Origin of the sequence: Nannocystis bainbridge (assembly GCF_028368995.1) — a bacterium.
In the GTDB taxonomy this organism is placed as follows: domain Bacteria; phylum Myxococcota_A; class Polyangia; order Nannocystales; family Nannocystaceae; genus Nannocystis; species Nannocystis bainbridge.
Genome location: NZ_JAQNDL010000003.1, coordinates 2,244,627 through 2,475,312 on the forward strand (window position 1 = coordinate 2,244,627; position 230,686 = coordinate 2,475,312).

General features: G+C 71.1%; 182 protein-coding genes, 6 tRNA genes and 1 pseudogene (2 of these 189 only partly in view). 93 read left to right on the forward strand and 96 right to left on the reverse strand.

Annotation, left to right across the window (positions count from 1 at the left end):
- From POL25_RS34115 to POL25_RS34140, 6 genes are all read right to left on the reverse strand, one after another.
- Positions 1-266, reverse strand: the 5' portion of a protein-coding gene (locus tag POL25_RS34115) for a hypothetical protein (protein WP_272090492.1). It extends 142 nt beyond the left edge of the window; 266 of the gene's 408 nt are visible here — the first part of the coding sequence; the start codon lies at positions 264-266; the stop codon falls past the left edge of the window.
- A 299-nt stretch (positions 267-565) separates the two neighbouring features.
- Positions 566-1,495 carry a hypothetical protein gene (locus tag POL25_RS34120; protein WP_272090493.1) on the reverse strand — a complete coding sequence of 310 codons (930 nt, stop codon included), beginning with the start codon at positions 1,493-1,495 and terminating at the stop codon, positions 566-568.
- Positions 1,496-1,826: 331 nt separating this feature from the next.
- Positions 1,827-2,945 (reverse strand): hypothetical protein, encoded by a 1,119-nt coding sequence (locus tag POL25_RS34125; protein ID WP_272090494.1) that lies wholly within the window; start codon positions 2,943-2,945, stop codon positions 1,827-1,829.
- Positions 2,942-6,058 carry an FG-GAP repeat domain-containing protein gene (locus tag POL25_RS34130; protein ID WP_308477909.1) on the reverse strand — a complete coding sequence of 1,039 codons (3,117 nt, stop codon included), beginning with the start codon at positions 6,056-6,058 and terminating at the stop codon, positions 2,942-2,944. Before POL25_RS34130 ends, POL25_RS34125 begins: the two co-directional genes overlap by 4 nt.
- Positions 6,059-6,413: 355 nt before the next feature.
- Positions 6,414-7,274, reverse strand: coding sequence for a hypothetical protein (locus POL25_RS34135; protein ID WP_272090495.1), 861 nt, complete (start codon positions 7,272-7,274; stop codon positions 6,414-6,416).
- A gap of 22 nt (positions 7,275-7,296) precedes the next feature.
- Positions 7,297-8,403, reverse strand: a complete 1,107-nt coding sequence (locus tag POL25_RS34140; RefSeq protein WP_272090496.1) for an Ig-like domain-containing protein — start codon at positions 8,401-8,403, stop codon at positions 7,297-7,299.
- Positions 8,404-8,851: 448 nt separating this feature from the next.
- Between POL25_RS34140 and POL25_RS34145 the strand changes: the two genes are divergently transcribed.
- Positions 8,852-10,705 (forward strand): vWA domain-containing protein, encoded by a 1,854-nt coding sequence (locus tag POL25_RS34145; protein ID WP_272090497.1) that lies wholly within the window; start codon positions 8,852-8,854, stop codon positions 10,703-10,705.
- A gap of 103 nt (positions 10,706-10,808) precedes the next feature.
- A complete protein-coding gene (locus tag POL25_RS34150) occupies positions 10,809-11,171 on the forward strand; it encodes a hypothetical protein (RefSeq protein ID WP_272090498.1) in 363 nt (120 codons plus the stop codon).
- On the opposite strand, the gene POL25_RS34155 is transcribed toward POL25_RS34150, so the two are convergent.
- A complete protein-coding gene (locus tag POL25_RS34155) occupies positions 11,152-12,297 on the reverse strand; it encodes a hypothetical protein (RefSeq protein ID WP_272090499.1) in 1,146 nt (381 codons plus the stop codon). The two genes, POL25_RS34150 and POL25_RS34155, sit on opposite strands and share 20 nt — an antisense overlap.
- 437 nt (positions 12,298-12,734) lie before the next feature.
- Between POL25_RS34155 and POL25_RS34160 the strand changes: the two genes are divergently transcribed.
- Complete coding sequence (locus POL25_RS34160; RefSeq protein ID WP_272090500.1) at positions 12,735-15,401, forward strand: ATP-binding protein; 2,667 nt, start codon at positions 12,735-12,737, stop codon at positions 15,399-15,401.
- 39 nt (positions 15,402-15,440) lie between these two features.
- On the opposite strand, the gene POL25_RS34165 is transcribed toward POL25_RS34160, so the two are convergent.
- Positions 15,441-16,106 (reverse strand): hypothetical protein, encoded by a 666-nt coding sequence (locus tag POL25_RS34165; protein ID WP_272090501.1) that lies wholly within the window; start codon positions 16,104-16,106, stop codon positions 15,441-15,443.
- A 390-nt stretch (positions 16,107-16,496) separates the two neighbouring features.
- On the opposite strand from POL25_RS34165, the gene POL25_RS34170 reads away from it, so the two are divergent.
- The 7 genes from POL25_RS34170 to POL25_RS34200 all read left to right on the forward strand — a co-directional run bounded on the left by POL25_RS34170 (position 16,497) and on the right by POL25_RS34200 (position 23,645).
- Positions 16,497-17,111 carry a hypothetical protein gene (locus POL25_RS34170; RefSeq protein WP_272090502.1) on the forward strand — a complete coding sequence of 205 codons (615 nt, stop codon included), beginning with the start codon at positions 16,497-16,499 and terminating at the stop codon, positions 17,109-17,111.
- Positions 17,108-17,545, forward strand: a complete 438-nt coding sequence (locus POL25_RS34175) for a hypothetical protein (RefSeq protein ID WP_272090503.1) — start codon at positions 17,108-17,110, stop codon at positions 17,543-17,545. Before POL25_RS34170 ends, POL25_RS34175 begins: the two co-directional genes overlap by 4 nt.
- A 254-nt stretch (positions 17,546-17,799) precedes the next feature.
- Complete coding sequence (locus tag POL25_RS34180) at positions 17,800-18,243, forward strand: hypothetical protein (RefSeq protein WP_272090504.1); 444 nt, start codon at positions 17,800-17,802, stop codon at positions 18,241-18,243.
- Between the two features lie 38 nt (positions 18,244-18,281).
- Complete coding sequence (locus POL25_RS34185) at positions 18,282-19,466, forward strand: alanine racemase (RefSeq protein WP_272090505.1); 1,185 nt, start codon at positions 18,282-18,284, stop codon at positions 19,464-19,466.
- Positions 19,467-19,903: 437 nt separating this feature from the next.
- Positions 19,904-21,205, forward strand: coding sequence for a D-arabinono-1,4-lactone oxidase (locus POL25_RS34190; RefSeq protein ID WP_272090506.1), 1,302 nt, complete (start codon positions 19,904-19,906; stop codon positions 21,203-21,205).
- 231 nt (positions 21,206-21,436) lie between these two features.
- A complete protein-coding gene (locus tag POL25_RS34195) occupies positions 21,437-22,129 on the forward strand; it encodes a DUF3592 domain-containing protein (protein ID WP_272090507.1) in 693 nt (230 codons plus the stop codon).
- Between the two features lie 166 nt (positions 22,130-22,295).
- Positions 22,296-23,645, forward strand: coding sequence for a cytochrome P450 (locus POL25_RS34200; RefSeq protein WP_272090508.1), 1,350 nt, complete (start codon positions 22,296-22,298; stop codon positions 23,643-23,645).
- A gap of 70 nt (positions 23,646-23,715) precedes the next feature.
- On the opposite strand, the gene POL25_RS34205 is transcribed toward POL25_RS34200, so the two are convergent.
- Both POL25_RS34205 and POL25_RS45075 read right to left on the reverse strand, forming a co-directional pair.
- The gene (locus POL25_RS34205; RefSeq protein WP_272090509.1) at positions 23,716-24,483 is read right to left on the reverse strand and encodes a hypothetical protein; all 768 of its coding nucleotides are present in this window, start codon (positions 24,481-24,483) and stop codon (positions 23,716-23,718) included.
- A 212-nt stretch (positions 24,484-24,695) separates the two neighbouring features.
- Positions 24,696-25,082 (reverse strand): KGG domain-containing protein, encoded by a 387-nt coding sequence (locus tag POL25_RS45075; RefSeq protein WP_272090510.1) that lies wholly within the window; start codon positions 25,080-25,082, stop codon positions 24,696-24,698.
- A gap of 424 nt (positions 25,083-25,506) precedes the next feature.
- Between POL25_RS45075 and POL25_RS34215 the strand changes: the two genes are divergently transcribed.
- Complete coding sequence (locus POL25_RS34215) at positions 25,507-25,773, forward strand: hypothetical protein (RefSeq protein WP_272090511.1); 267 nt, start codon at positions 25,507-25,509, stop codon at positions 25,771-25,773.
- Positions 25,774-25,913: 140 nt separating this feature from the next.
- The gene (locus POL25_RS34220; RefSeq protein ID WP_272090512.1) at positions 25,914-26,756 is read left to right on the forward strand and encodes a hypothetical protein; all 843 of its coding nucleotides are present in this window, start codon (positions 25,914-25,916) and stop codon (positions 26,754-26,756) included.
- A 59-nt stretch (positions 26,757-26,815) separates the two neighbouring features.
- Here POL25_RS34220 and POL25_RS34225 read toward each other — a convergent pair whose 3' ends face one another.
- A complete protein-coding gene (locus tag POL25_RS34225) occupies positions 26,816-29,056 on the reverse strand; it encodes a bifunctional salicylyl-CoA 5-hydroxylase/oxidoreductase (RefSeq protein ID WP_272090513.1) in 2,241 nt (746 codons plus the stop codon).
- Positions 29,057-29,171: 115 nt separating this feature from the next.
- On the opposite strand from POL25_RS34225, the gene POL25_RS34230 reads away from it, so the two are divergent.
- The gene (locus tag POL25_RS34230) at positions 29,172-32,138 is read left to right on the forward strand and encodes a spermidine synthase (protein WP_272090514.1); all 2,967 of its coding nucleotides are present in this window, start codon (positions 29,172-29,174) and stop codon (positions 32,136-32,138) included.
- Between the two features lie 227 nt (positions 32,139-32,365).
- Here POL25_RS34230 and POL25_RS34235 read toward each other — a convergent pair whose 3' ends face one another.
- From POL25_RS34235 to POL25_RS34245, 3 genes are all read right to left on the reverse strand, one after another.
- Positions 32,366-33,361: a terpene synthase family protein gene (locus tag POL25_RS34235; protein WP_272090515.1), complete on the reverse strand. Its 996-nt coding sequence runs from the start codon at positions 33,359-33,361 to the stop codon at positions 32,366-32,368.
- A gap of 310 nt (positions 33,362-33,671) precedes the next feature.
- Positions 33,672-34,820: an STAS domain-containing protein gene (locus tag POL25_RS34240; protein ID WP_272090516.1), complete on the reverse strand. Its 1,149-nt coding sequence runs from the start codon at positions 34,818-34,820 to the stop codon at positions 33,672-33,674.
- A 99-nt stretch (positions 34,821-34,919) separates the two neighbouring features.
- Positions 34,920-36,029 (reverse strand): STAS domain-containing protein, encoded by a 1,110-nt coding sequence (locus POL25_RS34245; protein WP_272090517.1) that lies wholly within the window; start codon positions 36,027-36,029, stop codon positions 34,920-34,922.
- 147 nt (positions 36,030-36,176) lie between these two features.
- Here POL25_RS34245 and POL25_RS34250 point away from each other — a divergent pair, with 147 nt between their 5' ends.
- On the forward strand, positions 36,177-37,070 hold the full coding sequence (locus tag POL25_RS34250; protein ID WP_272090519.1) for a hypothetical protein: 894 nt from the start codon (positions 36,177-36,179) through the stop codon (positions 37,068-37,070).
- Between the two features lie 33 nt (positions 37,071-37,103).
- Here the strand turns inward: POL25_RS34250 and POL25_RS34255 are convergent, their stop codons facing one another.
- On the reverse strand, positions 37,104-38,300 hold the full coding sequence (locus POL25_RS34255) for a V4R domain-containing protein (RefSeq protein WP_272090520.1): 1,197 nt from the start codon (positions 38,298-38,300) through the stop codon (positions 37,104-37,106).
- Positions 38,301-38,381: 81 nt separating this feature from the next.
- On the opposite strand from POL25_RS34255, the gene mddA reads away from it, so the two are divergent.
- Together mddA and POL25_RS34265 are read left to right on the forward strand one after the other, a co-directional pair.
- Positions 38,382-39,113 carry a methanethiol S-methyltransferase gene (gene mddA / locus POL25_RS34260; RefSeq protein ID WP_272090521.1) on the forward strand — a complete coding sequence of 244 codons (732 nt, stop codon included), beginning with the start codon at positions 38,382-38,384 and terminating at the stop codon, positions 39,111-39,113.
- Positions 39,114-39,212: 99 nt separating this feature from the next.
- Positions 39,213-40,853 carry a 3-(methylthio)propionyl-CoA ligase gene (locus tag POL25_RS34265; RefSeq protein ID WP_272090522.1) on the forward strand — a complete coding sequence of 547 codons (1,641 nt, stop codon included), beginning with the start codon at positions 39,213-39,215 and terminating at the stop codon, positions 40,851-40,853.
- Between the two features lie 247 nt (positions 40,854-41,100).
- Here POL25_RS34265 and POL25_RS34270 read toward each other — a convergent pair whose 3' ends face one another.
- A complete protein-coding gene (locus POL25_RS34270) occupies positions 41,101-41,535 on the reverse strand; it encodes a DoxX family protein (RefSeq protein ID WP_272090523.1) in 435 nt (144 codons plus the stop codon).
- Between the two features lie 66 nt (positions 41,536-41,601).
- On the opposite strand from POL25_RS34270, the gene POL25_RS34275 reads away from it, so the two are divergent.
- Both POL25_RS34275 and POL25_RS34280 read left to right on the forward strand, forming a co-directional pair.
- A complete protein-coding gene (locus POL25_RS34275) occupies positions 41,602-42,525 on the forward strand; it encodes a LysR family transcriptional regulator (RefSeq protein ID WP_272090524.1) in 924 nt (307 codons plus the stop codon).
- A gap of 14 nt (positions 42,526-42,539) precedes the next feature.
- Complete coding sequence (locus POL25_RS34280; protein WP_272090525.1) at positions 42,540-43,925, forward strand: DUF4215 domain-containing protein; 1,386 nt, start codon at positions 42,540-42,542, stop codon at positions 43,923-43,925.
- Positions 43,926-43,983: 58 nt separating this feature from the next.
- On the opposite strand, the gene POL25_RS34285 is transcribed toward POL25_RS34280, so the two are convergent.
- From POL25_RS34285 to POL25_RS34295, 3 genes are all read right to left on the reverse strand, one after another.
- A complete protein-coding gene (locus POL25_RS34285; RefSeq protein ID WP_272090526.1) occupies positions 43,984-45,120 on the reverse strand; it encodes an STAS domain-containing protein in 1,137 nt (378 codons plus the stop codon).
- 251 nt (positions 45,121-45,371) lie between these two features.
- Positions 45,372-46,922, reverse strand: a complete 1,551-nt coding sequence (locus POL25_RS34290) for a M16 family metallopeptidase (RefSeq protein WP_272090527.1) — start codon at positions 46,920-46,922, stop codon at positions 45,372-45,374.
- 1 nt (position 46,923) lies between these two features.
- Positions 46,924-48,483: a M16 family metallopeptidase gene (locus POL25_RS34295; RefSeq protein ID WP_272090528.1), complete on the reverse strand. Its 1,560-nt coding sequence runs from the start codon at positions 48,481-48,483 to the stop codon at positions 46,924-46,926.
- 233 nt (positions 48,484-48,716) lie between these two features.
- On the opposite strand from POL25_RS34295, the gene POL25_RS34300 reads away from it, so the two are divergent.
- Positions 48,717-49,295, forward strand: a complete 579-nt coding sequence (locus tag POL25_RS34300; protein ID WP_272090529.1) for a peptidoglycan recognition protein family protein — start codon at positions 48,717-48,719, stop codon at positions 49,293-49,295.
- Positions 49,296-49,350: 55 nt separating this feature from the next.
- Positions 49,351-50,742: a cytochrome P450 gene (locus POL25_RS34305; protein WP_272090530.1), complete on the forward strand. Its 1,392-nt coding sequence runs from the start codon at positions 49,351-49,353 to the stop codon at positions 50,740-50,742.
- 203 nt (positions 50,743-50,945) lie between these two features.
- Here the strand turns inward: POL25_RS34305 and POL25_RS34310 are convergent, their stop codons facing one another.
- From POL25_RS34310 to POL25_RS34320, 3 genes are all read right to left on the reverse strand, one after another.
- Positions 50,946-51,539: a hypothetical protein gene (locus tag POL25_RS34310; RefSeq protein ID WP_272090531.1), complete on the reverse strand. Its 594-nt coding sequence runs from the start codon at positions 51,537-51,539 to the stop codon at positions 50,946-50,948.
- 530 nt (positions 51,540-52,069) lie between these two features.
- A complete protein-coding gene (locus POL25_RS34315; protein WP_272090532.1) occupies positions 52,070-53,515 on the reverse strand; it encodes a dihydrolipoyl dehydrogenase in 1,446 nt (481 codons plus the stop codon).
- A 58-nt stretch (positions 53,516-53,573) separates the two neighbouring features.
- Positions 53,574-54,380 carry a uracil-DNA glycosylase family protein gene (locus POL25_RS34320; protein ID WP_272090533.1) on the reverse strand — a complete coding sequence of 269 codons (807 nt, stop codon included), beginning with the start codon at positions 54,378-54,380 and terminating at the stop codon, positions 53,574-53,576.
- 933 nt (positions 54,381-55,313) lie between these two features.
- Here POL25_RS34320 and POL25_RS34325 point away from each other — a divergent pair.
- The 3 genes from POL25_RS34325 to POL25_RS34335 all read left to right on the forward strand — a co-directional run bounded on the left by POL25_RS34325 (position 55,314) and on the right by POL25_RS34335 (position 59,638).
- Positions 55,314-57,536, forward strand: coding sequence for an alpha/beta hydrolase family protein (locus POL25_RS34325; RefSeq protein WP_272090534.1), 2,223 nt, complete (start codon positions 55,314-55,316; stop codon positions 57,534-57,536).
- 77 nt (positions 57,537-57,613) lie between these two features.
- Entirely contained in the window at positions 57,614-58,603 is a 990-nt protein-coding gene (locus tag POL25_RS34330; RefSeq protein ID WP_272090535.1) for a hypothetical protein, read from the forward strand.
- Between the two features lie 225 nt (positions 58,604-58,828).
- Positions 58,829-59,638, forward strand: coding sequence for a hypothetical protein (locus POL25_RS34335; protein ID WP_272090536.1), 810 nt, complete (start codon positions 58,829-58,831; stop codon positions 59,636-59,638).
- On the opposite strand, the gene POL25_RS34340 is transcribed toward POL25_RS34335, so the two are convergent.
- The 3 genes from POL25_RS34340 to POL25_RS34350 are packed head-to-tail and all read right to left on the reverse strand — an operon-like array spanning position 59,617 to position 61,630.
- Positions 59,617-60,492: a bile acid:sodium symporter gene (locus POL25_RS34340; protein ID WP_272090537.1), complete on the reverse strand. Its 876-nt coding sequence runs from the start codon at positions 60,490-60,492 to the stop codon at positions 59,617-59,619. The two genes, POL25_RS34335 and POL25_RS34340, sit on opposite strands and share 22 nt — an antisense overlap.
- A 50-nt stretch (positions 60,493-60,542) precedes the next feature.
- Positions 60,543-61,349 (reverse strand): glutathione S-transferase family protein, encoded by an 807-nt coding sequence (locus tag POL25_RS34345; protein WP_272090538.1) that lies wholly within the window; start codon positions 61,347-61,349, stop codon positions 60,543-60,545.
- Positions 61,346-61,630, reverse strand: coding sequence for a polyhydroxyalkanoic acid system family protein (locus POL25_RS34350; RefSeq protein ID WP_272090539.1), 285 nt, complete (start codon positions 61,628-61,630; stop codon positions 61,346-61,348). Before POL25_RS34350 ends, POL25_RS34345 begins: the two co-directional genes overlap by 4 nt.
- A gap of 282 nt (positions 61,631-61,912) precedes the next feature.
- Between POL25_RS34350 and POL25_RS34355 the strand changes: the two genes are divergently transcribed.
- On the forward strand, positions 61,913-62,716 hold the full coding sequence (locus tag POL25_RS34355; protein ID WP_272091150.1) for a DNA-methyltransferase: 804 nt from the start codon (positions 61,913-61,915) through the stop codon (positions 62,714-62,716).
- 212 nt (positions 62,717-62,928) lie between these two features.
- Here the strand turns inward: POL25_RS34355 and frr are convergent, their stop codons facing one another.
- From frr to rpsB, 4 genes are all read right to left on the reverse strand, one after another.
- On the reverse strand, positions 62,929-63,483 hold the full coding sequence (gene frr / locus POL25_RS34360; protein WP_272090540.1) for a ribosome recycling factor: 555 nt from the start codon (positions 63,481-63,483) through the stop codon (positions 62,929-62,931).
- A 50-nt stretch (positions 63,484-63,533) separates the two neighbouring features.
- Positions 63,534-64,256, reverse strand: a complete 723-nt coding sequence (gene pyrH, locus POL25_RS34365; RefSeq protein ID WP_272090541.1) for a UMP kinase — start codon at positions 64,254-64,256, stop codon at positions 63,534-63,536.
- 96 nt (positions 64,257-64,352) lie between these two features.
- Entirely contained in the window at positions 64,353-65,006 is a 654-nt protein-coding gene (gene tsf / locus POL25_RS34370; RefSeq protein WP_272090542.1) for a translation elongation factor Ts, read from the reverse strand.
- 3 nt (positions 65,007-65,009) lie between these two features.
- The gene (rpsB, locus tag POL25_RS34375; RefSeq protein WP_373372124.1) at positions 65,010-65,921 is read right to left on the reverse strand and encodes a 30S ribosomal protein S2; all 912 of its coding nucleotides are present in this window, start codon (positions 65,919-65,921) and stop codon (positions 65,010-65,012) included.
- Positions 65,922-66,329: 408 nt separating this feature from the next.
- Between rpsB and POL25_RS34380 the strand changes: the two genes are divergently transcribed.
- The 6 genes from POL25_RS34380 (at position 66,330) to POL25_RS34405 (ending at position 71,880) form a co-directional block, all read left to right on the forward strand.
- A complete protein-coding gene (locus POL25_RS34380) occupies positions 66,330-67,277 on the forward strand; it encodes a hypothetical protein (protein ID WP_272090543.1) in 948 nt (315 codons plus the stop codon).
- On the forward strand, positions 67,274-67,990 hold the full coding sequence (locus POL25_RS34385; RefSeq protein ID WP_272090544.1) for a hypothetical protein: 717 nt from the start codon (positions 67,274-67,276) through the stop codon (positions 67,988-67,990). Before POL25_RS34380 ends, POL25_RS34385 begins: the two co-directional genes overlap by 4 nt.
- Positions 67,991-68,073: 83 nt before the next feature.
- Positions 68,074-70,104 carry a tetratricopeptide repeat protein gene (locus tag POL25_RS34390; protein ID WP_272090545.1) on the forward strand — a complete coding sequence of 677 codons (2,031 nt, stop codon included), beginning with the start codon at positions 68,074-68,076 and terminating at the stop codon, positions 70,102-70,104.
- The gene (locus POL25_RS34395; protein ID WP_256254051.1) at positions 70,094-70,216 is read left to right on the forward strand and encodes a hypothetical protein; all 123 of its coding nucleotides are present in this window, start codon (positions 70,094-70,096) and stop codon (positions 70,214-70,216) included. Before POL25_RS34390 ends, POL25_RS34395 begins: the two co-directional genes overlap by 11 nt.
- 91 nt (positions 70,217-70,307) lie before the next feature.
- Positions 70,308-70,430, forward strand: a complete 123-nt coding sequence (locus tag POL25_RS34400) for a hypothetical protein (RefSeq protein ID WP_272090546.1) — start codon at positions 70,308-70,310, stop codon at positions 70,428-70,430.
- Positions 70,431-70,908: 478 nt separating this feature from the next.
- A complete protein-coding gene (locus POL25_RS34405; protein ID WP_272084108.1) occupies positions 70,909-71,880 on the forward strand; it encodes an IS110 family RNA-guided transposase in 972 nt (323 codons plus the stop codon).
- Positions 71,881-72,075: 195 nt separating this feature from the next.
- Here POL25_RS34405 and POL25_RS34410 read toward each other — a convergent pair whose 3' ends face one another.
- Positions 72,076-72,936 (reverse strand): hypothetical protein, encoded by an 861-nt coding sequence (locus POL25_RS34410; protein WP_272090547.1) that lies wholly within the window; start codon positions 72,934-72,936, stop codon positions 72,076-72,078.
- A gap of 285 nt (positions 72,937-73,221) precedes the next feature.
- A complete protein-coding gene (locus POL25_RS34415) occupies positions 73,222-73,833 on the reverse strand; it encodes a hypothetical protein (RefSeq protein ID WP_272090548.1) in 612 nt (203 codons plus the stop codon).
- Between the two features lie 242 nt (positions 73,834-74,075).
- On the opposite strand from POL25_RS34415, the gene pcnB reads away from it, so the two are divergent.
- The 5 genes from pcnB (at position 74,076) to POL25_RS34440 (ending at position 78,286) form a co-directional block, all read left to right on the forward strand.
- Entirely contained in the window at positions 74,076-75,413 is a 1,338-nt protein-coding gene (gene pcnB / locus POL25_RS34420) for a polynucleotide adenylyltransferase PcnB (RefSeq protein ID WP_272090549.1), read from the forward strand.
- Entirely contained in the window at positions 75,410-76,264 is an 855-nt protein-coding gene (locus tag POL25_RS34425) for a class I SAM-dependent methyltransferase (protein WP_272090550.1), read from the forward strand. Before pcnB ends, POL25_RS34425 begins: the two co-directional genes overlap by 4 nt.
- Before the next feature lie 187 nt (positions 76,265-76,451).
- Positions 76,452-77,021: an endonuclease dU gene (locus POL25_RS34430; protein WP_272090551.1), complete on the forward strand. Its 570-nt coding sequence runs from the start codon at positions 76,452-76,454 to the stop codon at positions 77,019-77,021.
- Positions 77,022-77,338: 317 nt separating this feature from the next.
- Positions 77,339-77,785 (forward strand): HAD domain-containing protein, encoded by a 447-nt coding sequence (locus POL25_RS34435; RefSeq protein WP_272090552.1) that lies wholly within the window; start codon positions 77,339-77,341, stop codon positions 77,783-77,785.
- 66 nt (positions 77,786-77,851) lie between these two features.
- Positions 77,852-78,286: a GNAT family N-acetyltransferase gene (locus tag POL25_RS34440; RefSeq protein WP_272090553.1), complete on the forward strand. Its 435-nt coding sequence runs from the start codon at positions 77,852-77,854 to the stop codon at positions 78,284-78,286.
- 269 nt (positions 78,287-78,555) lie between these two features.
- Here the strand turns inward: POL25_RS34440 and POL25_RS34445 are convergent, their stop codons facing one another.
- Both POL25_RS34445 and POL25_RS34450 read right to left on the reverse strand, forming a co-directional pair.
- Entirely contained in the window at positions 78,556-81,048 is a 2,493-nt protein-coding gene (locus POL25_RS34445) for a hypothetical protein (protein ID WP_272090554.1), read from the reverse strand.
- A gap of 359 nt (positions 81,049-81,407) precedes the next feature.
- The gene (locus tag POL25_RS34450; protein WP_272090555.1) at positions 81,408-81,818 is read right to left on the reverse strand and encodes a hypothetical protein; all 411 of its coding nucleotides are present in this window, start codon (positions 81,816-81,818) and stop codon (positions 81,408-81,410) included.
- Positions 81,819-82,090: 272 nt separating this feature from the next.
- On the opposite strand from POL25_RS34450, the gene POL25_RS34455 reads away from it, so the two are divergent.
- Positions 82,091-83,854, forward strand: a complete 1,764-nt coding sequence (locus POL25_RS34455) for a right-handed parallel beta-helix repeat-containing protein (RefSeq protein WP_272090557.1) — start codon at positions 82,091-82,093, stop codon at positions 83,852-83,854.
- A 151-nt stretch (positions 83,855-84,005) separates the two neighbouring features.
- On the opposite strand, the gene POL25_RS34460 is transcribed toward POL25_RS34455, so the two are convergent.
- The 4 genes from POL25_RS34460 to POL25_RS34475 form a co-directional block, all read right to left on the reverse strand.
- Positions 84,006-84,527 carry a periplasmic heavy metal sensor gene (locus tag POL25_RS34460; protein WP_272090558.1) on the reverse strand — a complete coding sequence of 174 codons (522 nt, stop codon included), beginning with the start codon at positions 84,525-84,527 and terminating at the stop codon, positions 84,006-84,008.
- A 211-nt stretch (positions 84,528-84,738) separates the two neighbouring features.
- The gene (locus POL25_RS34465; RefSeq protein WP_272090559.1) at positions 84,739-85,758 is read right to left on the reverse strand and encodes a cupin-like domain-containing protein; all 1,020 of its coding nucleotides are present in this window, start codon (positions 85,756-85,758) and stop codon (positions 84,739-84,741) included.
- A 100-nt stretch (positions 85,759-85,858) separates the two neighbouring features.
- On the reverse strand, positions 85,859-86,374 hold the full coding sequence (locus tag POL25_RS34470; RefSeq protein WP_272090560.1) for a hypothetical protein: 516 nt from the start codon (positions 86,372-86,374) through the stop codon (positions 85,859-85,861).
- A gap of 32 nt (positions 86,375-86,406) precedes the next feature.
- Positions 86,407-87,255, reverse strand: coding sequence for an EamA family transporter (locus tag POL25_RS34475; protein WP_272090561.1), 849 nt, complete (start codon positions 87,253-87,255; stop codon positions 86,407-86,409).
- A 98-nt stretch (positions 87,256-87,353) separates the two neighbouring features.
- Between POL25_RS34475 and POL25_RS34480 the strand changes: the two genes are divergently transcribed.
- Positions 87,354-87,917 carry an alpha-ketoglutarate-dependent dioxygenase AlkB gene (locus tag POL25_RS34480; protein ID WP_272090562.1) on the forward strand — a complete coding sequence of 188 codons (564 nt, stop codon included), beginning with the start codon at positions 87,354-87,356 and terminating at the stop codon, positions 87,915-87,917.
- A 48-nt stretch (positions 87,918-87,965) separates the two neighbouring features.
- Positions 87,966-90,104, forward strand: coding sequence for a hypothetical protein (locus POL25_RS34485; RefSeq protein ID WP_272090563.1), 2,139 nt, complete (start codon positions 87,966-87,968; stop codon positions 90,102-90,104).
- A 92-nt stretch (positions 90,105-90,196) separates the two neighbouring features.
- Here POL25_RS34485 and POL25_RS34490 read toward each other — a convergent pair whose 3' ends face one another.
- From POL25_RS34490 to POL25_RS34515, 6 genes are all read right to left on the reverse strand, one after another.
- The gene (locus POL25_RS34490) at positions 90,197-92,329 is read right to left on the reverse strand and encodes a hypothetical protein (protein WP_272090564.1); all 2,133 of its coding nucleotides are present in this window, start codon (positions 92,327-92,329) and stop codon (positions 90,197-90,199) included.
- 53 nt (positions 92,330-92,382) lie between these two features.
- A complete protein-coding gene (locus tag POL25_RS34495; RefSeq protein WP_272090565.1) occupies positions 92,383-92,895 on the reverse strand; it encodes a cupin domain-containing protein in 513 nt (170 codons plus the stop codon).
- 277 nt (positions 92,896-93,172) lie between these two features.
- Positions 93,173-96,661 carry a caspase family protein gene (locus POL25_RS34500; RefSeq protein ID WP_272090566.1) on the reverse strand — a complete coding sequence of 1,163 codons (3,489 nt, stop codon included), beginning with the start codon at positions 96,659-96,661 and terminating at the stop codon, positions 93,173-93,175.
- Entirely contained in the window at positions 96,658-98,016 is a 1,359-nt protein-coding gene (locus POL25_RS34505; protein WP_272090567.1) for a hypothetical protein, read from the reverse strand. The genes POL25_RS34500 and POL25_RS34505 overlap by 4 nt, the downstream gene beginning before the upstream one ends.
- 119 nt (positions 98,017-98,135) lie before the next feature.
- Positions 98,136-99,074, reverse strand: a complete 939-nt coding sequence (locus POL25_RS44670) for a DUF4384 domain-containing protein (RefSeq protein ID WP_272090568.1) — start codon at positions 99,072-99,074, stop codon at positions 98,136-98,138.
- Positions 99,075-99,174: 100 nt separating this feature from the next.
- The gene (locus POL25_RS34515; protein ID WP_272090569.1) at positions 99,175-99,663 is read right to left on the reverse strand and encodes a glutathione peroxidase; all 489 of its coding nucleotides are present in this window, start codon (positions 99,661-99,663) and stop codon (positions 99,175-99,177) included.
- An 81-nt stretch (positions 99,664-99,744) separates the two neighbouring features.
- Here POL25_RS34515 and POL25_RS34520 point away from each other — a divergent pair, with 81 nt between their 5' ends.
- Both POL25_RS34520 and POL25_RS34525 read left to right on the forward strand, forming a co-directional pair.
- On the forward strand, positions 99,745-100,908 hold the full coding sequence (locus POL25_RS34520) for an oxygenase MpaB family protein (RefSeq protein WP_272090570.1): 1,164 nt from the start codon (positions 99,745-99,747) through the stop codon (positions 100,906-100,908).
- A gap of 101 nt (positions 100,909-101,009) precedes the next feature.
- Positions 101,010-102,461: a cryptochrome/DNA photolyase family protein gene (locus POL25_RS34525; RefSeq protein WP_272090571.1), complete on the forward strand. Its 1,452-nt coding sequence runs from the start codon at positions 101,010-101,012 to the stop codon at positions 102,459-102,461.
- Positions 102,462-102,684: 223 nt separating this feature from the next.
- Here the strand turns inward: POL25_RS34525 and POL25_RS34530 are convergent, their stop codons facing one another.
- On the reverse strand, positions 102,685-103,344 hold the full coding sequence (locus POL25_RS34530) for a GIN domain-containing protein (protein WP_272090572.1): 660 nt from the start codon (positions 103,342-103,344) through the stop codon (positions 102,685-102,687).
- Positions 103,345-103,463: 119 nt separating this feature from the next.
- Between POL25_RS34530 and POL25_RS34535 the strand changes: the two genes are divergently transcribed.
- Positions 103,464-104,933 carry a hypothetical protein gene (locus POL25_RS34535; protein ID WP_272090573.1) on the forward strand — a complete coding sequence of 490 codons (1,470 nt, stop codon included), beginning with the start codon at positions 103,464-103,466 and terminating at the stop codon, positions 104,931-104,933.
- 189 nt (positions 104,934-105,122) lie between these two features.
- Positions 105,123-105,530, forward strand: a complete 408-nt coding sequence (locus tag POL25_RS34540) for a hypothetical protein (protein WP_272090574.1) — start codon at positions 105,123-105,125, stop codon at positions 105,528-105,530.
- A gap of 9 nt (positions 105,531-105,539) precedes the next feature.
- On the opposite strand, the gene POL25_RS44675 is transcribed toward POL25_RS34540, so the two are convergent.
- Positions 105,540-106,994, reverse strand: a complete 1,455-nt coding sequence (locus POL25_RS44675; protein ID WP_272090575.1) for a S1 family peptidase — start codon at positions 106,992-106,994, stop codon at positions 105,540-105,542.
- A gap of 411 nt (positions 106,995-107,405) precedes the next feature.
- Positions 107,406-107,642: a hypothetical protein gene (locus POL25_RS34550; RefSeq protein WP_272090576.1), complete on the reverse strand. Its 237-nt coding sequence runs from the start codon at positions 107,640-107,642 to the stop codon at positions 107,406-107,408.
- Positions 107,643-107,806: 164 nt separating this feature from the next.
- On the opposite strand from POL25_RS34550, the gene POL25_RS34555 reads away from it, so the two are divergent.
- The 3 genes from POL25_RS34555 (at position 107,807) to POL25_RS34565 (ending at position 112,073) form a co-directional block, all read left to right on the forward strand.
- Entirely contained in the window at positions 107,807-110,635 is a 2,829-nt protein-coding gene (locus POL25_RS34555) for a molybdopterin-dependent oxidoreductase (RefSeq protein ID WP_272090577.1), read from the forward strand.
- 190 nt (positions 110,636-110,825) lie between these two features.
- Positions 110,826-111,839 carry an FAD binding domain-containing protein gene (locus tag POL25_RS34560; protein WP_272090578.1) on the forward strand — a complete coding sequence of 338 codons (1,014 nt, stop codon included), beginning with the start codon at positions 110,826-110,828 and terminating at the stop codon, positions 111,837-111,839.
- Positions 111,840-111,854: 15 nt separating this feature from the next.
- Complete coding sequence (locus POL25_RS34565) at positions 111,855-112,073, forward strand: hypothetical protein (RefSeq protein WP_272090579.1); 219 nt, start codon at positions 111,855-111,857, stop codon at positions 112,071-112,073.
- Positions 112,074-112,100: 27 nt separating this feature from the next.
- Here the strand turns inward: POL25_RS34565 and POL25_RS34570 are convergent.
- The 6 genes from POL25_RS34570 to POL25_RS34595 form a co-directional block, all read right to left on the reverse strand.
- Positions 112,101-112,186 (reverse strand) — tRNA-Leu (locus tag POL25_RS34570).
- Positions 112,187-112,216: 30 nt separating this feature from the next.
- Positions 112,217-112,302, reverse strand: a tRNA-Leu gene (locus tag POL25_RS34575).
- Between the two features lie 24 nt (positions 112,303-112,326).
- Positions 112,327-112,412, reverse strand: a tRNA-Leu gene (locus POL25_RS34580).
- Positions 112,413-112,426: 14 nt separating this feature from the next.
- Positions 112,427-112,509: transfer RNA gene (locus POL25_RS34585), tRNA-Tyr, on the reverse strand.
- Positions 112,510-112,546: 37 nt separating this feature from the next.
- Positions 112,547-112,633, reverse strand: a tRNA-Leu gene (locus POL25_RS34590).
- Positions 112,634-112,807: 174 nt separating this feature from the next.
- A tRNA-Pro gene (locus POL25_RS34595) sits at positions 112,808-112,882 on the reverse strand.
- Positions 112,883-113,456: 574 nt separating this feature from the next.
- Between POL25_RS34595 and trhA the strand changes: the two genes are divergently transcribed.
- The 7 genes from trhA (at position 113,457) to atzD (ending at position 121,912) form a co-directional block, all read left to right on the forward strand.
- Entirely contained in the window at positions 113,457-114,104 is a 648-nt protein-coding gene (trhA, locus tag POL25_RS34600) for a PAQR family membrane homeostasis protein TrhA (protein WP_272090580.1), read from the forward strand.
- 188 nt (positions 114,105-114,292) lie between these two features.
- Entirely contained in the window at positions 114,293-117,013 is a 2,721-nt protein-coding gene (locus POL25_RS34605; RefSeq protein ID WP_272090581.1) for a serine/threonine-protein kinase, read from the forward strand.
- 162 nt (positions 117,014-117,175) lie between these two features.
- Positions 117,176-118,108 (forward strand): ADYC domain-containing protein, encoded by a 933-nt coding sequence (locus POL25_RS34610; RefSeq protein WP_272090582.1) that lies wholly within the window; start codon positions 117,176-117,178, stop codon positions 118,106-118,108.
- A gap of 163 nt (positions 118,109-118,271) precedes the next feature.
- A complete protein-coding gene (locus tag POL25_RS34615; RefSeq protein WP_272090583.1) occupies positions 118,272-119,276 on the forward strand; it encodes an ADYC domain-containing protein in 1,005 nt (334 codons plus the stop codon).
- Positions 119,277-119,506: 230 nt separating this feature from the next.
- Positions 119,507-120,172 carry a DUF4142 domain-containing protein gene (locus tag POL25_RS34620; RefSeq protein ID WP_272090584.1) on the forward strand — a complete coding sequence of 222 codons (666 nt, stop codon included), beginning with the start codon at positions 119,507-119,509 and terminating at the stop codon, positions 120,170-120,172.
- 76 nt (positions 120,173-120,248) lie between these two features.
- A complete protein-coding gene (locus POL25_RS34625; protein WP_272090585.1) occupies positions 120,249-120,818 on the forward strand; it encodes an ureidoglycolate lyase in 570 nt (189 codons plus the stop codon).
- Positions 120,818-121,912 (forward strand): cyanuric acid amidohydrolase, encoded by a 1,095-nt coding sequence (atzD, locus tag POL25_RS34630; protein ID WP_272090586.1) that lies wholly within the window; start codon positions 120,818-120,820, stop codon positions 121,910-121,912. Before POL25_RS34625 ends, atzD begins: the two co-directional genes overlap by 1 nt.
- Positions 121,913-122,050: 138 nt before the next feature.
- On the opposite strand, the gene POL25_RS34635 is transcribed toward atzD, so the two are convergent.
- Positions 122,051-123,019: an ADYC domain-containing protein gene (locus POL25_RS34635; RefSeq protein ID WP_272090587.1), complete on the reverse strand. Its 969-nt coding sequence runs from the start codon at positions 123,017-123,019 to the stop codon at positions 122,051-122,053.
- Positions 123,020-123,048: 29 nt separating this feature from the next.
- Positions 123,049-125,847 carry a serine/threonine-protein kinase gene (locus tag POL25_RS34640; RefSeq protein WP_272090588.1) on the reverse strand — a complete coding sequence of 933 codons (2,799 nt, stop codon included), beginning with the start codon at positions 125,845-125,847 and terminating at the stop codon, positions 123,049-123,051.
- A 91-nt stretch (positions 125,848-125,938) separates the two neighbouring features.
- On the opposite strand from POL25_RS34640, the gene POL25_RS34645 reads away from it, so the two are divergent.
- Positions 125,939-128,449 (forward strand): thiamine pyrophosphate-requiring protein, encoded by a 2,511-nt coding sequence (locus tag POL25_RS34645; protein ID WP_272090589.1) that lies wholly within the window; start codon positions 125,939-125,941, stop codon positions 128,447-128,449.
- A 636-nt stretch (positions 128,450-129,085) separates the two neighbouring features.
- On the opposite strand, the gene POL25_RS34650 is transcribed toward POL25_RS34645, so the two are convergent.
- Entirely contained in the window at positions 129,086-129,286 is a 201-nt protein-coding gene (locus POL25_RS34650; RefSeq protein WP_272090590.1) for a helix-turn-helix domain-containing protein, read from the reverse strand.
- Between the two features lie 843 nt (positions 129,287-130,129).
- Between POL25_RS34650 and POL25_RS34655 the strand changes: the two genes are divergently transcribed.
- Genes POL25_RS34655 through POL25_RS34670 form a run of 4 tightly spaced genes read left to right on the forward strand, consistent with a single transcriptional unit; the run spans position 130,130 to position 133,718 of the window.
- Complete coding sequence (locus POL25_RS34655; RefSeq protein ID WP_272090591.1) at positions 130,130-131,233, forward strand: hypothetical protein; 1,104 nt, start codon at positions 130,130-130,132, stop codon at positions 131,231-131,233.
- Between the two features lie 21 nt (positions 131,234-131,254).
- A complete protein-coding gene (locus POL25_RS34660; RefSeq protein WP_272090592.1) occupies positions 131,255-131,800 on the forward strand; it encodes a hypothetical protein in 546 nt (181 codons plus the stop codon).
- Positions 131,797-132,648, forward strand: a complete 852-nt coding sequence (locus POL25_RS34665; RefSeq protein ID WP_272090593.1) for an HTTM domain-containing protein — start codon at positions 131,797-131,799, stop codon at positions 132,646-132,648. Before POL25_RS34660 ends, POL25_RS34665 begins: the two co-directional genes overlap by 4 nt.
- A 17-nt stretch (positions 132,649-132,665) precedes the next feature.
- Positions 132,666-133,718 (forward strand): hypothetical protein, encoded by a 1,053-nt coding sequence (locus POL25_RS34670; RefSeq protein ID WP_272090594.1) that lies wholly within the window; start codon positions 132,666-132,668, stop codon positions 133,716-133,718.
- A 310-nt stretch (positions 133,719-134,028) separates the two neighbouring features.
- Here the strand turns inward: POL25_RS34670 and POL25_RS34675 are convergent, their stop codons facing one another.
- The 3 genes from POL25_RS34675 to POL25_RS34685 all read right to left on the reverse strand — a co-directional run bounded on the left by POL25_RS34675 (position 134,029) and on the right by POL25_RS34685 (position 141,205).
- On the reverse strand, positions 134,029-135,240 hold the full coding sequence (locus tag POL25_RS34675; RefSeq protein WP_272090595.1) for a GAF domain-containing sensor histidine kinase: 1,212 nt from the start codon (positions 135,238-135,240) through the stop codon (positions 134,029-134,031).
- 221 nt (positions 135,241-135,461) lie between these two features.
- The gene (locus tag POL25_RS34680) at positions 135,462-138,362 is read right to left on the reverse strand and encodes a serine/threonine-protein kinase (RefSeq protein ID WP_272090596.1); all 2,901 of its coding nucleotides are present in this window, start codon (positions 138,360-138,362) and stop codon (positions 135,462-135,464) included.
- Complete coding sequence (locus POL25_RS34685; protein ID WP_272090597.1) at positions 138,359-141,205, reverse strand: serine/threonine-protein kinase; 2,847 nt, start codon at positions 141,203-141,205, stop codon at positions 138,359-138,361. The genes POL25_RS34680 and POL25_RS34685 overlap by 4 nt, the downstream gene beginning before the upstream one ends.
- A gap of 459 nt (positions 141,206-141,664) precedes the next feature.
- Here POL25_RS34685 and POL25_RS34690 point away from each other — a divergent pair, with 459 nt between their 5' ends.
- Positions 141,665-142,294, forward strand: coding sequence for an RNA polymerase sigma factor (locus tag POL25_RS34690; protein WP_272090598.1), 630 nt, complete (start codon positions 141,665-141,667; stop codon positions 142,292-142,294).
- Positions 142,295-142,853: 559 nt separating this feature from the next.
- Here the strand turns inward: POL25_RS34690 and POL25_RS34695 are convergent.
- Entirely contained in the window at positions 142,854-143,045 is a 192-nt protein-coding gene (locus POL25_RS34695; protein ID WP_272090599.1) for a hypothetical protein, read from the reverse strand.
- Between POL25_RS34695 and POL25_RS34700 the strand changes: the two genes are divergently transcribed.
- Positions 143,044-143,229 (forward strand): hypothetical protein, encoded by a 186-nt coding sequence (locus POL25_RS34700; RefSeq protein WP_272090600.1) that lies wholly within the window; start codon positions 143,044-143,046, stop codon positions 143,227-143,229. The two genes, POL25_RS34695 and POL25_RS34700, sit on opposite strands and share 2 nt — an antisense overlap.
- A gap of 130 nt (positions 143,230-143,359) precedes the next feature.
- Here the strand turns inward: POL25_RS34700 and POL25_RS34705 are convergent, their stop codons facing one another.
- Positions 143,360-144,130, reverse strand: a complete 771-nt coding sequence (locus POL25_RS34705) for an RNA polymerase sigma factor (protein ID WP_272090601.1) — start codon at positions 144,128-144,130, stop codon at positions 143,360-143,362.
- Positions 144,131-144,184: 54 nt separating this feature from the next.
- Positions 144,185-145,159 carry a glutathione synthase gene (gshB, locus tag POL25_RS34710; RefSeq protein WP_272090602.1) on the reverse strand — a complete coding sequence of 325 codons (975 nt, stop codon included), beginning with the start codon at positions 145,157-145,159 and terminating at the stop codon, positions 144,185-144,187.
- A gap of 85 nt (positions 145,160-145,244) precedes the next feature.
- Between gshB and POL25_RS34715 the strand changes: the two genes are divergently transcribed.
- The 5 genes from POL25_RS34715 (at position 145,245) to POL25_RS34735 (ending at position 149,438) form a co-directional block, all read left to right on the forward strand.
- A complete protein-coding gene (locus tag POL25_RS34715; protein ID WP_272090603.1) occupies positions 145,245-145,748 on the forward strand; it encodes a hypothetical protein in 504 nt (167 codons plus the stop codon).
- Positions 145,745-146,737, forward strand: a complete 993-nt coding sequence (locus tag POL25_RS34720; protein WP_272090604.1) for a helix-turn-helix domain-containing protein — start codon at positions 145,745-145,747, stop codon at positions 146,735-146,737. The genes POL25_RS34715 and POL25_RS34720 overlap by 4 nt, the downstream gene beginning before the upstream one ends.
- A gap of 11 nt (positions 146,738-146,748) precedes the next feature.
- The gene (locus POL25_RS34725) at positions 146,749-148,152 is read left to right on the forward strand and encodes a GH3 domain-containing protein (RefSeq protein ID WP_272090605.1); all 1,404 of its coding nucleotides are present in this window, start codon (positions 146,749-146,751) and stop codon (positions 148,150-148,152) included.
- A 93-nt stretch (positions 148,153-148,245) separates the two neighbouring features.
- A complete protein-coding gene (locus tag POL25_RS34730; protein ID WP_272090606.1) occupies positions 148,246-148,869 on the forward strand; it encodes an RNA polymerase sigma factor in 624 nt (207 codons plus the stop codon).
- A 296-nt stretch (positions 148,870-149,165) separates the two neighbouring features.
- A complete protein-coding gene (locus POL25_RS34735) occupies positions 149,166-149,438 on the forward strand; it encodes a hypothetical protein (protein ID WP_272090607.1) in 273 nt (90 codons plus the stop codon).
- A 124-nt stretch (positions 149,439-149,562) separates the two neighbouring features.
- On the opposite strand, the gene POL25_RS34740 is transcribed toward POL25_RS34735, so the two are convergent.
- A complete protein-coding gene (locus POL25_RS34740; RefSeq protein WP_272090608.1) occupies positions 149,563-150,696 on the reverse strand; it encodes a VOC family protein in 1,134 nt (377 codons plus the stop codon).
- 417 nt (positions 150,697-151,113) lie between these two features.
- Between POL25_RS34740 and POL25_RS34745 the strand changes: the two genes are divergently transcribed.
- Both POL25_RS34745 and POL25_RS34750 read left to right on the forward strand, forming a co-directional pair.
- Positions 151,114-152,799, forward strand: coding sequence for an IgGFc-binding protein (locus POL25_RS34745; protein WP_272090609.1), 1,686 nt, complete (start codon positions 151,114-151,116; stop codon positions 152,797-152,799).
- 149 nt (positions 152,800-152,948) lie between these two features.
- Positions 152,949-154,781: an adenylate/guanylate cyclase domain-containing protein gene (locus POL25_RS34750; RefSeq protein ID WP_272090610.1), complete on the forward strand. Its 1,833-nt coding sequence runs from the start codon at positions 152,949-152,951 to the stop codon at positions 154,779-154,781.
- Positions 154,782-154,863: 82 nt separating this feature from the next.
- Here POL25_RS34750 and POL25_RS34755 read toward each other — a convergent pair whose 3' ends face one another.
- From POL25_RS34755 to POL25_RS34765, 3 genes are read right to left on the reverse strand one after another with little or no spacing between them, the layout of a single operon-like run.
- Positions 154,864-156,999, reverse strand: coding sequence for a caspase family protein (locus tag POL25_RS34755; RefSeq protein ID WP_272090611.1), 2,136 nt, complete (start codon positions 156,997-156,999; stop codon positions 154,864-154,866).
- A complete protein-coding gene (locus POL25_RS34760; protein ID WP_272090612.1) occupies positions 156,996-157,784 on the reverse strand; it encodes a hypothetical protein in 789 nt (262 codons plus the stop codon). The genes POL25_RS34755 and POL25_RS34760 overlap by 4 nt, the downstream gene beginning before the upstream one ends.
- Complete coding sequence (locus POL25_RS34765) at positions 157,781-158,263, reverse strand: RNA polymerase sigma factor (protein WP_272091152.1); 483 nt, start codon at positions 158,261-158,263, stop codon at positions 157,781-157,783. The genes POL25_RS34760 and POL25_RS34765 overlap by 4 nt, the downstream gene beginning before the upstream one ends.
- Positions 158,264-158,519: 256 nt before the next feature.
- On the opposite strand from POL25_RS34765, the gene POL25_RS34770 reads away from it, so the two are divergent.
- Positions 158,520-159,851: a monooxygenase gene (locus tag POL25_RS34770; RefSeq protein WP_272090613.1), complete on the forward strand. Its 1,332-nt coding sequence runs from the start codon at positions 158,520-158,522 to the stop codon at positions 159,849-159,851.
- 126 nt (positions 159,852-159,977) lie between these two features.
- Here POL25_RS34770 and POL25_RS34775 read toward each other — a convergent pair whose 3' ends face one another.
- The 3 genes from POL25_RS34775 to POL25_RS34785 form a co-directional block, all read right to left on the reverse strand.
- Positions 159,978-161,318, reverse strand: a complete 1,341-nt coding sequence (locus POL25_RS34775) for a protein kinase domain-containing protein (RefSeq protein WP_272090614.1) — start codon at positions 161,316-161,318, stop codon at positions 159,978-159,980.
- Between the two features lie 28 nt (positions 161,319-161,346).
- A complete protein-coding gene (locus POL25_RS34780) occupies positions 161,347-162,657 on the reverse strand; it encodes an MBL fold metallo-hydrolase (RefSeq protein WP_272090615.1) in 1,311 nt (436 codons plus the stop codon).
- Positions 162,658-162,804: 147 nt separating this feature from the next.
- The gene (locus POL25_RS34785; RefSeq protein WP_272090616.1) at positions 162,805-163,452 is read right to left on the reverse strand and encodes a histidine phosphatase family protein; all 648 of its coding nucleotides are present in this window, start codon (positions 163,450-163,452) and stop codon (positions 162,805-162,807) included.
- A 112-nt stretch (positions 163,453-163,564) separates the two neighbouring features.
- On the opposite strand from POL25_RS34785, the gene POL25_RS34790 reads away from it, so the two are divergent.
- Entirely contained in the window at positions 163,565-164,287 is a 723-nt protein-coding gene (locus POL25_RS34790; RefSeq protein ID WP_272090617.1) for a helix-turn-helix domain-containing protein, read from the forward strand.
- Between the two features lie 333 nt (positions 164,288-164,620).
- Here the strand turns inward: POL25_RS34790 and rnhA are convergent.
- The 4 genes and pseudogenes from rnhA to POL25_RS34810 form a co-directional block, all read right to left on the reverse strand.
- Positions 164,621-165,064: pseudogene (rnhA, locus tag POL25_RS34795) on the reverse strand (ribonuclease HI); the annotation flags it as partial.
- Between the two features lie 41 nt (positions 165,065-165,105).
- Complete coding sequence (locus POL25_RS34800) at positions 165,106-165,945, reverse strand: hypothetical protein (RefSeq protein ID WP_272090619.1); 840 nt, start codon at positions 165,943-165,945, stop codon at positions 165,106-165,108.
- Positions 165,946-166,101: 156 nt separating this feature from the next.
- Complete coding sequence (locus POL25_RS34805; protein ID WP_272090620.1) at positions 166,102-166,251, reverse strand: hypothetical protein; 150 nt, start codon at positions 166,249-166,251, stop codon at positions 166,102-166,104.
- 254 nt (positions 166,252-166,505) lie between these two features.
- A complete protein-coding gene (locus tag POL25_RS34810; RefSeq protein WP_272090621.1) occupies positions 166,506-166,952 on the reverse strand; it encodes a S41 family peptidase in 447 nt (148 codons plus the stop codon).
- Between the two features lie 199 nt (positions 166,953-167,151).
- Between POL25_RS34810 and POL25_RS34815 the strand changes: the two genes are divergently transcribed.
- The 5 genes from POL25_RS34815 to POL25_RS34835 all read left to right on the forward strand — a co-directional run bounded on the left by POL25_RS34815 (position 167,152) and on the right by POL25_RS34835 (position 172,127).
- Positions 167,152-168,051 (forward strand): SGNH/GDSL hydrolase family protein, encoded by a 900-nt coding sequence (locus tag POL25_RS34815; RefSeq protein ID WP_272090622.1) that lies wholly within the window; start codon positions 167,152-167,154, stop codon positions 168,049-168,051.
- A 337-nt stretch (positions 168,052-168,388) separates the two neighbouring features.
- Complete coding sequence (locus POL25_RS34820) at positions 168,389-169,735, forward strand: penicillin-insensitive murein endopeptidase (RefSeq protein ID WP_272090623.1); 1,347 nt, start codon at positions 168,389-168,391, stop codon at positions 169,733-169,735.
- Positions 169,736-169,749: 14 nt separating this feature from the next.
- On the forward strand, positions 169,750-170,211 hold the full coding sequence (locus POL25_RS34825; protein ID WP_272090624.1) for a YkgJ family cysteine cluster protein: 462 nt from the start codon (positions 169,750-169,752) through the stop codon (positions 170,209-170,211).
- Positions 170,212-170,306: 95 nt separating this feature from the next.
- Positions 170,307-171,449, forward strand: a complete 1,143-nt coding sequence (serC, locus tag POL25_RS34830; RefSeq protein ID WP_272090625.1) for a 3-phosphoserine/phosphohydroxythreonine transaminase — start codon at positions 170,307-170,309, stop codon at positions 171,447-171,449.
- 3 nt (positions 171,450-171,452) lie between these two features.
- On the forward strand, positions 171,453-172,127 hold the full coding sequence (locus POL25_RS34835; protein ID WP_272090626.1) for a suppressor of fused domain protein: 675 nt from the start codon (positions 171,453-171,455) through the stop codon (positions 172,125-172,127).
- 93 nt (positions 172,128-172,220) lie between these two features.
- On the opposite strand, the gene POL25_RS34840 is transcribed toward POL25_RS34835, so the two are convergent.
- The 3 genes from POL25_RS34840 to POL25_RS34850 form a co-directional block, all read right to left on the reverse strand.
- Positions 172,221-173,384, reverse strand: coding sequence for a hypothetical protein (locus POL25_RS34840; RefSeq protein WP_272090627.1), 1,164 nt, complete (start codon positions 173,382-173,384; stop codon positions 172,221-172,223).
- A gap of 60 nt (positions 173,385-173,444) precedes the next feature.
- Positions 173,445-173,648 (reverse strand): hypothetical protein, encoded by a 204-nt coding sequence (locus POL25_RS34845; RefSeq protein ID WP_272090628.1) that lies wholly within the window; start codon positions 173,646-173,648, stop codon positions 173,445-173,447.
- Positions 173,649-173,781: 133 nt separating this feature from the next.
- Complete coding sequence (locus POL25_RS34850) at positions 173,782-174,717, reverse strand: hypothetical protein (RefSeq protein WP_272090629.1); 936 nt, start codon at positions 174,715-174,717, stop codon at positions 173,782-173,784.
- A 62-nt stretch (positions 174,718-174,779) separates the two neighbouring features.
- Between POL25_RS34850 and POL25_RS34855 the strand changes: the two genes are divergently transcribed.
- Positions 174,780-175,433 (forward strand): glutathione S-transferase family protein, encoded by a 654-nt coding sequence (locus POL25_RS34855; RefSeq protein WP_272090630.1) that lies wholly within the window; start codon positions 174,780-174,782, stop codon positions 175,431-175,433.
- 196 nt (positions 175,434-175,629) lie between these two features.
- Positions 175,630-176,379, forward strand: coding sequence for an SRPBCC family protein (locus POL25_RS34860; RefSeq protein ID WP_272090631.1), 750 nt, complete (start codon positions 175,630-175,632; stop codon positions 176,377-176,379).
- Between the two features lie 103 nt (positions 176,380-176,482).
- On the opposite strand, the gene POL25_RS34865 is transcribed toward POL25_RS34860, so the two are convergent.
- Both POL25_RS34865 and secA read right to left on the reverse strand, forming a co-directional pair.
- Positions 176,483-176,887, reverse strand: a complete 405-nt coding sequence (locus POL25_RS34865) for a hypothetical protein (RefSeq protein ID WP_272090632.1) — start codon at positions 176,885-176,887, stop codon at positions 176,483-176,485.
- 78 nt (positions 176,888-176,965) lie between these two features.
- Positions 176,966-180,085 (reverse strand): preprotein translocase subunit SecA, encoded by a 3,120-nt coding sequence (secA, locus tag POL25_RS34870; protein WP_272090633.1) that lies wholly within the window; start codon positions 180,083-180,085, stop codon positions 176,966-176,968.
- 111 nt (positions 180,086-180,196) lie between these two features.
- On the opposite strand from secA, the gene POL25_RS34875 reads away from it, so the two are divergent.
- Positions 180,197-181,132, forward strand: coding sequence for a S66 peptidase family protein (locus POL25_RS34875; protein ID WP_272090634.1), 936 nt, complete (start codon positions 180,197-180,199; stop codon positions 181,130-181,132).
- Between the two features lie 143 nt (positions 181,133-181,275).
- On the opposite strand, the gene POL25_RS34880 is transcribed toward POL25_RS34875, so the two are convergent.
- Positions 181,276-181,941 carry a SecDF P1 head subdomain-containing protein gene (locus POL25_RS34880; RefSeq protein ID WP_272090635.1) on the reverse strand — a complete coding sequence of 222 codons (666 nt, stop codon included), beginning with the start codon at positions 181,939-181,941 and terminating at the stop codon, positions 181,276-181,278.
- 103 nt (positions 181,942-182,044) lie between these two features.
- Positions 182,045-182,662 (reverse strand): Maf family protein, encoded by a 618-nt coding sequence (locus POL25_RS34885; protein WP_272090636.1) that lies wholly within the window; start codon positions 182,660-182,662, stop codon positions 182,045-182,047.
- Positions 182,663-182,787: 125 nt separating this feature from the next.
- On the opposite strand from POL25_RS34885, the gene POL25_RS34890 reads away from it, so the two are divergent.
- A complete protein-coding gene (locus POL25_RS34890) occupies positions 182,788-183,069 on the forward strand; it encodes a helix-turn-helix transcriptional regulator (protein WP_373372125.1) in 282 nt (93 codons plus the stop codon).
- Here the strand turns inward: POL25_RS34890 and POL25_RS34895 are convergent.
- The 6 genes from POL25_RS34895 to POL25_RS34920 all read right to left on the reverse strand — a co-directional run bounded on the left by POL25_RS34895 (position 183,026) and on the right by POL25_RS34920 (position 193,357).
- On the reverse strand, positions 183,026-184,981 hold the full coding sequence (locus tag POL25_RS34895; protein ID WP_272090638.1) for a serine/threonine-protein kinase: 1,956 nt from the start codon (positions 184,979-184,981) through the stop codon (positions 183,026-183,028). The genes POL25_RS34890 and POL25_RS34895 overlap by 44 nt on opposite strands.
- Positions 184,982-185,195: 214 nt before the next feature.
- On the reverse strand, positions 185,196-188,762 hold the full coding sequence (locus tag POL25_RS34900; protein WP_272090639.1) for a serine/threonine-protein kinase: 3,567 nt from the start codon (positions 188,760-188,762) through the stop codon (positions 185,196-185,198).
- A gap of 158 nt (positions 188,763-188,920) precedes the next feature.
- A complete protein-coding gene (locus POL25_RS34905; protein ID WP_272090640.1) occupies positions 188,921-189,742 on the reverse strand; it encodes an enoyl-CoA hydratase/isomerase family protein in 822 nt (273 codons plus the stop codon).
- A gap of 64 nt (positions 189,743-189,806) precedes the next feature.
- A complete protein-coding gene (locus tag POL25_RS34910; protein WP_272090641.1) occupies positions 189,807-190,391 on the reverse strand; it encodes a nucleotidyltransferase family protein in 585 nt (194 codons plus the stop codon).
- A gap of 253 nt (positions 190,392-190,644) precedes the next feature.
- The gene (locus POL25_RS34915) at positions 190,645-192,483 is read right to left on the reverse strand and encodes a hypothetical protein (protein ID WP_272090642.1); all 1,839 of its coding nucleotides are present in this window, start codon (positions 192,481-192,483) and stop codon (positions 190,645-190,647) included.
- Between the two features lie 13 nt (positions 192,484-192,496).
- A complete protein-coding gene (locus POL25_RS34920) occupies positions 192,497-193,357 on the reverse strand; it encodes an XdhC family protein (RefSeq protein ID WP_272090643.1) in 861 nt (286 codons plus the stop codon).
- 149 nt (positions 193,358-193,506) lie between these two features.
- On the opposite strand from POL25_RS34920, the gene POL25_RS34925 reads away from it, so the two are divergent.
- The 5 genes from POL25_RS34925 to POL25_RS34945 all read left to right on the forward strand — a co-directional run bounded on the left by POL25_RS34925 (position 193,507) and on the right by POL25_RS34945 (position 199,716).
- Positions 193,507-194,037, forward strand: a complete 531-nt coding sequence (locus POL25_RS34925; RefSeq protein ID WP_272090644.1) for a hypothetical protein — start codon at positions 193,507-193,509, stop codon at positions 194,035-194,037.
- Positions 194,038-194,198: 161 nt separating this feature from the next.
- Complete coding sequence (locus POL25_RS34930; RefSeq protein ID WP_272090645.1) at positions 194,199-194,399, forward strand: hypothetical protein; 201 nt, start codon at positions 194,199-194,201, stop codon at positions 194,397-194,399.
- A 148-nt stretch (positions 194,400-194,547) separates the two neighbouring features.
- On the forward strand, positions 194,548-196,380 hold the full coding sequence (locus tag POL25_RS34935; protein ID WP_272090647.1) for an ABC transporter ATP-binding protein: 1,833 nt from the start codon (positions 194,548-194,550) through the stop codon (positions 196,378-196,380).
- Positions 196,373-198,232: an ABC transporter ATP-binding protein gene (locus POL25_RS34940; protein ID WP_272090649.1), complete on the forward strand. Its 1,860-nt coding sequence runs from the start codon at positions 196,373-196,375 to the stop codon at positions 198,230-198,232. The genes POL25_RS34935 and POL25_RS34940 overlap by 8 nt, the downstream gene beginning before the upstream one ends.
- On the forward strand, positions 198,229-199,716 hold the full coding sequence (locus POL25_RS34945) for a trypsin-like peptidase domain-containing protein (protein ID WP_272090651.1): 1,488 nt from the start codon (positions 198,229-198,231) through the stop codon (positions 199,714-199,716). The genes POL25_RS34940 and POL25_RS34945 overlap by 4 nt, the downstream gene beginning before the upstream one ends.
- 269 nt (positions 199,717-199,985) lie before the next feature.
- Here the strand turns inward: POL25_RS34945 and trxB are convergent, their stop codons facing one another.
- Together trxB and POL25_RS34955 are read right to left on the reverse strand one after the other, a co-directional pair.
- Positions 199,986-200,918 carry a thioredoxin-disulfide reductase gene (trxB, locus tag POL25_RS34950; RefSeq protein WP_272090652.1) on the reverse strand — a complete coding sequence of 311 codons (933 nt, stop codon included), beginning with the start codon at positions 200,916-200,918 and terminating at the stop codon, positions 199,986-199,988.
- 297 nt (positions 200,919-201,215) lie between these two features.
- A complete protein-coding gene (locus POL25_RS34955; RefSeq protein WP_272090653.1) occupies positions 201,216-201,395 on the reverse strand; it encodes a zinc ribbon domain-containing protein in 180 nt (59 codons plus the stop codon).
- 75 nt (positions 201,396-201,470) lie between these two features.
- Between POL25_RS34955 and POL25_RS34960 the strand changes: the two genes are divergently transcribed.
- Together POL25_RS34960 and POL25_RS34965 are read left to right on the forward strand one after the other, a co-directional pair.
- Positions 201,471-201,899 (forward strand): hypothetical protein, encoded by a 429-nt coding sequence (locus tag POL25_RS34960; protein WP_272090654.1) that lies wholly within the window; start codon positions 201,471-201,473, stop codon positions 201,897-201,899.
- Between the two features lie 546 nt (positions 201,900-202,445).
- A complete protein-coding gene (locus POL25_RS34965) occupies positions 202,446-203,075 on the forward strand; it encodes a response regulator (RefSeq protein WP_272091153.1) in 630 nt (209 codons plus the stop codon).
- A gap of 159 nt (positions 203,076-203,234) precedes the next feature.
- Here POL25_RS34965 and POL25_RS34970 read toward each other — a convergent pair whose 3' ends face one another.
- The gene (locus POL25_RS34970) at positions 203,235-205,832 is read right to left on the reverse strand and encodes a DUF5916 domain-containing protein (RefSeq protein ID WP_272090656.1); all 2,598 of its coding nucleotides are present in this window, start codon (positions 205,830-205,832) and stop codon (positions 203,235-203,237) included.
- Positions 205,833-205,978: 146 nt separating this feature from the next.
- Between POL25_RS34970 and POL25_RS34975 the strand changes: the two genes are divergently transcribed.
- Positions 205,979-207,145 (forward strand): isocitrate/isopropylmalate dehydrogenase family protein, encoded by a 1,167-nt coding sequence (locus POL25_RS34975; protein WP_272090658.1) that lies wholly within the window; start codon positions 205,979-205,981, stop codon positions 207,143-207,145.
- Between the two features lie 96 nt (positions 207,146-207,241).
- Here the strand turns inward: POL25_RS34975 and POL25_RS34980 are convergent, their stop codons facing one another.
- Together POL25_RS34980 and POL25_RS34985 are read right to left on the reverse strand one after the other, a co-directional pair.
- Complete coding sequence (locus POL25_RS34980; RefSeq protein WP_272090659.1) at positions 207,242-209,692, reverse strand: ATP-binding domain-containing protein; 2,451 nt, start codon at positions 209,690-209,692, stop codon at positions 207,242-207,244.
- A 263-nt stretch (positions 209,693-209,955) separates the two neighbouring features.
- A complete protein-coding gene (locus tag POL25_RS34985; RefSeq protein ID WP_272090660.1) occupies positions 209,956-212,211 on the reverse strand; it encodes a VWA domain-containing protein in 2,256 nt (751 codons plus the stop codon).
- 654 nt (positions 212,212-212,865) lie between these two features.
- On the opposite strand from POL25_RS34985, the gene POL25_RS34990 reads away from it, so the two are divergent.
- The 3 genes from POL25_RS34990 (at position 212,866) to POL25_RS35000 (ending at position 217,395) form a co-directional block, all read left to right on the forward strand.
- Entirely contained in the window at positions 212,866-214,494 is a 1,629-nt protein-coding gene (locus POL25_RS34990; protein ID WP_272090662.1) for a M20/M25/M40 family metallo-hydrolase, read from the forward strand.
- A gap of 5 nt (positions 214,495-214,499) precedes the next feature.
- Entirely contained in the window at positions 214,500-216,095 is a 1,596-nt protein-coding gene (locus POL25_RS34995) for an NAD(P)/FAD-dependent oxidoreductase (protein ID WP_272090664.1), read from the forward strand.
- 130 nt (positions 216,096-216,225) lie between these two features.
- Positions 216,226-217,395: an Ig-like domain-containing protein gene (locus POL25_RS35000; protein WP_272090665.1), complete on the forward strand. Its 1,170-nt coding sequence runs from the start codon at positions 216,226-216,228 to the stop codon at positions 217,393-217,395.
- Positions 217,396-217,482: 87 nt separating this feature from the next.
- Here the strand turns inward: POL25_RS35000 and POL25_RS35005 are convergent, their stop codons facing one another.
- The 3 genes from POL25_RS35005 to POL25_RS35015 form a co-directional block, all read right to left on the reverse strand.
- Positions 217,483-218,280 carry an HvfC family peptide modification chaperone gene (locus POL25_RS35005; RefSeq protein ID WP_272090666.1) on the reverse strand — a complete coding sequence of 266 codons (798 nt, stop codon included), beginning with the start codon at positions 218,278-218,280 and terminating at the stop codon, positions 217,483-217,485.
- Positions 218,277-219,134: an MbnB/TglH/ChrH family RiPP precursor modification enzyme gene (locus POL25_RS35010; protein ID WP_272090667.1), complete on the reverse strand. Its 858-nt coding sequence runs from the start codon at positions 219,132-219,134 to the stop codon at positions 218,277-218,279. The genes POL25_RS35005 and POL25_RS35010 overlap by 4 nt, the downstream gene beginning before the upstream one ends.
- Positions 219,135-219,207: 73 nt before the next feature.
- Entirely contained in the window at positions 219,208-220,665 is a 1,458-nt protein-coding gene (locus POL25_RS35015; RefSeq protein ID WP_272090668.1) for a hypothetical protein, read from the reverse strand.
- Between the two features lie 24 nt (positions 220,666-220,689).
- Here POL25_RS35015 and POL25_RS35020 point away from each other — a divergent pair, with 24 nt between their 5' ends.
- The 4 genes from POL25_RS35020 (at position 220,690) to POL25_RS35035 (ending at position 225,906) form a co-directional block, all read left to right on the forward strand.
- Positions 220,690-221,286 carry a DUF1802 family protein gene (locus POL25_RS35020; RefSeq protein WP_272090669.1) on the forward strand — a complete coding sequence of 199 codons (597 nt, stop codon included), beginning with the start codon at positions 220,690-220,692 and terminating at the stop codon, positions 221,284-221,286.
- Complete coding sequence (locus POL25_RS35025) at positions 221,283-222,605, forward strand: spinster family MFS transporter (protein WP_272090670.1); 1,323 nt, start codon at positions 221,283-221,285, stop codon at positions 222,603-222,605. The genes POL25_RS35020 and POL25_RS35025 overlap by 4 nt, the downstream gene beginning before the upstream one ends.
- A gap of 97 nt (positions 222,606-222,702) precedes the next feature.
- Positions 222,703-224,463 carry a DUF4215 domain-containing protein gene (locus POL25_RS35030; RefSeq protein ID WP_272090671.1) on the forward strand — a complete coding sequence of 587 codons (1,761 nt, stop codon included), beginning with the start codon at positions 222,703-222,705 and terminating at the stop codon, positions 224,461-224,463.
- 72 nt (positions 224,464-224,535) lie between these two features.
- A complete protein-coding gene (locus tag POL25_RS35035) occupies positions 224,536-225,906 on the forward strand; it encodes a DUF4215 domain-containing protein (RefSeq protein WP_272090672.1) in 1,371 nt (456 codons plus the stop codon).
- 24 nt (positions 225,907-225,930) lie between these two features.
- Here the strand turns inward: POL25_RS35035 and POL25_RS35040 are convergent, their stop codons facing one another.
- Positions 225,931-227,430: a serine hydrolase domain-containing protein gene (locus POL25_RS35040; protein ID WP_272090673.1), complete on the reverse strand. Its 1,500-nt coding sequence runs from the start codon at positions 227,428-227,430 to the stop codon at positions 225,931-225,933.
- Positions 227,431-227,479: 49 nt separating this feature from the next.
- On the opposite strand from POL25_RS35040, the gene POL25_RS35045 reads away from it, so the two are divergent.
- Complete coding sequence (locus tag POL25_RS35045) at positions 227,480-227,998, forward strand: MarR family winged helix-turn-helix transcriptional regulator (protein WP_272090674.1); 519 nt, start codon at positions 227,480-227,482, stop codon at positions 227,996-227,998.
- A 322-nt stretch (positions 227,999-228,320) separates the two neighbouring features.
- Here the strand turns inward: POL25_RS35045 and POL25_RS35050 are convergent, their stop codons facing one another.
- Both POL25_RS35050 and POL25_RS35055 read right to left on the reverse strand, forming a co-directional pair.
- Complete coding sequence (locus POL25_RS35050; RefSeq protein ID WP_272090675.1) at positions 228,321-229,595, reverse strand: FG-GAP repeat domain-containing protein; 1,275 nt, start codon at positions 229,593-229,595, stop codon at positions 228,321-228,323.
- A 766-nt stretch (positions 229,596-230,361) separates the two neighbouring features.
- Positions 230,362-230,686, reverse strand: the 3' portion of a protein-coding gene (locus POL25_RS35055) for a hypothetical protein (RefSeq protein WP_272090676.1). 200 nt of this gene lie beyond the right edge of the window; the window shows 325 of its 525 coding nt (coding positions 201-525); its start codon lies off the right edge, out of view; the stop codon is at positions 230,362-230,364.

A 230,686-nucleotide genomic window follows, 5' to 3' on the forward strand; every position in this document is an offset into this window, starting at 1 on the left:
GCAAAGAAGTCCAGCAAGGCGGGGGCGCACTCGGGAGCTTCCCACTTCGCCAGCCGGATCTCCTGAGCGCGCACGCACGCGTCCACCCCCGCATAGTCCGGTCCGTAGTTACACTCGCTCAGCAGCTCGCAGCGCCTCCGGAGGATCTCATCCGCATCGCCCGTGGTCGATCCGGTGCTCGAGGTCCCCGAGTCCGTCTCCTGGCCGACAGGGCGATCGGTACAGGCAAGCAGGCAGGCGGCGAGCAACGGCAGAGTACGGAACATGGGGGTCTCTTGCGAGGGTATGCGCGAGAGAATAGCACCACCGAAAGATCTGAACCTCCCGCTGCATCGGCTCCGACTCAGAACCGGCCGCTCAGCACCAGCCCGCCGAGGCTCGGCGCCACGCGCACCAGCGCCTCCCGCGTCCGGCCCTCACCTCACGTGCACCGGTATCGACGCGACCGCCCTGCCGAGGTCCGGGCGGTCGCGTCGGCGTCGAACGCTTCATGAGCGCGCTTCAAGCCGTTTCTGGTTCAGCACCAGTCGTCACGGGAGCAGCGCCTAATCCTATAGCAACACTCTCACTCGGAGATGAGAGGCTCGTATGAAATCGTAAGATAGTTCACACCCCGCAGGATGTATACGTCAAACATCGTCTCGCTCTCCCCCCACAGCTCGCTGAGCGCGGCCCACGCGTCTGCAGCCGTTTCGAGGGGCATTCCGTTGATGCCCAGCGGGATGTCGCCGTCTCGGAACCCGAGCAGGTAGAAGAGCTCGCCGCTGTTCGCATTGTCGACCTGGAATCCGGGTCCGTTCACGACAGGTTCGAAGTATGCGTCGTCACATACGAGGAGTGGAGCCGGGTTGCTGATCAGGGCGGACAAAAATGACCAATTGTAGTAGTATACACCACTAATCAAAGTGACATTATCGCTCGGATCCCAACCTGCGCAGTTGTAAGGAATCGGCCCGCCAGTCGGATCGCCAGTCGGATCGCCAGTCGGATCGCCGCCAGTCGTCGGATCACCGCCAGTCGTCGGCTCGGGCAGCACACCCGAACAGTCCAACCATCCGATGTTGGAGTCGATGGCTCCCCCATCAAAGCAAGCCGCGGCACAGTCGGTTTCGACCTTGTTGCTTGTATAGCTCAAGTCCTGGTTACACCAATCATTCCAAATGTCATCTGACCATGACTCGTCCCATCCCTGACAATAGCAGGAGTACTCGATCCCGCCAGGACAATCCCAGCAGAAGGGATTTCCCAGGCTGGTGGCACCCGTGATGCTCGTGGTGGGGAGGGTGTCGGTGCCTGTCTCAGTGCCGGTGCCTGTCTCAGTGCCGCTCCCTGTCTCAGTGCCGCTCCCTGTCTCAGTGCCGGTGCCTGTCTCAGTGCCGCTCTCTGTCTCAGTGCCGCTCCCTGTCTCAGTGCCGCTCCCTGTGCTAGCGGTGTCGGTGGCGTTATCAGGCTCCTGCTTGCACTGGATGGATGTCGAAGCCAGGATAGCGACCACGTATGCACTCCGACCGTTCAAGCTCAAATTTTTCATGCCTACGAATCTCCTGGTTCAGACCCTAAGAGATCATTCGCGGCAAGTCAAGAAGGAAGACACCATTTGAGGGACGGCTTCCTCCAAACTGGGCAAACCAGGAAAAGGTATTAGTCCAGTGCAGAGACGAGACTTAGGGACGCAGCGTGGGTCGAGACCTTAGCGATAGCCTAGGGCCTATCCCAGATCGCAAAGTCCGACTTCGATACCACTGTGGCGCAGTCTACGACAAGGTACTCGGAGACATGACTTGTACCTCCGCTCATCAATGTACTCGAGTCGCGGAGGGTCGTGCCTACGTCCCGGCCATTTTGGGATCCATCGCACTGGACGGATCGTCGACGCGAAGAAGCTGAAAACCAATGATCGTCGACGCGTTGGCAGGTCCGTGGAGTCGGAGTGAGTAGCGCCCGGGGTCGAGCCAGCCAATTTGCGGGACATCTATCGCTCCAGCGACGAGTTGGCGAAGCAGACATGGATTGTCGCAGGCGTACATCGAGACGATGTGCGTCATTCCAGAGGGGACATCATCCTCTTCTCCGAGAACGCGAAGTTCGTAGAGCCCCCCCTCCCCGATGTCGATCGTGTGGAGGACGAGGGTGCTGTCCCCCGCAAAAGGCCCGATAGCGTCCAGATCCTCGCAAGACAGAGTCCGCGTCATCTGTAGTGCCCGCCCGTCCCAGGCCAGCGTGGGGGCGTTGCACTCCATAAGCTTGGCGTCGTACGCCTCGTGGGCGCAAGACGGCCCTGCTTCGAATTCCGCGATCGAATCGTCCAAGCTCGTGCCGAATTGCTGACGGAAACCGACATCGAGCTCTAACTCACCCGCGCCAGCGTCCAGAGATGTATAGAGCCGCAGAAAAGCCTCGATGCCATGACGCGAGATGAGGAAGGCGGTGAATTTCCCTGCTAACGGGTAAAGATCGTACTCCACGAGTTCCGCATTCGTCGCGGTGAGCGCTTCGCGAACATCGGCACTACTATCACCGACGTTGCTGTACGGTCGCCCATCGAGGCCCTGATAGACGACCGCCAAGCCCTCGGCAAAGAACACAGGAGGGCTACCGAGCGCGAAAGTCAGATTGTGCACGAGCTCATGATTATGCGGCGCGGTGCGCGAAAACGTCTCATTACCTCGCGCGCATCCTACCAGTCGCGCGCCACACTCGGAGCGGTCAGTAAAGTCTTGGGAATCGAGCCAATAGAAGAGAATGCGTTCTTCCCCAACTGGCGCGGAGATCGAGAACTCATTCGAGACACGTTCGACGAATTCGTCCATGAACGCCAGTGAGCCTCCGCAGAGCGGCTGACCGGTAGCGGCGTCGACGACGACATGTTTCCCTTCAAGGGATGCGTCGCCCAGCGGACGGCAAGCCGCCCACAAGAAGACGGCACATTGAAAATACCGCTTCATGGGACCTGCTTCATGACCGTCACGCCCACGTCATCGGTGAGGATGATGTCAAAGTTCGCGTCCCCGTCGACATCGGCGAGGTGGATCGCCTGGACAAATCGCGAAGGTAGGATGTACTCCGAGAACTGGGGCATTGCGCTCGCCATATGACGCCCTACGAGCAGGGCCACGATTGGTCCAGAAAGTCTCCCTGGGCCGGTCGTGGCGAGCAGTTCGGGCTGGCCGTCAGCGTCCAAGTCAGCGATTGCAACATTCGACACGTCCGCGAGTAGCGGCCCGGACTCCTCGGCTCCGCGCAGGACCGAGAGGGTCTGTTGGCGCAGCAGGACGAGTTCAGTCAAACCGTCGGCGTCCAGGTCGGCGGGTAGGAGGTCGTCGGCGAGCACCGGGCTATAAACTTCAACCGGCTCGAAAACGCCGCGCCCTCGTCCCCGTAACCAGAGCACTCCCGCCGCGCTCGCACCGACGAGATCGATCTGGCCATCTCCGTCGAGATCATAAAATCGCGGACGTGCGACCGGCGCCGGCGCAGCGAGGAGGGTCGTGCGCGGAGGCTCGACGCCGCCTTCCGCGAGACCCAAAAACACATGAACTTCGGACTCCGGATTCGTGGATAACGCTGCAAGATCGACCACTCCGTCATCGTCGAGGTCGTGCGAGTACAACTGAATGCCGCTAGCCGGCAGCGACGCGAGGTGCTGAGCATTGGCCACACCTTCTGCGAAGGTGACGATATATATCTGCGAGCCCGGCGCCTCATCGGTCGCAACGATGATGGCTTCGTCGGCTTCGCCGCTCGACTCGACGAGGACGACGTCCGAGATCGGCACTTCCGCGAGCGAGCCGGTGACGATCGGCTGATGAAGAGGTCCGAAGCTACCGCGCCCGTCCGCGAGCGCCAGCGACAGCTTTGCACCAATACCGACGAGGTCCGCGGCCCCGTCACCGTCGACGTCGCCGACACGAAACCGACGCGGAGTGTCGATCGCCACGACATTCGCCGCCACGAGCGCGGGCCCTAAGACGACACGACGCGCCTCCGTCGGGCGCTCCTTCTGGATGATCACGAGGTCGGATATCCCATCATCGTCCATCTGGGCGAAGGAGAACGACGAGGCATAACCCACGCTATGGCTGCCAAGCGCCGTCCAACCCTGGTCCCCCTGCAGCCAGGGCGTGAGCAAGCTACGGACTTGCACGGGCTGAATGGCCACGTCAGTGCGCCCCACGACGTCGAAGAAGCCGTCTGCATCGAGGTCATCCAAGTGCAGACCACTGCACGCGATATCACTCAGAATTTCGAAGTCCGCGGGCTCTTGCTCCAGGACGTTCCGGAAGGCGCGCAAGCCCTGCGGGCCGCAAGTAACGACGTCAAGATCCCCGTCACCTTCGAGGTCGGCGTAGGCCGCGGCTTGAATACTATGACCCTCGGCGAACGCGAGCTCGCGTGGCGGCGCAGTCACGTCTTGAAGGTAATGAACCCGACCTTCCCCGTCGCTTATCATCAGGTCGGCCCGCAGGTCGCCCGCGCCCGCGACAGCATCTAGTGATATCGCGTCGAAGCCGAGTGGGACCTCCCCCCCGAGTTGCAACGCGCCATTGGGATCGGAGGCGAACCAGTACAACTGGCTGGCGGTCTCTCGTTCGGCGAGAACTAGGAGGTCGAGACGACCATCGCCGTCGCCGTCTCCAAGCGCGACGTCGGTGATCCTCTCGCCGACAGTCATCGGTGGCCCGGGGCTGTACAGGTCGACGCCATCGCGTTGCAGCACGGCCACTTGCCGTCTGTCCCAGACAACGATCTCGCGCGAGGCATCTCCCGTCACCTCGCCGGCGTCAACGGACCAGACCGCTGCGAGACCCGTATCGAGCTCGACCGGCAAACCCGGCCCGCCACGCCACAGCTTGAGCGGTCCCGCCAGCTTCTCGCTGAGAATGAGCTCATCAATGCCGTCATCATCGAGGTCGACCGCCCATCCCCGCGTCATCGCCGGCCCCTGCCACAAGGTCGTGAGTTGCAGGCCGGTCCCTGGTTCGAGCCGCCCGATGCGGTTGTTCATCGCGCTCGCGTAGTGCAGAAAACCGCCCGCCCCAGACACGATGGCGCTCGCCCACGAAGTCGTCGCACCAGCAAGCGTCTCCCCGTTCAAGGGATCGAGCCGTTGCACTGTCGAGGTCGCCACGGACAGGACTCCCAGCGCGGGCGGACCGCCCTCGGAGTTCACGACCACCAGGTCGCTTGCTTGCGGGATGCAAGCCCACGTCTCCTGCGCGCGCAAATTTCCCTTGTTGTCACCGTGGAAGACACTAACCGCTTCCTCGAACTCGCTCAATGAGGCGAGATCGAGCGCACCATCCACGTCGAAATCGGCAACAACAACGGCTTGCGGGGCCCCCTCGACCAAGTGTCGAGGCCCGAGCGAGAGCCGGCCGTGGCCATCATTGAGGAGCAACTGCAACGCGTCGGCCTCGGGAAGCGCGACCACCAGATCGACGTCGTCGTCACCGTCGAGGTCACCGGTCGCCAAGCCGCTCGGACCAGGCCCGACCGCGACGTGCGTCACGTCCGTGAGGCCCCGCAGGATGCTGATGCTGCCGTCGCCAACATTGCCTGTGACAAGTTCCGGCGGGCCCGCGGCGTCGAGATTCGCTGCTACGATCGAGCGAGGCGCGGCACCGACTGCGTGGTGCTGCAGTTTCGGAAAAGAGCGTCCACCTCCACCAAGGTGAACACCGATTTTGTCTTCTGCCGGCAGCGCGGTGGCTAGATCGAGATACCCATCGTCATTGAAGTCTGCGACCACTACGCCCGAGATCTGACTCGCCACGGGCAAGAGAGTCGTCTCTGCGCCCATTTCGGTGTCTGAGCCCCATAGAACGCTAAATGTACCGGGCTCATGGTTCGCGGCTATCAAATCGCCGGCACCATCACCATCGAGATCGGCGTATACGAGCGTGCGCGGCCCAAAGGCGACAGCGAAACGAGAAACCTCCAAGCACAAGGACCCGTTCGAGATACCAGGACACGACTCGGTGCGTGCGCAAGCAACAAGGATCGAAACCGAAAGTACGAGGGCACAGAGTTTAGGAGAGAGCCGGAGATGTTGCATCATAGGCTTCCTCGACGCGAAGGATGCGAAAAGCCTACCACGCTTGAAATGGAGAAGACATGGCAGCGACAGGGGCTCTTGTACCGTGACGCAGCACACGCCTCGGCGTGGCAGCCCGACGCTCTTGCTCAATCCTGACGAACTGCAGATCGCGCAGTCGCCGGCGGCGGGGTTCGCACGCAGTCGAGCGGTTGCGACGTTGCGGGCTCCGAATCAACTGTCAGGGAAAATCTGAGACCATGAACCCTTAACACTCAGTTCGCGCCGCTCATCTTAATGGCGCGATACCGTGGTGCCGCAACTTCACACATGCGAGCGCGATTCCGTGCTCGTGGTGGTAACCTCGATCGGCTCCGACTCAGAACTGTCCGCTCAGCACCAGCCCGCCGAGGCTCGGCGCCACGCGCACCGAGCTCCAGCGCCCACCGCGACCGGCCCGCACGTCACGCGCACCCGTAGCCATCAACGTCGCCCCGAGCACCGCCCCGAACACCGCGGTCACCGCTCCGGCCGCCAGCATCGACTCGCCGCGGGCGTGCTGGGCCCGCAGCGGCGCCAGCGCCTCGTCCGAGTAACCTGTCCCGCGGGACAGCTCGTTCGCCGAGAAGCGCTGCACATACCAGCCGCTCACCGTCACCCCGAGCCCCACCACTCCGATGCCGAGGAACGCCGCACCCGCGAACATCTGCGCTCGCCCGCGACGCCACCGCGCCGGATCTCCGTCGCTGCCGACATCGAGCTCGCAGCGCGCCTCCGCGGCGCCCTCGACCTCCGCAGCCTCCTTCGCAGCCGCGCCCGTCGCAATCACATCACCACCACGCGAAGCATCTCCCGCCGCGGCCGCACCCGACTCGCTCTCCCCCTCGCCTGTCACGCCACGCGAATCCTCCGCAGCCTCGCCCGCAGCGCGCGCCATCACCACGCTCAGCACCGCCCCGGACCCGGTCACCTTCCCCACGCTCGCCCCCTCGGCGCGCGCATCCTCCATCGCTACCTCCGACATCACCGCCGCGGGCGCCGCCTCGTCCTCATTCCCCGCCCGTGCGGCCTCGACTCGTCGGACCTTCTTCCGCACCGCCTTCGGCTTCACCGCCACCGGCGCCGCCGCCTCGCTCGCCGCCACCTTCGCAGCCTTCGGAGCCCGCCACTCATGCGCTGGCAGCTCCACCGGGCTCTGCGCCAGCACGCTCACCAAACATGTCCCAAAGACCAGCATCATCATGTCCCCTCGACGCGGATTGCTAATTAAATTCCGCCCCCGAGAGGATCCACCGCAAGATCACCTGCGCCTCCGCGGCTGCGATCGGCGGCCCTCCGAACGGCATCCGCCCGCCCACCGCCGGCGCCGTCAGCACCAGCTTGTGCATCAGGTAGCTGTTCGTCGGCGCGTTCGCATCCACCCGCGGCATGTTCACCTGCTCCGCCTCGTCCTCGACCAGCTCTTCCCACAGCTTGTCCGGGTCGCGATCGAAGCGCAGGTCGCCCGGCTCCACCCCGTCCACATGGCAGCCCGCCGTCGCGCAGCGCACGTCCGTGATCGCCAGCACCTGCGTGAACGTGGCCGCTGGTGGGTCGTGCTCGACCACCTCCACCATCACCGCCGCGCTCGTCACCCCGCCCGCGCTCGCCGTCAGCAGGGCCGTCCCTGGCGACACCCCGAGCAGCACTCCTTGCCCGTCGACGTACAGCTTCAGCTCCTCGCTGCTCTTCCACGTCAGCGCCGCCTCGATCGGATCGCCCTCCGGGTCCTTCACGATCGCGCTCACCGGCAGCGTCTCGCCGACCTGCACCTGCAGCGGCCCATCGACATCGAGCTCCACCTCGCCGACGTCCCCGGCCTCCTGCCCTGGCGCGCACGCGAACACCTCCGCCTCCGGCGCCCCCGCGGCGATCCACGCCGTGATCGTCGCCACCTGTCCCTCGGACAAGCTGCCACCGATCGGCATCTGCTGCCCCACTGACGGCGCCGGCAGGATCTTCTCGAGCAGGAAGCTGCCCTCCGGATCGCCCGGCGCCACCCGCAGCACCCCTGGCGCCTGGCTGCTGTCGATCCCGACCAGCGCCGCGTACGCCTCGCCCGCCGCCAGCGACAGCCCTGCCGCCGGCTGACCGCCCGCGTGGCAGCTGCAGCTCGCCGTGAAGATCGGCTGGACCGCCCCCGGGAAATCACAATCGCCCGGCACCCCGCCGGACGGATCGCCGGGCCCCGTCGTCGGCGCCCCGCCGGTCGTCGGCACCTCGCCCGACGTCGCGTCCGCCGTCGTGCCGCCCGTGTCCGTCGACCCGCCGTCGGTCTCGGCCCCCGGCAGCGACACCAGGTTGCAAGCAGAGGAGAGCGCGCCACTCACCAGCAACGCGGAACACGATCGGACCAGACGACGAAGAGTCATTGCTCGCACCTCGAGTGCCCGTTCATCGGCGGGCGTTACAAATAAAATTTCATTGAGAAGTTTCTCAATCTCGCCCGCGCCTCCGCTCTCCTGCTCACCCACACGCCGCCTGTCTCCAGACCTCGACTTCGCGGCGCCGCCCCCGCCGATCCCATCCATTGCATGTCTCTCGGGACAGGACGCTCGCCCCGCAGCGCCGCGGGCGCATGTCCCAAACAACATGCCCTCAAGGACAGCAACGACCTCACCGCAACCTGTCCCGAAGACCATCTCATCCATCACCACGGAGACGTCCGCCTCGCTCGCGCGGCCCCGCGCCTCTGCGCACCCGCGCCCTCGCCTCTGCCCGCGATCGCGCCCCACGGCCCCCGGTGCGGCGCCCGGAGCCTTTCGCTACTCTGGCGCCATGACATCTCGCCTCTGTCGCCCCGCGGCCCTCCTCGCGCTCCTCGCTGCCTGCGGCGACGACGGCAATCGCGACACGGCTGCCACTGGCAATCAGCCGTCGACCGCCCCGACCTCGCTCACCGAGGCCACCACCGGCCCGACCACTGGCGACCTGCCCACCGGTACCACCCAGACCACCGACTCTGGCGCTGCCAGTGAGGCTTCGGCCACCGGCCCCGGCACCACCGACGCTCCCGGTACTACCACCGACGCTCCCGGCACCACCACCGACGTCCCTGGCACCACCACCGGCGGCGACGACTGCCTCCCGCCCGACGCCCTCATCCTCCTCGATCGTACCCAATCGATGCACCGCACCCCCGACGGTCAGACCCCCGTCGACGCCCCCGCCTACGCCAGCAGCAAGTGGTCCCTGGCGATCGGCGCCATCGAGTCGCTCACCGCCGCGCCGCAGGACGACACCGTGCGCTTCGGCCTCGAGCTGTGGCCGCGCGATCCGGGCGGAGGCGCCTGCGTCACCCTCGCCGAGCGCATCGAACAGAACAAGACTGCCACCAATCCGCACTGCGAGGCCGGCGAGGTCGTCCTCCCGTCCGCGCTCGGCAACGGCGCCGCGATCGCCAGCACCCTCGACCCCACCACCACCCTGCTCTGCAACACCACCCCCACCGGCGCCGCCCTCATCACCGCCGGCGAGCACTTCGCCGCCAACAAGGAGCCCGGCCGCGAGCAGTACGCGATCCTCGTCACCGACGGCGCCGACTGGGACCTCAGCTGCCCCGACCCCTCGCCGCTGACCGCCGTGCAGGACCTCGCCGAGCAGGGCATCAAGACCTTCATCGTCGGCTTCAACGGCGAAGAGGCGCAGCTGGGCGCCACCGCCTACCTCAACGACCTCGCCTGCGCCGGCCGCACCGCCAAGGGCTTCCCGGGCCCGTGTGTGCCCACCGCCGACGGCTTCGTCGCCGTCGACGGCGCCAACATCCCGGTGTACCTGCAAGCCGACGACGCCGTCGACCTCGAGGCCGCCCTGCAGTCGGTCGCCGGCCAGCTCTGTTGCGGCTGCGAGAAGACCTGCGACGCCCCCGAGGTGCTGTTCGCCCTCGACCGCACGCTCAGCATGCACCGCACCCCCGACGGCGAGACTCCGGTCGACGCCCCGGCCTACGCCAGCAGCAAGTGGTCGCAGGCGATCGGCGCCATCGAGCAAGTCGTCGGCGGCGGCCTCGACACCGACCTGCGCTTCGGCCTCGAGCTGTGGCCGCGCGATCCGGGCGGCGGCCAGTGCATCACCCTCGCCGAGCGGATCCTCGACACCAAGCAGGCCACCAACCCCGCCTGCCAGGACGCCGAGATCCTCGTCCCGCCCGCGCTCGCCAGCGGCGCCGCGATCGCCGACGCCGTCGACCCGCTGACCACCCTGATCTGCACCACCACCCCGACCGGCACCGCGCTCGAGACCGCCTCGACCTGGCTCGTCGACCACGCCGTGCCCGGCCGCCAGCAATACGTCGTCCTCGTCACCGACGGCGCTGACTGGGACCTGAGCTGCCCCGACCCGTCCCCGCTGCTCGTCACCCAGAAGCTCGCCGCCGCCGGCATCCGCACCTACGTGGTCGGCTTCTTCGGCGCCGAGGCCCAGGCCGGCGCGGTCCAGTTCCTCAACGACGTCGCCTGCGCCGGCCAGACCGCCAAGGACTTTGATATTAACTGCAAGCAGATGGGCAGCGGCTACCAGGCCCAGGACCCGAACAGCCTGGTCCCGCTGTACCTGCAAGCCGGCAACGGCGAGCTGCCGCAGACGCTGACGACGGTCGCCGACGAGATCCTGCAGTTCTGCATCCCCGGCTGAACAATGTTTCAAAGGACATGTCCCCCTGGACATGTCCTTCAAATATCGCCATCGAGCTCACCGGCTTGCGGCCGCCGAGCCGACCGGCCTATGCTCGGCCAGCATGAACGTCTATCTCGCTGGACTCGGAGGCCTGCTGGCCTTCCTCCTCGTATGCCTGCTCTTGAACGCCCGCCGCGTCGGCCTGTTCGGCTGGATATTCCTGGGGGCTCTCATGGTGACCTGCGCGATCACCAACCCCGACAAGGAGCGGCACACGGGCGCCGTCAAGGACGCGCTCGTCTCCCACGAGAAGACCGCCGCCGGTCGACTGATGCTCAACGCTTTCGCGGGCGGCATCGTCGGATCGTCGCTCGACTACAGTAACTTCGTCTTCTTCTCGATCACGGGCGCCAATGGCCAGGCCGTGAGCCTGGGCCTGCTCACCCAGGTCGTCGTGTTCCCGTTCAAGACCGAGGAGCGCTGAAGCGCCGCCGCCGGCGCAGGCCGGCGAGCATCACCAGCGCGAGCAGCCCCGGCCCCCCGGCCACGCTGCAACCCTCGCCGCCGCCCGATTGCGCCGGCGCGCCGGTCTCCGTCGCTTCCGCCTCCGGCTCCTCGTCCGGCGGCGCCACCGGAGCCGGATAGACCTGTCCCTCGGGCCATGTCACGCATTGCTCGGCGTCCCACCGGTCCCCGCCCTCGCACACGTACGCCGGGCCCGCACACGACCCGGCCAGCGCCGCGGCCGGGTCGACCTCGAGCGGACCGAGCGCCACGTCGTCGCCGAAGCAGCGCTCGTCGACGAAGACCTGCTCGCGCGCCAGGTCGATCGTCTCGAGCTGCAGGCAGGCCGGCGCCGACAGGCTCGCCTCGGTCCCGACCCACTGCAGCTCGCCGCTCGGCAGCAGCCGGCTGACGAAGTTGCTGCGCGCCGCAGCCGTCAGCAGCGCCTCGTCGTACGTGTATGCGACCGCGAGCCGCCCGTGCTCGCGCAGGTGCGTGCAGAACCCCGCCTCGTACTCCAGCCGCTCGCCGTCGAAGCCGGGGCAGTGGCCCTGGTTCTCCTGCAGCCGCGGATATGCGCCGTCGCAACAGACCAGATCTGCCGGCGCCTCGCGCTGCACGACCTGGTGCTCGCTCGTCACCACCAGCGGCGGCGCGGCCACCGGCGGCAGCGGCTCGGCTGCGACCTTCACCGTCGCCTCCCGCTCGTACGTCACGCACGCCCCCGGCTGCGCCCCGTACTCGGCGGTCGCCCACGCGGCAGTGTCGACGTGGGTGACCACCGTGTACGTCGCCCCCGCGAGCCACGGCTGCGCCGGCCGCCACACGAACACCGAGAATTCTTCGTGCACCTCGAAGCTGCCCGCGACCTCCTCGCCCATCGCGTCGAGCACCTTCAACGTGAAGAACTCGAGCGCTCGCTCGGCCCGCCGGTAGCCCGGGCTGAACGTCAGCACCCCGTCGACCGCCACCTCCAACCCCGTCGGCGCCAGGAACATCGGCAGCGGGTTCCAGCACTCGTCGCCGCAATGGGCCCGGGCCGTCCCCGCCGCCGACCCGCACAGCCCCGCCGGCAGCACCCACCGCAACCAGACCAGGCCTCGCATCCAACCATCCTAGCCCAGGTCGCCCGCGGCGAACAGCCGGACCGCCGTCGACTTGCACCAGCCTCCACGAGGTGTCTCGACAAACATGTCCTCTTAGACATGTCCAAGAGGACACACGAAAATCACCGCGACCGGCCGGCCGAACAGCCCCGACCACCCGGCAGAGCTCGACCTCTGCCATGTCCCTTCGGACATGCTTTTTAGAGCATGTCGCGCTCGCCTCGCCGGCCGGCCGCTCTGGCCGCCCTGTCGGCCGCCGCGGGCGCCGAACCGCGATTTGCCGGGCGCCGCCGCCCTCGCAGGCGCGTCCGCTGCCCGCCTGGGCAGATCTCGCGCCTCGCGGCTTGAACTCGCGCGGCCGGCTTCTACCCTCGACTTGCGCTCGCGTGTCCGACGAGCCTCGGCGTCGCGGGCACGGCGGCCACGAGGATCCCCGGATGGTCCGTCCCATCGAACACGCCCGCGCCAGCAAAGCTCGCCGTTACTGGTTCGCCGTCGGCGTCACCGCCGTCGCGGCCGGGCTGCGCCTGCTCGGCCACACCCTCGAGCCGCAGCCGCCGGTCCTCGTGCTCTTCACCGGCGCCGCCAGCCTCTCCGCCTGGTACGGCGGGCTCGGCCCGGCGATGCTCACCATCGCCCTCTCGGTCTTCCTCGACTTCTGGTTCTTCGACCCGCACCTCGCCTTCGCCCTCGATCGCTGGACCGACCTGATCGACCTCGGCATCTTCGCCCTGGTCGCCTTCGCCGTCGCCTGGCTGTGTGAATCGCTGCACGCCGCCCGGCGCGTGATGGAGGTCCGCGCGCGCGAGCTGGCGCTGGTGTCGGCCAACGAGCGGGCCTGGAAGGACCGCTACGAGGCCGCGGTGCGGGCCAGCGGTCACATCCTCTACGACGACGACCGCGCCGGCGGGCGCATCGTCTTCAGCGGCGCCTGTCTGCCGATCCTCGGCTATGGCGCCGAGGAGCTGGGCGACAGCCTCGACTGGAGCGCCCTCGTCCACCCCGAGGACCTGGCGCGCTTCTGCCTCTCGCGCCGCGCCGGCGACGGCCTCGAGGTCGAGTACCGCGTCCGTCACCGCGGCGGGCGATGGATCACCCTCCACGATGTCGGCCAGAAGCTCGTCGACGCCGAGGGCCGCGTCATCCGCGTCGTCGGCTTCCTCAAGGACGTCACCGCCCAGCGCCGCGCCGAGGCGGCCGTGCGCGCCAGCGAGGAGCGCCTCCGCCTCGCCGTCGAGGCCACCGGTCTCGGCGTCACCTCCACCGTGTTCGAAGCGGACGGCACTGTCCGCTTCGAGTGGACCCGCGAGGCCCGGCTCGCCTTCGGCGTCGAGGGCGACGGCGAGCTCACGCTCCCCGACCTGCTCGCGCGCGTGCACCCCTGCGACGTCGCGGCCGTGCAGGCGGCCGTGCGGGCCGCGCTCGACCCCGCCGGCGACGGCACCGACAACCTCGAGTTCCGCGTCGTCCACCCCGACGGCGGCGTGCGCTGGCTCGGCTGTCAGGGCCGCACCACGTTCGACCTCGCCGCCAGCCCGCCGCGACCGCTGCGCAACCTCGGCATCGTCCGCGACGTCACCGAGCGGAGGACCACCGCCGAGCAGCTGGCCGAGAGCTTCGCCCTCATCGACGCCCTGGTCTTCAAGGCCCCGATCGGCATGGCCTTCATCGACCGCGGCTACCGCTTCGTCCGCGTCAACGAGAAGCTGGCCGAGTTCAACGGCATCGCCGCCGCCGAGCACATCGGCCGCACCGTCGCCGACGTCTTGCCCGACCTGTGGCCGCGGCTCGAGCCGGTCCTGCGCGACGGCCTGCGCGACGGTCGCGAGCGCGTCAACACCGAGGTCGAGGGCCCCACCGCGGCCCAGCCGGGCCGACGCCACTGGCTCGTGAGCCAGTACCCGATCCGCGCCGGCGACCGCCTGCTCGGCATCGGCGTCACCGTCGTCGAGACCACCGACCAGAAGCGCATCGAGGCCTCCTTGCGCGAGGCCGACCAGCGCAAGGACACCTTCATCGCCACCCTCGCCCACGAGCTGCGCAACCCGCTGGCGCCGATCCGCAACGCCCTCGCGCTGCTCGGCGTCGCCCGCGACGCGCCCGAGCGGGCCGCCAGCCTCGCCGTCATCGGCCGCCAGGTCGAGCAGATGGCCCACCTCCTCGACGACCTGCTCGACGTCTCTCGCATCACCCGCGGCCGCCTCACCCTGCGCCGCGAACTGGTCACCCTCGACGCGATCATGGCCCGCGCCGCCGAGACCGCCAACCCGTGGATCGTCGCGCGCCGCCACAGCTTCGCCGTCGACATCCCGGACGCCCCCGTCCTCCTCGACGCCGACCCGATCCGCCTCGCGCAGGTGTTCTCCAACCTCTTCACCAACGCCGCCAAGTACACCGATCCCGGCGGCACCATTCGCGTCACCGCCAGGGTCCACGGCGAGCGCGTGCAGATCGGCGTCGCCGACACCGGGGTGGGGATCGCCGCCCAGCACCTGCCGCGCGTGTTCGAGATGTTCTCGCAGGTCGGCCCCTGCTCGAGCCGCGGGGACGGCGGCCTCGGCATCGGCCTCGCGCTGGCCCGCGGCCTCATCGAGATGCACGGCGGCGCGATCACGGCCCACAGCCCCGGTCCCGGCCGCGGCAGCGAATTCATGGTCGAGCTGCCGCTCGCCGCCCAGGCCCACGCCAGCGGTCCCCACGCGCCGCTCGGCCCCGCGCGCGAGGGGCCGTCGACCGGCCGGCGGATCGTCGTCGCCGACGACAACGTCGACAACGCCGACACCCTGGCGATGCTGCTCGAGGCGCTCGGCCACGAGGTCTTCACCGTCTACGACGGCGAGGCGGCCGTGCGCGCGTGCGCCGAGGTCCGCCCCGACGTCGTCTTCCTCGACATCGGCATGCCGCGGCGCGACGGCTACGAGGTCTGTCGGTGGATCCGCCAGCAGCCGTGGGGCGGCGCCACGCTGGTCATCGCCCAGACCGGCTGGGGTCAGGACGAAGATCGCCGGCGCGCCGCCGCGGCCGGCTTCGATCATCACCTCACCAAGCCCGCCGACCCCGACCGGCTGCTCGCCCTGCTGGACGCGCAGCCGACGGCCGCGTGATGACATGTCCCGAAGGACATATCATCAATCACCGCCGCCTCAGAAGCGGCCGCCGAGCATGAACGTCCCGCCGTCGAGGAACGGCGTCGGCGCCATGTTGGCGCGCAGGCGGGTGCGGCCGAGCCTGAAGCCGTCGACGTCGGCCACGCGCTGGGCCTTGCCGTCGTTGACGAACATGATCGTGCCGGCGATGCCCATCGCCAGGCCGGCGATCTGGACCAGGCCCGGCAGGGCCATGAACACCTTGGGCGTGATCGCCTCGGTGCGCAGGTACGGGATCGTCATGAACGGCCCGATCAGCGGGATCAGCGAGAAGCCGGCCGCGCGCCGACAGTTGGGCGCGTCGGCGATGCTGCAGGTGTCGTGAATGATGCCGGCGACCAGCGCCGTGAACAGGTACGACGAGCCGAACATGGTCCAGCCGGCGATCATCAGCGCCTTGCGGCGCTTGGGCGGCGGCTGCGGCGGCGGAGCGTACATGGTGCCGGCGGCCGGCCCCTCGGGCGCCGGCGCGGTCGCGCTGGGATCGGCGTAGGGTTGCGGCGCCGCGGCGGGATCCTCGGCCGATGCGGCCTCGGGCGCGGCCGGATCTTGCGCCGTGGCTGACCAGGAGGCCAGGGTCGAACGGACAGGCGCGGCCGCGGCCTCGGGACATACGAGCGACGCGGCGACGACGACGGCGAGGGGCAGGGCGGTGCGGTGCATTCGGGTTCCTGTGGTCTGCAGCCTAAAGCCCGCCCCGGCAAGGCGTAAACGCGAATCGACCTGCGCAGTGCGCGGGGCCCCGGCTTCGTCGCACTTTCGCACTGTTCATAATCCTCCCCTGCGCCCCGGGCCGGCGTCCATTCCCTGTCCCAAGGGCCAGGTATCCGAATGACGTTCTCCCCGCTGAGGTCGCCGCCGCGGCCGCGACCGAACGACTCTGCGCGGATCTGCGGGAGACCTCCTGCGCGCCCTCGCACGGCCCAGCGCGCCAGCGCAAGACGCGCGGAACTCCACTTCCGAGGTTCATGGGCCGCGCTTGGAATCGCCGTACTCGCGACCTGCTCTCGCGGGGGGCTGTGACCCGAGCGAGCGGAGGCGTAGCATCGTGCGATGCGCTGCGCGTGCTCCTTGCTGGCCCTCTTCCTTGCATCCGGCTGCAGCGACGACGGTGGGGGCACCACCTCGCAGACCTCGCAGTCCACCGTTGCGAGCGCCACCACCTCCACATCGAACGACGCGACTTCGGGCGGCATGCCGACCAGCACCGGCGGCACGACCGGCACCACGGCCGAGCCCGGTAGTACGGGTTCTAGCGGCGTCAGCAGCGAGATCTCCTCGACCTCCGCCGCTTCCACCACCACCGGCCCCGGCGCCACCACCGACGATCCCGCCTGTCCCCCGGTCAAGGGCGAGTACAACGATTGCACCGACCCGCGCGGCGACATCGACAACAAGGCGTGCAAATGGATGGGTGACGGCGAGAACGGCTTCATCACTTGTCTGAACGCGGCAGGCATGACGGGCGCCTCCACCTGTTCGCTCATCAACTGCGAGCTCGACTGTCACTGCTTCGACGCCCCCGCGACTGGCACCGCGACCAGCATTTGCAAGCCGAACGCCACCGACAAGGGTGACAGCGCCTGCGTGCTCGACTGCTCGGACGGCGCCACCTGCCCTGACGGCATGGTCTGCGACAACGACACCTGCTTCTGGCCGGCCCCGTGATCGCCGTGCGTCGCCCGCTGCTCCTCCTCGCGTTCGCTCTCGGCTGCCCGCATCTGGTCCCGCCTGCCGCGCCGAAGGAGAACGGTCTACCGGCCGTCGACCCCCGCGAGCAGCCGCTCCCCGAGCCCGTGCGGGTCGCCTCGGCCCGGGCCCACGGTGGTTGCGACACCGGGGCCCAGTGCGTCGAGCACCTCGACCCCGACCATTCGGCCGACGACGGCCGTCGCACCTGCGAGCAGGACGGCGCTCGCTGGCTCACCGGCGCCTGCCCGCACCGCCGGGCCCACAGCGCCTGCATCACCACCTATTTCCTCGTGTTCGACTACGGCAAGCTGCGCGCCGACGAGTTCGGCAACCCGCTCCACCGCGACCTCGCCGGCGCCCGTGAGGCCTGCTTGCGCGAGCAGGGCGAGTTCTACGAGCTCACCCCGTGAGCGCTCGAGCATGAATGACATGTCCCTCACGACATGTCCTTCATGACATGTCCCCGTCGCCATCTCGCTGTCCGCATCGGCCACCTCGTGCGCCCCGGGTCTCGCACGCGCCGATGACCCGTCCCGCGAGACAGCCCCCGTCACCTCCCGGAGCCCCTGCCGCGACCGGCCGCCGCCCGGCCCGACTCCGGCATGCGCGGTCCCGCTTGACGCGCGGCTGCGCTCATTGTAGACCACTGAACGGAAGATCAGCCATGCACGACAGCGACCTCGCCGATCCCGTCTCCCCCGCGCTTCTCGACCTCCTGGCCCTCTTCGAGGGCCCGCTCGCCGACGTTCAGTTCCCCGGCGTCGACCAGGGCACGCTCCGGGGCCTCGTCGATCAGGTGCGCGGACACGCGCAGGAGCTCGACCAGATGCGGGCCCAGCTCGACGCCCTCCACAACCACCTCGCCGAGGCCCGCCTGCGCCTGCTCCGCACCGCCGAGCAGGGCCTGGCGTACGCCCGGGTGTTCGCCGCCGACGACCCGGAGCTCGAGTCGAGGTTGGCCGACATCAACCTCGGCGGCAAGCCCGAGCCGCGCCGGCGCAAGCTCGAAGTCGCGGCCGCCGATTCCGGCAACAACGAGCCCCTGCGTTTGCCGCCGCGCCGCGGTCGCAAGCCCCGCGCCGCCGAGGAGGCCCCGACTGGTTCGTGATGGCCCGCGGCCATCGTCCGGATGGTAGAACCCCGCCCGTGACCTACGCCGAGCTGCGCGCCGCACTCCGCCACGAGCACCTCCCGCTCGCCTACTGCGACCTCGACCTGCTCGAGGCCAACGCCCGCAGCCTCGTCGAGCGCGCCGGCAGCTTGCCGATCCGCCTCGCCTCCAAGTCGGTCCGCTGCCGCGACATCCTCCGCCGCGTGCAGGCGCTGAGCCCCGTGTTCCAGGGCATCCTCTGCTACAGCGCCGCCGAGGCCGCCCACCTGGCCGCCGACGACTTCAAAGATCTGGTCGTCGCCTACCCGACGGTCGATCGCCACGACCTCGACCTCGCCTGCACGGCGATCGCCGGCGGCGCGGAGATCTGTCTGATGGTCGACGACCCGCTGCAGCTGCCGTTCCTGTCCGAGGCGGCCACCCGGGCCGAGGTCACGCTGCCGGTGGCGATCGACCTCGACATGTCCTCGACCTTGCCCGGCATCCACTTCGGCGTGCGGCGCTCGCCGGTGACGGAGGTCGACACCGCGGTGGCCCTCGCCGACGCCATCGCCGGCACCCCGAACCTCCGCCTCGACGGCCTGATGGGCTACGAGGCCCAGCTGGCCGGCCTGCAGGATCTGCTGCCGGGCCAGCGGCTCAAGAGCGCCGCCGTGCGGGCGCTGAAGCGCCGCTCGCAGCCGGAGGTGTTCGCCCGTCGGGCCGCCGTCGTCGCCGCCATCAAGGCCCGCGGCCACGAGCTGCGGTTCGTCAACGGCGGCGGCACTGGCAGCCTCGAGCAGACCCGCACCGACGCCGCGGTCACCGAGCTCGCGGCCGGCTCCGGCCTGTACGGCCCGACCCTGTTCGACGGCTACGACAGCTTTCGGCCGCAACCGGCCGCCGGCTTCGCGTTGCCGATCGTGCGGCGGCCGACCCCGAACATCTACACCTGCTTCGGCGGCGGTTACATCGCCTCCGGCAGCCCCGGCCGCGATCGGCAACCGACCCCCTTCTTGCCGCCCGGCGCCGGCCTGCTCGCCAACGAGGGCTGCGGCGAGGTCCAGACCCCCGTGACCTACCCCGGCCCCGAGCTGCTGGCGCTCGGCGACCCGATCTTCTTCCGCCACGCCAAGGCCGGCGAGCTGTGCGAGCACTTCCCCGAGCTGGTGCTGCTCGCCGGCGCCGCTGTGGTCGGCCGCGCCCCCACCTATCGCGGCGACGGCAAGAGCTTCGTCTGACCCGGTAGCGACCGCCGCGAGACGAGGCCAGGTCGCTCAGGCGAGCACCCGTTCAAGCCGGCCGACCCTCCCGTCGCCCCGACGATTCCCGCCGCGAAGCCGCCGGATCGCCCGACCGCGGCAAGGCGAGCGCTCGCCTGACCCGGCCGACTCTCCTGTCGGCCCGACGACTCCCACCACGAGGCCGCCGGGTCGCCCGCACCGAGGCGAGCCTGTGTCCAACCCGGCCGAGCTCTCGTCGCGCGATGTTTCACGCCGCAAGGGCCGCAGCGTCCGAGCCCTCCGACGCCTGCGCCGCGCAAGCAACTCGAGGCGTCCTCAGGCTGCTCCGCTTCGCCGCAGCGACTGCGTCCCGCGGGACCGGTGATTGTCTCAGTTTCGTCGGCGCGCCCCCGCGGCTTCGTCCGCGTCGGCCCGCCTGATATCATCCGCTGGCGATGTTCGGGCGCAAGCAATGGTCCAATTGGTCGGGCGGCGTCACCTGTCGTCCGGGCCAGTTCGTGGTCCCGAGCACCGTCGAAGCCCTCAGCGACCTGGTCCGAGAGACAGCCGGCGCCAACGGCAAGCTGCGGGTCGTCGGCGCCGGCCACTCCTTCAGCCCGGTCGTCGCCACCGAGCACACCCTCGTCTCGCTGGCGCGGATCCGCGGCCTCGCCGAGGTCGACCGCGAAGCCGGCGCCGCCACCGTGCTGGCCGGCACCACGATCCGCGACCTCGGCGGCCTGCTCGGCAAGCACGGCCTCGCGCTCGAGAACCAGGGCGACATCGACAGCCAGGCGATCGCCGGGGCCGTCAGCACCGGCACCCACGGCACCGGCATCGCCTTCGGCAGCATCAGCACCCAGGTCCGCGCCCTCACCCTCGTGCTCGCGACCGGCGAGCTGCTGCCTTGCTCGCCGACGCAGGAGCCCGAGATCTTCAAGGCCGCCCAGGTCGCTCTCGGCAGCCTCGGGGTGCTGGCGCGGGTCCGCCTGCAGTGCGTGCCGAGCTACGTGCTCCGCGACGTCCGCAAGAACGTCGACCTCGCGCAGTGCCTGGCCGACTTCGAGGACAGCTGCCGGCGCCACCGCCACTTCGAGTTCTGGTGGTTCCCCTACAGCGACCGCGCCGCCACCAAGGCGCTCGACATCGTCGCCACCCCGAAGCCGCGCTCCGTCGTCAAGCGCGTGCTCGCCGACAAGCTGCTCGAGACCGGCGTGTTCTGGGCCGCCTCCGAGGCCGTGCGGCTGTTCCCCGGCCTCTCGCGCCCGGTCGCCCGCTTCGCCGCGCGGGCCATCTCCGAGGCCGACCACGCCGACCACAGCCACCGCGTGTTCCCCAGCCCCCGCGACGTCCGCTTCAACGAGATGGAGTACGCGGTCCCGGTCGAGCGCGGCCCCGACTGCCTGCGCGAGCTCAAGGCGTACATCGAGCGCGACCGCGTCAATGTCCACTTCCCCGTCGAGTACCGCGTGGTCGCCGGCGACGACATCTGGCTGAGCCCGTTCTACCGCCGCGACAGCGCCGTGATCTCGGTGCACATGTACGCCGGCATGCCGTACGCCGACTACTTCGCCGGCTGCGAGGCGATCTTCCGCAACCACCGCGGCCGCCCGCACTGGGGCAAGCTCCACGGCCTGACCGCACATGAACTTCAGGACATGTACCCGGAATGGCACCGCTTCCACGCCGTCCGCCGCCGCCTCGACCCCCGCGGCGTGTTCATGAACGACCATTTGACGAGGATCTTCGGCGCCTGATTTGCCCGGCACGGCGAATCCGCGACATGTCCTGAAGGCCAGATTACCAGCCTTTTCGCTTGGACATGTCCCGAGCGACATGTCACCCGAAGGCCAGCTCACCGGCCTCGCCTGCCCGCATAGACATGTCCCAAAAGCCATGTCACCGCCTCATCACATCCGCCCCTGCGCGCCCTCGCGCCATGCGCTCGCGCCCTTGATCTCGCCTCCGCCTGCGGCGACCATGATCGGGTGAAGCTCGTCTGGTCGCTCATCGCCGGCCTCGGCGGCCTGTTCTTCGCGGTCGGCCTCACCCTGCTGATCGTCAACCAGCGGTTCTACGGCAGCGCGCGGCGGACCGACGGCGAGGTCGTCCACCTCCGCTTCAGCAACAAGGGCAGCGCTGCGCCCGACGTGGCCTACACCGACCACCTGGGCCGCGAGCACCTCCACAGCTCCAACGTCTACTCCAAGCCCGCGTATCGGGTCGGCGAGCCCGTCACGATCGCCTTCGACCCCGACGACCCCGGCGACGCCGCGATCGACAGCCTCACCCAGCGCTGGCTGTTGCCCGGCATCTTCGGGTGCATCGGCCTCGTCCACCTCGGCATCGGCTCGACCTTCCTGCTGCTCCGCTCCCGCCGCAAGCGCGAGATCGCCAGGCTCTTGCGCGAGGGCCAGCGCGTCGACGCCCCCATCGTCGAGATTGCCCACAACACCAGCATCCGCGTCAATCGCAGGAGCCCGTGGGTCATCCGCTGCGAGGTCACCTTGCCCGGCGAAGCGACCGCCCGTCGCTTCGTCAGCCGGCGCTTCTGGAACGACCCTCGCCCGCACCTGCGCGGGCGCAGCCTGCCCGTCTGTTACGACCCCCGCGATCCTTCACGCCACGTCGTCGACACCGGCGACCTCGATCCGGGCCGCGCCTTCGAGCGCCGCGGCTGACAGCAGCCACGCGAGCGGACGGCGCTGGCCGCCTCGGCCGGTGCGACGCGTCACCCATCCGCCGAGCCACGCGCGGCCTCGACCTCGTGCACGCGCATGCGGCCCGACGCCGCACCTCCCGCCGCCCCGCGTTGACGCCGGCCCGGGTGCGGCGCACGCTCCCTGCGTGTCGACTCGCAGCGCGCTCCCGCCTGGCTCCCGGCGCACCCTCCTGCAGACCTATCGCTACACCCGCGACCCGTACCGCTTCTTCGTCGAGATGGCCGAGGAGTACGGCGACCCGTTCACCATCCACGCCGTCAACGGCAGCGTCGCCATGACCGGCAATCCTGCCGGCGCCCAGCAGATCTTCGCCGCCGACCCCGACGCCTTTGTCCCCTTCGGCGCCGAGGTCTCGCGCCCGCTGCTCGGCGACAGCTCGATGCTGCTGCTCTCCGGCGAGCGTCACCGCAAGGAGCGCAAGCTGCTCATGCCCGCCTTCCACGGCGAACGCATGCGCGCCTACGGCGAAACGATCCGCGCCGCCGCCCACGCCGCCGCCTCGACCTGGCTCAAGGGACAGACCTTCGTCTTCCAGGACAGCTCGCAGTGGATCTCGCTCGAGGTCATCATCCGCGCCGTGTTCGGGGTCGTTGACCCGGCCCGCGTCGAGGCGGTCCGCCAGGCCATCCTCGAGTTCGTCGCCGCCACCGTCCCGAGCTTCATGTTCTTCCCGTTCCTGCAGCGCGATTTCCTCGGCATGGGCCCGTGGGCGCGGTTTCAGCGGGCTCGCCGGCGGATCGGCTTCCTCATCGCCGCCGAGCTGGCCGCCCGTCGCAGCCGGCCCGAGGAGCTCGGCGACGACATCCTGAGCCGCATGCTCGCCGCCCGTCACGACGACGGCAGCGGCATGAGCGACAGCGAGATCCACGACGAGCTCCTCACCCTGTTGTTCGCCGGCCACGAGACCTCCGGCATCGCCCTCGCCTGGTCGATCTACTGGCTGCACCGCAACCCCGACCGCCTCGAAAAATTGCTCGCCGAGCTCGACACTGCCGGCGAGCGGCCCGAGCCCGAGGTCGTCGCTCGCCTGCCGTACCTCGAGGCCGTCGTGCACGAGACCTTGCGCCTCTATCCGATCGCCCCGGACGCCCCGCGCATGCTCGCCCGCCCGCTCGAGCTCCTCGGCTACACCTTGCCCGCCGGCGCTGGCGTGGCCGTCGCCACCGGCCTCCTGCACATCCGCCCCGACCTCTACCCCGAGCCGCACGCCTTCCGCCCCGAGCGCTTCCTCCACAAGAAATTCAGCCCCTTCGAGTACACCCCGTTCGGCGGCGGTCATCGCCGCTGCCTCGGCGCCGCCTTCGCCACCTACGAGATGAAGCTCGTGCTCGCCGCGCTGCTGCGAAACTACCGCCTGAAGCTCGCCGAGCCGCGCGAGGTCAAGCCGGGCCGCCGCAACGTCGTGCTCGGCCCTGCCACTGGCGTGCGCGTCACCTACCTGGGCCCGCGCCGCGCCGGCGACCTGCCCGCCTGAAGTTGCCCGTCGCGCAGCCTCGGCGCTGCGCGAGAACTTCGCAGTACCCCGATTCGGGGACACCTTCGCTTCACGGGTCGCCGACCGCGATCGTCGGCGTCTCCTCCACGAACGCCGGCGCGCCTGCGACTTGCCAGCGGATCAGCAGCTTCTCCGCGCGGTAGCCTTGCGCCATCGTCGTCACGCTGCGGACCAGCCCGAGCCCGCGCACATAATAGTTGTCCTCGTGTTGCACGTGCTCGACCGGCGGCACCGCGAAGCCCGTCTTCAACGTCGTGATCATGCGCGTCTGCGTCTCGCAGCGCACGTGCACCGCCGTCTGTCCGCGGAAGCCGTCCTCGCCGACCACCGCGCAGCGGCCGAACACCGCCATCGACGACACCGGCGTGTCGAGCTCCTGCCGCCATTCCCAGCGCATCCCTGGCGACAGCTCGCGCGGCAGGTACACCCCCTCTGCCACCCGCGTCGTCACCTCCCCGGCCGCGCTCGTCATCGAACCGATCTCCGGCGTCACTCCGAGCTGCGAGATCACCATGTCGCGCTCGCTCGTCCCGCCCTGAAAATCGCTGCGCACGCGCGCCACCAGTCGTTCGCCGCGCCGCTCGGCCGCGACGATGCGGTCGGTCGATCGCGTCGTCGGCACCTGCACCGCCGGGTGTGACTGCGGCATCGCGTACTCCCACACGTCGCCCACGCTCGCCGGCGCGTACGGGTGCTCCGTCGAAGGCGGCGGCGCCGACTGCACATCGCAGCCGACGAACACCAGCGCCCCCGTCACGATCAACTGCCAGCCCGGGCCTGGCTCGATCTCCGTCGTCGTGCTGCGGCGCTGGGCCATGCCGCATCGTCCCCGGCCCGCCCGCGCCTCGCAAGGCCCGGTCCGCCGCGATCTCGCGCGCGCCCGCGAGCGCGGGCGAAAATCACATGTCCCGCAGGACATGTCCTCTTCGCCAGCTCGCCGTCGACCCTTGGAGTCGTTTTAAACGACAATGCGAACGGCCGTACGAGACGGCCGCTCGCGGGTCACGAGCGAGGCTCGCGACGTGAATCCTAGTGGTCCTGCTCGCCCTCGTCGCGGCCGCTGGGCGACATCGTCTCGCTGCGCGGCATCTCGGAGCGGTTCTCCGGGGTCGACGACGAAGTCGAAGCCTCGCGCTCCTCGAGCTCCGTGTTCAGCTCGTCGGACACGCCGGTCATGCCCTGCCCGCTGCGCTGGCCGCGGTTGCGGTCGCGGCTGGAGTTGGCGCGGTTGCTGTGCGACGCGTGGCCGCCCTTCGCCCCGATCTCCGCCATGTGCTCGCGGTTCTGGCTCACGACCTCGCCGCCCTTGCGGCCGGCCGCGCGGGCCTCGTCGGAGTCGAACTCGTGCGCCGTGCCCTTCTCGTGGGCCGCCCGGCCGCCCTTGCGCGCGATCTCCCGCTGCTTCTCCGCGTCCATCCCCGCAAAACCGCGGCCTCCGCGGCGCTCCCCTGAATTCCCGGTGCTGTTCGGCATGTTGGTACCTCTGTCGCGGACGCTCTGGATCCGCGTCGTGCTGGGTTCTTTGAATCGGTGTCTTCGTGGCCGTAGCGCTGTCTGCGCAGGCCGAAGAGGTTCGAGGCAACCATGGTCGACTGCGTCACCTCGGCAAGGTGGAGCTCGGCGCGCGCAGAGGTCTACGACCCCCATTCGGATCGGCGATCCTGCCGCCGGGGCCGCTGGGACGGGCGCCGCGCCGCTGAGCCCGCTCGGAGAATCAGGGAATTCCCGACCCAAGATCATGTTTACCGCTTGCAATTTTTCCTCAGCGCAGCGCGCGAATCTGCGCCGCGACCGCGATCGCGTTGACACCGCACTCTGCCGGGGGGACGCTGTGGTCACGATGACCCGCAATTTCCTCGTGTATGCCGTGAGCGCGTGCCTCGCCGGCCTGTTCGGATTTGCCTGCAAGAGCGGCGGCGGTGGTGGTGGCTCGCACGCGCCGGGGACCGTCACGGCCATCGAGGGTTCGTCGTCGTGTCCGCGGTCGGTGCCGGCGCGCGGGGCGTCCTGCCCGCGGGGCGAGTCCGAGTTTTGCGTCTACCGCACCACCGGCGGCGACTTCGCCTGTGTCTGCGGCGGCGGCAAGTGGGGCTGCGGCTCCAAGTAGGAGGAGACCGGCCGGCCGGTCCCGCCTCCCCGCGCGGAGGAACCCGCGGTCCGTGAACGCGGGGCCGCGCCTGCGTCGGCAGGCGGTCGTGGCTCCGCGCCCGCTTTTCGTGCGGCGCGCGGCTGCGATACCCTCCGACGATGCTCCCTTATCTCGTTCGTGCCCGCTGGACCGCGTTCACCCTGCTCCTCGGCTGCAGCTTCGACGGCAGCGGCTTGGTCAGCGCAGGCCCGCCGAGCACGACCAGCACGACCGGCGATCTCTCCACCTCGACCGGTCCGGGGACCACCACTCTGCCGACCACCCTCGATACGGAGGGCAGCGACAGCGGCAGCGCGACGACGAGCACGACCACCCCCGTCGACCCGACTACCTCGACCACCACGACCACCACCGATACGTCGACCACCGGACCGGACACCACGACCTCGACCGGTCCTGACACCACGACCTCGAGCACTACCAGCACCGATACCAGCACCTCGACCGGCCCCGACACCACCACCGATCCCGAGCCGGTTTGCATGGACCCGGGCCCCGAGCCGAACGAGGACGAGGCCGGTTCGATCGACCTCGGCAATCAACACTGCAAGGCCCAGGCGAAGAGCTTCATGGGCATCCTCGACGGCGACACCGACGTCGACTGGTTCCGCTTCCACGGCGACTTCAGCGGTCAGTGTGGCGACCTCAGCCCCGACCCGCGGGCCAAGATCGTCGTCACCACCCCGGGCCCGCTCGAGGTGTGCATGTTCGCCGACTGCGACGCCCAGGGCAGCACCAACTTCGACTGTCCCAACGGCACCTCGGAGACCGACTCGCCCGACGGCCGCGACGGCTGCTGCGGCTCCGGAAACATGGAGTACGTCGTCAACTGCCAGAGCAGCGGCAACGAGAGCGCGGTGATCTATGTCCGCCTGCAAAAGGCCGAGGTCGACGCCTGCCTCGAGTACAAGGTCGACTACAGCTATTTGAGCGGCAACTGACGCTCACGCGTGAAGCCGGCGCGCACCGATGATTGCGCGCCCCGGCCGGGCTCCCGCCCTCACCCGCGCGAGCGAGCCGCCAGGTACTGCGGCGGCCACGTCACCCCCGGGCCGCGGTAGTTCTGCTCGGCCGCGGCGCGCAGCGTGAAGTGCGGGTCGAACAGGTGCGGCCGCGCCAGCGCGCACAGGTCGGCGCGGCCCGACGCGATGATCGTGTTGACCTGGTCCCAGTCCTGGATCGCCCCGACCGCCATCGTCGTCACCCCCGCCTCGTGGCGGATCCGGTCGCTCAGGTGCGTCTGGAACATGCGCCCGTAGATCTCGGGTCGCGACTGCGGCGTCGTCTGTCCGGCCGACACGTCGACAAGGTCGCAGCCGTGGGCCTTGAGCAGACGCGCGATCTCGACGGCGTCCTCCTCGTCGAGGCCGTCGGGGATCCAATCCGTCGCCGAGATGCGCACCGACACCGGCTTGTGCGCCGGCACGGCCGCTCGCACCGCGCTCAGCACCTGCAGCGGGAAGCGCATGCGGTCCGCCAGCGACCCGCCGTACTCGTCGGTGCGCACGTTCGTCAGCGGCGAGATGAACGACGCCAGCAGGTAGCCGTGCGCCATGTGGACCTCGACCAGGTCGAAGCCCGCCTGCTCGGCCAGCTCGGCCGCCCGCCGGAATTGCTCGATCACCGCCGCCATGTCCTCCGCCGTCATCGGCCGCGGCGCCGCGAACCCGGGCGCGTACGGCACCGGCGACGGGCCGAGCAATTCCCAGCCGTCTTCGAGCCCCGTGTCAGCGCCCTCCCACGGGTGCACCGCCGAGCCCTTGCGCCCCGCGTGGCCCAGCTGCACCCCGATCTTCGCCGTCGAGTGGGTGTGCACGAACTCGACCACCCGGCGCCACGCGCTCGCGTGCGCCTCCGACCACAGCCCCGCGCAGCCGCGGGTGATCCGGCCCTCGGGCGCCACATTGGTCATTTCGGTCATCACCAGCCCGGCCCCGCCGACGGCGCAGCCGCCGAGGTGGACCAGGTGCCATTCGTTCGGCAGCCCGTCCTCCGCCGAATACTGGCACATCGGCGACACCACCACCCGGTTCTGCAGCGTCAGCGCGCGCAATCGCAGCGGCGTGAACATCGGCGGCGGCGGTGGGTCGTGCGATTCGAGGCCTGAAGTCCCGGCGAACCATCGGTCGAGCCCGCCGACGTACTCGCGGTCGCGCACGCGCAGGTTCTCGTACGTCACCCGCTTCGAGCGCGTCATCATGCTGAGCACGAACTGCTGCGGCGGCAGGTCCTTGTAGCGGCGGACCTCCTCGAACCACGTCTGGCTGACCCTGGCCGCGCGCTGCAGCTTGGCCACGTCGAGCCAGCGGGCCTCGTGGTAGGCCGCCAGCGCCGCCGGCACCGACGACTCGCACAGCAGCGCCTCGCACAGCGAGATCGAGTCCTCCATCGCCAGCTTGGTCCCCGAGCCGATCGAGAAGTGCGCCGTGTGAGCGGCGTCGCCGATCAGCACCACGTTGCCCGACCACCAGCGGCCGCACTTGACCTCGCGGAACGACAGCCAGCTCGACTTGTTGCTCATCAGCCGGTGGCCAGCCAGCTCCTCGGCGAACAGCCGCTCGCAGTAGGCCACGCTGTCGTCGGGCGTCATCGCGTCGAGCCCGGCGCGGCGCCACGTCTCGGCGTCGGTCTCGACGATGAACGTGCTGGTGTCGCGGTCGAACGGATAGGCGTGGACCATGAACAGCCCGTGCTCGTTCTCGCGGACGTAGAACGTGAACGCCGTCAGGTGCTTGGTCGTGCCGAGCCAGATGTACTTGGCCTTGCCCTCGACGATCGTCGGCTCGATCACCTCGGCCAGCTGCGCCCGCACCTTGCTGTTGATCCCGTCGGCCGCCACCACCAGGTCGGCGCCCGCGGCGTGCGGCGACGCCAGCCCGTCGTGCTCCGTCTCGAACGCGATCGTCACGCCCAGGGCGAGCGCCCGGTCTTGCAGGATCTCGAGCAGGCGCACCCGCGCGATCCCGCAGAACCCGTGGCCGCCCGATCGAATCACCTGTCCTTTGATGCAGGTGTCGATATCGTCCCAGTGGATGAACGCGTCGGTGATCGCCGCGTACGTCTCCGGATCGGCACGGCGGAAATTGCCGAGCGTGCCGTCGGAGAACACCACACCCCAGCCGAACGTGTCCTTGCGCCGGTTGCGCTCGACGACCACGACATCGCAGTCGGGTCGCGCCTTTTTCATGAGCACGCTGAAATACAGGCCAGCCGGGCCACCGCCGAGGACCGCGATCTTCACCGCGCAATGCTAACCCGCCGCTCGGCGGCCGCCCAAGTGAGAAGCCTCGCGGTGCGACGAGCCAACGACGTCGCGTCCGCGCCGGGTCGGGTGCCGCCGTGTATGCTCACGCGGCATGTCAGCAACGACCGGCCCGCGCGACGGCCTCCTGCTGCTCGCGGCGTTCGCCTCGGGCGCGGCGGCCCTCGCCTACGAGATGCTGTGGACGCGCATGTTGGCGCTGTCGCTCGGCAGCGAGACCGTCGGCGTGCTCGCGGCGCTGGCCGGCTACTTCGCCGGGCTCGCGCTCGGGGCCGGGCTGCTGCACGACCGGACCCACCGCGCCGCCGACCCGGTGCGCCTGTTCGTCCTGCTCGAGCTGGTCGCCGCCGGCTTCGCCGTGGCCTCGCCGCACCTCCTGCAGTGGCTCGCGCGCGTGCTGCCGGGCTGGCTCGGGCCCGTCGCTGCCGCCGGTGGGGCCGCGGCGCTGGCCGCCTCCACGGCGGTCGCCGCCGCCGTGCTCGCCCTCGGCGCCGCCCCGCTCGGCGCCTCGCTGGCGGCCCTGGTCGAGGCCCGCCGCCGCACCTGTCCCTCGGACCAGGACGGCCGCGGCCTCGGCCGGATCTACGGCGCCAACACCCTCGGCGCCGCCCTCGCCGCCCTCGTCAGCGTCCACCTGGTGTTCCCCGCCCTCGGCTACGGCCTCGGCGCCGCCCTCGCCGCCCTCGCCGGCGCCGGCGCTGCCCTCGCCGCCCGGGCCTGGGGCGCCCGCGCTTCAGGACATGTCCCGCCGAGCATGTCCCCCGCGACAGTTTTGAAAGGACATGTCCCCGGAGACATGTCCTCCGCGCCAGCCTCGCCGGCCGCCGAGATTGCGCCCGCCTCTCGGGACGCTGGCGCCGACGTCAATCCTCGAGTCACCGACGCGGGCGCCGACGTCGGTTCTCGCGTCACCATCGACGTCCCACCTGCCGCTCGAGACACCTCCGCGTCTCGCTTCACCTCGCCCTCCTCTCGGCACACCACCCCCGCCCCGCCTTCCGTCATCGACGCCTCGCGCGACCCCGACCCCGACCTGCTGCGCGAGCCGTGGCTGCTCGGCCTCGTGTCCTTCGGGACAGGTCTGACCGGCATCGGCCTCCAGGTCGTCGGCATCCGGGTGCTCGGCCAGCACCTCGAGAACACCATCTACACCTTCGCCCACATCCTCGCCGCCTACCTGCTGGCGACCGGCCTCGGCGCGCTCGTCTACCAGCGCTTCGCCGCGCGGGCGGTCGCCGGCCGGCCCGGCGGCGTCATCGCGGCGCTGCTGTGGCTGCTCGGCATCCTCGTCGTCCCGGCGGCCATGGTCCTCGCGCAGGGGCCCGCGCTGTTGCAGGCGCTCGCGCCCGAGGCGGCCGGGCTCGCGCGCGCCGGCCTGGCCGAGCTCGCGGTCGCGGCCCTGGTGTTCGCGCCGACCGCCGTGGTCCTCGGCGCCCTGCTCAGCCACGTCATCGGCCTGGTCGCGGCCACCGGTCGCGGCGTCGGCCGGACCTACGCCTACAACGCGCTCGGCTGCGCCGCCGCCCCGTTCGTGTTCGGCCTCGTCGCCATCCCGCGGCTCGGCTACGCCGACGCCTTTTACGCCGTGCTCTACGCCTACCTGGCGCTGTTCGCCGTGTTCGGGTGGTTCCGCCGGTTCTCGCCGATCATGCTCATCGGCGGCGTCCTCGCCGGCGTGGCCTTCACCGCCGCCGGCCCGCGCTCGCTGGCCCTCGTCAGCGACAGCGACGGGTGGGTCCGCCGCGAAGAGCGCCAGACCCTGCACGGCCTCGTCGCCGTCAGCGAGCGCCCCGGCCCCGGCGGCGCCCCGCTGCGCCGGCTGCAGATAGGCAAGCGCTTCCGCATGGGCGGCGCCGCCGGCTTCGGCGAGCAGCGCATGGGCCAGCTCTGTTCGCTCCTGTCCCATGCGTCAGGTCCCGAAGGACCGATCGCAAAGGCCCTGTACCTCGGCCTGGGTACCGGCTCGACCATGGGCGGCGCGCTGGCGGTCCCGCACGCCGCGGCCGAGGGCGTCGAGCTGGTGCCGGAGATCGTCGAGCTGCTGCCGCACTTCGCCGACATCAACCACGACCTGGCAAAGCGCCCCGAAGCCACCCTGCTCGCCGCCGACGCCCGCCGCTACCTCGCCGCCGCGCCCGACCGCTACGACCTGATCGTCGCCGACCTGTTCCACCCCGGCCAGGCCGGCGCCAGCAGCCTGTTCGCGCGCGAGCACTTCGCCGCCGCCGCCAGCCACCTGCGCCCCGGCGGCCTGATGTGCCAGTGGCTGCCGCTCTACCAGCTCGACGAGGCCGACGTGCGCACGATCGTCCGCACCTTCCTCGACGTGTTCCCCGAGTCCTACGGCTTCCTGGGCATCTACAACGCCCAGAACCCCGCGCTCGCGCTCGTCGGCCGCGCCCCCGACCCGGCCGCGGCCCAGCTCCACCTCGACGTCGCGCGCCTGCAGGCCGACACCGCCAAGCTGCAGAACATCGTCGACCCGCGCGACCTGCTGGCCTCCTACGTGATGGGCCCCGGCGAGCTGACCGCGTGGGCCGGCGACGGCCCGCGCAACACCGACCTCGCGCCCGAGATCGCGTTCCAGGCCGCGCGCGTGGCCTACCGCGACGACCGCAGCCTCGGCGCCCACAACCTCGGGGCGGTGCTCCAGCGCGCCGCCCCGGCCCCGGCCGCCCTCCTGACAGGCAGCGGCGCCGAGGCCCTCGCCGCCGCCAGCGCGCCGTTCACCGCCGCCGCCCGCCACTACCTGACCGGCGAGATCGCCCGCGGCGACCTCGCTGACCTTTCGGGGATGTCCTGGGAGACAGCCGAGAACTTCGTCCGCGCCTATGAGGCCGACCCCGAGTTCGCGCCCGCCCGCGGCGCCCTCTACACCATCGCGCGCAAGAACTCGGCCCTGGCCGCGAAGCTCCTCCCGCGCATGCTGGCCCGCACCCCCGACGAACCCCGCGTCTACGAGGCCTTTTTAAATCACCTGCGCCTGACCGGCGATCAGACCGCCTACCAGCAATTGCGCGACGAGGCCGCCGCCAAGTTCCCGGACGCCACCCTGCCGTGAATGCCGCGAGCTGTCCCGAGGGACAGCTTGTCACCGACCTGCGCGCGGCTGTCTCGAGGGACAGCCACTCGCCGCAAGCGAGCTGTCCACGGGACATGTTGTCGCCACCCTGCCCGGAGCTGTCCCGAGGGACATATTATTGCCGACCTGTACGCGGCTGTCTCGAGGGACAGCCCTTCGCCGACCTTCGCGCGGCTGTCCCTCGGGACAGCCGCCAAATTCTCAGCTCACAGCCGCGACGCGTCGTAGCGCGGGCTCGCCAGCGACCACTCGATGTTGCCGCGCTGCCACTCGAGCAGCCCCTGCAGATACGTGTGCGCCTCGTGCCCCTCCGGGTACGCCGCCCCGGCCTCGCGCACGCTCGCCGCCAGCGCTTGCGCCTCGGCGTTGACCAGCTCCGTCGCCTCGCGGAGGGCCGACTCGAGCGAGCAGCCGCGCTCGCACATCAGCACGTGGACCAGGTTGTTGGGGTTCTTGTGGCGCAGCACCTCTTTGGGGAACGACACGATGTCGTTGAAGTAGCCGACCGTGCGGCTCGCCGCCCGGCGGGCTCGCACCATCGCCGGGCTGTCGCGCACTGTCGGCGCCAGGTGCAGCGCCCCCGCCAGCTCGATCAGGTCGAGCGCCGTCAGCACCCCGCTGTCGTGCTCGCGCTGGCTCAGGTACTCGCGCAGCGGCGGCGTGCGCGACGTGCCCCAGTTGCGCACCGCCGGCAGCACCCCGAGCGACATGTGATCGGCGGTCACGCACCACAGCCGATCGAGCCAGGCCCCGCCGATCTGCGCCAGCGCCCCGCGGCGGAACTCGAGCAGCAGGCGGTCGAGCGGCTCGGCCTCGCCCGTCGGCTGACGCGCTCCTGACAGCAGCGCCAGCGCGTGATCGATCTGTCGCCGCACCCGGCTCTGGTCGTCGCGGCTGCGCAGCTCCTCGTCGTGCATGTCGTCGAAGAAGAACAACCAGTTGCACCACGTCGCGCACAGCACCCCGCGCTCGACCGTGGCCGTCGGATACACGTGGCGACCCAGCGAGTTGAAGGCGTCGAAGCGGGCCCGGTTGCCCGCGTGGACCAGCCCGACCGCCTCTGCCAGCGCCAGCGCCCCGGCCTCGATCTCGTCCGCGCGCGGGTTCTGGCGCCGCGGCGCCAGGGTCACGAAATCGTCGATCGCCAGGCCGACCGGCTGCGCGCGCACGTCGGGCGCCAGCGGTTCGGGGCGAGAGATCACGAGCACATCGTTCATCGCGTCCGATACGGGCGAGAGAGTCGTCATGGGGGGGTAGGTCTTGTTGTCCGAGGGTCGCTGAGCCGGCAACTACATCCGCCGTGCTCACCGCGCCGGAGGCGGGGCGGCGCGCATCATGAGCGGCGCGGGGCGCCCGAATGGATCTCGGCGTCGTGAGGCTGAATTCGGGCGCCGCTCGCCGACTGCGCGTCGGACGCCAAGCCGCTTCGCAACCGGCGCACGCGGCGGCGGGTCCGCGGCGCCGCCCGCTGCGGGGCGGCGTGCGTGGCAGCCGGTCGATGCATCTTCGCCGCTACTTCTTCGCCGCCGCCGCCGTCGTCGTCGGCTTGCGCTGGCTCATCTGCACGATGCAGAACTTGAGCGCGTCGCGGAGCTTGGCGAACACTGCCACGCGCGCGAGGTCGACCCCGAGCGCGACGATCGTCTGGGCGATGGTCGGATGGATGCCGGTCAAGATGCCCTCGGCGCCGAGCAGACGGATCGCCTGGATCATCCCGATCAGGTGGCCGGCCGTGCCGGTGTCGACGACCTCGACCCCGGTGAGGTCGAGGATCGCGTAGCGGGCCCGCGTGGTCGCCACCGAAGTCAGCAGGTTGTCCATGATCTCCGCCGTGCGGACGCTGTCGACCAGGCCGATGATCGGCAGCGTCAGCACCCCGTCCCACACCTCGATGATCGGCGTCGAAAGCTCGCGGATCACCTCTTGCTGGCGCTCGATCAGCTCGAGCTTGGTGCGCAGCTCGATCTCGCTGCGGCGCGCCTCGGTCACGTCGAGCGTGATGCCCACCACCGCCGCGTCGGCGGCGTTCTCTTGCATCGGGATGTACCAGGTCTGCCAGTGCATCCCGTGCACCTCGGCCGGCAGCGCCGAGATCGCCTCGCCCTTCAGGGCCCGGCGCACGCCGTCGAGGTCACCGCCCTCGCGATAGGCCTCGAAGATGTTCTGGCCGACGAACTGATGCGGCTGCATCCCCGTCGCGCGCACGCCCTTGCCGTCCTGATACAGGAACGTGCCCTGGCCATCGACCGCCCACAGCGCGATGTCGAGGTGCTCCTTGATCGCCTGCAGCATCGCCGACTCGAGCACCGCGCGGCGCTCGACGGTGACGCGGGACGTCGCGTCGTGGCCGAACAGCCTCGCCCCCCGCGGCGAGCCGTCCTCACCGCGGTCGACTTGCCACCACGCCTCGAACAGCAGCGGCTGGTCCCCCGCGCCGCGCAGCTCCCAGACGCGCGATTCCGCGCCGTTTTCGAAGAGGGACGTCCATTTGTCCGCCGCCCCGTGCAGCGGCAGCAGCTCCTCGAGCTTGCGCCCGAGCGCCGCCTCCTGCGAGGTCTTGAAGGTCTGCTCCGCCCGCCGATTCCAGCCGGACACGCGAAGTGCCGGGTCGACGTCGATGACGACGAGGGGCGCGTCCTGCAGCAAGGTCCGTTCGTCCACGCATCCTTTGTACCGTGTCCGCGGACAGCTGTCCGCATCTTCTCGTGCGGACCGCACGCGCGATCTTGAACCTGCCCCGGAGCCGCGCGCTATCGCCGATCAGGCTCTGTGAGCGGCGCGGAGGCAGTGTTTGAGGGCGTCGCGCAGCTTGGCGTGCACCGTGACGTGCGACAGGTCGACGCCGAGCGCGACGATTGTTTGAGCGATCGACGGGTGGATGCCGGTGAGGATCCCTTCCGCCCCGAGCAGCCGGAGCGCCTGGATCATCTTGATAAGGTGACTTGCAGTGCCGGTATCGACGACCTCGACGCCGGTGAGGTCGAGGATCGCGAAGCGGGCTCGCGTCTGCGTCACGGCTTGCAGCAGGCTGTCCATGATCTCGGCCGTGCGCGCCGTGTCGACGAGGCCGACGATCGGCATCGTCAGCACCCCGTCCCACACCTCGATGATCGGCGTGGCGAGCTCGCGGATCACCTGTTGTTGGCGCTCGATCAGCTCGATCTTGCGGCGCATCTCGAGCTCGACCCGCTTGGCCTCCGTGACGTTGAGCGTCACCCCGATCAGCCGCGGCTCGCCTGGCTGCCCGGTCACCGGGATGTAATACGTGTCGAGGAACATCCCGTGGCTCTCCGCACCGTACGTGCGCGCCGGCTCGCCGGCCAGCGCCCGCTCGATCAACGGGTTGTTGCCGAGGTCCTTGTACATCTCGAGCATGTTGAGGCCGACGAACTGGTGCGGCGCGATCCCGGCGTCGCGGATCGCCTTGCCGTCCTGGTAGACGAACACCCCGTGCTCGTCGACCGCCCACACCGCGATGTCGAGGTTGTCCTTGATCGCCCTCAGCATCGTCGTCTCGAGCGCCGCGGTCCGCTCGGCCGTCACGCGGGCGCCGACGTCGTGGCCGTAGATGCGCACCCCGGGCGGGCGGCCCTCGCCGTCGCCGAGCGTCTGCGTCCACGCCTCGATGGACCAGCTCGCGTCGCCGCGGCGGACCGTCAGCACCCGCGGCGCCGCGTCGCTGTCCGCCAGCGACTCGCCCCAGCTCGCGCCGACCAGCGGCAGCAGCTCGGCCAGGCCGCGGCCGACGGCCTCCGATGGACCTGTCCCGAAGACCAGATGAGCGCGGCGGTTCCAGGCGGTGACGACGAGCCCGGCGTCCGCCTCGATCACGATCAGGGGGGCGCCCTCCAAACTGCTGGTATCGCTCACGGCACCCTGTGTATCGCAAGGCGAGGTCCGCTGTCCGCAGCGACGTGAATGGCGACCGCGCGCCGGCTCACGGCTCGCCCGTGAGCTGTCTCTTCGACCATGTCATCGGAACTCCCAGACCGGGCCGGAGATCCACTAAGCTGCGTCATGCCTCGCCTTCGACCGCAGATCGGGCTCGCGATCGCGCTTGTGTGCCTGCCGCAGCCGGCTCACGCCGACAGCTTCCGGCCGCCCGAGGACAAGCTTCCGGTCGAGGTCACCATCGCCGTCGAAAACCTCGACGCGCACCCGGAGTACATCTTCGTGCTGTGGCCCGACGCCTGTCTGCGCAACGACGGCAACATGGGCACCTACACCGTGCTCAATTGGCAGGAGGACGACGGCCGGCCCGACCTCTTCGAGGAGGGCTGCTCCCGCCAGCGACTGTTCGCCTACCCGCGCGACACCTACTCCGAGGACGAGGGCGTCCTGTCCGAGAACGCCCGCCAGCAGCTCGGCGACGACCCGCCGAGCGACCCGCGGGTGCTCGTGCAGACGATCACCGCCGAGGAGATATGGTGGGTGCCCGACGAGGTCGATGTCTCTGGCATCGAGGACGTGTACCGCGTCGGCATCGACAGCACCGGCCTCTCGCTGACCCCGACCCGCGTCCGCTTCAGGTTCTCCGGCGGAGCTATCTTCGAGCGCCTCTTTTACAAGGGCCGACGCCCACGGCTGCCGCGTGTCTCCGACACCCCGCCCAAGCCGCCGCCGGCGCCCGCCGCTCCCGCCGCCGAGCCCGCCCCCGCAGCCGCCGACACGCCGGCCCCCGACGCGAGCGCTACCCCCGACACGAAGGCCGAACCACCGACCCCCGACGCGAAGGCCGAACCACCGGCCCCCGTGATCACGCCTGCGCCTCCCGCCTCGGAGCCGGAGCCGGCTACCTCCGAGGAGATCTCGCAACGACCCTGGCTGCCTCCGCCGCTGATGTACGGCGGCGCCTGCCTGCTGGTCGCGATCGCGGCCGGGCTCGCGCTGCGGCGCCGCCCCGGCGCGTGACCTTCGAGACATGTCCTTCGGGACAGCTTATTTTCACGTCACCCGCTCGACGCGGAACCGGCACACCGGATCGCCGCAGGCGATGCACGCCTCCTCGACCGCGTGGAACGCCCCGAACCGCTCGCTCAGCGGGCCCTCGCCGTAGACCAGCGCGAAGATCCCCGCCGCCGCACCCTTGTGCCCGTTGCACTGCGGCGCGGCGGTCCGGCCGACGTACTCGAGGGCGCCGAGCGCCTCGTAGCCGTTGACCGACTCGACGACCATCCACTGCCCCGGACAGAGCCCGGCGACGTGCCACTGGCCGTAGCCGAGCGCGTTGCAGAACGTCATGGTCGCGAACAGCACGTCGTCGGGCCCGCGCAGCATCGGCGCCACCAGCCCGTCCCACTCCGGCGAGTGGAGCACCCCGTGATACGTGTTGAGCGCGCAGTACTCGGCCTCGGCCGCCAGCAGCCGCTCCGCCGGCGCCCCGCGGCCGACCCGTCGCATCTCCGCCAGGAAGCCGAGGCACACGCGATTGTAGAAGTCCGCGGGCATGCACGCGAGGTACACCCCGAACGCCGGCACCAGCCCGTCCTCGCCGCCCGCCACCGGCATCGCCGCCACCGCCTCGACGATCGCCCGCTCGTCGACCGCCGGCGAGTGCAACCATTCGCCGCCGCGCGCCTGGAACACCAGCGGCCGCTTCACGTTGCGCGCGAGCGGCTCGGTCCGCCCGCCCGCGACCGCGAACCGACACGCCGGCGCGCCGAGGGCCATGCACTCGACCTCGCGCACCTCGACCAGCTCGCCCGCGACCGCGTGCACGGCCCCCTGCACGTAGCCCTCGGTGAAGCTGCAGACCCGCCGCTCGGGCCGCCCGAGCCCGGCGAACCAACCCTCGACGAAGTGCGACGCCGGGGCCAGGACCACGCCCTCGTGCACGCGCGACAGATCGATGCGCCCGAACCCGAGGTGCGCGTACAGCCGCTCGGCCACCGCCCAGCGGTTCGCCAGGCTGTCCCCCTCGCGCAGCGCCAGCCCGACGTGCTCGGCGAACACCGTCTCGGCGGCGCCGACGATCAGCCGCTTGCCCTCGACGAGGTCGGCCGACTCCACCGTCCGCTGCAGCCGTGCATTGTAATGGTGGCAATGCAGCAGCACCTCCTTGCCGGCGATCGTTCGCCGACCGCTCGCCGCGTCGTAGCGCAGGGCCAACCGCTCCGCGAGCGGAGAGATCTCCGAGACCATGGCGCCTCCTGTCTCGCACTATGCCACGGTTGCCCGGGCGTTGCCCTGTCGGCCTGGCCCGCTCGCTCGTACCATGAGGGCATGGCTCGTCTGCTCGTCCTCGTCCACGGCGTCGTCGCCTACATCGTCTTCCTCGCCGTCTTCACGTACTTCGTCGGCTTCGTCGCCGACATCGGCGTGCCGCGGGCGATCGACGACGGCCCGGTGGTCCCGTGGCCGCGCGCGCTGGCGATCGACCTGGCGCTCATCGCCGGCTTCGCGGTGCAACACAGCGTGATGGCGCGACCGTGGTTCAAGCGCATGTGGACGGTGTTCGTCCCCGAGCCGGCCGAGCGCTCGACCTACGTGCTGCTGGCCGCGCTGCAGCTGGCGCTGACGATGGGGGCCTGGCACCCGCTGCCGGCCACGCTGTGGCAGCTCGGCGACGGCCGCCTCGCCGGCCTCGTCCACCTGGTCGCCGCGCTCGGCTGGGGGCTCGTCCTGGTGTCCACCTTCGCCATCGATCACTTCCACCTGTTCGGCCTGCGCCAGGCCGTCTGCCACTGGCTCGGTCGCCCGGCGCGCGAGCCGGAGTTCCGCGTGCGCGGCCCCTATCGCCTGGTGCGTCACCCGCTCATGCTCGGCTTCTTGCTCGCGTTCTGGGCCGCGCCGACGATGAGCGTCGGTCACCTCGTGTTCGCGCTGGCGATGACGCTCTACATCTTCGTCGCGCTCGAGCTCGAGGAGCGCGACCTCCGCGCGCAACACGGGGCGCACTACGCCGGCTACTCGACCAAGATCCCGCGCCTGAACCCCTTCGCGCGCCGCCGCTGAACCCCTTCGCGCGCCGCCGCTGAACCCGTTCGCGCGCCGCCGCTGAGCCACTTGCGCCGCGCGCACGCGTGGCCCCAAACTCGCGGCCTGGAGCCTCGCATGCACCTCACCGGCTTGATGATGCACTCCCCCCTGCTGATCTCCGGGCTCATCCGCCACGCCGCGCGGGTGCACGCCGACCAGACGATGGTGTCACGCACCGTCGAGGGCCCGATCCACCGCACCACCTGGCGCGCGCTCGAGCACCGCTCCGGTCAGCTCGCGCAGGCCCTGCAGGCCCTCGGCGTCGGCCCCGGCGACCGCGTCGCCACCCTCGCGTGGAACGGCTTCCGCCACGTCGAGACCTACTTCGCCGTGTCCGGCATCGGCGCGGTGTGCCACACCCTCAACCCGCGCCTGTTCCCCGAGCAGCTGATCTACATCCTCGACCACGCCGAGGACGGCGTGCTGCTGACCGACCTGACCTTCGTGCCCCTGGTGGAGAAGCTGGCCCCGCGGTTGCCCAAGCTGCGCCACGTGGTCGTCATGACCGACCGCGAGCACATGCCCCAAACGACATTGCCGAACGCACATGTCTATGAGGACATCCTGGCGGCCCAGCCCGGCGGGCTCGAGTGGCCGAGCTTCCCCGAGGACACCGCCTCGTCGCTCTGTTACACCAGCGGCACCACCGGCGAGCCCAAGGGCGTGCTCTACAGCCACCGCTCGACCGTGCTGCACTCGTTCGGCATCGCCCTGCCCGACGTGTTCCGGCTGAGCGAGCACGAGACCGTCCTGCCGGTGGTGCCGATGTTTCACGTCAACGCCTGGGGCCTGCCCTACGCGGCCGCGCTGACCGGCACCCGCCTGGTCATGCCCGGCCCGCGGCTCGACGGCGAGAGCCTCTATTCGCTGTTCGAGGACGAGGGCGTGACCATGAGCGCCGGCGTGCCGACGGTGTGGATGGGCCTGCTCGCGTACATGAAGCAGCACGGCAAGCGGTTCACCACCCTCAAGCGCGTCGTCATCGGCGGCTCGGCCGCGCCGGAGGCGATGATCCGCGCTTTCCAGGACGACTACGGCGTCGAGGTCCTGCACGCCTGGGGCATGACCGAGACCAGCCCGCTCGGGACCGCGTGCGGCCTCAGCCCCGCGATCCGCACCTGGCCCAAAGACCAGCAGATCGCCGTGCAGCGCAAGCAGGGCCGGCAGGTGTTCGGCGTCGAATTGCGGATCGTCGGCGACGACGGCCAGGCGCTGGCGCACGACGGCGCGGCCGCGGGCGACCTGCAGATCCGCGGCCCGTGGGTGTGCAGCGGCTACTACAAGGCCGAGTCGACCGCGCACTCGGGCGGCTGGTTCAGCACCGGCGACGTCGCCACCATCGACGGCGCCGGCTACATGCAGATCACCGACCGCTCGAAGGACGTCATCAAGTCGGGCGGCGAGTGGATCTCGTCGATCGCGCTCGAGAACCTCGCCGTCGGCGTGCCCGGCGTCGCCGAGGCCGCCGTCATCGGCGTACCGCACGCACGCTGGGCCGAGCGGCCGCTGCTCGTGGTGGTCAAGCAGCCGGGCGCCGCCGTCGACCCCGAGGCCTTGCTCGCGCACATCGCCGAGAGCGTGCCCAAATGGTGGCTGCCGGACGCCGTCGAATTCGTCGACGCCCTGCCGCACACCGCCACCGGCAAGATCTCCAAGCTGCAACTGCGCGAGCAGTTTAAACATTACGCGCTGCCCGAGGACTGCGCTCAGCGCTGATCCGCTCGCATCCCGCAGCTATCATCGTCGAGTGCGCCGGCGTATCGCCGACGGCACTCTCGCCTGCTCGCGGGACGACCTGCGCGGCTTCGTCGTTGCACCGACGCGGACCCCCACTCTGATGAATCCGCGCATCCTCGTCGACCGGGCGTCGCGCGGGCCGAGGTCGTGCCGTGAGCGGGGGCATCAGCCCAATGCCCCGTCGGCGGCGCGCCCGGGCCCGCGCGACGCACGGTCGCGCTGGTGCTCACGCGCGGGCGCGGGCCAGCCGCGGGGCCGCCTGCTCGCTGGCGACCGGGCGCGCGTTCGGGTTCAGCACCCCGGCGAAGCTGTCGCGGTAGGCCCACGCCAGGTACGCCTCGAGCCCGACGATGAACGCCAGCAGCCCGTAACCACCTGGCGCGAGGGCCAGGTGGAACGCGACGATGTGCACGATCACCGGCGCCAGCAGCACCAGCGCGAACGGCACGAGCCGGCCCGACAGCAGCAGCGCGCCGCCGACCACCTCCGTGCCCTTGATCAGCGGGAACATGTAGCCGCTGGCGGCCAGCGCCCCGAGGAACTCGCCCGCGCGGGCCGGGACCGGCGGCGTCGGCATGAAGTTGAGGAAGCCGTTGAGGCCGAACACGAGGAACAGGAGGCCCAGGAGGGTGCGCGCGACGGTCGGGAGCAGGCGGGACATGCAGCCGAGCTTAGGCCTTGCGCCGGCCGCTACCAGATGGGATAGTCACAACTCATCGTTGCTCCCATGACAACAATCGATCCGGTCAAGGTTGCCGCGTTCGTGCGCGTGGTCGAGGCGGAGAGCTTCACCGCCGCCGCGCAGCTGCTGGGCCTGCCCAAGTCGTCGGTCAGCCGCAGCGTCTCCCGCCTCGAGGAGGACCTCGGCGTGCGGCTGCTGCAGCGTACCACGCGGCGCCTGCACCTCACCGACGCCGGCAGCGCCTTCTATCAAAAGGCCCGCGGCGCCCTGTCGGCGCTCGAGGAGGCCGCGCTGACCGCCGCCGACCTCGGGCACGAGCCGCGCGGCACCGTGCGCATCACCGCCCCGGTCGACCTCGGCGAGTTCCTCGCCGAGCCGCTGACCCGGTTCGTGCGCGAGCACCCGCAGATCCAGGTCGACCTGGTGCTGACGGCGCGGATCGTCGACATGGTCCGCGAGGGCTTCGACCTGGCCCTTCGGGCATCTCGCCTCAAGGACTCGAGCCTGATCGCGCGCAAGCTCGGCAGCTTCGCCGACGGCCTTTACGCCGCGCCGGGCTACCTCAAGCGCAGCGGCACGCCGACCAGCCTGGCCGAGCTGGCCCACCACGAGTGCGTGCTGTTCCGCGCCCGCGGCGGCCGCAGCACCTGGACGCTGCGCGGGCCCAAGGGCGAAGAGCACGTCGAGGTCACCGGCTCGATCAACGTCGACGACCTCTCCTTCGTCGTCCACGCCGCCGAGGCCGGGGCCGGCGTCGCCTACCTGCCGCACGTGATCGCGGCCCGCTCGGTCGCCGCCAAGCGCCTCGTGCGGGTCCTGCCCGAGCACTGCTGGACCCACGCCGACCTGTCGCTGGTCCTGCCCTCGGGCCGCCATGTCCCCACGCGCGTGGCCCTGCTGCGCGATTTCCTGGCCGAGTCGCTCAAGGCGACGCTCGGCGCCCACCGCCACACCAAGCCGTCGGCGTGACGCGGAGCAAGACCATGCGATGGGTGAGGCTCGGCCTGGCGACGCTCGCCACCGGTTGTTTTTATCACCCGACGGGCACCCCGGCCGCGGAGACGACTTCGACCACGACGTCGCCGACCACGGCCGTCGAGCCCGGCTCGTGCGGTGATTTCGTCAAGGACGACGGCGAGGCGTGCGACGGCGGGCCGGCCGGCGACGGCGTGTGCACGCCGTCCTGCACGTACGACGTGTGCGGCGACGGTTACGTCGGCAAGGGCGAGGGCTGCGACGGCGGCGAGAATTGCGTCGACTGCGAGCTTGTCACCTGCGGCGACGGCATCATCGACCCGGGCGAGGCGTGCGACGACGGCGACGCCGACGACACCGACGATTGCCTCGCCACCTGCAAGAGCGCCGGCTGCGGCGACGGCTTCGTGCACGCCGGCGCCGAGCAGTGCGACGACGGCAACGACCTCGACACCGACGCCTGCGTCACCGGTTGCAAGCAGGCGACCTGCGGCGACGGCTTCGTGCTCGAGGGCAGCGAGTTCTGCGACGACGGCAACGACCTCGACGACGACGACTGCCCCAACAGCTGCGCTGCGCCCGGGTGCGGCGACGGCGTCGTCTCGCCGGGCGAGGCGTGCGACGACGGCAACACCGACGAGACCGACGCCTGCCTCAACACCTGCGGGCCCAACGTGTGCGGCGACGGCAAGCTGCACATGGGCGTCGAGGCGTGCGACGACGGCAACCTCGACCCGTTCGACGCCTGCCGCGAGGACTGCACCTTCAACATCTGCGGCGACGGCTACCTCGACCCCGAGAGCGAGCTCTGCGACCACGGCCCGCGCAACGGCGACGACCCCGCCAAGGCCACGTGCCGCACCAATTGCACGCGCAGCGGCTTCCTCGTGTTCGTCAGCTCGCAGCTGCTCGCCCCGGGGGCCGACTTCGAAGCGATCTCCGGCGGCGACGAGCGCTGCGGCGAGCTGGCGGCCGCGGGCGAGCTCGACATCCGCGGCGGCCGGTGGAAGGCGTGGCTCGGCGACGGCAGCGTCGGCCCCGTCGAAAACTTTCACAAGAGCGCGATCCCCTATTACACCCTGCACGGCGGCGCGACCGCCAAGGTCGCCGACAACTGGAGCGACCTGGCCGACGGCACCCTCGACAACCCGATCGACGTCACCGACCTCGATCAGCAGTTCGCCGCGGGCGTCGCCTGCGACCAATTGCGCGCGGTCTGGACCGGCGTCCGCAGCAACAACACCTACGGGGGCAACTGCGCGAAGTGGAGCTGGAACGGCCCGGCCGTCCAGGCCCTCACCGGCGACCTGACCCGCAAGGACGCCGCCTGGACCGAAGCCTGCTCGCTCGGCTGCACCGAGACGGCGCGCCTCTATTGCTTCGAGCAGCCGTGAGGCGGCGCCGTCGATCGGCGCGATGCACCTCGCGCGCGCGAGAGCCTGGGACGGACGGTCACTTCCGCGACCCGGCCATCGCGCGGATGCAGTGCGCGAGCGCCTCGCGGAGCGTCGCGCGGACGGTCAGCCCTGTCGTCTCGAGGCCGAGGTCCACGATCGTCTGGGCGATGTTCGGGTGGATGCCGGTGACCACGCTCTCGGAGCCGAGCAGGCGGACTGCGCCGACCAGGTCGAGGAGGTGGCCCGCGGTGCCGGTGTCGACCTCCTCGACGCCCGTGAGGTCGAGGATGGCGAAGCGGGCGCGGGTCTTGGTCACCGCCTGCAGCAGGTTGTCCATCAGCTCGGACGCGCGGTTGCTGTCGATCGCGCCGATGATCGGCACAGTCAGCACCCGGTCCCACACCTCGATGATCGGCGTCGAAAGCTGCCGGATCATCTGTTGTTGCTGCTCGATCTGCAGCAGCTTCTCCCGCAGCGCCTTCTCGCCCTCGCGCTGCTCCGTCACGTTGAGCGACAGCGCCACGATCAGCTCGATCGCCCCGTCGTCGCCGCGCACCGGGATCATCCAATTTTCGAAGCTCGCCCCGTGCACCTCGGTCGAGGTGTGTTGCAGCGCCCCGTCCAGGGCGGCGTCGAGCGGCTCCGGCTCGAGGTTCTTGTAGAGCTCGCGGATGTTGCGCCCGACCAGGGCGTGCTGGGGCATGCCGATGCTCTCGAGCCCCTTGCCCCGGTGGTATGTACATAGCCCGTCGTGCTGCATCGTCCACACGATGATGTTCATGTTCTCGATGATCGCCCGCAGCATCGCCCCCTCGAGGCGGAGCGTCGTGTCGCGGGTGAACCGCTCGCTGATGTCCTGGCCGTAGCAGGCGGCGGAGACCACCGCGCCGGCGGCGTCGCGCTCGAGCTGGCAGGTCCATTCGCAATGGACCTGAACCCCGTCCTTGCGCGTGTGCGTGGCCGTCTGCGGGCCGTCCTCGGCGAGGCTGGCCCAGAAGTCGCCCTCGGTCGGCAGCAGCTGCTCGATCGCGGCCCCGAGCGCCTCGGCGGCCGGCACCGCGAACACCCGGGCGGCGGCGCCGTTCCACACAGTGATCCGCCGCTGGGCGTCGAGCTCGACGGCGATGAACGGCGCACCACGCAGAAGTCGGGCCTCCCGCGCCTCGGCGGCGGGATCGGAGGAGCTTGCCATTTCATGAGTCAAACACACGCGCGCGCCAACTGTCCACGCGCAAACCATGTGCGGACGCCGTCCCGCGCGCCGAGCGAGCGGCCAGATCCGCGCGTCCTGGCGCGAGTGCGGGGTGCAATCATACGACCTGGAATGCGCGCACCGCCCGCCGCCTATGTACATTCCCCCATCGCCCGCCGCCTGACGGTCTAATATAAAGAGCGCGCGGTCCGGGGACCGCGCGCTCACGATATCGCCGAAGTCGGCTTCGCCTACTCGGTGGGCCGCTTGGTCGGCTGCGCGTCCGCGTCGAGCACGACCACGCCGCCGCCGCCGAACAGCTTCTCGGTGGCGATCGCGTCGAGGTCGCCGAGCACCTTGCTCGCGTCACCGACGACCAGGACCACGAAGTCCTTGGCGCGCAGGTGCTTCTCGGCCGCCTTGCGGACCGCGGCGATGTCGACCGCGCGCAGGCGCTTTTGGTAGCCGTCGTACCAGTCGAGCGGCAGGCCGAAGAACTTCAGCTGGCGGAACGCCACCAGCGTCGAGGTCGGCGTGTCGAACTCGGCCGGCAGCGCCAGCAGGGCGCCTTCTTGCACGCGGAACAGCTCGTCCGCCTTGGCGTCGCTGGTGCGCATCGTAGCGAGCTCCTTGGCGATCTCGCGCAGCGACGGGCCGGTCGCGTCGGTGCGGACCTGGCTGCTGGCGGCGAACGTGCTGCCGGCGCGGCGATAGCCGAAGCCGGCGCGGCCGCCGTAGGTGTAGCCCTTGTCCTCGCGCAGGTTCATGTTGATCCGGCTGGAGAACGAGCCGCCGAGGATCTCCGCCATCATGTCGGTCGCCTCGTAGTCGGTCGCGTTGCGCTTGGGCCCCGCGTGGCCGACGTACACCGACGACTGCGGCGCGTCCTTGACGTGGACGAAGAACACCGAGCCGAGCCGCGGCTTGGCGGCCGCGACGGCGGTCTTGGCCGGCGCCTTGCCCTTCCACTCCGGCATGCGCGACGCCAGCTCTTGCTTGATCTCGTCCTGGGAGATCTGGCCGACCACCCACAGGCGAGCGCCGCCGGGCTTCAGCTTGCCGACGACCTTGGCGCAGTCCTTGAGCTGGACCGCGTCGATCGTCTTGTCGGTCTCGAGCCGGCCGTACGGGTGATCGGCGCCCCACAGCAGCGGCGAGATCACGCGGCCGGCGATCGAGCCCGGGTTGCCCTTGGCCTGCGCGATCGAGGCCTTGCGGCGGTCCTTGAGCCGCTGGAAGTCGGCCTCGCGCATGCCCGGGTCGCGCAGCATCTCGGCCAGCAGGTCGAGCGCGGCCGGCAGCTCGCGCTTGAGCGAGCGGACGTTGAGGTTCGACGTGTCGGAGCCGGCGCCGGCGCTGACGCTGACCGCGTGGTCGGCCTGCTTCTCCTCCCACGCGACCTTGTCGAGGTTCTTGGTGCCCTCGTCGAGCAGGTCGAGGCAGATCGAGTGCAGGCCGATCTGGTTCTTGGGGTCGCTGACGCTGCCGAAATCGAACTCGAAGTTCATGTACACCGTCGGCAGCTTGTCGTTGCGGACGAGGTAGACCTCGAGGCCGTTGTCGAGCTTGAAGGTCTCGACCTGCGGCAGCTTGAGCTCGGCGACCTGGCCCGGGGTCGGGCGGGTGGCGCGGTACGGCTCGTCGGGCCAGTCGGCCGGCGGCGGCGCGGCCTCGGTCTGGGACGGCGCGGTCGCTACCGGCGTCGTCGGCTGCTCGGCGGGCGGCTGGCTGGCGGGCTGGGGTTTGCACGCGGCGACGGCGGCCGACAGTGCGAGGAGGCTCAGCGTAATCGTGGTCTTCATGTCAGCCCTCCTTCGCGGCGGCGGCGGCGTCCGCCGGCTTGTCCGTGGCTGCGGGCTTCTTCGGCTTCGGCGCCGGCTTGGCCCCCGCGTCGGCCCCGGCGGCGTCCGGCTTGGCGGCGGCCGGCTTCTTCGCGGCTGTCCCTTCGGACTTGACCGAAGCGCCAGGTCCCTTCGGACCTGTCCCTTCGGGCGGGCCCGCGGCCGGCGCGGCCGGCTTCGAAAGGATCTCCGCGTGCGGCTTGACCAGCCACTGGTTCGCCACCTCGCGCACCCGCTGCGGCGTGACCGCGCGCAGCCGCTGCAGGTAGGTGTTGGCGTAGCCGGGGTCGCGGGCGTAGTGGTTGAAGTACTGCAGCCGCTCGACGCGGCCCATCACGTCCTCGAGGCCCCACACGAACGCCGACTCGGTGCCGATGACGACGCGCTTGAGCTCGGCGTCGCTGACCGGCTCGCGGAGGACCCGCTCGAGCTCGCGGCGGATCGTCAGCTCGGCCTTGACCGGGTCCTGGCCCGGCTTGAGGTCGACGATCACGTGGAACGTGCCGGAGTGCCCGGCGCCGCCCTGGTAGGCCGACACCGACTGGGCGCTCTTGTCCTCGAGCACCAGCGCCTTGTAGAGGCGACCCCAGCCGGGCGAGCCGAGCACGTCGGCCAGCACCTCGAGCTCGATGTCACCGCCGCCGAGGCGGGGCGGGCTGTGCCACGCGTAGTGGATGCGGTACAGGCGGGCGAACGGGTCGTCGAGCTCGCGGCGGACCGTCTGCGTCAGCGCCGGCGCGGCGACCTTCGGGTGGGCCGGCACCGGCAGCGTCGGGAAGCTGCCGAACCACTTCTGGACCAGCGCCTTGGCCTGCTCCGGCTCGAAGTCGCCGGCGATCGTCAGGGTCGCGTTGCTCGGCACGTACCACTTGCGGAAGAAGCCCTGCACGTCGGCGACGCTGGCGGCCTCGAGGTCCTCGTGGCGACCGATCGTCAGATAGCGGTACGGGTGGCCTTCGGGGTACAGCGCCTCGGCGACGGCGAACCGCTCGCGGCCGTAGGGCACGTTGTCGTAGCGCTGGCGCCGCTCGTTGCGGACCACGTCGCGCTGGTTGGCCAGGCTCTTCTCGTCGAGCAGGTCGAGCATGTAGCCCATGCGATCCGACTCGAGCCACAGCGCCGTCTCGAGCTGGTGGCTGGGCACCACCTCGAAGTAATTGGTGCGATCCGAATTGGTGGTACCGTTGATTCCGGTGCCGCCGATCTCCTGCAGGATCTTGAAGTGCACGTCGTTGCCGATGTGCTTGGCGCCCTGGAACATCATGTGTTCGAACAGGTGGGCAAAGCCGCTCTTGCCGGGCGTCTCGTCGCCGCTGCCGACGTGGTACCAGAGATTGGCGACCACCAGCGGCGCAGCGGAGTCGCGGTGCAAGATCACCTCGAGGCCGTTGGGCAGGACGTAGCGTTCATAGGGGATGTCGACCCCTGGCGAATCCGCGGCGGGCTTCGCAGGCGCCGCCTGGACGGGGGCCGCAGCCGCAAGAAGCAGCGCGAGCGGCAAGAGCAGGTGCCGTGTGGCCATTTTTTCTCCTCATAAGCCTTTTCGCGCATCGCCCGGCCGACCGCAAGAGCAAACGCGGCTCACGGGCGGCGCGGCCGCGGCGACCTTCCTCGCGCCGGGCCGGCGAAACCACCGTGACGCCGGCGCTGCGGCAGCGGCCGATCTCGTGCCAGGCGCGGCGCCTCGCCAATCGTACGTTGTTACGCTCGCGGGTCGGACTCGGGCCGCCGGTCCGCGCGTAGTGGCTTTCCGACATGCGCCGTCGTCCCTTGCTCGCCGCAGCCTGCAGCTTCTTGGTCCCGACCCGCGCGCTGGCGCGGCCGCCCGCGGTCGACGTCGCGGCCAGCAACGCCGAGCTGTTCGCGCGCCTTCGCGCCCCCGGCGCCCCGCTGCGGGACTGGCAGTGGATCGTCGTGCATCACACCGCGGCCGAGTGGGCGACGCTCGAGGGCATCGACCGCTACCACCGCAAGCGCTTCGGCGACCCGCTCGGCGCCGAGTATCACTTCGTGATCCACAACGGCAAGAAGCGGCCCGCGGGGCTCGTCGAGGCCGCGCGCTGGCGCTACCAGGAGCCCGCCGCCCACCTCTTCAAGCCCGAGAACGCCCCCGCCTCGATCGCCGTGTGCCTGATCGGCAACTTCGAGGAGCGGCCGCTGCCCGCGCCCATGCTCGGCGCCCTCGTCGACCTCACCGTCGCCCTCATGCGCGACTGCTCCATCCCCGCAGAGCGCGTCAGCACCCACCGCGTCGTCGACGACAAGCTGACCCAGTGCCCTGGCAAGCAGTTCCCGCGGGCCGAGTATTTGCGGCGGATCGGCGCAGGGACATGACCCTTCGGACAGGTCACCGTCGAGCCGCGTTCGCCCCGTGATACAGTCCGCGGCGATGCTCGGATCGCTCCGCACCGCCCTCGTCCGCGCCACCGATCGCGCCGCCATTCGTATGACCGGCGGGGTGCGGCGGCCGGGCGAGCCGCCGATCGTGCGCGCGCGGCTGCCCTTCCTCGGCCACGCGCTGGCGATGGGGCGCGACCTCACCGCCCTCCTGCGCGCGTGTCAGCGCCAGCACGGCGATGTCTTCACCCTGCTGGTCGCGGGTCAGCGCATGCACTTCGTGCTCGACCCGCTGAGCTTCCCGCTGGTGCTCAAGGCGCAGGACAACCTGACCTTCCACGAGATCGGCCAGGAGATCGGCACACGCGCGTTCGGCTACACCTCGCCGCCGCCCGGCCGCGATTACGACGAGCTCGAGAGCTACTACGGCGAGCACCTCAAGAACGCCGCGCTCGGCCCGCTGACCGCGCGCATGGAGGAGCGGCTGCGGATCGCCTTCGACCGCTTCACCGGCGACGACTGGCGCGAGGAGGGGCTGTTCGACTTCAGCGCCCGGGTGATCTTCGCCGCCGGCATGGAGACCCTTTACGGCGAGGGCATCGCCGACGACGCCGCCGTCCGCGACTTCCAGCGCATCGACAAGTGGTTCCCGCTGCTGGCTGCCGGCGCGCCCGCGGCCGCGTTCCCCGGCCTCCTGCGCGCGCGTGGACGGCTGCTCGTGCGCGTCGATCGCATGCGCCCCGACGCCAGCCCCTTCATCCGCGCCCGCGACCTCTTGTTGGGAAAGATCACCACCCCGCGCAATCGCCGGCACCTGCAGGCCGCGATGGTCTGGGCCTCGCAGGCCAACACCTTGCCGGCGGCATTCTGGGCTCTGGCCCATCTGCTCACCGATCCGCCCGGCCGCGCCGCCGTGGTCGCCGAGGTCGAGCAGCGCGGCTTCTCCGACCTCAAGCGCCTGCCCCAATTGTTCAGCAGCATCTGCGAGACGCTGCGGCTGTGCAGCGAATCCTTGACGATCCGGCTGGTCCACCGCGACTGCGAGCTGACTCTGGCCGACGGCAGCAGCATCACCCTGCGCGCCGGCGACCGGGTCGCGCTGTGCCCGCAAGTGGCCCACCGCGATCCGGAGATCTTCGCCGACCCGGAGCGCTTCCAATTCGACCGTTTCCTGTCCGACACCGGCGGCCCGCGGCAATTTTTGAAGGGTGGCCAGCGTGTACCGATCCCCCTGATGCCCTACGGCGGCGGCGTCAGCATGTGTCCTGGCCGCTTCCTCGCCAACAACGAGGTCATGCAATTCGCCGGGCTCGCGCTCACGCAACTCGACATCGAGCTGCTCGAGCAGGAGTTGCCCCCGGTCGACAAGACCCGCGCCGGCCTCGGCGTGCTGTCCCCGACCCGCGATGTGCGCTGCCGGATCCGCCGCCGCCCGCGCGCCTGATCCTCATTTCTTGACCTCGATGGTTCGCGGCTTCATTTCTGCTGGCACGACCCGACCCGAGTTTTTTAAATCTGTCCTCAAGGACATCTCATGACAATCGCGCCGACTGAACGTCAGCGACCCTGACCGGGGCGAGGGGTTATTCGCCGGGCCAGGGTCTCGACAGGACTTTCAAGGCGGACGCTCTCGATCTGCCACGGCGATCACGTGCCGGGCTTGGCGGCCAGGGCCGACGGCGGCGGCTCAGTCTTGACGCGGGCGACCTGGGCGCAGTTGAGCTCGCAGGTGGCCTGGTCGGTGGCGCGCACGCTCTTGTGGTTGTGACACTGCTTGACGCACGTCTCGAGCTGCGTGAACACCTTGTCGGGCAGCGGCGACGAAGTCTGCGCTGCCATCGTCTTGCACGAGCTGTTGCACGCGGCGTCGTCGCTGCCCGAGCAGCGGCCGAGGCACTCGGTGGCCTGGGCGATCTCGTCGCGGTCTTCGGCGGTCACGGCGCCGCGGGCCTCTGCGCCGTAAGCCGTCTCGCAGTTGAGGCTGCAGGTCTTTTGGTCGGTCTTCGCATTCACGTCGTCGCACGAGGTAAGACACTCGGAGAGGCTGGAGAACGTGCGGCCGCTGCTGCTCGCCGCGGCGAAGTCGGGCGCCACGACCACCGGCGTGGTCGCCAGCTTGCGTTCGGGCGCGGCCCGATCCTTGGCCGTGGGGGCGGCCACGACCTCCTTCTTGAGGAACTCCTGCTGGTCGCAACCGACGGCCAGCGCGAGGACGATGAGGAGCTTGGTCGCGTGATTCATGGCGTTCGTTCCTTTCGAAGCCCTCCATCGACGGGGGGTGCTCAAACCCTGTGCGAGGCGGCGACTGTCGACCTGTGGCGGCCCTGCAACCCCACCACGACCACGAATCGCGCCCTGCCGATTGATCACACCAGCGAGCCGCGCAAATTGCGCATCGACGAATATCCCACTCTCTCGTCAATCACAGCAGATCGTACTCCCTGCGCCCGCGCCCGGCCGAGCCCGCCGCCCGCATCGCATCCATGTCTCCCGGCACATGGCCTTTTCACCAGGTCACGACCAACTGCGACTGCCCTCAATCGCCGAGCGACCTGGACCGTGCGCGGGTCCTTCTGCGATCGCGCAATGACTCCAGGAGTCGACGTCGAACCGCGACCGGCAGCGCCTGATTCGATCGTGCATGCGCCGCCCGATACGCCGCCTCGGCGGCCACGCCGACGACGAGCCCGGCGCAGACTCGACGATCTCTCCGCCGTGCGGAGGGCTTCAGCCTTCGCCGCTGCGCCGACGCCCCGGAGCCGCGATTCGCCTCACCCGCCGCCGGGCGCGCCCGCGGCGGCCTTGCCCGCACCTGTCTTTGCGGACATCTGACTGCGCAGGTCGAGCAGCGCCGTGCGCAGGCCCTCCTCTACCACCGGGTGGTAGAACGGCAGGCGCAGCGCCTGCTCGACCGTCAGCGAGCTCTGGATCGCCCACGCCAGCAGGTGCGCCAGGTGTTCGCCGGCGGGCCCCGCCAATTCGGCCCCGAGCAGCGCCCCGGTCGCGTCCGAGCCGTACACGCGCAGCAGCCCGTGGTTCTTGCCCATCACCCGCGCGCGGCCCTGGTCGCCGAAGTCGACCTGGCCGATCGAGCAGGTCGCCAGGTCGAGCGAATTGAACCGGCGGCCGACGAACGCCACCTGCGGGTCGGTGAACACGATCCCGAGCGGCGTGCGGCGCTCGCCCGGCAGCACCGTCGGGAACGACGCCGCGTTGCGCCCGGCGATCTGGCCGTCGTCGATCGCCTCGTGCAGCAGCGGGTGCAGCCCGGTCGCGTCGCCGGCCAGGAACACCGGCGCCTCGCCGCACTGCAGCGTGGTCGCGTCGAGCTCGCGCGGCCGGCCCTTGTCGTCGAGCTCGACGCCCGCGCGCTCCAGCTCGAGCCCTTTCAGCCGCGGCTCGCGGCCGGTCGCCGCCAGCACCATCGGCCATGTCCCTTCGGACACCTCGCCGTCCTCGCCGCGAAACCTGACCCACACCCCGTCGACCCGCGCCTCGGCCGCCTCGAGCTTCGAGCGGGTGTGCAGCGTCATCTCGCGCGCCAGCCCGGACTTGGCCGCCGCCAGCACCGCCGGGTCGCGGATGCCGGCCACCTTGCCGTCGGCGCAAATCACCGTCACGCGCGCCCCGAGCCGCGCCAGCGCCTGCCCGAGCTCGACCCCGATCGGCCCCGCGCCGACCACCAGCAGGCGCTCGGGGATCGCCTCGAGCTCGAACACCTGGTCCGAGTCGATCACCCGCGGCGACTCCAGCTTCGCCAGCAGCGGCGGCACCTTCACCACCGACCCCGTCGCCACCACCACCGCCTTGCGCGCCTTGACCCGCAGGTCATCGCCGACCGCGAGCTCGTTCGTCGCCACGAAGCGGGCTCGACCGTCGATGAGCAGCCCGTTCGCGGCGAGCCGACGGACCTCCTTCAACTGATACTCGACGAAGCGGTCGCGCTCGCGGCGGACGCGGCCCATCACCTCGCCGGGGACCACGCGCGGCTCGCCCGCGTGCACGCCGAAGCGCTTGGCCTCGCGGACCGCGTGCGCCGCCTCGCCGGCCGCGATCAGCAGCTTCGAGGGCATGCAGCCGACCCGCGCGCACAGGGTCCCGAGCGGCCCCGGATCGATCGCCACCGCCTGCGCCCCCGCCTTCTCCGCCGCTCGCCGGGCGTTGAGCCCCGCCGTCCCCACGCCGATCACCGCGACATCGACCGTCTGCTCGCGCATGGCGGAACTATAGCCAAGACTTGCCGCGGGGCGCGTCCGCGCGATTGTGCGCCACGGCTCAGCCCGGATGCACCCCGCGTCCGCCGGCGCGCCTGACCTTTTCGACCTGTGTCTTCGGACCTGTCTCTTGGATCATGTCGCTCAGCGGACACGCGCCGAGCCTGGCCAGGTCGGCCGCGGCCGCCTCGGCCCAGCCGCTGTTGGCGAGCGGCGACGCCGGGCTCGGATGAAGGATCTTGCCGATCTTGGCCCGCGCGCCGACGACCTTCTGCGCCCGCTTCTCGGCCCACGCGCCGATGCCGACGACCCATGTCGGCTCGAGCAGCTCGACCAGGCGCAGCAGGTGGCGGTCGCACGCGGCCTCGAGCGGCGCGCGCTCGCCCGCGGGCAGCTTGTCGGGCGTGAAGTTCTTGCCGCTCGCCTCGATGAAGGTCAGCGGGCAGTAATTGGCGACGTAATGGCGGTTGAAGAACCGCTCCGCGGCGCCCCATCGCTGGGCCACCGCGCCCCACAGGCGCGAGCCGCTGACCTCCGCGCGCGTGCACGCGAACCCTTGCACCGGCCGCTCCGGGTGCTCGTGAGCGGGCCGCGACACCGGCGCCTCGATCTTCAAGAAGTCGCGCACCGCCTTGACCTCGCCGAACGGCACCCCCGTCTGCGTCATCCCGAACGGCCCCGGGTTCATGCCGAGGAACACGATGTCCTTGCGCCCGCGCCCGTACGCGGCGATGTACGCGGCGTGAGGCGCCCACGCGTAGTCGAGCGGGTGATACACGTGGGTGATCGGCTCGGCGAACGAGAGGCTGCGCACCTCGTCCGCGAGCCTTCTGGCTGCGGCCTGCAGCTCGGCGGCGATCGTCGTCATGACAGTGCCGCCATACGCCGAAACAGCGGTCCGCAGCAAGGGCCGAGCGTTCGCCATTTTTGTATGCTCGATCGCAAGAGTTTCACTGCGACGCAACGCTTTGAACCAAAGCCGCGACCCGCAAACCATGAAGTCCGTTGCATGCTGCTGCAACGACCCGCTGCGAACACGACCTCGGCCGTGACGCACGAGCGGCGCGGCCGCCATGCAGCGACACCGACCGGCGCTTCCTTCTCTTCGCGGATCCGCGTCGAGGCGTCCGGCCCATGCCCGGCTCGGCGCACGCCGTCGCGTCGCTCAGGTTCTTGCCGAGCCCGAGCTTGATCGCGAAATCTCCTCGCCAGCCCGGCGCTGCCCGGGTGAGCCGCTCGTGATCGATCTCCCGGCCTCCGCCCTGCTCAGGCATGTCGTCCCCGGCAGGCGCGCACGCACCGCCCCACCAATCCGTGCTGGTCGCATCGTTCAGCATCGCCAGGGCGGCGCTCCGAACCCACGGACCCGCTCATCCGCGGCTTCGGTCCCGCGACCTGGCAGCGCGGTCATCTATACGTTCGATGCCTCGACACCTCCGCAGCGATACGACCTGGCACCGTAACCTTTGAGCTTTTGTCGCGACACGGCCGCCCGCGAACGCGGACGCGAAGCGCCCAGGAGGCCGCCCGGGCCCTCCTGGCGGGCATCTGCGACATTTCCGCCGCGTCACGTGTCGCGCGTTATCGCCCGCCAATGGCGGCTGTTTCGCGCCGGCCGTCGGCTGCAGGGTGCTCACCCGACGGACCGGGCGGACCCGCCTCGCGGTTCGTACTACCAGCAATGACCCCCATTGGCGGCAGTCCAAGTCTGCGATCAACACCGGGTGCGCGGCCCGTTGCACCTGCATGGACCGGTTGCAGCGCGTTGCGCGGTCGCGCACCTCGCTGGTATCTTCATGGCATGCGATGGTCCCCCCACCTCGTCGCCCTCCTGTTTGCGTCCGCGTGTGGTTTTGAAGAAGACGGCTCGTCTGCCTCTCAGGGCGGCGGGAACGGCGATGGAACCACCACCACCACCACCACCGGCGAGCCGACCACCGGCGCCGAACTACCCCCGGGTTTTTGGCCTGGCGTCGCCTGCGCCCCTGCTGCCGAGGAGCAGGAGTCCGGGCCGAAGATCTATTTCGACCTCGACGCCGGCAAGCTCGCCGGCCGCGATTTTTTCCGCCTGCCGTTCCCGCTCGACGCGCGTCGGCGCGGCGGCGGCATCGACCTCACCGGCTTTCCGAGCCCGCCGCCCGAGCTCGACCCCGCCTTTGGCAACGTCGTCGGCCGCTGGTTGACCATGCTGCGGTCCGACGCCGCCGGCTTCGCCGTCAACAGCGCCATCCTCTTTCGCAGCACCCACGGCCTCGGCTCGCCGCAGGGCATCTCGATCGTCAACATCGACCCGGGCCACCCCGACTACGGCAAGAAGCTCGAGGGCCTGTCGTACAGCGCCAAGAACGGCGACACCAGCGGCAACAACTATATCTGCCGCAACTGGCTCGCCGTCGAGACCATCGACGGCGTCCCGCTCGCGCCCGACACCACCTACGCGGTGCTGATCACCGACGACCTGCGCACCGTCGACGGCGAGCGGCTCAGCCCCGATGCTGACTTTTCGGCCATGCTCCAAGGGACAGCCCCGAGCAGCGGCGCGCGCAAGGCCGCGTGGGACACCTTCGCCCCGCTGCGCCAGTTCCTCGGCAGCGCCGAGAACCAGGCCGGCGAGAACGTCCAGGCCGGCCGCCTGGTCGGCGGCAGCGTGTTCACCACCGCCGCCAACACCGAGGTCCTCGCCGGCGCCCGCGCGGCCGCGCGAGCCGCCCCGCTCTACGTCTCCGACCTCCACCTGTGCCAGGCCGCCGGCCCGAGCCCGTGCTCCGAGTTCGTCGGCCTGACCGCCGAGGAGCGAGCCGAGCGCGAGTGCGGCGCGCCGTCGCCCGATCATCTCGAGGTGCACGGCCGCGTGCGCCTGCCGATCTTCCAGGAGGGCATCCCGCCGTACGCCGAGATCGGCGGCCGCATCGACATCGAGGCCGGCGCGCCGGTCCAGCGCACCAGCGTCGACGCCTGCTTCAGCGTGACCCTCCCGGCCGGCCCGCCGCCCGAAGCCGGCTGGCCGGCGCTGGTCTACGCCCACGGCACCGGCGGCGGCTTCCGCAGCCCGCTGATCGACGGCACCGCCCGCGCCCTGGCCGGCCGCGGCTTCGCCACCATCGCCCTCGAGGGCGTGATGCACGGCGAGCGCCGCAACGACAGCGACGACGACGGCGAGGTCGAGGGCCTCGACGTCGATCAATTGGTGTTCAACGTCCGCAACCCCGAGTCCGCGCGCGACACGATCGTGCAGGGGGCGATCGATCAATTCACCGCGCTCCGCCTGGCGGAGGAGTGGCAAGACGAGACCCTGCTCGCCGGCCAGGTGCTGCGATTCGACGCGAGCGCGCTGTTCTTCATGGGCCACAGCCAGGGCGCCAATTCAGGCGCGCTGTTCCTGCCGTTCGAGCCGCTGGTGCGCGCCGCGGTGCTGAGCGGCGGCGGGGCCAAGCTGCCGCGCACCCTGCTCGGCAAGGAGGAGCCCAAGGTCGAAAACCCGGTCAACGGCGACTGGCTGGCCCCGCGCGAGCTGCTGCAGCTGGCGTTCCAGGAGCGCCCCGACCGCCCGCTCGACACGCCGCACCCGATGCTCATCCTGCTCAACACCTACGTCAATCGCTCCGACGCCGACAACACCGCACCGCTGATTCGTCGCCGCCCGCTCGACGGCGTCCCGGCCAAGCACGTGCTCAATTACATCGGCCACGTCGACAGCTACAGCCCGCTGCGCGCCGCCGGCAACCTCGCCATGGGCATCGCCGCGCCGATCGGCGAGCACAACCTGTTCCCGCCGCCCTGTGATGATTACACCGACGAGAACGAGCGCATCGCCTGCGGCTGGACCGCCGGCCAATGGCTGCCCGAGGTCGACCTCCCGGCCACCGGCAACGCCAGCGGCGGCCAGCTCACCGCCGTCACCCGTATGCTGCCCGCGCCCGCCGGCAAGGACGGTCACTACGTCGCCTTCGAACCGGCCGAGATGACCCGCATCGCCGACTTCTTCGAGTCCGCCCTCGGCGGCGAGGTCCCGACAGTAAAATGAGCGATTCCGCGCGAAAATAACCTCACGCGCGTTAGTTTTTATACTTTTATTGTAAGTTTTGTCGTATTCTCGACGGCATGGCTTCGACGCTTTGCCGCCGAGTCTTCTGCTTCACCCTCGCCTGCGCCTGCGGTCCCCAACCCGCCGACGAGACCACCGGCACCACCGATACGCCCGGCACCACCGATACGCCGGGCCTCACCACCGGCACGACGAGCACCACCGGCGACACCACCCTCGTCGAGACAACCTCGACGGTCACCGGCAATCCCACCACCGCGCATCCCACCACCACGAGTCCCACGCTCACGACGGACAGCGACGATTCGGGCGTGACCGGCGGCGACTTCGTCATCACCCCGGACGGCGGCGGCAGCATTTGTGACGATGCGGTACGCCTCTCGCAATGCGATCCGTGGAACCAGAATTGCCCCCGCGGTGAGAAGTGCTCGCCCTCGAACCGCGGCTGCGACGAGCTCGAGATGAACCGCTGCGACGAGCTCCCGCGCCAGCCCGTCCCGGTCGGCGGCGCCTGCACCTCCGAGAATCATCCGCTCAGCGGCCGAAACGACTGTGACATCGGCGCCACCTGCTGGTTCGTCGATCCCGCAAGCCTGACCGGGACCTGCGTCAGCCTGTGCCACGGCTCGCCCGAAGCCCCCGACTGCACCCACGTGCCTGGCACCACCTGCGTGTTCGTCCACGACAACGATTACGCCCCGCTGTGCCTGCCGACCTGCGATCCGCTCGAGAAGACCTGTCCCGCAGGACATCATTGTCACCCGACCCCGCACGCCCCCGAGGCGTTCGCCTGCATCCCCGACACCTCGGCGCCGGTCGGCGCGGCCTTCGAACCGTGCAGCACTACCAACTGCGCCCCCGGCCTGCTCTGCGCCGAGCCCGAAGCCGCCGCCGTCGAATGTGCCCCCGACACCAATTGCTGCACCCCCCTGTGCGACCTCGACGCCCCCGCCTGCCCCGGCGCCGGCCAGTCCTGCCTGCCCTACTACGAGATCGGCCAGGCCCCCGCCGGCCTCGAGAACGTCGGCCGCTGCGCCCTGCCGTGATTCGCCCACCCATGATTCAGGCTCGCCGGCGCGAATGCCCACATCCCCGCGAGCCCACGCTACCGAGCTCCGGGCTCTCGGTCCCCACCGTCGGCGGGGCCCTCGACCTCCTCCCGCAATGAAGGGCCGCGCCCCGGCGCGCAGGTCCGCGCGTCCGGGTGGTGCGCAGGTTTTTCCGCACCGCGCGAAGTTGACTGCCGCCGGCCGCTGACCGACGATCGGTGGGTGCATGGCCTGCTCCGCCTCGTCCCCTGTCTCGCCCTGACCGCGTGCATCGAGCGCGCGCCTGCCTCGGAAGACAGCGACAGCGGCGGCTCGACCACGTCCCCCGTCAGCACCACCGCCGCAACCGACGACTCGGCCTCCGGCGGCACCGACGACTCGGCCTCCGGCGGCACCGACGACGCGGCCACCGACGGCGTGTCGGGCGCGCACGCGGGCCCCTGCAAGCCGATCGAGGGCAACGACTGTCCCACGGGACATGTCTGCTGTTCCGACGATCCGGCGACCGTTCAGGGCCTCCTCCCCAATTATTTTAAAATGGGCGTGGTCGACGACCAGATCGGCACCCCATTGTTCTCCGACGCCAACAACGACCGCAGCTACTGGGGTTATTGCATCGACACGAGCGAGTTCGTCAGCCCGCTCGGGAACGGCTGCCCGGTCCCGTGCAATCCGACCTGGACGTCGGAGCAGAACTCGACGATCTGCGGCGGCTCCCGGTGCTGCCCGTTCACCGCCGTCGACCCGGCCAAGGACTGCGTCGTCGACCCCGATTCGGGGCGCTGGCGGACCGTGCGCGGCTCCGATTTCCTCAACGAGCTCACCGGCTGGGGCAACGGCCACGCCACCCACCAGGACCCGTTCCTCGAGAGCTGCGAGCTGCTCGCCGACGGTGACGAGGACGCCCGCGTCGACTGCATCCGCCAGCTCGGCGTCGCCGACCAGCGCGGCTACTGCTTCGCCCTCGACTGCCCGTGCGTCGAGGACGTGTGCGACCAGAAGAACCCCGACTACGTCCCGCGCTGCGACTGACCCCCGCGCCAGCGCCACCACAGCGTCAGCAGCGACGCCGACAGCAGCACGAACAGCGCGTACAGCAGCGGCAGCCACAGCATCCGCTCGTGCAGCGCCGCCGGGAAGCTGGCGAGGATGATCCCGAGCGCCAGCGGGCTGTTTTGGATCCCCGTCTCGAACGCGATCGCGCGCCGGGCCGCCTGCGACGTCTCGAGCAGCGCCGCTAGCAGGTAGCCGAGCACGAAGCCGAGCACCCCGAGCCCGATCGCCGCCGCGTACATCGCCGGCGTCGTCTGGGCCAGCAGCGCCCCGTTGTGCACCAGGCCGGTCACGATCAGCAGCCCCAGCACCCCGATCCCCGACAGGCTGCCGACCTTCTCGAGCACCGCCGCCGCGCGCGGCCAGCGGGCGCGGATCGCCATGCCCAGCGCCAGCGGCACCAGCATCACCGCCAGCGTCGTCGTGATGTTGCCGTACGGCACCTTGAGCGCCGCGTCGGTGAACGCGCTGGCGTAAAGCATCAACAGCAATGGCATCACTACCACCGCGACGATCGTCGACAGCGCCGTCATGCTGATGCTGAGCGCCACGTCGGCGCGGGCGTAGTACGTGAAGAGGTTCGAGGTCGTGCCGCCGGGCGTGCAGCCGACGATGATCAGGCTGATCGCCTGGTCGTTCGGCAGGTCGAGCGCCCTGGCCAGCGCGAACGCGATCAGCGGCATCCACCCGTACTGCGAGGCCAGACCGATCAGCGGCCCGCGCGGGCGCTTCAGCACCGCGCGGAAGTCGGCCACCGTCAACGACGCGCCCATCCCCATCATCAGGACGACGAGGAGCAGGGCCAGCAGCGCCTGTTCGAGGCCGGACAGCATCACCTCATGCTCGCACGCGGCCGGCCGGGCGGCAACCGGGCCGACCGGTGCTAACCTGTCTTTTCAGACATGTCCGAACGGCCCTGCGCGCGCACCGGCGGGCGCTCCTCGGTGAACAGCCGCAGCGCGAACTGACCGGCGGGGGTCGCCCGCGTGCGCGCGGCCCAGTCCGCGGCCGCGGGCGTCAGCCGGTCCAGCGGCAGCGGATAGCCGTAGCGCGGGGTCATCAGCGCCGGCCCCGAGAGCGCCGCGAACGTCAGGTCGGCCGCCGTGAAGCGGTCGCCGACCAGGAAGCGCCGGCCGTCCTGCAGCAGCGCCGCGACCTCGACGTAGATCTCGTCCAGCCGCGCCTGCGAGCGCGCCGTCGGCCCCGGGTACAGCCCCAACGCCCGCCGCATCAACGCCTGCATCGGCACCGTCAGCAAGCGACCGATCCGCCGCTCCCACGCCGGCCCGGTCGACGTGACCAGGTCGCGCGTCCGGCCGCGGTCGCCGAACATGTGGGCATAGGCAACCCGCCGCACGGCCGGCCCGAGCGACCGATCGAACAGCGTCACCAGCCGCTCGACCTCGGCGCGCAGCGCCGGCTCGGCGGGGAACAGCTTGCGCTCGCCCGGCAGGTGCTCGTCGGCGAAGCGGAGGATGTCGCTCGACTCGCCGAGCACACCACGCGGCGTCACCAGGGCCGGCACGGTGCGCTTGGCACCGGCGGCGCGGTTGGCCGCGAAGTGGAGGATCGGGACGTGGTCGTCCTCGACGTAGTCGAGGCCGGCGTGGTCGAGGGCCCAGCGGGCCTTCTCGCAGTAGTGGCTGAAGCCGATCGTGATCAGCCGCAGCGGCGCACCCGAGCGGCTCACGAAGCGGCGGTGAGCTTCTCGAGCTCCTTGTTCAGCGTCTCCTCGATCTTGCCCTTGAGGGGCGTGAGCATGAAGCCGAGGTCGAGGTTCACGTCGACCTTGCTCTCGCTGATGATCAGCTTGCCCTCGACGCCGGTCCCCTTGACGTTGAGGGTGCGATCGTCGGCCCACGAGGTCTTGGCCTGGTACTTCTCCTGGAGCTTGGCGCCGAGAGTGGCGATCCGTTCCTTGATCACGGCGGGCTCGAGGGAGTGATTGCGGGACAGGTTGATCTTCGGCATCGGCGTGTCTTGATACCAAAAAGGCCGCGGTCCCTGCAAACCGGCGGCGGTGGGGGCGCCAGGGCGACCGCGGGCTTTCGTCACAAATTTGGCCCGCGGGGCGGCCCCGTGGAAGCTGCGGCCGTGCTCCAAAGCGTCAGCGCCACCGAGACCGCTCTGCCTCCTTCGGACCTGCGAGTGCCCGCGGACCCGAAGGCAACCGCGCAGGCTCCGGCTGCGGCCCCTCAGTCGGGTCCGGCCCGGGCCACGAGCGCGCGCGCGGCTACGCCGGCGCAGAAGCCCCTGCCGGAGCCGACCTGGCGCTCGCCCGACAACCGAGCTCGGCTTTACAAGGGCGACTGCCTCGAGATCTTGGAGCGCGTCCCGGCCGACTCCGTCGACGTGATCTTCGCCGATCCCCCGTACTTCCTCTCGAACGGCGGCAGCACCTGCCGCGCGGGCAAGCGGACCAGCGTCGACAAGGGCGCGTGGGACAAGTCGAACGGCATCGAGGAGAACCACGCGTTCAACCATCGGTGGCTGAGCGCGTGTCAGCGGGCGCTCAAGCCCAACGGCACGATGTGGGTCTCGGGCACCAGCCACGTGATCTACTCGGTCGGCTACGCGATGCAGCAGCTCGGCTTCAAGATGCTCAACGAGATCGTGTGGGAGAAGCCGAACCCGCCGCCGAACCTGTCGTGCCGCTACTTCACGCACGCGACCGAGACGCTGCTGTGGGCGGCCAAGAGCCGCAAGAGCCGGCACGTGTTCAACTACGACCGCATGCGCGAGATCAACGACGGCAAGCAGATGAAGTCGGTGTGGCGGTTTACCGCGCCCGGCCAGAAAGAGAAGCTGCTCGGCCGCCACCCGACGCAGAAGCCCGTGGCCCTGCTCGAGCGCCTGCTGCTCGCCTCCTGCCCCGAGGGCGCCCAGGTGCTCGATCCGTTCAACGGCTCCGGCACCACCGGCGTCGCCGCCGTCAGCCTCGGCCACAGCTACATGGGCATCGACCTCGAGCAGGAATACATCGACCTGACCCAGGCCCGCCTGCTCGACGCCGTGCCCTCCCTGCGCGAGCGACCCGCCCTGCAAGTGGTGCGCTGAACGTTGTCGCCAGCGCGGGCGCCTCGTCTCGCACCGCGCGCGCCTGCCGAACCGACGAAGATCTCGGCATCGCGGCAGTGACTCGCGACGCAGCGACGATCTGGCCGTCGCCGCTCGGCCGCCCTGCGCGAGCCGATTAAACGCGAACGGCGGCGATCGCTCGCCGCCGCGGTCGCTCGCTGTCACGAGCGACCTGTCCCTTCGGACAGGCCTCAGACCTCGGTGATCTCGGCTTCCTTCTTGGCCAGGATCTCCTCGGTCTGCTTGATGAACTTGTCGTGCATCTCCTGGACCTTCTCGAGCGCCTTCTTGAGCTCGTCCTCGGTGATCTCGCGGCCCTTCTCGGCCTCCTTGAGGAACTCGTTGGCCTCGCGGCGCGACTGGCGGATCGCCACCTTGGCCTCCTCGCCGAGGTCCTTGACCTGCTTGACCAGGCCCTTGCGGCGGTCGCCGGTGAGCGGCGGGATCGCCAGGCGGATCACCACGCCGTCGCTCTGCGGATTGATGCCGAGGTTGGCGGCGTTGATGGCGCGCTCGATCGGCCCGATCATGTTGCGGTCCCACGGCTTGACGACGAGCAGGCGGGCGTCGCCGATCGAGACGGTGGCGCACTGGTTGAGCGGCATCAGGGTGCCGTAGTTCTCGACGCGGATCTCGTCGAGCATGGCGGGGTTGGCCCGGCCGGCGCGGACCTTGGAGACCGCCTTGCGCAGGTGGTCGAGCGCCTTGTCCATACCGTCTTGGGCCAGTTCGAGTGCGTCGTTCATGGTCGTGCTCCGTCGTGCGCAGTGGGTGAAGTGGTTCGTATTCGCGCGGGTTACTCCGCGCAGACCAGCGTGCCGAGCTCCTCGCCGCAGACCACGCGGCGGATATTGTCCCGCCCGAGCATGTTGAAGACAAGGATGGGCAGGCTGTTCTCCTTGCACAAGGAGATCGCCGTGCTGTCCATGACGTTGAGGCCGCGGGCCAGCACGTCGAGGTAGGTCAAGCGGGTGTAGCGGACCGCGTCGCTGTGCTTGTGCGGGTCCTTGTCGTAGACCCCGTCGACCTTGGTCGCCTTCATCAGCACGTCGGCGTGGACCTCCATGGCCCGCAGCGCCGCCGCCGTGTCGGTGGTGAAGTAGGGGTTGCCGGTCCCGGCCGCGAAGATGACCACGCGGCCCTTCTCGAGGTGCCGGGTCGCGCGCCGGCGGATGTACGGCTCGGCGATCTCCTTCATCTCGATCGCCGACATCACCCGCGTGTACACCCCGCGCTGCTCGAGCGCGTCCTGCAGCGCCAGCGAGTTCATCACCGTCGCCAGCATGCCCATGTAGTCGGCGCTGGCGCGGTCCATGCCCGAGGCCGCGGCCGACAGCCCGCGGAAGATGTTGCCGCCGCCGATGACCAGCGCGACCTCGACGCCGAGGCCGACGACCTCTTTGACCTCTTCGGAGATCCCGCGCAGGACCTCGCCGTCGACGCCGTAGCCCTGCGTGCCCTGCAGGGCCTCGCCGGACAGCTTGAGCAGGATCCTCTTGTAGCGGGGGGCAGCTGCCATGCGGACCGTCTCTCCGACCCGCGGGGCCGGCTCTGGGGAATCATCGTGACGCACATAGCGAGAGAGCGGGGGTCGCCCGCTCTCTCGCTCGCGTCTTCACGCCTTGATCTGCGCCGCGACTTCCGCGGCGAAGTCTTCCGACTTCTTCTCGAGGCCTTCGCCGAGCTCGTAGCGGGTGAAGCGGCGGATCTTGATGTTCTCGCCGAGCTTCGCCACCAGCTCCTGCTGCAGCAGCTCGATGGTCTTCTTGTCGTCCTTGACGAACTTCATCTCGAGCAGGACGTTGTCCGAGTAGAACTTGCCGACCTGGCCGTCGACGATCTTGTCGACGATCTTCTCCGGCTTGCCCTCGGCCAGCGCCTTTTCACGCAGCAGCGCGCGCTCGGACTCGACCTTGGAGGTGTCCATCTCCTCGCGGCGGACGCAGGCCGGGTTCATGGCCGCGATCTGCATCGCCACGTCGGCGCAGAAGGCCAGGAAGTCCGGGGTCTTGGCGACGAAGTCGGTCTCGCAGTTGACCTCGAGCAGCACACCCACGCGGTTGTTCATGTGGATGTAGGAGGTGACCCCGCCCTCGGTGGCGATCCGGCCGGCCTTCTTGGCCGCGCCCGCGATGCCCTTCTTGCGCAGGTAATCGACCGCCTTCTCGATGTCGGCGTCGACCTCGGTCAGCGCCTTCTTGCAGTCCATCAGCCCCGCGCCGGTCCGCTCGCGGAGGTCCTTGATCATGTCGGAGGTGATCGTGGCCATGGCTCAGTCCTCTTTGGTGACGGTCTCTTCGTCCGGGGTGGCCGCGGCCTCGGGGGCCGGCAGCTGGGTGCGGCGCGACACGACCTCGACGCGCGGGCCGTCGCCGCCGGTGGTCACGCGGATCGTCTCGGGGGCCTGGTGACCCTCGGGCTCGTTGACCGCGCGCGACTTGCCGAGGCGCGCGCCCTCGAGGCAGGCGTCCGCCATCTTGCTGCAGAACAGCTTGATCGCGCGGATGGCGTCGTCGTTGCCGGGGATGACGTGCTGGATGAGCCGCGGGTCGGCGTTGGTGTCGGCCACCGCGACCACCGGGATGCCGAGGCGGTTGGCCTCGACCACGGCGATGTGCTCCTTGACCGGGTCGATGACGAACACCGCGCCGGGCAGCTTCGGCATGTCCTTGATGCCGCCGAGGTTGCGCTCGAGCTTGCCGCGCTTGCGCTCGAACATCAGCGCTTCCTTCTTGGTGATCGCCTCGTACGTGCCGTCCTGGCTCATACGCTCGATGTTGCGCAGCTTGTCGACCGACTGGCGCACCGTCGTCCAGTTCGTCAGCGTGCCGCCGAGCCAGCGGCTGCAGACGAAGAACTGGTTGGCGCGGAAGGCCTCATGGCTCATGACGTCCGAGGCCTGCTTCTTGGTGCCGACGAACAGGACCGGCTTGCCCTCGGCGGCGATGCCGCGAATGAACGCGTACGCCCGCCGGAACATGACCGCGGTCTGCTGCAGGTCGATGATGTGGATGCCGTTGCGGGCCCCGTAGATGTAGGGCTTCATGCGCGGGTTCCAGCGCTCGGTCCGGTGACCGAAGTGGACGCCCGCTTCAAGGAGCTGGCGCACGGTGATGATCCGCTGACCGTCCGACATTTCGAGCGACTGCTGCAGGTCGCTCTGGGAGACATCTTGGTTGCTCATCGCTTCTTCTTTCTTGGCGTTGGGCCGCTGCCCCGATCGTCGGACCCCGAACACCGCACCCTGCGGTGACGCCACGGGGCCCTCCCGAGGCATGTGTGTTGGTTGGGCGGGCCGTTTAGCACGCACCCCGGCCACCGGGCAAGGCGCCGCCGGTCCCGCCTCCCCGGCGTCCTCACACCCGGACACGCACCTGCAGCGGCCACCGCGAAGCCCCCGGGCCGCCCCGGGCCGCGCGCCCGAACACGTGAGCCTGCTCGTCTCGCCCCGCGACTCCATCACGCCGCCGTCCCGGTCCAAGCCTCCGAGGCGTCCAGGTCCGCGTCTCACGCGATCGGACAGCCCCGTCGCGGCCCTCCGGACCAATAGCGCCGAACGCGCAGCCACCCCTGTGATATGAGCGCCTTGTCGATGTCTCGCCGCCCGCTTCTCGCCCTCGCGTTCGCTCTCGGCGCCCTCGGCGGTTGCTTCCTCAGCGCCAACCCGCCGCCGTCGTTCCGCTACAACTGCAAGATCGACGGCGACTGCCAGGTGCTCACCTGCCGCGGCGACCTGATCGCCATCCCCGACGCCGACGCCGCCGGGCTGCAGCTGGCCGAGGACTGCGACGAGGTGCTCGAGGCCGAAAAGAACAAGTTCTACGAGGCCCGCCAGGCCTGCCTCGACGGCCTGTGCGAGTACCCGTGCGAGCTCAGCACCGACGTCTGCCCGGCCGACAAGGGCCATAGACTCTGCTTCAACGGCACCTGCGCGACCGCCTGCGGCTACGACGACGAGCGCTTCCCCAACCCCGACGCCACCTGCTCGCAGTCCCAGAAGTGCGTCCTGTTCGGCGACGACATCGAGCTGGCGCTGATCGAAGATCTGTTCGGCAGCAGCAGCGGCAGCGGCAGCAGCAACGGCGGCTTCGGCGGCGGCGGTAGCGGCAGCTCCAGCCTCGAGGACCTCATCGGCACCGGCCTGTGCGGCATCCGCTGCGACGCCGAGGGCGCCCGCGCCTGTCCTCCGGGACAGTACTGCAGCGGCGCGATGTGCCTGCCCGACTGCGCCCACGAGAACGCCACCCCGTGCGCCGACTCGGCCCAGTGCTACGCGTTCGGCGGGTTCTCGACCTGCATCGTCAAGTGCGACCCAGCCGGCGAGAACACCTGCGAGAAGGGCGAGATCTGCGTCCAGGGCCTCGGCCTGTGCCTTTCGACCTGCCTCGGCGAGGACGCGACCACCTGCCGCGAAGGCCTCACCTGCAGCGAGGAACTGGCGATCTGCGTGCCCGAGGATCTGCCGGCCGACACCATCGGCACCGACACCGACGTCAGCGACACGGAAGCTCCCACCAGCGAAACCGAGACCAGCGGATGACCCACCGACCGCTCCACGGCCCCGCGGGCCACGACGTCCCCCGCCGACTGCTGGTCGCCGCGCTGGCGCTCACCACCGCCTGTGCCACGACCGCGGCCGACCTGCCGCAGCCCGATCGTCGACTGGCCTCGATCGGCAACCTCGGCACCCGCTCGAATTTCGAGATCCGCACGCTCTACGCCGCGCAAGATCCGTCCCCGCCGCCGGCGGAGGACCGCGCCGGCAAGCGCCGCCGCCCGGTCACGCCGATCCTGTTCTACCTCGGGATCTCGATGGCCGTGGCCGCCGGCGTCGGCACGATCGCCACCAGCTTCGCCTCCTACGGCCTGCGTCGCAAGCTCGACGACGGCTACTTCGAGGACGGCTTCACCTACGACGACTACAACCGCACGGTCGAGAACGGCAACCGCCTCAGCAAGGCCAGCTGGGGCCTCGGCCTGACCGCGGTCGCGTTCGCGGCGATGGCCCTGATCGCCTACAGCGTCGACTGGTCGCGCTGCGGCCCGCTCGCGCCCAAGCGCCGCCGCGAGACCGCGCCGCGCGGCCGCTGCGAGGAGTTCCACCCCGACCACAAGCCGGCCGATGCGCCGCTGGTCGTCTCGGGCGAGGCCTCGCCCGCCGGCCCCGGCCTGGCCCCCGGGCCCGCCGCCGAGGGCGCCTCCGCCCAGCCCGGGCCCGCCACCGAGGGCCCCGCCCCGGCCCCCGGCAACTAGCGCCCGCGGCCATGTCCTCCGCGCCAGCTGGTCCCGAGGACATGGCGAAGACGCCAGGTCCGAAAGGTCCTGTCGCTACGGACATGCCCTCCGGGACAGGCGGGATGACGCCGCACGGACGTGACGACCTGTCCACCGGGACAGACGGCATGAGCTCGCGCGCCCGCGAGGCCGCCTCGCCCGACCTGTCCTTCGGGACACCCGGCTCCCTGTCCCCGCGGGTCGCCGTGCTCGGCGTCCTCGCCCTGATCGCCCTCGTTCACGTGCCGCTGCTCGGCTTTCAGTTCGTCTACGACGACGGCTGGACCCTGGTCGCCAACGGGTTCTTGCGCGCGCCGGCCGACCTCGCGCTGCTGTTCTCGCCCGAGGCGATCGCCCGCCACGTCCCTGACGCCTTCCGGCCCGGCCTCGTCGTCTTCGACCTCCTCGGCTACCAGCTCATCGGCCTGTCCTCCGGCCTGCACCACGCCCTCTCGATCGCCCTCCACCTGGGCGTCTGCGCCGTCCTGGTCCGCTGGCTGCGCGTGCTCGGGGCCCCCTTCGACCTGGCCCTCGGGACAGCCGCGCTGTTCGGCCTGCTGGCGATCCACGCCGAGGCCGTCGCCGTCGTCTCGTACCGCGAGGACCTCCTGGCCGCCCTGCTCGGCCTCGCCGCCGCCCTCGCCGCCTCGCGCCGCCGCCTCGCCCTCGCCGCCTTCCTGTCTCTCGGGGCATGTTCGATGAAGCTCAGCGCCGGCGCGATCCCGGCGCTGTGGCTGCTCGCCGAGGGCCTCTCGCCGTGGCGCCCGCGCCCGCCGGTGACCCACCTGCTGCGCGGCGCCCTCGCCCTCGCCCTCGGCGTCGCCGCCGTGATCGCCTACACCTTCGCCCTCTACGGCGCCCTCGACCCGTACGGCGCAGGCAACCTGCGCGTCTTCAGCCACCGCGTCGGCCTCGGCCCGGTGCTCGCCGCCTCGCTGCCGATCCACCTCGGCTACTTGCAGCAGATCCTGGTCCCGCTCGGCCTCTCGCCCGAATACACCGACCGCGCCGCCGGCCTCCGCGAGCCCGCGGTGCTGCTGGCCGGCGCCGCCCTGCTCGCGCTCGCCGGCTACGGCCTCGCCTGCGCCCGCCGTCGCCCGCTGGTGGCCCTGGCGATCCTCGGCGCCTTCGCCCTCGCCCTGCCGACCAGCAACCTGTTCCCGATGCCCAACATGCGGGCCGACCGCTTCATGTACCTGCCGAGCGTGCCGGTCTGCCTCGGCCTGGCCGCGCTCTTGCTGACCGCCGGTCGCTGGCTGTCTCGACATGTCCCCGAGGACATGCGACTGTTCGCCCGCGTCGCCCCGCTGGCCGCCGTGGTGGTCGTCCAGGGCTCGGTGCGCGTGGCCACGGCCGCGGTCTACCGCGACAACTCGCACCTGTGGGGCGTGGCCCACGTGCGCGCCCCCGACTCGGCCCGCGCCCTCGCGGTGCTCGGCGAGCTGGTGCTGCGCAACGTCCCTGCCGACGCCCCGCGCGAGGACAAGGCCCTGGCGTTCGCCCGCGCCGAGGCCCACTGCCGCAACGCCGAGCGCCACGACCCCCGCTACGAGCTGCCGCAGCTGTGCTTCGCCCGCCTCGCCGCCGCCCGCGAGGACTGGCCCGAGGCCTACCGCCGCTACCAGGCGGCCCTCGCCGTCAGCCCCGACCGCAACGCGGGGATCTTCGCCGGCCTCGCCGAGGTGAGCCTCGACCTGCCCGCGACTTCCGAGACGACACGCACGGACCTGGCCCGCCGTCACCTCGCCGAGGGCCTGGCGAGCTACCCGTACAGCCCGGAGCTGCACGCGACCGCGGGGCGGATCTTCCATCGCCTCGCCGACCCGGAGCAGGCAACGCTCCATTATCAACGGTCCCTCGCGCTGGCCCCCGAGCGACCCGAAGCCCTGCTCGCGAACATCGAGCTGCTCCTCGACCTCGGACGTCCGACCGCCGCGACCGAGCTCCTGCTCCACGAAAAAACCGCCTGGCTCGCCGCCGATCCCGACGATCGGACCGCGCTTGTCGCGCGGCACCGCGACGCCTTGCGGCTGTTCGAACCTTCATCGATACTCTCAGCCGACCCCGTCGGAGTCCTCGCCCATGAGCCGTAAGTTCTTCTCGTTCCTGCTCCTCACGGCCCTCATGATCGCCGCCGGCAGCATGGCCTGTCTGCAGACCGTCGAAGAGTTCGACAAGCAAGACGAGACCGACGGCGCCACCTGAGCCCCGTCTCCCTCGCATCGAGCCCCACCTGGCGCTCGGGACAGGTCGCCCTCCGCGACCTCCCGCGCGCCAAATTGTTTTAAACCACTCCGTGAGCCGAGCCCGCGACTTGCGCGGCGTCCCCGGCATCGACCACGAGCTGGCCTCGGGGACAGTCACCCCGAGCCCGCCGCGATCCCGGCGCAGACAGGTCCGCGTCGTCCAGGGCAAGTAGTGCCGCCTCGGCGAGGCCAGCGAGGCGCGAGCCTGCGAAGTGACCTCCCACGCGTCCGGGCCCCTTGTATGTTCCTCGCACGAGGTGAGCCCGACGCGGCGAAGCCTCCAGAACTTCGGGGAGGCCGAGGGTCCCTGGGGCTTCGAGCCCGGTAGCGAGTGTGGTCCCCCGAAGTTCGATCTCGATTTTTCTTGGATGATTGTGGGGCTGCGGACTCAAATCGGCCCCACCGCTGCCGGGTTCGTAAGCTGTCGTACCGCCGTTTCTTCCTTCGCAGGGCGAGACTTCTCGGAGGACTTCGAGAGGCCGTGGGTCCCTGGGGCAGCGAGCCCGCGCGTGAGACGAGGCCCCGAAGTTCGAGTTTGACCTCAAGAGCCCGGACAACTGCATGAGCGTCAGCCAGCTCGAATCCTACAAGGGTGGGCGGTAGGTCAAGCGAAGCAACGAGCAGGACAGCCACGGAAGGGAAGAACGACACATGAAGCGCGTGTACTTCATCGGGATCGATGTCGGGAAGGACAGGTTGGACGTCGCCGTCAAGGCGGTGGACCCGAGCCAAGCCTCGCAGCCGACGAAGCGAGCTCACCAGGCATGGGCGTCGGCCAACAACGAAGCAGGGATCGAGGCGCTGATCGAGCGCCTCCAGCAGCTCGATCCCGTCCTCATCGTGCTCGAGGCGAGTGGAGGCTACGAGCGGCGTGCGTACCTCGCGATGCGACAGGCAGGCCTTCGCGCTGCGTTGGTGCAGCCCAACCATGCCCGGGCGTTTGCCCGTTCGATGGGGCTCCTGGCGAAGACCGACAAGATCGACGCCCTGATGCTGGCGTACTTCGCCGAGGTGCGACGACCCGAGCCGGCGATGTTGCCGACCGAGAACCAGAGCAAGATCGCGGACCTCCGAGGGGTGCGCAGCGACCTCGTCGACACCCGCACCGCCTACAACAACCGCCTGAAGACGGCGAGCGAGACGACCCGAAGGCACCTTCAGCCGCTCCTGGAGGAGCTGGAGAAGTCGATCGCCAGCGTCGAGGCCGAGCTCAAGCAAGCGGTCGAGGGCAACCCCGACGACGCCAAGCGAGCTGCGCTCCTGCGAACGGCACCGGGGATCGGGCCGATCATCGCCGCCACGCTCGTCGGGGAGCTCCCGGAGCTCGGTCGCCTGGGCCGCCGCGAGATCAGTGCCCTCGTCGGCGTCGCTCCGATGAACCGCGACAGCGGCCGCCAGCACGGCAAGCGCTCCGTCAAGGGTGGCCGCAACGAAGTCCGCGACAAGCTTTACATGGGCGCTGTGAGCGCGGCGAAGTGGAATCCGCCGATCCGGGCGCTCTACGAGCGCCTCACGGCCGCCGGGAAGCTCTACAAGGTCGTCATCACCGCCTGCATGCGCAAGCTGATCGTCATCCTCAACGCTATGGTCGCTCATGACAGGCCCTGGTCGAATCCGACTTGACGCCGCAACACAACTGCTCGCTCGCGTCGCCCGAGCGGGGCGAACCGATCGCGGTCGGCAGCATCGACCTGTCTCTTCGGACAGCTCGACATTTCCAAGTCAGCCCCGACGCCGCGGCGGCCAGGCCCACGGGAGCCCCTTGCTCCGCGTCCGCACGCCCGTCGGGCCTAGCCGTCGACGAGGCCCCGGGTCCCTTCACCAGCCGTGGGCCGCGAACAGCCCCGGACCCTGGACCGACACCACCTCGCGACGCTGCTCGTCGCGGTGGCAGTGGGCCGCGCAGCCGCAGGCGTCGAGGCGCATGCCGTGACGCTCGGCCAGGCCCTTGAGGCCCTCGACCATCCCGACGGTCGCCTGCGCCGTCAGGCGCCAGCCGGTGCTCGTCGGGGTCGCGTCGCGGCTCTGCGCGGCCGGGGGCACGCCGTAGCGGCGCAGCACCGAGCCCATGGTGTCGGCGTCGAGCACGCCCGAGAGCGCCTGGATGCGGGCGGGGGTCAGGCGGCCCGGCACGAAGTGGAGATCGCGCAGTTCGGCGGCGGCGATGTGGCGGAGCAGCGGCTCGAAGTCCGGGCCCAGCGGGCGGTCGTGGAGGCCCGCCATCAGCGGCCCCAGGTGGACCGAGACCGGCACGCCGAGGCGACGCAGGTACTGGGCCTGGAGCAAGAGAGCCGGCGCAGCTTCCGCGTCGGCGCCCAGCAGAGCGCGCTGAACCTCCACCTTTTGGTGCGCGATCTCGTACGCCACCGACGCCTGGCAGTCCTTGGCCCGCAGGACCAGCGAGCGGGCCAGGGTGGCCGGGCTGCGGAGGATCACCCGCCGCCCGTGGGCCGTCAGCCAGCGCAGCGCCGGCTCGGCCCAGCTGGCGTCCTCGCGCCTGGCCAGGCGCAGGGTCACCACCGTCACGCGCTCGCCACGCGCCTCGAACTCGCCGAGCAGACCGGCCAGAGCCAGCTCCGGCGAGGCCGAGGGAACCGGAGCACCGGCACGGCTGCCGAGGATCACGTGCAGGCCGGTGCAGGACGACAGGACTTGCAGGGTGGTGAATCCGGAACTCATGGTCAGCTTGCTCGCTTGTTCAGTAAAGTGCGCCCGACAAGCAGTGGGGTCAATGCAGCGCGTGATCTGGTTCAGATCAAGCGAGCGATATTTCCCAGCCGACTTCCAAGTATTTCACCCCCATCCAGAGCGATTCCGCCCCGCTTTGCGCGGCAACGAACCTCGGCCCCCCCGACGCGAGGCCGATCCGCTCCGTGCACGCGAGTCTCGAGACCCCGAGCGCCCGCAACAGTTCAGCGGGCCTCCCGACAGCCCGCTGCGATCAACACCAGCGAGGCGCCGGGCTCACTGGCAGACCAGCTCCGGCTCCTCGTCGCACAGCATCTGCAGGCTCTCGAGCCCGGGCAGGTACGCCGAGTCCTTGCACACGCAGACCTTCTGGCAGCACAGCTCGTCGGACACGAGCACCGTGCTGCAGGTGGCCCCCGTCATGCAGCCGGGGATCGGCGGGCAATCCGCCACCGCCTCGCAGCCCTGCGTACAGCGCTGGCCCTCCGCGAGCATCGCCTTCGAGACGGAGCAGATCCCCCCATCACACGGCGCATCGGCGCCGCAGTCGGGGTCGGCTTCACACTGGTAGGCCTTGTCGATGACCAGCAGGCAGATCCCGCCATCACACGCCGGCTGGGGGCTGATCGCGGTGAAGTTGATGATGGGGCGACTGCCGACCAGCTCACAGACCGAGCCATAGGCGCCGCCCGGTAGCCCCGTCGTGTCGCCCGGGGCGGTCGTGGTGCTCGCGCCCTCGTCGGGCCCGGTCGTCGTGGCCACCGGCTCGCCGCTCGCGCCGCTGTCCGTGGTGGTGATCGTCGCGCCGACGAACTCCGGGGTCAGCGGGCAGCCCGCCACGATCAGCGCGACCGTGACGAGCAGCGAGCGGGTCAGGACGCGTGCCATCGGTGCCCGCAGCATCCCCGGCCCGGAGCCGATCCGTCCGAAAAAATGGCCCTTTGAACCCCATGCCCGCCTCGCCAAAAAGCGCATCCAGCGCTCCGCCATCCAAACAGTCTCCACTCCGCGCCCTGAGCGCCGGCCCGTCACCCCTTTATTAAACCGCCTCGCGTTCGCGCGAGTTCGCGCAAGAGCGGCTTTCCACCATCTCGGGCCCCCCGTGTGGTAGAGGGGCGCAGCAGCACGCGATGCCCGAAGCGAAGGCAAGCAGCCCCTCCGTCCCGACGCCGCGCCTTCAAGGGGCCATCTCCATCCGTGACGTCGACCCGGACGCGCTCAAGGTCGTCCGTAAGTTGGTCGCCGGGGGCCACGAGGCCTATCTCGTGGGCGGTTGTGTCCGCGACCTGTTCCTGAAGCGGCGCCCCAAGGACTTCGACGTGGCCACCAGCGCCACTCCGGAGGCCATCCGCAAGGCGTTCCGCAACTGTCGCATCATCGGCCGCCGGTTCAAGCTCGCGCACGTGTTCTTCGGCCCGAAGATCATCGAGACGAGCACCTTCCGCACCACGCCGATCACCGCCGAGGACGACCCGCTCATCACTCACGACAATGAGTGGGGCTCGGTCGAGGATGACGCGCGGCGGCGCGACTTCACCATCAACGGCCTCTTTTACGACACCGACGCCGACGCCATCGTCGACTTCGTCGACGGCCTGGCCGACCTCGAGCGCGGCGTCATCCGCACGATCGGCGACCCGCTGCTGCGCTTCCAGGAGGATCCTGTGCGCATGCTGCGGGCGGTCAAGTTCGCCGCGCGGCTCGACTTCACCATCGAGGAGGCCACCTGGCGGGCCTTGCTCGACACCGTCGGTCACATCGGCAAGTGCTCGCGCGCTCGCGTGCTCGAGGAGATCTACAAGCTCCTGCGCGGCGGCGCGGCGCGGCGCAGCTTCGAGCTGTTGCTCGAGGCGCGGCTGATGACCGAGCTCATGCCGAGCTACGTCGACCTCTACCGCAAGCTCAGCCCGAACGGCCTCGCCGGTCCGGCCAGCAAGACCCGCGCGGGCGAGCCCTCGCGCGTCATGTGGAACCTGCTCGAGGCGCTCGACGAGTACACCAGCGCCACCAGCCAGATCGCCAGCAACGGCGTGCTCCTGGCCGTGCTGTTCGCCCCGCTGCTCGACGAGCAGTGGCACACCGCCAGCCGCCAGGGCCTCGACCGCCTGATCGACGACCTCATGGGCCCGGTGTGTGTCAGCCTCGGCGTCGCCCGCCGCGACCGCGAGCTCGCGCGGCAGATCCTCATGGCGCACCGGCGCATGGTCGAGTCGCTCAACCGCAAGAAGCGGCGGCCCTCGCTGGTCCAGCGCCAGTACTTCCACGAGGCGCTCGTGTTCCTCGGCCTCACCGTCAAGGCCCGCGGCGGCGACGGCAGCGAGCTCGGACACTGGCAGCGGCTCGCCGCCGTCACCCAGCCGCTGCGCGTCGAGTCGGAGGGCGACTACGACAGCGGCCCGCGGCGCAAGCGGCGGCGGCGGACGCGGCCAGACGGTCGGCGTCACTCCGCCGAATCGGGCTCGCCGTGACGCGGCGCAGCAAGGGCCCCCTCGACCCCGAGGCCCTGCTGCGACTGGGCACCAGCGAGCACTACGAAGACCCCGAGCTCTACGACTTCGAGTACCGGGACCACCGCCACGACGTCGCCTGGTACCGCGGCCTCGCCCGCGACCGCGGCCCGCGCCAGCGGGTCGTCGAGCTCGGCGCCGGCACCGGACGGATCAGCCTCCCGCTGTGTCACGACGGCCACGGCGTCGTCGCCGTCGACCGCATGCCCAGCATGCTCGACCACCTGCGGCGCAAGGCCGCCGACCTCCCGAGCGACGTCGCCGCCCGCCTCGAACCTGTCCTCGGGGACATCACCGCGTTGCCGCTGCCCGACGCCAGCGCCGACCTCGTGTTCGCCCCCTTCAACGTGCTCATGCACCTCTATTCGTGGGAGGACCTGCTGCGCTGCTTCCGCGAGGCCGCGCGCGTGCTCGTGCCCGGCGGGCGGTTCGCCCTCGACGTCCTCCTGCCCGACCTCGAGTGGCTGACCTGGGACCCCGAGGAGCGCCACAGCGTCACCCACTTCACCCACCCGCGCACCGGCGCGCCGATGGTCTACTCGACCAATCACCGCTACGACCCGCACACCCAGGTGTGCCACGTCCGGATCTTCTACGACGACGCCCCCAAGCGCCCGCGCGCCTTCAAGCCGCCGCCCGAGCCGGTCCAGGTCGTCCACCTCGCCCACCGCCAGATCTTCCCCGAAGAGCTGCGCCACCTCGTCGCCGCCGCCGGCCTCGAGCTCGACAGCCTCGGCGGCAACTTCCGCGGCACCCGCCTCGTCCCCGGCGTCGACTCGCAGTGCGTCCTGTGTACCAAGAGACATGTCTGAAACGACATGCTCTTCGGGCCATCTCACTCGCTCGCGGCGCCCGTGAGCTCCAGGCTCGAGCTCCGTCCTCGCTCGCGCTCTCGGGCTCTCGGCTGCTGGCGCGCCGCCCGCCGAGCCTCGACTCGCTTTACGCGCCGGCCGATCGCTCTGGACCCTCCGCGCCTGCGCCCTCCGCGTCTGTGAGCCCATGACTGCAGTCCGTCGCCTCTCCAACTTGCTCGGCGTCGACGACGCTCCGTTCGCGCGCGAGCATCGGGGCGACGTGGCGATCATCGGCACCATCTGCACCTCCGGCCGGCTCGACGGCGTCCTGCGCGGCAAGGTCCGGCGCGACGGTGCTGACGCCGCGCGGCGGATCGCCGCCATGCTCCTCGGCTCGCCGTTCGCCGAGGCGGTCCAGGCCGTCGTCCTGCAGGGCATCGCCCTCGCCGGCTTCAACGTCGTCGACCTCGACGCGCTGCACGAGGCGATCGCTCGCCCGATCCTCGTCGTCGCTCGCCGACCCCCCAATCTCGCCAAGATCCGCGCAGCCCTGGAGCGGCTCCCCGGCGGCGCCCGCAAGTGGAACCTGATCCAGCGCGCTGGCGCGATGGAGCCGCTCGCCGGCGTATGGTGTCAGCGCAAGGGCCTGAGCCCCGCCGAGGCTGCTCTCTTGCTCGAGCGCGGCCGCGTTCACGGGGCATTGCCCGAGCCGTTGCGGCTGGCTCACCTGATCGCCGGCGCATACGGGCGCGGGTACAGCAAGGGTCGGGCCTGAACGCCCCTTGCGGACCTGCCTGAAAAGACAGGTGCAAACATTCACTCCAGGATCGTCCATAGGCCCTTTGAGCCCGGCGAATTCCTGCTCTGACGCATTTCATTCGCGACTGCCCGCGTGCTTGGCGACCGCAGCTCGGAGGCCGCCCGAGTCGTTGCAGCTCCCACGTTCCACGAAGCGCGATGCGTGGTCGGGGCTCGACTCGGCGACCACCCGAGCCGCGTGTGCGGCCTGACCTTGGCGACATGTCCGACGAATCGTGCGCGCGGATCCATGCCCCTCGCAGTCGGCCCTGTCGCGATGCTAGCCTGATAAACGTGCCGCCCAAGGTCATCTTCCTCGACATCGACGGCGTCATGAACAACCTCGGCACCCCAGGCGAGCCCGAGCGTCCGGGCCTCGGAGCGTGCTTCGATCCGCACAACGTCGCCGTGCTCAACCAGATCGTGCGGGCCACCGGCGCCGTCGTGGTGGTCTCGTCCTCGTGGCGACTGTCACTACCTCTCCACGAGCTGCGGGCCAGCTTCGCCGCCGCCGGCTGCGAGGCCCAGGTCGTCGGCATCACGCCCGACGTGGACGGCCCGCGCCGCGGTCGGGAGATCCGCGCCTGGCTGGACGCGCAGTCCGAGCCGCCGACCCGCTACGTCGCCATCGACGATCAGTTCGACATGCCCGAGCTCCCGGGTCATCTGGTCAAGACCAGCCGGTTCCACGGCCTCACCGCCCGCGAGCTCCCCCAGGTGCTCGCCCGGCTCGCCGACTGAGCAGCGCCGCGAAGTCGCGCCCTGGCCCGGCTGGTGCAGCGACCTTCGGCGCTCTATCCTCGGCCCGTGCTGCATTACCGCCAGGCCGATCTCGCCGACATCCCGCGTCTACAGGTCATCCGCGCCGCCGTCCGCGAGAACATCCTCTCGAACCCCGCGCTTGTGACCGTCCCCGACTACGAGGAGCACATTCGCGGGCCCGGCCGCTCGTGGGTGGGCGAGGAGGACGGCGTCATCCTCGGCTTCTCCTCGGCGCACCCCGGGGGCCGATCGATCTGGGCCCTCTTCGTCGACCCTGCCCACGAGCGCCGCGGCATCGGCCGCGTGCTCCTCGACCACGCCGTCGCCTGGCTGTGGACCTTCTCAGAAGTCGACGCCGTGCAGCTCACCACCGCCGTCGGCACCCGCGCCGACAATTTCTATCGCGCCGCCGGCTGGTCCGACACCGGCCGCTCCCGCAGCGGCGAGGTCATCTTCCGCCTGCCCCGCCCGGGCCGCTGAATGGACATAGCGAGGAGTTGACCGCCGAGCTCAGGGGCTGCCGCCGCGCCTCGGTCCACGCTGTCTCCGCGCCTCGTCCAGGTTTCGGTCTCAAGAGACATGTCCTTCGAGACATGTCTCTCGAACCATTTTCGAAACTGTCGCACTGTCCCGACACATGCGCGGCGCGCAGGCAGCCGTCGTCACCGCGGTCCCTGCTCTCTCCGCGCCTCGTTTAAAACCTGCCTCAAGGGGCATGTCCATCCAGACATGCCCCTTCGAACATGCTTCTAGAGCGGCTTCGGCCCCGGGGCCCCGTCGAGCGCGTCGAGCAGCGAATCCCACTCCGCGTCCTCTGCTCCTGCCGCCGCCGGCGGTTCGACGCCCGGTCCTGGCGCTGCCGGTGCGGCCGCGGACACCACGGGCGGCGCCACGCTCGGCGCCTGCGCCACCGGCGGGGACAGCTTTCCTCCCGGCGGCATGAGCGGCGGCGCCACCAAGGGAGCGGCGGGGAAAGCCGGCGGCACCAGCGACCCGCCTGAAGCCGCCAGCGGCGCGCTGGCAGCCGAAGGCCGAGATCCCGGCAACGGCGCCCCGGCAGCGGGCCTCGGCGGCAGCAGCGGCGCCCCCGGAACCACCGGCACGGGCGGGGCCATCGACGCCCCCGCGAGCGGCGGCGCAGCGGGCCTCGACGCCGGCAACGTCGGCCCGCTCGCAGCCGGCGGGCTCTTCACCGGGACGGGCGGCAGCCCCAGCGGAGGCCGCCCGGCCGGGCTCCCGCCCACCGGCAGCCCCGCGACCGCCGGCGGCTTCGCCAGCGGCACCGAGAACGCCGGCGGCTTCACCCCTGCCGCGGCGACCGGCCCGGACGTCTCGGGCCGGCCGGCGATCGGCCCCGACTGCGCCGGCGCCCCGAGATGCCCGAACAACGCCCCCGCCGAAGGCGCTCCCGCCTTCGAGTCACTCGCGGCGCCCCTGTCCCGAGGGACATCCGCCCCGGCGACACCAGCCGTCAATCCGGCCCTGTCCCGAGGGACATCCGCCCCGGACAAACTACCCGTCAATCCGGCCCTGTCCCCAAGGACATCCGCCCCAGCGACACCAGCCGTCAATCCGGCCCTGTCCCCAAGGACATCCGGCCCAGCGACACCAGCCGCCGAACCGCCCCTGTCCCCAAGGACATCCGCCCCAGCGACACCAGCCGCCGAACCGCCCCTGTCCCCAAGGACATCTGCCCCAGCGACACTCGCGTCCGGCCGCGCCTCGCCGACCCTGGAACCTGCCCCTTCGACCCTGTCCCCGAGGACAGCCACACTCGAACCAGCCGGAGCCGCCGCACGCCCCACGACCGTTTCGGCGCCGCCCTGCGGCTCACGAAGCGCCTCGCCGACCCCGCCCGCCCGCGCCACCGGACCCCCGAGGCTCGCCGCCGGCGCCTCCACCCGCGCCGTCACACTCGTCTTCCCCGACCTGTCCGAAGAGACAGACCCGAGCTCCGGCTTGCCCGCCTGCCGCGTCGCGCTGCGCGGCGGCGTGCTCGTCACTCGCGCCGTCCCTCGCCGCTCGGCCTTCGCCGCGCGCCTGGCCGCCCGCCGCTCCTCCCGGCGGACGTTTCGCTTCCCGCGCGGCTGCTCCGCCTCGCGCCCGTCCGGCCGCTCCGCCTCGTCCTCCGCCGCGCCGACCGGCAGCGCCAGCATCACCCCGCCCGCGACCGCCGGCTCGCCCCGCGACGGCGCCGCGACAGCCGCCTCACCGGGCTCGATCGGCCGCGGCGCGCTCGCGACCTTCGCCGCCGCCTGTCCATTCGGACCTGCCCCCGAAGACATGTCCTTCGCGCCATCCGAGCGCCTCGCGGCCTGTCCCTTCAGACCTGCCCCGGAGGACATGTCCTTCACGACATCCTTGCGCTCGCCCGCCCGCGCCTCGAGCTTGCGGGCCCGCTTCTCGCTCGCCTTGACCGCCGGCCGCAGCATCCGCCGCGCCCGCTCGACCAGCGCCTCCGCCAGCCTGTCCGGCCCGGCCTCGAGCCCCGCCTCGGCCCCGCGCAGGGCCGACAGCGCCGGCTCCGAGGCCCCCGCGCGTTGCTCGAGCAGCGCCCGCGTCGCCAGCACCCGCGGCGTCGCCCCCAGCGCCGCCTGGGCCGTGTCGAGCAGCGCCCGCACCTCGTCCGCGCGCGGCTTGCCGGCCAGCAGCTGCGCCGCGGCCAGGTGCAGCTGATCCCACGGCCCGAGCGCCTGGCGCTTCGCCTGCGCCTGCAGCAGGTCGCGCGCCTGCTCCGGCACGTCGGCGATCAGCAGCGCGTGCGCCTGCGCCGACACGATCCCCGCCGGCGGGTCGGCCATCGTCCCGGCCAGCCGCGCCGCCTCCGTCAGCGCTTTGGCCGACGCCCGCCCCTCGCCGCGCACCAGGTGCAGCCGGCCCTCCTGCATCGCCGTCCACGCGAACGGAGCGAACCACCGCACCCGCCGGCGCTCGCGCAGCGCGCCGAGCAGCCCTGGCGCCGTGCTCGGCGTCGCCGCCATCACCGCCCGCTCGAGCGGCCCGAGCAGCCCTTGCACGAACACCGGGAACAGCGCGAACCACAGCGCCGCCCCCGCCAGCAGCCCCCAGAACACCGGCCCGCGCGGCGCGAAGATCAGCCCCCCCGCGATGATCGCCATCGGCACGTAGATCCGCGCCGCCGCCGACGCGAGCGGCCGCTTCGAGCGGAGCCACGACGTGGCGGGCAGAGGAGCCCGCGCGGGCTCGGGCGGGGCGGCAGAGGTCGGGGCAAGATCGCTCACGGAGGCCAATTCCAGGGCGAACTTGCCCCAACACCCCCGGCGTACGCAAGCGCGCGTGTACCGTCCGTTTGCGCCATCCCATCCCCACGGCCGCGACTTCGGCCCCTGCGCCCCTGGCCGTCACTCGCTCGCGCCCACCGCCCCTGCACGCGCGAGCCCCCGCGCTCGCGCCCCCGGGCCTCGATCACCCGCGATCCATCACGACCGACCGCCACGCAGCGCCGCTCCACCGCCTCATGCCTCCCGCAGGGCCGCGGCCACACTCCTCACATTCTCGCTCTACCCACAATCCATCGTCCCGATCACCACTCTCGATTTCACGACAGCGAGCATTCGCCACGCTATCGGCCCGCGCCGAATCACGGCGGCAAGCAAACCTCGCGCTTCTCGCTCCCGCCGCCCGACGAGCGACACACCGTGTTCGGGCCCGCGTGCATGAAGCAATACGCCATCGGCTCCGCGCCGAGGCGCGCGTCCTCCTCGCAGCTGATCCAGCACCGCTTCGACGTGTCGTTCGCCAGCGGCGTACAGACGTACGCCACCGCGAGCATGCACTCGCCCTCGACCGCGCAACAATCCGCGTCCGTCTCGCACGTGTGTGTGCAATAGCCGTAATCGAATTGGTCCTCGCAGAAGACCGTCCCGAGCTGCGAATGATCGAGCTCCGGGTAACAGTCCGCCGCCTCCGAGCACAGCGCCCCGGTCGGTTGTTCCATCGGCGGCGGCTCCTCGCAGGCGAACCCGAGGATCGCCGCCGTCAGCGTGCTCATGACCCATCGTAGTTTCGCGCTGCGCATGCAGAAAACCCTGGGCAGGCTCGCCCGCCGTGCCAGGCCGCATCCGCGGACATTCCCGCCCCCGTCGCCCCGAGCGGCCGACGTGCCCGCAATCACCAGCGGCCTCATGCGATTTCGTCCGCCCCCACGGCCTCGCGCGGCGCTCCCGCGGATGTCGACGTCGTCATGAAAGAACGCTCGCATCGCGGGCAGTGTCGCCTCGATCCCCCGCGCCGCTGCCTTCGAGCGCGCGGTACCTTCGCCGCATGCAGCAGCCCAAGCCCGGCCTCGCCCTCGCCCTCGTCATCGCGGCCTGCGGCGACGGCGGGGCCGTCATGACCGAAGGGACAGGTTCGGCCACCACTGGCGGCGAAGCCACCGGCGGCCCGACCGGCGCCTCGACCGGCAGCGAGGGCACCACCGGCGGTCCCACCGACGCCAGCAGCGCGACCGCCGGCCCCACCACGGCTACCACCACGGGCCTCACCACCGGCGACCCCACCGACACCGGCGAACCGCCCCCGCCTCCGCCCGCCGGCACCTGCGAAGTCCCGGTCGAGCTCGCCGACACCGCTCGCCCGACCGCGGTCGTCGGCGACGGCACCCCTGCCAGCTGCACCGAGGCCGCGCTGATCGTCGCCGTCGCCGGCGGCGGCGTCGTCACCTTCGACTGCGGCGGCCCTGTCACCATCACCCTCGCCCAGCCGCTGAAGGTCACCGGCGACCTCGTCCTCGACGGCGACCACCAGGTCACCCTCTCGGGCGGCGGCGTCACGCGGATCCTCGACATGGACACCGGCAACTTCGAGGCGCAGGGCCCGAACCTCACCGTCCAGCGCCTGCGCTTCATCGACGCCAAAGCCACCGGCACCGAGACCCCGCTCGGCACCGACGTCGACGGCGGCGGCGGAGCCATCTTCCACCTCGGCGGCAACGTCACCGCCATCGACAGCACCTTCGAGAACAACGAGGCCGCCACCTGGGGCCCCGACGTCGCCGGCGGCGCCATCTACGGCATCGGCGTCGGCGCCACCACCATCGTCGGCTGCACCTTTCACGACAACCGCGCGGCCAACGGCGGCGCCGTCGGGGCGCTGCACACCGCCCTCACGATCGTCAACTCCACCTTCACCGCCAACGAGGCCACCGGGCGCGGCGCCAACTACATCGACATGATGGGCCAGCAGGCCGGCAACGGCGGCAACGGCGGCGCGATCGTCATGGACGGCAGCGGCCGCGCGCTCGAGATCTGCGGCGCCACCGTGCAGGGCAACCGCGCCGGCGCCTTCGGGGCCGCGCTGTTCCGCACCGGCTACGAGGGCGAGTCCACGATCATCGATCGCAGCACCTTCGCCGACAATCAGATCCCCGACCACGACGACGACGCCTCGCCCAGCAGCGGCGCCCTCTACATTCAGGGCACCGCCGTCACCCTCACCAACTCGACCATCTCCGGCAACAAGGCCCGCGGCTCCGCCGGCCTGTGGATCCTCGGCCACGGGGCCCAGCCCGCCGTCGCCGACCTCACCAACGTCACCATCACCGGCAATTCGACCTGGCCGCAGCCCGAATTCACCATGCGCGGGATCGGTGCCGGCCTCACCATCGGCGACGACACCACCGGCACCCTCCTCAACTGTACGATCGCCGGCAACGCCGCCCAGTTCGGGTCTGGCATCCTGCGCGTCACCCCGCTCGTGGTCCGCAACACCATCATCAGCAACGACGCCGAGAATCAGTACACCCCGCTCAATTGCACCGGCTCGATGTTCGCCACTCCGCCGGGCACCGGCGAGCACAACATCCAGTGGCCGACCGGCCCCCAGGACGACATGGACTGCACGCCGGCGATCTCCCGCGTCGACCCTCTGCTCGGCGCGCTGGCCGACAACGGCGGCCCGACGCAGACGCTCGCCCCGCTCGCCGGCAGCCCGGCCCTCGCGGCCGGCAGCGACTGCCCGCCCACCGACCAGCGCGGCGAACCCCGCGGCGACCCGTGCACCATCGGCGCCCTCGAATCAGCCCTGTGAGACTTGCATGCGCCTTGGAACATGTTCAATCGAACATGTCCAAAACGCCATGCCATCATTCCCAGCGCCGCGGGACATGTCCATTCAGACATGTCCCGCGCGCCAGCTACGCATTCACCAGCGATGACCCGCGCGGATCATCGCCCCGCCGTCACAGCCGGACCAGCCCGGTGCGCAGCATGTACACGAAGCGGCGCCGCTGCTCCTCGGCCAGCAGCGCGTGGATCTTGCCCACGGCCACCTGCACCGCCTTCTGCACGCGTTCGGCCGAGCGCGTGCGTTCGGCCGCGATCGCCGACGCCGCGGCCTCGTCGAACGTCTCGGCCGCCAGCAGATCGGCGTAGCCGCCGCTGGTGCGGCGGAGGTCGAGCTCGGCTTGCGCGCGCTCGACCTTGAGCCCGTCGAGGATCACCGCCAGCTCGCTGACCTGTCGCTCGTCGAGCCCCAGCTTGTACGCCAGGAACCGCAGCGGCCGGCGCACGCCGAACGGACCGCCGCCCCAGAAGAAGCCCTCCGGGCCGCCGCCGGGCTCGCCACCATCGCCACCGGGGCCATCACTGTCGCCGCAGCGACCTCTACCAAACCCACCACAAACGGCGCCCTCATACCCGTAATGCCGAGACGGGGCCACCCGGCGCGCGAACCCGCGCCACGCAGAGAACCAGGGATGCATGATTGTCGCTTTCTGCCGGGGCTCTCGCTCCCGGCGCTGTCCGGACCGCGCGGGCGAAAGCCTCGCGCGTCCTTCGAGTATTCGGTCCGGGCCTGCGGCTGTCAACCGCCGGTCGCCGGCGAACCGGCGAAGCGGGCGCCGGGCTCGCCGCGCGCGCCGGTCCCCGGGCTACGCGCAGGCGGCGAATCATCGCCCTCTCCGTTCGCCGGCCTCAGCCGGGCGCGCCGGGCTTGAACCACTCGAACTGATTGGGCCACACGAAATTGTTGAACGCCACGCTGATGCTGACATCGAGCGCGCGCACGTGGTGCCACCAGCCGACCGGCAGGAACAGCGCCTCGCCTGGCAGCAGCACCAGGTCGAGCCCGCACTCCGCCAGCGCCGAGCCTGCCGCCTCCGGGTCGAGCGTGCTGTAGACCCCGCGCGCCGCCGCCAGCAGCTGCGGCTCGTCGGGCGCGTAAAGGCGGAAGCGTTTGCGGCCCACCACCTGGAAGAACAGGATGTTCGAGGTGTCGTGGTGCAGCGACGTCACCGTGCCCGCCGGTCCGAACCACAGCGCCCCGCAGCTGGCGCTGCGCGCCTCGTCGAAGTAACCCGCCGGCAGCACGATGTCCGCCAGCAGCCCCGCCAGCCCCGGTCGTGCCAGGTTGCGGTTGTTGGCGATCAGGTACAGGTCGTTCGTCTCGCCGGCCGCGAGCACACGATCGACGTAGTCGCCGAGCGTCGTCCGTCGCACGTGCTGCTTGAAGCGCACGTCCGGATCGTCGTCGCCCGCGCGACCGATCGACATCTCGATCTCCGCCGCCCCGAAGCGCGCCCGCAGGTCCGCCGGACTCCAGCGCGAGAACGCCGGCCAGCGCGGCACCACGTCGTTCAAGATCACCGGCGTGCCCGTCGCCCAGTAATTTCTTAAAAACTCCGACGGCGAGGGCGCCGGGCGGCGCTCGATCTGCGGCGCCGCGGCCCGCAGCGTCCGTCGCAGCCGATTCACCAGCGCCTCGCGCCGCAGCCCCGCCGCCACCGCTCGCGCGCCCGCCAGCTCGGCCGAGCCACGCGCTCGCGCCAGCGCCCCGGCGATCGTCGCTGCCGGCACCCCGCGCTCTGCCAGCGCCGCCCGGATCGCCGCCTCGTCCGCGCCGCGCAGCAGGTTCTCGACCAGCCACGCGCGGAACGCCGGCGCCAGCGTGGCCCGCCCGCGCCGCGCCGACATTTTTACCGATCTCAGGGACATGCTCTAAAAACCATGCTCGTTAGCACATGTCCATGTGAACATGTCCTCGAGGACATCTGGTCCCGCCGCCCGGCGACGGTCCCGAGGCGTCCCCCGCCATTCACGGTCCCGTCGTCTGCGGCGGCGGCATCGGCGGGATCGCCGTCGTCCCGTCTCCCGTCGTCGTGTCCGGCGGCGGCATCGGTGGGATCGCCGTCGTCCCGTCCCCCGTCGTGTCTGGTGGCGGCATCGGCGGGATCGCCGTCGTCGCCTCCCCCGTCGTCGTCTCGGGTGGCGGCATCGGCGGCACCGCCGTCGTCCCGATCGTCTCCTCGTCCTCGGTCGTCGGCTGCGGCATCGGCGGCACCGCCGTCGTGCTCTCGGTCGCCGACGCGCTCGTCGTGCCCTCGGTCGGCGTCGGCGGCACCATCGGCGGGATCGCCGTCGTGAACATCGGCGTGATCGTCGGGTCGTAGCTCGTCGTCGACGGCGTCTGCGTCGTCTCGCTCGTCGCCTCGCTGGTCTTGTTCTCCATGCCGCAGGCGCTGCTGCCGAGCGTCACCGCGATCAGCGTCGTGCGCACCAGCGCCGGTCCTGGCGGCAGCGGCGTGAGCGAGGGAGGTTTGGGCGCGGTCATCCTCTGCAGCGGACGATTTCCGCCGCGGCCTGTCAAGCCTCGCCGCGCCGCGCCGCCACGGCCGCCGCTGCAATCATGAGCCCGCCGCCGAGCGCCAGCCGCAGCAGGTCGGCCTGCTCCTGGAAGATCGTCAGCGCCACCAGCACCCCGAGCGGCACCTTCAGGTTGTTGGCCACCGCGAGCGCGCCCGCGCCGACCTGCACCGCCCCGCGGTTCCACAGATAAAAGCCCGCGCCCGTCGCCAGCACCCCGAGGTACGCGAACACCAGCCACTGCGTGCCTGACACCTTCGTCAGCGTCGCCCAGCCTCCGCTCAGGGTCGCCGCGATCACCGTCACCGCGATCCCGCCCAGGTACAGCAGCGCGATGACCTCGCGGTCGCGCAGATCGGTCCGCTCGCGCCGCAGCCGACGGTACGCCGCCTGCCCCCACGCGAAGCACAGGCTCGACAGCTGCACCAACACGAACCCGAGCCACGCCACCCCTGCGCCCTCGCGATGCTGGATCACCGCCGCGCCTGCCGCCGCCACCGCCGCCAGCCCGACATTGACCACATCGAACCGGCGCGCGTACGCGTCGCAGATCAGCGCCACGTACAGCGGCGTCAGCACCGTGTACAGCACCACCTCGTGGGCCGCCGCGAACTGGAACGCGGTGATGTAGCCGACGTACATCAGCCCGTACTGCACCGCCCCGATCGTCATCAACCGCGCGACGAGGCCGGGCCCCAGCCCGCGCACGCGCAGCAGCGGCAGGAACAGCGGCACCGCCAGCAGCAGCCGCATCGCCGCCACGAAGTTCGGATCGAGGCCGCCCAGGTGGCGCTTGATCAGCCCGAAGGAGAACGCCCAGAGCAGGGTCGCCGCGAGCAAGGAGCGCATGGCCTGGCCGCCATCCCGCAGTTCGGGCGCGCATGCAAGCCCGGCCCACGCGCGCAATTGCACACGGCGACCGCTCTCTCACCGTGGCAGCATCACGCATGGCCGCCACGGTCCCCGGCCTGCGCCTCAAGCCTGCGTGGATCTCCGCCGAGCGCGAGCGGGACCTCCTCGCCGCCATCGACGCCCTCCCGTGGGACGACGGCCTGCGCCGCCGCGTCCAGCACCACGGTTACCGCTACGCCTACCGCGGCCGCAAAGTCGAAGCCGCCGAGCCGCTCGGGCCGCTGCCTGCGTGGGCCGCCGAGCTGGCCGCGAGGCTGCACGCCGAAGCCGTCTTCACCTGTCCTCCGGACCAGGTCATCGTCAACGAGTACCTGCCTGGCCAGGGGATCTCCGCCCACATCGACTGCGTCCCCTGCTTCGGCCCGGTGGTCGCCTCTCTCAGCCTCGGCAGCGGCGCGACCATGGCGCTGTCGCATCCTGACACGGGCTCGCGGGCCGACGTGTGGCTCGCCCCGCGCAGCCTCCTGATCCTCGCCGACGACGCGCGCTACCGCTGGCGCCACGCCATCCCCGCGCGCCGGAGCGACCCCGATCGCGGCCCACGCGGCCGTCGCCTGTCGCTGACCTTCCGCACCGTCCTCCGCGATCTCCGCCGCTGATCGCGGTCCCACGTCCGTTCCGGGGCTGCCGCGTTACACTCGACCATCGTGTCTGCCGCGCCCCGGACCCTCGCCGTCGCAGCCGTCCTCCTCGTCGGCGACCTCGTCGCCGGACCGGCCCGCGCCGACAACCTGCACATCGACGTCCAGGCGAACCCCGAGCGCAACTTCATCCCGGTGCAGGAGCTCTCCTACGAGGCGATCGTCGCCGGGGTCGACGGCTACAAGGTCGACCTGCGCCTGCGCATCGCGCTCCACAACGCCAGCAAGCGCCGCCAGGACGCGGTCCTCAGCCTCGCCTTGCCCCGCGACGCCGAGCTCGTCGGCCTCGCCGTGGCGCGCGACGGCACCTGGAGCCCCGGTCGTCCTGCCGGCGTCGCCGTCGAGCCGGCCCACCGCGCCTCCGGCACCGTCTTCGCCCGCGCCCTCGCGCCTGCCGTCGCCGGCGACCTGCCGGCCGCCGAGGTCGTCGTCTTCAACCTCGACCCCGAGACCAGCATTCAGCTCGAGCTGCAGCTCAAGGCCCCGCCGCGGCTGCGGGCCGACCGCTGGGAGCTCGAGCTGCCGGGCCGCGGCGACGACCGCTGGGGCCTCGCGCCCGAGCGCCGCGTCATCGTCCAGGGCAGCCGCCCTGGCGAGACCGCCCGCTTCTGGCTCGACGACCGCGCCAGCGACGGCGCCGCCGTGCTCGTCTCGCACCCCGAGGAGCGGTCCGTCGTCTCCTGGCCTCATAAACATGTCTCGAAGGACAGGAGCATCCTCGACGGCCACCTCGAGCTCGTGCCCGACCCGACCCCTCCGGGCGGCAAGGCCAGGAGCGGCCGCTTCCGCGCCTACCTGCGCCTCGGCGCCGCCCCGCCGCCGCGGCCCGACCACGTCGTCGTCGTGCTCGACCGCTCGCGCAGCACCGCCCCCGACCTCCACCGCGACGCCTTCGCCGCGATCGCCGGCCTGTTCGACGAGCTGCCGCCGAGCCTCACCTTCGACGCCATCAGCTTCGCCCGCACCGCCCGGCCCCTGCTCGAAGGCGGCGAGTTCCCTGGCGTGCGCGACCGCGGCGCCCGCGACCGCGTCGCCGCGGCCCTCGACGCCGGCGCCCGCGAACAGGGCACCGACCTCGCCGCCGCCCTCGCCCTCGCCGGCCGCCGGATCGCCGCTCGCGGGGCCCGCCGCCCGCTCGTCGTCGTCATCACCGACGGCATGCTGCCCGCCAGCATCGGCGCGCGCCAGATCGGGGATGTCTTTTCGGACAGCCTCGCCAACTCCGCCCGCCCCGAGCTGCTCTTCATCGTCGACGAGCCGATGCTGCTGCGCGGCGGCATCACCCCGCAGCACCCGATCGCCAGCGTCGCCACCGCGCTCGGGGCCCGCATCAGCCTCGAGTCGCTGGCCCAGCACGCCCGCCGCAGCGGCGGCGAACCGCCCGAGGGCCTCACCGAAGCCCTGCTGGCCGCCCCCGCCGTCCTCTCCGACCTCGAGCTGTCGCTGCCGCGCCGCGCCAGCCTCGACGAGCCGGCCCCTGGCGCCCTCGTCGCCGGCAACGTGCTCGTCGTCCGCGGCCGCTACACCGGCGCCCCGCCGAGCGTCGGCGTGCGCGGCAAGCTGGCCGGCGCGCGCACCAGCCGGACCTTGCGCGCCGTCACCACGCCGCCGCCGCCCGCCGCCCTGGTCGCCTCGTTCGGCGTCGCCGACCTCGAGCGCGCCGCCGCCGACGGCTTCACGCGCCCGCCGTGGTTCGGCCTCAATCAACAGCGCGTGGCCCGGCTCGGCATCACCTGGGCCGGCCGCGGCAACGGCGAAGAGCGCGGCTTCCTCGACGAGAAGATCTTCCGCAACTACCTCGGGATCCGCGTGTTCCCCCGCGCCCGCGCCTGTTTCAATAAGGGGCTCATGCGCGACCAGCAGCTCGGCGGCAAGGTCGTGTTCGAGATCGAGGTCGGCAAGGGCGAGGTGATGTTCGCCAGGGTCGACACCACCGGCCTCGCGCGCCGCGAGCCCGGCTTCGAGGCCTGCCTGCTCGAGGCCGCCTGGGCGCTCGAGATCCCCGCCGGCCGCCTCGACGACCAGATCTACCGCCTCCGCTACCCCGTGGTCTTCAACCCGCCGTCGGGCGGCCGCCCGGCCATGGAAGACGACCCGCTCGGCCCGGGCACCGTCGAGCTCCTGCTCGGCCTGCCGAACCGCTGATCACGGGCTGTCCCGGAGAGCATGCCCTCCGGGACATGCTCTTCACGACATGACCGAACAGACATGCCTCGAAAGGCATGTCCATAAGCGCATCACTCGCCCGCCCGCACCCCGAGCGCGCGCTCGAGGTCGCGGATCCGGATCTCCTGCAGCTCTTGCTCGATCCGCCCGCGCTCCTCGTGCAGCGAGTAGTCCGTCTCCGTCGCCGCCAGCCCCTCGATCATGCGCTCGATCGTGCGGGTCAGCCCGCCCGGCCCGAAGAACTGCCCGCCCTCCGCCTCCAGCCCCTCCGCCGTCTCGCGCAGGTTCACCGCCATCATCCCCAGGCTGTCCGCCGCCGCCAGCGTCATCTCTCTGCGCCGCCGCTGCTGTGCCGCCTCGACCTTGGCGATCTTCGCGTCGAGCCGCAGCCACTCCTTGAGCCGCGCCCTGTACCCCGGCGACTGCGGCACCTTCTCGAGCGCCCCCTGGGTCGCCGACGGGAACCGCCAGTACGGCTGGTTGCGCGACGGGTCCCAGCGCTCGCCCTCGTCCCCGGCGCGGCCCATGAAGATCCCCAGCGGCAGCGCGTGGTCCAGCATCAGCGTCGCCGCCGCGCCCGCGCTCGTCACGATCGGCCCGACCTGGGCCACCCGCGGCTGCCATTTGCGCGCCGATCCGCGCTCGACCTGCGGAGCAAACTTCGGGTCGGTCGAGATCGTCAGCGTCGAGCCGACCAGCGCCACATGGACATCGCGCCACGCCGGCACCGTCACCACGTGCCCGCCCCCCTTGCCGCGCTTGACCTTGAGCCCGGATCGACCGAGCGACGAGCCCGGGATCTTCGCCATCGTCACCGCGACCAGCGTCGCCGCCGTCGTCGCGCTCTTGAACCCGAGCGCGAGGTTGAACCCGAGCTCCGCCTTGTTGCCCGCGCGGGCCAGCGCCCGCGCGTCCGCGGTCGTCAGCGCGAAGCTCACCGCCCCGTCGAGCAGCTCGAGCGCCGTCCGCGGCTCGCCGCCGATCTCCCGCTGCAGCGTCGCGAACAGCGCGTCGACGCTCTGGCCGTCGGCCCGCAGCAGCACGTCGAGCGCCGCCAGCCCCTCGTTCACGTCGAGGTTGCCGCTGGTCCCCAGCAGCACCCGCTCGCTCGCCGCCGTGATCGCCAGCGGCGGCGTCGTCCCCGGCTGCAGCGCCTTCCGCAGCAGCGCCGTCTCCGGCGCCCGCGTCCGCGCCGTCCCCGTGATCGCCTCGGGCCCCAGCGACAGCCCCAGCGCGATCGGCCCCAGCGGTCCGAACAGCGCGCGCCACACCTCCTGATCGCGCTGCCGACGCTCGCGCTGCTGCCTGTCCATCGCCTCCTGCTCGGCCGCGACCTGCTCCCAGCGCGCGATGTCCTCGGCCGGCGCCCCGTGCTCGCGCAGCCGCTGCAGCTCCTGCTCCGCCCAGCTCGTCGCCTTCTCCTCGCTGCGTCGGCTCGCCTCGATGTCCGCGCGCAGCCGGCCGGCGACGTCGACGAACGCGATCAGGTCGCGCGTCAGCACCGGCGTCATCGCCTGCTGCCAGCGCGGCGACGCCGACAGGCCGCGCGCCGGGTCGACGCTCGCCAGCTCGCGGGCGAAGTCGTAGGGCGCGAGCTGCGGGCTGGAGACGAGCACCAGGAACGCGAACTCGTCGCGCAGCACCAGCTGATGGGGTGCACCTGGCTCATGGGCCAGGACGATCCCGCGGTCCTCGAACACGAGGTCGACGGACCCGCCGAGCTTCGTCCCGGCGCGGTCGACGAATTCGCGGAACCGCAGCGGGTCGGTCAGCGAGAAGAAGTAACAGCTCGCGCCGCTGCCCGCGTCGAGCAGCGCCATGCCGATCGGCCGATCCGGGTCGACCCCGATCTCCGGCCAGCGCCCCGGGTCGAGCAAGTTCACCCCCAACATCTGTTCGAGGTACGCCGACGCCTGCTCGTAAAACGGCCGGTAGGTCCCGATCAGCGCCGCCACGTCGACCACGCGCAGCAGGTGGCGCACGCTCGCCGCGCTCACCACCACACCTGTCCTTTCGGGCAGCAGATCGATCGGCGCCCGCGCCAGCGCCACGGCCGGCGGCCCCGCCGGCTTGCGCGTCGTCGGCGGCGCGGCCACGGGCGCCGTCGTCGGCGACGCGGTCGGCGTCTCCGGCCTCGGTCGACAACCGGCGACGACCAGCCCCGCCGCCAGCACCCCGGACCACCACCGCGAACTTTCGCGCATATCCCATCGTAGCACCGGGCTCGTGCCCCGGCGGTCGCCCGCGCGCGCCCGATTCATGGCGACGCCGGCACCCGCTCCCACGCCTCGTACTTGCTCGCCGGCTCCGGCCCCGCGAACACCTGGATCGCCACCAGCGGCTCCGCCCCGTTCTCGAAGCTGACGAGCGCGCCCGGCGGCATGTAGATCGTCGTCCCCGGGCCCACCTCGTGCGATTGCCCGTCGATCATGAAAATGCCCGCGCCGCTCAGGATGTGAATGTACTCCTCGGTCGGGTCGCGGTGCTCGGGCACCTTACCCCCCGGGGCCATCTCGAGCTTGCCGATGAACGCGTTGCGGCCCCGCGCCAGCGTCCAGATCTGCGCCGCCCCGCCGCCCTTCTGCCGGTGCTCCGCCTGCGCCAGCGACGTCACCGCCGCCGGCAGCGGCGTCTCTTGCTTCGCCGCATCCTGCTTCGCCGCGTCCTGCTTCGCCGCCGACGCCTGCGGCTCGCTCTTCGGCGCCGGCGCGCGGTCGCAGCCGATCGTCACCATCATCGCAAAGAGGATCGAAGCGCCGCGGCGTGGCATCGCGCCGCAACGTACATCACCCCGCGCACGCCTCGCAACGCCTCTCGCCACATTTGCCGGGACTCGATACGCGCCGACGACCTCGAGCTCGACGCGGCAGATCCAGCCACCGCGCCGTCGCTGTCGCGAGCAGACGCGGCGAGGTCCGTATTACGCCCCGTCACGCGCCCTCACTGCACTCGAAAGTCGAACCCGAGGCTCTCTCGGCGCGACGGCGGCCCTGCGTCAGCCGGCGCACCTCGCCGCCCACGCAGTCACGCGTCACGACGCCCCCGCCTCACAGCACCGGGAAGTCGAACTCGAGGTTCTCGCGGCGCGACGTCGGCGTCTGAGCGCCCTGCGTCAGCCGTCGCACCTCGCCGACCACGTAGTCGCGCAGCTCGGACACGCGGATCGTGCCGTCGCGGTCGAGGTCGGCCAGACCCGAAGTCAGCCCTTGCAGCACGCTGAACGTGAACACCCCGTTTTGCCACTGCGGCGACTCGAGCGCGAACTCGGCCCCGCTGGCCGACGAGATCACCGCCGCCCCCGAGCCGCGGCGCAGATCGGCGAACAGCTGCGCCAGCAGCTCGTGCGTGCTGTCCGGGCTCTGGATCGCCCCGCTGTAGCTGAACGAGCGGAAATCGGTCGCCAGCTTGACCTGCCCGCCGCCGCGGACCGCCCCGCCCGGCACCGGCGGCGGCGTGCGGATCGCGTCCTCGTCGACCTCGCCCGAATGGCAGGTGTCCATCATCATCAGCTTGCGCCGCGCCGGGATCCCGTCGAGCAGGCTCTCGAGCTGCTCGTACGACAGCCCGCGCTTGCCCGGCGCCTCGCGCTCGAAGTCGTGGGTCACGAAGTAATAATCGAGGTTGGTGTCGAGCATCCCGTGCCCGGCCACGAACACCACCACCTGATCGTCGATCTTGGTGTTTTGAAGCGCCTGCCGGGCCGCCAGGATGTTCTCGCGGCGGGCCTCACCGTCGAGGATCTGCAGCACCTCGACCTTGCCGAACCGCTTGCCGCGGGCCTTGAACAGCCCGGCGACGTCGCGCGCGTCCTTGGCCGCGTACTTGAGGTTCAGCTTCACGTCGGCGTACTGCGACACCCCGACCGCCAGCACGTAAAGATCCGACGCGCGCGCCGACGCCGTCGACACCACCTCGACCGTGTCCTTGCGCGACTCGGTGCCGGCCGCGTTGAGCGTCGACACCTGGATCTTGTTGCGCCCCGGCAGCAGCTCGATCGCCAGCGAGCGCTCGTGGCGGCGCGAATTCTCCGGCCGCAGATCGATGCCCGCCGAGCCGTGGATCGGCACGTCGTTGACGTACACCAGCAGGCGGTCGAGCTCGAAGCGATCGTCGGTGGCCGTCAGTTGCAGTTGCAACGTCCGCTCCGGCGTGCTGACCGGCACCTCGCTCGTGATCTTCGCCGTCGGCAGGTGGTACTCCGGCCGCAGCGACGCCTCGTCGATGCGCATCTTCTTCAGGCGCTTCTTGTAGGCCTTCTCGTACAGCCCCAGCAATTCCGGCGGCGCGTAGCCGAACCGCCGCAGCACCAGGTCCGGGCGATTGAGCCGCAGGTCGAACAGCTCGACCGGCACGATCGTCTCGCCGAGCCGGAACGACACCGACTCGAACCCCTGACGCGACGCCGTGTAGTAATGATCGGGCGTCTCGATCACGTAGCCGTCGGCCCCGATCGTCACGATCGTCGCCACCTCGGCCTTCGTCGCCAGGTCCCACACCTTGACCGTCAGGTCATAGCTCGCGGTCGCCACGAAGCGGTCGTCGTGGCTGAACGCCACCGAGTCGACCTCCGCCCCGTGGCCCGCCAGCGTCGCCACCAGCGAGCCCGTGCGCATGTCCCACAGCCGCGCCGTGCGGTCGGCGCTGGCCGTCGCCAGCAGGTTTCCGTCGCGGCTGAAGTCGGCCCCGAGCACCGCCAGCGAGTGGCCCTTCAGGCGGTGCAGCAGCGGCATCTCGCCCGCGAGCCCGAACACGTGGACCGCGTTGTCGCCGAAGCTGATCTCGCTGATCGTCTGCGCCAGCATGTGCGTCCCGGCGCCGATCGCCACCTTGTCGCGCGCGTCGGACCAGGTCACCCCATTGATGCTGTCGCGGTGGGCGCAGCCGCCCTTGCCGAGCGCGAACGTCTTCGCGTCGAACTCGACGAACGTCGAGGTGTCTTTGAACACCACGTAGATCGTCTTCGCGTCGGCCGACCACCCGAGCCCCGACACCGTCGCCATCGTCGAAAGCGTCTGGCGGCCCATGCTCTCCTGACAGCCCGCCTCGAGCCCCCCGCCCTTGCTGCTGCGCAGGCGCTTGCCCGTGGCCACCTCGTACACCGACACCACCGCGTCGCCGTGGGCGATCGCCAGCGAGTTGCCGTCGGGCGCCATCGACTGGGCCGTCGCGCCCTCGGCCGCGAACCGGCGCACCAGCGTCAGCGTGCGCGCGTCCCACATCGACACGCCGAGGCCGTCGCGCGTGATCAGGTGACGCCCGTCGCGCGAGAACTGCACGTCGTCGACCAGCCCGACCTTGGCCCACTCGAACCCGAGGAAATTCTCCTCTGCCGGATCGCGCTCGACCTTGGGCCCCGCCGGCACCGACTTCGGCGCCGCCCCGCGCCGCAGGTCGATCACCCGCAGCAGCCCGTCGAAGCCCGCCGTCGCGATCACCGGCGCGTTCGGGCTCCACGCCACGTGCAGCAGCTTCGCGTCGTTGCCGAACGCCCCGCCGACAGTGTTCCAGAACGTGCTGCGGAACGTCCGCAGCTTGGCCCCCGTGGCCCCGTCGTAGAGGTCGACCTGCATGTCGTCGATCGCCGCCGCCACGCGCCCGCCCGGCGACAGCTCCGCGCGCGCCAGCCCCGAGTCTTGCGCGGCCGCGAACCCGCTGATGCGCCGCCCGCTGCGCGGCTCGACCCGCAGCAGCTCACGCCCGCGGTGGACCGTCAGCTCGCCATCATTCGCCCACCCGACCAGCGTGCCCGGCACCCGCGCGGCCTCGGCCCACGAGCCCGCGTCGTAGACGTGGACCGCCTCGCCGGCGTCGATCGCCACCAGCTTGCCGTCGGGGCTGAAGCGCAGACGCTTGCCGCCGGCGCCGCCCGCCGCGACCGCGATCGTGCCGAGCAGCCCGCCCGCCTCGGCGTTCCACACCTGGACCTCGTCGGTCACCGTCAGCAGCGTCTTGCCGTCGCGCGACCACGCCAGGTCCTTGACCTCCTGGGTGTGCATCAGCGCGTGCTTGACCGCCTTTTGCTCGAGGTCCCAGATAGCGACCACCTGGTCCTGGATCTGCGCCGCGCTGGCCAGCCGCTTGCCGTCGGGTGAAAACTCGACGCTGCCGACCCACCCGCTGTGGCCCGGCAATGTCGCCACCTCGACCCCGCTCGCCACCTCCCACACGTGAATCGCCTTGTCGAAGCCCGCGGCCGCCAGGCGCTTGCCGTCGCCGCTCCACGACAATGCATGGACCGGCCCGGTCGCGCCGGTGAGCGTGCGCCACTCCTTGCCCATGCGCACGTCGTACAGCTTGACCAGCCCGTCGACGCTGGCCACCGCCAGCCACCGGCCGTCGGGCGAGAACTTGGTGTCCCTCACCCAGTGGCTCGATCCGGCCTGCACCACCAATTCCGGCTGCGGCCCCGCCTCCACGCCCGCCGTCGCCGCCGGCTCCTCCGGCGCGCGCACCGTCGGGCGCTTGCAGCCAACCGCCCCGAGCGTCGCGCACACCAGCCCCGCGAGGCCCCAGGCCCGAATCGTCGCAGCCCTCATCGCGACCCCTGAAACCCGATCTTCAGGCCCACGTGCCAGCGCCACGCCCGGCCGAACCCGCGCTCGCCGTCGATGTGCCGCTCGGCCGCCGGGAAGTCGTTGCTATAACGATAGGCCGGCAGCGTGATCCCGGCGTACGGCGCCAGCTCGAAGCCGCGGGTCACGCGAATGTGCAGCGCGAAGTCACCGCCGAAGATCCCGCCGATCCCGATCGCCCGCCCCTCCTTGACCATCGGCAGCGGCGCCGGCAAGTTCGGATCGGCCTCGCCCACCAGTGAATCGGTGCGGCCGAAGCCGAGCCCGAACCCCAGCAGTGCCATCAATGCCGGGCGTACCCGCCAGTCGGGCGGCAGCGCCAGCAGGTCGAATCCGTAGATGATCTCGACCCGCCGCACCAGCAATTCCTCGACCTTCGGCACCTGCCACACGTCGCGGTGGAACGTGAACTGCACATAGGCCCGCGGGTGCAGCAGCGCCCCGATCGAGATGTCGAACCCGTTCTTCTCCGTCAGCTTGAGGCCCGACAGCGTGTAGTCGCCGAACGCCTTGCTGTAGTTGCCGCCGACGAACACGTAGGACTTGTGCGAGCCGCCGCGCCAGTAATCCTTGATCTCCCTGGCGAGCCGCCCCTTCGATCGCTCGGGCGCGGGCTCGGGCGCCGGCTCGGGCGTCGGCGCGACCGGGACTGACTCGACCGGCGCCGACGGGGCCGGCACGGGCTCGACTGGTTGCGGCTGCGGCTGCACCGGCACCGGCGCCGCAGCGACCCCGCGCGGCTCGGCGGCCCGGATGCGCTCGACCGCCTTCTGCCCCAACGCGGCGACCATCAGCGGCGTCAAGATCTTGCGCTGCTTGGCCTCGGGCCCCTGGGCGACGAACAGCTTGACCACCACGTTGTCGACCCGGAACACGAGGTTGTACATGATGACCTCGATGCCGATGCCGTAGGTGTCGCCCTGCGCGGTGAACATCCGCGTATCGGCCCCGACCGCCGGCGGCGTGTTGACCGGCGGCAGGCCCTCGGCCAGCTCGTCCATCGCCGAGGGCATGAACCGCGCCGCCGCGTCGGCGCTGGGGAACACCCACCGCAGATCGTGGACCTGCCACATCGCCGTCGAAGCGTCCTTCGCCGTCCACAGCTTCTTCCCCCAGTGCGTGCAGCCGAACTGCGCCGCGCCCGGCTCACAGCCGGCCTTGGCCCAGTCCCCCGTCATGTCCGACGGGCTCGCGAGATCGCCGGCCTGCAGGTACGTCGCCTGAAAGCTGCCGTCGTCGGTGCCCCACGGCGGCCCCGCGTGGGCCACCCGCGCGAACGCCAGCGTCGCCGCCAATACACACACAGCTCGGACACCCACGCGACCCGGCGTCGACATTGCGCGCATCGTATCACTTCCTCGCTGCGGCGATATCCGCCGCGCCGGAGGGCCGCCGATCCGCGGCGGCCGAAATCACCCCAACGAAATCACCCCATCGATCAGGGCGTGTGCTGGAACGCGAAGATCTGGTGGATGCTGGTCGCACCCGCCGTGTTGGCGGCCTTCATCGACACACCCGGCGCGTCGCCGGGCTGGGCCAGCCCGAACGTGCGCGCCTGGGTCCCGCCGCACGGCGTGCCCGGGTTGTACGAGAGATCGCGGGCTCCGCAGGCCAGCTCGTCGGCGTTCGTCTTCTGCTTGCCGAGCGCCGTCTCGAGCCGGGTCAGCGGCTCGACCGACGCGACGACGTGGACCTGCTCGAGCCCGACCCCGTCGGCCTCCAGCGTGAAGAAGCCCGGCTGCGGCGGGATCCGCAGGTCCTTGCCCGCCGGCAGCGGATTGGCCATGGGCATCTGCGGATGCGGGAACATCACGTTGATCCCGCCCGACGGCGTCTCTTGATATAGATACACGTGCGCCTGCGCGCTGGTGCGGAGCGTGAGGTACACGTTGGTGCCGGTGGCGATCGCGGCGTTCGGCGGCACCACCGAGTATTGCGACTCGCCTGGCCGTTGCGCCAGCACCCCGAATTCGAGCTGGAGGTCGACCGCCTGCTCGGCGGGCACCATCGCCACGTAGATCTGCTTCAGCGCCTTCTGATACGACTCCGCGTCGGGCGCGTGCTCGAGCACCAGCAGCAGGCTCTCGAGCTTCTCCATCCGCTCGCGCAGCGATCGCGCCTCGCCGCGGTACTCGTCCGGCGACATCGCGCCGTTCTTGTAATCCATGCACAGCGTCCGCCAGCGCGACAGATAGCGCTCGACCGCCGAGTCGACCTCGCGGACCGCCGCCACCGACGTCTCGGCCTCGGCCCCGAACTTGCCGACGTTGACGCGGCCCTCGACCTTGCGCGCGTCGTAGCGGATCTCGGTGTCGCAATCGGGGCTGCCGCTGCCGCCCGATTTTTTGCAGCTGCCCAGCGCGAAACCGAGCGCCACTGCGACGAATGCTACTCCAACCCTCGAGCCAGCGCGCATGTGCGTGAGCAACCTGCCCGCACCGGCCCGGGGCTGTCAATGGTCATGTTTGACCGGGCGCTTATGCGGACAGTGCCCGCTCGACGGCCGCCATCACCTCGGGCGCGAGCGGCTCGACCTGCGGCTCGAAGCGGTGCGTCACGTGGCCGTCCTTGTCGACCAGGAACTTCGTGAAGTTCCACTTGATCTCGCCGCGCAGGCCCTCCGGCAGCTCCTCCGTCAGGGTGCGATACAGCGGCGACTTGTCGCCCTTGGCCTGGACCTTCTCGAACAGCGGAAAGTTGAGCGAGAACCGCGTATCGCAGAACTGCTGGATCTCCTCCGGCGAGCCCGGCTCCTGCGCGCCGAAGTCGTTGCACGGGAACCCGAGCACCGTAAAGCCGCGATTGCGGAAGCGCTGGTGCAGCGCCTCGAGCGCTTGGTACTGCGGCGTCAGCCCGCACTGGGAGGCGGTGTTCACGATCAGCAGCACCTGGCCGCGATAGTCGGCGAGCGAGCGGGGAGCGCCGGCGAGGGTCCGGACTTCGTGGTCGAGCGCAGGGCCTTGCATGGCCGGCACCCTACCACGCCCCTGCCTGCGCGCGCACCTCCGCCGCGTGCGCGCGGCCCGACGTGTGGCACCCTCCTGGCGATGCCGGAAGTCCCAGCCCGCGTCCACAACCTCCCGGCCGCGCGCGCCCAGTTCGGCGACCTCATCGGCCGACTCCTGCCCGCCTTCGAGCGCGCCGACCCGCTCGCCGACGCGGCCGCGGCCTGGCTCTCGACCTGTCCCGAAGGACATGCCGTCTTCGCCGCCGCGCTGACCGACCCCGGGCGCGCCCCCGAGCCCGTCGCTGCCTTGCTCGAGTCGGTCGCCGGTCTGCCCGCGTGGGTCGAGCCCGACCGGCTCGCGCGCGCCAGCCACCTGTTCTCGCGGGCGGGTGTGGTCGGCGGCTTCGTGCTCGGCCTGCGCTCGCTCGTCCTTGGCTACGCCGCCCCGGCCGGCAACAAGCCGCTGGCCTTCAGCGGTCGCCTGCGCGAGGCCGCCCCGCGGCGGCTCGCCGAGACCGCCCGCTTCGTCACCGCCGTGTGCGAGCCTGGCGGCCTGCTGCCTGGCGGCGAGGGCCGGGCCATCGCCCTGCACGTGCGCCTCATGCACGCCCAGGTGCGGCGCCTGCTGCTCGCCACCGGTCGCTGGGACAGGGCCGCCTGGGCCGTGCCGATCAACCAGCACGACATGCTCGCCACCAGCCTCCTCTTCAGCCACACCTACCTCGACGGCCTGCGCCTGCTCGGCCTCCAGATCGGCGCTGACGAGGCCGACGACTACGTCCACCTGTGGCGCCTGGCCAGCTGGATCCTCGGCGTCGACGACGAGCTCGTGCCTGACCGCGAGCCTGCCGCGCGGCGCCTCGCCGAGTGCATCTTCCTCACCCAGGGCCCGCCTGACGCCGACTCCCGGGCCCTCACCGCGGCCCTGCTCCAGGCCCCGCTGCAGGCCGCGCGCACCCCTCGCGAGCGGAAGATCGCCGCCGCGCGCGTGCGCATCAGCGGCAGCCTTTGCCGCCACCTCGTCGGCCACGGCGTCGCCGACGCGCTCGGCGTCCCCTCCGAGCGCCACCCCTTCTCGATCCCCTTGCTCGCCTCCGTGTTCGGCGGCCTCGACCGCCTGCGCGCCGTCCTCCCCCCGCTCGACGCCTCCGCCGTCGCCCTCGGCCGCCGCTACTGGGACCTCGTCGTCGAGGTCGGCCTCGACGGCGAGCGCCCGACCTACCCCATGCCCGAGCGCCTCGGTCGCCGCCCCACCGCCGCCTGACCCTTTTTAAAACATGTCCTTTGGGTCATTGTCATGACATGACCCGAGGGACATCCGATGCTCCCCGCCCCGACGTTCCCCGCCCGTCCCCGAGCCTCCCCATGTCGACCCTCTCCGAGCTCCCCGACCCGCGCGTCACCGCCGTCCGCGACCTCCCCGCCCGTCCCGACGGCGACTATGTCCTCTACTGGATGATCGCCTATCGCCGCACCCGCGGCAATCACAGCCTCGACCGCGCCCTCCGCTGGGCCCGCGAATTGAACAAACCACTGCTCGTGCTCGAGCCGCTGCGCTGCGACTACCCGTGGGCCTCCGATCGCCTGCACGCGTTCGTGCTCGCCGGCATGCGTGACAACCAAGGCCGCTGCGCCGAGGCCGGCGTCGCCTACTACCCCTACGTCGAGCCGGGCCCGCGCGCCGGCGCCGGCCTGCTCGCCGCCCTCGCCGCGCGCGCCTGCGTGGTCGTCACCGACGACTGGCCGTGCTTCTTCCTCCCGCGCATGGTCGCCGCCGCCGGCGAGCGACTCGAGGTCCGCCTCGAGCAGGTCGACGGCAACGGCCTCCTGCCGATCCGCGCCGCCGGCCGCGTGTTTCCCACCGCCTTCGCCTTCCGCCGCTACCTGCAAAAGACGCTCGGCCAGCACCTCGGCGAGGGCCCGCGCGCCGACCCGTTCTTGCGCCTGCGCCTGCCCGCAGCCCCGGCCTTGCCCGCCGAGATCACGCGCCGCTGGCCGCCCGGCATCCCCGACGGCCTCGACGCCCTGCCCATCGATCACGCGGTCACCCCGGCCGGCCGCGGCGGCAGCGTCGCCGGTCACGAGCGTCTGCGGCGCTTCGTCGACGGCACCCTCGGCGGCTACGAGGCCAGCCACAACACCCTCGACGCCGACAACACCAGCGGCCTCTCGCCCTACCTCCATTTCGGCCACGTCGGCGCCCACGAGGTCTTCGACGCCGTCATGCGCAGCGCCGGCTGGAGCCCCGACAAGCTCAAGAAGAACGCCGGCGGCAAGCGCCACGGCTTCTGGGGCGTCGCCCAGGACACCGAGGCCTTCCTCGACCAGCTCGTCACCTGGCGCGAGCTCGGCTTCAACATGTGCACCTATCGCGACGACTACGCCGATTACGACAGCCTCCCGGGCTGGGCCCGCCAGACCCTCGCCGACCACGCGGGCGACCCGCGCCCCAATCTCTACACCGTCGACCAGCTCGAGCGCGCCGCCACGGCCGACCCGCTGTGGAACGCCGCCCAGACCCAGCTCGTGCGCGACGGCGTGATCACCAACTACCTGCGCATGCTGTGGGGCAAGAAGATCCTCGAGTGGAGCCCCAGCCCGCAAGCGGCCCTCGCCAACCTGCTCCGCCTCAACGACAAGTACGCGCTCGACGGCCGCGATCCCAACTCCTACACCAACATCCTGTGGATCTTCGGCCGCTACGACCGCCCCTGGGGCCCCGAGCGCCCGATCTTCGGCAAGATCCGCTACATGAGCAGCGACAACACCGCCCGCAAGATGCCGACCCGCGACTACCTGCGCCGCTACGCGGCCTGAACCTGGCCGCGGGCCCGTTGCGACGATCCCTGCGACTCGCTCGCGCGGGCAAGGAGCGACGGCGAGTGCGCGCCGCATCCGGAGCGAGGTCAGCCTCGCCTCGTCCCGAGATGGCCGTCGAGTTACTTCGAGTCACGTGACTCGCCGTGACGCCGTCGCCCTAAAGGACATGTTTTAATAGACATGTCTTTCGGAGCACGCCCTTAAGAGCATGTCCTTTAGACTAGTCGCAGGCGACCGTCACCAGCGCGGCCTCGCCCTCGATCGTCGGCGCCGCCCCGCTGGTGCACACCGTCACGCTCGCCGATTCGCCGTCGACCGTCACGCTCGCATGCTCGGCCGTCAGGCGTGACGCGCCGACGTGGGCCATGTCGGACGCCGCGATCGTCACCTCCGGCCCTGCGCCGGCCAGCGTCACCCGGCTCGCGTCGCGGGCGACCACCGTCGCCGCGATCTCGGTCAGTTCGCTCGCCTCGACCAGGCTCGCCAGCTCGGCCTCGATCGCCAGCGCTCCGCTGGCCCCGAGCACGCGCACCACCGCACGGTCGGACGCGAACACCCCGACCAGCGCCGGCACCTCGAGCGTCACCGTCGGCTTCAGCGTCAGCTCCTGACGCAGGTTGGGATCGGCCGCGATCGACAGCACCCCGTCGCCGTGGACCTCGGTGAACAGCCGCCCGAGCGCGTTTGCGTCGCCGGTCACGCGCAGCGTCACGTCGGCCTCCGGGTCGAGCTCGGGCCGCACCGTCACCGTCACCTCGAAGTCGTCGAACACCTCGATCTGGGCCAGCGGCGGCACCGTGCGCTCCGCCTCCGCGGGGGTCCCGTCGCCCTTCAGTTCACAGCCCGCCAGCAGCGCGAGCGTCGCGATGGTCCTGCGCACGGCCGGCACCGTAGCGCGTCCCGGTGGCCCCCGGGCGCCCCTCGGGCTCGTGCGGAACCGCCCGCCGCCCGCCACAGCAGGCGTGGACGGCCTCGCGGCCCGCGTGGCAGCATCCTGCGATGGTCTCCGTCCAGCGCAGCTCCCTGCTCGTCACCTCGCTCGTCCTCGCCGCCTGCGGCGACTCGCAAGCGGGCACCGACACCGCCGCCACCACCGCCGAGACCGAGGCCCCCGGCAGCAGCGAGGCGAGCGGCGGCAGCGAGGCCACCGGCACCCCGACCACCAGCGAGCCCGCGCCGACCACCAGCACCACTGACGGCGGTGAAGCCGTGCGGCCCAACTGGCATCAGGACATCGCCCCGCTGGTCACCGCCAGCTGTCAGAGCTGCCACGTCGCCGGCGGGATCGCCCCGTTCGCGCTGACCGACTACGAGGAGTCGAAGCAGTGGGCCGGCGTCATGGCCAGCAGCGTCGCCCTCGGCCTCATGCCGCCGTGGCACGCGCTCGAGACCGACGTCTGCCAGCCGCCGCTGCCCTACCTGCACGACCCGCGGCTGTCGGACGAGCAAAAGGCCATGTTCCAGGATTGGGCCGATCTGGGCGCGCCCGAAGGCGATCTCGCGCTCGCGGCCCCGCTGCCGTCGCCGCCCTCGCTCGACCTGGCGAACCCGACCAAATCGATCACGATGGCCACCCCGCTGACCGTCGACAGGGTCGGCAACACCACCGATTTCTTCCACTGCCTGAGCCTGGACCCGGGCAACGACGCCCCGGTCTACGTCGACGGCATCCAGGTGCTCGCGGGCAACCCGAAGATCGTGCATCACGTGCTGATCTACGTCGACGCCGGCGCCGACTCGGCGAGCTGGCCCGGCGGGGTCAAGCAGAACTGCGGCGGCGGGTCCGGCATCGGCAACGCGCAGCTGATCGGCGGGTGGGTCCCCGGCGGCATGCCGATGATCGCGCCCGCGGGCGTGACGACCGAGCTGCCGGCCGGCGCGCGGCTGATCCTCAACGTCCACTATCACGCCACCGGCGGCGGCCCCGAAGAGGACAAGGCGACCGGCCTCGCCCTGCGCTGGAGCGACACCGCGGCCGAGTGGTCGACCCTCTTCACCCTCATCGGCGCCCCCGGCATGGGCACGTCGTTGAACGGCCCGCTGATGATCCCCGCCGGCGCGTCCGGACACGTCGAAGAGTACGAGTACACCGTGCCCGCCGAGATCCCCGTGTTCGCCGACGTGCGCGTCTGGACCGTCCTCAATCACATGCACAAGGTCGGCGTCGACATGCGCGTATGGGTCGAGAGCGGCGACACCGAGACCTGCCTGCTGCACACCCCGAAGTGGGACTTCAACTGGCAGCGCTCCTATCAATACGACGCCCCGATCGGCTCGAGCTTCCGCGTCCGCGCCGGCGACAAGGTCCGCCTCCGCTGCGTCTACGACAACACGATGGCCAACCCCGGCGTGGTCGAGATGCTGGCCGAGGCCGGCCTCGACGCCCCGGTCCCCGTCGGCCTCGGCGAGGGCACGCTCGACGAGATGTGCCTCACCGGCGTCGGTGTGGCCATCAAGGGCGGACTCTGAGGGCAGATGCCCGCCGGCTCGAGCCGGCGACCGGCGCAGGTCGAGCGGCATGCGGGCGAGACACTCTCGCCACGCATGACACGTGCTGTGAAGCCTCGCGACTCGCACGACTTCCGCCCCGCGCGCCGAATACGGCGAACCGCCAATCGCCCGCCCCCGACCCCTCGGGGAGTGGTAAGAATCCGCGCCATGCTCGACGAGTCGCAGAGGATCCCCGCCTTCGAAGCCGCCCTCAGGCACGGCTTCGGCCTCGACCCCGCCGCCCTGCTCGAGTCCGAGGGCTGGTGGCGCTTCGAGATCGAGGGCATCAAGTTCCAGGGCGGCATCCACTCGCGCGATGTCCAGGTCTCCGCGCTGATCTGCAACCTCGACCCGGGCTGCGACTTCGACGCGTTCTACGAGGACATGAACCAGGCCGCGTGCCCCGAGGGCCTGGCGCGCTTCGCCGAAGCGGACTGCTACCTCTACGCCAAGGCCGCGCTGCCCTTCGGATCGGTGTCGCAGGCGCAGATCGAGCAAGCGATCCGCGACTGCATCACGGTCAAGCGCTCGCCCGGCGCGACCGGGCTGCGCGCGAACTGGGCCTGGTACGGCTGACCCGCGAATCTACACGACCCTGCGCCGACGGCGGAAGCCGAGCAGCGCGAGCAGCCCGAGCGCGGCCGCAGGGCCGTTCTGCTGCCGGCAGCCGCAACCGCCGTCGTCATCGGTGCCGGCCGCGGTCGTGGCGCTGTCCTCGCTCGTGCCGCCGCTGCTCGAAGTCTCGCCTTCCCCGCCAGTCGTGTCGGCGCCGGTCGTCGGCTGCTCGCCGGTCGTCTCCGATTCGCCGGTCGTCGACAGCTCGCCTGTGGTCGACTCGTCCGGCAGCTCGGGCGCCGGCTTGTTGACGCCGATGGCGATCGGCGCGGCGTAGGCCTCGTTGCCCGCATGGTCGACCGCGATGGCGCTGATCACATAACCGCCCGCCGGTAGTCCGACGCTCCAGGTGTACGGCCCGGCCTCGCGCTTGCCGTTCGGGACCTCCTTCTCGTTGAAGACGAGCCGCACCTCGGCGATACCCCAGCCGTCCGGCTTGCCCGCGCCGTCGCTCGCCACGGCGGTGATCTTCAGCGGCAGCGGGCCCTCGGACTCATACGTATGACCCTGCATCAGCCCGACGATCTCGACCTGCGGCGGTTCGTCGTCGACAATTTCACCATAGGCCGGACCGCAAGCCGCGCTCGCCTCCGAGACCGGCGCGTCGGCCTGGCAGCCGGTCGCCCAGGTCCCGGCAGGCACCCCGGGCTGCAGGGCGAAGCCGCCGCAGTCGGGGCTCGGATCCCACGTGCCATCGGGCGTATGGCAGGGCGTGATATCGACGTTGAGGTAGGACTCGAATTTCTCGATGTGCTTGTGCATCATCGAGAAGTATTGCTCGGCTCCGCAGCCGCCGATGACATACGAGGCGATGCCGAACACCCGCCAGCCGCCGTCGGGCAGCTGCAGCATCACCGGACCGCCGGAGTCGCCGTAGCAGATGCTGTGCATGTCGTCGCCCGTGATCAGCATCTCCTCCCCGGGGAAGCCGGCGATCTTCGCCGTCGTCTCGCGCTTGAGCCCCGTCGGGCCGTTGTCGGCCTGGCCGAAGCCGATCAGCGACACCTCGGCGCCGACCTGCAACGCGTCGAGCTCGCAGCCCATCAAGATCGGCACGATCGGGACATCGGTCACCGGCTCCGCGAGCCGGCACCCGCCGATGTCGCTCCCGAAGGTGATCCCGTCGGGGACCATGAAGCAGTCCTCGGTCTCGACCACTCGCGCCTGCGGGTCGGCGCGGTCCTCTCCGAACAGAGCGAACTTGAAGTCGGCCCCGCAGTGACCCGCGAAGATCACCACCTCCGGGTGGACGAGCGTGCCGGTGCAGCTGTTGCCGCCGTCGTCCAGATAGACGGTGGTCGGCCAGCCGCACTCCTGGACCTCGGTCCCCTGATAAATCCCCTGCGGGAGCTGCGGGTCCGCGGACGCGAGGCCCGGCGTGAAAAGGAAGATGGATGCGAATGGGTAAAGATAGATGGAAAACACCGAATCATCCTAGCCATGATTCGCGGCTCGCGGCGAACGCCCCCATGCTCCATGCAGCGAGCGGACCATGAGCTTGGAGCGATCGACGCCGATCGGAACCGTGAAACATCGGCAAATCGCCGACGGTCGGCGCCAGAAAGCCGCGGCGCCCCTGTGTGAGTACGACTGCGACCCGATCGACCGGCTCCGCCGATTCTTGGAGAATGTTCGGTGCGAGCATCACGGTCTCGCCGAGGCGCGCACGGGGAGACGCCATCAGGAGGTCGCCATCGAAGTCACGCCTTCATGGTTTCACGCGGCGACGATCTTGCGCAATCGTAAACTCTCGGCCCGTGACACACGCCGGGACAGCGCGTGGCCCGGCATGCCCGGCAAGCTCCTCGACCTCGATCGGGCGCGAGGCCCGTCGACTCAGCCGGCCCGCGCCTGCGCCAGCTTGAACAGCAGATGGCTGACCTGGGCGAACTTCAGCACCTGGGGATTGCGGGTGCGCGCCGACATCTCGTGACACACCAGCTTGAACTGCACCACGTCGAACAGCACGTGGACGGGATCGGGGTCCTCTGCGACTCGCCGGCGCAGCTCGATCACCTGGTCTCGCAGACCCGGCGGGATACTCGATAGATAGGGCGCGAGATCGTCGAACATGGGCTGCAGGATCCTCGCAGTCGCCGCTCGAGTCGAATGCAAACGGCTGCACCCCGCCGGCGCCCGCGCTGCGGCATCCGGGGCTCGCCGGGCGGCCTCCGCGAGCGCGCGGAAAGGATCCGCACCGTTGACAATCTTCGCGCCCTCACCGCACAGTCTCGCGCATGAGCCCACCGATCTCGCGGCGCGGCATCCTGCGCGGAACTCTCGGCGGCGGCACAGTCCTCGTCGGTGAGAGCTGCGCCCCGAAGATCGTCGGCGAGCGCGCCGAGGCGCCCTCCCTGCCCGCTGTCGGCGATGCCGGGCCCGCCTCCCACGCGCTCGAGTTCACCGTCAACGGCGCCGCCAGGTCGATCACCGTCGACCCCGAGCGCACCGCCCTCGAGCTCGTGCGGCGCGACCTCGGCCTCACTGGTTGCAAGGAGGCCTGCGGTCACGGGGCCTGCGGCGCCTGCAGCGTGCTGCTCGACGACGTCCCGGTCGCCGCCTGCCTGCTCCCCGCCGTCGCCCTGCACCGCCGCAAGCTCGTCACCGTCGAGGGACTCGCCCCCGCTGGCGAGCTGCACCCGGTGCAGCGCGCCTTCATGGCCGAGGACGCCCTGCAGTGCGGTTTTTGCACCCCCGGCTTCGTCGTCGCCGCCAGCGCCTTTTACACGCGCTGGCGCGCCGAGCACGGCGACGCCGAGCCCGACCGCGACACCGTCGCCGCCGCGCTGGCCGGCAACCTGTGCCGCTGCGCCGCCTACGACGGAATCATTCGAGCTGTCCAAAAGGCCAGCTCCGGCGCCTACGAAAAACCACCCGGCCCCGAGCCCGCGCCGCCGCGCTACGACGCCCGCGACAAGGTCACCGGCGCCGCCAAGTACACCGTCGACGTCCAGCTCCCCGGTCAGCTCGAGGGCAAGATCTTGCGCTCCCCGCACGCCCACGCGCGCGTGCGCAAGGTCGACTGGTCGAAGGCCCTCGCGCTGCCCGGCGTGTTCGGGGCGGTCGATCTGCTGCACGGCGGCACCACCCTGCGCTTCGTCGGCCAGGAGATCGCCGCCATCGCGGCGATCGACGCCCGCACCGCCGAGGCCGCCCTCGCCGCGATCGAGCTCGACCTCGAGGTCCTGCCGCCGCTCGTCGGCATGGACGCCGCGCGGGCCCCCGGCGCCGCCCCGGTCTACCCGACCCGCAACACCCGTAAATCGGCCCCCAACGCCAGCGAGGGCCCGCTCCTGCCGCTCGGCTGGGACGGCAACGTGCGCGGCCCGTTCCAGCTGTTCAGCACCGCCAAGCTCAAGGCCCGCCGCGCCGTCGCCCGCCTGCGCGAGGCCCCGGCCGAGGGCGTCCTGGTCGAGGGGACCTACAAGACCCAGGTCCAGTGCCACACGGCCCTCGAGCCCCACGCCTGCGTCGCCCGCTGGACCGACGACGACGCCGTCACCGTCCACCTCTCGACGCAGGGGGTCCACGCCGTGGCCGAGGACATCGCCGAGCGCTGGGGCCTGCGCCGCGACCGCGTCCGCGTGCTCGCGCCGTACGTCGGCGGCGGCTTCGGGGCCAAGGTCACCCTGCAGCTCGAGTGCGTCGCCGCGGTCGAGCTGGCGCGCATCACCGCGAGGCCGGTGCGGGTGGTGCTCGAGCGGCGCGAGGAGCTGACGACCGGCGGCCTGCGCCCGGCCCAGGAGATCGAGCTCGCGGTCGCGACCGACCGCGACGGCTACCTGCAGGGCGTCACCGCCCGCGCCTTCGCCGACGCCGGCTGCAGCGTCGGCTCGACCAGCACCGTGCTCATGCGGCTGATGTACGCCAAGGCGCCCAAGGACATCGCCGACTGGGACGTCGTCAACCACGCCCCGCCCGGCAAGCCGTTCCGCGGCCCCGGCGGCCCGCCGGTGTTCTGGGCCCTCGAGCAGGCCGTCGACATCGCCGCCGAGCGCCTCGAGCTCGACCCGATCCTCCTGCGCAAGCGCTTCGACCCCAACCCCGCCCGCAATCACCTCTACGATTGGGCCCTGTCCCTCAAGACATGGCGCGAAAGACAGCCCGCACAGAGCGACCGCGGCCGGTTCCGCCGCGGCATGGGCCTGGCCGTCGGCGGGTGGTTCTACTTCGTCCAGCCGAGCGCGCGCGTGCAGATCGACGCCGGCCCCGACGGCATCGTCGCCTCGACGGCCTGCCAGGACATCGGCAACGGCACCCGCACCGTCATCGCCGCCACCGTCGCCGCGGTCCTCGGCCTCGCCCCCGCCGACATCAAGGTGGAGATCGGCGACTCCTCGCTGGTCCCGGGCCCGACCTCGGGCGGCAGCCGCACCACCGCCTCGCTGGTCCCGGCCGCGACCATGGCCGCCGAGCAGCTGCGCGACGAATTGCTGGAGCGCGCCGAGCAGCTCGTCGGCGCCCGCGGCGTCGCCGTACCCGGCGGCGTCCGTCACCCGCGCGGCGTCGTCACCTGGCAGCAGCTCCTCGCCGGCTCGCCGCCGCTGCGGTTCGTCGGCACGCGCAAGCGCGACAAGGGCGGCTATTTCTTGCCGCCGATGGCCGACATCGCCCCCGGCCGCTACGTCGCCGGCTCGCTGCAGATCATCGAGGTCGAGGTCGACACTCGCCTCGGCAAGATCCGCGTGCTGCGCTCGCACACCGGCATCGCCGCCGGCCACATCGTCGCGCCCGCGCTCGCGCGCAGCCAGGCCCTCGGCGGCGTGATCCAGGGCATCGGCTACGCCCTCTACGAAGAGCGCCGCCTCGACCCGAACACCGGCGCCCTCCTCACCGGCGGCCTCGAGGATTACCGGATCCCCGGCATCGGCGACATCGGCGAGCTCGACGTCCACTTCGTCGAGGACGGCTACGAGCGCGTCAACGGCCGCAGCGTCGGCCTCGCCGAGCTCGTCACCCTCGCCCCCGCCGCCGCCATCGGCAACGCCGTCGCGCACGCCACCGGCTTCCGCCCGCGCGAGCTGCCGCTACGCCCCGACCGCGTCCTGCAAGGACTCCGCGGATGACCCTCTCCTCACGAGCCCGAAGCCCGCGCATGACCTCTCTCGTCGCCGCAGCTCGGCCCGGGCGCATCGCCGAACAGCCCTCGCGCATGACCTCTCCCGTCGCCGCTGCTCGCCCCGGGCCCATCGCCGAACAGCCCCCGCGCATGACCTCTCTCGCCACCGCACTTCGCCGCTCCGCACGAGGTGCCCGATGACCGCGCTCGAGCTCCCGACCACCCTCGACGCCGCGCTCGGCCGCCCCGGTGAGCTGCGCGCCGGCGGCACCGACCTCACCGAGCGGCGCCGGCTCGACCTGTCCCGGGGGACAGTCATCGACCTGCGCGACGTCCCCGGCCTCGACGCCATCACCTGGCGCGAAGGACAGCTGCACCTCGGCGCCCTCGTCACCCTCGCCGCCGTCGCCGCGCACCCCGACGTGCGCGCCCGCTACCCGGCCGTGGCTGCCACCGCGGCCGCCGTCGCGACCCCGCAGATCCGCGCCCGCGCGACTGTCGGCGGCAACCTGCTGCAGCACGTGCGCTGCTGGTACTACCGCCGCCCCGGCGCCGACTGCCTCAAGAGCGGCGGCAGCGGCTGCCCGGCCCGCAGCGGCGACCACCTGTTCCACGCCTGCTTCGACCTCGGCCCGTGCGTCGCGCCGCACCCGTCGTCGCTGGCGACCGCGCTGCTGGCCTACGAGGTCCGCGTCGAGGTCGCCGGCGACCGCGAGCACACCCTCGCCAGCCTCTACGGCGACGGCTCCGATGCGCGCCGGCACCACATGCTGCCGCCCGGCGCGCTGCTCACCGGCGTGCTGCTCGGCCCGCCCCTCGCCGGCGAGCAGGCGGCCTACGTGCGCGCGACCAGCCGGGCCCGCGCGGAGTGGCCGCTGGTCGAGGTGGTGGTGCGCCTGGCGGTGGCCGCCGGCCGCATCGACACCGCCCGCGTCACCGTCGGCGGGGTGGCCAACCTCCCGCTCCGCCTCGCCGCGGTCGAGGCCCTGCTGGTCGGCAAACCCGCGCACGAGGCGACCCTGGCCGCCGCCGCCGCGGTCGCAGCCGAGGGCGCGAAGCCGCTGACCCACACGGCCTACAAGCTCGACCTCCTGCGCGGCGCGGTCCTCGACGCGCTCGAGCGCGCGCTCGCCCACACGCCGACCGCCGCGACGCCCGCCAAGACCCCCGAGCCATCGCCCGATAAACCCGCGACCGCCGAGCCGACCTGACCTCGAGGACAGCCCATGCAACTGTGCCGCCACCTGCGCTGGAAAGGCCACTCGCACGACGCGACCGAGCTGGCCGAATTCATGCTGACGTTCGCCCGCAACCAGGTCCCCTACTCGTGCCTCCACACGTGCCAACCATGGGGCCCCGACGACGAGCTCGCCGCCCCGGAGGCCTGCAACGACAGCCGCCCGTGCTACAAGCCGTCCCCGCTGGTCACCCTCCGCCTGAGCTGAGACGCCGCTCAAAAAAACAAATGTAGATGCGCAGGGAGGGACTCGAACCCTCACGCCCCTCGCGGGACCTGGCCACCTCAAGGCCAGCCGTCTACCAATTCCGTCACCTGCGCGCGCTGCCGCTGCTCGTCGTGATTCCCTGATGCGCAAGAAGGGACTCGAACCCTCACGCCCCACCCGGGGCCCGGCGTTCTGAGCGCCGTACGTCTGCCAATTCCGCCACTTGCGCCTGTCGCTCCCCAGTTCAAAAGAATGCGCAGGGAGGGACTCGAACCCTCACGCCCCATCCGGAGCCTGGCGTTCTGAGCGCCAGCCGTCTACCCATTCCGTCACCTGCGCGTCTCTCAAAAAAGTCCGCGGGGCAGGGATCGAACCTGCCCGCGCCGAAGCGCCGTCGGTTTACAGCCGACTGCCCCACCATTGAGGCGTCCCGCGGAAAATTCCCCCGTCCTCTTCTCCTCATCACAAAAGCATGCGCAGGGAGGGCCTCGAACCCTCACGCCCCTCGCGGAGCCCGACGTTTTGAATGTCGGTTGTCTACCGAATTCCAGCACCTGCGCGAATCACTCGTCGACCTCTTCCTTTCTTAAAAAGATACGATGCACAGGGAGGGACTCGAACCCTCACGCCCGACGGGCCTGGCGCTCTCGAGGCCAGTTGTCTACCAGTTCCAGCACCTGCGCGTATTCGTGTCACTCGTACCCCTCAGGCCGTCCGTGGCCTGATATGGGGGATCGGGGCAGCGGGATTCGAACCCACGACCTTCTGTGCCCAAGACAGACGCTCTGACCAGGCTGAGCTACGCCCCGAAAGCGTAAATGACGAGACCCCACGCGAGAGACACTGTCACAGTGCCATCGAACATTCGCCCGTCGGGCCGATCCGACGATCGAACCTTCACGTGCGCAAGCCGACGCGGACTCGCGGAGGTGCAACGATTCGGATGTCTCCCCGCGCTCGTTGCAGCGCTCGCCTGCACTCCGACCGGAGCGCCCCGTTTACCGGGGTAGATACGGCAGCAGGCGTAGATACGGCCGCGGGTCCAACAGCTCGGGGAGCAGCAAGAGCCCCGCCATAAGCGGCTGGCCCTGGAGCTTCGTCCCGATGATGTGCTGATGGTTCGCCACGACGTTCACCCTGACTCGGTCCGGGGTATGTACAGCAGGCCGATTCGCCGGTCAAGTCCCTCGCACGATTTTTCCGCGGGCCGCCGGCAGTGCCCACATTCGCCGCGCGCCCGCGTCACGCTCCGCGAATCCGCGCACCACACTCCTGCCATTGCCGCGCCGCGCCGCTCGTCCCCCGCCCGGCGGACCCCCGCGGCCGGCGCCGCTCGCCGCCGCCCTCGCGTCCGCGCGCCGCTCGTGTATCCTGGCGCCCGCCGTGTCCCCGACCTCGCCGACCTCCTCGGTCCTGCGCCCACGCCTGCGCGGCGTCGCCGACATCTACGTCGCCTCCGTCGCGGTCCCGGCAGTGGTCGCCCTGGTCCTCTATGCCCGCGACGGCGCCGCCACCCTCTCGGCCCTGGTCTACGGCACGTCCCTGGTGGTCCTGCTGGTCGGCAGCGCGGTCTACCACCTGCCCGGCTGGCCGCTGCGCACCGCCCTGTGGCTGCGCAAGCTCGACCACGCCAACATCTACCTGCTGATCGCCGGCACCGCGACCCCGCTGGCCCTGGCCCTCGACAGCTCCGCCAGCGTGTGGCTGCTGTCGGCCATGTGGCTCGCCGCCGGCCTGGGGGTGGTCAAGACCTTCGCCTGGCCCCGAGCCCCGCGCAAGCTCAGCGCCGCGCTCTACGTGCTCATGGGCTGCTTCACGCTGCCCACCGCGCCAGCCCTCCGCAGCGCCGCCGACGAGGTGTTCCTGCTGTTCGCCACGGGCGGGTTGCTCTATTTCTGCGGCGCGGTGATCTACGCCCTCCGCTGGCCCAACCCGGTCCCGCTGGTGTTCGGCTACCACGAGCTCTTTCACGTGTTCGTCTTCAGCGCCGCCCTGGTCCATTACCTGGCGATCTGGGTCCTCGTGACCTGAAGCGATCTGCGCCCACCGCTGGGCCCGCTGGCCCACACGCCGCGGCGCTCGCACCAATTCGCGCGCCTCATGGTCCGCCGGACCCGGGTCTGTGATCGATCGAGCAGGCAGTATTCTCCCCAAAGCCTGAACAGTCTCTACGCCGCTTGACTACGGTGGAGGATCGGGCCCTCTTAGCAAAGCGCCTCGTGTCGAAGTCGCATCCAGCCCCGCATGCGCCCGATGGCAGCGGTCCCGGCCCCGTCGGCGGCCAGGGCAGGGCGGCCGCGTCGACCCGCAAGACCCCCGTCTCTCCGACCTCGCCGGACCCGGTCACGCTCGAGCCCGGCCGCGAGATCGGTCGCTTCACCGTGCTCTCGTACCTCGGCGCCGGCGCCATGGGCATCGTCTACGCCGCCTACGACCCCGAGCTCGACCGCAAGGTCGCGCTCAAGGCCCTGCGCCCGCAGGGCCGCCCCGAGAGCCACGGCCGCGTGCGCCTCCACGACGAGGCCCAGGCGATGGCCAAGGTCTCGCACCCCAACGTCGCCGTCGTCCACGAGGTCGGCCTCCACGACGACGGCATCTTCATCGCCATGGAGTTCGTCCACGGCGAGACGCTCCAGGCCTGGCTCGAGAAGCAGCCGCGCCCGTGGCCCGAGGTGCTCGACGCGTTCATCCAGGCCGGCCGCGGCCTCGCTGCGGCCCACGCCGCCGGCCTGGTCCACCGCGACTTCAAGCCCAACAACGCCATGATCGGCGACGACGGCCGGGTCCGCGTCCTCGACTTCGGCCTGTCGTGCACCCCTGAAAAGGCCCGCCGCGAGATCGTCGGTACGCCGGCCTACATGCCCCCGGAGCAGTTCCTCGGCCTCCCGGTCGGCCCCGCCTCCGACCAGTTCAGCTTCTGCGCCTCGCTGTACCAGGGCCTGTTCGGCCAGCTGCCGTTCCCCGGCGACAGCGCCGAGGAGCTGCGCGTCACCATCACCGGCGGCCAGGTCCGCGCGCCGCCACGGCACGTCCGCGTGCCCTCGTGGCTCAGCTCCGCGATCCTGCGCGGGCTCCGACAGAACCCCGAGGACAGGTTCGCCAGCATGGAGGAGCTGCTGCGCAACCTCGACCACCACCGCAGCCGCGGCCGTCGCACGCTGCTCGGGGCGGTCGCCGCGGCGGCGCTCCTCGGTCTCGGCGGCGGCTACCTCGGCGCGCGCCCGCTGGCGGTCGAAACCTGCAGCGACGGCGCCGCGCAGATCGATCCGGTGTGGCACCGCGACGCGCAGGCGGCGATCGAGCGCACCTTCGCCAAGTTGCCGCCCGCGTTCGCCACCGAGTTCTGGCCGCAGGTCCGCGCCAAGCTGGGCGCCTGGACCCTCGACTGGAAGACCCATTACCGGGCCGCCTGCGAGGCCCGCGAGCGCCACGAGTTCTCCGAGGAGCTGGCGCTGCGCAGCTCGGCCTGCTTCGAGCGGGCCCGCGCCGCGCTGGCCTCGGCCGTCGTCGTCCTGCGCAAGGCCGACGCCGGCGTGGCCTTGCACGCGCTCGAGGTCGCGACCTCTTTGCCCGACCCCGCCGAGTGTCGCAGCAGCGCCAGCCTCGTCGCGCACACCCGGGCCTCGCGCGACATCGGCACCACCCTGCGTCGCCGCAAGGTCATGGCCGAGCTCGAGGACGTCAAGATCCACGCCCGGGCCGGACGGATCCGGACCTCCCGCCAGCTCGCCGAGTGGACCCTGCGCGAGGCCCACGCGCTCGGCGACCGGGCCACCCTGGCCGAGGCGCTGCTCCTGCGCGGCCGCCTCGACATCGAGATCGACCCGACCCGCGCCGAACCATTCCTCACTCGCGCCTATCTCGTGGCCCTCGGCGCCGGCGAGGACAACCGCGTGGTCGAGGCGCTCGCGCTGCGCCTCTACGCCCGCAGCCACGCCCCGCACGGCCTGCCGCGCGCCTTCGAGGACCTCGAGGTCGTCACCGCCTTGTTGCCCCGGATCGGCAACCCGCCGAGCCTGCAGGCGCTCGCCTTCAACAACGCCGGCTCGCTGTACCTCACCGCTGGCGACGGCGCCAAGGGCGAGCCGTACCTGCGCGAGTCCTTGCGCCTGCGCCGGGCCGCCAGCGAGGACGACGTCGAGGTCGCCAAGACGCTCGGCAACCTGGCCCTGCTGGCGCGAGATCCCGCCCGCACCCGCGAGCTCGTCGGCGAGTCGCTGACGATCCTCGAGAACAACCTCGGCCTCGCCCACCCCGAGGCCATGGCGGTGCGGATCCTCGCCGGCGCCCTCGCCGAAGATCCCCAGGAGGCCGTGCAGCTGCTCGAGCGCGGCTGCGACGCCCTCGACTTGTACCGCCCCGACGATTCGCGCGCCCGCGCCGAATGTCTACAGCACCTGGCCGCGCACGCGCGCGACGCCGGCGAGCCGGCGATCGCCGACGACGCGATCGTGCGCGCGCGCGCGCTGATCGAGCGAATGGCGGATACGGAGCCCGATTCACCGTTCCGCTTCGACAACGCCCTGATCCGCGGCTACGCCGGCCTGGTCGACGGCGCCCACGCTGACGCCCTGATCTACCTCGGGCGCACGCTCGACGAGCTGCGCGGCGGCGAATGGTGGCAGCGGCGAAAGGTCGCCGAGATCGAGCTGTGCATCGGCCTGCACCTGCTCGCCGACGGCGACATCCCGGGGGCCCGGCGCGCGCTCGCGGCCAGCGTCGCCATCTTCGAGCAGGTCGCGGCCAAGGCCCACGACAACGTCCTGCCGCGGACCCTCGCCGGCGCCCGGCTGGCCTACGCCGACGCCCTGCGCGCCAGCTTCGACCCGGAGGCCGCCGCGCACGAGCTCGCTGTCGCCGAATCATGGTACCGCGAATCCGCGGGCGATTTCGCATGGCGCCTGCCGACAATCGCCCAACGCCGTCAGCGACTGGAGTAAACAGATCGCGGCATCTTCGCACTCGCGAGTGCGAGGCCTGCGCGCCCCCGTTCTCGTCGAATACGATTCAACAATCGCCGTCGTTCCTCCCTCTTGGGTTGCACATCACACAATCCCGGGACCGGAGGCTATATGCGACACTGGCGAATCTGCGCAGCTATCATGGTTTCGTCTCCTCTCTTCGCGGGGTGTGACGACCCCGAGATCGAGGACACCCGACTCCGCCCCTACAATTGCCCCACATGGCAATGTGGATTTAACGCCGCCGACCTCAATGGTCGCTCGATCCGCGAGCTCAACCTCGACGGCGAGCCCAACAGCGACGGCGTGCGCATCGTCGGCTTTGTCGCGCCGCTGGGCCTGCTGGGCGGCTACAAGCTCGACACCGACGGTGACGCGCTGATCGCCCGAAACGCCCAGGGCAAGACGCTCAAGGGCGCGCAGCTGTTCGGCGCAATCATCTTCGTCCGCAAGGACGGCCCGCTCGAGCTGCCGATCCCGCTGACGGTGCTCGGTTATCAGGAGGTCGACGCCTGGGCCGACGGCGCGGCCAAGGTCCCGACGTACACCATCGTGTACCCCGACGTCGGCGCGCTGCTGGGAGTGCGCAATGTTTGCAGCGGCGACCTGGTCGACGCCCTCGCCAGCGCGGTCACGGTCATCTCCGACGAGACCTATGATTTGACGCAAAAAACCGTCAATCCCGGGCAGCGGCGCTGGCTCACCCTCGCGTGCGCGGGCTCGGCCGCCGCCAAGATGCGGCTGATGAACTACAGCCCGCACACCGACTTCGACGGCCAGGGCCACGCCTCGAGCGTGGCGCAGCGCCAGGCGACCCTCAAGATGATCACCGCCGACTACTGCGGCACCGGGCACAGCTATACCGCCAACGGCACGCCGCTGCAGTGGGAGAACCAGGACGGCACCGTCGCCTCGCCTGGCCCCTACGGCGCCGTCGAGGCGATCTGGACCGCCTCCGGGGCGGCGTGTCTCGACGCCACGCGCCTCCCCGACGTCGAGGTCCCGTGTGCCCTGCCCTCGTGCTCCGAGTACGACGGCCCGGCCGGCGAGTGGTCGACCTTCGTGCCCGACTGACGTCTCTTGCGCGCACGCTCGCAGCCGGCACCCCACAATCGACCGGGCCCGGCGGCGGCTTCGCACCTCGACGCACGTCTCGCGGGCCGCCGCGGCGCCCGCCACAGACACCCCCCGTGGCCGCCGTTCGCCCGCATCCTCCGGCGGGCCTCACAGTGGGAGCATGACATCAGCGACCATCCCGCTCCGGCGGTTATGCGGTGGCGTCGGCGCGATCGCGGCGCTCGTCGCCGGCTGCGTCGAACCCGGGCTCGAGGCTGACATCGACGCCGACATCGACGCCGACATCGAGGCGCGCCCGTATCATTGCCCTGTCTGGCAGTGCGGCTTCAACTCGGCCGAGGTCAACGGCCGATCGATCCGCGAGCTCAACCTCGACGGCCTCGCCAACGCCGACGGCGTGCGCATGATCGGCTTTATCGCCCCCGCCGGCCTCTTCGGCAATTACAGGCTCGATTTCGCCGGCGACGAATTGATCGCCCGCAACGCCGGCGGCAAGGTCCTGCGCGGTAATCAGTTGGTCGGCGCGACGATCCTCGTCAAGAAGCCGGGCCTCCTGTCCTTGCCGCTGCCGATCACCATCATCGACTATCAGGAGATCGACGGCTGGGCCGCGGGCGCCGGCAAGGTCCCGGCCTACGCGATGCTCTACCTCGACCTCGAGTCGCTGCTCGGCGTGCGCAACGTGTGCAACGGCGACCTGCTCGACGTCCTCACCACCGCGGCCACCGTGCTCGGCGGCGAGACCTACGACCTCGACGCCAAGACCGTCGAGCCCGGGCGCGACCGGTGGTTGACGATCGCCTGCGCCGGCTCGGCCGCGGCCAAGATGCGGCTGATGAACTACGGCCCGCACGGCGACTTCGACGGCGACGGCCACCCTGCCAGCGTCGCCCAGCGCCAGGCCACCCTCAAGATGATCACCGCCGACTATTGCGGCCACGGCGACAGCTATACCGGCAACCATATTCCGCTGCAGTGGGAGAACAGCGGCGGCACCGTCGTCTCGCCCGGCCCGTGGGGCCTCCCCGAGGCGATCTGGGGCCCTGGCGGCGCGCTCTGCCTCGACGCCACCCGGCTCGACGACGCCGACGTCGCCTGCCCCCTCCCGGCCTGCGACGCCTTCACGCTCGACGACGGCGAGTGGGCGACCTTCGTCCCCGACTGACGCACCGATCGCCCGGGTCCGCCCAAAGATCTCGCCAGCGGGCGAGCGGAGGGCAATGTCATGACATGTCCTTTACGCCATGTCTTGGACACGGAGCCGCCCGCGCACGCTCGCCTGCGATCGCGCCGCGCGGACCGCCCGCCGGCCGCGGGCGGGCTGGACGGCGCGCAGGCGCATCTGCGATCCGGGCCACATGGCACCGCGGCGCGAATGCGGCCACCCCTCCGGCCATGCACCACCGCAAACCTTCTCCGATCGCGCTGACGCTCGTGCTCGCCGCCGCCGCCTGCTCGCGCACGAACCCGGACACGAGCCCCCCGACCCCGATCTCGTCCGACCTGCCCGCCACCAACACCCGGACCGACGACCCGGCGGCGGTCGCCGTCGCGGCGATGCCGGAGGACGCCAAGGTCAAGGCGCCGCCCGAGTACATGACCAACGACGACGAGATCTTCGGCGTCCTCAGCATCATGAGCGAGGAGGAGATGAAGATGGCCGAGTACGCCAAGAAGTGGGCCAAGGGCACCCGCGTCAAGGAGTTCGCGGCGCTGATGATCAGCGACCACGGGGCCATGAAGGCGCGCGAGGAGGAGACCCGCGACCGCCTCGGCCTGCGCAAGACCGACAGCCGGCTGCGCGACGACATCAAGAACGACGCCAAGCAGAAGATGGAGGTCCTGGAGAAGGTCGGCAAGGGCGACGACTTCGACAAGACCTACGTCGACATGCAGGTCGACACCCACGCGATGTGGATCAACTTCATCGACACCAAGCTGCTGCCGCACGCCCAGATGCCGGACCTTCGGGTCGAGCTGAACAACTTCCGCGCCACCCTCGAACGCCACTACGACACCGCCAAGCAGCTCCAGGCCAGCCTCACCGCGCCCAAGAGCTGACGCCCCGGCAGGCGAGCCGCCGCCGCCGCCGCCGCGGTTTGCTCGCCGGCGCGCCGGCGTGGCATCATGGCGAGGCATGCAAGCCGTCCGCGACATCGAGGTCCCCGTGGTCCCGGCCTCCCGAGAGGCCGTGGCCGACTATGGCCTCTACATCGGCACCGAGGTCCCCCAGGCCGGCCTCGGCATCCCCTTCTACAAGGGGGCCGTCGAAGAGGGCCATAACTTCGCCTTCAAGTGCAACGGCCGCTGCGTCATCCGCTCGGCCCGCATCCACCGCCGCCAGCCCGAGATCACCTGGCTCGAGCGGCACATGAACATGACCCAGCTGTTCGTCGGCCTCGGCGACCAGCCGTTCGCCATGGTCCTCGGCAAGCCGACCCACCAGCGCGGCATGGACACCCCCGACCTCGACGACGTGCGCTGCTTCGTCCTCCCGCCAGGCAGCGGCGTCATGATCCACGAGGGCACCTGGCACGACTTCCCGCTCGCCGTCGAAGGCCCCGTCACCGTGCTCACCGCCAACTCCGAAGAGGTCGTCGAGGCGCTCGCCAGCATGCGCGAGCCGGCCGAGATGGCCCACGGCGACGTGTTCAAGCTCGACATCCGCAAGCGCCTCGGCGCCCAGCTGCGCGCGGTGCTGTTCTGATGCGCGTCGACGCCTTCAAGCTGCCCACCGACGGCCCCGCCGACGTGCGCGGGCTGCAGGCCCTGCTCGACGACGGGGTCGTGCGCGCCGACCGGCTGGTGTGCGTGCTCGGCAAGACCGAGGGCAACGGCGGCCGCAACGACTTCACCCGCGACCTCGCCATGCGCGCGCTCGAGGACCTGCTGGCCCCGCGCCTCGGCCTGCCGCCGGCGCGCGTGCAGGACCGCGTGGTGTTCTCGCTGTCGGGCGGGACCGAGGGGCTCGTCTCGCCGCACGTGGTGGTGTTCGCCCGCTCCGGCACCTGGTCCAAAGAACCTGGCCCGAAGCGCATGGTCGTCGGGACAGCTCACACGCGGCCGTTCACGCCGGCGGAGATCGGGCGCACGCCGCAGATCGAGGAGACCGCGCGCGCGGTGGCCGAGCTGGCGAGCGAGCTGCGCCTGGCGCCGGCCGACGTCCACCTCGTGCAGATGAAGGGCGCGATCCCGAAGGCCGACCACGAGGCCACGCTGGCCGCCCGCCGCGCCGGCGCCCCGCTGCGCAACGACATGGTCCACTCGCGGGCCGCCAGCGCCCTCGGCGTGGCCCTCGCCCTCGGCGAGGTCACCCGCGCCGACCTCTCCGACGACGTCGTCTGCGACGACTGGTCGCTCTACTCCGGCGTCGCCTCGTGCTCGGCCAAGCCCGGCCTACAGCGCACCGAGATCCTCATGTTCGGCAACAGCGACCGCGCGAGCGGCGACCTGGTCGTCGGTCACACTGTCCTCAAGGACATCCTCGACGTCGACGCCGTGCGCGCCCTGCTCGCCGAGCTCGGCCTGCCCGTGGCCGGCGGCCAGCTAACCCCCGAGCAGCGCGCCCGCGTCGTCGGCGTGTTCGCCAAGAGCGAGGCCGACCCCCGCGGATCGATCCGCGGCCGCCGCCACACCATGCTGTCCGACGACGACATCGACGACACCCGCCACTCCCGCGCCGCCCTCGCAGCCGTGCTCGCCAGCGTCGTCGGCGACCCCTGCATCTACGTCAGCACCCGCGCCGAACACCACGGCCCCCTCGGCGGCGGCCCGCTGGCGATCATCGCCCGCGCCCCGTGAGCTCGGCGCGCCGACTCACCCGCGCCGCGGAAGCGCCGGACCGGCGGCGACGGCAGTCCTCAGGGACATGCCCGACAGAACATGCCCGACAGGACATGACCGATCGAGCATGCCCGATCGGTCATGTCCTTCGCGCCATCAGTCGGCCACGTACGTGACCCACTCGCCGTCGTCGACGTCCCGCCCCGCGCAGCTCGGCAGGCCACAGTCGGTGACGGTGCCGGCGACCCGCGGGCTGCCGAGGCACAGCGCCCCGTCCTCGTTCCACACCGCCTCGACGTCGCCGAGCTCGGCCGTCGACCCCGGCGCCACCGTGCCGCCAGCGTTGGCCCAGTGGACCTCGGTGCCGTTCTGCGTGTAGCTCACGCCTTCGCCGCAGTAGTCCGCGGTGACCATCTTGAGCGTCGCCTGGCGCTGCGCCGGCGTGGTCGCGCTCGACTGCGGCCCGTAGCCGAGCAGGCGCATCTTGGCGGCGGCCGAGCCGGCGCAGGCGATCGTCAGCCAGCGGTTGCGGTTCGGGGTCACCGTCTTGGCCGCGAGGTCGTAGGTCTCGCCGCCGAGCACCGTCGCCGCGCTGGCGAGCGTGTCGAGCAGGTCGCCGCTACAGACGTTGCGGACCCCGAGCAGCGCCCCCAGGTCGGGGTACAGCAGCGCGTAGGTCGGCACCTTCGGCGCGCCCGCGGCCCACGAATCGACCTCCTGATAGCCGAGCACCGTGATCGGCACCGGCAACGACAGCAGCCCCGACGCCTGGACCAGGATCGTCGCCCCGATCAACTGCGCCCCCTTCAGGGTCTGACCGCCCGGGTTGCGGGCGACCAGCGCGTCGTTCTCGACCTCGAGGCGATAATTGCCGAGCAGCCCCAGCGGCGCCAAAAAGCCGGTGATACGCAGGCCCTCGCTGTTGGCGACGCCGTCGAGGTTGAGCTCGCGGATCGCTCTGCCGTTGACGTCGGCCGAGTTGAAGCCGCAGCGCCAGACCGGGCACGCGTGGGGCCGCAGCGCGACTTCGTCGCCGCCGCCGACCTCCTCGACGCTCTCCCCGTCGCAGCCCGCCGTCATCGCCGTGACGGCCGCGAAGATCCAGTGATATGTCTTTTGGTACATGTTACTTCCACTCCCGAGTTCGTACTGCTTTATGGACCGACCGTGTCCCCGGCGGCCGTGAGGGCCACCAACCGCTCGGTCCGCGCCAACTGTCGCGCAAAGCTGGGCCCGGCGCCGCGATAAAAATCGAGCGACGCTTGGAGGATCGAACGAGTGTCCGCCGCGCGAGCGAGGTCCAGCGCCACCAACGCCTCGACCAACCCCCGGCGGGTGCGGGCCATCGACGCCATGAATCGCGGCTCCCCGTCGACGATCGCCGCGTAATCCGCGATCGACGACGCGAACGCGTCGCGGGCCAGCGCCGGCTGTCCGGCGGCGAGCAAGTTGTGGCCGAGGATCGAGCGCAGCTCGGCGGCATCCAAACGCGACCACCAGGCTTGCGGGAGGTTGGCCAGGGCGGCCTCGAGCTGGCGAATGGCGGCATCGTACGCGCCGGAGCCCAGCGCCGCGTAACCGACGAGCGCCGCCAGCTCGAGCTCCGTCAGCCCCTTGCTGCCGCCCGCGTCGCGCTCGCCGAGCGCCGCGCCGGTGGCGAACACGAACTCGGCCTCGTCGTCGTCGCCCAGCTCGAGCGCGAGGCGCCCGAGATACAGCAGACAGCGCGCGCGCGGGGCGAAGTCCCCCGCGAGGAAGCGGTCGAGCGCGACGCAGCCGGGGCGCACCAGCCCCGGTCCGGCCGCCACATCGGCGAGGTGCGCCGCGGTCAGCCGGGCGTCGATCGTCTCCGGATGCGCAGGCCCCAGCTCGAGCTCGAGGATCGCCAGCGCCCGCGCCAGCAGCCGCTCGCGCTCCGGCCCGGCGTCGCTGGCGAGCGCCAGGTTGATCAACGTGTACGCGACCTCGCGATCGTCGGCGCCCAGCGCCACCTCGCGGACCGCCAGCGCCTCGCTGAAGTAGCGCCGCGCCTGCGCCGGATCCTGCTGCGCCAGATGGGCGGTGCCGATGTTGTTGAGCACCAGCCCGCGCAGCGCCGCCGGGGTCGAGCTGCGCTCCGCCAGCGCCAGCGCCAGCGGCTCGTCGGCCAGCGCCCGCGGGACCAGCCCGGGCTGCCGCGCCATCGCGTAGATCCGCAGCGCCAGCGCCTCGGCCGCGATGCCGTCGGCCCGGGCCTCGAACCCCGCGCCGATCGCCTGGGTCAGTCTGTCGATCTCGTCACCCTTCTGAACCGGCTGATGCAGGTCGAGTCTGCTGCGCAGCAATAGCGCCTCGGCGCGCACCGGCAAGTAGTCGATCGCCTCGCTCGCGTTCACCAACTCGCTGGCCCGCGCCATCGCGTCCGGCAGTCGACCCGAGCGGGCCAGCACCTGCGCCTGCGTGATCTGCCCGCGCAGCTCCGCCACCCGCGCGGCGCTTTCGGGGTCGTCAGGTGGCGGCTGCTCCGACGACAGCGCCTCGAGGTTGCGGCAGCCCTCGAGCCGCGGCAGGTCGCCCGCGACCTCGAGCGCGCGCAGGGCCACGTCCGCGTCCGCGGCCGCGAGGGTGGCGACGGTCTCGGCGAGCGCCTGCAAGCGTTGATCGAGGCAGCGCATCTGCTGATCGAGCAAGGTGCCGGAGCGCTGGCCGTGGAGATGCGCGAGGCAGGCCTCGCGATGCGACGCGCGCCAGCCGGCCGCGTAGCCGTCGAGCTCCTCCTGCACGCGCGGCCACACCACCGACGCGTAGCCCGGCGCCGCCGCCCCGAGGGCCGTCGCCACCGCGTCGCGCCGCGCCTGCCCCCACACCCGCGACAATTCTTCGGGCGCGCCGGTGCAGGTGCGGTCGTCGCTCGCGCGGGCGAACACGATCGCCGCCCCCGCGACCAGCCCCAGGAGCGCCGTCACCACCACCCAGCGCCGACGCCCGCGCGCCCGCCCGCGGTCGAGCGCGGCCAGCAGCGCCGGCATCCCCGGGAACCTGTCCTTTGGGTCATTCTTCAGACCCCGCATCACCACCGGGGCCAGCCACGCCGGCAGCCCGCGCTTGCGCGGCGGCTCGGCGGCCTGCCCGTGCAGCACCTTGAGCACCAATTCGGCGGCGTCGCCGTACGGGAACGGCGAGGCCCCGTAGAGGCACTCGTAGAGCGCGACGCAGAAGCTGAACTGATCGGCGGCTGGCTCGGGGGACAGGCCCTGCCAGTGCTCCGGGGCCATGTACGCCGGCGTGCCGACGATCTGGTCGTCGTGCGTCAGGTGCATGTCGAGCTTGCTGTTGCCGACGCTGATGTTGCCGCTGCCGCTGCCGCTGCTGCTGCGCACCCCGGTCACCGCGCGCGGCGCCTCGGGCACCGCCGCGCGCACCAGCCCGAAGTCGAGCACTCGCGCCCGCCCGGCCTCGTCGATCATCACGTTGCTCGGCTTGAAGTCGCGGTGGACCAGCCCGGCCGTGTGCGCCGCCGCCAGCCCGCGCCCGGCCTGCACGAACACCTCGACGATCTCGTGCCATTCGCGCAGCGTCGCTTGCATCCAGCCGCCGAGCGTCTGCCCGCGGATGAACTCCATCGCCACGTAGACCTGCCCGCCCGCCATGCCGGCCTCGAGCACCGTCACCACGTTGGGATGCGAGACGCGCGCCATCGCCTGCGCCTCGCGCAGCAATCGCCGCTGCGCGCTCTCCCCGGTGTCGCGCAGGACCTTGACCGCGACCTTGCGGTCGAGGGTCTCGTCGTAGGCGGTGTAGACCACCCCCATCGCCCCCGAGCCGAGCGGTTCCAGGATCATGAAACGGCCGAGCTTGCCGCCCGCCACCGTGGTCGACGGCTCGATCGCCGTCGACACCTCGGGATCGCCCAGCTTTGGCGAGGCGGCCAGGCCCGTGGTCTGGAGCGCGGTGTCGTGGATCCCCGGGTCCATGGATGAACGCCGTTCTGAGCGGCTTCTCGTCGGCTGCGCCATCCTCGCATGGTTTGCCCACCTTCGCCTACCGCATTACCCTCGCGGGTCGATGCCCCGGATCCACACCGCGCTCACCCAGGGCGGCGATGAACTCGTCGTCTTCCTCCACGCCGTCGGCGGCGACCACAGCTCGTGGAGGCCCCAGGTCGAGGCTCTGCGGGCGCGCTACAGCACGCTGACCTTCGACATGCGCGGCCACGCCCGCAGCTTCAGCGCCGACCGGCCCGAGATCTCGATCCAGAACTTCGCCGACGACGCCATCGACCTGGTCGAAGAGGCAGGTTTTTACCGCGCTCACTTCGTCGGCCTCTCGATGGGCGGGGTCGTGGCCCAGGAGATCTTCTCGCGCGCGCCGGAGCGGGTCCAGTCGCTGACGCTGGCCGCCACGTGGTGTTTTCACCCCGAGGCAGAGGCTCGGCGAACGTGGATGGAGGACAAGCTCGGCCGCATGTCGATGGCCGAGAGCGCCGCCATGGACATGCCGAACCTCTACGCCGCCGACGCCCCGCGCGCCCTCATCGACGCCGCGATCGCGGTCGAGGGCGGCAAGGACAAAGAGGTGTTCTTGCAGTCATGGCACGCGATGATGCAGGTCGACTACCGCGAGCTGCTGCCGCGCATCGACGTGCCGGTGCTGCTGCTCGGCGGCAGCGACGACCGCATCACCCCCGTCGATCCGCTGCTGCTCGACCTCTTCGCCCGCATCCCGATGGCCGAGCTGCGGGTGCTCGCCGGCGGCGGCCACTTCTGCAACCTCGACCGCGCCGAGGCCTTCAACGCCGCCCTCGCGCCGTTCCTCCGCCGCGCCCGCGCCCGCGCCCCGCAGGCGCTGGCCCTGCCGCCCGCGTCGCCGGCCCCGAGCAGCGCCACCACCGTCGCCGAGGCCCTGCTCGAGCAGTTGCACCGCCGCGACGTCCCGTGCCTGTTCAGCAACTCGGGCACCGACTTCACGCCGATCATCGAGGCGCTGGCCCGCCCCGGCGCCGCGGCCCCGCGCATCGTCGCCGCCGCCCACGAGAACACCGCGATCGCCATGGCCCATGGCTATCAATTGCTCTCGGGACATGTCCCGGCGGTCATGGCCCACGTCAATGTCGGCACCGCCAATTCGGGCCTCGGCCTGATCAACGCCCGGCGCGCGCGCGTGCCGATGCTGGTGATGGCCGGCCTCACGCCCTACACCGATTCGCCCGCGGTCCCCGGCCACCGCACCAACTTCGTGCAATGGGGCCAGGACAGCTTCGACCAGGCCGCCTACTTCCGCGAGTTCACCAAGTGGGACTACCGGCTCGCCACCGCCGAGCACCTCGAGGTCGCGGTCGACCGCGCCCTGGCGATCGCCGACAGCGACCCCGCCGGCCCGGTCTACCTCACCCTGCCGAAGGAGGTCCTGTGCGCGCCGGCCAGCAGCGCCCCGGTGACCCCGCGCCCGCGGCTGCGCGCCAACCCGCCGGCCCGGCCCGACGCGGTCGCCCTGGCGCGGGTCGCCCACGCGCTGCGCACCGCCAAGCGGCCGCTGATCCTCACCGCCGAGCTCGGGCGCTACCGCGGCGGGCCCGAGGCGCTGTGGCAGCTGGCGACCCGCCACGGCATCGGCGTGGTCGAATTCGGCAAGCGCAACTTCTTCAACCTGGCGACCGACTGCCCGGTCCACCTCGGCTTCGACCCGACCTCGCAGGTCCCGCAGGCCGACCTGATCCTCGCGGTCGAGGACCCGGTGCCGTTCATCCCCGCGTTCGTCGCCTTGCCCCACGGACAGGTGCCGCCGATCGTGCAGATCGGGGTCGACCCGCTGTTCGCCGACCTGCCGCTGCGCGGGTTCCCCAGCGACCTGGCGCTGCCCGGCGATCCGGCCGAGAGCCTGCGCCTGCTCACCCGCCTGCTCGACGCCGACCCCGCGCCCGACGTCGCCGCCCGCCGCGAGGCGCTGCGCATCGAGCACGGGGTCGCGTTCGCCAACGCCCGCGTGGCCGCCGACATCGACGCCCACCGGTCCGCGATCACCAAGCGCTGGCTGTCGCGCTGCATCGGCCAGGCGATCGACGACGAGGTCGTGATTTTTAATGAGTACCCGCTCGACCCGGTGCTGGTCCCGCGCCGGCTGCCCGACAGCTGGTTCGAGAACTCGATCGCCAGCGGCCTCGGCTGGGCCCTCGGCGCGGCCCTCGGCGGCAAGATGGCCCGTCCCGACCGCACGATCGTGGCCACCGTCGGCGACGGCAGCTTCCTCTTCAACACCCCCCTGTCGGCCCTGCACGCCGCCGCCGCGCATCGCCTGCCGATCGTGGTCGTGGTGTTCAACGACTGCGCCTGGAGCACCATCCGCAAGTCGACCCGCGGCGATTTCCCCGGCGGCCACGCGCAGGCGACCGACAACTTCGCGCTGTGCGACCTCGGGGCCGACCCCGCGTACGACCAGATCGCCAGCGCCTGCGGCGGGATCGGGGTGCGCGTCGAAAAGCCCGACGCGGTCCCGGAGTCGGTGCGCCGCGCCATCGAGCAGGTCCGCAGCGGCGACCGCCTGGTCCTGCTCGACGTCCGCTGCGAACGCGACGCCTGATTCTTGCCTCCACGACGAGCGGCCCGGACTGTCCTTCGGGACAGAACGCGCCGCGCCCGTGAGCAGGCCCGCTCCGTCCTGCTCGACGCCCCCGCGAACGCGACGCGTGATCTCCTAAAAGAAGCCTGAACCGTCTTCAGGGCGGAACGGGTTCACAGCGGCCCCGGGCGGTCCCACGGCCGCCGCACCGCCTCTGCAAGTCCGCTGCGAACACGACGCCTGAGTCTTGCTTCCACGACGAGCGGCCCGACTGTCCTTCGGGACAGGACGCGCCGCGCCCGCGAGCAGGCCGCCGGCCACGACGCTCCCGAACCGATCGCCCGAACATCGGGAGCACAATTGGCGCGACCCCGCCAAATCGGCGAGGTCACGATTGCTTCGAGCCTGCAGCGGCGGGCAGCACCGCGAGCGCCATCACGGCCCCCGCACGCCCGACTCGGCAGCTATGTCGACTCCTTCGACCAGTGAAAGCCAGGGAAGGTCAATGTATGGCAATGTTCGGCGCCGGCCCTCGATACCGCGATCGATCATCCATCTCGCGCCACGCGTGCGCGGGAGGAACAGCCGGCTCTTCTTTACTCTCTTTTTAACAGGGGCTTTCTAAGCCAAGGGTGGGCGCGGATCTGCGCGCCCGGTTCAGCTGGCAGACACGACCGGCGCGGTCACGCGGCGCGGCCAGTCGATGCCGAGCTTGATGATGCGGCGCTTCATCGCGTGGCGCGTGATCCCGAGCAGCTGGGCCGCCCCGACGATGTTGCCCGCGCGCTCGAGCGCGGTGGTGCAGAGGCGGCGCTCGGCGGCGCCCAGATTGAAGTCCTCAAGGATGAGCTGTTGCATGCGAAGTCTTTTACGACACGAGCTTGTTCCAGCGCGGATCAACGCCGGTTGAATAAGCGCCGCGCACCGTCGTACGCCCGCCTGGTGCTGCTCCGCGCGCTTCTGCGCGCGCCTGCCCGCCGGCCTCGCCCCGCACCGGCGCCCACGGCCCATCGTCCGGGCATTGGGTGAGGTCGATGGATCGCCGCGTCCTCGCGAGTCGCGAAGATGCTCGATTCGATGCGCCGCCCCTCGCGGTGTCGCTGCGAACGATTGAGCCGTCATCGTCGCGCGGATTGGGATGGAGACCGTGGCGGTCGCCGGTCCAATTCGCGCGAGGCCCTGGCGACCCGTCGAAACCGCGACGCCTGTCGCTGCGATTCGCGTCGTACACGGTAAGCGCGCCATAAGGTCTCGGCATTCGCCGACGGGTCCAAGCAGAGCGAGCTGTGCGCAGCGGCCTCGACCGCCCAGAGAGGGTTCAAAGAACGCCAACAAATCCGCGCCCGCCATTCCTCAACGGTCACGCTATTCGAAGATCGGGACTCGCCGACACCGATCTCATCCATAATATCGCGGCTGACTCGTCATGGCCGATTCGGCGTCTGCGATCGCCGAGAACAATGCACGAACGCCGTACTGTCCGCCTCCGACGGAATGCATCGCCGACGGCGATCGCGCGCATCTCTCGGACGGCGCATGAACCATCGTGCATGCGCTTGCGCGGGGTCCTTGCCTTATCGACGTTCACCATCGGATGACGCGAAAGCGAAAATCCGCCCACTCATTTTTAACTTCCATCGGTCAACGCCCATGGTCTATAACCAAAACCTCTCGTCACAATCGGAATCGAAAGGGGCAGACATGGCTCAGACCCAGTCTATTGCTGGCACGTACTTTACGAGCTGGGAGTACGATGAATCGTCCAGCGCGTATCAGTTAGGCCCGATCATCGTCATCGGCACGGACAACTCCGTCACCGTCGACGGCGTAGCGATCACAGGCGCGTTGGTGTTCAGCACCAGCGTGTCGTGGTCCAGCGCCTCCGGCAACCCGTCGAGCGCGATGCTGTCGTTCGCCTACTCGTCGACCTACAGCGCGATGACCTGCAGCGGCGCCTACTGGATGTCGTCGGACACGCAGCCGACCTCCAACAATTTCTACGGCTTCGCCACCCAGCCCTCGGAGCCGCAGTCGACCTGGGCCAACACCTACTACTGCTACGAGAGCACCACCCAGGGCGAGCAATCCGTCGGCCAGTTGGTCGTCTCCAGCACGGGCGTCACGTTCTCCGGCAAGACGATCGTAAACCCGATCTACACCGGCCTGAACGCCAACGGCACCGACACCAACGAGCTGGCCTGGTTCACCACCGACGGCAACGAGAACAACGTCGCCATCTCGTTCTTCAATTCGACCTCGGACCCCGGGACCCAGCTCTTCAACGGCAACCTCTGGAGCGCCGGCGACAACCGGCCCGAGGGTGCCCCGAACTCGGCCAACAACTTCTACGGCACCACGCAGTCGGAGTCCGACGCCGAAGCCGTCGACCAGCTCGCCGACCTGGCCCACGCGGCCGAGAACGCGGTGGTCTTCGTCGCGGTGCAGAAGGTCGCCGAGGCGCTGCTCGGCAACGGCGACGACGACGACGATGACGACGACGACGACGACGACGGCGACGACGCCGACGACGACGGCGACGACGCCGAGGACGCCGCCGAGGCCGTGGGCAACAACGCCAACGAGAACGCGAGGCAGGCCGACCAGGAGGCCGAAAACGACGAGGACGCCGCGCAGGACGACGACGACGACGGCGGCGACGACGACGCCGCCGACGACCTCGCCGAGGACGTGGGCCTCGCGGTGAGCCCCGGTGTGCACCAGCCGCCGCGCGTACGCGGCCGCGCGAAGAAGGCCAGCGGCCTGTCCGCGCGCGAGCTGCTCGACCTGAAGAAGCCGAAGTCCTGAGCCCGGAGAGAGGGAGGCCGTATGCTCGAAGCCGCTGTCGTGCTGGTGTTGTGCGCCTGGGGGATCGCCACGATCTTCTATCAGTTCAAGGCCACGTCCGACGCCGTCGCGCGCTGGAACTTCCTCTCGCTGATCCCGAAATGGACGTTCTTCGCGCCCCGGCCGAAGACGACCGACTATCAGCTCCTCTATCAGGACCGCCGGCTCGGCGCCGATTCGATGGCCGAGCCGGTCGAGATCTCGCTGATGCCGAAGGGCCGGGTCGCGCCGGTGCTGCGGTTCCTGTGGAACCCGTGCAAGCGCAACACCAAGGCCATCAACGACATCACCGGCTTCATCACCAACTACAAGGCGCGGCACCGGCGACGGATCGCCCGCAACGCGCTCGCGCTCGAGATGTACGTGCCGTACCTGGTGATGCTGAACTATGTGTCGTCGCGCGCGCGCGCGCCGACGGCGGATTGCCGGCGCCGGTTCATCGTCCGCAAATCGTTCGGCCACATCCGCCGCGATCCGCCGGTCCCGGTGCTCGAGTCGAACTTCCACCGCGTCGAGGCGCTGTCATGAGCGAATTCATGGAAGTGGCCACCGTCGCGCGGGTGAGCGGCCTCGTCGTCGGCGCCGGCATGGCGATCTCGACGCTCGAGTTCCTCGCCAACCTCCGCGAGTGCCGCAGCGACGGCCTGTTCTCGTGGGAGTTCTGGCGAGAGACGAAATGGCGGCGGCTGCCCGCGCTCAAGCGGCTCACGCACCCGCTGTTCGCCTACCCGGGCGTGCTGACGGTCCTGCTCGCGCGCCTCGGCCTGATCGCGCTGCTACTGGTCGAGCTGGCCCGCGGCGGCCCGCTCGACCCCGCGGTCCTGACGGCGCTGGTGGCGACCCAGCTCTACGTCAACTTCCGCTACCCGGTCGGCAAAGACGGCTCCGACCAGATGTCGACGATCGTCCTGTTCATGCTGGCCGTCATCGCGTGGTTCCCGGACCGGCCGGTCATCACGGTCGCCTGCGTCGTCTTCATCGCCTTCCAGTCGCTGCTGTCGTACCTCACCGCCGGCGTCGCCAAGCTGGTCTCGCCCGACTGGCGCTCGGGCGACATCATCCTCGGCGTCATCGCCACCGAGACCTACGGCAGCCGGTTCATGGCCGGCCTGCTGCGCGACCACAAGCTGCTGCGCCGGACCATGAACCACTCGACGATCGTGTTCGAGTCGCTGATCGTGCTGGTGCTGGTGCTGCCGCCGCCGTGGAACGCCTACTTCCTCGTCATCCCGCTGATCTTCCACGCCGCGTGCGCGGCGATGATGGGGCTCAACATCTTCATCTTCGCGTTCGCGGCGACCTACCCGGCGCTGCTGTTCGTGTCCAACCACCTGCACGAGATCGCGGCGATGCTCGGCCGCAGCGACTGCGGGTGAGCGCCAGGAGCTCCGCCATGAGTGTATCCATCGCCGGCAACTACTTCACAAGCTGGGCGTACGACACCAGCGCGAGCGCCTATCAGCTGGGCCCGATCGTCGTCGTCGGCGCGAGCGGCCAGGTCACCGTCGACGGCGTCGTCATCCAGGGCGCGACGCTGATGGGCGTGCAAGTGGCGTGGTCCGCCGCCTCCGGCAACCCTTCGAGCGCGATGCTCGTGTTCGCGGCCTCGTCGACGTTCGGGGCGATGACCTTCGTCGGCCTTTACTGGCCCGCGGATACCAGCCAGCCGACCGAGCCCAACTTCTACGGCTTCGCCACCCAGCCCGCGGCCGCTCTCTCGACCTGGAACGACACGTACTATTGCTACGAGGGCACCACGAGCCAGGGCGAACAGTCGGACGGCCAGCTCGTCATCGCCGCGCCGACCGTCACCTTCGCAGGCAAGACCATCAACAACCCGATCTACACCGGGCTGAATACCAACGGCAGCGACACCAACGAGCTGGCGTGGTTCACCGCCGACGGCAACGAGAACAACGTCGCCATCTCGTTCTCGCCGTCGTCGACCTCCGGCGTGATGCTGTTCAACGGCAACGTCTGGGGCGCCGGCGAGTCCCGCCCCGAGGGCGCGGCGTCGGCGGTGAACAACTTCTACGGCACGACGCAGTCCGAGGCCGACGCCGACGCCATCGATCAGGCGGCCCAGCTGGCCCAGGCGGCCGAGCACATGGCCGTCAACTACGCGGTGCAGCAGGCCCTCCACGACGCGCCCGCCGAGCAGGCGGCCGAAGAAGAGGCGCAGGAGGACCAGGCCGCCGACGACCAGGCCGCCGACGAAGAGGCCGCCGACGACGCCGCCGACGACGCCGCCGACGACGACGCCGCGGACGCCGTCGCGGACGCCGTCGTCGACACGCTCGAGGACGTCGCGGAGGTGCTCATCGCCGCCCTGCTGGCCGTCGAGGAGACCCCCGACGCCGACAAACCGGTCCGCACGCCGCGACGCTCGAAGCAGGCGACCGGCCTGAGCGCGAAGCAGCTCCTGCGCATGGCGAACAAGGCGTGATTGCTTTTCACGAACGCCGCAACTCTAATAGTTGCAGTGCGGTGATTGGAGCGTGTGCACTTGTGCTTCGCGCTCGCCCACGATTGTCAGATCGCAGAAATGCCGACTGCAAGGCGACCTCCGACTCGCATCGATTCCCATGCGCAAAATGACTCGCCGCCCTCGGCAGGCACGGCATCGCGATCATTCATAGACGAGCATCGAGCCCCCAGCGACCGCCGGGCGCTCGGCATCTCGCTTCTGTTTCTAACCAGAGGAACCGAGGGACATGTACCTTCGTGCATGTCCTTCTTTTTTCTTAAAAAAAACGTCAACCTGGCTCGCGCGGCAGCGTCAGCGTGAACGTCGAGCCGCGGCCGGGTTCGCTGTCGGCGACGATGTCGCCGCCCATCAGGCGGGCGTAGCGGCGGCTGATCGCCAGGCCCAGGCCGGAGCCGCGCAGCTCGGCCTCGTGGTCGCCGTGGACCTGGGAGAAGTCGCGGAACAGCAGCGCCAGCTTGTCCGTGGGGATGCCGATGCCGGTGTCTCGCACCCTGACCGCCAGCGTGCCCTCGCCGGCCTCGATCGTGACATCGACCCCGCCGCGCTCGGTGAAGCGGATCGCGTTGGCGACCAGGTTGTAGACGATCTGGCGCACGCGGGTCGGATCGGCCACGATCGGCGCCGGGCCGCGGGCGACCTTCAGCGTCAGCGAGCGGCCGCGCAGCAGCGGGCGCACGGTCGCCTCGACGTCGGCCAGCAGCTCGCCGACATCGAACGGGCGCGGGCGCAGGCGCGGCTGGTCGAGCTCGAGCTGGGCGAATCCGAGGATGTCTTCGACGACCTCGAGCAGGTGCGTGCCGGCGCGGTGGATCGCCCGCAGGTCGTCGCCGCCGGCCGCTGGTGCGCCGGCGGGGCCCTCGAGCAGGAGCTCGCTGAGGCCGAGGATCCCGCCGAGCGGGGTGCGCAGCTCGTGGCCCATCGTGGCCAGGAACACGTCCTTGGCGCGCACCCCGGCGAGCGCCTGGTCGCGCGCGTGGGCCAGGTCGACCAGCTTGCGCCGCAGCTCGAGCTGCGCGATCACCTGCCGGCCGAGCACCGCCAGGCCCTGGCGCTGCACCGGATCGAGGCTGCGCGGCACCCGGTCGATCACGCACAGCGTGCCGAGCGGGAACCCGTCGGCGTTGACCAGCGGCGCCCCGGCGTAGAAGCGGATGTTCGGCTGCGACGCCACCAGCGGGTTGTCGGCGAAGCGCGGGTCGCAGCTCGCGTCTTCGACCTCGAACACCCCGCGCTGCAAGATCGCGTGCGAGCAGAACGCGATGTCGCGCGGCGTCTCGGGCGCGTCGAGCCCCACCCGCGCCTTGAACCACTGCCGCCCCGCGTCGACCAGGCTCACCAGCGCGATCGGGGTGCCGCACAGCTCCGAGGCGAACCGCGTCAGCTCGTCGAAGTCGACCTCGGGCGCGCTGTCGAGGACCGCGTAGCTGCGCAGCGCCGCCAGTCGCTCGAGTTCGTCCTGCGGGAGCGGTGCGACCTTCATGCATCTCAGCGTAGGCGAGCCCCCAGGGCCGCAGCAACACCGGGCCCGCGGCCTCGCGTCGCGCCGTCTGCGCCTGCGCTTCGGGGCGCACCGGAGCTGACCCTTGGGACATCTGATTTCGGCGCGCGCGCGGACAGCCGTCCGAGCTGTCCCATGAGACATGTCCCCCGAGCGTTCACGGACACGCGTCCGAACATGTCTCTGAGGACATGTTCGAACGGCTAGCCGCGCTTGTGCGCGAGCAGCCAGGCCTCGACGGCTTCGACCATGCGGACATCGCTGGCGGCCGCGGCGAGGGCGCGGGCCTCCTCGGCCACGTGTTCGGCGCGCTCGCTCTGGCCGGCGGCGGCCAGCGAGCGGGCCAGGCGGAACCCGCTGGCGTAGCGCAGCGACGGCTGGACCAGCTCCCCGCGGGCGCTGGCGACCGCGTAGGCGCGCTCGGCGACGGTGACCGCCTCCGGGGCCTGGCCGGCGCCGGCCAGGATCTCTGCCAGCACCTCGAGCGCGCTGGCGACGTAGGGCTCGTCGTCGCCCCACGCCCGCTCCGCGTCGACGATCGTCGCCCGGATCTCCGCCTCGGCCCCGGCGAGATCGCCCTGATGCAGCAGCGCCTTGGCCAGCCACACCCGCAGGCGGAACAGCTCCGGGTGCAGCGGGCGGGCGTCGATCGGCAGGCCCACGCTCGCGCGGCTCGCCCCCGCCAGCGCGCGGCGGACCAAACGTTCCGCCTGCGCCAGCTCGCCGCGCTGCATCAGCGCCTCGACCGCGCCGTTCGTCAGCTGCAGCGCGAGGTGGCTGTCGTCCGGCACCAGCCCGGCGACGCCTCGCTGCGCCCGCTCGAAGATCGCCGCGGCCGCGTCGGCCTCGCCGTGGCGCAGCGCCAGCATCCCGGCCGAGCGCAGGCTGCCGGCGAACTCCGGGTGGCGCTGGCAGCAGCCGGTGTCGGCCGCCGGCGCCGCGTCCTTCGTCGCGACCAGGCTCGCGTAATCGATCGCGGTCGCCATCGTCGCGCCCGGGTCGCACAGGCGGTCGCGCAGGGTCACGAGGGCGCGGTCGACGTGCTCCTGGGCCTTGTCGAGCAGGCCGAGGCTGGTGGCCGCGTCGGCGGCCAGGCGGAACAGCACGCTGACCTCGGGCAGGTGCGACGAGCCGGCCTGCTCGTGCATGGCGATCGCGCGCTCGAAGTGGCCGAGGGCCTCGGCGTAGCGGCCGGTGGCCAGCGCGACCTGGCCCTGGGCCTCGGCCAGGGCCGCGCGCTGGGGCGGCGCGCCGCCGCGGGCCAGCAGCGCCTCGACGTGGCGGACCCACCGCTCGGCGGCGTCGAAGTCGGCCAGGTGCACGCCGGTGACCTCGACCAGCTCGGTCGCCGCGGCGATCGCCACCCGCTCGCGGGCCGCCTCGAGGGCCGCGAAATAGGCGGTCTGAAGCGACAGCAGCGCGTCCTTCGGCCGGCCGCTGCTGACGAGCACGCGGCCGCGGGTCAGCTCGTAGTCGGCGCGCAGCGGCAGCCGGCCGTCCGGCAGCGTCAGCCCGTCGAGCACCGCCAGCGCCTCGGTGAACTTGCCGGCGCGGCGGTGGGCCTCGGCGGTGGCGATCGCCGCGTGCTGCCCGGCCAGCGCGCGCGCCAGCTCCGGGTCGTCCGGCGGCGCCGGGCGGCGCTGCAGCTCGAGCGGGTCGGCGCACGACTCGGGCGTCTCGAGCCCGGCCACCAGGTCGGAGGCGTGCACGGCGAACGCGGTGTCGGGGCGGCCGAACAGGTCGAGCACCGCCTCGAAGTCGCGCAGGCGATCGCCGAGGCAGGCCCGGCGCTGCTCGTAGAGCCCGCTCGACTGCTCGTGGCGGACCTCGGCGGCGACGCAGGCCTCGGCGGCGACATCGGCCCAGCGCTCGGCGTAGGCGTCGTACTGGCGGCGCGCCACCGTCCACGACTGCGCCACCGTCGGGTCGACCGCGCGCAGCGACGCGCCGACGCCGGCGAAGCGGGCCGGGTTCCACACCGCCGCGACCTCCTGACGGGCCCGATCTTCGCACACGCGAATGTCTACACCTGTCTGATAGGACAGGCCGGCACCGACCGCGGCCAGCCCCACGGTGAGGCCGGCGGCGGCCAGCCACGTGCCGCGGCGCGGCTCGACCACGCGGTCGATGGCGGCGATGAACGCGTCCATCGACGGGTGGCGGTGCTCGGGGCGGACCTGCAGCCCGCGCAGCACCGCGGCCCGCAGCGAGCGCGGGACCTTGGCGCTGCCGGGGTCGCGCAGGTGGCCGGCCAGCACCGCGCGCATCAGCTCGGCCAGGTTGTCGCCGGGGAACGGCCGGCCGCGGAACAGCGCCTCGTAGAGCGCCACGCACAGCGCGAACTGGTCGGAGCGGGCGTCGGCCCGGTCGCCGCGGAACTGCTCCGGGGCCATGTACGCCGGCGTGCCGATCAGCGAGCCGGTGACCGTCAGCGACGCGTCGAGCGCCCGCAGGCTGGCGGCGGCGAAGCTGCCGTCGCGGTCGCGGGTCCGCTCGAGGTCGGCGAACAGCTGCGGGTCGCTCTCGGCCCGGGCCAGGCCGAAGTCGAGCACGCGGACCCGGCCGTCGTCGCCGACCATCGCGTTCTGCGGCTTGAAGTCGCGGTGGACCAGCCCGGCCTCGTGCGCGGCGGCCAGGCCCGAGGCGGCCTGGCGGAACACGTCGACGACCTCGCGCCAGCTCCGTTGCTGTCGCTTGAGCCATGTACTCAAGGTCACGCCGTGCACGAACTCCATGGCCACGTAGACCTGGTCGAGGTGGGTCCCGACCTCGTGCACGCTGACGATGTTGGGGTGCGACAGCCGGGCCATCGCCTGGGCCTCGCGCAGCAGGCGGGTCCGCGCGTCGGCCTGCGAGGCGACGGTCGCCTCGGGGTGCAGCAGCTTGACCGCGACCTTGCGCTCGAGCTCCTCGTCGTAGGCGGCGTAGACCACCCCGGTGCCGCCGCGCCCGAGCTCGCGCAGGACCGTGAAGCGGCCGATCTTGGCCGGCGCCAGCGGCTCGTCGAACAGGCTGGCCATGATCGCCTGCTTGACGCGCTCGTTGGCGAAGTCGCCCTCGACCTGCGGGCGCAGGGCCTCGGGCGCGATCGTCGGGCCGATCATCGCCCGCCCCCCCGCTTCATCGCCTGCTTGGTCAGGAACTCGTCGATCTCCGACACCCACTTCTTGCTGTCCTTGCGCTGCTTGACCGCGAACGCGCGGGCCTCGTGGGCCAGCGCCAGCGCCCGCTGCTGCTCGCCGGTCTCGGCCAGCGCGGCCGCCAGGTGCCAGATCGCGTAGTAGTGCCAGTGCTCGTTGGCCGGGTTGGGGTCGCGGCGGGTCAGCGCCAGCGCCCGCTCGGCGAACGCCACCGCCGCCTCGGGCCGGCCCTCGAGGCGGCTCAGCTCGGCCAGGTTGAGCAGCGCCTGCGTCAGCCGCGGGTCGGTCGGGCCCCAGCTCTTCTCGGCGCGCGCCAGCGTGGCCGACAGCACGACCTCGGCCTCGTCGGGGCGCTTCGTCACCCGCAAGATCATGCCGAGGTAGTTGTGCATGTCGTAGTTGTCGCCGAGCAGGCGGTCGCTCGAGCGCTCGAGCACCGCGATCGCCTCGCGCAGCGGCTGCTCGGCCAGCTCCGGCTGCTTCATCGCCTCGTAGGCGAAGCCGGTGTTGGCCCACAGGGTCATGTACACGTGGTTGCGCTGGTTCGGCAGGTCGACCGCGGCGTCGAGCGCCTCCTTGAAGACCTTCAGCGCGCGCTCGTACTGGCCGTCGATGCGCAGCACCAGGCCGAGGCTGTTGTGGATCATCGCCACGTCGGGGTGCTGCGGCCCGAGCCTGGCCCGCATGATGGCGAGCGCGCGCTCCTGCTGGGCGATGGCCTCGCGGGTCTCGCCGGCGTTGACCAAATGGTCGCCGTAGAAGCGCAGCGCCCGGGCGAAGTCGGTCGTGTCCTCCTGACCGGCCGCGTGATAGAGGCGCAGCGCCTCGGTGAGGGCCTTGCGCGCCTCGCCGAGCTCGCCGGCCAGGTTGGCGATCGCCCCGCGGACCGTCAGCGCGCGGGCGCGGCGGATCGGGTCGTCGCTGCGGGCGGCGTAGATCTCGGCGTGCTTCAGCCAGTCGCGGCTGGCGAACGCGTCGTGCAGGCGGCGGCCGACCAGGTAGGCCAGGCGGGTCGCGGCGTCGATCGCAAACTCGTGGTGGCCGGCGGCGATGGCGACGAAGAACGCGTCCTCGAAGCTGCTGCGCGCCCCGAGGTAGTCGCCCTCGTTCTCGCGCACCGAGCCGCGGCGGAACGACAGCTCGGCCTGCACCGGCGAGTAGCCGGTCCCGGCCACCAGCGCCTCGGCGTCGCCCAGCAGCTTCAGCGCCTCGGCGAAGCGGCCGCCCAGCTCGAGCGCGTCGGCCCGCGTCAGCTCGGAGCGGGCCGCCGCGACCCGCTCGGCCACCGCGGCGTCGGGCGGGCGCACCTTGGCCCGCAGGTACTTGTCGTCGCTGCAGCTGGCGATCCGCGGCAGGCTGGCGGTCAGCTCGTCGACCCGCGTCACCAGCACGTCGTCGGGCCGCTGGAACATGTCGATCGCCGCCGCCAGGTGGTCGCGCCGCTCGCCCAGGCAGGTCATGCGCAGGTCGAGCTGCTCGGCCGACTCCTGCCGGCACGCCGCGCCGTACGCCTCGGCCCACTCGGCCCCGTAGGCGTCGAACGCCGCGGCCGCGCGCGACCAGGCGGCCGGCGCCTGGGCCACGCCCGACGCCGCCGCGACCTCGGCCAGGTGCTCGCGCCGCTGGTGGTTCCACACCGCCGACAGCCGCTCCTCGCCGCTGCACGCCTCGGCGAACGCACCTGTCTGCCAGGCCAGGCCGAGGCCGGCGCCGCCGACCAGCGTCGCCGCCACGGCGGCGATCGCCCAGCTGCGGCGCGCCGGCGGGCGGGCGAACGCGGCCAGCTCGGCCAGCAGCGGGCGCATGCTCGGCCAGCGCGCCGCGGGGTCACGGGCCAGGCCGCGCAGCAGCAGCGCGCGCACGGCTCGCGGCACCCCGGCCGGCGCCGGCAGGTCGCGGACCTGGCCGGCGAGCACGCTCGACATCAGCTCGGCCAGGGTGTCGCCCTTGAACGGCCGCTCGCGGTAGGCCGCCTCGAACAGGGCGACGCAGAACGCGAACTGGTCGGCGCGGGCGTCGACGCGGCCGCCCAGGAACTGCTCGGGGGACATGTACGCCGGCGTGCCGAGCATGACGCCGGTGACGGTGATCGAGGCGTCGAGCGAGCGCAGGTTGGCGACCGCGGACGCGTGCTCCTCGGCGGGCCGCATGTCCCCGAGGCCAGGTGCCGGCCCGGGCTCGAGCTCGGCGCGGGCCAGGCCGAAGTCGAGCACGCGCGCGCGGCCGTCGCTGCCGACCATCACGTTGGCCGGCTTGAAGTCGCGGTGGACCAGCCCGGCCTCGTGCGCGGCCTGCAGCCCGGCGCCGGCCTGCACGAACGTCGCGGCGATCTCGGCGAAGCTGCGCCGCTGCCGCTTGAGCCACGAGTGCAGCGTCATCCCGTGGACGAACTCCATCGCCACGTAGACCTGACGCCCGAACGTCCCGACCTCGTGCACGCCGACGATGTTGGCGTGCGACACCCGGGCCATCGCCTGCGCCTCGCGCATCAGCCGGAGCCGCGCCACGTCCTCGCGGGTCTCGGAGTGCAGCAGCTTGACCGCGACCTTGCGGTCGAGCTGCTCGTCGAAGGCGGCGTAAACCACCCCGGTGCCGCCGCGCCCGAGCTCGCGCAGGACCGTGAAGCGGCCGATCTTCGCCGGCGCGGGCACTTCCTCGAGGCGCGGCGAACGGGCGAGCGGCCGGGTGTCGGCCGGGACCAGCGGGATCAGCGTCGGCGCGTTCGGATCGATCTGCCGCCCGTCCGGCGTGGCCCCGGCCGGCGTGTGCTGCAGCGTCTGCTCGCCCGACGAGGAGGACGACGACAACGCGCGGATTCGGTCTCGAAACGCTGGCATGACGGCCGCTTTCAGGGTGCTGTCCCAAAGTCGGGGCCCTGGATCGCGGCCCTTGAACTTTTTTCGCTACGGCAGACCCGGAGGATGGTGACGGGGCTTTCCCGGGCGAGGAAGTCCTCGTTCGCAGAGAACCGGCCCGGTGATAGGCCTCTCAACGCGCAAGAACGCGCCGCTCTTCCCGCCAGCAGCGCCGATTCAGCGAATGGCGCCAGGTTTGCGGCGAACGGGCGAACCCTCATGGACCGAAGCGAAACCGCGCATCCATGGTTGGGGCCGGAAAACCCCAGACCAAATCGCCGTGCGTGCGAATTCGCGCCGACGAGCAAGCCCCCCGCTGGCCGGGCCGATCTCCCCGGGGACCGACCTGCAGCCGCGAGCCCCGGCCCCGCGAAGCGCCGGGGCGCGGCTCCCTGTTAGCATCGCGGCCCGGTGGTGGACGACAGCGACACGGCGCTCGTGGACGCCTGGCGCGGCGGCGACCGGGAGGCCGGAAAGCGCCTGTTCTCGCGCCACTACGCCGCGATCGCCCGGTTCTTCCGCAACAAGGTCGGGGAGGCCGGGCCGGACCTGATCCAGCGGACCTTCCTCGCCTGTCTCGAGGGCCGCGAGCGCTTCCGTCACGAGGCGGCCTTTCGCAGCTACCTGTTCGCCATCGCCTACAAGATCCTCTGCAAGCACTACCGCGAGCAGCGGCGCGACGAGGCGCGGGTCGATTTCGCGGAGGACTCGGCGCACGAGCTGTCGTCGCCGATCAGCGCGGTCGAGGCGCGGCAGGAGCAGCGGCTGCTGCTCGAGGGTCTGCGGCGGCTCCCGGTCGACTATCAGGTCGTGCTCGAGCTGCACTACTGGGAGGGCATCACCGCCGCCGAGCTGGCCGAGGTGTTGGCGATCCCCGTCGGCACCGCCAAGACCCGCCTGCGTCGCGGCCGCGAGCTGCTCGAGGCGCGCCTGCACGAGCTCAGCACCTCGGCGGAGCTGCTGCGCAGCACCCTGGCCAACCTCGACGCCTGGGCCGCCCGCCTGCGCGTCCAGGTGCTCGGCGACGATCCGGATCTTTAACCTGTCCTTTGGGACATCTTGCGCATCGGCGGTCGGCGACGAACTTGGCGACCTGTCCTCAGGGACAGCCGCCTGGAATGCGCGTGCAGCGAGGCTTGACCGGCGCTCGGGCTGCCGATAAGAGCTGAAGTCGACGATGTTCGCCGTCGCCTTGGGCCTGTGTTTCCTCGTCTCTGCCGTCGAGCCGGCCCCTGCTGGCGAGGCTGCGGGGACGGACGCCGAGGTTGCTCCCGCGCCTGCCGATGCGCCGCAGACCGGCGACGCCGGGCCCGCGCCGCGCCTCGACGACGAGCGCGCCCCGGCTGCGCCGCAGACCGGCGACCCTGCGCCCGCGCCGCGCCTCGACGACGAGCGCGCCCCGGCTGCGCCGCAGGCCTTCGACGACGAGCGGCCCGGGCCGGCGCGGCGGACCGACGCACGCGACCTCGCGCCTCCCGCTCCGGAGCCGAGCGGGCTGCGCCTGCCGGGCACCTACTTGCACGTCGCTCCCGGGATCGCCGCCTTCAACGTGCTCGATCCGGACTTTCGCTTCTATGCCTGGGGCATCAGCGGCGGCCGTTCAGTGGTCCGTGGCCGGCGCTTCGCGGCGCAACTCGGCGGGTTCTTCGAGCACCTGGTCGGCCCGCGCCAGCCCGCCGTCGACCTGGTGCGCTTCGGCGGCGAGTTCCGCGTCGGCGCGAGCAACGAGCGGGTGTTCGGCTACGGCCTGGCGCGCGCGGGGCCTCGACATCCTGGTGGTCCCCAAGGACATGTTCGCCGGGCCAGGTCGACGAGCCCCGCTGTTCTTCCTGGTCTCGCTCGGCGCCGGCGTACAGGGGGCGCTCGGGCCGCGGAGGCGGCTGCTGCTGGGCGTGGAGCCCTCGTTCGAGTTCACCTGGCCGGGCGTGCTCGTGCTGTTCAGGACGCGGGCGTTCGTCGGCTGGCGGTTCGGATAGTGGCAGCATTGCCACGGCCCGCGCGGGTGACCTGTCCTCCGGGACATCTAGGGCCGCGGCCCGATTCGCCGGCCCCGCTCCTACTGGTTTGACGATTGTGCGGGCGGCCCGCGGACCGTCCCCGCTCCTACTATGTTGGCACCGCCGGCTCGCCGACCGCCACGGTCACCAGCGTCTCGTGCTGTTCCGGGGTCAGCAGGACCGGCGGCAGCGTGCGGTACAGCTCGGCGATGTCGCGGTGCTCGGGCTCGTCGTTGTAGGCGGCGGCTGGCACGTCGGCGGTGTGCGGCGGCAGCTTGACGAAGTCTGTCTCGAGGGCCAGGTTCAGGCGGCCTTCGCAATAACAAGGGTTGTGGCGGTCGATGTGGCCGCAGCGGGGCGCCAGGTAGTCTTCGAGGCGGCGGCGGGCGCGGGTGAGGCGGACGCGGAAGGCGCTCTCCTTGATCCCCAGCAGCTCGGCGGCGGCCGCGGGCGGGAAGCCGAACAGGTCGGTGACCACGAACGAGACCCGCACGCCCGGCGGCAGCGCCCCCAGCACCGACGCCAGGCAGGTCCGCTTGAGCTCCCACAGCAGCACCGGCACGCGCGCCAGGTCGCCCTCGATCGGCGGCTTGTCGGGGTCGATCGGCTGCGTCTCCTCGCTGCGCAGCATGTTGTCGAGGATGACGAAGCTGTGGTCGGCCTTGCGGCCCAGCGTGTCCTCGATCCCGCGGGCCAGCCTGCCGAGCAGGTAGTCGCCGGGGCGACCGGCGGCCAGCAGCGCCTCGCGGTCGACGTTGCGCAGCGCCTCGCGGACCTGGACGAATGCCTCGTCACGCGCGCCGCACATCACGTATGCGAATGCGTAGAGGCGCGGGATCGCGGCGCGAACCAGGGTCGCGAGCTCGGTCGGGTTTGACATCGGGGGGCGAGTTCAATCTAGCATCATTCGCTCGGCTTGGGTCGCGGGGCGGTGCTAGCGCAGCTGCGGCTCGAGGGCGGCCCAGAACCTCGCCTGCATCGTCTCGTCGCCGGTCAGCCCGCCGAGGCGATTGATCTCCTGCATGCCGGTCGGGCTGGTCACATTGATCTCGGTGAGGAATTCGCCGAGCACGTCGATGCCGACGAAGAATTGGCCCCGATCGCGCACGAAAGGCCCCACGGCGGCGCAGATCTCCCGGTCGCGGGCGCTGAGCCGGGTCAGCGCCGCGCTGCCCCCAGCATGGAAATTGTTGCGCAGCTCGCCGTCGGCCGGCACCCGCATCACGGCCCCGATCGCCTCGCCGTCCACCAACAAGATGCGTTTGTCGCCGTGCTTCGCGGCGGGCACAAACTCTTGCGCGATGGTCCACGTGCGGCCGTCGTGGGTCGCCAGTTCGAACAGCGTGCTGAGGTTCGGATCGCCGTCGCGAGCGATCAGCACCTCGCGTCCGCCGAATCCGAACACCGGCTTGAGAATCATCTGCCCGCCGAGTTCGGCGAGCGCGTCGCGGAGGTCGCCGATCGTGCGCAGCAAGAAGGTGCGCGGGATGAACTGCGGGAAGTCGAGGATCGCCAGCTTCTCGCTCAGGTCGCGCAGGCCCTGCGGTTGATTGATCACCAGCGTGTGGCTGACCGCCCGGTCGAGGCACCACGTCGCGGTCACGAAATCGGGGTCGACCGGCGGGTCCTTGCGCATCACCACCACCCGGAAGCTGGCCAGCGCGCGCACCTGCGGGTCGCCGGTCGGGGCGAGCGGCGCGCCGGGCTCGTGCAGCCCGAGCGGGGTGGCCCGGGCGACGGCGTCGGCGCCGCGCAGCAGCAGCCCCGGCAGCTCGACCGACCACGGCTGGTAGCCGCGCCGCAGCGCCTCGGCGATCATCAGGTACGAGCTGTCCTTCTTGGGGTGGATCGTCTCGAGCGGGTCGAGGACGAAGAGCACGTCCCCCCGGGCATGCTTGGCGGTCGGCATGGCCCCAGGATACCCGCTCGGGGGCGGTCCCGCGCCCGCAGGAAATTTGGAGGTGCATGTCCTACATGCACATACTTGTGGACCCATGGCCGCCCGACAACCGCGAGCTGCATCCGCGCCCAAGGCGCAATTGCCCGAACCGGGCTGGGCGAAGGTCCAAAAGGTCCAGCTCATCCGGCGGGAGATCCGCGAGGTGCTGGCCCCCAGCGCGCTCGAGCTGCTCTTCAAGTACGGCGAGCTAGTGATCGAGGCCGGGCCGGAGCTCGGTCGCGGCAGGCGCGCGCCAGGCCAGCGGTTCTACGCGACGGTGATGGTGACGGTCGACCTGCGCCGCTGCGCCGCCCACTTCTGCGAGCCGGCCGACGTGGCGACCGCGGACAAGCTGGCGGAGCTGATGCTGGGGAGCGCGCGGGTGCGGCAGAAGCTCGTCGTCCTGGCACGAGGTGAGCTGGCGCGACTGGCGGGTGTGCCAGCCGCGCAGCTGCTGGTGGAGATCGATCATCACGTGCGCAGCGAGGGGCCGCGCGTCTTCATCGACGGCGATGCCATGGTATCGCTGGAGACCGCACGCGAGGCGAGCAAGCGATGAGCGAGACGAACGAGACCAGCATGGCATCGGACCCGTCGGCGCCGTCGGCGTACGCGGTGCGCGACGTGTCGCGCCTGTTCGAGCTGCCCGAGAGCCGCCTGCGCTACTGGGCCCAGACCGGCTTCATCAGCCCTTCGATAAGGGTCCGCGGCCGCACCTTCTACAGCTTCCGCGACCTCATCGCCATCAAGGTCGCGCGCGAGCTGCTGGGCGCCGGGATGCCGCTGCAGCGGGTGCGCCGCAGCCTCGACTCGCTGCGCGTCAAGCTGCCCGAGGTCGACCAACCGCTGTCCCGCCTGCGCGTCCGCTGCGAGCACGAGCGCGTGGTGGTCGAGGACCAGACCCACAGCTTCGAGGCCGCGACCGGCCAGGTGCTGCTCGACCTCAACGTGCAGACGCTGCATCAAGAGGTCGCGCAGGTGCTGGCGATGCCGCGCCTGCACGGGCCGACGCCCGAGCGCAGCGCGTACGAGTGGTTCCTCCACGCGTGCGACCGCGAGGCCGCGTGGAGCGGCGACGACCCCGACGACCCGGCGTTCACCGAGGCCCGCGAGGCCTACGACCGCGCGCTCGACCTCGACCCCGAGTTCGCCGCGGCCTACACCAACCTCGGCGCGCTGCTGGCCGCCGTCGGCGACCTCGACGGCGCCCGCGACCACTTCGACCAGGCGCTGCGCTGCGACCCGGGCCAGCACGAGGCCCAGGCCAACCTGGCGGCCCTGGCCCTCAGGACAGGTGACCCGGAGACGGCGATCGCCGGCTACCGCCAGCTGCTGCGCACCGCGCCCGACTCGCTCGAGGCCCACTACGGGCTGGCCCGCGCGCTGCTGGCCGTCGGCGGCAAGGGCCAGGCGCTGGCCCACCTCGAGCGCTTCATCGCCGGCGTCGACGGCCTGGCCACCGCCCAGCAGGCCGGCTCGCTGCGCGAGCGCCGACAACACGCGACCCGGGTGGTCGCCGCCCTCCGCCGCGAGCTCGGCTCGGGCTGACCGGAGCGCCGATGTCCGAGTCCCCGCGGCCGCTGCGAGCACCCGGACGCGAGCGCTGCCTCGAGCGCCTCGTCGACCAACTCGGCGGCGGTGAGCTCGGCCGCACGTTCGGCCTGCGCCGCCTCGCCGGCCTGCCCGACCTGCGGGCCCAGGTCCCGCTGCACGACGCCCGCGCCCACGCGGCCCGCGTCGAGCCGCTGCTCGACCTCGACGGCCCGGCCGACGCCGGCGCGGCCGCCGAGCGCGAGGAGGTCGTGCTGGTCTGGAAGACATGGCTCTCCGAGCATGTCCGATCGAGCATGTCCCCGGGGGCACCCCTGCGCGCCGGCCTGCTGCAGGCCCGCCGGGCCGACCCCGCGGTCGACGCGATCGCCGAGGACGACCTCGCGGCGCTCGGGGCCGAGGTGCTGCGCCTGCACGCGATCGACGACCCGGCGGCGGCGCTGGAGCGGCTGGCCGCGTTCGCACCTGGCCTTTTGGTCAGCCCGAGCGCGGCCGCGTTCGCCTGCCTCGAGGAGCAGGTCCGCGGGCCGCTCGAGCGCCGCCTGCCCGACCTGCGGCTGCTGCTGGCCAGCTTCGACGTGCGCCTGCAACTGCGCGCCCGCGCCGAGCTGCACGCGGCCGGGTGGATCGATCCGCGCGCGGGCCGGCTCGGGCTGCCGTCGCTGCGCCCGCCGGCCCGCGGCTTCACCCTGGCCCTGGCCAGCGCGATCCTCGAGCTGCTGCCGCCGAGCGACGACCGCCGCGGCTCGGCCGAGGCGGCGGCGCTGTGGCCCGAGCACGCGATCGTCGGCGAGCGCTACGAGCTGGTGGTGTCCTCGGGCACAGGTTGCCTGCGCCTGCGCACCGGCGAGTTCGTGCGCGTGGTCGGCTTCGACCCGCCGACGGCCCTGGTCCCGTTCCCCCGCCCCCGCGTGGTCCGCCTGCCCGCGCCCGACCCGGCGGTGCCGCTGGCCGGGCTGTCGCTGCCGGGCGCCGAGCTGGCCGCGAGCGTGCGCGCGGCGTTCCGCCCGGAGGACCCGGCCCTGGTGGCAGCGACGGTCCGGCCCGACCCCCAGAGCGTGGCCGACGACCCGTCGCCGGCAGAGTCGCGCCCGAACCACTTCGCCGACACGGAGCTGGGCTCGGCCGACGTGTCGGGCGTCCGCCAACCACTGCGCGCGACGGGATTGCACGTGCAGGTCGAGGTGCAAGGCGTGGCGCGAGCCGACTTCCGCGCCCGCCTCGGCCGCTCGATCGACGACGACCTGATCCGCCGCAGCCCGGCGTACGCCCACCTCCGCGCCGCCCGCCAGCTACGCCCGCCACGGGTCGAGCTGGTCCCGCCGGGCGCGTTCAAGGAAGCGTGGGACCAGGCAGCGCGCCGCCTCGACCACAAGGTGGCCGGACCCGTCGTGCGAGTGCTCGAGCACTGAGATGTCCCATGGGACATGTCTAACAAGACATGCCCGCCAGGCGCGCGATCTCGACACCTCGCTGCCGCCTGTCGACCGGGCTACGCTGCGGCCATGCACGAGGACGACGCGGTGCTCCTGAGCGCCTGGGGGGCCGGCGACGGCGAGGCTGGCAGCCGCCTGTTCACCCGCCACTACCGCTCGGTGTACCGCTTCTTCAGCAACAAGCTGGCCAGCCTGGCCGCGGTCGAGGACCTGGTCCAGCAGACCTTCACCGCCTGCGTCGAGGCTCGCGCGCGCTTCCGCGGCGACGCCAGCTTCCGCACCTTCGTGCTGGCGATCGCCCGCAACCTCCTGCTCAAGCACCTCCGCGACCGCCGCAAAGACCCGGACATCGACGCCGACGCGGTCTCGCTGGCCGACTGCGGCCTCGGGGCCAGCACCGTCGTCGGCATGCGGCGCGAGCAGCAGCTCCTGCTCACCGCCCTGCGGCGGATCGCCATCGACTCGCAGGTCGTGTTCGAGATGACCTACTGGGAGCAGATGCCGGCCAGGGAGATCGCCGCGATCCTCGGCGAGACCGAGGCCGCGATCCGCGGCCGCCTGCGCAAGGCCAAGCTCGAGCTGCGCGGCGCGATCGAGGCCCTCGCGCGCACCCCCGACGAGGTCTCGTCGACGATCGACGGCCTCGACCGTTGGGCTGACGGCCTTCGCAATTACTGGGACGCCGGGCGCTGAGCCGAGGCGCTCACGCGCCACACCCCGAGGTCACCGTGAAGGCGGCGCCCGAGGCCAGCATCGGCTCGGCGCTGAGGCCCGTGCATCGCGCCAGCGCGGCGCTGGGACCGCGAAACCGACGATCCGTCTCATTCCATACCGTTCGCACGAATGGCACGAGTCTCGACATGATCGCTGGCGCAGCAATGCACAGGGCGCCCATTGGGCGCCCATTGGGCGCCCATCGCATTCATCGCATTCGCCAGCGCGATCTCGGCAGTATCCGCCGTCTCGAAGCCTGTGATAGAGAGATTGCCATGGCTGTCTACATCATCATCTTCGAGGCCAACGACCAGGTCCAGGGCCGGCCGTCCATCCCCGACGAGATCCATCAATACGGCTCCTGGCAGCAGGTCACCGAGCAGACCTTCATCCTCATCACGGATCAATCGCCCGGCGACATCTACGACCACCTCAAGGCCGCCCTCGACGGTCACCACAAGCTCTACATCTTCACCCAGAGCGGGAGCTGGTTCGGCTTCGGCCCGGACGACCTCAACAAATGGGTGTACGACAACGTACCCGGCTGATGCGCTCGATGGGCGTGCTCGACCGAGCATGAATGCTCATTCTTCATGAGCATGAAAAAAGCCGCCGGCGCGCCGCCTCGAGCTCGAGGCAGGCGCGCCGGCGCGGTTCAGGCGTGGAGCCCGATCAGGACTGCGGCTTCTGCTTGGCCATCTCGGCCTTCATGCGCTCGGCCATCTGCTCGGGGGTGACATCTTCCTTGTGGGTGGCGATGCCCCAAGCCATGCCCGCGGGGTCGAGGATCATGCCGTAGCGGTCGCCCCAGAACTGGTCGCCCAGCGGCATGAGCGGCTTGGCGCCGGCCGACTGGGCCCTGGCGAACACCGCGTCGGCGTCGGTCACGTAGTGGTGGAAGGTCAGCGGCGTGCCCTTGAAGTCGGCGATCGACTTGCTGCCCATCTCGGGGAAGGCGTCGGACAGCATGACGACGCTGTCGCCGATCGCCAGCTCCGCGTGCATCACCTTCTTGCCGTCGTTCGAAAGCATGCGCGGCGACTTCTCGGTCGCGCCGAACGCGGCCTTGTAGAACTCGATCGCCGCGTTGGCGTCGGCCACCACGAAGCTCGGGGTGATCGCGTGGTACTCCTTCGGCATCTTCTCGGTCGCCGGGGTGCCGGCGATCTTCTTCCACGCCGGGGCCGCGCCCTTCTTCGGCTTCTTCTTGGTCGGCGCGAGGGCGATCTTGGCGCGCTCGGCGATCTGCTCGGGCGTCAGGTCCTCGACGTGGCTGGCGATCGCCCAGCGATGGCCGAACGGGTCGGTGACCTCGCCCCAGCGGTCGCCCCAGAACTGGTCCTCGGCGGGCATCCCGACCTTGGCGCCGGCGGCGGTCAGGGCGGCGATGGTGGCGTCGACGTCGGGCGAGTACATCAGCAGCAGCGCCGGCGAGCCGCCGAGCGACTGCGGGCCCTTCATGTCGCCCGACTCCTCGTCGATCATGAGGATCGAGTCGCCGATCTTGACCTCGGCGTGGATCGCCTTGCCGCCCTCGCCGGGGATCGTCAGCACCTTCGTGGCGCCGAGGTTCTTGGTGTAGAACTCGACCGCGTCGTCGACGCCCTTGACGATGATCTGCGGGGTGATCGCGTGGAAACCCTCGGGGATCGGCTTGACCTCGGCCTTGGGCGGCTCGGGTGCCGGCGCCGGCGGAGCGGAGGCCGTCGAATCAGGGATGGCGGTGTCGGTCTTCGGCGAATTGCTGCAACCCAGGGGGAGCAGCGTCAACGCGATGAACAGGACTGAGGGGTGGGTCTTGGTCATGGGGTGGGGAACCTTGCAAAGCGGCGCGCAAATGTCCAGCGACCTGATCCGTGTTCTTTACGCAAACCCGCATAATTCGAGCGAAACCCCAGTCGCTGGGGGCCTCGTTGCCCACGGCGAATCGCCGCTGGCCCGAGCATTCGGATTTAACTCTCACGCCGGGCCCAGCCCCGGGGACAAACGATATGGCACCGAGAACATGTCCCACGAGACATGTTGAAAATCATCTGTCCCTCGGGACATCTCACGGGGCATCCCCGACTGCCATCAATCGCGGCGGTCGCGACCTCGGGTCGCGCGGATGCAGAGGCGCGAACGCGCGAGCTCCCGATCGCGCGCCGCCGGGCCCTGCGCGCCCCCGCGGCGCGGCTTGACGCGCGCGCGCGCGGCGACGTAGCGTGACCGTGGAGGTCTCTCTTGCTGCGCAGCACGTCGCGTCCGCTCCTCTCTCCTGGCGCCCTGGCGCTCGTCCTCGCCGGCTGCGGCGAACCTGGTGGCCGCGACTCGAGCAGCGATTCGGCGGGCATCACCTCGGTCGCCAGCAACAGCAGCCCCACCGCCGCCACCACCGTCACGCCGCCCGCCACCACCGGCGAGACCGGCGCCGGCACCAGCAGCACCGGCGACATCACCCCGACCACCGACGGGGTCGACACCACCGGCAACCTCCCCAAGCTCGACATCGGCGGCGTGCCCGACTTCGCCGGCGACGACACCGAGGGCCCGCCGCTGCCGCTGACCTGCGAGAACATCGCCATGCAGCCCGCGACCAGCGTCGGCTGCGAGTTCTGGGGCGTCGACCTGCCGATGCTGCAGTACAACGAGCTGGCCTACGGCATCAGCGTCGGCAACATGTCCGAAGAGCCAGCCATGATCACGATCGAGGACCTGCGCGGTCCGGGCGGGACCTTGCGGGTGATCACGCAATTGGAGGTCGCGCCCAAGCAGAGCCAGCTCGTCAAGATCAACGGCCTCGACGGCGTGGCCCCCGGCGACAACCAGGTCGCCAAGCAAGGCATCACCCCGGCGGCGGCGTTCCGCGTGACCTCGACGGTGCCGGTCACGGCGATGCAGATCAACCCGGTCGGCGGCGGCCCCTCGCACGTCGCCGAGGCCAGCCTGCTGCTGCCGCGCCAGGCGCTGGCGACTTCCCACTTCGCGACCTCGTACGCGTGGATGTTCGGCACCTGGACGGTGGTGGTCGCGGTCGAGGACGATACGACGATCACCACCTCGAACGGCGACGCCGCGCTCGACGCCTTCGGCGCCTGGACCTTCACGCCCGGCAGCGACACCACCGCGTTCTTCGTCGGCTCCGACAAGCCGGTGGCCGTGTTCTCGGGCACCGACTGCGTGCTGATCCCCGGCGACCCGTGGTACGCTTGCGACCACCTCGAGGAGCAGATGGTGCCGCTGGCCTCGTGGGGCACCAGCTACGTCGGCGCCCGCCACCCGCAGCGCGTGCCCGGCATCAACCCCGCGCCCGAGGAGGTCCGCTGGCGGATCGTCGGCGCCGTCGACGGCACCTCCGTCAACCTGCAGCCGCCGCAGCCCGGCGTCGGCGGCACGCTCAACATCGCCAAGGCCGGCCAGATCGTCGAGTTCGCCAGCACCGAGAGCTTCGTCGCCACCGGCGACCAGCCGTTCCAGCTGCTGCAATTCATGACCGGCTGCTACAACGTGATCAAGCAGACCGGCGATCCGAACAATTGCAGCCAGGGCCCGACCGGCGACCCGTACATGATCCAGGTGCCGCCGATCGAGCAATGGATGACGGCGCTGCCGTTCCTCACCGATACCTCGTACCCCCGCGATTTCGCCATCCTGATGCGCGAGGCCGGGACGACGATCGAGCTGGCCTGCCTCGGCGTGGTCTCCGACGACCACTTCACCGCGATCCCCGGCACCAACTACGAGGTCGGCTACGTCGAGCTCGACGACAACAGCGGCGAGGGCGACTGCGGCGACGGGGCCCACTTCATCAGCGCCGACGCCCCGATCGGGGTGATGGTGGCCGGCCTCGACTGGGCCACCTCCTACGGCTACCCCGGGGGCCTCAACTTCAAGTCGCTGTGGGTCCCGCCGACCGAGCCGCCGGGCTGATCGCCGCGTCCTCGATCTGTCCTGAGGGACATGTCACCCGTGCATTGTGGGGACATGTCCTTTCGGACATGCCGTCCTCGCCGGCCCCGCGCCAGATCACGCCGCGCAAATTTCGCAAGCGCGGCGCCGCTCTGCTACTCTCTGCCCCGATGCAGCCGGAAGTCTACGCCTGGGAGTTCGACATCCCCGTCGCCCGACCCTCGCTGTGGGCCTTCGTGTCCGACACCGAGCGGCTCAACCGGCTGGCCGGGGTGTTCCCGGTCCACTATCAATACAAGCCGCTCGACAGCGGCGGCAGCGAGGTCGTCGCCGAGGCGCGCACGGCGGGCATGCTGCTGCGGTGGGTCGAGCGCCCGTGCGAATGGGTCGAGCCGGAGTACTTCCGCTTCACCCGCGATTACAGCAAGGGCCCGTTCGTGCGCCTGGTGTCCGAGGTCCGCCTGCGCGACGGCGACCGGCCCGGCACCACCCGGTTGACGCACACGATCACCGTGACCCCGCGCCACTTCGTCGGTCGCATGCTCGCGCGGGTGGCCATCGGCGTGCAGACGAAGGCCGGCTTCGCCCGCGCCTACGCCCTCGCGCCGCAGTGGGCGGCCGGGCAAGAGCTGCCGGCGATCGGCAGCGAGCGCCTGCCGCCGCGCGGGTTCGCGGCCCGCGAGCTGCGGCGCGTGCTGGTGCCGCTGGCCCATCGCCTCGGTGAGCCGCAATTGGCCGAGCTGCTGACGCATCACCTGCTGAGCAAGCCCGACAGCGAGCTCGACAGCCTGTCGCCGTACACGCTGGCGCGCGCGTGGCAGGTCGAGCGCGGGCCGCTGCTGCGGCTGTTCCTCCACGCCACCAAGGCCGGCCTGTTCGACCTGCAGTACCACCTGATCTGCCCGTCGTGCCGGCGCAGCAAGGCCAACGTCACCAGCCTGGCCGACCTGCGCGAGGAGGGCCACTGCCCGAGCTGCAACATCCGCTTCGGCGTCGATTTCGACCGCGCGGTCGAGGTCCGCTTCTCGCCGCGCCCGCTCGGGGTCGGCGAGGACGCCGCGGAATACTGCCACGCCGGTCCGCGCAACACGCCGCACCGCGTCGCCGGTTGGAACTTCGAGCCAGGTACTTCGAGACAGGTCGAGACCACGCTCGAGCCCGGCCGCCACCAATTGCTGTCGCCGCAGGCCGGCTCGGTCTACTTCGAGGTCGTCGACGACGCCGACGCGCCGCGCGAGGCAGCGCTGACCCTCGCCGCCGACGGGCTGTCGGGCGCGCCCGAGCGGGTGCGCGCGGGCACGGTCCGCTTCGCCGTCGAAAGCCGGTTCGCCGCGCTCGCCGAGCTGATGATCGCGCGCGCCAAGTGGGCCGACGACGCGGTCACCGTGGCCGAGCTGACGGCCATGCAGGAGTTCCGCGAGCTGTTCGGCAGCGAGCTCCTGGCCCCCGGCGCCGAGTTCTCGATCCAGAACATGGTGTTCCTGTTCACCGACCTGGTCGGCTCGACCGCGATGTACGAGCGGCTCGGCGACGCGGCGGCGTTCGACCTGGTGCGCCGCCACTTCGACCTGCTGTCCGACATCTATTCGCAGCACGGCGGCGCGCTGGTCAAGACGATCGGTGACGCGATCATGGCGGTGTTCCGCCGCGGCGACGACGCCCTCCGCGCGGCGCTGGCGATGCACGCCAAGGTCCCTGCGCTGCGCGAGGCCGAGGGCGGCGCCGGCCTGGCCCTGCGCATCGGCCTCCACCGCGGGCCCTGCATCGCCATGACCGCCAACGAGCGCATCGACTACTTCGGCACCACGGTCAACACCGCCGCCCGCGTGCAGGGCATCGCCGGCGGCCACGAGGTCGCGCTCAGCCCGGCCATGCTCGAGCTGCCCGAGGTCCGCGCCGCCCTCGCCGCGACCAGGCTGCCCGCCCGCACCGAGGAGCTGAAGCTCAAGGGCCTGTCCGGCCGCCACGCGATCTCGATCGTCGAGGTGCCGCAGGGCGAGTGACCGTTCGGGAATGTCCTCTAGGGCATGTTCTTCGAGACATGCACCAAAGTGCATGCCCCTTCGGACATGCTCCGAGACCGCGTCACAGCGAGACGCCGAGCACGAAGCCGGGCCACACGCGCATCTCGTAAGGATCGATCGGGACCCGCTGCAGGGTCCACCCGTAGCCCATGCGCTGACGCCCGCCCTGGAGGTCGACGTCGAGGTTGAGGGTCGGGCCGCCCCACACCGCGAGGCGACGGTTGTCCTGCCAGCCGAACATCACGCGCAGGCTGCCAAGCACCGAGGGGTTGTCGCGGAACTTGAACTTCGGCTGCTGCCAGTAACTGCCGAGGTCGATGTCGAGATAAAACCGCTGCTTGATCGGGATGTGGCCGCCGAAGCCGAGGCCCGACATGAAGCCGCGGCCCTCGCCGCCCGGGTGCAGGCCGATCGCCAGGAACGAATAGGTGTACTTGGCGCGGAACTTGACCGCGAGGTTGAAGGCCGCGATGTCCGAGGTCCAGATGTCGGCATAGATGCCGCCCTTGCGGGTGATGTTGAGGACGCCGATCTGCGCGTCAGCCTCGTCGGCGTAGTTGAACACGCCGACCTGCGCGCCGCGGACCTTGCCGGTGGTCACGCCGATGACGCCGACCTGCGCGCCGCCGACCTCCTTACTGACGTTGACGGGGGCTATCTGGGCGCCGCCGACCGAGCGGGCCCAATTGACGCCGCCCGCGGCCTGGACCCCGCGCATGTGCCCGCGCAGGACGTTGACGCCGGCGGCCGCCTGGACGCCGCGGCCGTCGCCGCCGACGCTGTTGAAGCCGGCCGCGCCCTGGACCCCGCGCATGTCGCCGCGCACGAGGTTGAAGCCGGCGGTCGACTGGAAGCCGTGCACGCCGCCGCCGACGTAGTTGAAGCCGGCCGCCAGCTGGACCCCGCGCACCCGCTCGTCGACCCAGTTGGCGCCGCTGGCGATCTCGACGCCGTCGATCACCGCGGCGCGACCGACGATGAGGTTGAGCGAGAAGTGGTTGATGACCTTGCGCGTCTTCTCGAGCTTGTTGGTGGTCAGCGGATAGACGAAGCCGAACTGGACCGGAATGACGCGGTACTGCGACGGATCGATCGGGACCTCGTCGCCGCGCATGGTGGTCATCTCGGCGCCGACCGAGGTCAGCGCCGCGCGCGTCAGCTCGTTCTGCACCCCCGGCCGCACGTCGACGGTCCCGCGCCACTTGTTCGCGCCGTCGTCGATGACGACCGAGTAACGCCCGGGCTCGAGCGCCAGCGACACCGCGCCGGCGCCGACGCCCTTGTAGAGCTCGGCCGCGAGCCGACCGTCGCTGTCGCGCACGTAGACCCGCCCGCCGATGCTCGAGTGAATGTCGAGCGTCGCGGTGGTCTCACGCAGGTCGGTCATCACGAGGTCGCCGGTCCCGACCAGCTGGATGTCGTAGACGGGGTGCTGCGCGCGCCCCAGCGTGGTCTCGGTGCCCGCCAGCGTCTCGTCGAAGGCGAACCGATACGCCTCGTGCAAGGTGACCCGGCGATCGCGATTGACGTCGGCCGCGCCGCGCAGGCCCGACACTAGATAATGCGTGAAGTAGGAGCCGCCGATCCGGTCCGACTCCTGCGCGGCCTCCTCGGCGGAGCTCGAGGTGAGGAAGGCGTGACCCTGGATGTTGGCGTCGCCGGTCGACAGCGGCGGCCGCATCTTGCCGCCCTTGAGCCGCACGAACGCGCCCGAGGAGCACGAGTCGAGCAAGCCGAGGCGGACCTGGGCGTCGACGGCGTGGATGAGGCCGCGCAACCTGGGATAGTCGACCTGCGAGGTCCCGAGGTGCACGCCGCGATCGTCGGCGTGGCCGGAGTAATAAAAGAGGAACTGCACGCGCTCGCCGGCAGCCCGGGCCCTGGCGACGCGATCCTGGGCCCAGCGAAAGCCGTCGAGGAACTGCGTGGGGGACGGATCGATCAACACAAAGGCGTCCCGCCGATCGATGCCGCCGACGTCGGCGAGCACGCGCGAGAGGGCCTTGGCGTCGCTGCCGGCGTAGCGCAGCTTGACCCGCCCGGGCCCGCCGTCGTTGGCGCCGACGATCAGGGCGACCCGCCGCGTTTGCGGCTGCGGCACCGGCACGGCGGCCGCGTCGTCGTACACGGGCTCGCGCGGCGCGACTTCCAGCGCGCTGCCGAGCGCGAGCGCGGCCAGGCTAATCAGGGCGATCATGGCGACACCTTCTCGACCAAAAACGAGGACTGAGCCCAGCCCGCGGGCAACTGCAGCGGGCGCGTGGTGGCGTCGGTGAACGCCGCGATCGTCTTGAGCTCGGCGACCACCCGCGAGGCGTCGAGCGGCCCGTTGGCGGTCACGAACACGAACCGCTCGAAATTCGGGGCGGCGTCGAGCTCGTAAGCCTGGGCCAGCCGGACCGCGCCGCCCTGGCGCAGCGCCGTCGAACCGCCGGGCTCGCCCGGGAAATGCAGCGTGACCACGCCGGCGCCGTCGAGCGAGGCGACCACGCCGTGGGTCGCCCCGGCGGCGACGTAGCTGACCTGAAGCACATCCCCGGCGCCGGCCCGCGCCGGCGCCCGCAGCGGCTCGGCGACCTCGCCGACCTGACGGTGGATCACCAGGTGCGAGGCCAGGCCCTTGATCCGCACGCCGTCGCCGGCCTCCCCCTGGGACATGTCCCCGAGGACAGATGGTTCGCCGCTCGGCGCTGCGGGATCGCCCGGGCGCAGCATCACGATCGCCACCGCCGCGGCGGCGACCGCCGTCGGCAGGCCGAACCACACCATGCGCTGGCGGTTGGCGCGGGCCTCGGCGATGCGCCGCCCGGCTCGCCGCTCGACCTCGGCGGCCACCGCCGCGGCCGGGTGTGCGGCCAGGATCGCCGCGTCGGAGGCCCGCAGCGCCGCCAGCTCGGCCTCGTCGACCACCCCCGCGCGCTCGCCCGCCGCGATCTGCTCGAGATGCAGCGCCGGCCGCTGCCTGGTGCCCTTGTCGCTCATGCGGCCCCCTCTCGCGCCATCACGCCGGCGCGCAGCGTCCGCAGCCGCTTGCGGACCCCCGAGACCGAGAGCCCGACGCTCTCGGCGACCTCCTCGAGCGTCATGCCGTCGACGAGGTGCATCACCGCCATCGTGCCCGTCGACACCGGCTCGCGCGCGAACAACTTGTCGAGCACGACCCGCGCGACCCCGCGGGCCTCGGTGTCGTCGAGCGCGGCGATCTCCATCAGCAGCTCCGACTGCGGGTCCTCGGGCCGCCGCTTGATCGAGCGCAGCTTGTTGAGGCACACGTTGGTGGCGATCCGCCACAACAGGCTGCACGCGCCCTTGTCGACCAGGCGCTCGCGGTGCACCAGAAGTTGTACGAAGACATCGTGCATGGCATCCACCGCCTGCTGCTCGTCGCGCAGCAAGCTCCGGCAACGGCGCAGGACCATCGGTCCGTGGCGCTTGTAGGTGTCCTGGACGTCGATGGCCATCAGCCCCCGCTCGCCTCGACCCTCAAACACCGCCCGCAGCTTTGCCTGTCACTGCATCGCCGAACTTTTTTTGCGCGCGAACCCGCACGACCGCCGCCCGCGCCTGCACGGTCGCTCAGGCGAGCCCCTGTGAGGGACCACCCAGCCCTCCCGGTCGCGCCGCGCGGCATGGCGGGATGATTGTCCAGGCGCACACCGCCTCGCAAGGGCGCCGCGGACGGTGACACTTCCGCGGCCCCGCGGTGTTCGAGGTCGCATGCCCCGTGACCTCCGCTATCTCACCCCGGCGCTCCTCCTGCTCGCGAGCGCGTGCAAGGACGAGGACCCCGCGCCAGCCGACGAGACGACTTATTGGCAGCACGTCGCGCCGATCTTCTTCGACCGCTGCGTCGGTTGCCACACTGAAGGAGGCATCGCGCCGTTCCGCCTCGACAACTATGAGGATGCGAGCACCTGGGCCAGCTCGAGCGCCGCCGCCGTGGCCGCGCGGACCATGCCGCCGTGGCTGCTGACCTCGGACGGCAGCTGCGGCGAGTTCCGCGGCTCGATGGCGCTGTCGCAGGAGCAGATCGACACCATCGCCGCGTGGGCCGACGCCGACGCGCCCGAGGGCGAGCCGCGCACCGACCTCAAGCCGGCCGAGCCGCCGCGGCTCGAGTCGGGCCTCGACCTCGTCACCCCCGAATTCGTGCCGCAGGCCGAAGGCGGCCCGCTGGCGGCCTTCGACGAGTACCGCTGCTTCTTGCTCGAGCCCGGCCTCGACCGCGACCGCTTCATCACCGGCTACGAGGTCACGCCGGGCAACCCGCAGCTGGTACACCACGCGCTGGCCATGCCGGTCGACCTCGACGCCGAGTCGTGGCGCGGCGACGGCAGCACCAACCGCGAGGTCATCGAGGCGCTCGACGGCGACAGCCCCGACCGCGACGGCTGGCCGTGCTTCAGCGCCGCCGGCGAGGGCGTCTCGGTGACCCAGCAGCCGGTGACCTGGGCCCCGGGCATGGGCTTCGTCGACTACCCCGCGGGCACCGGCGTGCGCCTGCGGGACACCGACGTGGTGGTCGTGCAGCTCCACTACAACCTCCACGACGGCCCCGGCAGCACCGCCTCCGACAGCACCCAGGTGCGCCTGCGCCTCGCGGACGAGGTCGAGCGCGAGGGCGTGTTCCTCATGGTCGACCACTTCCTCGACACGCTTTTCTACGGCGAGCCCGCCGAGCTCCCGCCCGGCCAGGCCGCGGCGAAGTACGAGTCCGAGACGCACATCGGCGACTGGCTGCTCGCCGAGGTCGGCGCCGAGTCGCTCGAGCTGCACGGCATCTTCCCGCACATGCACGAGCGCGGCCGCAAGTGGCGCGTCACCATGTCCGACGACGCCGGCGAGCAGTGCCTGGGCGACGTCCAGCGCTGGGACTTCGCCTGGCAGATGTACTACTTCTTCACCGACCCGCCGCGGATCACCAGCAAATCGCACCTCAAGATCAGCTGCGAATTCGACACCAGCGCCGACAAGGAGCCGATCACCCCCGGCTGGGGCACGCAGAACGAGATGTGCCTGGCCGGCCTGTTCGTCGTCCCGCCGAAGTGACTCCTTTCTAAAATGTCCCCAAGAGCATGTCCTCAGCGACATGCTCCTTGGGGCATCCAGCGATGACAGAATCGACGACGCGCGGGCCGAGCGCGAACGCACCGGCTCGCGACACGCTCATGTCCCTCAGGCCAGGTTCTCGGGCGAACCGACGCCGCCGAAGCGGGTCGCCAGGGTGCGCACGAACGCGGCCAGCCACGGCTGCATCGCGTCGAGCTCGCGCTCGATCGTCTTGGAGGTCACCACCACCAGCTCGCTGTCGGTCAGCGCCACCACGCTGGCGGTGCGCGGCGACGCGGCGAAGATCGCGGTCTCGCCGAACACGTCGCCGGGGCCGAGCTCGCGCAGCACCACCTTGCCCTGGCCCCCTTTTTTAAACACCTGCAGCGTGCCGGCGCGGACGATGTAGGCCGCCTCGCCGACCTCGCCCTCGCGGATCACGAGCTCGCCCGCGGCGACGCTCGTCACCGCGAAGCTGCCGCCGCCGCGCAGCAGCGCCTTGATGTCCTCGATCAGGTCGTCGACGCGGGGGTAGCGGTCGGCCGGCTTGAGCGCCAGCGCCTTCATGCAGATCCGCACCAGCTCCGGCGGGAAAGTGATCGCGGCGCCGACGACGACGTCCGGCGGCGTGACCTCGCCGCGCTGCGCCATCTTCAGCACGCGCTTGGGGTCGGGGTCCTGATAGAGCGGGCGGCCGGTCAGCAGCTCGAACAGCAGGCCGCCGAGCAGGAACACGTCGGAGCGCTCGTCGAGCGACTTGCGGCGGCCCTGCGCCTGCTCGGGCGACATGTACTCCGGCGTGCCCCAGACGATGTTGTCGGCCTCCTCCGGGCGCAGCGGCGGCAGGTTCTCGTGCGTCCACACGTCCTCGGCCCCGGCGCGCGGCGGCAGCAGCAGCGCGTTACCCCAGTCCATCACGAACACCTGGCCGTAGGCGCCGACCATGACGTTCGCTGTCTTGATGTCGCAGTGCAGCACCCCGCGGCTGTGGGCGAACGCGACGCCGTCGCACACCTTGACGAACGCGTCGAGGCGGCGCTGCAGCTGGTCGGGCGTGCGCGGCGGTCGGCCGGCGATCAGCGAGTACAGCGAGCGGCCCTCGATCAGCTTCATCGTGAAGAAGATGCCGCCGTCCGGGTCGCGCCCGAGCTCGTAGATCGGGGCGATGTTGGGGTGGTCGAGCTGGCCGGACACCTGGGCCTCGCGGATGAACGCGTGCACCAGCAGGTAGTACTCGTACGAGCCGGGCTGCAGGGTCTTGAGCGCCATCCGCCGCTGCAGCGACTTGTCGAACGCGACCCGCACCGAGCCGACCCCGCCGGTAGCGATCACCTCACCGATGCGCAGGTGGTTCATCGCCGCCGGCAGCACCGACTGGACCAGCGCGCGCGTGCGGTCGTCGAGCGCGATCACCTCGCCGTCGAGCCCGACGACGGTGATCGGGATGTCCACGGTCTCCTCGTCCATCGCGCGCCACCCTATCACGCGGCTGCGCTCATCGCATCCGCTGCAGCTGGTACCGCAGCTGCCGCAGACCGCCGCGCATGCGGGCCCGCAGGTGCCCGAGGTTGCGCCGCGTCAGCAGCTCGCGCGGCCGCAGGTACACCTCGGCGTTGAACATCGACAGCAAGATCCGGTGACGGCGCCAGTTCTTCGCCCCGCGCACCACCCGGAGCCGCGCCGACACCCCCAGCGTCTGCAGCCCGAACGGCTGCGTCAGCGCGAACAGCAGCGGCTGCCCGCACACCTCGACGTCGGCCGCCGCCCCGCGCACCACCTCGCAGCGCCCGCGCGCCAGGTCGAGGCGCAGCGTGACCTCGAGGTCGCGCACGTCGATCGTCACCGGAGCCAGCCACGCGCGCAGCAGCCACCTCGGGTAGTGCTCGGCCAGGCGGGTCGCCAGCGTCTGGGCCGCGGCGATCAGCGCCGGCAGCTCGACCGGCGTCGGCGGGTCGAGCGGGGCCGCGCTCGCGCGCGCGAACGCCTCGTCCCACAGCTTCAGCGCCGGCCGCGAGTCCCACGCCGCGCCGACCTCGTAGTCATCACCCGGCGCGATCACGTCGAGGCGCAGCCCGAGGTGCTCGAACGCCGCCGCCACGCGCCCTGGCGTGTTGGCGTACGCGTTCATGTACGCGTTGTCCTCGCACGAGAAGCGGACGAAGCTGGCGATCGGGATCGTCGTCTCGGCGCCGAGGTCGCGATGGTTGGCGATCATGCTGTCGACGATCGCCCGCGCCTTTCGCGGCAGCCGCTCGTCACGGTCGGCCTCGCCGCCGTAGCCGGCCAGCGAGAACTGGTTCAGCACCACCTGCGCCGGCCCGAGGTCGCCGCGGATGATGCGGCAGTCACCGGCGGCGGCCTCGGCGTCGTTGACGTTCACGAGACATGTCCCATCGGCCATGACCGCGAGGACAGAGTCCATCTGCCCGACCTGATAGCAGTACACCTGCAGCCCCGGGCGCAGGTCGACCAGGGCCCGGTGCGGCAACAGGCGGACGTCGGCGAAGCCGAGGCGGGCGAACGCCTGCGGCATCTTGTCCGTCGGCATCTGCTGGAACAGCACCGTGACGCGGCGCTTGAACGCCGGCGGCAGGTCGCGCAGCGTCGGCAGGTGGAAGTGGTCGGGGTGCTCGTGCGAGACCCACAGATAATCGACCTGCTCGAGCCACGCCGCGTCCCACACCGGAGGCGTCACCAGCGACCACGAGTTATTAAAAACCTTGCCGCCGAGCCATGGGTCGGTCCAGATCGTCGCCCCCCCGGCCTCGATCAGCAGCGACGCGTGGGCCACCAGGCGCAGCTTCATCGCCGGCCCCTCCCGCGATCGACCGGTCGCACGGCGACCCGGGACGCGATCACGATCTCAGGCCGCTGCATGCCGTCCACGGTCCACGGTAGCAAGCGGCCCCGGTCCTGCCAACCGCGCCGCGCGCAGGCATGAGGTCCGCGGGCCTCACCCGCCCAGATCGAGCTCGCCGAGGTGCTGCGTGGCGTTCTGGACCTGGATGTCCCATCGGCCATCCGCGCGGTGGCGCAGGCGATAGAGCCCGGCCAGCGACACCGGCAGCGCGATCGCCTCGGCCTGCGGCATGCCGGTGAGCGCCGCGATCACGGCCTTGATCACGCCCTTGTGCAGCACCGCGACCACGCGCGGGCTCGCGGGCATGGCCAGGGTCCGGCGCGCGCCGGCCTGCACGCGGTCCCAGAACGCCTGCCGCGACTCGCCGCCGGGGTAGGTGAAGCCGAGCCCCTCGGCGAGGTAGCGGCCGTGGCCGGTGGGGTCGCGCTCGGCGACCTCGGCGAAGGTGAGGCCCTCCCACGCGCCGAAATCGACCTCGGCGAACTCGGGCACCACCGTCACCGGCGGGGGCGGCCGCTGACCGCCGGCGACCAGCGACGCCGCGGCCCGCGAGCGCTGCAGCGGCGACGCCAGCACCGCCGCGAAGGCGGGCTCGGCCGCCAGCGCGACCGCCACGCGCTCGATCTGCTGCAGCCCGAGCGACGACAGCGCCACGTCCGTGGCCCCGTGGAGGCGGATCGACGACTGGCCGTCGGTCTCGCCGTGGCGGACCAGCACGAGCTCGGCGGGGGCTGTCGACATGGCGCTCTGGCACCTGGGGTACGCCACGTCCGCGGCTGCGTCAACGGCCCGCCGGCGTGCACACGCCGCGCTTGCGGACGCGGCGGCCTCTGACATATAACGAACCCGCGAAATGGCCTCACGAACGCCACGGCGCCCGGCTTCGGAGGCTGTTCCAGGTGCGAGCGCACCGCGCCCCGCGGGTGCCGACGGTGCCCGCTCGGAGGCCGAGTCGGGCGGTCGCCCGGCCGCCGATGCGACCTCGGAGATCGCGCTGCTCGGCGAGGGCGACATCGGCGCGGCCGAGCTGACGCGCCGCCTCGCCGACAACATCCGCACCCTCCGCAAGGCCCGCGGCTACTCGCTCGACGACATGGCCCGAAGGTCAGGTGTCTCGCGGGCCAGCCTCTCGCAGGTCGAGACCGCCAAGACCAACCCGACGATCGCCATCCTGTGGAAGATCGCCGCCGGGCTCGAGGTGCCGTTCTCCGCCCTGCTCGGGGCCGACAAGACCGAGCGCGTCAGCGTGCTGCGCCGCCCCGACCAGCGGGTCCTCCGCTCGGCCGACGGCCAGCTCGAGAGCCGCCCGCTCACCCCCGCCGGCACCCTCGGCGGCGTCGAGGTCTACGAGCTGCGCCTGGCCCCCCGCGCCGTCCACAGCTCCGAGCCCCACGCCCCCGGCACCGGCGAGAGCGTGACCGTCCTGGTCGGCCAGCTGCGCCTGCGCGTCGCCGAGGAGGTCCACGACCTCTCCGCCGGCGACACCGCCAGCTTCGCCGCCGACGTCGGCCACAGCTACGAGAACCCGGGCCGCACGCACACGCTGGTCCACAACGTGATCGTCTACCAGCGCTAGCGATCTGTCCCGCGGGACAGGTTGATTCGCCGGGGCCGCTGCGACCGATCCTCGGGTCATGGACCTCGGGACGACTCGCGTCCGCGACGACCTGTCCTCCGGGACAAATCGCTAGCGCTTCGCGTGACCGGGCGGGCAGACTCGCGGTGACCTGTCCTTCGAGACACCTTGTCATCACGAGCGGTCCCAAGCGCCGGGCCGCGCGCGACCTGTCCCTCAGGTCAGATCATCGCCGAGCGCGCTCGCGGGTCCGCGGCCGGGCCCCGCCGCGCGCGGCACGTCGCCCACGACCAACCTGTCCTTCGGGGCATACCCGCTGCGGGCCGCGTCGCGGGCCGCCACCGCCAGCCGATCGCAGCGCTCGTTCTGCGGGTGGCCGCTGTGACCGCGGACCCAGTGGAAGCGGATCGTGTGCGTCGCCAGGAACCCGTCGAGCGTCTGCCACAGGTCCTGGTTCTTGACCGGCTGGCGGTCGGCGGTGCGCCAGCCGGCCCGCTTCCACCCCGGCAGCCACTCGGACATGCCCTTTAAAACATATTGCGAGTCGGAGTAGAGGTCGACCGTCATCGGCCGGCGCAGCGCCCCGAGCCCGCGGATCACCGCCATCAACTCCATGCGGTTGTTGGTGGTGTGCGGCTCGCCGCCCGACTCCTCGCGCTGCTTGGCGCTCGCCGGGTGCTCCAGCACGTACGCCCAGCCGCCCGGGCCGGGGTTCCCGGCGCACGCGCCGTCGGTATACAAGAGGACATACGCGAGTCGCGGGTCGTCCGGTTGCATCTGCGACGCAAGCTACCCGACCCGCGCCCCGCTGCCAACCTCTACAGGTCGAAGCCGCAGCAGGTGGCGGCCTCCTGGGCCTGGGCTTCGACGTCGAGGTCGCAGAAGTCGGCCACCGCGGGGCACTCGCCCTGGGGCATGTCGTCGACGAGGCAGGTGCAGGTGTCGCCCTCGCATCTGAACTCGACGGTCGGCTGGCCGGTGCACTCCTGGCCGAGCGAGCAGCTGCCGGGGCCGCCCTCGGAGCCGAAGCCGACGCAGTCGTCCTGGGCGCAGATCATGTTCGTGGCGTCGAACTCGTCCTGGCACGGGCCGAACACCTCGTCCTCGAAAGCCTTGTTCAGCTCGTCGCAGGTCATGGTGCCGATGCAGCCGTTGAACGCGACGGTGGCGTCGAGGCAGCCCTCGCCCTCGCCGAGCGAGCTGGCGCAGTCGCCCTTGCAGCTGGCGACGTCGGGGAACGGCGGGTTCGGGAAGCACTCGAAGAACTTGTCGCAGGCCGCCATGCAGGCCGCGTCGAGCTCGGGCGGGACCGGCTCGCCGGTGTCCGTGTCGGTGTCGGGCGGCACCATGGTGGTCTCGCCCGCGGTCGCCGTCTGGTCGACCGTCGTCTCGCCGCCCATCGTGTCGAGCGTGGCGCCCTGCGTCTCGCTGGTGCCCTCGGTCGCCGTCATGCCGCCCTCGGTCGGCGTGCCCGTCGAAGTCGGCGTACCGGTGCTCGCGTCGCTGGCGGTCGCGTCGGTGTCGGTCGCGTCGGTGGTCGCCTCGGTCGCGGTGGCGGTCGTGCTGTCGGTCTCGCTCCCCTGCCCGGGACAGGCTGCGAGCGGCAGCGTGCAGGCGATGAGGAGCGTGCGAAGATCGGAGCGAAGGGTAAGGCTCATGCGGCGAAGGGTGCAGCGAGCGACCTGCGAAGTCCAGGCGCGATGTCGTGCCCGGTGCAGACCCATGCGCCGCGTCTTCGGCCTCGTCGTCGAGCGAGAAGACGTGCTCGCGGTGCAGGGTTCGCGCGAGCTCGCGTCTTCACGAGCGCGAGCGCCTCAGCGATCGATGACCTCGACGCCGATCCGCTCGAGCGCGCGGCGAGAGTCGTGACGCCACCGAACGAACGCACGCGGCGGCGCGACCATGTCCACGAGCTTCAGCGTCACCGCGCGGACATGTCCCATCGGCAATGTCCCATCGACCATGTCCACGGACCGTCCACGTCGACGTGGACCGTTCTCCGCGGAGCCGCTCGCGGACACCATGAAGTGGAAGCGGGCCTCGGCGGCGCTCATCACCACGGTTGTCTCGGCTCGTGCGCGCGAGCAACTCCCGGGCGGGCCGTGAGGCCGCCTCGATGCCCCGGATTTAACGCGAACAGCCCCACGGCGCGAGGCGCCGGGGGCCGTCGGGAGCGGACAGGAGAGGCCGCCGTGAGTCGGGCCGTGCGGCCCTGGACTCACTTCTGGACGCGGATCATCTGGCGATCGAGGGTCACGAACTTGTGACCGTTGCAGCGGGTCGCGACCTCGATCGTGACGCTGGTGCCGGCCGGCCCGCGGAGGGCGGCGGCCCAGTCTTCGACGCTGACCGGGTACATGCCGTCGACCGACACGAGGTGCATGCCCTCGCGGAGGACGCCGTCGGCCGGGGCGCCGGGGAGGATGTCACGGACGACCACGAACTCGCCGCGCTGCTGGATCACCGCGCCGATGCCCGAGTAGGTGTAACCGCGTTCCGCGACGGTGCGCTGGGCCTTGCAGTTGGTGCCGGCGTAGCGCTGCAGCAGGGCGGCCGAAGTCGCCATCGAGCCGGCGAGGATGATCGAGCCGAGGACGATCTTTCGCGCTGTGCGCCAGCGGGAGATCGAAGTGGTCAGGTTGGTGTCGGTCTCTGAATTCTGCATGACCATCGCTCCTGTGCCTGACGCCTCAAGGTCGTGGATGCTCAGGCTTGTCGAGTGTTTCACAGCTTCGCGGGGGTTGCCAGCGGCGCAAATACCGGCCGCTGCGCGGCGCCATTCCCGGCCTTCTGCTCGAGTTCGCCCGGGCGAACTGCCAGCTTCTTTGCCAAGCGCCCGCCGTTCGGGCTATAGGCGTGCCCCCATGCCCCTCCTGCGGCTGTTCGTCCCTCTGACCCTGGTGTCGGTCCTCGCCTGCGACAAGTCGACGCCTGCCACCCCGGCGCTGACGCCCCCGCCCGCAGCGATCGTCTCGGCCGACCCGCCGGCCCCTGAGCCCGCTCCCGCGGCCGCGGCGGCGCCTCAGGAGCCCGCGATCGCGCCGGCGACCCCGGAGCCGCTGCCCGAAGAGGTCGCCACGGCCCCCAGCGGCCCGCGCAAGGTGCTCGTGCTCGGCGACAGCCTGGCCGCGACCGGCTTCGGCGCGATGCTCGAGAAGAAGCTCGACGAGCACCCCGACATCGAGTGCTTCCGCAAGGCCAAGAGCGCGACCGGCCTGGCTCGGCCCGACTTCTATGACTGGGAGTCCGAGGCCAAGAAGGCGGTCGAGCAGCGCAAGCCCGACCTCGTGGTCGTCATCATGGGCGGCAACGACGGCCAGGACCTCACCACCAAGTCCGGCAAGGGCAAGCGCGTGGCCTGGAAGTCGGACGGCTGGAACGACGCCTACAAGGCGCGGGTCGCTGAATTCCTCGGTGAGATCTCCGCCGAGGGCCGCAAGGTCCTGTGGCTCGGTCTGCCGCGCACCGGCACCACCAGCTTCGAGCAGAAGCTCACCACCATCCGCGACCTGCAGAGCCAGGCGCTCGCCGACTTCGGCGAGGCCGGGGTCTACCTCGACACTTCGCCCTTCATCACCGACTCGGCCGGCGAGCTCATCGACACCGCCACGATCGGCAAGCGCAAGGCCCAGGCCCTGCGCGAAGAGGACGGCATCCACTTCACGATGGCCGGCAGCGAGTTCTTCGCCGACAAGGTCTATCCCGAGGTCCTGCGCGTGCTCGGCGTCGAAGACGCTGCTGTGGCCAAAAAGCCCCAGAAGTGACGCGGGAAGATCTCCCGTGCGCCGCGCCTCGCGCGCCGCGCACGGCGACGATCTGCAATCCGATTGCAATAGTAATTTCGCCCCCAGGGTCCCGCGAACGCCGCCGTCCGGCCGCATCGCGCGGCAACAGACAACTGGTTCGCGGCCAGCGCCGTGAGCGGCGAGGCCCGCGCGGCACGAGTGCCCGCGGTGGATAGCCTCTGCTAGCTTGTCCGGTGCTCTTGCCCGCATGACTCTAGCCCCGTCCGCACGCCCCTTCCGACGCGCCTCCATCGGCAGGTGGTGGTCGTTCTGGGCCCTGCTCGTGGTCCTCTGCGGCGGTCTGGCCTCGCCCCTGGTGTCCGAGGCCGCGGCCGCGGGCAGCAAGAAGGGCGCGAGCAGCAGCAAGGGCAAGAAGAGCAGCAGCAGCAGCAAGGGCAAGAAGGGCAAGACCAGCAAGAAGCCGGCGGCCGCGAGGCCGGTGCGGCCGCTGCGACGCGACGTGGACGGCCCGCAGTCTGTCCCCGACGACAGCTTCGAGGACACCGACACCGACGGCGAGGGCGACCTCGAGGACGAGAGCGGCGAGAACGGCGACCCGGAGTCGGAGCTCGAGGCGATCGAGCGCGAGCTGCTGTCGCAGCCGGCGGGCCCCGAGCCGGAGATCGTATACGCCGAGGGGCCGCCTCCGCCCCCGCCCCCGCCCGTCAAGGCGCGCTCGCTCAAGCACCTGCTGATCCCCGGCGAGACGCTCGACGAGGTCGCCAAGCTGTATCAGGTCGAGGTCGGTGACCTCGCCAAGTGGAACGCCATCCGCGCGGGTGAGCCGATCCCGAAGAAGAAGAAGGACCTGCGGGTGATCACCACCCACACGCCGCCGCCGCGCGAGAAGCTCGAGCACGAGATCAAGCGCGGCGACACCTGGGAGGCGATCGCCGCCGAGTTCGGGGTCGAGGTCGCCAGGCTGCGCCAGCAGAACCCGCGCCTCGGCGACAAGCTGGCCCCCAAGCCGAAGCAGAAGCTCAAGGTCGTCGCCTGGAAGGACCTCGACCTCACGCCCTCGGCCGGCCTCGGGACCAAGCTCGGACAGATCCGCGTGCGCGCCGGCGGCCTCAGCATCGGCAAGCCCAACCGCGGCAAGCTGGTCCGCGGCGTCGAACTGCCCGACCGCCCCGACCTCTACGTCAAGCGCAAGCCCGACGAGTCGTTCGCCTCGACCCACACGGTGATGCAGACGATGGCGGCGATCACCCGCTTCCGCCACGACAGCAACTTCAAGGGCCAGGTCGTGATCGGCGGGATGAGCCGGGCCCGCGGCGGCCGGTTCCGGCCCCACAAGTCGCACCAGAGCGGCCGCGACGTCGACATCCGCCTGCCGGTGCTGCGCGCGGCCGAGGGCAAGCGCCACATCACCTCCGCCGACGTCGACTGGAAGGCGACCTGGCAGCTGATGCGCGCCTTCCTCGACACCGGCGAGGTCGAGTACATCTTCCTCGAGTTCGCGCTGCAGAAGCGGATCTACAAGGCCGCCCGCGAGTCCGGCGTGTCGCAGGAGCAGATCGACGCGTGGCTCGAGTGGCCGAAGAAGATCAAGGGCCGCAGCAACAAGCGCGTCCTCATCCGCCACGTCGAGGGCCACCGCACGCACATGCACGTGCGCATCCGCTGCGGCCCGCAAGAGAAGCACTGCTACTCGTCGCGCTGAGCGCGGCCGCCCGCATGTCCCTCGAAGCCCTGTGTCAGCGCTGCGCGCTCTGTTGCGACGGCAACCTGTTCGCGACCGTCCCGCTGCGCGCGGACGAGGTCGAGGCCGTGCGTCGACATGGCCTCGTCGTCCTCGAGCGCGCCGCCGGCCCGGTGATGAGCCAGCCGTGCGCCGGCCTGCAGGCCGAGAGCTGCACGCTCTACCCCGATCGGCCGGCGCCGTGCCGCAGCTACGCGTGCATGCTGTACGCCGCGCTGGCGGAGGGCGAGGTCGGGCTCGCCGACGCACTCGCGGTGGTCGCCGAGGCCCGGGCCCGGCTGATCGCCGTCGCGAGCGCCCTGCCCGGCGACGGGCCGGCGCTGGTGCGGGCGCGGGCCGCGGCGCGCGACGGTCACCTGTCCCCGGAGACACACGCGCTGGTGGTCCGCGCGAGCGAATTCCTCGAGCGACGTTTTCGCGGCCATACGCGCCGCTGAGGCCCGCAGCGGCCCGCTGAGGCCCGCAGCGGCCCGCGCGGGAGTGCGCAAACCCACAACATGGGCCCCAGGCGGCGCTGATATGCTCCTGCGCCATGGACAGCGGCAAGCCCAAGCTGTGGAACTTCTCGGCCGGTCCGGCCATTCTCCCGCCGGTGGTGCTCGAGCGCGCGGCCGAGGCCGTGCACGAGCTGCGCCAGGACGGGCACATCCGCGACGCCGCCGGCGTCGGCATGTCGATCCTCGAGATCTCCCACCGCAGCGCCCCATACGAGGCGATCACGTTCGGCGCCGAGAAGCTGGTCCACGACGTCCTCGGCGTGCCCGACACGCACCAGGTGCTGTTCCTGCAGGGCGGCGCCAGCCTGCAGTTCGTGATGGTGCCGATGAACCTGCGCGAGGCCGACAAGTTCGCCGCCTACGTCGACACCGGCGTGTGGGCCAGCCGCGCCATCACCGAGAGCGAGGGCCTCGGGCCCACGCGCGTGATCGGCAGCTCGAAGGCCACCAACTACGATCGCATCCCCGAGTTCCCCGCGGCCGACAGCTACGCCGGCGCCAGCTACCTCCACATCACCACCAACAACACCATCTACGGCACCGAGTACCCGGAGATCCCGGCGGCCGAGGGCGGCGTGCCGCTGGTGATCGACTTCTCGAGCCACGCCGGCTCGCGGCCGATGGCGCTCGAGCGGGCCGCGATCGGCTACGCCGGCGCGCAGAAGAACCTCGGGCCCTCGGGCGTGACGCTGGTGTACGTGCGCAAGGACCTGATCGCCAGGAAGCCCGCGGCGCCGGTGCCGGTCTACCTGCGCTACGCGACCCACGCCAAGGAGCCGAGCCTCTACAACACGCCCAACACCTTCGGCGTGCTGGTGCTCAAGCTGGTGCTCGAGTGGATGCGCGACGAGGGCGGCATCGAGGCGATCGGCGCCCGCAACGAGCGCAAGGCGCAGAAGCTGTACGACGTGCTCGACAACAGCAAGGTGTTCCAGCCGCACGCCCAGCAGGGCAGCCGCTCGCGCATGAACGTGACCTGGACCTGCGCGCGTGCCCCCGAGGCCCAGCGCGAGGCGATCGCCAAGAAGTTCCTGACCGAGGCGCAGGCGCTCGGGTTCGACGGGCTCAAGGGTCACCGCTCGGTCGGCGGCTTCCGGGCCTCGATCTACAACGCCTTCCCCGAGGCCGGCGTCGCCGCGCTGTGCGAGTTCATCCGCGAGTTCGAGCGCCGCCTGTAAGCCATGTCCGAGACGATGAAGGCCCCGGGCTGGGCCGCGATCGACGCCGCCTGCCAGCGGCTCTACGCGCGCCAGGTCCCGCACCAGTACACCAGCAAGACCGCGTACGAGCTCGAGTCGTCGAGCCCGTTGCCGGCGATCACCGTGTGGGAGGGCCAGCGCCCGCTCCACTGGCACTACGTCACCTACGGCCTGACCGAGCTGTTCGAGAAGACATCCCACGACCCGAACGTGTCCGGCTTCGGCTTCGAGCTGACGATGCGCGTGCCGCGGGCCGAGGGTGAGGCCGAGCCGCCGGCGTGGCCGCTGCGCACGCTGCAGAGCCTCGGCCGCTACGTGCTCGGCAGCCGCAAGGGCTTCGACACCGGCCACCGCGCCGACCTCGGCGGCCCCATCGCCGCCAGCGCGCCCACCGAGCTGACCGCCCTCGTCTGCGTGCCCGACCCACTGCTCGGCAAGATCACCGGCCCCTACGGCTCGCTGCTGTTCCTCCAGGTCATCGGCGTCACCGCCGACGAGCTGGCGGCGATGGAGCGCCTCGACCACGAGGGCGTGGTCCACATGATGGGCGAGCTCGATTTCCACGGCCTGACGGACCTGTCCCGCGGGTCATGGCTGAAGAACCCGCAGAAGGCCCCGGTGGTCCGCCGCTACCAGCTCGGCATCCTCCGCGACTGAGCCGTTCGGACATGTCCTCTGCGACATGTCCTTTGCGCAATGCCCCGAAGGACATGTCCTCCTCGACATGTCCTTTCGCGCATCTCCGCCCGCTCACGGCTCGGGCGGGTTGACGCACGCCACGAACTCGCCGCAGCTCTCGATCTTCATGCACCGGCGCATCTGCGGCCGGTTCCAGTCGGTCACCGCGAACTCGCACATGCGCTGGCACGAGCGCACGTAGCGGTCGCGCGCCTTGCCCTCCGGCGGGGCCACGTTGTTGGCGTCGGCCTCGCATTGCAGCTGGCGCTCGCACAGCTGCTGGCACAGGGCGGCCTCGTCGTTGACCGGCGCGGGCGCGCTGGTCGGCGTCGTCGTCGCCGGGGTCGGGCTGGTCGACGCCGGCGGCGCGCCGGGTGACGGCCGGGGGGACACGGCAACCGCGACGCAGGTGCCATCTGGCCTTCGGGACATGCCCACAGGGCAGGGTTCGGCCGCGCAGGTGTGGCCGTCCCAGCGGCTGCCGCTCGGGCAGGCCGTCGACTGCGCCACCGCCAGCCCGGGCAGCGCGCTCAGCTCGATGCGGATCAGCGCCCCGCAGCCCTCCGGCGCCCGCGTGTCCGCCGTGGTCGCCGCGTCGCAGCTGGCGGGCTGGCCGTCGGCCGACAGCGTCTCGCGCTCGGCCGACGAGCCGACGCCGGCGCCGATCTGGTTGAAGCCGCCGCCGACCTTGATCTCGCCCGCGCCGCCGGCGAAGAAGTGGAACGCGCCGACCTGCACGCCGGTGATGATGTGCGTGGCCGCGTCGCAGTCGCCCGCCAGCAGGTCGCGCCCGGGCCGGCCCGCCGGCGCCTCGAGCATGCCGACCAGCGCGATCTCGACGTCGAGCTCACCCGAGCGCGCCAGCTTGCTCTCGAGCCGCGCCGCGCCGAGCGGGAGCTGGGCGTAGAGCTCGTCGGCGCTGCGGATCTTGACGCGGTCGTTCTTGCGGGTGAGGCCGAGGTAGGCGTACTGGCCCTGGACGGCGCACTGGCGCTGGATGGCGATCTCGCACCCGTCGACGCGCACGGCCACGAGCCCGCGCTTGAGCCGGGCTTCGAGCGAGGCCCGCTCGGCGGCCGCCCACTCGACCACCAGCGGGTGCGAGGCGGCTCCGCCGACGACGCACTTGCCCTGCCCGGGGATCTCGAGCTCCGGCGGCTTCGCCAACCGCTCGGCCGGACTGCGACACGAGCCGAGCGCCAACACGACCGCGAACCAACCGCCGGGGCGAATCACGGGCGCAGCCTACCAGACCTCGACTTCCACGCCGCGCCGACGATGCGTGACCTCGCGCCGTCACGGCCGCGCGGCGACGATCTCCGCCTCGAGCTGGGACCACACCTCGGGCCCGAACAGCCGCGACAAGTCCACGTGCGCCTGCAACCGCTCGAGCGTGAGGTACGGGGTCTCGCTGGCCTTCAACATCACCCGCGCGGCTGCGGTCCGCGCCTCGTGCAGCGCGGCCCGCCGGTCCGGCGAGCGCTCGTCCTCGGCGGTCATCGCCCGGTCACGGCGCCGCTCCGCATCAACCTGTCTCTTCGGACAGCCCACACAGCGAACCGTCCCACATGTCTCTTCGGACAGCTCACTCGCGGGCGCGCGCGCTCGGCCGCGCGCGCCTGCGTCCCCGCGCTCAGATCCCGCAGGACCACTTGGCCAGCGGCTCGGCGCCGTCGCCCTTGAGCTTGAAGATGCGGTCGCCGCCGCCGCCGTCGGTGAGGACCGCGTTGACCCACACTTCTTGCGACTTGTCGCCGTCGAGGTCGAGGAACGCGCGGACCGTGTAGGTCTCGGTGTCGTTGCGCGACTCGAGCAGCGGGAACCACTTGCCCGGGGCGGTGGCGCGCTGCATCAGCACGCCGCTGTACGACAGCCGCTCGCTGTCCTTCGGGTTGACCACGTAGACCGAGAACAGCTTGTCGGCCTGGCCGTCGCCGTCGACGTCGAACGACACCGATTGGTTGATCTGCAGCTCGGCGTCGGGCTTGACCAGCTCGGTCAGCGCCCGCTTCTCCTCCTCGCTGGCGACCCGGCCCTTCTCGCTGTACGTCTCGGGGTCGGTGCGGTTGATCAGCTTGCCCATCGACTTCGGGAACACCGCGTAGTCGAACGTCTCGCCGGCGTCGACCGAGGCGATGCCGAGGCTGGTCGGCTTGTCCTCGCCCGGCTGGCACATCGCGCTCTTGGGCGCCCCGGCCTTGTCGAGCTTCTCGACGCTGTTCGAGCGCAGGTACACCTCGTCGTCGGCCTTGACCAGCGCCAGGCAGTCCTTGCCGCCGGCCAGCTTCTTCTTGGCGCTGTCGTAGCAGCCGATCGGGATGAGCGCGCCGTCGACCGTGAAGAACACCGCGCTCGCCTCGGGCGGCACCGGCCCGCTGAGGTCCAGCGCCTGCACGGCCTTGTCGAGGCTGGTCGCGTCGTTGCGCTTGGTGTCGATGACCTCGGTCTTGGCGTCGGCCTTGGCGTCCTTGGCGTCGGCCTTGGTGCCCTTGGCGGGGTCGCTGGCGCCGCCGCAAGCGGCGATGACGAGGGCGAGCGTGAGGGGGAGGGCGGCCTGGCGTGCGATCATGGCGGGCGCACGATAGCAACAGGACTGTCCACCGCCAAGCCGCTGACCTACGCTGCGGGCCCATGCCTCGGCCGCACAGCCCCGAACTCTGCCTCGTGATCGGCGACCAGCGCAAGTCGTCGTGGAGCCTCCGCCCGTGGCTCGCCCTGCGGGCCACCGGTTATCCATTTCGCGAGCGCAAGATCCTCCTCGATCGCGACACCACCCGCGCCGAGCTCGAGGCCGCCTCGCCGACCGCCCGTGTGCCGGTGCTCCTCGACGGCGAGCTCGCGATCTGGGAGTCGCTGGCGATCTGCGAGACGCTGGCCGAGTGGTTCCCGCAGTCCGGGCTCTGGCCCGCGGACCCCGGTGTCCGCGCGCAGGCGCGCAGCGCGGCGACCGAGATGCACGGCGGCTTCGCCAACCTGAGGCACGAGATGCCGATGGACCTGACGCTGCGCACGCGGGTCACGCCGTCGCCGGCGACGCAGCTCGAGATCGATCGCATCTGCGCGCTGTGGCGCGACTGTCGGGCTCGCTTCGGGGCCGGCGGCGACATGCTCTTTGGGACATGGACGATCGCCGACTGCATGTACGCCCCGGTCGCTACCCGCTTCCGCAGCTACGGCGTGGCCCTCGACCCGGTGTGCGCCGCGTACGTCGACGCGGTCCTCGCCACCCGGGACATGCGCGCCTGGGCCGAGGCCGCCGCGCGCGAGGCCGCCGAGCTCGCGTGAGCGCAGGCCGGCGCGCGCCCGTCCGCGGGCCTGCGCGGGCGACCCGGCGGGCTCGACCGTGACGCCGCGGCTTGCACGGCGCCGCGACAGGGACCAAGCACATGGCGCCGCGCGGCAGAGAGGTGTCATGCTCGACAAGCTCCGAAATTTGCGTCGCCAACTCGGCGACCGGAACGATTGGCCTGATGAAGTCAACGTGCACCCGCTCGAGCGCGCCGCCTCGCTGGTCGGCGCCGTCGGCTGCCTGGCGCTCGCCGTGGTGCGGCGCAACTGGGGCAGCGTGCCCGTCATCGCCCTCGGCGGCGCCCTGCTCCACCGGGCGCTGACCGGCCACAGCCCGCTCTACGCCCGCCTCAAGGTCAGCACCGCCCACGGCGTGCGCGGCCCGAGCGCCAGCGTGCCGCACGGCCAGGGCGTCAAGCTGCTGCACACCCTCACCGTGCGCCAGCCGCCCGAGCGCGTGTACCGGTTCTGGCGCGAGCTCGACAACCTGCCGCGCTTCATGCAGCACCTCGAGTCGGTCGTCGTGCTCGACGAACGCCGCTCGCGCTGGCGCGTGCGCGGGCCCGCAGACATCAGCGTGTCGTGGGACGCCGAGATCATCAACGACGTCCCGGGCGAGCTGATCGCCTGGCGCTCGCTCGAGGGCGCCGAGGTGGCCAACGCCGGCTCGGTCCGCTTCGAGCGCGGCGTCGGCGGCCACACCACCCGGATCACCGTCACGCTCGAGTACCACCCGCCCGCCGGCGTGATCGGCAACATGGTGGCGAGCGCGCTCGGGGCCAACCCGCAGAAGCAGATCGAGTCCGACCTGCAGCGCTTCAAGGAGCTGCTCGAGACCAATGTCCCGCACGCCGGCGCGTCCCAGCGCGGCCGCCTGCGCGACGTGAAGGACCTCGAGACCGCCCGCCAGGTGCTGCAGCTCGACGACCTGACCAAGAACTGAGCCCGCAGCGATGATGTTCTGGAGGACATGCCCGCACGGGCATGTCCTCTTCGACATTTCTCGAATGACATGTCCTCGGGGACATGCCCCGAAAAGGACACGCTCAATCCTCGCGCCGGGCCCCGACCGCGCCGCCGAGCCAGCCCGGGAGCAGGCAGGCCAGCGGGGTGACGAGCACGAGCCAGGCGGGGTGCGGGATGGCCCACAGATTCATCCCGGCGGCGACCAGGATCACCGCGCCGACGACGACGCCGAAGCGGCGAGTCCGACGACCGGCGGCGGCCGCCGCGGCCATGGCACCGCCGCAGAAGGCGCCCGCGGCCCAGGCCAGCGGCACGAACGCGAGCGCCAGGCAGGGCGCGTCCGCGAAGTAGGCGCGGATGGCCCTCGCGTCGTCCAGGCGCAGGTCGGCGGGCAGCGGATACAGGGAGTGGCCGACGAGCTCGACGAGCGAGATCGCCAGCACGGCGACCACGACCCCGAGGACCACCGCGAGCAGGTTACGCATGGCCCGGAAGCTAGTCCCGGGCCCTGCGCGCAGCAACGACCGGCCCGGCGACCTGGCGCCGGACATGCGCCCCGCCACTCAGGCCGCGGCTTCTTTGCCGTGGCACTTGCGGTACAGCTTGCCCGAGCCGCACGGGCACGGGTCGTTCTTGCCGACCTTCGGCAGCTTCTTCTCGGTCGCCGGCGGCGCAGCCGCTTCGGCCGCCGCGGGAGCCGCCTCGGCGCCGCCGCCCGGACCGCCCGGCCCGCCGACGCGCTCCCGCACTGCGCGGGACGCCTCCTGGAGCTTGGTCAGCTCGGCCCGGGCCTGCGCCATCTGCCGCTGGGCCGAGGACACCTTGTCCTGGGCCTGCCGCGTCGCGCGGGTGACGGCCGTCTCGTACTCGGCGCCCTCCTCGGCCTGCCGCTTCTGGGCCGCGGTCAGCTTCATCGCGGTCACCTTGCCGAGCACGGTGGTCTCGATGCCCTCCCACATGTCCTTGAAGAGGTTGAAGCCGCGGATCTTGTACTCGTTCTTGGGGTTGCGCGTGGCGTAGCCGACCAGGCCGATGCCGGTGCGCAGGTGCTCGATGTTCTTGAGGTGGGCGATCCACTGCTCGTCGATCTCGCCGAGGTAGAACTGGCGGACGTAGAACAGGAACGTGTAGAGGTCGAACTCCTGCTCGGGCCGGGTCAGCAGCGTCTCGACCGAGCGCCACACGCGATCGACCAACTTGTCGACGCTGTCCTCGACCCGGGTGAGGTCGGCCTGGACCTTGAAGCGCTCGAGCAGCGCCTTCTCGAGGCCGGGCAGGTCCCACTCGTCGGGGTGCACGTCCTCGGGGCACAGCTCGAGCACCGTCTGCTCGACCAGCTTGAACGCGAGGTCGTGGACGCGCTCGCGCTGCTGGATGAGCGAGCGAGCGACGACGTCGATCATGCGCGCGAGCGCCTTGTCGCGGTCGTTCTTGACGTCCTCGAGCGTGACCAGCGCGCCGTAGTGGCGGTAGATCTCGTGGGTCAGCCGCTCCGGCACGATGCCGCCGGGCGGCAGCCCGCTCGGGACGATCGGCTGGCCCAGGGCCTCGTACAGCGCGGCCGTGTGGTTGTTGAGGATCTGGGTGATGCGCGTGCGCACCGTCTCGGACAGCGACGCGACGGTGTGCGGGCCCGACTTCTCGGGCGGCGGCGGCAGGTTCCTCGACTGCTCCTTGCGCGCCAGGTCGTCGAGGATCTCGGGCTGGTAGCGGCCCTCGAGGATCTGCTTGCGCAGGGCGTAGATCGCCTTGCGCTGGTCGTTCATGACGTTGTCGTACTCGAACAGGTTCTTGCGCGTGTCGAAGTGCATCGCCTCGACGCGCGACTGGGCGTTGGCGATCGCCCGGTTGACCAGCGGCGCCTCGATCGGGACGTCGTCCTCCATGCCGAGGCGCTCCATCAGGCCGGTGATCCGGTCGGCGCCGAAGATGCGCATGAGGTCGTCCTCGAGGCTGAGGAAGAACCGTGAGCGGCCCGGGTCGCCCTGGCGGCCCGAGCGGCCGCGCAGCTGGTTGTCGATACGCCGGCTCTCGTGGCGCTCGGTGCCGATGACGTAGAGGCCGCCGGCGGCGATGACCTCTTTCTTCTCGTCGTCGCACTGAGCCTTGATCTGCTTGAACAGCGCCTCGTACTTCTCCGGCTCCTTGTCGGGGTCGAAGCGGGCGCGCGCCATCATCTCCGGGTTGCCGCCGAGGAGGATGTCGGTGCCGCGGCCGGCCATGTTGGTGGCGACGGTGACGGCGAACTTACGACCGGCCTGGGCGATGATGTACGCCTCGCGCTCGTGGTTCTTGGCGTTGAGGACCTCGTGCGGGATGCCGGCCTTGTCGAGCATCGCGTGCAGCACCTGCGACTTCTCGACGCTGGCGGTGCCGAGCAGGATCGGCTGGCCGCGCTTGTTGGCCTCGACGATCTCGTTGACGACCGCGCGGAACTTGCCGCGCTCGTTCTTGAAGACCAGGTCGTCCTCGTCCTTGCGCTGGATGAAGCGGTTGGGCGGGATGACGATGACGGCGAGGTTGTAGATCTTGTGGAACTCTTCGGCCTCGGTGTCGGCGGTGCCGGTCATGCCCGCCAACTTGTCGTACATGCGGAAGTAGTTCTGATACGTGATCGTCGCCAGCGTCTGGCTCTCGGGCTGGATCTCCACGCCCTCCTTGGCCTCGATCGCCTGGTGCAGGCCGTCGCTCCACCGCCGACCCTCCATCTTGCGGCCGCGGAACTCGTCGATGATGACGACCTGGCCCTTCTCGACGATGTAGTTGACGTCCTTCTTGTAGAGGACGTGGCCGCGCAGCGCCTGGAACACGTGGTGCAGCAGCTCGTTGTTCTCGGGCGAGTAGAGGTTCTTGCAGCCGAGCAGCCGCTCGATGCGGTCGACGCCGGCGTCGGTCAGCTGGACGCTGTGGGCCTTCTCGTCGACGGTGTAGTCGAGGTCGCGCCGCAGCGACGGGACGACCTTGTTGACGGTGATGTAGGTCTCCGGCGGCTTGTCGCTCTCGCCGGAGATGATGAGCGGCGTGCGAGCCTCGTCGATCAGGATCGAGTCGACCTCGTCGACGATCGCGTAGTACAGGTCGCGCTGCACGTACTTCTCGATCGTCTCCTTCATGTTGTCGCGGAGATAATCGAAGCCGAACTCGTTGTTCGTGCCGTACGTGATGTCCGCGCGGTAGTTCTTCTGCCGCTCGGTGTGGTGCATCCCGTTGACGATCACGCCGGTCGACATGCCGAGGAAGCCGTAGATCTGGCCCATCCACTCGGCGTCGCGGCTGGCGAGGTAGTCGTTGACGGTGATGAGGTGGGCGCCGCGGCCGACCAGCGCGTTCAGGTACAGCGCCGAGGTGGCGGTGAGGGTCTTGCCCTCGCCCGTGCGCATCTCGGTGATCTTGCCCTGATGCAGGCCGATGCCGCCGATCATCTGCACGTCGTAGTGGCGCATGCCGAGCACGCGCTGCGAGGCCTCGCGCACGGCGGCGAACGCCTCGGGGATCAAATCGTCGAGCGGCTTGCCGTTGGCGACCTGCTGCTTGAAGTCGGCCGTGAGCGCCTTGAGCTCGGCGTCGCTGCGGGCCTGCATCTTGGGCTCCAGGCCGGCGATGGCGCTCACCAGCGGCTGCAGCTTCTTCATCTGCCGCTCGTGCGTGGTGCCGAAGATCTTCTTGATGAGTCCGTTGAACATGGGGCGGGCCGTGCGCGGGCAAAGGGTACGGGCGAGGCTCGCCCGTGTCCACGCGCCATGATCGCAGAAGAAAGGCGGTAACTGACACGCCCCGCTGGTACTGTCGCCGCCGTGAAGGCCGCTCTCGTGCGTCCGCCCCCGTCCGGCCCCGCCGGCCGCGTCGTCGTCGTGGCTCCGTCCGGCCCCGCCCCCGAGCCCAGGCTCGCCGATGGCCTGGCTGTCCTGCGCGCCCTGGGCATCGGTGAGATCTCGCTCGCGGCCAACCTGGGCGTGAAGACCGGCTATTTCGCCGGCGAAGACGCGGTCCGCCGGGATGCGCTGCAAGCGGCGCTCGACGACCCGGAGGTGACGGCGATCGTGTGCGCGCGCGGCGGCTACGGCCTGACCCGCCTGCTGCCGCTCCTGCGCGCGGAGCGATTTCAGGCCGCGCCCAAGCTGCTGGTCGGCTTCTCCGACGCGACGGCGCTGCTGTGCTGGGGCCTCCGCGCCGGCGTCTGCGGGGTGCACGGGCCGGTGGTGACGCAGCTCTCCTCGCTGCCGCCAGCCGACGCCGGGCGCCTGGCCGCGCTGCTGCGCGGCGAACTCCCCGCAGCGCTCACCGGCGACGAGGGCGTGGGCGAGGCCCGCGTGGCGGCGCCGCTGGTGCCGGCCAACCTCGAGGTGCTGCGCTCGCTGATCGGCACACCATGGCTGCCCGCGCTGGCAGGGACGATCGTGGCGCTCGAGGAGATCGGGGAGCGACCGTATCGCATCGACCGCGCGCTGACGCAGCTGATCACCAGCGGGGCGTTCGCGGGGGTCCGTGGGTTTGCGATCGGGCAGCTTTATGCGTGCGACGAGCCCGCGAGCGGCAACCCCCACAGCCCGGACGCACGAACGGTGGTGCGCGAGCGCCTGCAGTCGCTCGGAGTGCCGCTGGTGTTCGGCTTGCCCTTCGGACACCAGCCGCACGAACACGCGGCCCTGCCCTGCGGCTCCCGCGTCGAGCTCGACCCCGGCCGCGCGACGCTGTCACTGCTCGAGCCAGTCGCGGCGCGCGCGGGCTGAGGCCGGCGAGGCTGTCCCAGCGCGCAGGCTGAGGCGCGTCACGCGAGGCTGTCGCGGCCGAGCAGGACGCATGGGCGTCGCCGAGGCACCTCGGCGATGCGCCACTGTCACTGCTCGAGCCAGTCACGCGCGCAGGCCGAGAATCACCGGCCGAGCAGGTGATCGAGCATCACCCGGGCCTCGGCGCTGGTGGTGACGGCCCCGAGAGTGATCTCGAGCTCGCCGCCGGTCAGCGGCTCGCGCATCACCGGCGCCATCAAGACCTCGTCGTCCTGGACGACGGCCAGGCGCCGACCCACCTGTGCAGCAGTGAGGCTGGCGAGGCGCCCGACGTCCTCGCTCAACAGGCGCACGCGGATCCGCTGCCGACCCTCAGCATCCTGGCTGAGCAGCGCGGAGCCCAGCTTGCGCAAGGCGAGGCCGCCGGCCTCGACGCAGTGCATGCGCCAGTAGGTCCGCCCGTCGTCGCGCAGGCGCTCGTAGCCGAACGCATGACCGGCGGGCGGCGCGAGCTCGGGGTGGGTGCGGATGTAGTCCTCGAGGACATGTTTCTCGGGACCTGTCACAAAGGTCTCGTGGACCGCGGGCCCCTGACCGTCGCCTACGAGGGGGACCTCGCCGACGTCGAGCCCCGCCTGCGGATCGGCGCGGACGGCCGCGACGACCCGCTGCAGCGCGCCCCGCGGATCGTCGACCGGGGTCAGCACGAGCGGCCGCTTGAGCTCGAGCTCGGGCGTCGTCGCGGTGCAGCCGGGCACGAAGGCCGCAGGTGCGAGCGCGAACGCGAGGACGATCAGCGAGCGGAGCATGCCCCCCACGATAGCGGGTCCAGCAGCGCGAGAGGGAGCGTCCGCGATGAGAGGGCTGTCGCGAGGATCGGGCGGCGGTCCGCCACGAACTCAGCGCCGCGATTCACGGGCCCGGCAGCAGGCCGGCGCCGCGCAGCAGGCGAGCCACGGCGAGCAGCGGGAGGCCGATGATGCCGGTGTAGTCGGCGCCGTCGATGCGAGTGAACAGCTTGATGCCCGCGTCCTCGATGCGGAAGCTGCCGGCGCAGTCGAGCGGCTGGTAGCGACGCACGTAGTCGGCGGCCTCTTGCTCGCCGTAGGCGCGCATGGTCAAGGTCTGGACGTCGACGGCGGTGGCAGCCTCGCCGGTGGCGGCGTCGAGCAGGACCACGCCGGTGACCAGGCGAAACGTGGCCCCCGACAGGCGCATGAGCTGAGCGATCGCCTGGTCTTCGGTACCTGGCTTATGGAGCAGGTCAGGCCCGGGGCCGACGGCGACCTGGTCGGCCCCGAGGATCCACGCGTCCGGGTTTGTCGCCCGTAAACTCTCGGCCTTCCCCAGGGCGAGCCTGAGGGCGAAGGCCTCGGCGCCGATCTCGCTGAACCAGGGATCTTCCTGGCGCTCGTCAAATGCAGGGGCTGCGGTGAAGAAAGCCACATCCAGGCGGCTCAGGAGCTCGCGCCGATAGCGCGAGGTCGAGGCCAGAACCAGGTTCCGCTGCGAATTTTGCGAATCTCTCATGGCAAAGCGGGCTAAGGGCGGACGAGCGAGTTGACCAAAGGTGATGATTTCTTCATATTCAATACCGGAGACTAATTGTGCCCGATAGGCCCTCGGAGTGGACGTTTCTGACCAATCACGCGCACGTGCTCTTCTGCGTGGCGCAGGACCCGGAGATCCGTCTGCGCGACGTCGCAGAGGCCGTCGGCATCACCGAGCGAGCGGTGCAGCGGATCGTCACCGAGCTCGAGGAGTCAGGGTACATCACCCGTCAGCGAAGCGGACGTCGCAACTTGTACGTCGTGCACAAGGACCTGCCGCTGCGTCACCGCATCGAGGCGCACCGGCAAGTGAGCGACCTGATCGGGCTCATCGTGCCCGAGGTCATTTCCCGCGCTTCTTCTTCTTCTTCACCGGCTTCTTCTTGACCGCCTTGGCCGGGGCGAAGGCCTCGGGGAAGCGGCCGGCGTACTCGGTGCGGACGGTGGCCAGCAGCGCGGCGGCCTGGTCGCAAGCCGGGTTCGCCGGGGCGCCGGCGGCCACGGTCGGCGGCAGGGCCGCCTTGAGCGCCGGGACGTAGTCGGCCAGCGGCTCGGCCTGGATCGCCTGCAGGACCGGCACGGCGGCGGCGCACGGGTCGGGCGCCTCGCCGTACTGCTCGAGGTCGCGGCGGCGGTTGAGCGCGAGGTCGACCTGGGCCGCGGCGTCGGCCGGGAGGGCGTCGCGGATCAGCCGGCGCTGGGCCCAGGTGGCCCACGGCTTGGCGTCGTTGATGTAGTGGACGAGGATCGGCACGCCGGCGGCGCCGAGGTCGACCGCCAGCGCGATCGCGGCGTCGGTGAACGGCCGCTTGCGCAGCAGGACGTCGACCTCGTCGATGAAGCCGAGGTCGCGCTCGAGGTCGGGCGATTTCTTCAGCACCTCGCCGTAACGCCGCACCGCCGCCTCGTGCATGGTCGCCCGCTTGGCCAGCTGCCGGGCGTCGCGCCACACCAGCTGCGAGTGGCCAGGGTGACGCTCGAGCAGGGCGTCGATCTGGGTCTGCGCCTCGTCGAGCTTGCCCTGCTTGATCAGGTCGTCGAGCGTCGCGAGCTCGAGCTCGGACGGACCTGTCGTTTGCGACATGGCCGAAGGGACATCCCCTGCGGTACCCGCCTTGGGCGCGTCGGTGCCCGGCCCGGCCTCGCCGGCGGTGGCCGCGGGCGCGTCGGGGCCGGCGGGCGCGGCGGGGCCGTCGCCCGAGAACAGCCAGTAGAGCAGCCCGGCCGAGGCGACCGCGAGCACGATGCAGCCGGCGATCAGCGCCTTGAACCGCGTGCGGCGGGACCAGCGGTCGGTCTGCAGCACCGACTCGACGAAGTCGATCTGGCGCGGGCGCAGGGCCTCGGGCAGCGGGCGGCTGGCGGTGTCGGTGCCGGCCACGGCGCCGATGTCGAGCAGCGGGTCGGAGGTGTCGCCGCGGCCCTTGTGCGACATGTTGCTGCGGTAGCGCTCGAGCGCGGCGCGCACGGTGCGGGCGTCGGGGAACCGCTGCTCGCGCTGCTTGGCCAGCAGGCGGTAGACGATCGCCGCCAGCTCCTGCGGCACGTTGTCGGGGAGCTGCGGCGTCTCGGTGCTGACCTGCATGCGGATCAGCGCGATCGCGTCCTCGTGGTTGAAGGGCAGCCGGCCCGTCAACATCTGGAACATCAGGATACCGACGGCGTAGAGGTCGGCGCGTGGGTCGATCTCGAGGCCGAGCGCCTGCTCGGGGCTCATGTACTGCGGGGTGCCGAACACCATACCGGCGCGCGTGAGCGGGTCGCCGGCGTCGCTGCCGACCAGCTTGGCGATGCCGAAGTCGACCAGCTTGAGCAGCGGCGCGCCGTGCTTGTCGCGGGTGAGGAACACGTTCTGCGGCTTGAGGTCGCGGTGGATCACGCCCTGGCCGTGGGCGTGCTCGAGGCCTCGCAAGATCTGGATCGACCACTCCACGACCCGCTTCGGCGCCGTCGGCTCGGTCAGCAGGTCGGCCAGCTCGACGCCCTCGAGCAGCTGCATCACGAGGTAGCGCATGCCGTCCTCGGTGGTGCCGTAGGCCGACACGTGGATGCAGTTGGGGTGGTCGAGGCGGGCCGCGCTCTGGGCCTCGCGGTCGAACCGCCGCACCAGCTCGGGGTCGCGGTTGAAGTCCGGGTGCAGGATCTTGATCGCGACGTCCCGCATCATGATGACGTGGCGGCCGCGGAACACCGCGCCCATGCCTCCCTCACCGATCAGCTGGTCGAGCCGGTAGGTGCCGTCGAGGACGGTGCCGACCAGCGACGCGAGGTCGCGAGCGATGCCAGCCGCAGCGGTCATGTCGGCGCCTGGACTCGAAAGTCGCCGCGTAGTCTAAGGGTGGGGGTCATGAGGCGGCCTCGAGGGCTCGAGGCAACACGGACATTAATGCAGGCCCGGAGGGCCGGGAAGCGGAAATCTGCAGGCCCGGCCGGGAAGCGGAAATCTGCGGGCCCGGCCGGGAGGCGGAAATCCGCGGGCCCGGGAGGTCACGGGGCAGCGCGCGCCGCCGGCGTCAGCGCAGGGGCTTGGTCCGCACCGTGTCCTGGTCGGGGGAGACGGTCTGCGAGTCGTCCTCGTCGGGGGTCTCGATGAAGCTCGTGCCGCGGTCGCGCTCGATGCGGCTGAGCGCCTCCTGAGCCCACTGCGCGAGGCTGAGCTCATTGGTCGAGTGGAAGTCCGCCAGCATCTCCTCGAGCTCGCGGCGCGCTCTCGGGCTCTGCCCGAGCATGTGCGCGACTTCGGCGTCGAGGAGGCGCAGCTGATGGTGGGCGAACTGCTCGTTCTGGATGGTCTGGATGCCTCGCCGCGCCTCGGCGAGCATCGCGGCGCCCTCCTCGACCTCGCCCATGCGCGCGAGCGTGTAGCCGAGGAAGCCGCGGTTGAGGTGCAGGTGGTAGGCAAAGCCGTGCAGGCCGGCGAAGCGCAGGGCCTCGCGGAAGCTCTCGGACGCGCCCTCGAGGTCACCGCTGCGGAGGAGCAGGTCGCCGAGGTTGTGGAGCGGGTTGATGAGCATGCGCGTGACCCCTGCAGCGCGCAATTGCTCCAGGGCGGCACGGGTCTCCGGAATCGCCCTTTCGGGTTCGTTGCCGAGCACCGCGAGGTAGGCGATGCCGGAGATATAGGCCTGGCGCTGCAGCACCGACACGCGCTCGGCGAGCAGCTTGGCCTCGTCGTGCAGGCGGCGGGCCTCGGCCAATTGTCCGGCGAGCGAGAGGCAGCGCAGGCGCGTGCCGACGACGTGACAGACGTAGTGATCCTGCGCGTCGGGGAGGTCGAGGATCTCCATCGCCTCTTTGGAGCAGCGGACCGCGCCGTCGATCTCGCCGGCGCCGAGCAAGATCTCGGCGCGGCGGTTGGCGATGCGCAGCTCGAGGATGCGGTCGCGCGCCTGCTTGGCCGCGATCGCGGCGTTCTGCAGGCGCCCGAGCGCCATCTCGGCGTCGGAGCCGCCGTCGAGGGTGTAGCGGTCGACGAGGCCGAGCCAGAACACCGCCTGGGCCCGATGGTCGCCGAGCAGCTCGGCGACGAGGATGCCGGCCTCGTGCTGCGCGGCCTCGCGGCGCGGGTCGTTGAGCGCGCCCGGGGCCCGCTCGACCAGGTTGAGCTGGGCCCGCAGCAGGCGCGGCAGGCCCTGGACGCGGCCGAACTTGCGGAGGCGGATGATGACCCGCTCGAGCACCTGGGCGGCGAGGTTCGGCTGGCCGCCGGCGAACAGGTCCTCGGCGGCCTTCTCGAGCTCGCTGAGGTACTCGAGCCCGTCGGCGGCGGCGTCGAGCAGGCGGGCGCGCAGGAACACGAACTGCGGGTCGACGGTGGCCTGCTCGGCGATCCGCTCGGCCAGCTCGAGGCGGGTCTCGGACAGCGAGTCCTCGTAGCGGATCCGGACCGCCTCGCGCACGCTCGCGTGGGCCAGCACGACCTGCGAGGCGCCGGTGATGGCGCTGCGCAGGATGAGGCTCTCGCCCTCGAGCCGCTCGAGCGTGCGGCGGAACCGTTCGCGCCGCAGGTCGGTGAGGTGGGCCAGGCGCTCCTCGTCGATCGGCGCCTCGATCAGGTAGAGGATGCTGGCGACCTCCCAGGCCGACACGCCGAGCGCGTCGAGGCGGGCCTCGCTGCGCTGGGCCAGGGTCTTGTGCAGCTGCTCGGCGGCGGCCGAGGCGGAGCGCAGGACCCAGGTGTCGTTGTCGCGGACGAGGATCGACTCCTCGATCAGCACGCGCAGGGTCTCGCGGAAGCTCAGCGGGTGGCCGCCGGTGAGCTTGTCGAGCATGGTGACGAGCTCGCGCAGCGCCGGCGCGTCGCCGAGGATGCCCTTGAGGACCTCCAGCATCTCCTTCTGCGTGAACGGGCGCAGGTTCCACAGCTCGACCAGCTGCTCGCGGCTCAGCGCGACCAGCTGCGGGCGGAACTTGGGGTGCGGCTCGGTGGTGATGCAGAGCAGCGCGCGGGCCTCGTTGTGGTCGATCGCGCGGGTGAGCTGCTCGACCAGGGCCCGGGTCGTCTCTGTCCCTCGGGCCAGGTCGCTGAGGTAGAGCACGAAGGGGTGCTCGCTGGCGCAGCGGACCAAAAACTCGGTCAGCTGGGCGGCCGCCGACGACTCGTGGCTGCGGTCGCGGGCGGCGCGGATGAGCTCGGGGTACTTGCGGACGGCCTCGCTGCGCTCGCCGAGCGCGGTCGCCAGCTGCAGCACGACCGGCGCGAACGGGCCGAGGCCCTCGCCGTCGCCGGTCCAGCACGAGCCCTCGACGAACAGCCCGTCGCCGAGCTGGATCTCCCGCCGCAGCTCGCTCAGCAGGCGGGTCTTGCCCATGCCCTCCGGCGCCTCGACGATCACGGTGCGGATCACCCGGCTGACGCTCTTGTTGCGCGCGGTGTCGGGGCGCAACACGTCGTGGGCGCGCAGCAGCAGGATGTCGAGGTAGTCGGCGCGGTCGACGAACGGCAGCAGCTCGACGAGGACGCGCGCGAACTCGCGGCGGTCCTGGGCCGACTTCTGGCGGTCGCGGATGTGGCTCGACTCGCGCCGCAGCAGCTCGAGCACGATGCTGCGGGCGCTCTGCGGCCGCAGCTCCGGGTCGGGCGAGAGCATGCGGCCGACCAGCTCGGCCACCACCGGGCCGCACTGCTGCAGCAGCGCGCCGGCCAGCTCGGGGCGCCAGTCGATCGCGTTGCGCAGCGCCTCTTTGAAGGTGCGCGAGGGGAACGGCCGCACGCCGCGGACCGCCGTGTAGATCGTCGCGGCCAGCGAGTAGATGTCGGCGCGGCTGTCGATGACCTCGCCGCGGACCTTCTCCGGCGCGCTGAAGCCGGGGGTGCCGCGGACCTTGATCAGCTCCTCGCTGTCGTCGAGCTGGTCGAGCGCGAGGTCCTTGAGCTTGCGGTGGTGCCGGAACAGGCGCGCGAGGCCGAAGTCGATCAGCTTGGCCTGCGGCTGACCGCCGTCGACGTCGGGCGGGCAGACGATGACGTTGCTCGGCTTGATGTCGCCGTGCACGAACCCGACGGCGTGGATGTAGTCGAGCGCGCGCGCCAGCTGGACGAACAGCTCGACGATCGTCTCGCGCGGGGCGGTGCGCAGGCACTCCTGCAGCGACACGCCGGCCAGCAGCTCCTGCGTGAAGTACACCCCGCCGTCCTCGCAGCGGCCGAAGTCGTAGACGGCCGCGAGGTTGGGGTGGTGGAGCTGGGTCAGCAGGCGGAACTCGGCCTTGAACTCGGCGATGTCGTCGCTGACCGCGCCCTGGGTGGCGCCGAAGCTGCGGGTGATCGGCGGCCGGCGGGCGCCGTCGTGCAGGCGCGCGCTCGAGCTCGCGGCGGCCGCGGTGGCCGGCTGTTGCACCGAGCTGGCCGGCACGACCTCGCTGGAGCGCGAGCCGGGGGCGTCGAGGCTGGCGTCGCGGCGGATCAGCTTGAGCGCCACCGGGCGCTCTTCAAGCTCGTCGTAGGCCTCGTAGACGGCGCCGAAACCGCCGCGCCCCAGCAGCCCGCGGACCTGATAGCGCCCGGCGATCTTGTCCGGCATCGGCGGCTCCGCCCCGTCCGCCGTGGGCTTCGATGGCTGCGCGTCGGACTGGTTCATGGCGCGGAGAGGGACGGGCGGCGCTCGGGTGCGCGGACAACGGACCGTGCCGCCCCCCGCAACGGCCGAACGCGAGGGACGAGTATTCCACAGCAACGTCCCAGTGACGTATCAAATTGAAATATTCGCAGGCCGACGGGTTTTTGGGGCACCGTCGCTCAAGACCGGCGGGGACCCCACGGTGGCACTTCGCCCGCGCGAATTGCGCTGAACGAAGCGCGTCCGATCGCGGCCTCACCGGCGTCGATACAGCGTTCGTACGCGGCGGCCTCGATGCAGAGGCGCTCTGCTTCGGCCTGCCCGATCGCCCCCAACAGGCCACGCTTGTACACCGCGACAGCGGTCGGGGAGCGTCGTCGCAGGAGTTCGGCGAAGGTGCGCACGCGGGCGAGACCTGCGTCGATGTCCGGGACGATTTCGTGGCAAAGACCGATCCGCAGCGCCTCGTCGGCGCTGATCTCCTCGCCCGTGCAGCCGAGCCGGAGCGCGTGCGCCGGGCCGACCGCGAGCGCCAGCTCCGCCGTACCGCGCGCGCCGGGGATGATGCCGAGGCCCGTCTCCGGCAGCGCGAAGCGGCCCGTCGGCGTCGCCAGGCAGTAGTCGGCGGTGAGCAAGAACTCGAGGCCCCAGCCGAGCGTGACGCCGTGGCTCAGGGCGACGGTGAACAGCGGGGCGTGGCGCAGGCGCAGGAGGATCGAGCGCTGGCGGCGGACGTGGGCCTTGACGCGCTCGTCGGGCCAGCCGACGCGTTCGGTGACGTCGGCGCCGGCGACGAAGATCGGCGCGCCCGACTTGCTGGTGCGCCGGCTGGTGGTGCACAGGCAGGCGACCTCGCCGTGCTCGAGCAGGTCGCACAGCGCCTCGAAGGCGTCGAGGATGCCGGTGCCGACCTCGTTGGCCTTGCCGTGATCGAGGGTCAGCGTGAGGAGCCGGAGCTCGGGGTCGTAGTGCGGATGCAGGGCGTCGATGCGCTCGAACATGTGCGCCGGAGACCATACGAGGGCCGCCCGGCGAGTGCCAGCGGGTAATGGGACCCACCCCGGCTCACGGTAGCCGTGCGAGATCGGCGGGCCGGTCGAGGTTGTCGAGCACGGCGGGATCGTCGACCGCCAGCGCGCTGCGCATGCCGCTGACCGCCGGACGTCCCAGCAGGTCGCGCGGGCTGGCGTCCGGCCCCAGCGCCAGCAGCTCGGGCACCAGCGCCGCCGGCCACACCAGCGGATGGCCGCGGCGACCGCCGTGGCTCGGCTGCCAGACCTGCGTGGGCGCCGCGCGGAAGGCCGCCGCCAGCGCCGCGACGGTCTCGGGCCGCACGTGCGGGCGGTCGACCGTCAGCACCAGCGCGGCGCAGCCGGGGGCCAGCATCTCGAGCTCCTGCAGGCCGCGGCGCAGGCTGTCCATCTGTCCTTGCGGCCATGTCGGATTGGTCACCTTGATCGCGGACCCGAGGTCCTCGGCGGGGATGACGACCGCGCCCTCGACGACGACGATCGGGCTGGCGTCGGCCGCCTCGGCCTGGGCCACGGCGTGGCGCACGAAGGCCCGCCCGCGCCACTCGAGCAGCGCCTTGGGCTGGCCCATGCGCTCGCCGGCGCCGGCCGCGAGGACGATCGCGCCGAGCGCGGTCACGGGCGGCCTCCGAAGCAGCGGTGCGCGGCCACGGGGGGCGAAAATTGCGATGGTCGCGCCAGACGGGTGCAGCGCGTCTGTGAAGCGCGGTCGTCCCCTCTCTCGCGCGAGCATCGCGCGGCTCGCGAGCGGCGCTCCGCGGTGTCATGAACTAGCGCGAAGGGACATGTCCGAACGAACATGCCCTCTCGCACATGTCCTCGCGGACATGCTCGAAAGGGCAGCAGCGTCGGCGTGTCTGCCACCGGTCCGCTCAGGCCGGCGGGAGCGCCGGCGAGGGCTCGCGCGACTTGTTCGACAGCGGCTTGTCGTTCGGGCGCGCCGGCTCGGCCTTGTCGCCGAACAGCTCGCCGAGCTGGGCGGCGTCGGCCGGCGACGGCACGAGGACCGCCTTGGGCACGCCGACGGCCAGGCTGCCGAGGTTGGGGTCGAGCTTGACGCCGATGCCGACGGCCCCGCCGATGCGGGCGAAGGCGGCCGCGCCGGTCTCGATCTTCTTCAGCCGGGCCTTGTCGGCCCGCGACTCGGCGCTGCTCAGCACCGACAGCCGCAGCAGCGCGACCGGGTCGACGCTGACGCAGAAGTGGCAGCCCTGGCTGGCGGTCCGGGCCAGGCGCAGGCCGGCGTCGCCGCCGAGCGAGGTCTTGCGGCCCTTGAGCTCGGCGCCGATGTCGCCGGCGACCTTGGTGGCGCCGGCGCCGATGGTGAACACGGCGAGGTTGCCGGTCACGAACGAGGCGGCCTCGAGCTTCTTCTTGGCGACCAGGAACGGCTCGAGATCGGCTGCCTCTTTGGCCATGTTCTTCGGGACAGGGATCGTCAGCAGGTCGCCCTTGACCGGGCCGGCCTTGGCGCCGTCGGTCTTGAGGGTGAAGCCGATCTTGGCCGACTTGTCGTCGCCGGTGAGGCTGTCGAACGCGGCGAAGCCCTTGACCAGCGCCTGCTCGATGCCGCGGATGGCCGCCCGCGCGCCGGCCTCGTCCTTGACGTTGGCGGCCAGCACGGCGGTGGCCTCGCCCTTGGGCGAGAGGTAGAGCGCGAACACGACGTCGCTCTGGACCTGGTCGAGCACAGCGTGGGCGGCGGCGACGGCGTCCTTGGCGACGACGTCGAAGGGGGCGGGGATCTGGCTCAGCGGGACGCCCTTGTCGAGGGCGCCGTGGAGGGCCTCGGGGGTGCCCCAGGGCATGGCCACGACGAGGGCGGGGCCGGCCGGGAGGACGGCCTCGAGGGCGGTCGGGGCGGTCCGCGCCGGGCCCAGCGGCGACAGGCCGAGGCGCGAGAACGGGGCCTCGGCGGCGAGCTGCAGCGCGAGGTCGCGGTCGGTGCCAGCGTCGAGCTCGAGCGAGCCGGCGGTGGCCTCGCGCAGGACCGCCTGCACCTGCCTGCGCAGGCCGGCCGGCAAGCTGTTGAGGGCGCCGGTCTCGAGCATGCCGGGCGGCAAGTCGGTGCCGCGCAGGCGCAGCCGCCGACCCTGCCCGGCCTCGCCGGCGAGCCCGGCGGCGCGCTCGAGGTCGGCGTTCGACAGCGCGAACTCGAGGGCCTTGGGCTGCTCGCGCAGCAGCACCCGCAGCTCGCCCTGGACCAGCTCCCACAGGCCGTTGCCGAGCGGCTGCGGCCGCTGCGCCGAGGGCATGCCGTCCATGACGCCCTTGGCGCTGACGGCCGCGAGGGTGCCGGCCAGCTTGAGGTCGTTGCTGGGGTCCTGGACGTGGAAGGTGGCGTCGACGGCGAACGGGCCGGCCAGATCGAGGTTGGCCCACAGACCGGGCCCGAAGCCCATCTGCAGCAACATCGCCTGGATCTGCGCGGCCGGATCGATCGGCTGCTTGGGGGTCCAGGCGGTGGTGGTCTGCTTGACGAGGGCCATCAGGTCGCCGGCGCCGTGGAGGCTGGCGCGCAGCTTGACCGGCTTGCCCGGCGGAGGCTTGCGCGCGGGCCGCCCGCTCTGCCCGTCGCCCGCGCCGGCGCCGTCCTCCTGCGGTTCGTCGACCACAACGACGGCGGGCGGCGGAGTCTTCTTGGCGCAGCCAAGTGTGGCAGGAGCGACGACCATGGCGATCGTCCCGAGCGCGACGCGGGCGGTGAACATCGCGCGCAGTGTATCAGCGGTCGTCGCGCGCGTCGCCTTCGCGCGGTCCGCCGATCCTGGCGACCGCCTGGGGGACCACGTTCATCGGCAAGCCGGTGCCACCGTGACGGTCCGCCAGCAGCTCGGCGACGATGCTGACGGCGATCTCGGCCGGGGTGCGACCGCCCAGCGCAATTCCCACCGGCGCCCGCACGCGCGACAGGTCGGGGGCGCCGCGGCCCAGCTCCTGCTCGCGGCGCAGGACGCGAGCGACGATCGCGTGGACTTTGCGGACGCTGCCGATCATGCCGAGGTAGCGGTGGGGGCGGCGGACCAGAGCGGCCAGCGCCCGCTCGTCGCGCGCGTGGTCGCGGGTGAGGATGACGACGTAGTCGCGCTCGCCGAGGTCGGGCACGGCGCGCTCGAGCTCGTCGACGTCGCGGGCGTGCCGCTCGGCGCCGGCGAACGCGGGGTGGTCCAGCAGCTCCTCGCGGTCGTCGACGACGACGACGCGAAAGCCGACCCCGGCGGCCACCGGGGCCACCGCCTGGGCCACGTGGCCGGCGCCGACGAGGACGAGCCGCGCTTCGGGGGCGAGATACTCCACGAACACCTCCATGGCGCCGCCGCAACACATGCCGAGGTCGCGGACCAGGTGCGCCTTGACGACCCGCGGGCTGCCGTCGCGCAGGCAGCCGCGGCAGGCGCCCAGCACCTGCTCCTCGATCGCCCCGCCGCCGACCGTGCCGACCTGGACCCCGTCCTCGCGCAGGAGCAGACGGGCCCCCACGACCTGCGGGGCCGAACCCGAGCGGCCGATGACCGTCGCCAGGGCCGCGGGCCCACCCGTCCTCCCAGACAGGACGTCGACGACGGCACGGGCGACCGGGAGCACCGCCGCGAAGTGTAGCCCGGGGCTTGTTCGGGGCGCCGGGCAATTTTACAAGGTTGGCCGGACGAGAGATGCGCAGGGTCGCAGCGGTCGCGCTGGTGTTCGGAGCGTGCGGTGAGCCGGAGGCGGCGCCGCGGGCGGAGCCGCCTCCCGTGCGCCCGACGATCGCCGCCTCCCCGCTGTCGATGACGCCGGACGAGCTGGCCGAGACCCGCCGCAAGGCCGGCTTCCAGGACGGCGCGACGCTCGAGGCGGAGCGCGCCGAGGCCCGCGAGCGAGTCGCCCGCAGCTACGTGCGCGCCCATCTCCCGGCGTATCGCGAGGTGGTGAAGGCGCTGCGCGGCAACCTGGCGGAGATCGAGCGCGCGGCCCGACGGTGGCTGCGTACGAGCGATCCACAGCGGGCCTACGAGCGCTGGCGCGGGGTTTCGCGACGACGGGCCGATCGCGTCGCAGGGTTGTATGCGCAGGTCGCCGACGACGGCTTCGACGGCGGTCACGCCCAACGCCTGCTGGCTGACGCGTATCGCCGGTGGGAAGAGCTGCGGGAAGATCTCGGCGGCGAGGTCGCTGCCGACGCGCGTTTCTCCGCCCTCCTCGTCGAATTGCGGGACGCGCTGACGGCCGTCGCACGCGTGCTCGACGAGATCGAGCACGACGAAGAACTGGCCGCAGGCCCGTGAATTCAGGCGTCTGGCGGCGGTTTTGCGCGCGTTGCGCGAACAGCCTTCAAGATTCTGGTAATTGGCGAAGTTTTGCGGTACCTGGCTAAAGCACCGTCCACGACGACTGCCCCTCGCAAGGGGCCGTGCACTCGCCCCGCGAGGGGAAGCCAGGAGAACTCATGAAGAAGACCATCGCGATCATGTTCGCCGCCATCTCGGTTGCGAGCTTCGGCTGCAACAAGAGCAAGACCGACACCGCCAACCCGGACGAGGTCAAGACCGACGCCCCGGCGGAGACCCCCGCCGAGACGCCGGCCGAGACCCCGGCCGAGGGCACCCCGGCCGAGGGTGGCGACGCGGCTGCTGCCCCCACCCCGTAAGCCCGATCTCCCTCGGGAGATCTCAGCTTGCAATTCCATGGGCCAGACTGGCACTTCGCCGGTCTGGCCCATGTTTTATTCTGCAGTGTAGTGCCAGGCCCCCGGGGTCGATTTCTGCTATAGGCCCCGGACCCCCGGCCGCTCGCCCGTGTCGCTCGCCAACCGCTTCTTCCAACGGTACGTCCGGCGCAACCTGCCGCAGTACGCCCTGGGCTTCGCGATGTTGGTGGCGACCAACTACGCGGTGGTGCGGATCCCGACGCTCATCGGCCACGCCCTCGACGCGCTCGGCGGCGGGCAGGCCGACGCCCTCGCCGTGGGCCGCGGGATCGCCCTCGAGCTGATGATCTGGGCGGTCGCGGTGGTGGTCGTGCGCACGCTGTCGCGCGTGCTGTTCTTCAACCCCGGGCGCGAGGTCGAGTACCGCGTCAGCGTCGACCTGTTCTCGCACCTGCTGGCGCTGCAGCGGCCGTTCTTCCTCCGCCGCAAGGTCGGCGAGTTGGTCAGCATGGCGACCAACGACACGATGTCGATCCGCCTGCTCATCGGCTTCGCCGGCCTGCAGGTGTGCAACGTCCTCGTCGCGGTGCCGCTCCACCTCGGGCAGATGCTCCTCACCGACGCCTGGCTGACGCTGTGGTGCCTGCTGCCGATCGCCGCCGGCAGCGCCTACACGATCGCGGTGGTGCGCCGGTTCTACTCGCTGATCCGGGTCTCGTTCGAGGAGCTCGGGCGGCTGTCGGACCGGGTGCTCGAGTCATACGCCGGCATCGGCACGGTGCGGGCCCACGGGGCCGATGCGGCGATCCTGCGCCACTTCGACGCCCGCAACCAGGCCTACCTCGACCTGCAGCTGCGGCTGTCGTCGATGCGCGCGTTCTCGATGCCGGTGCTCGGGCTGTCGGGCCAGGTGGCGGCGGCGATCGTGCTGTGGGTCGGCGGCGCGCGGGTGATCGCCGGCGAGTTGCCGGTCGGCGCGCTCGTCACGTTCACCACCCTGCTCGCCAGCCTGGTCGCGCTGCTGATGGCGGTCGCGTGGGTGCTGGCCTCGGTGTCGCGCGGGATCGTGGCGGTGAAGCGCATCGACGAGGTCGTCGCCACGCCCGACGGGCTACCTGTCCCGACGGACAGCTTGCCGCCCGGCCCGCCGCCGGCGCTCGAGCTGCGCGGCCTGACCTTCGCCTACCCGGGCGCCGAGGCGCCGTCGCTGCAGGACATCTCGTTCGCGCTCGCGCCGGGCAAGACGCTCGGGATCTTCGGCCGCACCGGCGCCGGCAAGTCGACGCTCATCCACCTGCTGTCGCGCGTCTACACCCCGCCGGCCGGGACCGTGTTCGTCGCCGGCAAGGACGTCACGAGCTTGCCTTTGGACCAGGTCCGGGCCCAGCTCGCGGTCGTGCCGCAGGACCCGTTCCTGTTCTCGAACACGCTGCGCGACAACATCCGCCTGCGCGGCGAGCGGAGCGGGCACGTGCGCGGCGAGGACGGCGGCGGCTCGGCCTCGTCGTCGCAGCTGCGCCGCGAGGAGCCCGAGGACCCGCGGCTGCAGCAGGTGCTGCGCGCGGCCTGCCTGGTCGACGACGTGCGCTCGCTGCCCGAGGGGCTCGACACGGTGGTCGGCGAGCGCGGGGTGATGCTGTCGGGCGGCCAGCGCCAGCGGACCGCCCTGGCCCGGGCGCTGTACCGCGGGCCGGGGCTGCTGCTGCTCGACGACGTGCTGTCGGCGGTCGACCAGGGCACCGAGGTCCGGCTGGTCGCGGCCATCCGCGGGCTCCACGACGAGGGCGGCGCCGGCCTGATGCGCGAGCCGCCGAGCACCGTGATCGTGTCGCACCGCACCAGCGTGCTCGAGCACGCCGACGAGATCCTCGTGCTCGAGCGCGGCGTGGTCGTCGAGCGCGGCACGCACGCCCAGCTGCTCGCGCACGACGGCGTCTACGCCGAGACCCACCGCCACCAGGAGGCCGCGCACCATGGCTGACCCGAAGACCAGGTCGAAGGGCCGGGACGGCGCGCCGCAGGGCAGCACGTGGGCCGCGCTGCGCCGGTTCTGGCCGTACGCGCTGGCGCACAAGCGGTGGCTGTGGCTCGGCATGTGGATGATCCCGGTGGTCGCGGCGATGTCCGCCCTGCGCCCGCTGCTGGTCAAGCAGGCCGTCGACACCGACATCGCCCACGGCGACCTGATCTCGCTGCGCGTCACCGGCATGCTGTTCCTCGCCGCGGTGATGGCCGAGTTCCTGGCCACCGCGGTCCAGGTCTACGCGCTGTCGCGGGCCGGCCACGCCACCATCACCGACCTGCGGCGCTCGATCTTCGGCCACGTGCTCAAGCTGCCGGCCCGCTTCTACGACAAGACGCCGATCGGCAACCTGCTCGCGCGCAGCACCAGCGACATCGAGGCGCTGAGCGAGACGCTCGCGTTCGGGGTGTTCACGATCCTCACCGACATCGCCGTGATCCTGTCGATCCTGGCGGCGATGTTCTTCCTCGACTGGCGGCTCACCCTGGTGTCGCTGGCCGCCGCGCCGCTGCTGTGGGTGATCGTGGTCCACTTCTCGGCCCGCCTGCGCACGCTGCAGCTCGAGATCCGGCGCGCGCAGTCGGTCCAGAGCGGGTACCTGGCGGAGCAGCTGGCGGGCGTCACGGTGCTGCAGCTGTTCGGCCGCGAGCGGGCCGCCGTGCAGGAGTTCGAGCGGCTCGGCGACCGCTTCCTGCGCGCGGTCAAGACCGCCAACTGGTACGACGCCGGGCTCTACTCGGTGATGGACGGCGTCAGCGCGATGTGCGTGGCGCTGCTGATCTACTTCGCCGCGCCCTACCTGTTCGAGGACGTGGCCCGCAGCGGCGTGACCCTCGGCCTGCTGTTCGCGTTCATCGACTACCTGCAGCGGGTGTTCATCCCGATCCGCGAGTTCTCGGCCAAGCTCGCCACGATCCAGCGCGCGGTCGCCTCGCTCGAGCGGATCTACGGCCTCATCGACGAGCCGCCCGAGGCGCGCCTGCCCGCCGGCGCGAGCGACCCACTGCAGGGCTGGAGCGGCGGGCTGCAGGTCCGCGACCTCCGCTTCGGCTACCGCGACGGCGGCTCCGACGTGCTCAAGGGCATCGACTTCGACATCGCCCCCGGCGAGGTCGTGGCGGTGGTCGGCCGCACCGGCTCGGGCAAGACCAGCCTCGGACGGATCTTGACCCGCACCTACGACGGCTACCGCGGCAGCGTCTCGCTGCAGGCGCCCGCGGGGTCGGTCGAGGTCCGCGACGTGGTCCCCGACTGTCTCCGGGGACATGTCCTCATGGTCCAGCAGGACGTGTTCCTGTTCAACGACGACGTCGCGTTCAACGTCAGCCTCGGCGAGCCCGGCCTCGCCGACGAACCAGCGCGCATCGAGGCCGCGCTGCGCACGGTGCAGGCGTGGGAGTTCGTGCAGGAGCGCGGCGGGCTGTCGTTCGTGGTCGGCGAGCGCGGGCGCAACCTGTCGGCCGGCGAGGCGCAGCTGCTGGCGTTCGCGCGAGTGGCCGCGCGCCAGCCGACGCTGCTCATCCTCGACGAGGCGACGGCGAGCGTCGACAGCATGACCGAGCACAAGGTGCAGGCGGCGATCGAGCGGCTGCTCCGCGGGCGCAGCGTGCTGGTGATCGCGCATCGCTTGAGCACGGTGCGGCGGGCCGACAAGATCCTGGTGCTGCAAGACGGCGTGGTCGTCGAGCAGGGACCGCACGAGGTCCTGCTCGCGCGCGGCGGCGTGTACGCCGAGCTCTACCGCATGGGCTTCAAAGAGGAAGAAGACGACGGGAATAGCGGCGCGCAGCCCCCGGTTCCCGCGGCATGAGCTCATCCTCGATCCGGTCCCGACGACTCCGTTCGCCGCAGGCGCTGCTCGCCTTCCTCGGCCTGACGACGATCGGCGGCGCAGCGGTCGCACTCGGGTATCACGACCAGGCCGAAGCCGCGGACGACCCGCCCGCGGCCACCGCCGCCAGCACGCTCTGGCGCGAGGGCAGCGGCGCGCCGGTGGTCGGCGGCGAATTCGACCCCCGCCGCAGCCTGGCCCCGCTCGTCAAGGAGCTGTCGCCCGCGGTGGTCAACATCCGCGCCTATGGCAAGCGCGCGCAGCTCGACATGCAAGGCGTCGACCCGCGCATGCTGCCGTTCCTCGAGCAATTCAATATGGGCCCGGGCGCCGAGGCGCCGCCGCAGCAGGGCATCGGCTCGGGCTTCGTGCTCACGCCCGACGGCCTGGTGGTCACCAATCACCACGTGGTCAACGGCACCGAGCGGCTCGAGGTCAAGCTGCACGACGGCCGCATGTACAAGGGCAAGGTGCTCGGCTCCGACCCGTACACCGATATCGCCCTGGTCCAGCTCGAGGGCGCGAGCGGGCTCAAGACGGCGACGCTCGGCAACAGCACCGCGCTGTCGGTCGGCGACTGGGTGATGGCGATCGGCTCGCCGATGGGCCTCGAGCAGACGGCCACCGCCGGCATCGTCTCGGCCAAGGGCCGCGGCAGCCTCGGGCTCTACGCCAACAGCTACATCGATTTCTTGCAGACCGACGCCTCGATCGCGCCCGGCAGCAGCGGCGGGCCGCTGTTCAACATGGCGGGCGAGGTGGTGGGCATCAACACGGCGGTCGGGGGGATCGGCCGCGGGCTGGGGTTCGCGGTCCCGGTCGATCAAGCAAAGACGGTGATCCCGCAGCTCAAGGCGTCCGGCAAGGTGGTGCGCGGGTGGCTGGGGATCTCCGGCCGCGAGATCGAGCCGGCCGTGGGCCGCGCGCCAGAGGCCGGCGCGGTGGTGGGGACGGTCCAGGCGGGGACGCCGGCGGCGCAGGCGGGCCTGCGCGCGGGCGACCGGGTGACCGCGATCAACGGCCGCGACGTGCTCAACTTCAGCGACCTCCGCGGCCGCGTCGCCGACACCAAACCTGGCTCTCAGGTCATCCTGTCGGTCGACCGCGGCGGCAAGCAAGTCGACCTCAAGGCGACGATCGGCAAGCTGCCGAGCGAGGACGAGCTGCAGCGCTCGGCCCGCCGCATGAACGGCGAGCCCGGCAAGCTGTTCCCCGACGGCCAGCCGCGCCTCGGGGCCCAGGTCGAGGCCAAGGACGGGCTCCTGACGGTCCGCAGCGTGATGCCCGGGTCGCTCGCCGACGAGCTCGGCCTGCGCGAGGGCGACGTGCTGCAGACGATCAACGGCCAGAAGGTGACGCAGGTCGGCGACGTCGCCGGGGCGCTGGCGAGCGACGACGGCAAGGTGGCCGTCGAGGTGAAGCGCGGCGGCTCGACCCACTCGGCGATGATCGAGCGTCGCTGAGCGCGATGCGCTCGACGCAGAGCCCGGACGCCGCCCACGCGGCGCCCGGGCTCTCGCGCGCGCCGAGGACGTGCTCGATGGTTACGGAGACGTGCGGGACCGCCGTCTGTCTCGACATGTCGATGTGGATATGTCCATGACGACATGTCCAATTCGACATGTTTTTAAAGACATTTCCCGAGGGGCATGTCCGAAGGGACTGCCCCGTCTCGCGAAGAGACGAGCGCCCGCGCCGCTCGGCGCGCTGCGCTCGTCCCCAGCCCGGCGGCCTACAGGTGCTCGGCGAGCCAGCGCTCGGCGTCGATCGCCGCCATGCAGCCGGTGCCGGCCGCGCTGACCGCCTGGCGGTAGACCTTGTCGGCCACGTCGCCGCAGGCGAACACCCCGGGGATGTTGGTCGCGGTCGAGCCGGGGCGGACCTTGAGGTAGCCGGTCTCGTCCATGTCGAGCATGCCCTTGAAGATGTCGCTGTTGGGCTGGTGGCCGATGGCGAGGAACAGGCCCGTCACTGCCAGCTCGCGGGCGCCCCCGGTCACCGAGTCGCGCAGGGCCAGGCCGACCACCCGGTCGCCGCCGAGCACGTCGTCGACCTCGGTGTTGTAGTGCACCGTGATCTTCGGGTTCTCGATCGCGCGGGTCTGCATGATCTTGCTGGCGCGGAACGTGTCGCGCCGGTGGATCAGGTGGACGTTGCGGCACATGCGGGTGAGGAACGTGGCCTCCTCCATCGCCGTGTCGCCGCCGCCGATCACCGCCACGTCCTGGTTGCGGTAGAACGCCCCGTCGCAGGTCGCGCAGGCCGTCACGCCGCCGCCCGACATGCGCAGCCGCTGCTCGTTGGGCAGGCCGAGCCACTTGGCCGACGCGCCGGTGGCGATGATGAGCGCGTCGCCGTGATAGGTGTCGGCCTCGCCCTCGACCACGAAGGGCCGGCGCGACAGGTCGACGCGCATGCCCATGTCGTAGTGGAGCTGGGTGCCGAAGCGCTCGGCCTGCTGGCGGAACTCCTCCATCATGTCGGGGCCGGTGATGCCCTTGGGGAAGCCCGGATAGTTCTCGACCTCGGTAGTCGTGGTGAGCTGGCCGCCCGGCTCGGGGCCGGCGATCATCACGGGCTCCAGGCTCGCGCGCGCGGCGTAGATCGCGGCGGTGTAGCCCGCGGGGCCCGAACCGAGGATGAGGACTCTGCTGTGCGTCGGCATGAGGCTGGAGGATAGCTGCTCCCGCCAGGCCGCATGACGGGGCCCCGGCCCGCCCGGCCCCTGAGGGACATCACGCCCGCCGCGCGCGCGAGCCCGTGGACGTGGTTTCACCGCGACGCAGGCCCGAGCCGCGGGGGCGATCGCCGCGACTCACCGCCGGCGCCGCCACCTCCGGCCATGACGCGGCGGATGTCCTCCCGCGAGCCGTGACATGGCCCGAAGGACATGTCCCGCCCCCGGCGGCCCTTGACGGCGCGCTCGATGGGGCCAGCGGGCCGCAGAACCATGGCCCGCGGCTCACTGGGCCCGCTCGACGGTGACCAGCGGCGAGCCGTCGCGGCGGCGGCGGATCAGCATGCGCCACGGACGGCAGCAGACCTCGCAGTCCTCGATCAGCTCACCGCGGGTCCCGGGGTCGACCACGATCTCGACCACCTGGAAGCAGTAGGGGCACTGGACCTGGGCGATGTCGTCCATGCTCGTCGCATAGCACGGGCGGCCCGGCCTGACCGGTCCGGGCGCTTGGCGGGTGCTCTGCTATGCTGGCGCGCGATGTCCATCCGCGATCAGGCGAAAGACTGGGCCAAGCAGCAGACCGACCAGATCCGCAGCGACCCGAGGGGGTGGGCCAAGGCCCAGGGTGAGCGCTTCAAGCAGATGGTCGACGTGGCGCCGTTCAGCGACGCGGCGCTCGAGCGCGAGCTCCGGTCCCTGCGCGAGCGCTCGGCCCGCCTGAGCCAGCTCGACGGCGACGAGCGGCAGAAGCTGGCCGACGAGCTGCTGGCCCTCCACGAGCGCCTCACCGCCGGCGGCGCGCTCATCAGCGGCGCCAAGATCGGCCTCGCCGCCTCGGTCCTGCCGGTCGTCGGCATGATCACCGGCCCGGTCCTCGGCAGCGCCTACGGCGTGTACCGCTCGCAGCGCCTCGGCGAGGTCCGCGAGGAGGTGCAGGCGATGCTGCGCAAGCTCGCTCGCGGCTGAGCCCGCTCGCGGGAGCGCGTGAGCCGCGGGCGCGTGCCCTGAGCGACGCCGTCGCGTATGCGTGACCGGATCTGCGGGCGAGCGCCGGCCCGACGAACCTTGCGACGTGTCGCGTCGCAAGGTTCGTCGCGACGTGCGAGCGCCGGCCGACGAGCGCGAGCGCCGGCGACCTGTCGCGTCGCGAGGTTCATTGCGGCGTCCGAGCGCCGGACCGAGGAGCGCGAGCGCCGGCTACGTGTCGCACCGTGACGTCGTCGCGGCGCCTGGACCGGCCCCGCGTCATCATGTCTCTTCGGACAGCCGCGTTCGAGCCCCGGCAGGTCCCCCCGACATGTCTCATGGGCCATCTTTATGAACATGTCTCTTCGGACATGTCCTTCGTGCAAGGTCCACATGCCAGAGCTATTCTTTTAAAAGGGGAAGTCTCTTGGGACAGCTTCTTGCTTGACCTCATGAACTCGCCTTCATGCGGACGGCGGCCTGCGGTCACCGGGGTGGACCGCGCGTGCTAGGGTTTGGTGCGTGGAACCGAAGCAGGTTGTTCGGGTGTTGCTGGCGGACGATCACGCGATTGTCCGGGAGGGGGTCCGCATGCTGCTCGCTGACCAGCCTGGCATCGAGGTCGTGGGCGAGGTCGCCGACGGTCGCGCGGCGGTCGCCGCGGTCGGGCAGCTCCGACCCGATGTCGTCGTCATGGACCTCGGCATGCCGGAGTTGAACGGCGTCGAGGCGACCCGGGCGATCTGCCGCGATTTTCCTGGCACCCAGGTCCTCGTGCTCTCGATGTACGCTGGCGAGGAGTACGTGCGCCCGGCGATCCGCGCCGGCGCCAGCGGCTATCTTTTGAAGGGGTCGGGCTTCACCGAGCTGCTCGCTGCGATCGCGGCCGTGGCGCGCGGCGGCGCCTTCTTCAGCCCGGCGATCGCCAAGCTCGTGCTCGTCGACTCGCGCCGGCGCGAGGACCATCCTGCCGACGCCCTCACCCAGCGCGAGTGCGAGATCCTCCGGCTCGTCGTTCAGGGCCAGTCGAGCAACCAGATCGCCCGTGACCTCGGTCTCAGCATGAAGACCGTCGAGGGCCACCGCGGGCGGATCATGGCCAAGCTCGACGTGCACCACCTCGCCGGCCTGGTGCGCTACGCCGTGCGGGCCGGCATCGTCTCGCCGGATCCGTGAGCGGCGGCGTTTCTATTTTTATTAAAGCTGCGTTACCTGGGGGGCGCCAGCGCGCCAGCGCGCCGGGCGCAGATCGCTGGACCATGTTCTTTCAGACATGCCCTCGCGGACATGCTCCATCGGACATGCCCTCACAGACATGTCCGAATCGCCACCCGCTCACAGCCCGAACATGTGCTGCAGCTTGAGGAACAGGATGTCCTCGTTGGCGACCCCCGGGGTGACCAGGTTGCTGAAGCCGCCGATCGGTCGGTAGCTGAAGCGGGGGCTGAAGTCGGTCAGCACGGTGCGGTGGGTGTAGACGAAGAACAGGAAGCTGCCGGGGCGGTACTCCCAGCGGAGGATCGAGTTGGAGATGAAGCTCGTGAGGCCCTGGTCGACCTCGCCGACGTAGGGCGCCGGGTTGACCGGCACGAGCACGTCGGGGCGCTGGAGCACGAAGAAATCGGTGTGGCGGGCCGACAGGAAGTACAGCTGATTGAAGGTCTGCAGCGTCAGGTTGGGCAGGATGCCGAGGGTGCCGCGCAGCACGCCGATGTACTGGGTCACGTAAGCGCGGCCGAACACGGCCTCGTCGAGCTCGTTGGTGGTGGTCCAGCGCGGGCGGCCGAAGCTGAGGTTGAGGTCGCCGCGCAGCGTCAGCTCGAGCCGCGGCACCGGCCGGAGGCGCAGCTCGACCCCGTAGTCGGGGCCTGGGCGGCCGTTCTGCTCGCCGTAGGCCCAGTTGAACACGCCGACGACCTTCTTGTTGTCGGGGCTCCAGTAGGTGCCGCCGATCCACCAGTGGAACGGCACCAGGTACGGGATCCCGCCGCGCGTCTCGTACAGGTCGTACTGCGGCAGGTGGCCGCCGGCGTTCATCGAGGTGCCCCACAGCTTGAGCGTGGTGAGGTTGAGGTCGAGGTGGAGCTGCTTCTGCAGCAGGTAGCCCTGGTACGACGACGCCACCTGCGTCGACACCGTCGCCGCCATACGGCGGATGTTGCCGACCGGCTGGGCGTTGAACACACCGACGTTGGCCTTGCCGTCGATGAAGTTGTTGAAGCGCATGTAGCCGAGGTCGTTGAAGTCGGCGTGCGGCGTGAGGGTCTCGAAGGCCGCCCCCATCGACAGGTTCTTGCTGGTGCGGTTGATGTCGGCCACCGCGCCCATGCCCTCGCGGCGGCCGTTGTGCGTGCCGATGATCTGGGCCGAGTGGCGCCAGCGCTCGCGGAAGCGGATCCGGTAGTCGATGCCGCCGGTGAACGCCGACGGCTCGCCGCCGCCGCGCACCACCCCGGTCACGAGCGCGCCGATGCTGGTCTGGCCGTCGAACTCGCGGCGCACGCGGACCACCGAGTACTGGCTGATCGGGTCGACGGTGACGCGGCGCTCGAGGCCGTCGGAGAAGCGCTCGACGCCGAAGCTGGCGCCGGTGTTGGCCGTCAGCACGCCGAGGCTCCAGCCCGGCTTGACCTGGCCGGTGACGCGCAGGGCCCCGAAGATGCGGGTCAGCGGATCGAGCGCGACGACCTCGCCCGTCTCCTCGCCGCGCGGGGTCTGGTCGGCCAGCCCGGCCCGCGGGATGCGCCCCACTCGGCGCGAGTAGAACAGCTGGAACCGCGTCTCGAAGATCTCCTTGGACTCGAGGAAGAACGTGCGCCGCTCGGGGAAGTAGACCTCGAACGGCCCGAGGTTCAGCACCGCCGGGTCGACCTCGGCCTGGCCGAAGTCGGGGTTGACCGCGAGGTCGAGCGTCAGGTTGCCGCGCAGGCCGTACTTGAGGTCGAAGCCGCCGTTGGGCAGCAGCGGGAACGAGCGGTCGAGGCTGTCGTCGCCGCGCCGCGGCACGCCGCGCAGCGAGAAGAACGGCCGCAGCTCGAGGTTGAGGCCCGGCTGGATGTCCTTGACCCCGGTGTAGTCGAGCGCCCAGCTGATGCGGCCCGGCAGGCCCTGCGGCGTGGGCGACAGGATCTGGGTCTCGCCGTCGTGGTTGATCCACCGGCCGACGTTGACGCCGAAGGTGTACTCGTCGCGCGCGGTGAAGCGGATCGTCGACCACGGGATGAACATCTCGGCCGACCAACCGGTGTCGGTCAGCCTGGCCGCGCCCTTCCACACCCCATCCCACAAAAACTCCTCGGAGTCGTCGCGAAACAGCTGCGAGTCCTCCTGCGAGCCGGAGGCGTTGAGCGCGAACGAGTAGCCGGTGGTGTCGTTGTTGTTGGGGTCGAGCTCGAGCCAGACGATGTCGCTGGGGCCGAGCTGGTCCTTGCGAAACACGCCGGCGCGCACGTGCTTCGGGTCGTCCTGGCAGTCGAAGGCGACGTAGATGCCCTTGCTGCCGTAGGCGATCCGCACCCGCGTCTCGTGGGTCGGCGCGTAGCCGTAGCGCGGCTCGAACTGGACCAGGTCGGGCAGCAGCGGCACCGCCAGCCAGGCCGGCTCGCTGGTCCGGCCGTCGATGTCGATCGCGCCGTCGTCGATGCGCGTCGACCTCAGCTTGAAGTCCCGCACCCGCGCCTTGCCGACGATCGGCCGCAGCGGCGGGGCGCTGGTCGGCCGGACCCAAAGTGGCGCTTGGGACATGTCCTGAACGCCAGCTCGCGGCGACGGCGGGGTCGGCAGCGGCGCGCTCGCCCCGGGCGCCAGCTTGTCGACGGCGGGCCCGGCCGCGGGCGCGGGCGCGGCGGCGCCTGCGGCCGGCACCGGGCCGACGACGCGTGCAGACAGACCCCACGCGACCAGGACCCAGACAGGCAGGAGCTGCGCGAGCACGTCGAGATCCCAGAGAGGCCGCGTACAGGGTTACGGCCGGCGGTGCATGTATACCGCGTCCTGCGCGCGAATTGGGTGAGGATCCACACCGGAGCCGCGAACGGGCCGGTCGGTCGCACACACCGACGCGCGTGTACACCCGAACCATGGCGTACAAGCTGGTGACCCTTGGCGGGGACGGGACCGGACCGGAAGTGATGCGCGAGGGACTGCGCGTGCTGTCGGCGCTGTCCAAGGTCCTGGATGTCGCGTGGGAGGTCGAGGACATCCCGTGCGGCGGGCAGTTCTATCTCGAGCACGGCAGCCGCGACTGGCCCGAAGGGGCCGAGGAGCGCTGCGACAATGCCGACCTGATCCTGCTCGGCGCGGTCGGCTGGCCGTCGCCCACCGGCCCGGGCCCGGTGCTGATGAAGGACGGCAAGATGGCGGGCTACTCGCCGGTCATCGGCAACCGCATCCGCCTCAACCTGTTCGCCAACGTCCGCCCGGTCAAGCTCTACGAGGGCGTGCAGCACCGGATCCACGGCGCCAACAAGCTGGTGTGGCAGCCGGGCCAGGTCGACATGGTGATCATCCGCGAGAACACCGAGGGCCTGTACTCGCAGGTCGGCGGCAAGCTCGCCCCGGGCGGCACCACCGAGCTGGCGATCGACACCCGCGTGATCACGCGCCGCGCCAGCGAGCAGGTGATCCGCAAGGCGTTCGAGCTGTGCACGAAGCGCAACAAGGGCGCGCCGAAGGACGGCAAGCTGCGCGTCACCGCGGTCGTCAAGGACAACGTGCTGCACGGCTGCCGCCTGTTCGCCGAGGTGTTCCAGCAGGTCGGCGAGGAGTACCCGCAGATCGAGAAGGACTCGGCGATCGTCGACGCGTTCACGCAGTGGCTGATCGGCCAGCCCGAGTACTACGACGTGGTCGTCACCACCAACATGTTCGGCGACATCGTCACCGACCTCGCCTCGGTGCTGCAGGGCGGCATGGGCATGGCCGTCGGCGCCAACGTCGGCCACTCGCACGGCATGTTCGAGCCGATCCACGGCTCGGCGCCGAAGCACGCCGGCAAGGACAAGGTCAACCCGATCGCCATGATCCTCGCCGTCAAGGAGGGCCTCGAGTGGCTCGGCGAGCGCAAGAACGACGAGCGCCTCACCCGCGCCGCGGTCGCCATCGAGTCCGCCGTCGTCGACGTGCTGCGCGACGGCCACCCGCTCACCTACGACCTCGTCGGCGAGGCCAAGGCGGCCCGCTGCTCCGAGGTCGGCCAGGCGATCGCCGACCTCGCGCTGCAGAAGCTGGCGCAGGCGGCCAAGTGAGCTGACCTTCGGGACATGCCCTCCGGGGCATGTCCCTCCCGACATGTAAAAAGGGACATGCTCCGCAGAGCATGTCCCTTTTTCTTTAGCCCGCCGCTACTCGAGGCTGGCGACGATCAGGTCTTCGGGGATGAGCTTGCTCGGGGGGCCGGAGCAGACCATCCACAGCTGGTGGGCGGCGCGGGTGGCCCCGATGTGCAGCAGGTGGCGCGACTCGATGACCTCCGGGTAGTTCTGGGACGTCGGGTCGAGCAGGACCACGTAGTCGAACTCGAGGCCCTTGACCTGGCGGATGTCGGTGACGTCGATGCCGGGGGTGAAGCTGAAGTCCTGGCGGCCGACGCGGCGCAGCTTGGGCACCTCGGCGATGCGCAGGGCGTCGTAGTACACGTCGGCCTGCTGCGGGTAGCGGGTGACGAGCGCGCAGCTGGCCGTCGGCTCGCGCTGGATCAGCGCGCGCAGGGCCTCGGCCAGGAACGCGACCGCCTCGCCGGTGTCGCCGAACTGGTAGTAGCCGACCGGCGCGCCCTCGCGGGCGATGAGCGCGTCCTCCGGGCTGTGCAGCGGCCCGAGCACGAAGCGCGACAGCTCCATCACCTGGCGCGTCGAGCGGTAGGTGATCTTCAGCGGCTGGATCGCCACGTGCGGCAGCCCGGCGTCGCCGAGCAGCTGCGGCCAGTCGACGAAGCCGTTGTCGAAGATCATCTTCTGCGCCCGGTCGCCGGCGATCGTCACGCTCTGGCCGTCGGTGGCGCAGTCGAGCAGCACGCGGACCTCGAGCGGCGCCAGGTCCTGGGCCTCGTCGATGACGATGTGCTCGTACTCGAAGCGCTTGCCGCCGAGGAACAGGCCGCCGTACTTGCGCTGCAGCAGGCGCAGCAGGATCGCGTCGTCCTCGGGGTCGAGCCCGACGCTGTGGTGGCCCATGCGCGTGCGCGCCGGCAGCGGCGCGTCGCCCTCGCCGTCCTCGCCCTCGGGCTCGGCCTCGCCCTTCGGCGGGGCCGGCTCGCTGTCGATGCTGGGCTCGCTGCGCGGCTCGTCGGGCTCGTCCTCGTCGCGCTCCTCGGGCTCGGGCTCCTCGTCGAGCTCGGCCTTGGCCGCGCACCAGCGCACGATCGTGGCCACGTCGGCGTCGTTGAAGGCGCCGGGGGCGTACTCCCGCAGCGCGGTGCGCAGGGCGTCGCTGTCGGTCATCAGCTCGAGCCAGTCGTCGCAGACGTCGCGCAGGTCGTCGCGGATGGCCCGCAGCGCGGTCTCGGCGGCCGCGCGCGCGGGCCCGGGGATGCTGACGTCGGCCTTGATCTGGTCGAGCGTGCGCTCGGCGCGGACGACCGGCGGGAGGTCGGTGTTGCGCTTCCACACCGCGAACGCCGCCTCGGCGCCGGCGCGCTCGCCGAGCCGCTTCTTGAGCAGCTCCTCGGCCTCCTCGAGCTGCCAGCCGATGCGGTCGTCGATCATGCGCAGGACGACCGGGTGCTTCTTGAAGCGGCTGACGGCGTCGGGCACCCCGTCGATGTGGCTGATGGGGATCCGCAGCTTGAGCTTGCGCAGCAGCTGGGTGCTCCACTTGCGGTAGGTCGTGACCGGCACGCCGTCGATGCCGAGCGCCGGCAGCACGTGGCGGATGTACTCGACCAGGGCCTCGTTGAAGACCATGATCAGCATCTTGCTCGGGGCGAACCGGCGCCGGTCCTGATAGGCGAGGTAGGCCACGCGGTGCAGCGCGACCGTCGTCTTGCCCGAGCCGGCGCCGCCCTGGATCAGCACGATGCCCGACTCGGGCTGCGTGATCAGGTTGAACTGCTCCTTGTCGATGAGCGCCGTGATCTCCTGCAGGTGCTTGTCGGCGCGCGGCTGGTCGTCGTCGCCGTGGACGCCGAGCTGGCCCTGGGGCACGCGCACGGCGGTGCCGACCCCGCCCTCGAGCATCGGCTTGGCGGCGCCGACGGCGTCGCGCCAGCGGCCGCGGCGGTCGCTGACGAAGGTGCCCTGCGGGGCCGACACGCGGCGCAGGCTCGACTCCATCACCGCGACCGAGCGGCGGATCATGACGGTGCCCTCGAGCGAGCGCGAGTCGAACTCCTCCTCGTACTCGTCGTCCTCCTCGTAGCGGTAGTAGAGGCGCGACACCGGGGCGTTGCGCCAGTCGACGATCGACAGGCCGTCGCCGTCGTCGAGCAGGGTGCGCTTGCCGACCAGCACGTCGCGCAGCCGCTTCGACTTGGCCTCGCGCAGGCGGAGGTGGCCGAAGTACGGGTTGTTCGGGTCGACCGGCGCGTCGCGGCCCTGACCGCGGGTGCGGCTGAGGGCGGCGACTTGGTGCATCTGCTCGACGAGGGAGGCCTGGTCCTCCTCCTTGGCCTCGGCCAGGGCGTCGCGCAGCTCGATCAGCTGGGCGTCGAGGTCCTCAATCTGCCCGGGCGCGTTCTGGGCCTCGCGTTCGAGGCGCTCCTGAATGCGGCGCAGAATGTCGAGCTCTTCGGCGACGATCTTGCCGCCCTCGTCGGACAGCGCGTGGAGGTCGGGGTCCTGGTGCTCCTGCGACACGATCGGTGTGCATAGCAAACTGGCCGCTAGCCGGCCAGTGGGCGCGCACGCCCCGGTGTGAGGCGACCCATAGATTCGTCCGGGAGGCGCCATGGCCCGCTGCGTCGGGTTTTGCGGCGGCAGACCGGCCCGCGGCGGCGGCCGATCGGTCCGGCGTCGATCGGGGACGCCGACCAAAAAGGCGGAGGCCGCCTCCGAAAACCGGAGACGGCCCCTGCGTGCGGCTTGGCCGCTCACGGACCTCGTGGGCCCGTGTCGTCCGCTCAGGCGCGGCGGCGACGGCGGATGAAGCCCGCCAGGCCGAGCGTGAAGATCGAGGCGAGCAGGCCGCGGGTCTGACCCTCGGTGTCGTCGACCTTGCAACCGCAACCACCCTCGTCGGTGCCCGCGCCGGTGTCGGTCGCGGTGTCGGGGCTCTCGGTGTCGGTGCTGTCCGTGTCGCTGCCACCGTCGGTCGCGGTGACGTTGCCACCCGTCGGGTTGGTGGTCGTCGTCGGCGCGTCGGTGGTCGTGACGGGACCGTCGGTGGTGGTGCCGGTGGTCGGCGGCTCGTCCGTGGTCGGGCCGGCGCTGGTCTCCGACGTCTCGGTGGTGGTGACCGGCGTGGTGTCGGTCTCGTCGGTGTCGGTCCCCGGCGTGTCGGTGTCGGTCCCCGGCGTGTCGGTGTCGGTCGCCGTCGTGTCGGTGTCCGACTCGCTGGTCGTGCTGGTCGTGCCCATCGGCAGCGGATCCGGCTCGTTGGTGGTCGGCTCCGGGTTCATCGCGCAGTTGACGAAGCCGCAGCACGGGTCGAACGTGATCTGCTCGATGATGCTGGCCAGCGCCGCCTCGAGGGCCGCCTGGTTGTTGGCGTCGTAGTACATCTCGGCGTTGCCCGAGCCCCACTTGGCCATGTTGTTCAGCTTGGCCTGCGAGGCCGGGCTGCTGACCAGGTCGCCGAAGCCGATCACGTAGGTCGTGACGCCCGCGTTGAACATCGCCTGCAGCGGCGTCTGGACCTGCGCGTCGGTCGACTGGTAGTCGCCGTCGGTGACCAGGATGTTGATGAACTTGGTGTTCGCGTCACACGGGTACGGGAACATCGGGTTCGCGCAAGCGGCCTTGTAGTCCGTGATGTTCTGCTGGACCAGCTGGAGGCCGAGGTGCGTGTACGTGCCGGAGCCGACGCACGCCTCGGGCAGGTTGCCCGCGAAGTCGCACTTCGGCATGTGGCTGACGGTCTGAGCGTCGAAGCCCGGCGGGTCGTTCGCGGTGCCGTCCTGGAAGGTCCAGGTGATCGGCGGGCCGCCCCACGGGTCGGTGCAACCGGGCGCCTCGCACGAGGTGGCCGGGTCGAGGGCCCAGTTGAAGTTGTCCTTCATGCAGGGGCCGTAGTTGACGATCAGCTTCTGCTCGCCCGGCGCGGGCGCGTTGAAGCCGAACACCGCGAGGCCGAGGTGCACCAGGTTCTCGACCTTCTGCTGGCCGAAGACCTCCTGGTCGAACAGCGAGTTGGCGCCGGCGAGCGCCTCGCGAGCGGCGTCCCAACCCGTCATGCCCTGCGGGCCGGCCTGGGTGCCGTTCATGATGTTGAGCATCGACGACGAGGCGTCGAGGAGCACCATGACGCGCGGGAGGCCCGGCGCGCAGATCGGCTGGATGACGTCGGAGATGATCGCCTGGACGACCATCTTGAGCGCGTCGATGAGCTGCTGCGGGTTGGCGGCGTCGTACGCCGTGCCGGTGCCGCCGTTCATCGCGATCTCGTCGGCGAACATCTTGCCCATCGCCTCGCCGATGGCGACGACGTAGGTCGGGACCTGGCTGTTGTCGAACAGGTCCTTGGCGGTGAGCGACGGGTTCTGGTTGGCCGGGCCGGGCGACTGGGTGCCCGACGGGTCGGTCCACTGGCCGTCGGTGAGCAGCACGATCGCGCCCTTGCGCTGCGCCTTGTCGTTCGGGTGGTCGGCCCAGGTCTGCAGGATGTAGGCCTTGGCCTTGTCCATCGCGCCCTTGGTCCACGTGCCGATGCCGGTGAGGCTGCCGTTGATCGGCGCGGGCACCGACATGATGGCGGTCTTGATCGCCTCGCCGTTACACTGGAAGTACGCCTTGTCCGGCGCCGCCTCGTCGTAGAAACCGACGTCGATCTTCTGACCGTCGGTGATGCCCGACGAGTCGTTCTGGATCAGCGTGCCAGTCTGACCGACGTTGGGGTCGTGACCGAAGCGCATCAGGCCGAGCAGGACGTTGCCCTGCAGGTAGCCGTTGTCAGCGTCGACCATCTCCACGATCGCGCTCACGGCCGCTTCCCAGCGGGTCTCGTTGGCGTCGAACATGGTGTTCATCGACGTCGAGTAGTCGGCGACGATGAGGAACAGCGGCTTGACGAAGGTGCACTGACCTTCCTCGACACACACGGGGGCGGCGGCCGCGGGCGGCGGCTCCGAGCCACCGATGAAGGCGATGCCGACGCCGGCGAGGAGACCGACCTGCACGCCGAGGCGCTTCCAACTTCCAATCAGACTGAGACGCTTCATTGCTGGTAATCCTTGTGGGGCTTAGTACCGGGTGCCGACACGCCTCGCGCATGCGCGTTGCGTTTCGCGGGTTTGAGACAGCGCGGGGCACGGTACGCCAGAGTCACGGAGGGCGTCAATACACCGGAGGGCGGCCGTGCAACCAAGGTTGCACACTAAAGATGGTTCGCCTCGAGCACCGTCGAGCACGCGATGATCGTCAGCTTCGGTCGAGTAGTGGGACGAGAATGCGTGAAGCAACGCACGCAAGCGGGAGCACCGCGATGTCCGAGGTCGCGGTCAAAAGGGCGCTAAGAGTCGCTCGTGCGCACGCCGTTTTCGTCCTCGTCGCTCATGCTGTCGACGGCCCTGATGCTGGCGCCAGGCTGCACACGGCCCGTCGCATCGACGACCGCGGCGCCTGCGGAGCGAGCTGATGCGTCTGCCCCGACGACTGCGACGTGGACGCCCGACCGCGCCCGTCTGCAAGCGGACATCGCTGCGCTCGCGCGCGACGAGATGCGGGGCCGCTTCACCTTGAGTCCCGAGCTCGCTCAGGCCGCGGAGTACTTGGCGCAGCGGCACCAGGAGCTCGGCCTCGAGCCGGTTGCGGGCGATTCGCTCCTGGCCAACTTTTCGCTTTCCGTCGGCGTCCGTGCGCGTGAGCCTGTGAGCTTGCAGCTCGTCCGCGGCGCGCGGGCGACGTCGGTCGCGAGCGGCGAGTTTTCGATCTCGCCGCAGACGGCGAGCGGCGAGGTGCAGGGAGCTGCCGTGTTCGTCGGCTACGCGGCCGCCTCCGAAGTCACGCCCGGCGACGACGACGCGGCCGCGCCGATCTACGACGACCTCGCCGGCCTCGACCTCAAGGGGAAGATCGCGGTCGTGCTGCTCGACGCTCCGGGGCGGCCCGACACAGTCACCTTCTTTCGCAGGCTTCAGCGCGAAGCGGGCGATTTCGCGGCAGCGGCCGCCCCGCTCAAGCAGAGCGGCGACGCGGCCGGCTTGCGCGCGCTGCACGAGCGCACCCGCGGGCGCGTGATCGCCATCCTCCAGCGGTTCATGCCCGAAGCTGACCTGAAGGACATGTGGCCCCTGCCCGCCGATCCGCTGACGGTCGAGCTCGATCTGCAGGCGCTCGTCGGCCCGGTCATGCGCGAGGCCGGCAAGCGCAAGGGCCCGCAGTTCGGCATGGGCGCGGGATCGCTGCGGACCAAGGTCGAGCGTCTGACCAAGGCGGGCGCCGTCGCGGTGATCGCCGTACGCGGGCCTCGGAGTTTCCTCGACGCGGAAGAGCGCGAGGCGGACGCGTTCGCGCCGCTGCAGCGGGAGGACGGCGTGGTCGGCGAGCCGTTCGCGCTGCCGGTGGTGCAGATGAAGTGGAAGGCGGCCGACAGGCTGCTGCGCGTCGGCAAGGCCAAGCAGAAGATCTCCGCGGTGCAGGAGGGGATCGACACCAAGCTCGCGCCGCTCTCGGGGGACATCCCCGGGGTCGAGCTGAAGTTGTCGGCCAGCGTCGAGCCGATCCAGGTCGAGGTCCCGAACGTGCTGGCGAAGATCTCCGGCACCGACCTCCGCGACGAGATCGTCGTGCTCGGCGCGCACTACGATCACATCGGCGTCGTCGGCCGCGGCGAGTGCAGCGAGGCGCGCAAGGACGACGTCGTCGACGGCATCTGCAACGGGGCCGACGACAACGCCAGCGGCACGGCGATGCTGCTCGAGCTGGCGCGGCACTTCCGCGAGCAGCGGCCGCGGCGCACCGTCGTGTTCGCCCACTTCGCCGGCGAGGAGCTGGGGCTGCTCGGCTCCAAGGCGCTGGCGGAGCGGCCGCCGTTTGCGCTCGACAAGGTCGTCGCCATGGTCAACCTCGACATGATCGGCCGACTCGGACCGAAGGGCCTGGCCGTCGGCGGCCTCGTCTCTTCCGACGCCTGGATGCCGCTGCTCGACCGCCTCGGCACCGCCGGCCTCTCGGTGCTCTACGAGGCCAGCGTCGCCACGCGCAGCGACCACGCCAGCTTCTACAAGAAGAGCCTGCCGGTGCTGTTCTTCTTCACGGGCACCCACGCCGACTACCACCGGCCGGGCGACCACGCCGACAAGATCAACTACGACGGCCTGGTGGCGATCGGCACCCTCGTCGGCGGGGTCGCGCGCGCGGTCGCCGACGGCTTGCCCGTGCCGTACAAAGCCCCGCCCGAGGGTGGGGGCCTCGCCTCCGGCTTGCCCGGGTCGAACCCCGACACCGTCGTCAAGCGGGTCCAGGGCACCTCGACCCCGGTCACGGCCCCCGTCGCGGAGTGATGACCGTGCCCTCTGCCCCCCAGCGGGTTCGCGTCGACCTCCACCCCGACGCCCTCCTCGACCCCGCCGCCCTGCGCACCGCCGCCGCCCGCGCGGCCGGCCTGCGCGAGGCCGAGGTCCGCCACGTCGAGGTCGCCCACCGCTCGATCGACGCCCGCCGCGGCCGCGTCCGCGTCCACGTCGAGCTCGTCGTGCATGTCGGCAAGGACATGCCCGAAGCGCCATGTTACTTGCCACATGTCCTACCGAACATGTCCCAGGAGCCAGCCGTCGTCATCGTCGGCGCCGGGCCGGCGGGGCTGTTCTGCGCCTGGGGCCTGGCGCGCGCCGGCGTGCGCGCGGTCGTGCTCGAGCGCGGGCGCGACGTGCGGGCGCGGCGGCACGACCTCGCCGGGCTGAGCCAGCGCGGCGAGCTCGACCCCGAGAGCAACTACTGCTTCGGCGAGGGCGGCGCCGGCACCTACTCCGACGGCAAGCTCTATACTCGCGCGACCAAGCGCGGGCCGGTAGATCTGGTCCTGCAGGCCTTCGCCGGCTACGGCGCGCCTGCGGAGATCCTCGTCGACGCCCGGCCGCACATCGGCACCAACCGGCTGCCGCGGGTGATCACCGCCATGCGCGAGCACCTCATCGGCGCCGGCGTGGTGGTCCGCTTCGAGGCCCGCGCCGACGCCCTGGTCGTGCACGACGGCGCGGCCGCGGGCGTGCGCCTGCGCGACGGCGAGGTCGTGCCGGCCCGCGCCGTCGTCGTCGCGCCCGGCCACTCGGCCCGCGACGTCCAGGCCTGGCTGCGCGCGGCCGGGGTCCAGCTGTCCTTCAAGTCGTTCGCGCTCGGCGTCCGCATCGAGCACCCGCAGGCGCTCGTCGACCGCCTGCAGTACGGCGCGCTCGCCGGTCACCCGGCGCTCGGGGCCGCCTCTTACCGCCTCGTCGAGCAGACCAGCGCGGGCGCGGCCTTCTCGTTCTGCATGTGCCCCGGCGGCTACATCGTGCCCGCGGCCACCGACCCTGGCATGCAGGTCGTCAACGGCATGAGCCCGCACAGCCGGCGCGGCCTGTTCGCCAACTCGGGGCTCGTCACCGAGGTCGGCCCGCAGCACCTCGCCGCCGCCGGCCTGTCGCCCGCCGACCCGCTCGCCGGCGTCGAGTATCAGTCGCGCTTCGAGGCCGAGGCCTACCGCGCCGGCGGTGGGGCCTTCGTCGCCCCGGCCCAGCGCCTCGCCGACTTCGTCGCCGGCGCCCTCTCGCCCGAGCTGCCGCCGACCAGCTATCACCGCGGCCTCCAGCCGGCCCGCCTCGACCGGCTGCTCGGCCCGCTCGGCCCGCCGCTCCAAGCCGCGCTGCAGGCCCTCGGCGCGCGCATGCCGGGCTTCCTCGGCGACGACGCGATCGCCGTGGGTGTCGAGAGCCGCACCAGCTGCCCGGTCCGCATCGACCGCGACGGCGAGACCCTCGAGTCGCCGAGCACCCCGCACCTCTACCCGTGCGGCGAGGGAGCGGGATTCGCCGGCGGCATCGTCTCCGCCGCGCTCGACGGCCTCCGCGTCGCGGTCGCCATCGCCCGTCGCCTCGGCGCCCCGCACGAGCGGATTACGAGCTGACCTTCAGGACAGGCCCCGCGCGTCGGGCGTCTGCGTGACGTTTTTCACTCCTACACCCAGCGTGGGAGGACTGTCTTCACGCGAGCGCATGCCTTCTTATGTGCGCATGCGCTCGACACGATGTCTTCCCTTGGTCCTGCTGACCGCGTGCACCGTCTATCAGGTCCCCGACGAGGGGGACACCGACACTACCGGAGCGACCAGCATCGGGACCGGTTTGACCGGCACTGGCACTGGCACCGACGCCACGACCGACCAGCCTGACCCGACGACCTCGTCGACCAGCAGCAGCACCACCGGACCCGACCCGAGCGCCGGGCCCAGCAGCGACCCGACCGTCAGCAGCGATCCGACCACGGAAGATCCGCCGCCTGCGGACTGCGACTTCCCGACCTCGATCCAGCCGATCTTCAGCGCCAGCTGCGGCTGCCACCTCAGCGGCATGCCGCCCAAGGGGCTGGTGCTCAGCGAGGGCTCGGCGTTTGCCGCGCTGGTCGGCGTCGACAGCATGGGCCAGCCCGGCACCCCGCACGTCGACCCGGGCAACTCGGCCGGCAGCTGGCTCATCACCAAGCTCAACCCGGCGCCGCCGGTCGGCCTGCAGATGCCCGAGGGCGGCATGCTCTCGGCCGACCAGATCGCCCTGATCGCCGCCTGGATCGACGCCGGCGCGCCCGAGGCCGGCTCGTTCGCCTGCGACGGCGGCAGCCAGGGCGAGGCCGGCTCGGTCACCATCGACGAGCAGGGCCCGGCGAACGTGGAGATCGGCGAGATGCTGGACCTCGACGTCACGGTCCTCGACGCCCAGGGCGACCCGGTCGTCGGCCCGACGGTCAAGTGGATCTCGAGCGACGAGACGGTCCTCTACGTCGACGCCAAGGGCACCCTGCTCGGCCTCAACCCCGGCACCTCCGAGGTGACCGCCGAGGTCGAGGGCGTGACGAGCGAGCCGCTGTCGGTCTCGGTCCTCAACAACCAGGCGGTCGCCGCCGCCAGCTTCACCGACGCGCTCAACGTGCTCTCGACCAACTGCGGCTGCCACAAGGGCGCGATGCCCCCCGCCGCCCTGGCCTTCGACCTCGCCGGCCCCGACGTGCTCGCCGCCCTGCTCGCCCCCGCCACCCAGGACCCGGCGACCAAGCGCGTCATCCCCGACCTCCCGGGCAGCAGCTACCTGTTCAAGAAGCTCACCCGCACCGTCCAGACCACCGGCGAGCAGATGCCGAAGGGCAAGGCCCCGCTCGAGGCCGAGAAGGTGCAGATCCTGTTCCGCTGGATCTTCAACGGCGCGCCGGCCTGACCGGCACTCGGGACATGCTCGAACGAGCATGTCCCGAACGACATGTCTTGAGTGACATGCCCCGACGGGCATGTCACTTCAGACATCTCAGGCCGCGCCGAGCAGCGCCCCGCGCTCGGCCAGGTCGGCGAAGTAGCCGGCCATCGCCGCCAGGAGCTCGTCGTCCAGCGCCACCCCGAGCTCCGCGCACGCGCCCTGCAGGGCGCCCTGCAGCGGCTCTCCGGCCAGCAGTCGCTCCGTCACCGCCGCCGCCCGCGGCGTCAGCTCGAGCGTCTTGACCTGATGGTCGCTCCGATCGCGGTACTGCAGCAGCGCCGTCGCCTCGGCCGGCGGCGCCTCTGTCGCGCTCGCGCGGTGGACCGCCCAGCGGTAGCGGCGGAGCCGGACCGTGCCATCGAACTGTACCGGCCCGTCGAGCGCCAGCGGCTTGCCGCTCGCGGCCTCCCCGCCGGCCGGCAGGTTGCCGAGCTCGGCATCCGACCACTCGTGCAGCGCCAGCTCGAGCAGATAATCCGGCAGCGTCGTGTCGACCGCCCACCGCGGCCGGGCCCATCTTAAAAACTCGCCCGTCACCCGCCAGAAGTACGGGGCCACCGGCGCCGCCTCGGCCACGAACTGGGCGATCTCCAGCCGCAGCCGCAGTCGGCCGAGCCGCGTCGCCGTGTTCGGCAAGAAGTCCTCCACCGCCCCGCGCAGCCGCCCGTGGACCATCGTGCGGTAGATCGCCAGCCGCTCGGCCGCCGCTTCCGGCAACGCGACCAGCGCCTCGGCCGGCACCCCGTGGCCGGCCAAAAATCCCTGCACGTCGGCCTTCACCGCTGCCGGCGCCTCGAGCTCGATCACGCTGGCGGCGAACGCCCGGATCCACGCCTCCTCGCCGCTCATGCCGCCGCTCCTGCCGCGTGGCGGGCCAGCGCCGCCTGGTACACCGCGTCGACGCGGTCGCGCTCGGCCAGCAGCTCGGCCAGCGGCGGGATGTTCTCGTCGCGCTCGAGCAGGACCGGCAGCGCACCTGTCCTTTCGATCACCCACGCCAGCAGCGCGTCGACCTCGCTGCGAACCGGCGCCCCGTGGGTGTCGATGATCAGGTCGCGGCGCTCGTCGTCCCAGAACTCGTGACCGGCCACGTGCAGCTGGACCACCCGATCGAGCGGGACTCGGGCCAACCACTCGAGCGGGTCGAAGCCGAAGTTGCTCGCGTTGACGAACACATTGTTGACGTCGAGCAGCAGCCCGCAGTCGGCCCGCTCGAGCACCTCGACCACGAACGCCGCCTCGTCGAGCGGCGCCCCCCCGAGCGGCAGGTAGTAGCTGATGTTCTCGACCAGCATCGGCCGCTCCAGCCGCTCCGACACCTCGCGCACGCGGGCCGCCACGCGCCTGGCCGACGCCGTCGTCCACGGCAGCGGCAGCAGGTCGTGCAGCATCTTGCCGTCGTGGCCCGAGAAGCACAGGTGGTCCGAGTGCCACGGCGACCGCAGGCCGGCGTCGAGGAACCCGCGCAGGCCCGCCAAGAATTCCGCGTCGAGCGGATCGAGCCCGCCGAGCGACAGCGACAGCCCGTGCGAAAGGATCGGGAACCGCTCCGCCACGCTCGCCAGGCGGGCCGGTCGGCTGCCGCCGCGCGCCACGTAGTTGTCCGGTGAGACCTCCCAGAACGGCACCCGCCCGTCGGCCGCCCCGCGATCGACCTCCGCGAGGAACGGCCCGCGCAGCCCGAGGCCGACCCCGGTGGGCACCGCGGCGCGCGCGGATATACCTGCTCGAAAAGACATGTCCGAAGAAACAGTGTGGGGTCTCGGCCGACCCCGCTCATGGGCCGGTGGGCCTGGCGAAGATGGCGCGACGGACCGCGGCTGCCGGGGCGGATTGGCGGATCTTCACCTCACCGTCTATCACATCGAGCCCGAGCTTCCCATACAGCGCGGCCAGCTCCGGGAACTCCGCGCGCGGCAGCCACGACCCCGCCAGCTCGGTGAACACGGGGCTGCCGGCCCAGGCGTCGAGCTCGCGCAGGACCGCCGCCGCGGGCCACATCCGCGGCGTGCTCGCGCAGCAGCGCAGCAAGTGGCGCATCGCCGCGTCGAGCGACCGCTCGCCGCCGCCGAGGCGGAGGCCGACGTCGGCCAGCAGGGCGAGCGCCGCGCCGGACCAATACACCCGCTGATAACTGTGCGTCTCGTGCATCTCGCGGCTCGCCAGCGCCAGCGGCTGCCCCTCCCCGTCCTTGCGTCCGCGGTCGAATCCACGTGACAGCGCTTGCCAGCCCGCCGCCTCGCTGCGGAAGCCGCGGCGGGTCGGCAGGACCTCCGTGTAGTACGTGACGAAGCCCTCCGACAGCCACGCGTCGGACTGCTGTACGAACGGCATCCCGTGGTGGAGGAACTCGTGGATCGCCACCCACTCGCCCGGGAACGCGTGGTCGGCCGCCTCGCTCGAGACCAGCAGCTGCACCGAAGGACCGCCGCCGCGCAGCGCCATCCCGAAGTACACCGGCCCCCCGCCGCCCGGGAACGGCAGCACCACCACCTGCATGCGTTCGCTCGGGAACCGCCCGTACAGCGTCGCCACCGTCTCGGCCGCCGTCGTGATCCAGCGATCGATCCCCGCCGTGCTCAGCTTGCGCGGCTCGTCGACGATCGCCACCGAGAACGTCGCCCCGGCCGCCTCCACCGTCTGCGTCACCAGATCGCCGAACACCGCCTGCGACGCCCACATCAGCGCCGTCACCGGCAGGCGGAACCGCTGCTCGTCGGTCTGCGGCCACGGCACCGACGCCTTCACCCCCGCCGCCAGCGCCAGCTCGATCGTCACCTCGGCCTCGAAGTAGAGCGTCGCCGGACGCCAAAGGATCAGCCGCGGATCGATCGAGACCACCTCGCCGGTGCGCGCGCGCAGGCGCGAACCCGAGCCCTCGAGCAGCCCCTCGACCGCCACCGAGTAGCGCACGCACGCACCGGCGCGCAGCGGCCCGAGCTCGATCGTCGCGCTGTCCGCGTCGAGCCGCGCGGAGCCGCCGTCGGCCGTCACCTCCGACACCGCCGCCACCGCCGCCGCGTCGTCCTCGTCGATCTTCAGCCGCCGCGGCGCCCCGTCGGGGAAGCAGACCTCGACGCGCAGACGGTCGAGCTCCGCCGGCACCTCGACGCGGTAGCGCCAGCGCAGCGCTCCGTCCTGCCCGCGCGCGGACCCGTGAGCGCAGCCCCCCGCGAGCGCGAGCAGGCTCGCCAGCGCGGCCCGGGCCCGCGCACGCTGTCGGCGCTGGAACACCGCCCCATGGTAGCCTGCGGGTCCATGCGGGTCACATCCCCGGTCGCCCTCAAAGAGTGGGCCGTTTTATGCGCGCGGCTCGAAGCCGGCGAGCAGAGCGTGCTCGTGCGCAAGGGCGGGATCCGCGAGCCCCGCGCGCCCGGGCAGGCGCCCACCTTCAGCCCCGAGCACCGCGGCTTCTGGCTGCTGCCGACCTTCTTCCACGCCCGCGAGCCCGGGCGCGACGTCGACCTCGCCCCGGCCGCGCGCGCTCGCCTGCCGCAGGTCCTCGCCGACGCCCCGCCGCCCGGCGTGTTGCGGCTGCGGCTGTGGGCCGAGGTCGACCTCGCCCTCGAGGTCCACGACCTCGCCGCGCTCGATCGCCTCGGCGACCGCCACGGACTCGACGCCGGGTGCGTCGCCGACCGCTTCGCCTATCGCAAACCTGGCCTTTGGGTCCTGTTCCTGAGGACCTATCGCTCGGGACAGGTCAGCGAGATCGCCGACCGCGCCGAGTACGCCGGCTGTCACTCCTGGGTCGACCTCGCCGAGGAGGTCACCGGCGACGTCGAGCCCGTGCTGTCCGACCGCGAGCACGCCGAACGCCGCGCCGACCTGCGGTCCGCGCTGGGGGACCGATGAGCGACCCGGCGAACACCTGGCGCAGCCGGGCGGGGGCGATCCTCATCGTCCTCACCGTCATCAACTTCCTCAACTACATCGACCAGATGCTGCTCAGCTCCGTGCTCGAGCAGATCAAGCTCGAGTTCAGCCTGAGCGACACCGCGGGCGGCCTGCTCGGCAGCCTGTTCGTCATCACCTATACGATCGCCGCTCCCCTCGGGTACCTCGGCGATCGCTTCCCGCGCAAGAACATCATCGCCGGCGGCGTCGCCCTGTGGAGCCTCGCCACCCTCGCCGCCGCGTTCGCCCGCAGCTACGAGGAGCTGCTCGTCTGTCGCGCCCTGCTCGGCATCGGCGAGGCCGCCTACGCCACCACCGCGCCCTCGATCATCGCCGACCTCTACGGCCCCGACCAGCGCAGCCGCAAGCTCGCCCTGTTCTACCTCGCCACTCCGGTCGGTTCGGCGCTCGGCTTCATCCTCGGGGGCCTCATCGGCGAGCATTTCGGCTGGCGCGCCGTGTTCCTGGTCGGCGGCCTGCCGGGGTTCGTGTTCGCCGCCCTGGTCGCGCGGATCGTCGAGCCCGAGCGCGGCCGGCTCGACCCGGCGAGCGCGCGGACCGAGGGCAACTTCTTCACCGCGCTGCGGCGGATCTTCCGCACCCCGGCGTGGGGCATCAACACCGTCGGCCTGGCGATGATGACCTTCACCGTCGGCGGCCTCTCGCTGTGGATGCCGACCTACCTCGAGCGCGTGCACGGCATGAGCACCGCCAGCGCCGGCCCCGTGTTCGGCGCCGTCACCGTGATGGCCGGCCTGTGCGGCACCCTCCTCGGCGGCAGCCTCGGCGACCGCATGCAGGCCCGCTCGCCCGGCGGTTATTTCCGCCTCAGCGGCATGGGGTTGGTCCTGAGCGCCCCGCTCATCGTCCTGCTCACCCGCATGGAAGACCTCGTCGCGCTATTCGTGGTCGCCTTCTTCGCCGAGCTGCTGCTGTTCCTCAACACTGGCCCGCTGAACGCCGCGCTGGTCGGCTGCGTGCCGGCGTGGCTGCGGGGCACCGCGTTTGCCGTCAACATCTTCTGCATTCACGCCTTTGGCGACGCGCTGTCGCGCACCTTGATCGGCTACGTGAGCGACCGGGCCAAGACCGCCTACCTCGCCGGTCAGGTGCAGACCGAGTCCGCGGTGCGGGCGGCCGAGGCCGCGGGCCTCAACCTCGCGATCGCCACCACCGCGATCCCGGTGCTGCTCGGGGGAATCGTCCTCTTGTGGGGCGCGCGCCGGATCGCTCGCGCGCCCGACGGGCTCATGACTCACTCGGACCCGCGCCGTTGAGGACAGGCGTCCGAGTGGACGCGCCCCCGCCGGCTCCCGTATCGTGTCGACAATTCTGCGCGCCCATCGCGGGCGCATCGCTCAGGAGCGCCTCCCGATGATCACCCGCAACGCCGCGGCCCTGCTGTTCTCCTGCATCGCCCTGGCCGGCTGCACCTTCGACGCCAGCGGCCTCGGCGAACAGCCCCCGACTACCAGCGGGGTGACCACCGAGACCACCGGCACGACGACGACCGACGTCACGAGCATGGACGTCACCACGCAGCCGACCAGCACCACCGGCGGCGACCTGTGCGGCAATTATCAGACGGACGCCGGCGAGGCGTGCGACCAGGGCCCGAACGGCAACGGCGTGTGCACCCCTGCGTGCGCCTACAACGTCTGCGGCGACGACTACGTCGGCGCCGGCGAGGACTGTGACGGCCCGGACGACGGCTGCGTCAACTGCCAGCTGGCCTCGTGCGGCAACGGCATGACCGACCCCGGCGAAGAGTGCGACGACGGCAACGCGGACGAGACCGACGCCTGCCTCAGCACCTGCAAGAACCCCGGCTGCGGCGACGGCTTCGTCCAGACCGGCGTCGAGCAGTGCGACGACGGCAACAACCTCGACACCGACGGCTGCGTCGCCGGCTGCAAGCTCGCCACCTGCGGCGACGGCCACGTGTGGGACGGCACCGAGCACTGCGACGACGGCAACCAGGTCGACGACGACGCCTGCCCCAACAGCTGCGGCCCGCCCGGCTGCGGCGACGGCATCGTCAACAACGGCGAGCAGTGCGACGACGGCAACATGACCAACGATGACGCCTGCAGCAACAGCTGCAAGCTCCCCGTCTGCGGCGACGGCATCGTCAACAACGGTGAGGAGTGCGACAACGGCGAGACCCAGAACGCCGACGACGCCGCCTGCACCCTCGCCTGCGAGACCGCCGAGTGCGGCGACGGCAAGGTCCAGGCCGGCGTGGAGCCGTGCGACGACGGCAACCAGGTCAACGAAGACGCCTGCACCAACGCCTGCAAGCTCCCCGTCTGCGGCGACGGCTTCGTCAACGGCGACGACGAGTGCGACGACGGCAACATGTCGCAGACCGACGCCTGCCTCAACGACTGCAAGCTCGCCACCTGCGGCGACGGCCACGTCCGCATGGGCATGGAGCAGTGCGACGACGGCAACACCGTCCAGACCGACGCCTGCCTCAACGACTGCGTGCCCGCGGATTGCGGCGACGGCTGGCTGCAGGCCAACTCCGACGAGGACTGCGACCACGGCTCGCACAACAGCAACGACATCACCAAGGGCACTTGCAAGACCGACTGCACCCGCGCCGGCTTCCTCGTGTTCGTCAGCTCGAAGCAGTACATCCCCGGCGGCAACGACTTCAACTCGATCGCCGCCGCCGACGCCCGCTGCGCCGACCTCGCCGCCAGCGACATGGGCTCGCTCAAGATCAAGGGCGGCAAGTGGAAGGCCTGGCTCGGCGACGGCGCCGCTGGCCCCGGCAACAACTTCCACAAGAGCTCGATCCCTTACTTCACCCTGCGCAACACCACCACCGCCAAGATCGCCGACAGCTGGACCGACCTGACCGACGCGGACATCATCACCAGCATCGACATCACCGACACCATGCAGGAGCTGACCAGCGGCTCAGACTGCTCGGGCAACAACGTCGTCTGGACCGGCATCCACGGCGACAACGGCTTCGGCGATCACTGCGTCAAGTGGACCAGCGGCAACATGGCGATGACCGGCCTCACCGGCAGCCTCAAGCGCGACGACGGCGGCTGGACCGACGGCTGCAACAACGTCGAGTGCAACCTGTCGGCCCGCATCTACTGCTTCGAGCAGCCCTGACGCTGCCCCTTGAACATGTCTCAGGGGTCAGATGGCCGGTCCACCGGCGACCGGCGCCATGTCCCTCGGAACATGTCCCTGAAGCCAGCTCCGGTTCTGCTCGCCGCGCTGCTCGCCGCCGGCTGCTTCGCCGACCTCGGCCCTGGCGAGCCGCAGCAGCAGACCGCTGGCCCCGACACCTCGACCACCGGCCCCGTCGAAGCCACCACTGGCCCCGCGGCGGTGTGCGGCGACGGCCTCGTGCAGCCGGGCGAGCAGTGCGACGCCGGCCCGCTCAACGGCGACTGGGCCATCTGCAAGACCGACTGCACCGTCGCCGCCTGCGGCGACGGCCTGCGCGGCCCGACCGAGGCCTGTGACGGCGGCGACGACTGCCTGGACGACTGCACCCTGGTGCGCTGCGGCGACGGCCTCGTCAACCAGGCCAGCGAGCAGTGCGACGACGGCAACCGCGACGACAGCGACGCCTGCGCCAGCACCTGCCTCCCGGTCGGCTGCGGTGACGGCCTGCTGCAGGACGGCGAGGTCTGCGACCACGGCCCGCACAACGCCGACACCGCCGCCTGCACTTCCACCTGCACCCTCGCCGCCTGCGGCGACGGCTTCGTCGGCCCCGGCGAGGCCTGCGAGCCGAGCGACGCCGACCCTGCCTGCGGCCTCACCTGCGCCCTCGTCAGCTGCCTCGCCAACGACGAACCCGAGCGCGGCGAGCAGTGCCAGGTCGCCGACGACGGCTGCACCGAGCGCTGCCTGTTCGACGTCTGCGGCGACAACTTCGACGTCCTCGCCGAGCAGTGCGACGACGGCAACCTCGTCGGCGGCGACGGCTGCACCTCCGACTGCCAGCTCGAACTCTGCGGCGACGGCGTCCTCGTCGCCGCCGAGGCCTGCGACGACGGCAACCTCGACGCGGGCGACGGCTGCTCTGCCACCTGCGAGCGCGACGCCTCCTTCGTGTTCGTCACCGAGGGCACCTTCTCCGGCGCCCTCGGCAACGCCGACGCCGCCGACGCCGCCTGCCAGGCCGAGGCCGACGCCGCCGCCCTGCCCGGCACCTACCGCGCCTGGCTCACCTTCCCCGGCGACCCTCCGGCCGCCAGCTTCGAGCGCTACCCCCTCCCCTACCTCCTGCCCGGCTCCCTCGCCCCCGTCGCCAGCAGCTGGCTCACCCTCGTCGACGGCGACCTCGATCACCCCATCGACCGCACCGCCGCCGGCCTCGAGCTCCCCGGCGACCTCGCGTGCAGCGACCCCGCCAACCTCGCCTGGACGCACACCCGCGCCACCGGCAGCCCCTTCCCCGGCAACCCCTGCAGCGGCTGGCTGCTCGACAACGGCACCGCCGTCGCCGGCCTCGTCCACGCCACGGGCCTCGGCTGGACCGAGGGCTGCCCCGACATCGCCTGCGCGCAGCAGCTCCACCTCTACTGCATCCAGCAGTAGGATCCACCACCGCGCTCGCGGGCCTCAACGCGGCGGCGAATCACCCGCCGGCAGCAAGCGCTGCAGCTTGCGACGCGCCTCCGCGTCATCCGGCTCGAGCGCCAGGTACGCCCGATAGCTGGCGATCGCCCGCTGCGAATTACCCGACCGGCGGTACGCATCGGCGAGCCCCAGGTGCACGAAGCTCGCCTGCGGGAACGCGGCCGCGGCCAGCCGGCACGTCACGATCGCCGCCGCGACCTCGCCCTCGAACAGCAGCCGCACCACCGCCTGCTCGAACATCCCTTCGCGCAGCGTCACCTCCGCCGGCTTCTCGGCCATCACCGCTGCGCCTGCCGCATACCCGCGAGCCGCGCCTGCTTCGATCACCCGGCTCGTGAACTCGAAGCTCGCGCGTTCGCTCGTCGGGCCGAGCAGCTCGCGCTTGATGAAGCTCTGCACGTCCCAGAAATTTTCCACGTCCCCGTTGGTCAAGATCACCACCGTGTAGCCGAGCTCGGGCAAGATCAGCAGCTCGTCGGCGATCCCGACATGTCCCCCGCCGTGGCCGACGATCCGCCGGCCGTTCGTGAACTCCTCGACGAAGCCATAGCCGTAATTGCGCTTGCCGTAGGCGACCTTGCCGGTCGTCAGCGTCGCCGTCGCCGCGGCCCCGAGCAGCCGGTGATTCGTCAGCGCGGTCGCAAATCGCACAAGATCGTCGGCGCTCGCGTAGCTGCCGCCGGCCGGGCTCCCCTTCACGGTATTGACATAGTGATTGTTGAGCCACTGGCCCGGTGCCTCGCTCGCTCGCGTGTAGCCGATCGCAAGGTTCGGGATCGCCTGGTCGAGCTCGTCGAACCCTGCCCCGCGCATCCCTGCCGGGGCGAACACCTGCTGCGTCACGTGGTCGAAGTAGCGCTGGCCCGTCACCGCCTCGATCACCAGCCCGAGCACCATGTAGCCCGAATTGCTGTAAGCGAAGCCTGTCCCGGGCGGGAACGCCAGCGGCGCGTCGACGAACAGCGGCAGATAGTCCGCCACCTCTTTGAACCGCTCCTTCGCCGCCTTGCCGTGCGCCTCCCAGAAGTTCCCGAGCCCGCTGGTGTGGGTGAGGAGCTGGTGAATCGTCACCTCCTCGCGCACCGCTCGATTCGGGTACGTCGGAAGGTGCTTTCCGACCCTATCGTCGAGCGCGATCTGGCCTGACTCGACCAGTCGCAAGATCGCCACCCCCGTGAACATCTTGCCCATCGACGCCAGGTTGAAGCGCGTGTCCACCCGATTCGGCACCTGGTTGGCCAGGTCGGCGAACCCGTAGGCGCCACTGAAGATCGGCGCGCCATCCTGCGCGATCACCACCACCCCGCTGAGCTGACGGTCGCGCGCGAGCCTCTCCAGGTGCTGCGCGACCGCCCGCACCAGCGCCGGCTCCTGGGGCGAGCCTGGCGCGTCCGTCGTGGCCTTCCGGGCCGCCGGCGACGCGCAGGAAGCCCCCACCACCAGGCTGCCGAGGACCAGGAACCTGCGCGCGCGCTTGCTCATGAGGCTTCATCCATCCGGGCCTCCGTGGTATATGCGTAGGCACCTACGCATGTCAACCACCCGCACCCCATCGGGCCCCCAGGACTTCACGCGCGAGGGCGGCAGCACCATGATCGGCGCCCGCCTGCGCCGCCTGTCCGAGCGCATCGACGGCGACGCCGGCCGGATCTACGCCGAGAGCGGCATCGCCTTCGAGCAGCGCTGGATGGCGCCGATGCGCCTGCTTTCGCTGCACGGCCCGCTGTCGGTCCGAGAGATCGCCGCGGCGCTCGGGATCAGCCACGCCTCGGTCAGCCAGGCCCGGCTGTCCCTGCACAAGGCGCGGCTGATCTCATGGACCACCGATCCCACCGACGCGCGCAGCCGCAAGCTCCACCTCACCGCCAGCGGCCGGCGGATGGTCGAGCGGCTCGCCCCGATCTGGAGCGCCCTGATGGCCGCCGCGATCGAGCTCGACGCCGAGGCCGAGGGCACCGTCGCCGCGCTGGAGCGCCTCGATCGCGCCCTGCAGCGCAGCTCGCTCTACGACCGCGCCAGCGCCCACCTGCGCCGTCAAACCCGGGCATGAGCCCTCGCTCCGCCCGCGGTCGAATCCGCCGACCCCGCCCGCTTCCATCCCGCAAGCCTGCGCCGCCGTGCGTGACGGCGCCTCCGCGCCCCGCCGCTTCTGCGGCCCAGCGTGACTGTCACCTCCCGCCCGCTGACCCTCGACATCTTCCTCCATACTCATGCGGATGAATCTCCCGGGGACGAGCATGCGGGCAAGCACCCCTCGCCTCCCAAGGGCACCACCCGCCGCTCTCCTCCTCCACGACCTCCGCATCACCTCGCTCGACGCTCCATCCCGCTCTTCCCGTGCATCCGCGGTGAGAACCGCTCGAGCGTCGCCCTCACGAAGGCGCGCCGAAGCGGATCACCAGGGAATTGGACGACCAATCCTCGATGGGGACGATCTCGATCAGGTCTGGCAGCCCATCGCCGTTGAAGTCGCCCGACCCGCGAAGCTCGCCCGCGGGCACGGCAATCGCTGGGCCGAGGCCATCGGCCGTCCCCAGGTGCCAGCGGTCGTAGAGCATGACGTCGTCCAGGCCATCGCCATCGAGATCGTCAACCACCGGCGTTGCCTCGAATTCATAACCAAAATGGAACGGCTGCGTGCCCTTGAAGCCGCCGCCGCCGTCTCCCAGATATACCGCGCCAGGGACGATGAGGTCGCGGTGGCCATCGCCGTCGAAGTCACCGTTCCCACTCAGGCTCCGATTGCTGAACCCATGCAGAATGTCATAGGCGCGAACCTCTCCGAAATATCCATCGCCTCCGCCGAACATGATTTGCCCGCCATAACGCACTTCGCCAAGATCTTCCGCACGAAAACCCAGGTTGAGATCCGCAAGCCCGTCTTCGTCGAAGTCAAAAACCTCGAAGTACTTGATCAGGATGTCCTCTTCAAAATCCGCACTCTCGTAGGGCAACACCTGAAGCGACTGTGGCGGCCCGAGCATCCCTCCGCTCGAGCCGAAGTGGACGACGGCTCGTCGCGGGAAGCTCATCGCCGGGTAGACGAGATCCAACGCACCGTCGCCATCGACGTCACCCGTTCGTAGGGCAGTGACGCCCATGGCGAAGTCTACACGCTGACGGAAGTCCAGCCCGGAGTCCGTCCCGGCGAATACGACCAGAGAGCTCGGCTCACCGTGGAAGGCCCCGACCACATCGGCGCGGCCGTCTCTGTCAAGATCGACGACGGTCGCCAGGAGAACCCCGTCATTCACGTCCACGTCGACATAATCGACGAGCGCGATCGTCGGCAGCGCACGCGGCGTGCCGCACTTGCTGCCGAGAAATAGGTTGATCCGCGGCGGGGTATGATTGAAGGCCACGGCATCGCTCACACCATCCCCGTCGATGTCGCCGACCGCGAGCCAATTCACAGGATCGGCGATCTCGGCCTGCCAGGCGTCTCCATAACACAGCTCGATGTCCGGCCCCTCGGCGCACCAGGCGATCGCAATCTCCGACGCGCACTCGCCGACCGTCGTGGCCGAGCCCGCATCTCCGCTCGATCCGCTCGATCCAGCGGTGCCGTCCCCGGTCGAATCCGCCGGGCCTTCCGCGACGCAGGCCACGATGGCGAGGGGAGCGAACAGGCCGGCGCGACGGAGCACCGCATGAGTATACTGGACCAGGAAACCTCGTCAAAGGTGGTCGAGGATCGTGCTCAGGTCGGTCAAAATCTGGTGATTCTTGCTTCGGTCCCGGCTGAGTGCGCCCGCGAAGCAGATCCCGTCCGCTCGGAGTACCATGAACGGGCCGGCGGTCATTCACGCGAGACGAGGTCCACGCTGACCGCCGCCGTGAATGTCGCGTTCTGGGTCGTCTGGCTGGCAGAGAGGACGACCTTGATGAACGGGGAGAACCCTGGGAGCAGTCGTCGATCCCGACCTGAACCCCGCGGCGGTACCGCTCACCGTCGAGGACGTGAATTCGGTGCTGGGATCATCTGCTGTCGGCGCCGTGTTCCGCACGAAGATGTTGATAGCCTGCCCTGTACCGGTGGTGTGCCCCGTGTGGAGACGTGCGATCGGGACGCCCGACGTATAAGGCGGAACATTCAGTACGCGTGCGAGCACCGTCTCGACGGCGGTGGGTTTCAAGCGATAGCTCGCCCTATGGCTGTCCCGCGACAGGCACATGGACGCGCCCCGACACTTACGCAGAACGCTGGCGAGAACAGACGGCCTCGCCCCGCATATAGCCCGATGCGTACGCGCCCAGGAGCGGCACGCGTCGCTTGAAGGGCTCATCTCGTCGCACCGAACGGCATACCGCCAGATGCTCACGAACGCCGGACGACTCGAGAGCGAGGTCCCCCCAGCGCCCGAACGGGCAGCGCGCAGGCGACGCCCGCGAGTGAAGCGGTCGGGGAGTGGATCAGTGCCCCAGCCCATCGGGGATCACGATGACCTCGTAGTCGAGGTCGTTCGCCTTCTCGAAGATGGCTGACAGCTCGCGGGCCAAGTGTTCCGTGTCGAGCTCGGATGGTTCGGCCGTCACCATCAGACAAGGGTATCCCACCTGGTGCCCTGGATGACAGCACATGGCGAACCCATGACCATTGACGCCTTTCACTGTGTTCAAACGATCTCGCTGCTGGGCGTCCATGCGATCGATCAACCCTGTACCGGTCGGTCGAGACCCCGTGGCGCGATGTTCCCAGATCTCCGTACCGATCGCGCCGCCTCGACGGCGCTGGTAG

Coding starts and splice junctions, on each gene's coding strand:
- POL25_RS34125 (WP_272090494.1), bottom strand. CDS start 2,945: ATGAAGCGGTATTTTCAATGTGCCGTCTTCTTGTGGGCGGCTTGCCGT.
- POL25_RS34130 (WP_308477909.1), bottom strand. CDS start 6,058: ATGATGCAACATCTCCGGCTCTCTCCTAAACTCTGTGCCCTCGTACTT.
- POL25_RS34135 (WP_272090495.1), bottom strand. CDS start 7,274: ATGATGCTGGTCTTTGGGACATGTTTGGTGAGCGTGCTGGCGCAGAGC.
- POL25_RS34145 (WP_272090497.1), top strand. CDS start 8,852: ATGACATCTCGCCTCTGTCGCCCCGCGGCCCTCCTCGCGCTCCTCGCT.
- POL25_RS34150 (WP_272090498.1), top strand. CDS start 10,809: ATGAACGTCTATCTCGCTGGACTCGGAGGCCTGCTGGCCTTCCTCCTC.
- POL25_RS34155 (WP_272090499.1), bottom strand. CDS start 12,297: ATGCGAGGCCTGGTCTGGTTGCGGTGGGTGCTGCCGGCGGGGCTGTGC.
- POL25_RS34160 (WP_272090500.1), top strand. CDS start 12,735: ATGGTCCGTCCCATCGAACACGCCCGCGCCAGCAAAGCTCGCCGTTAC.
- POL25_RS34165 (WP_272090501.1), bottom strand. CDS start 16,106: ATGCACCGCACCGCCCTGCCCCTCGCCGTCGTCGTCGCCGCGTCGCTC.
- POL25_RS34170 (WP_272090502.1), top strand. CDS start 16,497: ATGCGCTGCGCGTGCTCCTTGCTGGCCCTCTTCCTTGCATCCGGCTGC.
- POL25_RS34180 (WP_272090504.1), top strand. CDS start 17,800: ATGCACGACAGCGACCTCGCCGATCCCGTCTCCCCCGCGCTTCTCGAC.
- POL25_RS34190 (WP_272090506.1), top strand. CDS start 19,904: ATGTTCGGGCGCAAGCAATGGTCCAATTGGTCGGGCGGCGTCACCTGT.
- POL25_RS34205 (WP_272090509.1), bottom strand. CDS start 24,483: ATGGCCCAGCGCCGCAGCACGACGACGGAGATCGAGCCAGGCCCGGGC.
- POL25_RS45075 (WP_272090510.1), bottom strand. CDS start 25,082: ATGGACGCGGAGAAGCAGCGGGAGATCGCGCGCAAGGGCGGCCGGGCG.
- POL25_RS34215 (WP_272090511.1), top strand. CDS start 25,507: ATGACCCGCAATTTCCTCGTGTATGCCGTGAGCGCGTGCCTCGCCGGC.
- POL25_RS34220 (WP_272090512.1), top strand. CDS start 25,914: ATGCTCCCTTATCTCGTTCGTGCCCGCTGGACCGCGTTCACCCTGCTC.
- POL25_RS34230 (WP_272090514.1), top strand. CDS start 29,172: ATGTCAGCAACGACCGGCCCGCGCGACGGCCTCCTGCTGCTCGCGGCG.
- POL25_RS34250 (WP_272090519.1), top strand. CDS start 36,177: ATGCCTCGCCTTCGACCGCAGATCGGGCTCGCGATCGCGCTTGTGTGC.
- POL25_RS34255 (WP_272090520.1), bottom strand. CDS start 38,300: ATGGTCTCGGAGATCTCTCCGCTCGCGGAGCGGTTGGCCCTGCGCTAC.
- mddA (WP_272090521.1), top strand. CDS start 38,382: ATGGCTCGTCTGCTCGTCCTCGTCCACGGCGTCGTCGCCTACATCGTC.
- POL25_RS34265 (WP_272090522.1), top strand. CDS start 39,213: ATGCACCTCACCGGCTTGATGATGCACTCCCCCCTGCTGATCTCCGGG.
- POL25_RS34270 (WP_272090523.1), bottom strand. CDS start 41,535: ATGTCCCGCCTGCTCCCGACCGTCGCGCGCACCCTCCTGGGCCTCCTG.
- POL25_RS34275 (WP_272090524.1), top strand. CDS start 41,602: ATGACAACAATCGATCCGGTCAAGGTTGCCGCGTTCGTGCGCGTGGTC.
- POL25_RS34280 (WP_272090525.1), top strand. CDS start 42,540: ATGCGATGGGTGAGGCTCGGCCTGGCGACGCTCGCCACCGGTTGTTTT.
- POL25_RS34285 (WP_272090526.1), bottom strand. CDS start 45,120: ATGGCAAGCTCCTCCGATCCCGCCGCCGAGGCGCGGGAGGCCCGACTT.
- POL25_RS34290 (WP_272090527.1), bottom strand. CDS start 46,922: ATGAAGACCACGATTACGCTGAGCCTCCTCGCACTGTCGGCCGCCGTC.
- POL25_RS34295 (WP_272090528.1), bottom strand. CDS start 48,483: ATGGCCACACGGCACCTGCTCTTGCCGCTCGCGCTGCTTCTTGCGGCT.
- POL25_RS34300 (WP_272090529.1), top strand. CDS start 48,717: ATGCGCCGTCGTCCCTTGCTCGCCGCAGCCTGCAGCTTCTTGGTCCCG.
- POL25_RS34305 (WP_272090530.1), top strand. CDS start 49,351: ATGCTCGGATCGCTCCGCACCGCCCTCGTCCGCGCCACCGATCGCGCC.
- POL25_RS34310 (WP_272090531.1), bottom strand. CDS start 51,539: ATGAATCACGCGACCAAGCTCCTCATCGTCCTCGCGCTGGCCGTCGGT.
- POL25_RS34315 (WP_272090532.1), bottom strand. CDS start 53,515: ATGCGCGAGCAGACGGTCGATGTCGCGGTGATCGGCGTGGGGACGGCG.
- POL25_RS34320 (WP_272090533.1), bottom strand. CDS start 54,380: ATGACGACGATCGCCGCCGAGCTGCAGGCCGCAGCCAGAAGGCTCGCG.
- POL25_RS34325 (WP_272090534.1), top strand. CDS start 55,314: ATGCGATGGTCCCCCCACCTCGTCGCCCTCCTGTTTGCGTCCGCGTGT.
- POL25_RS34330 (WP_272090535.1), top strand. CDS start 57,614: ATGGCTTCGACGCTTTGCCGCCGAGTCTTCTGCTTCACCCTCGCCTGC.
- POL25_RS34340 (WP_272090537.1), bottom strand. CDS start 60,492: ATGCTGTCCGGCCTCGAACAGGCGCTGCTGGCCCTGCTCCTCGTCGTC.
- POL25_RS34350 (WP_272090539.1), bottom strand. CDS start 61,630: ATGCCGAAGATCAACCTGTCCCGCAATCACTCCCTCGAGCCCGCCGTG.
- frr (WP_272090540.1), bottom strand. CDS start 63,483: ATGAACGACGCACTCGAACTGGCCCAAGACGGTATGGACAAGGCGCTC.
- pyrH (WP_272090541.1), bottom strand. CDS start 64,256: ATGGCAGCTGCCCCCCGCTACAAGAGGATCCTGCTCAAGCTGTCCGGC.
- tsf (WP_272090542.1), bottom strand. CDS start 65,006: ATGGCCACGATCACCTCCGACATGATCAAGGACCTCCGCGAGCGGACC.
- rpsB (WP_373372124.1), bottom strand. CDS start 65,921: ATGAGCAACCAAGATGTCTCCCAGAGCGACCTGCAGCAGTCGCTCGAA.
- POL25_RS34380 (WP_272090543.1), top strand. CDS start 66,330: ATGTCTCGCCGCCCGCTTCTCGCCCTCGCGTTCGCTCTCGGCGCCCTC.
- POL25_RS34385 (WP_272090544.1), top strand. CDS start 67,274: ATGACCCACCGACCGCTCCACGGCCCCGCGGGCCACGACGTCCCCCGC.
- POL25_RS34390 (WP_272090545.1), top strand. CDS start 68,074: ATGCCCTCCGGGACAGGCGGGATGACGCCGCACGGACGTGACGACCTG.
- POL25_RS34395 (WP_256254051.1), top strand. CDS start 70,094: ATGAGCCGTAAGTTCTTCTCGTTCCTGCTCCTCACGGCCCTCATGATC.
- POL25_RS34405 (WP_272084108.1), top strand. CDS start 70,909: ATGAAGCGCGTGTACTTCATCGGGATCGATGTCGGGAAGGACAGGTTG.
- POL25_RS34410 (WP_272090547.1), bottom strand. CDS start 72,936: ATGAGTTCCGGATTCACCACCCTGCAAGTCCTGTCGTCCTGCACCGGC.
- POL25_RS34415 (WP_272090548.1), bottom strand. CDS start 73,833: ATGGCACGCGTCCTGACCCGCTCGCTGCTCGTCACGGTCGCGCTGATC.
- pcnB (WP_272090549.1), top strand. CDS start 74,076: ATGCCCGAAGCGAAGGCAAGCAGCCCCTCCGTCCCGACGCCGCGCCTT.
- POL25_RS34430 (WP_272090551.1), top strand. CDS start 76,452: ATGACTGCAGTCCGTCGCCTCTCCAACTTGCTCGGCGTCGACGACGCT.
- POL25_RS34450 (WP_272090555.1), bottom strand. CDS start 81,818: ATGAGCACGCTGACGGCGGCGATCCTCGGGTTCGCCTGCGAGGAGCCG.
- POL25_RS34455 (WP_272090557.1), top strand. CDS start 82,091: ATGCAGCAGCCCAAGCCCGGCCTCGCCCTCGCCCTCGTCATCGCGGCC.
- POL25_RS34460 (WP_272090558.1), bottom strand. CDS start 84,527: ATGCATCCCTGGTTCTCTGCGTGGCGCGGGTTCGCGCGCCGGGTGGCC.
- POL25_RS34465 (WP_272090559.1), bottom strand. CDS start 85,758: ATGTCCCTGAGATCGGTAAAAATGTCGGCGCGGCGCGGGCGGGCCACG.
- POL25_RS34470 (WP_272090560.1), bottom strand. CDS start 86,374: ATGACCGCGCCCAAACCTCCCTCGCTCACGCCGCTGCCGCCAGGACCG.
- POL25_RS34475 (WP_272090561.1), bottom strand. CDS start 87,255: ATGCGCTCCTTGCTCGCGGCGACCCTGCTCTGGGCGTTCTCCTTCGGG.
- POL25_RS34480 (WP_272090562.1), top strand. CDS start 87,354: ATGGCCGCCACGGTCCCCGGCCTGCGCCTCAAGCCTGCGTGGATCTCC.
- POL25_RS34490 (WP_272090564.1), bottom strand. CDS start 92,329: ATGCGCGAAAGTTCGCGGTGGTGGTCCGGGGTGCTGGCGGCGGGGCTG.
- POL25_RS34495 (WP_272090565.1), bottom strand. CDS start 92,895: ATGCCACGCCGCGGCGCTTCGATCCTCTTTGCGATGATGGTGACGATC.
- POL25_RS34500 (WP_272090566.1), bottom strand. CDS start 96,661: ATGAGGGCTGCGACGATTCGGGCCTGGGGCCTCGCGGGGCTGGTGTGC.
- POL25_RS34515 (WP_272090569.1), bottom strand. CDS start 99,663: ATGCAAGGCCCTGCGCTCGACCACGAAGTCCGGACCCTCGCCGGCGCT.
- POL25_RS34520 (WP_272090570.1), top strand. CDS start 99,745: ATGCCGGAAGTCCCAGCCCGCGTCCACAACCTCCCGGCCGCGCGCGCC.
- POL25_RS34525 (WP_272090571.1), top strand. CDS start 101,010: ATGTCGACCCTCTCCGAGCTCCCCGACCCGCGCGTCACCGCCGTCCGC.
- POL25_RS34535 (WP_272090573.1), top strand. CDS start 103,464: ATGGTCTCCGTCCAGCGCAGCTCCCTGCTCGTCACCTCGCTCGTCCTC.
- POL25_RS34540 (WP_272090574.1), top strand. CDS start 105,123: ATGCTCGACGAGTCGCAGAGGATCCCCGCCTTCGAAGCCGCCCTCAGG.
- POL25_RS34550 (WP_272090576.1), bottom strand. CDS start 107,642: ATGTTCGACGATCTCGCGCCCTATCTATCGAGTATCCCGCCGGGTCTG.
- POL25_RS34555 (WP_272090577.1), top strand. CDS start 107,807: ATGAGCCCACCGATCTCGCGGCGCGGCATCCTGCGCGGAACTCTCGGC.
- POL25_RS34560 (WP_272090578.1), top strand. CDS start 110,826: ATGACCGCGCTCGAGCTCCCGACCACCCTCGACGCCGCGCTCGGCCGC.
- POL25_RS34565 (WP_272090579.1), top strand. CDS start 111,855: ATGCAACTGTGCCGCCACCTGCGCTGGAAAGGCCACTCGCACGACGCG.
- POL25_RS34610 (WP_272090582.1), top strand. CDS start 117,176: ATGGTTTCGTCTCCTCTCTTCGCGGGGTGTGACGACCCCGAGATCGAG.
- POL25_RS34615 (WP_272090583.1), top strand. CDS start 118,272: ATGACATCAGCGACCATCCCGCTCCGGCGGTTATGCGGTGGCGTCGGC.
- POL25_RS34620 (WP_272090584.1), top strand. CDS start 119,507: ATGCACCACCGCAAACCTTCTCCGATCGCGCTGACGCTCGTGCTCGCC.
- POL25_RS34625 (WP_272090585.1), top strand. CDS start 120,249: ATGCAAGCCGTCCGCGACATCGAGGTCCCCGTGGTCCCGGCCTCCCGA.
- atzD (WP_272090586.1), top strand. CDS start 120,818: ATGCGCGTCGACGCCTTCAAGCTGCCCACCGACGGCCCCGCCGACGTG.
- POL25_RS34635 (WP_272090587.1), bottom strand. CDS start 123,019: ATGTACCAAAAGACATATCACTGGATCTTCGCGGCCGTCACGGCGATG.
- POL25_RS34640 (WP_272090588.1), bottom strand. CDS start 125,847: ATGGACCCGGGGATCCACGACACCGCGCTCCAGACCACGGGCCTGGCC.
- POL25_RS34645 (WP_272090589.1), top strand. CDS start 125,939: ATGCCCCGGATCCACACCGCGCTCACCCAGGGCGGCGATGAACTCGTC.
- POL25_RS34650 (WP_272090590.1), bottom strand. CDS start 129,286: ATGCAACAGCTCATCCTTGAGGACTTCAATCTGGGCGCCGCCGAGCGC.
- POL25_RS34655 (WP_272090591.1), top strand. CDS start 130,130: ATGGCTCAGACCCAGTCTATTGCTGGCACGTACTTTACGAGCTGGGAG.
- POL25_RS34660 (WP_272090592.1), top strand. CDS start 131,255: ATGCTCGAAGCCGCTGTCGTGCTGGTGTTGTGCGCCTGGGGGATCGCC.
- POL25_RS34665 (WP_272090593.1), top strand. CDS start 131,797: ATGAGCGAATTCATGGAAGTGGCCACCGTCGCGCGGGTGAGCGGCCTC.
- POL25_RS34670 (WP_272090594.1), top strand. CDS start 132,666: ATGAGTGTATCCATCGCCGGCAACTACTTCACAAGCTGGGCGTACGAC.
- POL25_RS34675 (WP_272090595.1), bottom strand. CDS start 135,240: ATGAAGGTCGCACCGCTCCCGCAGGACGAACTCGAGCGACTGGCGGCG.
- POL25_RS34680 (WP_272090596.1), bottom strand. CDS start 138,362: ATGATCGGCCCGACGATCGCGCCCGAGGCCCTGCGCCCGCAGGTCGAG.
- POL25_RS34700 (WP_272090600.1), top strand. CDS start 143,044: ATGTTCGCCGGGCCAGGTCGACGAGCCCCGCTGTTCTTCCTGGTCTCG.
- POL25_RS34695 (WP_272090599.1), bottom strand. CDS start 143,045: ATGTCCTTGGGGACCACCAGGATGTCGAGGCCCCGCGCGCGCCAGGCC.
- POL25_RS34705 (WP_272090601.1), bottom strand. CDS start 144,130: ATGTCAAACCCGACCGAGCTCGCGACCCTGGTTCGCGCCGCGATCCCG.
- gshB (WP_272090602.1), bottom strand. CDS start 145,159: ATGCCGACCGCCAAGCATGCCCGGGGGGACGTGCTCTTCGTCCTCGAC.
- POL25_RS34715 (WP_272090603.1), top strand. CDS start 145,245: ATGGCCGCCCGACAACCGCGAGCTGCATCCGCGCCCAAGGCGCAATTG.
- POL25_RS34720 (WP_272090604.1), top strand. CDS start 145,745: ATGAGCGAGACGAACGAGACCAGCATGGCATCGGACCCGTCGGCGCCG.
- POL25_RS34725 (WP_272090605.1), top strand. CDS start 146,749: ATGTCCGAGTCCCCGCGGCCGCTGCGAGCACCCGGACGCGAGCGCTGC.
- POL25_RS34730 (WP_272090606.1), top strand. CDS start 148,246: ATGCACGAGGACGACGCGGTGCTCCTGAGCGCCTGGGGGGCCGGCGAC.
- POL25_RS34735 (WP_272090607.1), top strand. CDS start 149,166: ATGGCTGTCTACATCATCATCTTCGAGGCCAACGACCAGGTCCAGGGC.
- POL25_RS34740 (WP_272090608.1), bottom strand. CDS start 150,696: ATGACCAAGACCCACCCCTCAGTCCTGTTCATCGCGTTGACGCTGCTC.
- POL25_RS34750 (WP_272090610.1), top strand. CDS start 152,949: ATGCAGCCGGAAGTCTACGCCTGGGAGTTCGACATCCCCGTCGCCCGA.
- POL25_RS34755 (WP_272090611.1), bottom strand. CDS start 156,999: ATGATCGCCCTGATTAGCCTGGCCGCGCTCGCGCTCGGCAGCGCGCTG.
- POL25_RS34760 (WP_272090612.1), bottom strand. CDS start 157,784: ATGAGCGACAAGGGCACCAGGCAGCGGCCGGCGCTGCATCTCGAGCAG.
- POL25_RS34765 (WP_272091152.1), bottom strand. CDS start 158,263: ATGGCCATCGACGTCCAGGACACCTACAAGCGCCACGGACCGATGGTC.
- POL25_RS34770 (WP_272090613.1), top strand. CDS start 158,520: ATGCCCCGTGACCTCCGCTATCTCACCCCGGCGCTCCTCCTGCTCGCG.
- POL25_RS34775 (WP_272090614.1), bottom strand. CDS start 161,318: ATGGACGAGGAGACCGTGGACATCCCGATCACCGTCGTCGGGCTCGAC.
- POL25_RS34780 (WP_272090615.1), bottom strand. CDS start 162,657: ATGAAGCTGCGCCTGGTGGCCCACGCGTCGCTGCTGATCGAGGCCGGG.
- POL25_RS34785 (WP_272090616.1), bottom strand. CDS start 163,452: ATGTCGACAGCCCCCGCCGAGCTCGTGCTGGTCCGCCACGGCGAGACC.
- POL25_RS34790 (WP_272090617.1), top strand. CDS start 163,565: ATGGCCTCACGAACGCCACGGCGCCCGGCTTCGGAGGCTGTTCCAGGT.
- POL25_RS34800 (WP_272090619.1), bottom strand. CDS start 165,945: ATGAGCCTTACCCTTCGCTCCGATCTTCGCACGCTCCTCATCGCCTGC.
- POL25_RS34805 (WP_272090620.1), bottom strand. CDS start 166,251: ATGGTCGATGGGACATTGCCGATGGGACATGTCCGCGCGGTGACGCTG.
- POL25_RS34810 (WP_272090621.1), bottom strand. CDS start 166,952: ATGCAGAATTCAGAGACCGACACCAACCTGACCACTTCGATCTCCCGC.
- POL25_RS34815 (WP_272090622.1), top strand. CDS start 167,152: ATGCCCCTCCTGCGGCTGTTCGTCCCTCTGACCCTGGTGTCGGTCCTC.
- POL25_RS34825 (WP_272090624.1), top strand. CDS start 169,750: ATGTCCCTCGAAGCCCTGTGTCAGCGCTGCGCGCTCTGTTGCGACGGC.
- serC (WP_272090625.1), top strand. CDS start 170,307: ATGGACAGCGGCAAGCCCAAGCTGTGGAACTTCTCGGCCGGTCCGGCC.
- POL25_RS34835 (WP_272090626.1), top strand. CDS start 171,453: ATGTCCGAGACGATGAAGGCCCCGGGCTGGGCCGCGATCGACGCCGCC.
- POL25_RS34845 (WP_272090628.1), bottom strand. CDS start 173,648: ATGACCGCCGAGGACGAGCGCTCGCCGGACCGGCGGGCCGCGCTGCAC.
- POL25_RS34850 (WP_272090629.1), bottom strand. CDS start 174,717: ATGATCGCACGCCAGGCCGCCCTCCCCCTCACGCTCGCCCTCGTCATC.
- POL25_RS34855 (WP_272090630.1), top strand. CDS start 174,780: ATGCCTCGGCCGCACAGCCCCGAACTCTGCCTCGTGATCGGCGACCAG.
- POL25_RS34865 (WP_272090632.1), bottom strand. CDS start 176,887: ATGCGTAACCTGCTCGCGGTGGTCCTCGGGGTCGTGGTCGCCGTGCTG.
- secA (WP_272090633.1), bottom strand. CDS start 180,085: ATGTTCAACGGACTCATCAAGAAGATCTTCGGCACCACGCACGAGCGG.
- POL25_RS34880 (WP_272090635.1), bottom strand. CDS start 181,941: ATGCTCCGCTCGCTGATCGTCCTCGCGTTCGCGCTCGCACCTGCGGCC.
- POL25_RS34885 (WP_272090636.1), bottom strand. CDS start 182,662: ATGAGAGATTCGCAAAATTCGCAGCGGAACCTGGTTCTGGCCTCGACC.
- POL25_RS34895 (WP_272090638.1), bottom strand. CDS start 184,981: ATGACCGCTGCGGCTGGCATCGCTCGCGACCTCGCGTCGCTGGTCGGC.
- POL25_RS34900 (WP_272090639.1), bottom strand. CDS start 188,762: ATGAACCAGTCCGACGCGCAGCCATCGAAGCCCACGGCGGACGGGGCG.
- POL25_RS34905 (WP_272090640.1), bottom strand. CDS start 189,742: ATGTTCGAGCGCATCGACGCCCTGCATCCGCACTACGACCCCGAGCTC.
- POL25_RS34915 (WP_272090642.1), bottom strand. CDS start 192,483: ATGTTCACCGCCCGCGTCGCGCTCGGGACGATCGCCATGGTCGTCGCT.
- POL25_RS34930 (WP_272090645.1), top strand. CDS start 194,199: ATGAAGAAGACCATCGCGATCATGTTCGCCGCCATCTCGGTTGCGAGC.
- POL25_RS34940 (WP_272090649.1), top strand. CDS start 196,373: ATGGCTGACCCGAAGACCAGGTCGAAGGGCCGGGACGGCGCGCCGCAG.
- POL25_RS34945 (WP_272090651.1), top strand. CDS start 198,229: ATGAGCTCATCCTCGATCCGGTCCCGACGACTCCGTTCGCCGCAGGCG.
- trxB (WP_272090652.1), bottom strand. CDS start 200,918: ATGCCGACGCACAGCAGAGTCCTCATCCTCGGTTCGGGCCCCGCGGGC.
- POL25_RS34955 (WP_272090653.1), bottom strand. CDS start 201,395: ATGGACGACATCGCCCAGGTCCAGTGCCCCTACTGCTTCCAGGTGGTC.
- POL25_RS34960 (WP_272090654.1), top strand. CDS start 201,471: ATGTCCATCCGCGATCAGGCGAAAGACTGGGCCAAGCAGCAGACCGAC.
- POL25_RS34975 (WP_272090658.1), top strand. CDS start 205,979: ATGGCGTACAAGCTGGTGACCCTTGGCGGGGACGGGACCGGACCGGAA.
- POL25_RS34985 (WP_272090660.1), bottom strand. CDS start 212,211: ATGAAGCGTCTCAGTCTGATTGGAAGTTGGAAGCGCCTCGGCGTGCAG.
- POL25_RS35005 (WP_272090666.1), bottom strand. CDS start 218,280: ATGAGCGGCGAGGAGGCGTGGATCCGGGCGTTCGCCGCCAGCGTGATC.
- POL25_RS35020 (WP_272090669.1), top strand. CDS start 220,690: ATGCGGGTCACATCCCCGGTCGCCCTCAAAGAGTGGGCCGTTTTATGC.
- POL25_RS35025 (WP_272090670.1), top strand. CDS start 221,283: ATGAGCGACCCGGCGAACACCTGGCGCAGCCGGGCGGGGGCGATCCTC.
- POL25_RS35030 (WP_272090671.1), top strand. CDS start 222,703: ATGATCACCCGCAACGCCGCGGCCCTGCTGTTCTCCTGCATCGCCCTG.
- POL25_RS35035 (WP_272090672.1), top strand. CDS start 224,536: ATGTCCCTGAAGCCAGCTCCGGTTCTGCTCGCCGCGCTGCTCGCCGCC.
- POL25_RS35040 (WP_272090673.1), bottom strand. CDS start 227,430: ATGAGCAAGCGCGCGCGCAGGTTCCTGGTCCTCGGCAGCCTGGTGGTG.
- POL25_RS35045 (WP_272090674.1), top strand. CDS start 227,480: ATGTCAACCACCCGCACCCCATCGGGCCCCCAGGACTTCACGCGCGAG.